The organism is Serratia rhizosphaerae (assembly GCF_009817885.1).
In the GTDB taxonomy this organism is placed as follows: Bacteria; Pseudomonadota; Gammaproteobacteria; order Enterobacterales; family Enterobacteriaceae; genus Serratia_B; species Serratia_B rhizosphaerae.
On record NZ_CP041764.1, the window covers coordinates 4,288,460 to 4,514,085 of the forward strand.

The 225,626-nt window shown below is 56.5% G+C and carries 218 protein-coding genes, 4 tRNA genes, 5 other RNA genes, 9 pseudogenes, 1 riboswitch and 1 other annotated feature (2 of these 238 running past the window's edge); of the genes and pseudogenes, 123 read left to right on the plus strand and 113 right to left on the minus strand.

Going from position 1 to position 225,626, the window contains the following annotated elements; genetic code table 11:
- Window positions 1-132, plus strand: partial view of a YebO family protein gene (locus FO014_RS19845; protein ID WP_160030768.1) — the end only. It extends 141 nt beyond the left edge of the window; 132 of the gene's 273 nt are visible here — the last part of the coding sequence; its start codon lies off the left edge, out of view; its stop codon occupies window positions 130-132.
- A 58-nt stretch (window positions 133-190) separates the two neighbouring features.
- Here FO014_RS19845 and fos read toward each other — a convergent pair whose 3' ends face one another.
- On the minus strand, window positions 191-616 hold the full coding sequence (gene fos / locus FO014_RS19850) for a fosfomycin resistance glutathione transferase (RefSeq protein WP_160030769.1): 426 nt from the start codon (window positions 614-616) through the stop codon (window positions 191-193).
- 162 nt (window positions 617-778) lie between these two features.
- Here fos and FO014_RS19855 point away from each other — a divergent pair, with 162 nt between their 5' ends.
- From FO014_RS19855 to FO014_RS19865, 3 genes are all read left to right on the plus strand, one after another.
- Window positions 779-1,093: a phage protein NinX family protein gene (locus tag FO014_RS19855; RefSeq protein ID WP_160030770.1), complete on the plus strand. Its 315-nt coding sequence runs from the start codon at window positions 779-781 to the stop codon at window positions 1,091-1,093.
- Between the two features lie 60 nt (window positions 1,094-1,153).
- Entirely contained in the window at window positions 1,154-1,390 is a 237-nt protein-coding gene (locus FO014_RS19860) for a DUF4060 family protein (RefSeq protein ID WP_126532153.1), read from the plus strand.
- A 174-nt stretch (window positions 1,391-1,564) separates the two neighbouring features.
- Window positions 1,565-2,953 carry an amino acid permease gene (locus FO014_RS19865; protein ID WP_160030771.1) on the plus strand — a complete coding sequence of 463 codons (1,389 nt, stop codon included), beginning with the start codon at window positions 1,565-1,567 and terminating at the stop codon, window positions 2,951-2,953.
- Between the two features lie 38 nt (window positions 2,954-2,991).
- On the opposite strand, the gene FO014_RS19870 is transcribed toward FO014_RS19865, so the two are convergent.
- Window positions 2,992-3,288, minus strand: a complete 297-nt coding sequence (locus FO014_RS19870; protein WP_160030772.1) for a hypothetical protein — start codon at window positions 3,286-3,288, stop codon at window positions 2,992-2,994.
- A gap of 188 nt (window positions 3,289-3,476) precedes the next feature.
- Between FO014_RS19870 and FO014_RS19875 the strand changes: the two genes are divergently transcribed.
- Both FO014_RS19875 and FO014_RS19880 read left to right on the plus strand, forming a co-directional pair.
- Window positions 3,477-4,487, plus strand: coding sequence for an MBL fold metallo-hydrolase (locus FO014_RS19875; protein WP_160030773.1), 1,011 nt, complete (start codon window positions 3,477-3,479; stop codon window positions 4,485-4,487).
- A gap of 259 nt (window positions 4,488-4,746) precedes the next feature.
- On the plus strand, window positions 4,747-5,229 hold the full coding sequence (locus FO014_RS19880; protein WP_160030774.1) for an Hcp family type VI secretion system effector: 483 nt from the start codon (window positions 4,747-4,749) through the stop codon (window positions 5,227-5,229).
- A 54-nt stretch (window positions 5,230-5,283) separates the two neighbouring features.
- On the opposite strand, the gene FO014_RS19885 is transcribed toward FO014_RS19880, so the two are convergent.
- Window positions 5,284-5,772 (minus strand): lysozyme inhibitor LprI family protein, encoded by a 489-nt coding sequence (locus FO014_RS19885; RefSeq protein ID WP_160030775.1) that lies wholly within the window; start codon window positions 5,770-5,772, stop codon window positions 5,284-5,286.
- Window positions 5,769-6,353 carry a pesticin C-terminus-like muramidase gene (locus FO014_RS19890; protein ID WP_160030776.1) on the minus strand — a complete coding sequence of 195 codons (585 nt, stop codon included), beginning with the start codon at window positions 6,351-6,353 and terminating at the stop codon, window positions 5,769-5,771. Before FO014_RS19890 ends, FO014_RS19885 begins: the two co-directional genes overlap by 4 nt.
- Window positions 6,354-7,137: 784 nt before the next feature.
- Here FO014_RS19890 and FO014_RS19895 point away from each other — a divergent pair.
- Both FO014_RS19895 and cspE (FO014_RS19900) read left to right on the plus strand, forming a co-directional pair.
- Window positions 7,138-7,257, plus strand: a complete 120-nt coding sequence (locus FO014_RS19895) for a DUF2627 domain-containing protein (RefSeq protein WP_071823832.1) — start codon at window positions 7,138-7,140, stop codon at window positions 7,255-7,257.
- Window positions 7,258-7,298: 41 nt separating this feature from the next.
- Window positions 7,299-7,508, plus strand: coding sequence for a transcription antiterminator/RNA stability regulator CspE (gene cspE, locus FO014_RS19900; protein WP_002221949.1), 210 nt, complete (start codon window positions 7,299-7,301; stop codon window positions 7,506-7,508).
- 55 nt (window positions 7,509-7,563) lie between these two features.
- On the opposite strand, the gene pgeF is transcribed toward cspE (FO014_RS19900), so the two are convergent.
- Window positions 7,564-8,277, minus strand: a complete 714-nt coding sequence (pgeF, locus tag FO014_RS19905; protein ID WP_160030777.1) for a peptidoglycan editing factor PgeF — start codon at window positions 8,275-8,277, stop codon at window positions 7,564-7,566.
- 159 nt (window positions 8,278-8,436) lie between these two features.
- Here pgeF and rlmA point away from each other — a divergent pair, with 159 nt between their 5' ends.
- Window positions 8,437-9,255, plus strand: coding sequence for a 23S rRNA (guanine(745)-N(1))-methyltransferase (gene rlmA / locus FO014_RS19910; RefSeq protein WP_160030778.1), 819 nt, complete (start codon window positions 8,437-8,439; stop codon window positions 9,253-9,255).
- 60 nt (window positions 9,256-9,315) lie between these two features.
- On the opposite strand, the gene mntP is transcribed toward rlmA, so the two are convergent.
- The 5 genes from mntP to manX form a co-directional block, all read right to left on the minus strand.
- Complete coding sequence (gene mntP / locus FO014_RS19915) at window positions 9,316-9,885, minus strand: manganese efflux pump MntP (RefSeq protein ID WP_160030779.1); 570 nt, start codon at window positions 9,883-9,885, stop codon at window positions 9,316-9,318.
- A gap of 12 nt (window positions 9,886-9,897) precedes the next feature.
- A riboswitch (yybP-ykoY riboswitch) is annotated at window positions 9,898-10,080 on the minus strand.
- Between the two features lie 205 nt (window positions 10,081-10,285).
- Window positions 10,286-10,756, minus strand: a complete 471-nt coding sequence (locus tag FO014_RS19920) for a DUF986 family protein (RefSeq protein ID WP_160030780.1) — start codon at window positions 10,754-10,756, stop codon at window positions 10,286-10,288.
- A gap of 54 nt (window positions 10,757-10,810) precedes the next feature.
- On the minus strand, window positions 10,811-11,656 hold the full coding sequence (locus FO014_RS19925) for a PTS mannose transporter subunit IID (RefSeq protein WP_160030781.1): 846 nt from the start codon (window positions 11,654-11,656) through the stop codon (window positions 10,811-10,813).
- Between the two features lie 15 nt (window positions 11,657-11,671).
- Window positions 11,672-12,472, minus strand: coding sequence for a PTS mannose/fructose/sorbose transporter subunit IIC (locus tag FO014_RS19930; RefSeq protein ID WP_160030782.1), 801 nt, complete (start codon window positions 12,470-12,472; stop codon window positions 11,672-11,674).
- Between the two features lie 54 nt (window positions 12,473-12,526).
- On the minus strand, window positions 12,527-13,492 hold the full coding sequence (manX, locus tag FO014_RS19935; protein ID WP_160030783.1) for a PTS mannose transporter subunit IIAB: 966 nt from the start codon (window positions 13,490-13,492) through the stop codon (window positions 12,527-12,529).
- A 547-nt stretch (window positions 13,493-14,039) separates the two neighbouring features.
- Here manX and FO014_RS19940 point away from each other — a divergent pair.
- Window positions 14,040-15,587, plus strand: a complete 1,548-nt coding sequence (locus tag FO014_RS19940) for a TerC family protein (protein WP_160030784.1) — start codon at window positions 14,040-14,042, stop codon at window positions 15,585-15,587.
- 31 nt (window positions 15,588-15,618) lie between these two features.
- Here the strand turns inward: FO014_RS19940 and FO014_RS19945 are convergent, their stop codons facing one another.
- From FO014_RS19945 to pabB, 4 genes and pseudogenes are all read right to left on the minus strand, one after another.
- Complete coding sequence (locus tag FO014_RS19945) at window positions 15,619-17,214, minus strand: EAL domain-containing protein (protein WP_160030785.1); 1,596 nt, start codon at window positions 17,212-17,214, stop codon at window positions 15,619-15,621.
- 274 nt (window positions 17,215-17,488) lie between these two features.
- Complete coding sequence (gene sdaA, locus FO014_RS19950; RefSeq protein ID WP_160030786.1) at window positions 17,489-18,853, minus strand: L-serine ammonia-lyase; 1,365 nt, start codon at window positions 18,851-18,853, stop codon at window positions 17,489-17,491.
- Window positions 18,854-19,300: 447 nt separating this feature from the next.
- Window positions 19,301-19,879 (minus strand): CoA pyrophosphatase, encoded by a 579-nt coding sequence (locus FO014_RS19955; RefSeq protein WP_160030787.1) that lies wholly within the window; start codon window positions 19,877-19,879, stop codon window positions 19,301-19,303.
- Window positions 19,876-21,248 (minus strand): annotated as a pseudogene (gene pabB / locus FO014_RS19960) (aminodeoxychorismate synthase component 1). The gene FO014_RS19955 and the pseudogene pabB overlap by 4 nt, the downstream one beginning before the upstream one ends.
- A gap of 303 nt (window positions 21,249-21,551) precedes the next feature.
- On the opposite strand from pabB, the gene FO014_RS19965 reads away from it, so the two are divergent.
- Window positions 21,552-22,556 (plus strand): glycosyltransferase, encoded by a 1,005-nt coding sequence (locus FO014_RS19965; RefSeq protein WP_160030788.1) that lies wholly within the window; start codon window positions 21,552-21,554, stop codon window positions 22,554-22,556.
- A 74-nt stretch (window positions 22,557-22,630) separates the two neighbouring features.
- The gene (locus FO014_RS19970; RefSeq protein ID WP_160031450.1) at window positions 22,631-22,873 is read left to right on the plus strand and encodes a YoaH family protein; all 243 of its coding nucleotides are present in this window, start codon (window positions 22,631-22,633) and stop codon (window positions 22,871-22,873) included.
- 43 nt (window positions 22,874-22,916) lie between these two features.
- On the opposite strand, the gene purT is transcribed toward FO014_RS19970, so the two are convergent.
- Window positions 22,917-24,095 carry a formate-dependent phosphoribosylglycinamide formyltransferase gene (purT, locus tag FO014_RS19975; protein WP_160030789.1) on the minus strand — a complete coding sequence of 393 codons (1,179 nt, stop codon included), beginning with the start codon at window positions 24,093-24,095 and terminating at the stop codon, window positions 22,917-22,919.
- A 244-nt stretch (window positions 24,096-24,339) separates the two neighbouring features.
- Between purT and cspE (FO014_RS19980) the strand changes: the two genes are divergently transcribed.
- From cspE (FO014_RS19980) to FO014_RS20010, 7 genes are all read left to right on the plus strand, one after another.
- Window positions 24,340-24,549: a transcription antiterminator/RNA stability regulator CspE gene (gene cspE, locus FO014_RS19980; protein ID WP_015672709.1), complete on the plus strand. Its 210-nt coding sequence runs from the start codon at window positions 24,340-24,342 to the stop codon at window positions 24,547-24,549.
- 173 nt (window positions 24,550-24,722) lie between these two features.
- Window positions 24,723-26,105 carry an ATP-dependent RNA helicase DbpA gene (gene dbpA, locus FO014_RS19985; RefSeq protein WP_160030790.1) on the plus strand — a complete coding sequence of 461 codons (1,383 nt, stop codon included), beginning with the start codon at window positions 24,723-24,725 and terminating at the stop codon, window positions 26,103-26,105.
- Between the two features lie 86 nt (window positions 26,106-26,191).
- Window positions 26,192-26,512 carry a YebG family protein gene (locus tag FO014_RS19990; protein WP_160030791.1) on the plus strand — a complete coding sequence of 107 codons (321 nt, stop codon included), beginning with the start codon at window positions 26,192-26,194 and terminating at the stop codon, window positions 26,510-26,512.
- A 38-nt stretch (window positions 26,513-26,550) separates the two neighbouring features.
- Complete coding sequence (gene yqfB, locus FO014_RS19995) at window positions 26,551-26,859, plus strand: N(4)-acetylcytidine aminohydrolase (protein WP_160030792.1); 309 nt, start codon at window positions 26,551-26,553, stop codon at window positions 26,857-26,859.
- Window positions 26,860-26,922: 63 nt separating this feature from the next.
- On the plus strand, window positions 26,923-27,288 hold the full coding sequence (gene yebF / locus FO014_RS20000; RefSeq protein ID WP_160030793.1) for a protein YebF: 366 nt from the start codon (window positions 26,923-26,925) through the stop codon (window positions 27,286-27,288).
- 181 nt (window positions 27,289-27,469) lie between these two features.
- Window positions 27,470-28,123 (plus strand): tellurite resistance TerB family protein, encoded by a 654-nt coding sequence (locus FO014_RS20005; protein WP_160030794.1) that lies wholly within the window; start codon window positions 27,470-27,472, stop codon window positions 28,121-28,123.
- Window positions 28,124-28,231: 108 nt separating this feature from the next.
- Window positions 28,232-30,265: a S9 family peptidase gene (locus FO014_RS20010; RefSeq protein ID WP_160030795.1), complete on the plus strand. Its 2,034-nt coding sequence runs from the start codon at window positions 28,232-28,234 to the stop codon at window positions 30,263-30,265.
- Window positions 30,266-30,297: 32 nt separating this feature from the next.
- On the opposite strand, the gene exoX is transcribed toward FO014_RS20010, so the two are convergent.
- Window positions 30,298-30,966 carry an exodeoxyribonuclease X gene (exoX, locus tag FO014_RS20015; protein WP_160030796.1) on the minus strand — a complete coding sequence of 223 codons (669 nt, stop codon included), beginning with the start codon at window positions 30,964-30,966 and terminating at the stop codon, window positions 30,298-30,300.
- A gap of 263 nt (window positions 30,967-31,229) precedes the next feature.
- On the opposite strand from exoX, the pseudogene pip reads away from it, so the two are divergent.
- Window positions 31,230-32,188, plus strand: a pseudogene (gene pip / locus FO014_RS20020) (prolyl aminopeptidase).
- Between the two features lie 39 nt (window positions 32,189-32,227).
- Here pip and FO014_RS20025 read toward each other — a convergent pair.
- Complete coding sequence (locus FO014_RS20025; RefSeq protein ID WP_160030797.1) at window positions 32,228-32,458, minus strand: DNA polymerase III subunit theta; 231 nt, start codon at window positions 32,456-32,458, stop codon at window positions 32,228-32,230.
- 388 nt (window positions 32,459-32,846) lie between these two features.
- Here FO014_RS20025 and ftnA point away from each other — a divergent pair, with 388 nt between their 5' ends.
- From ftnA to FO014_RS20050, 5 genes are all read left to right on the plus strand, one after another.
- The gene (gene ftnA, locus FO014_RS20030) at window positions 32,847-33,365 is read left to right on the plus strand and encodes a non-heme ferritin (RefSeq protein ID WP_160030798.1); all 519 of its coding nucleotides are present in this window, start codon (window positions 32,847-32,849) and stop codon (window positions 33,363-33,365) included.
- Between the two features lie 34 nt (window positions 33,366-33,399).
- The gene (locus tag FO014_RS20035; protein WP_160030799.1) at window positions 33,400-33,627 is read left to right on the plus strand and encodes a hypothetical protein; all 228 of its coding nucleotides are present in this window, start codon (window positions 33,400-33,402) and stop codon (window positions 33,625-33,627) included.
- Window positions 33,628-33,790: 163 nt separating this feature from the next.
- Entirely contained in the window at window positions 33,791-34,174 is a 384-nt protein-coding gene (gene yobA, locus FO014_RS20040) for a CopC domain-containing protein YobA (RefSeq protein ID WP_160030800.1), read from the plus strand.
- A 3-nt stretch (window positions 34,175-34,177) separates the two neighbouring features.
- Window positions 34,178-35,059: a copper homeostasis membrane protein CopD gene (gene copD / locus FO014_RS20045; RefSeq protein WP_160030801.1), complete on the plus strand. Its 882-nt coding sequence runs from the start codon at window positions 34,178-34,180 to the stop codon at window positions 35,057-35,059.
- Between the two features lie 68 nt (window positions 35,060-35,127).
- The gene (locus FO014_RS20050) at window positions 35,128-35,469 is read left to right on the plus strand and encodes a YebY family protein (RefSeq protein ID WP_160030802.1); all 342 of its coding nucleotides are present in this window, start codon (window positions 35,128-35,130) and stop codon (window positions 35,467-35,469) included.
- Between the two features lie 316 nt (window positions 35,470-35,785).
- Here FO014_RS20050 and FO014_RS20055 read toward each other — a convergent pair.
- Window positions 35,786-36,076, minus strand: a pseudogene (locus FO014_RS20055) (tyrosine-type recombinase/integrase); the annotation flags it as partial.
- Between the two features lie 285 nt (window positions 36,077-36,361).
- On the opposite strand from FO014_RS20055, the gene FO014_RS20060 reads away from it, so the two are divergent.
- The gene (locus FO014_RS20060; protein WP_160030804.1) at window positions 36,362-36,541 is read left to right on the plus strand and encodes a hypothetical protein; all 180 of its coding nucleotides are present in this window, start codon (window positions 36,362-36,364) and stop codon (window positions 36,539-36,541) included.
- 133 nt (window positions 36,542-36,674) lie between these two features.
- On the opposite strand, the gene FO014_RS20065 is transcribed toward FO014_RS20060, so the two are convergent.
- The 7 genes and pseudogenes from FO014_RS20065 to FO014_RS20095 all read right to left on the minus strand — a co-directional run bounded on the left by FO014_RS20065 (window position 36,675) and on the right by FO014_RS20095 (window position 45,535).
- Window positions 36,675-37,766, minus strand: a complete 1,092-nt coding sequence (locus FO014_RS20065) for a Rieske 2Fe-2S domain-containing protein (protein WP_160030805.1) — start codon at window positions 37,764-37,766, stop codon at window positions 36,675-36,677.
- Window positions 37,767-37,790: 24 nt separating this feature from the next.
- Window positions 37,791-39,494 (minus strand): NAD(P)/FAD-dependent oxidoreductase, encoded by a 1,704-nt coding sequence (locus FO014_RS20070; RefSeq protein WP_160030806.1) that lies wholly within the window; start codon window positions 39,492-39,494, stop codon window positions 37,791-37,793.
- Window positions 39,495-39,537: 43 nt separating this feature from the next.
- Window positions 39,538-40,623: a monodechloroaminopyrrolnitrin synthase PrnB family protein gene (locus FO014_RS20075; RefSeq protein ID WP_160030807.1), complete on the minus strand. Its 1,086-nt coding sequence runs from the start codon at window positions 40,621-40,623 to the stop codon at window positions 39,538-39,540.
- Window positions 40,623-42,209 carry a tryptophan halogenase family protein gene (locus FO014_RS20080; protein ID WP_160030808.1) on the minus strand — a complete coding sequence of 529 codons (1,587 nt, stop codon included), beginning with the start codon at window positions 42,207-42,209 and terminating at the stop codon, window positions 40,623-40,625. Before FO014_RS20080 ends, FO014_RS20075 begins: the two co-directional genes overlap by 1 nt.
- Window positions 42,210-42,529: 320 nt before the next feature.
- Complete coding sequence (locus FO014_RS24055) at window positions 42,530-43,480, minus strand: SGNH hydrolase domain-containing protein (RefSeq protein ID WP_246168147.1); 951 nt, start codon at window positions 43,478-43,480, stop codon at window positions 42,530-42,532.
- Window positions 43,478-44,350, minus strand: a pseudogene (locus FO014_RS24060) (acyltransferase family protein); the annotation flags it as partial. The pseudogene FO014_RS24060 and the gene FO014_RS24055, both read right to left, overlap by 3 nt.
- 810 nt (window positions 44,351-45,160) lie before the next feature.
- Window positions 45,161-45,535: a VOC family protein gene (locus FO014_RS20095; protein WP_160030810.1), complete on the minus strand. Its 375-nt coding sequence runs from the start codon at window positions 45,533-45,535 to the stop codon at window positions 45,161-45,163.
- A gap of 175 nt (window positions 45,536-45,710) precedes the next feature.
- Between FO014_RS20095 and FO014_RS20100 the strand changes: the two genes are divergently transcribed.
- Window positions 45,711-46,232 carry a hypothetical protein gene (locus tag FO014_RS20100; RefSeq protein ID WP_105231463.1) on the plus strand — a complete coding sequence of 174 codons (522 nt, stop codon included), beginning with the start codon at window positions 45,711-45,713 and terminating at the stop codon, window positions 46,230-46,232.
- Between the two features lie 75 nt (window positions 46,233-46,307).
- Here the strand turns inward: FO014_RS20100 and FO014_RS20105 are convergent, their stop codons facing one another.
- The 4 genes from FO014_RS20105 to FO014_RS20120 form a co-directional block, all read right to left on the minus strand.
- Window positions 46,308-47,336: a fatty acid desaturase gene (locus FO014_RS20105; protein WP_160030811.1), complete on the minus strand. Its 1,029-nt coding sequence runs from the start codon at window positions 47,334-47,336 to the stop codon at window positions 46,308-46,310.
- A 330-nt stretch (window positions 47,337-47,666) separates the two neighbouring features.
- Window positions 47,667-48,800 (minus strand): class C beta-lactamase, encoded by a 1,134-nt coding sequence (gene ampC, locus FO014_RS20110; protein ID WP_160030812.1) that lies wholly within the window; start codon window positions 48,798-48,800, stop codon window positions 47,667-47,669.
- Window positions 48,801-48,961: 161 nt separating this feature from the next.
- Entirely contained in the window at window positions 48,962-49,282 is a 321-nt protein-coding gene (locus tag FO014_RS20115; protein ID WP_160030813.1) for an AzlD domain-containing protein, read from the minus strand.
- Window positions 49,282-49,950 carry an AzlC family ABC transporter permease gene (locus FO014_RS20120; protein WP_160030814.1) on the minus strand — a complete coding sequence of 223 codons (669 nt, stop codon included), beginning with the start codon at window positions 49,948-49,950 and terminating at the stop codon, window positions 49,282-49,284. Before FO014_RS20120 ends, FO014_RS20115 begins: the two co-directional genes overlap by 1 nt.
- A 103-nt stretch (window positions 49,951-50,053) precedes the next feature.
- Here FO014_RS20120 and FO014_RS20125 point away from each other — a divergent pair, with 103 nt between their 5' ends.
- Together FO014_RS20125 and FO014_RS20130 are read left to right on the plus strand one after the other, a co-directional pair.
- Window positions 50,054-50,602 carry a helix-turn-helix domain-containing protein gene (locus tag FO014_RS20125; RefSeq protein WP_160030815.1) on the plus strand — a complete coding sequence of 183 codons (549 nt, stop codon included), beginning with the start codon at window positions 50,054-50,056 and terminating at the stop codon, window positions 50,600-50,602.
- Between the two features lie 248 nt (window positions 50,603-50,850).
- Window positions 50,851-51,273: a hypothetical protein gene (locus FO014_RS20130; RefSeq protein WP_160030816.1), complete on the plus strand. Its 423-nt coding sequence runs from the start codon at window positions 50,851-50,853 to the stop codon at window positions 51,271-51,273.
- A gap of 69 nt (window positions 51,274-51,342) precedes the next feature.
- Here the strand turns inward: FO014_RS20130 and FO014_RS20135 are convergent, their stop codons facing one another.
- The 5 genes from FO014_RS20135 to FO014_RS20155 form a co-directional block, all read right to left on the minus strand.
- Window positions 51,343-52,182, minus strand: a complete 840-nt coding sequence (locus tag FO014_RS20135) for an alpha/beta fold hydrolase (RefSeq protein ID WP_105231457.1) — start codon at window positions 52,180-52,182, stop codon at window positions 51,343-51,345.
- 150 nt (window positions 52,183-52,332) lie between these two features.
- Window positions 52,333-52,911 (minus strand): hypothetical protein, encoded by a 579-nt coding sequence (locus tag FO014_RS20140; RefSeq protein ID WP_160030817.1) that lies wholly within the window; start codon window positions 52,909-52,911, stop codon window positions 52,333-52,335.
- A 453-nt stretch (window positions 52,912-53,364) separates the two neighbouring features.
- Window positions 53,365-54,081: a two-component system response regulator DcuR gene (gene dcuR, locus FO014_RS20145; RefSeq protein WP_160030818.1), complete on the minus strand. Its 717-nt coding sequence runs from the start codon at window positions 54,079-54,081 to the stop codon at window positions 53,365-53,367.
- 4 nt (window positions 54,082-54,085) lie between these two features.
- Entirely contained in the window at window positions 54,086-55,687 is a 1,602-nt protein-coding gene (locus FO014_RS20150) for a sensor histidine kinase (RefSeq protein ID WP_160030819.1), read from the minus strand.
- A gap of 202 nt (window positions 55,688-55,889) precedes the next feature.
- A complete protein-coding gene (locus FO014_RS20155; RefSeq protein WP_160030820.1) occupies window positions 55,890-56,213 on the minus strand; it encodes a cupin domain-containing protein in 324 nt (107 codons plus the stop codon).
- 226 nt (window positions 56,214-56,439) lie between these two features.
- On the opposite strand from FO014_RS20155, the gene FO014_RS20160 reads away from it, so the two are divergent.
- The gene (locus tag FO014_RS20160; RefSeq protein WP_160030821.1) at window positions 56,440-56,985 is read left to right on the plus strand and encodes a hypothetical protein; all 546 of its coding nucleotides are present in this window, start codon (window positions 56,440-56,442) and stop codon (window positions 56,983-56,985) included.
- 14 nt (window positions 56,986-56,999) lie between these two features.
- Here FO014_RS20160 and FO014_RS20165 read toward each other — a convergent pair whose 3' ends face one another.
- On the minus strand, window positions 57,000-57,809 hold the full coding sequence (locus tag FO014_RS20165; protein ID WP_160030822.1) for a DeoR family transcriptional regulator: 810 nt from the start codon (window positions 57,807-57,809) through the stop codon (window positions 57,000-57,002).
- Between the two features lie 250 nt (window positions 57,810-58,059).
- On the opposite strand from FO014_RS20165, the gene kbaZ reads away from it, so the two are divergent.
- The 8 genes and pseudogenes from kbaZ to FO014_RS20205 all read left to right on the plus strand — a co-directional run bounded on the left by kbaZ (window position 58,060) and on the right by FO014_RS20205 (window position 66,038).
- Window positions 58,060-59,355, plus strand: coding sequence for a tagatose-bisphosphate aldolase subunit KbaZ (kbaZ, locus tag FO014_RS20170; RefSeq protein ID WP_160030823.1), 1,296 nt, complete (start codon window positions 58,060-58,062; stop codon window positions 59,353-59,355).
- 19 nt (window positions 59,356-59,374) lie between these two features.
- Window positions 59,375-59,848: a PTS N-acetylgalactosamine transporter subunit IIB gene (gene agaV, locus FO014_RS20175; RefSeq protein WP_160030824.1), complete on the plus strand. Its 474-nt coding sequence runs from the start codon at window positions 59,375-59,377 to the stop codon at window positions 59,846-59,848.
- A 10-nt stretch (window positions 59,849-59,858) separates the two neighbouring features.
- Window positions 59,859-60,638, plus strand: a complete 780-nt coding sequence (agaW, locus tag FO014_RS20180) for a PTS N-acetylgalactosamine transporter subunit IIC (RefSeq protein ID WP_160030825.1) — start codon at window positions 59,859-59,861, stop codon at window positions 60,636-60,638.
- On the plus strand, window positions 60,628-61,509 hold the full coding sequence (gene agaE, locus FO014_RS20185) for a PTS N-acetylgalactosamine transporter subunit IID (protein WP_160030826.1): 882 nt from the start codon (window positions 60,628-60,630) through the stop codon (window positions 61,507-61,509). The genes agaW and agaE overlap by 11 nt, the downstream gene beginning before the upstream one ends.
- A gap of 16 nt (window positions 61,510-61,525) precedes the next feature.
- A pseudogene (agaF, locus tag FO014_RS20190) lies at window positions 61,526-61,959 on the plus strand (PTS galactosamine/N-acetylgalactosamine transporter subunit IIA).
- Window positions 61,960-62,057: 98 nt separating this feature from the next.
- Window positions 62,058-63,212 (plus strand): SIS domain-containing protein, encoded by a 1,155-nt coding sequence (locus FO014_RS20195; RefSeq protein ID WP_160030827.1) that lies wholly within the window; start codon window positions 62,058-62,060, stop codon window positions 63,210-63,212.
- A gap of 8 nt (window positions 63,213-63,220) precedes the next feature.
- Window positions 63,221-64,099 carry a tagatose-bisphosphate aldolase subunit KbaY gene (gene kbaY / locus FO014_RS20200; protein WP_160030828.1) on the plus strand — a complete coding sequence of 293 codons (879 nt, stop codon included), beginning with the start codon at window positions 63,221-63,223 and terminating at the stop codon, window positions 64,097-64,099.
- Window positions 64,100-64,148: 49 nt separating this feature from the next.
- Entirely contained in the window at window positions 64,149-66,038 is a 1,890-nt protein-coding gene (locus FO014_RS20205; RefSeq protein WP_160030829.1) for an alpha-amylase family protein, read from the plus strand.
- 59 nt (window positions 66,039-66,097) lie between these two features.
- Here FO014_RS20205 and FO014_RS20210 read toward each other — a convergent pair whose 3' ends face one another.
- Entirely contained in the window at window positions 66,098-66,979 is an 882-nt protein-coding gene (locus FO014_RS20210; protein WP_160030830.1) for an alpha/beta fold hydrolase, read from the minus strand.
- A 281-nt stretch (window positions 66,980-67,260) separates the two neighbouring features.
- Between FO014_RS20210 and FO014_RS20215 the strand changes: the two genes are divergently transcribed.
- The 4 genes from FO014_RS20215 (at window position 67,261) to FO014_RS20230 (ending at window position 72,321) form a co-directional block, all read left to right on the plus strand.
- The gene (locus FO014_RS20215) at window positions 67,261-67,842 is read left to right on the plus strand and encodes a CGNR zinc finger domain-containing protein (RefSeq protein WP_160030831.1); all 582 of its coding nucleotides are present in this window, start codon (window positions 67,261-67,263) and stop codon (window positions 67,840-67,842) included.
- A gap of 407 nt (window positions 67,843-68,249) precedes the next feature.
- Window positions 68,250-68,708, plus strand: coding sequence for a (2Fe-2S)-binding protein (locus FO014_RS20220; protein ID WP_105231440.1), 459 nt, complete (start codon window positions 68,250-68,252; stop codon window positions 68,706-68,708).
- Window positions 68,705-70,942 (plus strand): xanthine dehydrogenase family protein molybdopterin-binding subunit, encoded by a 2,238-nt coding sequence (locus FO014_RS20225; RefSeq protein WP_160030832.1) that lies wholly within the window; start codon window positions 68,705-68,707, stop codon window positions 70,940-70,942. Before FO014_RS20220 ends, FO014_RS20225 begins: the two co-directional genes overlap by 4 nt.
- Before the next feature lie 26 nt (window positions 70,943-70,968).
- A complete protein-coding gene (locus FO014_RS20230) occupies window positions 70,969-72,321 on the plus strand; it encodes a c-type cytochrome (RefSeq protein ID WP_160030833.1) in 1,353 nt (450 codons plus the stop codon).
- A 19-nt stretch (window positions 72,322-72,340) separates the two neighbouring features.
- Here FO014_RS20230 and FO014_RS20235 read toward each other — a convergent pair.
- Together FO014_RS20235 and ychF are read right to left on the minus strand one after the other, a co-directional pair.
- Window positions 72,341-73,586: pseudogene (locus FO014_RS20235) on the minus strand (IS3 family transposase).
- Between the two features lie 109 nt (window positions 73,587-73,695).
- Entirely contained in the window at window positions 73,696-74,787 is a 1,092-nt protein-coding gene (gene ychF / locus FO014_RS20240) for a redox-regulated ATPase YchF (protein ID WP_160030834.1), read from the minus strand.
- Between the two features lie 354 nt (window positions 74,788-75,141).
- Between ychF and FO014_RS20245 the strand changes: the two genes are divergently transcribed.
- Entirely contained in the window at window positions 75,142-76,617 is a 1,476-nt protein-coding gene (locus tag FO014_RS20245; RefSeq protein ID WP_160030835.1) for a SulP family inorganic anion transporter, read from the plus strand.
- Between the two features lie 491 nt (window positions 76,618-77,108).
- Here FO014_RS20245 and pth read toward each other — a convergent pair whose 3' ends face one another.
- Entirely contained in the window at window positions 77,109-77,699 is a 591-nt protein-coding gene (gene pth / locus FO014_RS20250) for an aminoacyl-tRNA hydrolase (protein ID WP_160030836.1), read from the minus strand.
- Between the two features lie 310 nt (window positions 77,700-78,009).
- Here pth and ychH point away from each other — a divergent pair, with 310 nt between their 5' ends.
- Window positions 78,010-78,288, plus strand: coding sequence for a stress-induced protein YchH (gene ychH, locus FO014_RS20255; RefSeq protein ID WP_105231435.1), 279 nt, complete (start codon window positions 78,010-78,012; stop codon window positions 78,286-78,288).
- Window positions 78,289-78,459: 171 nt separating this feature from the next.
- On the opposite strand, the gene prs is transcribed toward ychH, so the two are convergent.
- From prs to FO014_RS20275, 4 genes are all read right to left on the minus strand, one after another.
- Window positions 78,460-79,407, minus strand: coding sequence for a ribose-phosphate diphosphokinase (gene prs, locus FO014_RS20260; RefSeq protein ID WP_015672655.1), 948 nt, complete (start codon window positions 79,405-79,407; stop codon window positions 78,460-78,462).
- A gap of 180 nt (window positions 79,408-79,587) precedes the next feature.
- The gene (gene ispE, locus FO014_RS20265) at window positions 79,588-80,448 is read right to left on the minus strand and encodes a 4-(cytidine 5'-diphospho)-2-C-methyl-D-erythritol kinase (RefSeq protein WP_160030837.1); all 861 of its coding nucleotides are present in this window, start codon (window positions 80,446-80,448) and stop codon (window positions 79,588-79,590) included.
- Window positions 80,445-81,068, minus strand: coding sequence for a lipoprotein insertase outer membrane protein LolB (lolB, locus tag FO014_RS20270; RefSeq protein ID WP_111736955.1), 624 nt, complete (start codon window positions 81,066-81,068; stop codon window positions 80,445-80,447). Before lolB ends, ispE begins: the two co-directional genes overlap by 4 nt.
- Before the next feature lie 237 nt (window positions 81,069-81,305).
- Window positions 81,306-82,457, minus strand: a complete 1,152-nt coding sequence (locus tag FO014_RS20275; protein ID WP_160030838.1) for a porin — start codon at window positions 82,455-82,457, stop codon at window positions 81,306-81,308.
- 553 nt (window positions 82,458-83,010) lie between these two features.
- On the opposite strand from FO014_RS20275, the gene hemA reads away from it, so the two are divergent.
- Genes hemA through kdsA form a run of 6 tightly spaced genes read left to right on the plus strand, consistent with a single transcriptional unit; the run spans window position 83,011 to window position 88,351 of the window.
- The gene (hemA, locus tag FO014_RS20280) at window positions 83,011-84,273 is read left to right on the plus strand and encodes a glutamyl-tRNA reductase (RefSeq protein WP_160030839.1); all 1,263 of its coding nucleotides are present in this window, start codon (window positions 83,011-83,013) and stop codon (window positions 84,271-84,273) included.
- Between the two features lie 32 nt (window positions 84,274-84,305).
- Window positions 84,306-85,391, plus strand: a complete 1,086-nt coding sequence (prfA, locus tag FO014_RS20285) for a peptide chain release factor 1 (RefSeq protein ID WP_160030840.1) — start codon at window positions 84,306-84,308, stop codon at window positions 85,389-85,391.
- Window positions 85,391-86,233: a peptide chain release factor N(5)-glutamine methyltransferase gene (prmC, locus tag FO014_RS20290; protein ID WP_160030841.1), complete on the plus strand. Its 843-nt coding sequence runs from the start codon at window positions 85,391-85,393 to the stop codon at window positions 86,231-86,233. The genes prfA and prmC overlap by 1 nt, the downstream gene beginning before the upstream one ends.
- 22 nt (window positions 86,234-86,255) lie before the next feature.
- The gene (locus FO014_RS20295) at window positions 86,256-86,657 is read left to right on the plus strand and encodes a SirB2 family protein (protein ID WP_201282954.1); all 402 of its coding nucleotides are present in this window, start codon (window positions 86,256-86,258) and stop codon (window positions 86,655-86,657) included.
- Entirely contained in the window at window positions 86,654-87,463 is an 810-nt protein-coding gene (sirB1, locus tag FO014_RS20300) for an invasion regulator SirB1 (protein WP_160030843.1), read from the plus strand. Before FO014_RS20295 ends, sirB1 begins: the two co-directional genes overlap by 4 nt.
- A 33-nt stretch (window positions 87,464-87,496) precedes the next feature.
- Window positions 87,497-88,351 (plus strand): 3-deoxy-8-phosphooctulonate synthase, encoded by an 855-nt coding sequence (gene kdsA / locus FO014_RS20305; RefSeq protein WP_015672646.1) that lies wholly within the window; start codon window positions 87,497-87,499, stop codon window positions 88,349-88,351.
- 620 nt (window positions 88,352-88,971) lie between these two features.
- Here the strand turns inward: kdsA and FO014_RS20310 are convergent.
- From FO014_RS20310 to FO014_RS20330, 5 genes are all read right to left on the minus strand, one after another.
- A non-coding RNA gene (locus tag FO014_RS20310) (RtT sRNA) lies at window positions 88,972-89,092 on the minus strand.
- Window positions 89,093-89,137: 45 nt separating this feature from the next.
- Window positions 89,138-89,227 (minus strand) — tRNA-Ser (locus tag FO014_RS20315).
- A 257-nt stretch (window positions 89,228-89,484) separates the two neighbouring features.
- Window positions 89,485-89,594: non-coding RNA, RtT sRNA (locus tag FO014_RS20320), on the minus strand.
- Between the two features lie 45 nt (window positions 89,595-89,639).
- Window positions 89,640-89,749, minus strand: a non-coding RNA gene (locus tag FO014_RS20325) — RtT sRNA.
- Window positions 89,750-89,794: 45 nt separating this feature from the next.
- Window positions 89,795-89,884: transfer RNA gene (locus tag FO014_RS20330), tRNA-Ser, on the minus strand.
- 489 nt (window positions 89,885-90,373) lie between these two features.
- On the opposite strand from FO014_RS20330, the gene FO014_RS20335 reads away from it, so the two are divergent.
- The 4 genes from FO014_RS20335 (at window position 90,374) to FO014_RS20350 (ending at window position 94,369) form a co-directional block, all read left to right on the plus strand.
- Window positions 90,374-91,843 carry a peptide MFS transporter gene (locus FO014_RS20335; RefSeq protein WP_160030844.1) on the plus strand — a complete coding sequence of 490 codons (1,470 nt, stop codon included), beginning with the start codon at window positions 90,374-90,376 and terminating at the stop codon, window positions 91,841-91,843.
- Window positions 91,844-91,984: 141 nt separating this feature from the next.
- On the plus strand, window positions 91,985-92,926 hold the full coding sequence (gene ghrA / locus FO014_RS20340; protein WP_160030845.1) for a glyoxylate/hydroxypyruvate reductase GhrA: 942 nt from the start codon (window positions 91,985-91,987) through the stop codon (window positions 92,924-92,926).
- Between the two features lie 81 nt (window positions 92,927-93,007).
- Window positions 93,008-93,745 (plus strand): phosphatase, encoded by a 738-nt coding sequence (locus FO014_RS20345; RefSeq protein ID WP_105231424.1) that lies wholly within the window; start codon window positions 93,008-93,010, stop codon window positions 93,743-93,745.
- A 42-nt stretch (window positions 93,746-93,787) separates the two neighbouring features.
- Complete coding sequence (locus FO014_RS20350; RefSeq protein ID WP_160030846.1) at window positions 93,788-94,369, plus strand: TorD/DmsD family molecular chaperone; 582 nt, start codon at window positions 93,788-93,790, stop codon at window positions 94,367-94,369.
- A 43-nt stretch (window positions 94,370-94,412) separates the two neighbouring features.
- On the opposite strand, the gene FO014_RS20355 is transcribed toward FO014_RS20350, so the two are convergent.
- The 4 genes from FO014_RS20355 to FO014_RS20370 all read right to left on the minus strand — a co-directional run bounded on the left by FO014_RS20355 (window position 94,413) and on the right by FO014_RS20370 (window position 97,845).
- Window positions 94,413-94,976 carry a lipoprotein gene (locus FO014_RS20355; protein ID WP_160030847.1) on the minus strand — a complete coding sequence of 188 codons (564 nt, stop codon included), beginning with the start codon at window positions 94,974-94,976 and terminating at the stop codon, window positions 94,413-94,415.
- A 158-nt stretch (window positions 94,977-95,134) separates the two neighbouring features.
- Window positions 95,135-96,778, minus strand: a complete 1,644-nt coding sequence (locus FO014_RS20360; RefSeq protein WP_160030848.1) for an ABC1 kinase family protein — start codon at window positions 96,776-96,778, stop codon at window positions 95,135-95,137.
- A 34-nt stretch (window positions 96,779-96,812) separates the two neighbouring features.
- A complete protein-coding gene (grxB, locus tag FO014_RS20365) occupies window positions 96,813-97,460 on the minus strand; it encodes a glutaredoxin 2 (protein WP_160030849.1) in 648 nt (215 codons plus the stop codon).
- A 133-nt stretch (window positions 97,461-97,593) separates the two neighbouring features.
- Complete coding sequence (locus FO014_RS20370; RefSeq protein WP_160030850.1) at window positions 97,594-97,845, minus strand: hypothetical protein; 252 nt, start codon at window positions 97,843-97,845, stop codon at window positions 97,594-97,596.
- Between the two features lie 329 nt (window positions 97,846-98,174).
- Here FO014_RS20370 and rimJ point away from each other — a divergent pair, with 329 nt between their 5' ends.
- The 4 genes from rimJ (at window position 98,175) to murJ (ending at window position 101,992) form a co-directional block, all read left to right on the plus strand.
- The gene (gene rimJ / locus FO014_RS20375) at window positions 98,175-98,759 is read left to right on the plus strand and encodes a ribosomal protein S5-alanine N-acetyltransferase (RefSeq protein WP_160031452.1); all 585 of its coding nucleotides are present in this window, start codon (window positions 98,175-98,177) and stop codon (window positions 98,757-98,759) included.
- A gap of 10 nt (window positions 98,760-98,769) precedes the next feature.
- The gene (locus FO014_RS20380) at window positions 98,770-99,417 is read left to right on the plus strand and encodes a DUF480 domain-containing protein (RefSeq protein ID WP_160030851.1); all 648 of its coding nucleotides are present in this window, start codon (window positions 98,770-98,772) and stop codon (window positions 99,415-99,417) included.
- Window positions 99,410-100,345 (plus strand): Gfo/Idh/MocA family protein, encoded by a 936-nt coding sequence (locus FO014_RS20385; protein WP_160030852.1) that lies wholly within the window; start codon window positions 99,410-99,412, stop codon window positions 100,343-100,345. The genes FO014_RS20380 and FO014_RS20385 overlap by 8 nt, the downstream gene beginning before the upstream one ends.
- 111 nt (window positions 100,346-100,456) lie before the next feature.
- Window positions 100,457-101,992 (plus strand): murein biosynthesis integral membrane protein MurJ, encoded by a 1,536-nt coding sequence (gene murJ / locus FO014_RS20390; RefSeq protein WP_160030853.1) that lies wholly within the window; start codon window positions 100,457-100,459, stop codon window positions 101,990-101,992.
- A 100-nt stretch (window positions 101,993-102,092) separates the two neighbouring features.
- Here murJ and argS read toward each other — a convergent pair whose 3' ends face one another.
- Window positions 102,093-103,823: an arginine--tRNA ligase gene (argS, locus tag FO014_RS20395; protein ID WP_160030854.1), complete on the minus strand. Its 1,731-nt coding sequence runs from the start codon at window positions 103,821-103,823 to the stop codon at window positions 102,093-102,095.
- Between the two features lie 889 nt (window positions 103,824-104,712).
- On the opposite strand from argS, the gene FO014_RS20400 reads away from it, so the two are divergent.
- Entirely contained in the window at window positions 104,713-105,276 is a 564-nt protein-coding gene (locus FO014_RS20400; protein ID WP_160030855.1) for a VOC family protein, read from the plus strand.
- Here FO014_RS20400 and FO014_RS20405 read toward each other — a convergent pair.
- Entirely contained in the window at window positions 105,273-106,421 is a 1,149-nt protein-coding gene (locus tag FO014_RS20405; protein WP_160030856.1) for a MalY/PatB family protein, read from the minus strand. The two genes, FO014_RS20400 and FO014_RS20405, sit on opposite strands and share 4 nt — an antisense overlap.
- Window positions 106,422-106,522: 101 nt before the next feature.
- On the opposite strand from FO014_RS20405, the gene cutC reads away from it, so the two are divergent.
- Together cutC and FO014_RS20415 are read left to right on the plus strand one after the other, a co-directional pair.
- Window positions 106,523-107,281 (plus strand): copper homeostasis protein CutC, encoded by a 759-nt coding sequence (gene cutC, locus FO014_RS20410; RefSeq protein WP_160030857.1) that lies wholly within the window; start codon window positions 106,523-106,525, stop codon window positions 107,279-107,281.
- Between the two features lie 134 nt (window positions 107,282-107,415).
- Window positions 107,416-108,123 carry an HPP family protein gene (locus FO014_RS20415; RefSeq protein WP_111736964.1) on the plus strand — a complete coding sequence of 236 codons (708 nt, stop codon included), beginning with the start codon at window positions 107,416-107,418 and terminating at the stop codon, window positions 108,121-108,123.
- A gap of 45 nt (window positions 108,124-108,168) precedes the next feature.
- Here FO014_RS20415 and cmoB read toward each other — a convergent pair whose 3' ends face one another.
- The 5 genes from cmoB to FO014_RS20440 form a co-directional block, all read right to left on the minus strand.
- Window positions 108,169-109,140 (minus strand): tRNA 5-methoxyuridine(34)/uridine 5-oxyacetic acid(34) synthase CmoB, encoded by a 972-nt coding sequence (gene cmoB / locus FO014_RS20420; protein ID WP_160030858.1) that lies wholly within the window; start codon window positions 109,138-109,140, stop codon window positions 108,169-108,171.
- Complete coding sequence (gene cmoA, locus FO014_RS20425) at window positions 109,137-109,880, minus strand: carboxy-S-adenosyl-L-methionine synthase CmoA (protein ID WP_105231409.1); 744 nt, start codon at window positions 109,878-109,880, stop codon at window positions 109,137-109,139. The genes cmoB and cmoA overlap by 4 nt, the downstream gene beginning before the upstream one ends.
- A 114-nt stretch (window positions 109,881-109,994) precedes the next feature.
- On the minus strand, window positions 109,995-110,390 hold the full coding sequence (locus tag FO014_RS20430) for an MAPEG family protein (RefSeq protein WP_105231408.1): 396 nt from the start codon (window positions 110,388-110,390) through the stop codon (window positions 109,995-109,997).
- Between the two features lie 102 nt (window positions 110,391-110,492).
- Window positions 110,493-111,305 (minus strand): DUF72 domain-containing protein, encoded by an 813-nt coding sequence (locus tag FO014_RS20435; RefSeq protein ID WP_160030859.1) that lies wholly within the window; start codon window positions 111,303-111,305, stop codon window positions 110,493-110,495.
- Between the two features lie 69 nt (window positions 111,306-111,374).
- Window positions 111,375-111,947 carry a hydrolase gene (locus FO014_RS20440; RefSeq protein ID WP_160030860.1) on the minus strand — a complete coding sequence of 191 codons (573 nt, stop codon included), beginning with the start codon at window positions 111,945-111,947 and terminating at the stop codon, window positions 111,375-111,377.
- Window positions 111,948-112,150: 203 nt separating this feature from the next.
- Between FO014_RS20440 and FO014_RS20445 the strand changes: the two genes are divergently transcribed.
- From FO014_RS20445 to ruvB, 7 genes are all read left to right on the plus strand, one after another.
- Window positions 112,151-112,438, plus strand: a complete 288-nt coding sequence (locus FO014_RS20445; RefSeq protein ID WP_232251557.1) for an FmdB family zinc ribbon protein — start codon at window positions 112,151-112,153, stop codon at window positions 112,436-112,438.
- An 11-nt stretch (window positions 112,439-112,449) separates the two neighbouring features.
- Window positions 112,450-114,243, plus strand: coding sequence for an aspartate--tRNA ligase (aspS, locus tag FO014_RS20450; protein ID WP_105231405.1), 1,794 nt, complete (start codon window positions 112,450-112,452; stop codon window positions 114,241-114,243).
- Window positions 114,243-114,689 (plus strand): dihydroneopterin triphosphate diphosphatase, encoded by a 447-nt coding sequence (gene nudB, locus FO014_RS20455; RefSeq protein ID WP_160030861.1) that lies wholly within the window; start codon window positions 114,243-114,245, stop codon window positions 114,687-114,689. The genes aspS and nudB overlap by 1 nt, the downstream gene beginning before the upstream one ends.
- 19 nt (window positions 114,690-114,708) lie before the next feature.
- Window positions 114,709-115,452, plus strand: coding sequence for a YebC/PmpR family DNA-binding transcriptional regulator (locus FO014_RS20460; protein WP_160030862.1), 744 nt, complete (start codon window positions 114,709-114,711; stop codon window positions 115,450-115,452).
- Window positions 115,453-115,525: 73 nt separating this feature from the next.
- On the plus strand, window positions 115,526-116,047 hold the full coding sequence (ruvC, locus tag FO014_RS20465; protein ID WP_015672619.1) for a crossover junction endodeoxyribonuclease RuvC: 522 nt from the start codon (window positions 115,526-115,528) through the stop codon (window positions 116,045-116,047).
- Between the two features lie 133 nt (window positions 116,048-116,180).
- Entirely contained in the window at window positions 116,181-116,795 is a 615-nt protein-coding gene (gene ruvA, locus FO014_RS20470) for a Holliday junction branch migration protein RuvA (protein ID WP_160030863.1), read from the plus strand.
- Between the two features lie 21 nt (window positions 116,796-116,816).
- Entirely contained in the window at window positions 116,817-117,821 is a 1,005-nt protein-coding gene (gene ruvB / locus FO014_RS20475) for a Holliday junction branch migration DNA helicase RuvB (RefSeq protein WP_160030864.1), read from the plus strand.
- Window positions 117,822-117,885: 64 nt separating this feature from the next.
- Here the strand turns inward: ruvB and znuB are convergent, their stop codons facing one another.
- Both znuB and znuC read right to left on the minus strand, forming a co-directional pair.
- Window positions 117,886-118,671, minus strand: coding sequence for a zinc ABC transporter permease subunit ZnuB (znuB, locus tag FO014_RS20480; protein ID WP_160030865.1), 786 nt, complete (start codon window positions 118,669-118,671; stop codon window positions 117,886-117,888).
- On the minus strand, window positions 118,668-119,426 hold the full coding sequence (gene znuC, locus FO014_RS20485; RefSeq protein ID WP_105231400.1) for a zinc ABC transporter ATP-binding protein ZnuC: 759 nt from the start codon (window positions 119,424-119,426) through the stop codon (window positions 118,668-118,670). Before znuC ends, znuB begins: the two co-directional genes overlap by 4 nt.
- Window positions 119,427-119,503: 77 nt before the next feature.
- Between znuC and znuA the strand changes: the two genes are divergently transcribed.
- The 3 genes from znuA to lpxM all read left to right on the plus strand — a co-directional run bounded on the left by znuA (window position 119,504) and on the right by lpxM (window position 122,940).
- Window positions 119,504-120,430: a zinc ABC transporter substrate-binding protein ZnuA gene (gene znuA / locus FO014_RS20490; RefSeq protein WP_160030866.1), complete on the plus strand. Its 927-nt coding sequence runs from the start codon at window positions 119,504-119,506 to the stop codon at window positions 120,428-120,430.
- Between the two features lie 21 nt (window positions 120,431-120,451).
- Window positions 120,452-121,774 carry a murein DD-endopeptidase MepM gene (gene mepM, locus FO014_RS20495; protein ID WP_160030867.1) on the plus strand — a complete coding sequence of 441 codons (1,323 nt, stop codon included), beginning with the start codon at window positions 120,452-120,454 and terminating at the stop codon, window positions 121,772-121,774.
- A 197-nt stretch (window positions 121,775-121,971) separates the two neighbouring features.
- Entirely contained in the window at window positions 121,972-122,940 is a 969-nt protein-coding gene (gene lpxM / locus FO014_RS20500) for a lauroyl-Kdo(2)-lipid IV(A) myristoyltransferase (protein WP_160030868.1), read from the plus strand.
- Window positions 122,941-122,990: 50 nt separating this feature from the next.
- On the opposite strand, the gene FO014_RS20505 is transcribed toward lpxM, so the two are convergent.
- The 3 genes from FO014_RS20505 to FO014_RS20515 form a co-directional block, all read right to left on the minus strand.
- A complete protein-coding gene (locus FO014_RS20505) occupies window positions 122,991-123,881 on the minus strand; it encodes a leucine-rich repeat domain-containing protein (protein ID WP_246168017.1) in 891 nt (296 codons plus the stop codon).
- 98 nt (window positions 123,882-123,979) lie between these two features.
- On the minus strand, window positions 123,980-125,422 hold the full coding sequence (pyk, locus tag FO014_RS20510; RefSeq protein WP_160030869.1) for a pyruvate kinase: 1,443 nt from the start codon (window positions 125,420-125,422) through the stop codon (window positions 123,980-123,982).
- Window positions 125,423-125,637: 215 nt separating this feature from the next.
- Window positions 125,638-126,510, minus strand: a complete 873-nt coding sequence (locus tag FO014_RS20515; RefSeq protein ID WP_160031454.1) for a MurR/RpiR family transcriptional regulator — start codon at window positions 126,508-126,510, stop codon at window positions 125,638-125,640.
- 457 nt (window positions 126,511-126,967) lie between these two features.
- On the opposite strand from FO014_RS20515, the gene zwf reads away from it, so the two are divergent.
- From zwf to mdtI, 4 genes are all read left to right on the plus strand, one after another.
- A complete protein-coding gene (gene zwf, locus FO014_RS20520) occupies window positions 126,968-128,443 on the plus strand; it encodes a glucose-6-phosphate dehydrogenase (protein ID WP_160030870.1) in 1,476 nt (491 codons plus the stop codon).
- Between the two features lie 142 nt (window positions 128,444-128,585).
- Complete coding sequence (locus FO014_RS20525) at window positions 128,586-129,227, plus strand: bifunctional 4-hydroxy-2-oxoglutarate aldolase/2-dehydro-3-deoxy-phosphogluconate aldolase (RefSeq protein WP_160030871.1); 642 nt, start codon at window positions 128,586-128,588, stop codon at window positions 129,225-129,227.
- A gap of 566 nt (window positions 129,228-129,793) precedes the next feature.
- Window positions 129,794-130,162, plus strand: a complete 369-nt coding sequence (gene mdtJ, locus FO014_RS20530) for a multidrug/spermidine efflux SMR transporter subunit MdtJ (RefSeq protein ID WP_160030872.1) — start codon at window positions 129,794-129,796, stop codon at window positions 130,160-130,162.
- Window positions 130,149-130,478: a multidrug/spermidine efflux SMR transporter subunit MdtI gene (gene mdtI, locus FO014_RS20535; RefSeq protein ID WP_160030873.1), complete on the plus strand. Its 330-nt coding sequence runs from the start codon at window positions 130,149-130,151 to the stop codon at window positions 130,476-130,478. The genes mdtJ and mdtI overlap by 14 nt, the downstream gene beginning before the upstream one ends.
- A 60-nt stretch (window positions 130,479-130,538) precedes the next feature.
- On the opposite strand, the gene FO014_RS20540 is transcribed toward mdtI, so the two are convergent.
- Window positions 130,539-130,883, minus strand: coding sequence for a RidA family protein (locus FO014_RS20540; protein ID WP_105231392.1), 345 nt, complete (start codon window positions 130,881-130,883; stop codon window positions 130,539-130,541).
- 123 nt (window positions 130,884-131,006) lie between these two features.
- Here FO014_RS20540 and yoaA point away from each other — a divergent pair, with 123 nt between their 5' ends.
- From yoaA to rnd, 5 genes are all read left to right on the plus strand, one after another.
- On the plus strand, window positions 131,007-132,908 hold the full coding sequence (yoaA, locus tag FO014_RS20545; RefSeq protein ID WP_160030874.1) for a DNA repair helicase YoaA: 1,902 nt from the start codon (window positions 131,007-131,009) through the stop codon (window positions 132,906-132,908).
- 102 nt (window positions 132,909-133,010) lie between these two features.
- A complete protein-coding gene (gene tsaB, locus FO014_RS20550; RefSeq protein WP_160030875.1) occupies window positions 133,011-133,712 on the plus strand; it encodes a tRNA (adenosine(37)-N6)-threonylcarbamoyltransferase complex dimerization subunit type 1 TsaB in 702 nt (233 codons plus the stop codon).
- Between the two features lie 104 nt (window positions 133,713-133,816).
- Window positions 133,817-134,407 (plus strand): Slp family lipoprotein, encoded by a 591-nt coding sequence (locus tag FO014_RS20555; protein ID WP_160030876.1) that lies wholly within the window; start codon window positions 133,817-133,819, stop codon window positions 134,405-134,407.
- Between the two features lie 207 nt (window positions 134,408-134,614).
- Window positions 134,615-136,303, plus strand: coding sequence for a long-chain-fatty-acid--CoA ligase FadD (fadD, locus tag FO014_RS20560; protein WP_160030877.1), 1,689 nt, complete (start codon window positions 134,615-134,617; stop codon window positions 136,301-136,303).
- A gap of 85 nt (window positions 136,304-136,388) precedes the next feature.
- Complete coding sequence (gene rnd / locus FO014_RS20565) at window positions 136,389-137,510, plus strand: ribonuclease D (RefSeq protein WP_160030878.1); 1,122 nt, start codon at window positions 136,389-136,391, stop codon at window positions 137,508-137,510.
- Between the two features lie 236 nt (window positions 137,511-137,746).
- Here the strand turns inward: rnd and minE are convergent, their stop codons facing one another.
- The 3 genes from minE to minC are packed head-to-tail and all read right to left on the minus strand — an operon-like array spanning window position 137,747 to window position 139,558.
- Window positions 137,747-138,016 carry a cell division topological specificity factor MinE gene (minE, locus tag FO014_RS20570; protein ID WP_105231386.1) on the minus strand — a complete coding sequence of 90 codons (270 nt, stop codon included), beginning with the start codon at window positions 138,014-138,016 and terminating at the stop codon, window positions 137,747-137,749.
- A 3-nt stretch (window positions 138,017-138,019) separates the two neighbouring features.
- Window positions 138,020-138,832, minus strand: a complete 813-nt coding sequence (minD, locus tag FO014_RS20575; RefSeq protein WP_015672598.1) for a septum site-determining protein MinD — start codon at window positions 138,830-138,832, stop codon at window positions 138,020-138,022.
- Window positions 138,833-138,856: 24 nt separating this feature from the next.
- Window positions 138,857-139,558: a septum site-determining protein MinC gene (gene minC / locus FO014_RS20580; RefSeq protein ID WP_160030879.1), complete on the minus strand. Its 702-nt coding sequence runs from the start codon at window positions 139,556-139,558 to the stop codon at window positions 138,857-138,859.
- Between the two features lie 136 nt (window positions 139,559-139,694).
- Between minC and FO014_RS20585 the strand changes: the two genes are divergently transcribed.
- From FO014_RS20585 to FO014_RS20600, 4 genes are all read left to right on the plus strand, one after another.
- Window positions 139,695-139,964: a YcgL domain-containing protein gene (locus FO014_RS20585; protein WP_160030880.1), complete on the plus strand. Its 270-nt coding sequence runs from the start codon at window positions 139,695-139,697 to the stop codon at window positions 139,962-139,964.
- Window positions 139,965-140,023: 59 nt separating this feature from the next.
- Window positions 140,024-141,061 (plus strand): lytic murein transglycosylase, encoded by a 1,038-nt coding sequence (locus FO014_RS20590; protein ID WP_160030881.1) that lies wholly within the window; start codon window positions 140,024-140,026, stop codon window positions 141,059-141,061.
- Between the two features lie 97 nt (window positions 141,062-141,158).
- A complete protein-coding gene (locus tag FO014_RS20595; RefSeq protein ID WP_160030882.1) occupies window positions 141,159-141,815 on the plus strand; it encodes a fumarylacetoacetate hydrolase family protein in 657 nt (218 codons plus the stop codon).
- A gap of 188 nt (window positions 141,816-142,003) precedes the next feature.
- Window positions 142,004-142,450 (plus strand): YcgN family cysteine cluster protein, encoded by a 447-nt coding sequence (locus FO014_RS20600; RefSeq protein WP_160030883.1) that lies wholly within the window; start codon window positions 142,004-142,006, stop codon window positions 142,448-142,450.
- 26 nt (window positions 142,451-142,476) lie between these two features.
- Here the strand turns inward: FO014_RS20600 and FO014_RS24065 are convergent.
- Both FO014_RS24065 and FO014_RS20610 read right to left on the minus strand, forming a co-directional pair.
- A pseudogene (locus FO014_RS24065) lies at window positions 142,477-142,782 on the minus strand (tyrosine-type recombinase/integrase); the annotation flags it as partial.
- A gap of 103 nt (window positions 142,783-142,885) precedes the next feature.
- The gene (locus tag FO014_RS20610) at window positions 142,886-144,016 is read right to left on the minus strand and encodes an acyltransferase family protein (RefSeq protein ID WP_160030884.1); all 1,131 of its coding nucleotides are present in this window, start codon (window positions 144,014-144,016) and stop codon (window positions 142,886-142,888) included.
- Window positions 144,017-144,108: 92 nt separating this feature from the next.
- On the opposite strand from FO014_RS20610, the gene FO014_RS20615 reads away from it, so the two are divergent.
- Window positions 144,109-144,312 (plus strand): hypothetical protein, encoded by a 204-nt coding sequence (locus FO014_RS20615; RefSeq protein ID WP_160030885.1) that lies wholly within the window; start codon window positions 144,109-144,111, stop codon window positions 144,310-144,312.
- A gap of 528 nt (window positions 144,313-144,840) precedes the next feature.
- Here FO014_RS20615 and FO014_RS20620 read toward each other — a convergent pair.
- A complete protein-coding gene (locus FO014_RS20620; protein WP_160030886.1) occupies window positions 144,841-144,996 on the minus strand; it encodes a hypothetical protein in 156 nt (51 codons plus the stop codon).
- A gap of 307 nt (window positions 144,997-145,303) precedes the next feature.
- On the opposite strand from FO014_RS20620, the gene FO014_RS23815 reads away from it, so the two are divergent.
- Window positions 145,304-145,441 (plus strand): hypothetical protein, encoded by a 138-nt coding sequence (locus FO014_RS23815; protein ID WP_201282885.1) that lies wholly within the window; start codon window positions 145,304-145,306, stop codon window positions 145,439-145,441.
- 119 nt (window positions 145,442-145,560) lie between these two features.
- Here the strand turns inward: FO014_RS23815 and FO014_RS20625 are convergent, their stop codons facing one another.
- The 4 genes from FO014_RS20625 to nhaB all read right to left on the minus strand — a co-directional run bounded on the left by FO014_RS20625 (window position 145,561) and on the right by nhaB (window position 150,433).
- Complete coding sequence (locus FO014_RS20625) at window positions 145,561-146,166, minus strand: radical SAM/SPASM domain-containing protein (protein WP_246168018.1); 606 nt, start codon at window positions 146,164-146,166, stop codon at window positions 145,561-145,563.
- A gap of 420 nt (window positions 146,167-146,586) precedes the next feature.
- Window positions 146,587-147,771 (minus strand): O-antigen ligase family protein, encoded by a 1,185-nt coding sequence (locus FO014_RS20630; RefSeq protein WP_160030887.1) that lies wholly within the window; start codon window positions 147,769-147,771, stop codon window positions 146,587-146,589.
- A gap of 444 nt (window positions 147,772-148,215) precedes the next feature.
- A complete protein-coding gene (gene dsbB / locus FO014_RS20635) occupies window positions 148,216-148,734 on the minus strand; it encodes a disulfide bond formation protein DsbB (protein ID WP_160030888.1) in 519 nt (172 codons plus the stop codon).
- A 127-nt stretch (window positions 148,735-148,861) separates the two neighbouring features.
- The gene (gene nhaB, locus FO014_RS20640) at window positions 148,862-150,433 is read right to left on the minus strand and encodes a sodium/proton antiporter NhaB (RefSeq protein ID WP_160030889.1); all 1,572 of its coding nucleotides are present in this window, start codon (window positions 150,431-150,433) and stop codon (window positions 148,862-148,864) included.
- Window positions 150,434-150,671: 238 nt separating this feature from the next.
- Here nhaB and fadR point away from each other — a divergent pair, with 238 nt between their 5' ends.
- The gene (fadR, locus tag FO014_RS20645) at window positions 150,672-151,391 is read left to right on the plus strand and encodes a fatty acid metabolism transcriptional regulator FadR (protein ID WP_160030890.1); all 720 of its coding nucleotides are present in this window, start codon (window positions 150,672-150,674) and stop codon (window positions 151,389-151,391) included.
- Window positions 151,392-151,449: 58 nt separating this feature from the next.
- Here fadR and FO014_RS20650 read toward each other — a convergent pair whose 3' ends face one another.
- Complete coding sequence (locus tag FO014_RS20650) at window positions 151,450-152,985, minus strand: SpoVR family protein (RefSeq protein WP_105231376.1); 1,536 nt, start codon at window positions 152,983-152,985, stop codon at window positions 151,450-151,452.
- A gap of 526 nt (window positions 152,986-153,511) precedes the next feature.
- Here FO014_RS20650 and FO014_RS20655 point away from each other — a divergent pair.
- Together FO014_RS20655 and dadX are read left to right on the plus strand one after the other, a co-directional pair.
- A complete protein-coding gene (locus tag FO014_RS20655) occupies window positions 153,512-154,816 on the plus strand; it encodes a D-amino acid dehydrogenase (protein WP_160030891.1) in 1,305 nt (434 codons plus the stop codon).
- A gap of 61 nt (window positions 154,817-154,877) precedes the next feature.
- A complete protein-coding gene (dadX, locus tag FO014_RS20660) occupies window positions 154,878-155,951 on the plus strand; it encodes a catabolic alanine racemase DadX (RefSeq protein WP_160030892.1) in 1,074 nt (357 codons plus the stop codon).
- Window positions 155,952-155,953: 2 nt separating this feature from the next.
- On the opposite strand, the gene FO014_RS20665 is transcribed toward dadX, so the two are convergent.
- Window positions 155,954-157,147: a multidrug effflux MFS transporter gene (locus FO014_RS20665; protein ID WP_160030893.1), complete on the minus strand. Its 1,194-nt coding sequence runs from the start codon at window positions 157,145-157,147 to the stop codon at window positions 155,954-155,956.
- Window positions 157,148-157,285: 138 nt separating this feature from the next.
- A complete protein-coding gene (locus tag FO014_RS20670; RefSeq protein WP_160030894.1) occupies window positions 157,286-157,852 on the minus strand; it encodes a 3'-5' exonuclease in 567 nt (188 codons plus the stop codon).
- A 137-nt stretch (window positions 157,853-157,989) separates the two neighbouring features.
- Between FO014_RS20670 and FO014_RS23820 the strand changes: the two genes are divergently transcribed.
- Together FO014_RS23820 and FO014_RS20675 are read left to right on the plus strand one after the other, a co-directional pair.
- Window positions 157,990-158,166, plus strand: a complete 177-nt coding sequence (locus tag FO014_RS23820) for a hypothetical protein (protein WP_201282886.1) — start codon at window positions 157,990-157,992, stop codon at window positions 158,164-158,166.
- A gap of 245 nt (window positions 158,167-158,411) precedes the next feature.
- Window positions 158,412-160,529, plus strand: coding sequence for a TonB-dependent siderophore receptor (locus FO014_RS20675; protein ID WP_160030895.1), 2,118 nt, complete (start codon window positions 158,412-158,414; stop codon window positions 160,527-160,529).
- Between the two features lie 53 nt (window positions 160,530-160,582).
- On the opposite strand, the gene FO014_RS20680 is transcribed toward FO014_RS20675, so the two are convergent.
- Entirely contained in the window at window positions 160,583-160,759 is a 177-nt protein-coding gene (locus tag FO014_RS20680; protein WP_105231371.1) for a GhoT/OrtT family toxin, read from the minus strand.
- Window positions 160,760-160,998: 239 nt separating this feature from the next.
- On the opposite strand from FO014_RS20680, the gene FO014_RS20685 reads away from it, so the two are divergent.
- Window positions 160,999-161,160: a YqaE/Pmp3 family membrane protein gene (locus FO014_RS20685; protein ID WP_072186051.1), complete on the plus strand. Its 162-nt coding sequence runs from the start codon at window positions 160,999-161,001 to the stop codon at window positions 161,158-161,160.
- Window positions 161,161-161,204: 44 nt separating this feature from the next.
- Here the strand turns inward: FO014_RS20685 and FO014_RS20690 are convergent, their stop codons facing one another.
- Both FO014_RS20690 and yeaG read right to left on the minus strand, forming a co-directional pair.
- On the minus strand, window positions 161,205-162,473 hold the full coding sequence (locus FO014_RS20690) for a YeaH/YhbH family protein (protein ID WP_160030896.1): 1,269 nt from the start codon (window positions 162,471-162,473) through the stop codon (window positions 161,205-161,207).
- A 101-nt stretch (window positions 162,474-162,574) separates the two neighbouring features.
- Entirely contained in the window at window positions 162,575-164,509 is a 1,935-nt protein-coding gene (yeaG, locus tag FO014_RS20695) for a protein kinase YeaG (RefSeq protein WP_015672576.1), read from the minus strand.
- A 605-nt stretch (window positions 164,510-165,114) separates the two neighbouring features.
- On the opposite strand from yeaG, the gene FO014_RS20700 reads away from it, so the two are divergent.
- Window positions 165,115-165,861, plus strand: a complete 747-nt coding sequence (locus FO014_RS20700) for a MipA/OmpV family protein (protein WP_281354958.1) — start codon at window positions 165,115-165,117, stop codon at window positions 165,859-165,861.
- Between the two features lie 290 nt (window positions 165,862-166,151).
- On the opposite strand, the gene FO014_RS20705 is transcribed toward FO014_RS20700, so the two are convergent.
- Together FO014_RS20705 and gapA are read right to left on the minus strand one after the other, a co-directional pair.
- Window positions 166,152-167,027: a D-hexose-6-phosphate mutarotase gene (locus tag FO014_RS20705; protein ID WP_160030897.1), complete on the minus strand. Its 876-nt coding sequence runs from the start codon at window positions 167,025-167,027 to the stop codon at window positions 166,152-166,154.
- A gap of 107 nt (window positions 167,028-167,134) precedes the next feature.
- Window positions 167,135-168,130 (minus strand): glyceraldehyde-3-phosphate dehydrogenase, encoded by a 996-nt coding sequence (gapA, locus tag FO014_RS20710; RefSeq protein WP_015672573.1) that lies wholly within the window; start codon window positions 168,128-168,130, stop codon window positions 167,135-167,137.
- Window positions 168,131-168,479: 349 nt separating this feature from the next.
- On the opposite strand from gapA, the gene msrB reads away from it, so the two are divergent.
- Window positions 168,480-168,893, plus strand: a complete 414-nt coding sequence (gene msrB, locus FO014_RS20715) for a peptide-methionine (R)-S-oxide reductase MsrB (protein ID WP_105231368.1) — start codon at window positions 168,480-168,482, stop codon at window positions 168,891-168,893.
- Window positions 168,894-168,961: 68 nt separating this feature from the next.
- Window positions 168,962-169,234: a YeaC family protein gene (locus FO014_RS20720; RefSeq protein ID WP_015672571.1), complete on the plus strand. Its 273-nt coding sequence runs from the start codon at window positions 168,962-168,964 to the stop codon at window positions 169,232-169,234.
- Between the two features lie 55 nt (window positions 169,235-169,289).
- Here FO014_RS20720 and pncA read toward each other — a convergent pair whose 3' ends face one another.
- From pncA to sppA, 3 genes are all read right to left on the minus strand, one after another.
- Window positions 169,290-169,922, minus strand: coding sequence for a bifunctional nicotinamidase/pyrazinamidase (gene pncA / locus FO014_RS20725; protein WP_160030898.1), 633 nt, complete (start codon window positions 169,920-169,922; stop codon window positions 169,290-169,292).
- Between the two features lie 16 nt (window positions 169,923-169,938).
- Entirely contained in the window at window positions 169,939-170,955 is a 1,017-nt protein-coding gene (gene ansA, locus FO014_RS20730) for an asparaginase (protein WP_105231366.1), read from the minus strand.
- Window positions 170,956-171,049: 94 nt separating this feature from the next.
- Window positions 171,050-172,903, minus strand: a complete 1,854-nt coding sequence (sppA, locus tag FO014_RS20735; protein ID WP_160030899.1) for a signal peptide peptidase SppA — start codon at window positions 172,901-172,903, stop codon at window positions 171,050-171,052.
- A 161-nt stretch (window positions 172,904-173,064) separates the two neighbouring features.
- On the opposite strand from sppA, the gene FO014_RS20740 reads away from it, so the two are divergent.
- The 5 genes from FO014_RS20740 to FO014_RS20760 all read left to right on the plus strand — a co-directional run bounded on the left by FO014_RS20740 (window position 173,065) and on the right by FO014_RS20760 (window position 178,228).
- Window positions 173,065-173,616, plus strand: a complete 552-nt coding sequence (locus FO014_RS20740; protein WP_160030900.1) for an NAD(P)H nitroreductase — start codon at window positions 173,065-173,067, stop codon at window positions 173,614-173,616.
- Window positions 173,617-173,857: 241 nt separating this feature from the next.
- Entirely contained in the window at window positions 173,858-174,901 is a 1,044-nt protein-coding gene (gene selD / locus FO014_RS20745; protein ID WP_160030901.1) for a selenide, water dikinase SelD, read from the plus strand.
- A gap of 2 nt (window positions 174,902-174,903) precedes the next feature.
- Window positions 174,904-176,019, plus strand: a complete 1,116-nt coding sequence (gene mnmH, locus FO014_RS20750; RefSeq protein ID WP_160030902.1) for a tRNA 2-selenouridine(34) synthase MnmH — start codon at window positions 174,904-174,906, stop codon at window positions 176,017-176,019.
- Window positions 176,019-177,944 carry a DNA topoisomerase III gene (locus FO014_RS20755; protein WP_172606276.1) on the plus strand — a complete coding sequence of 642 codons (1,926 nt, stop codon included), beginning with the start codon at window positions 176,019-176,021 and terminating at the stop codon, window positions 177,942-177,944. Before mnmH ends, FO014_RS20755 begins: the two co-directional genes overlap by 1 nt.
- Window positions 177,941-178,228, plus strand: a complete 288-nt coding sequence (locus tag FO014_RS20760; RefSeq protein WP_160030903.1) for a DUF1496 domain-containing protein — start codon at window positions 177,941-177,943, stop codon at window positions 178,226-178,228. The genes FO014_RS20755 and FO014_RS20760 overlap by 4 nt, the downstream gene beginning before the upstream one ends.
- Window positions 178,229-178,233: 5 nt before the next feature.
- On the opposite strand, the gene FO014_RS20765 is transcribed toward FO014_RS20760, so the two are convergent.
- From FO014_RS20765 to FO014_RS20805, 9 genes are all read right to left on the minus strand, one after another.
- On the minus strand, window positions 178,234-178,638 hold the full coding sequence (locus tag FO014_RS20765) for a pyrimidine (deoxy)nucleoside triphosphate diphosphatase (RefSeq protein ID WP_160030904.1): 405 nt from the start codon (window positions 178,636-178,638) through the stop codon (window positions 178,234-178,236).
- A gap of 46 nt (window positions 178,639-178,684) precedes the next feature.
- On the minus strand, window positions 178,685-179,491 hold the full coding sequence (xthA, locus tag FO014_RS20770; RefSeq protein WP_160030905.1) for an exodeoxyribonuclease III: 807 nt from the start codon (window positions 179,489-179,491) through the stop codon (window positions 178,685-178,687).
- Window positions 179,492-179,591: 100 nt separating this feature from the next.
- On the minus strand, window positions 179,592-180,164 hold the full coding sequence (locus FO014_RS20775; protein WP_160030906.1) for an LOG family protein: 573 nt from the start codon (window positions 180,162-180,164) through the stop codon (window positions 179,592-179,594).
- 224 nt (window positions 180,165-180,388) lie between these two features.
- Window positions 180,389-180,515, minus strand: a non-coding RNA gene (locus tag FO014_RS20780) — RtT sRNA.
- 45 nt (window positions 180,516-180,560) lie between these two features.
- Window positions 180,561-180,687, minus strand: a non-coding RNA gene (locus FO014_RS20785) — RtT sRNA.
- A gap of 45 nt (window positions 180,688-180,732) precedes the next feature.
- Window positions 180,733-180,817 (minus strand) — tRNA-Tyr (locus tag FO014_RS20790).
- Between the two features lie 97 nt (window positions 180,818-180,914).
- Window positions 180,915-180,999: transfer RNA gene (locus FO014_RS20795), tRNA-Tyr, on the minus strand.
- 255 nt (window positions 181,000-181,254) lie between these two features.
- The gene (purU, locus tag FO014_RS20800; RefSeq protein ID WP_160030907.1) at window positions 181,255-182,103 is read right to left on the minus strand and encodes a formyltetrahydrofolate deformylase; all 849 of its coding nucleotides are present in this window, start codon (window positions 182,101-182,103) and stop codon (window positions 181,255-181,257) included.
- Between the two features lie 68 nt (window positions 182,104-182,171).
- The gene (locus FO014_RS20805) at window positions 182,172-182,636 is read right to left on the minus strand and encodes a YchJ family protein (protein WP_160030908.1); all 465 of its coding nucleotides are present in this window, start codon (window positions 182,634-182,636) and stop codon (window positions 182,172-182,174) included.
- Between the two features lie 147 nt (window positions 182,637-182,783).
- Between FO014_RS20805 and rssA the strand changes: the two genes are divergently transcribed.
- The 5 genes from rssA to FO014_RS20830 all read left to right on the plus strand — a co-directional run bounded on the left by rssA (window position 182,784) and on the right by FO014_RS20830 (window position 188,326).
- Window positions 182,784-183,683, plus strand: a complete 900-nt coding sequence (gene rssA / locus FO014_RS20810) for a patatin-like phospholipase RssA (RefSeq protein WP_160030909.1) — start codon at window positions 182,784-182,786, stop codon at window positions 183,681-183,683.
- Between the two features lie 104 nt (window positions 183,684-183,787).
- Window positions 183,788-184,801, plus strand: coding sequence for a two-component system response regulator RssB (rssB, locus tag FO014_RS20815; protein ID WP_160030910.1), 1,014 nt, complete (start codon window positions 183,788-183,790; stop codon window positions 184,799-184,801).
- Between the two features lie 205 nt (window positions 184,802-185,006).
- The gene (gene galU, locus FO014_RS20820) at window positions 185,007-185,924 is read left to right on the plus strand and encodes a UTP--glucose-1-phosphate uridylyltransferase GalU (RefSeq protein WP_160030911.1); all 918 of its coding nucleotides are present in this window, start codon (window positions 185,007-185,009) and stop codon (window positions 185,922-185,924) included.
- Between the two features lie 38 nt (window positions 185,925-185,962).
- The gene (locus FO014_RS20825; RefSeq protein WP_160030912.1) at window positions 185,963-187,306 is read left to right on the plus strand and encodes a UDP-glucose dehydrogenase family protein; all 1,344 of its coding nucleotides are present in this window, start codon (window positions 185,963-185,965) and stop codon (window positions 187,304-187,306) included.
- Between the two features lie 9 nt (window positions 187,307-187,315).
- Entirely contained in the window at window positions 187,316-188,326 is a 1,011-nt protein-coding gene (locus tag FO014_RS20830; RefSeq protein WP_160030913.1) for an NAD-dependent epimerase, read from the plus strand.
- A gap of 171 nt (window positions 188,327-188,497) precedes the next feature.
- Here FO014_RS20830 and hns read toward each other — a convergent pair whose 3' ends face one another.
- Window positions 188,498-188,902 carry a histone-like nucleoid-structuring protein H-NS gene (hns, locus tag FO014_RS20835; RefSeq protein ID WP_105231349.1) on the minus strand — a complete coding sequence of 135 codons (405 nt, stop codon included), beginning with the start codon at window positions 188,900-188,902 and terminating at the stop codon, window positions 188,498-188,500.
- Window positions 188,903-189,564: 662 nt separating this feature from the next.
- Between hns and FO014_RS20840 the strand changes: the two genes are divergently transcribed.
- Complete coding sequence (locus FO014_RS20840; RefSeq protein ID WP_160030914.1) at window positions 189,565-190,149, plus strand: thymidine kinase; 585 nt, start codon at window positions 189,565-189,567, stop codon at window positions 190,147-190,149.
- Window positions 190,150-190,214: 65 nt separating this feature from the next.
- Here the strand turns inward: FO014_RS20840 and adhE are convergent, their stop codons facing one another.
- Complete coding sequence (gene adhE, locus FO014_RS20845; RefSeq protein WP_160030915.1) at window positions 190,215-192,881, minus strand: bifunctional acetaldehyde-CoA/alcohol dehydrogenase; 2,667 nt, start codon at window positions 192,879-192,881, stop codon at window positions 190,215-190,217.
- 497 nt (window positions 192,882-193,378) lie between these two features.
- On the opposite strand from adhE, the gene FO014_RS20850 reads away from it, so the two are divergent.
- Window positions 193,379-194,023: a YchE family NAAT transporter gene (locus FO014_RS20850; protein ID WP_015672549.1), complete on the plus strand. Its 645-nt coding sequence runs from the start codon at window positions 193,379-193,381 to the stop codon at window positions 194,021-194,023.
- A gap of 339 nt (window positions 194,024-194,362) precedes the next feature.
- Here the strand turns inward: FO014_RS20850 and FO014_RS20855 are convergent, their stop codons facing one another.
- A complete protein-coding gene (locus tag FO014_RS20855; RefSeq protein WP_160030916.1) occupies window positions 194,363-194,557 on the minus strand; it encodes a hypothetical protein in 195 nt (64 codons plus the stop codon).
- A 149-nt stretch (window positions 194,558-194,706) separates the two neighbouring features.
- Between FO014_RS20855 and FO014_RS20860 the strand changes: the two genes are divergently transcribed.
- The 6 genes from FO014_RS20860 (at window position 194,707) to oppF (ending at window position 202,074) form a co-directional block, all read left to right on the plus strand.
- Window positions 194,707-196,341, plus strand: a complete 1,635-nt coding sequence (locus tag FO014_RS20860) for an ABC transporter substrate-binding protein (RefSeq protein ID WP_160030917.1) — start codon at window positions 194,707-194,709, stop codon at window positions 196,339-196,341.
- 151 nt (window positions 196,342-196,492) lie between these two features.
- Complete coding sequence (gene oppA, locus FO014_RS20865; RefSeq protein WP_160030918.1) at window positions 196,493-198,124, plus strand: oligopeptide ABC transporter substrate-binding protein OppA; 1,632 nt, start codon at window positions 196,493-196,495, stop codon at window positions 198,122-198,124.
- A gap of 80 nt (window positions 198,125-198,204) precedes the next feature.
- Entirely contained in the window at window positions 198,205-199,125 is a 921-nt protein-coding gene (gene oppB, locus FO014_RS20870; protein ID WP_061323594.1) for an oligopeptide ABC transporter permease OppB, read from the plus strand.
- Between the two features lie 14 nt (window positions 199,126-199,139).
- Window positions 199,140-200,048 carry an oligopeptide ABC transporter permease OppC gene (gene oppC, locus FO014_RS20875; RefSeq protein WP_105231343.1) on the plus strand — a complete coding sequence of 303 codons (909 nt, stop codon included), beginning with the start codon at window positions 199,140-199,142 and terminating at the stop codon, window positions 200,046-200,048.
- 11 nt (window positions 200,049-200,059) lie between these two features.
- Window positions 200,060-201,076: an ABC transporter ATP-binding protein gene (gene oppD / locus FO014_RS20880; protein ID WP_105231342.1), complete on the plus strand. Its 1,017-nt coding sequence runs from the start codon at window positions 200,060-200,062 to the stop codon at window positions 201,074-201,076.
- A complete protein-coding gene (gene oppF, locus FO014_RS20885) occupies window positions 201,073-202,074 on the plus strand; it encodes a murein tripeptide/oligopeptide ABC transporter ATP binding protein OppF (protein WP_111736986.1) in 1,002 nt (333 codons plus the stop codon). Before oppD ends, oppF begins: the two co-directional genes overlap by 4 nt.
- 61 nt (window positions 202,075-202,135) lie before the next feature.
- On the opposite strand, the gene FO014_RS20890 is transcribed toward oppF, so the two are convergent.
- Window positions 202,136-202,459, minus strand: coding sequence for an HI1450 family dsDNA-mimic protein (locus FO014_RS20890; protein ID WP_105231340.1), 324 nt, complete (start codon window positions 202,457-202,459; stop codon window positions 202,136-202,138).
- A gap of 54 nt (window positions 202,460-202,513) precedes the next feature.
- Window positions 202,514-203,974, minus strand: coding sequence for a cardiolipin synthase (gene cls / locus FO014_RS20895; protein WP_160030919.1), 1,461 nt, complete (start codon window positions 203,972-203,974; stop codon window positions 202,514-202,516).
- A gap of 262 nt (window positions 203,975-204,236) precedes the next feature.
- On the opposite strand from cls, the gene FO014_RS20900 reads away from it, so the two are divergent.
- Window positions 204,237-204,413, plus strand: coding sequence for a YciY family protein (locus FO014_RS20900; RefSeq protein WP_015672540.1), 177 nt, complete (start codon window positions 204,237-204,239; stop codon window positions 204,411-204,413).
- Between the two features lie 55 nt (window positions 204,414-204,468).
- On the opposite strand, the pseudogene FO014_RS20905 reads toward FO014_RS20900, so the two are convergent.
- A pseudogene (locus FO014_RS20905) lies at window positions 204,469-205,928 on the minus strand (MFS transporter).
- Between the two features lie 117 nt (window positions 205,929-206,045).
- On the opposite strand from FO014_RS20905, the gene FO014_RS20910 reads away from it, so the two are divergent.
- Window positions 206,046-206,600, plus strand: coding sequence for a TetR/AcrR family transcriptional regulator (locus tag FO014_RS20910; protein WP_160030920.1), 555 nt, complete (start codon window positions 206,046-206,048; stop codon window positions 206,598-206,600).
- Window positions 206,601-206,724: 124 nt separating this feature from the next.
- Here the strand turns inward: FO014_RS20910 and FO014_RS20915 are convergent, their stop codons facing one another.
- Window positions 206,725-207,021: a YciI family protein gene (locus FO014_RS20915; RefSeq protein ID WP_105231336.1), complete on the minus strand. Its 297-nt coding sequence runs from the start codon at window positions 207,019-207,021 to the stop codon at window positions 206,725-206,727.
- 166 nt (window positions 207,022-207,187) lie between these two features.
- Between FO014_RS20915 and FO014_RS20920 the strand changes: the two genes are divergently transcribed.
- The gene (locus FO014_RS20920) at window positions 207,188-207,844 is read left to right on the plus strand and encodes an epoxyqueuosine reductase QueH (protein WP_105231335.1); all 657 of its coding nucleotides are present in this window, start codon (window positions 207,188-207,190) and stop codon (window positions 207,842-207,844) included.
- Between the two features lie 39 nt (window positions 207,845-207,883).
- On the opposite strand, the gene FO014_RS20925 is transcribed toward FO014_RS20920, so the two are convergent.
- Window positions 207,884-208,690, minus strand: coding sequence for an AraC family transcriptional regulator (locus FO014_RS20925; RefSeq protein ID WP_160030921.1), 807 nt, complete (start codon window positions 208,688-208,690; stop codon window positions 207,884-207,886).
- Between the two features lie 277 nt (window positions 208,691-208,967).
- On the opposite strand from FO014_RS20925, the gene FO014_RS20930 reads away from it, so the two are divergent.
- Together FO014_RS20930 and tonB are read left to right on the plus strand one after the other, a co-directional pair.
- Window positions 208,968-210,644 (plus strand): 2-isopropylmalate synthase, encoded by a 1,677-nt coding sequence (locus FO014_RS20930; RefSeq protein ID WP_160030922.1) that lies wholly within the window; start codon window positions 208,968-208,970, stop codon window positions 210,642-210,644.
- 366 nt (window positions 210,645-211,010) lie between these two features.
- Entirely contained in the window at window positions 211,011-211,763 is a 753-nt protein-coding gene (tonB, locus tag FO014_RS20935; protein WP_160030923.1) for a TonB system transport protein TonB, read from the plus strand.
- A gap of 69 nt (window positions 211,764-211,832) precedes the next feature.
- Here tonB and yciA read toward each other — a convergent pair whose 3' ends face one another.
- From yciA to FO014_RS20955, 4 genes are all read right to left on the minus strand, one after another.
- On the minus strand, window positions 211,833-212,261 hold the full coding sequence (yciA, locus tag FO014_RS20940) for an acyl-CoA thioester hydrolase YciA (RefSeq protein WP_105231331.1): 429 nt from the start codon (window positions 212,259-212,261) through the stop codon (window positions 211,833-211,835).
- A 76-nt stretch (window positions 212,262-212,337) separates the two neighbouring features.
- Window positions 212,338-212,877: a septation protein A gene (locus tag FO014_RS20945; protein WP_111736991.1), complete on the minus strand. Its 540-nt coding sequence runs from the start codon at window positions 212,875-212,877 to the stop codon at window positions 212,338-212,340.
- A 331-nt stretch (window positions 212,878-213,208) separates the two neighbouring features.
- Window positions 213,209-213,961 (minus strand): YciC family protein, encoded by a 753-nt coding sequence (locus tag FO014_RS20950; RefSeq protein WP_160030924.1) that lies wholly within the window; start codon window positions 213,959-213,961, stop codon window positions 213,209-213,211.
- A gap of 31 nt (window positions 213,962-213,992) precedes the next feature.
- Window positions 213,993-214,433, minus strand: coding sequence for a YkgJ family cysteine cluster protein (locus tag FO014_RS20955; protein WP_160030925.1), 441 nt, complete (start codon window positions 214,431-214,433; stop codon window positions 213,993-213,995).
- Window positions 214,434-214,720: 287 nt separating this feature from the next.
- On the opposite strand from FO014_RS20955, the gene ompW reads away from it, so the two are divergent.
- Window positions 214,721-215,374 (plus strand): outer membrane protein OmpW, encoded by a 654-nt coding sequence (ompW, locus tag FO014_RS20960; protein ID WP_145961170.1) that lies wholly within the window; start codon window positions 214,721-214,723, stop codon window positions 215,372-215,374.
- 50 nt (window positions 215,375-215,424) lie between these two features.
- On the opposite strand, the gene FO014_RS20965 is transcribed toward ompW, so the two are convergent.
- The 6 genes and pseudogenes from FO014_RS20965 to FO014_RS20995 form a co-directional block, all read right to left on the minus strand.
- Window positions 215,425-215,739 (minus strand): BON domain-containing protein, encoded by a 315-nt coding sequence (locus FO014_RS20965; protein ID WP_105231327.1) that lies wholly within the window; start codon window positions 215,737-215,739, stop codon window positions 215,425-215,427.
- A gap of 172 nt (window positions 215,740-215,911) precedes the next feature.
- The gene (gene trpA, locus FO014_RS20970) at window positions 215,912-216,718 is read right to left on the minus strand and encodes a tryptophan synthase subunit alpha (RefSeq protein WP_160030926.1); all 807 of its coding nucleotides are present in this window, start codon (window positions 216,716-216,718) and stop codon (window positions 215,912-215,914) included.
- Window positions 216,718-217,908, minus strand: a complete 1,191-nt coding sequence (trpB, locus tag FO014_RS20975; RefSeq protein WP_105231325.1) for a tryptophan synthase subunit beta — start codon at window positions 217,906-217,908, stop codon at window positions 216,718-216,720. Before trpB ends, trpA begins: the two co-directional genes overlap by 1 nt.
- 45 nt (window positions 217,909-217,953) lie before the next feature.
- Window positions 217,954-219,315, minus strand: coding sequence for a bifunctional indole-3-glycerol-phosphate synthase TrpC/phosphoribosylanthranilate isomerase TrpF (gene trpCF, locus FO014_RS20980; RefSeq protein ID WP_172606339.1), 1,362 nt, complete (start codon window positions 219,313-219,315; stop codon window positions 217,954-217,956).
- A gap of 3 nt (window positions 219,316-219,318) precedes the next feature.
- Window positions 219,319-220,916, minus strand: a pseudogene (trpD, locus tag FO014_RS24070) (bifunctional anthranilate synthase glutamate amidotransferase component TrpG/anthranilate phosphoribosyltransferase TrpD).
- Entirely contained in the window at window positions 220,916-222,472 is a 1,557-nt protein-coding gene (locus FO014_RS20995) for an anthranilate synthase component 1 (RefSeq protein ID WP_160030929.1), read from the minus strand. The pseudogene trpD and the gene FO014_RS20995 overlap by 1 nt, the downstream one beginning before the upstream one ends.
- Before the next feature lie 28 nt (window positions 222,473-222,500).
- Window positions 222,501-222,603, minus strand: a sequence feature (Trp leader region).
- Between the two features lie 243 nt (window positions 222,604-222,846).
- Between FO014_RS20995 and rnm the strand changes: the two genes are divergently transcribed.
- The 4 genes from rnm to rluB all read left to right on the plus strand — a co-directional run.
- Window positions 222,847-223,722, plus strand: a complete 876-nt coding sequence (gene rnm / locus FO014_RS21000) for an RNase RNM (RefSeq protein WP_160030930.1) — start codon at window positions 222,847-222,849, stop codon at window positions 223,720-223,722.
- A 71-nt stretch (window positions 223,723-223,793) separates the two neighbouring features.
- Window positions 223,794-224,414 carry an L-threonylcarbamoyladenylate synthase gene (locus FO014_RS21005; protein WP_160030931.1) on the plus strand — a complete coding sequence of 207 codons (621 nt, stop codon included), beginning with the start codon at window positions 223,794-223,796 and terminating at the stop codon, window positions 224,412-224,414.
- Window positions 224,415-224,517: 103 nt separating this feature from the next.
- On the plus strand, window positions 224,518-224,877 hold the full coding sequence (locus FO014_RS21010; protein ID WP_160030932.1) for a Rap1a/Tai family immunity protein: 360 nt from the start codon (window positions 224,518-224,520) through the stop codon (window positions 224,875-224,877).
- Window positions 224,878-225,346: 469 nt separating this feature from the next.
- Window positions 225,347-225,626, plus strand: the 5' end (the start) of a protein-coding gene (rluB, locus tag FO014_RS21015; protein ID WP_160030933.1) for a 23S rRNA pseudouridine(2605) synthase RluB. 635 nt of this gene lie beyond the right edge of the window; 280 of the gene's 915 nt are visible here — the first part of the coding sequence; the start codon lies at window positions 225,347-225,349; the stop codon falls past the right edge of the window.

Below are 225,626 nucleotides of genomic sequence, written 5' to 3' on the forward strand. Positions count from 1 at the left end.
GCCGAGCAGCAACAGCAGCAAACGGCGCTGCTGAAGCAGATAGCGCGCCAGTCGCGCGGTGAGTCGGTATCTGCTGACGATGATGATTTCGGGTCGGCGGTGGAGTTCAACGATGTTATTCCCGAGCGCTAAGGCGCGTCATCTCTGGTGAGAAGGCGGCAGGACACGGTTGGTTATCTCAGTTTCAGTTTTAACCATCAGCCTTCTCACCACCCTCAAAAAAAACCATCTCCTGATAGGGATGCTGGCGGCAGGTCGCCAGACGGCTGGTCAGATCGCCGGCATGCAGCTCCAGCCGATGGCCGTCAGGATCGAGGAAATAGAGCGATTCGCCTTCGCTGCGGTTACTTTTCCATTCGCAAATGCCGGCCTGACGCAAACGTGCGACGTTGGCGGCAAAATCCGCCTGCGGGACGTTGAAAGCATAGTGCGTGTAATCGGACGAGGGGGCGGTTGCGTCGTCCAGCGACAGGCACAGCCAAAGATCGCCGGCGGTCAGGTAGGCGCCCTGACGCCAGCGCGCCTTGGGCGTAAGCCCCAGTGTGTGTACATAGAAGTGAAAACTGCGTTCGATGTCGCGAACTGCCAGCGTCAGGTGATTCAGTCCAGTCAGCATACTATTCTCCAGAGATGCGCTAATCAGTACGGCGTAAATCGCCGTTGACGGTTCGGCGTCGGGAAAATTCATTAATACAGGTAATGTAAATCCTGTCTGTCATAAAACTGTCGTATTACCATCGTAATGTAGCGCCAACCCTACGCAAGATGGATAAAGCCGATGATTAAATGGTACGAAGAAAGTGACGCCGAGGTAAACCGCAGTATTGCATTGATTACCGGAGAAAATCCGGACAAATGGTATCCTTACGGCGGCGTAAAAGGTAAAGACTACTGTAAAAACCCCGCCGATGCCTGGCCGATTATCTGCGCCAATAAAATCAGTCTGAATCCTGCCGAACACAGCGACCCGTCACAGTGGCAGGCGCGTATCTCTACCGCGCACGGTGAATGGCAGGCGGACAGCAGCAGCCCGCTGCGTGCGGCAATGATCTGTTTTCTGCTGAGCCAACAGCCGGGTGACGCCTCTTACTAACGCGCAATGTTAATGTTTTCCATAATCTGACAACGGATCTGTCTGTGGCGGAGGCTGTTTATGAAACGCATTATTAAAGGTGATACCAATCTGTCCCATCTGGTGATTGCCCACGCGGCGATTGACCGTCATGCCGAAAGTTTCGGCCAGCGCCGTCAGGGCTGGCCTTCTACCTACCTTATCAAATATCAGAACGATCGCGTGGCGGTTGAAGTCGTCACGCGTCGCCAATCCTATGTCGCGACGCTGATGATCGGCGCGCGCACGCTGACGAAACTGTGCAGCCTGGTAGGCTGAACAGACTGTTTGTCATCTCTGTCCGGGTGAAAAGCAGCGTCGGGAGCAACACGCTTCCGGCGCTAATCCTTGATGCACTCGGGGTTAAGTGTTAAAAAGCCGCCCGCAGATACAATAATTGATGGGCTAAACGTTGCGCAATTGCGGCAGGGTTATCAGCCATATGAGGATAAGATGGGCGGTCAGCATCAGGATACCCCGCTAAAACGCGGCTTAAAAAACAGACACATACAACTTATTGCCCTTGGTGGCGCCATTGGCACCGGCCTGTTTCTCGGCATTGCGCAAACCATTAAAATGGCCGGGCCGTCGGTGCTGCTCGGGTACGGCATCGGCGGTTTTATCGCTTTTCTGATCATGCGTCAGCTGGGCGAAATGGTGGTGGAAGAGCCGGTTGCCGGCTCGTTCAGCCATTTTGCCTATAAATACTGGGGCGAGTTTGCCGGCTTCCTTTCCGGTTGGAACTACTGGGCGATGTTTATCCTGGTGGGAATGGCGGAACTGACCGCCGTCGGCATCTATATTCAATACTGGTGGCCGGAGATCCCTACCTGGGTATCTGCCGCGGTGTTCTTCGTGCTGATCAATCTTATCAATCTGGTGAACGTGCGTATTTATGGCGAAACGGAATTCTGGTTTGCCATTATTAAAGTCGTCGCCATTATGGGGATGATTTTCTTCGGCGCTTACCTGCTGGCCAGCGGCACCGGCGGCCCGGAGGCCGGCATTGACAACCTGTGGCTGCAGGGCGGTTTCTTCCCGCACGGCGTGGAAGGGTTGGTGATGGCGATGGCGGTGATCATGTTCTCCTTCGGCGGTCTGGAGATGGTGGGAATCACTGCGGCAGAAGCCGCCGACCCGCGTCGCAGCATTCCCAAGGCCACCAATCAGGTGGTATACCGTATTCTGATCTTTTATATCGGCTCACTGACCGTGCTGCTGTCGCTGTATCCGTGGGCGAAAGTGGTGGAGGGCGGTAGCCCGTTCGTGATGATTTTCCACGCGCTGGACAGCAACCTGGTGGCGACGCTGCTGAATGTCGTGGTGCTGACGGCGGCGCTGTCGGTGTATAACAGCGGAGTATACGCCAATAGCCGCATGCTGTTCGGGCTGGCGACGCAGGGCAATGCGCCAAAGGCGCTGACGCGCGTTAATAAGCGCGGCGTGCCGATTCTGTCGATTGGCCTGTCGGCGCTGGTGACCTCGATCGGCGTGCTGATTAACTACGTTATGCCGGGCAAGGCCTTTGAATTACTGATGGCGCTGGTGGTGTCCACGCTGGTGATTAACTGGGTGATGATCTGTCTGGCGCACCTGAAATTCCGTGCGGCAAAAAATCGTCAGGGAGTGATCCCGCACTTCAAGGCTTTGTGGTATCCGTTCGGTAACTATCTGTGCCTGGCGTTTCTGGCGATGATTTTGCTGATCATGTACTGCACCGACGGTATCCGCATTTCCGTACTGCTGATGCCGGTCTGGATAGGGGTGCTGTGGCTGGGCTTTACGCTGACGCGTCGTCGCGCAGCGACCGTCAAGAAAAACGGCGTGCGCCGCATGCCATAAAGCTTTAAGGGAGGCGCAGCAGGCGCCTCCCGAACGATTTAGCGGCTGCCGGCGGGCATAGTGCGTTTGCCCTGCGGATGACGGCCTGCACCGAACACTTTTCTGCATAGCAGGAACAGCGTGGTGATGATATCGATCGCCACGACGCTGGCCATCATCAGCCCCAGAACAAAAAAGCTCATCATGGCGCCGGTCAGCAGCACCAGTGGCGTCGGAACGCGCAGACGACGCAGTTTCATGACGGCGTACATTTTCCAATACTGTGCCTGCGCCCGCATCGCGCTGCGAATACGCCCCAGGCGGCTGCGTGATTGGCGTGATGTTGAACGACCCATAACTTCTCCTTTTCTGATTGTCCTGAACAGTAAAACATAAAGTTCTTAAGAGATACTTAACAGGCTCTTGGCGGCCCTGCAAAACCTACCCAGGTTCAGACAACAGGATTGGCGAAAAGGTCAGCCTCACCGTATGCTATTTCGCCGGGGCGTGTTAACGCTGCGGATATTAACTGCAGGAGTCAGCCGTGAAGCGAGCAGTAAACAGAGCAAGGGCGGTCAACCGCTACTATGACGCCGGCAAGGCGCATCATACGCCGCAGGGGTTCCGCAATCCGGAGCCATCGCAGCGGCGTGAAGGGGATCTGCGCCGCTGGCAAGACGAGCGTAAGCGGCTCGGTTTGCCGTCGCCGCCGCAGGCCGGCTACCGGCGTTTTGTTGAGCAGTGGTGGCAACCGGCGGATCTCGGCGGCGCACATGACGGCGTCTGGTGGCTGGGACATGCGGCGTTGCTGCTGCGTCTGTCAGGGCGTTATATCCTGATCGATCCGGCGTTGTCGCAGCGGGCGTCGCCGCTGAGTTTCTACGGCCCGAAACGCAAAACGCCGCCGCCGCTGTCGGTGGAGCAACTGCCGGCGCTGGATATGCTGCTGATCTCTCACAACCATTATGACCACCTTGACCGGCGCACCGTCCGGCAACTGGCGCAGCGTTTTCCGCAGGCGACCGTGGTGGTGCCACTGGGGCTGAAGCGCTGGTTTCGCCGTTATCGCTTTGCCCGGGTCGAAGAACTTGATTGGTGGGACAGCCTGACGCTGGGGGATATGACGCTGCACGCCGTGCCGGCGCGGCACTGGAGCATGCGATCTCTCTGGGACCGCAACCGGTCATTGTGGTGCGGCTGGGTGATTCACCACCCGGCGCTGCGCTTTTATTTTTCCGGCGACAGCGGTTATTCCGAACGCCTGGCGGAGATTGGCCAGCGACTGGGGCCGTTTAATCTGGCGGCGCTGCCGATTGGCGCCTATGCGCCGCGCTGGTTTATGCAAGAGCAGCATATGGATCCCCAGCAATCGGTGACGCTGTATCAGCAATTGGGCGCGCCGCGCGCCATTCCGATGCATTGGGGCGTTTTTGAACTGGCGGATGAGTCACTGGATGAACCGCCTGAGCAGCTTAGGCAAGCGCTGCAGGCTGCCGGCGTTGAACCGGACGGCTTCCGGCCGATTAAAATCGGCGCGCAGATCGCGTTGCCCTGACGGTATGGCGACTGTCATTGTGCTTGTTACCTTCACCGCAGGCGAACTGTTGCCGGAATGATTAATGCGTTGTTTGTGCTCTCGGTGGGAAGCCGTTATTGCCGGCGGCATGCTGTGAATAACCCGTTATTCGGACGCGTAAGCGAGGCGAGAATATATTTAACATAGGCCGGAATTCCATTCAGAAACCTCTCTTTTGATAGGGGGATGCCTCATCTATGATTGGCCCTCAATCAAACCAAAAGGATGGGTGAGAGCAATGGCATCAAATGCGTTTTTAAAGGTGGATGGAGTTTCCGGTGAGTCTCAAGACTCAGGGCATAAGGGATGGATTGATGTTTCCGGCTTTGACCTGGGCGCCACGCAACCCGGTAATATGCACGTCGGCAACGGCGGCGGGGCGGGTAAGGTTCATTATGACGATCTGGTTATTTATACCAATGTCGACAGGGCGACGCCGACGCTGTTTCAGTATGCCGCCAGCGGTAAACATATCAGCAAAGTTGAACTCGCTATCCATAAAGCCGGCGGCGAGAACATTGAGTATTTACGTTTGACGCTGGAAGACGTTTTAGTCACGGAGGCCCGCTATGAAGGCGATCTGAGGCAATCGATCGTTCCTGTTATCTATAAATTCCAGGCGGCTAAGGTTTTGCATAAATACTGGGAGCAAACAGATAAAGGCGGAAAAGGCGCGGAAGTCTCCGCTGGCTGGAACATCAAAGAGAATCAGAGCTGTTAAAACGTCAGTATGCGCCTGCGCAGGATACCTGACGCAGGCGCGATATGCCGATGGCTAACTTGAGCCAAAGCGGCGCAGTGAGGTTTCCAGCAGGTAGTTTTCCTCTGCCTGGCAGGTATGCGTTTCTATATATTTGCCAGGATCCCTGAATTCAAAATACAGAAAACCGCATTTGGCGCTGACATACTCACGCCACGTTGCCAAATATTTATTGAACGCTGCCAGGTACTCCTTCCCGTTGTCTTCATAGCCTTTCGTTTCCCGATCGTAAACAGCCAAATAATTGTTGACTTTGGCCACTCGGTGCTCCAACCGCAATTGTGAGTCTGCCAGCAACAGGTCGGCGCACTCGGCCATTGCACGTGAACTAGATCCGCGGGAGTCTTCCGTGATGCATAATCTGTCTTGCTGTTGCTGAACCAGTTGTCCGATTACATCAGGTATAATCACGCGCTTCCCTTTGTCAGCCAAAGCAGGGTATGAGCCGGAGAACAACAGTAGCAGAACCGCTGCGGAGCATTGGTATGATTTTGTATTTTTCATTTACTACTCCTTAGATAGTTGATTCTATCATTATGCCTTTTTTTATCTCCGCGAAGGTTCTCCTTAATATGAGAAATTAACTCATCTTTGTTATCTCTTGCTGCCGCTTTATATGTTTCGATATAAGCTGCACCCTGATACACCATATCTGTAATAATCTCTCTGGTTTCAGATGATAAGTCCTCCCAAAGGATATAACCATTTTCTGATGCTGCGTGACGTTGATATACACGTTTTGCCACTCGTTCATATTCAGCATAAACTCGGTTAAATAACAGAATCTGCTGACTTGTGGTGATCTCTCCGATTTGATCGCGATGAGTACGTACAAAATTTCGCGCTGCGTCGCGCGTCAGTTTGACGCCACCGGCAATCAGTTCGGCTTTCTCCTGGCTGATGCCTGCGCAGGTAAGATCGCGAATGACCTGTTCCCTTTGGCGGTGTTTTAAGTCGTAGCCGCGGCCGATAGTGACGCCAGAGTATTTTTCTGGCCAATGTAAATGTCGTGAATTCCATTTTCCTGAATCATTACCCTCGTTATCATAAGTAAACTTTCCTCTCGCCACCGTTGGCTCTGACATAACTCAATCTCCATCCGTAGAAAATGACCTGGTCGATGTATAGAAAATAAACGCACCACCGATTTTGAATAATCGTTCTGCAAAGAGAAAGGGGAATTGTCCGCATTGAGTGTGATACGGCGCTCAAATACTCGTTGTAATAATCAGTTTTTTCGGGGGAGGGAAATAACGGACGGGTTTCTACGGAAACAAATTAGAAAAAAGAGAGAAAACACGGGCGAATTCCTACCAGTTTGTGATGACGTCATAAGACAGCGAGATGGATATTCAAAGCAACCTGTAACGTGACACATTTACCGCTTACGGTGGCAGAGGCCAATTCGCTGTTGTTGCTGTGGCCATATCGAATGAGCCGGGTGGGCATCCGCATGCACGCCTTAACACTAACACCGCTGTTCCTCATCGCCGTAAGTGGCGTTAACCTGCATGTTGTTAGCAGGAGCACTCAGGAGCAAACATGGAGAATATTGATCTGTGAAGGGAATTCATAAATATTCAAAAAACTTTAATCTTAAAGTCAGAAAACGGGGCCTGTGGCGTTGGCTCAGCGATGCATACGCAGCGAAAGTTTTGTTGCATCCCCGACGGGGCGGGGAGTACAGGGCATGCGTGCTGCAGAGCAGAAAAGAGGGAAAGCTTCAACATATTTTAGCGTGTTCAGCCCGTTGCCGCGGCTGACCGTTTCAATTATGTGCGACGCGTCCATCAGTGATTAAAAATGGCTTGCCATTGCATACAGAGTATGTGATAACGCAATTGGGTAAAACGAGGTACAGTTCTGTATATGTGTGGCATTTCTATCAGTAAAGAAGTTCTGAGTAAAGACGTTAACGTTGAATACCGCTTCTCTGCCGATCCTTATCTTAGTGCCTCAAGCAGTAACGACTCTAGTTTGTCTATGTAACGCCTACGGGCGGTTTAAACAATCCAAAGGAAATACTCAAGATGGCAAAGATCAAAGGTCAAGTTAAGTGGTTCAACGAGTCTAAAGGTTTCGGTTTCATCACCCCGGCTGACGGCAGCAAAGACGTGTTCGTACACTTCTCTGCAATCCAGGGTAACGGCTTCAAAACCCTGGCTGAAGGCCAGAACGTTGAGTTCGAAATCCAGGATGGCCAGAAAGGTCCATCAGCAGTAAACGTTACTGCTATCTAATCAGCGTCAGCTGTAAAAAAGCCCGCCAGCGTGCGGGCTTTTTCGTGCCTGTCAGTCAGGGATTGATAATGATGGCGGCGTACTGATTACGTCCTTTGATATCAGGATGCTGCGGATCCTGCGCCCGACGTTGGCTGTTGCGGCGAAAGCTGGTGTATTTAAAACGCTGCGGCTGCTGTGGATCGGCGTTCAGCGTACAGATGGTGCAGCTGCCGGCGTGGTCGACGGCGGCAAACCCCAGCGCCGTCAGCTTATCGTGGGCGATAGCGGCCAAATCCAAATGGCGAAAGCGCGGGCTGATCAGCGCGGGCGGCTGCGGCAGACGCTGCTGAAACTGCGCTACCAGCTCTTCATTGACTTCATAGCAGCAGGGGCCGGCAGCCGGTCCGATGGCGGCCACCCAGTTGGCGGGATCGTCATCGTGCGCGATGCGCTGCGCCATCTGTTCCAGAATACCGTCCAGCAGGCCGCGCCAGCCGGCGTGTACAGCGCCGATCGCCGCACCGTCGCGGCGGCTGAATATCACCGGCAGGCAGTCTGCGGTCAGCACGCTGAGCAAAATGCCCGGCTGCGTGGTGTAAAATCCGTCCGCCTCGCCGCAGAGCTGCCCTGGCTGCAGCACATCGACGATGCGTGTGCCGTGCACCTGCTTTTTCTCGGGCAGCGTATCGCGGTAGTGCAGCAGCGAGGCAGGCAGCAGCGCGCTTTTGTTGCCAAAGCCGTGCTGAATGGCCGGGATGGCGCTGAGCAGTGCGGAATAATCGGTCATGGTCTGATAACAATCCGTATTTGAAAGACAGGCACCCAGTGTAGCGAGCTTTTTCCCGCTTTGGCTAGCGTCGGCTGTATACCGCGCGCTGGCGCGCCTTGCATCAATACCCGGGCTTATTTAGACTAGCCGCGCCGTATCTCTCTGGAAGCCAAGCCCATGTCTTATCTTTGCCCGTTGTGCCAGTTGCCGCTGCTGCTCACCCAGCAACAGTGGCGTTGTGAAAATAACCATCAGTTCGATCGTGCAAAGGAAGGCTACGTCAATCTGTTGCCGGTACAGCACAAGCGCTCGAAGCAGCCTGGCGACAGTGCGGAGATGATGCAGGCGCGGCGCGCCTTTCTGGAGGGCGCATTTTACCAGCCGCTACGTCAGCGAGTGGCTGAGCTGCTGGATAATGCGCTGGGCGCCGATGCGCAGACGCTGCTGGATATCGGCTGCGGCGAGGGCTATTACACCGCCGCGGTGGCTGAACGGCTGCGAGAGCAGCGCCAGATGGCCGTTTATGGGCTGGATGTGGCCAAGGTGGCCATTCGCTATGCCGCCAAGCGTTACCCTCAGGTGGCGTTCTGCGTCGCCTCCAGCCATCGCCTGCCGTTTGCCGATGCGTCATTGGACGCGGTATTGCGCATCTATGCGCCCTGTAAGGCGGCCGAGCTGGCGCGCGTGGTGCGTCCAGGTGGGGTGGTTGTGACGGTGTCACCGGCGCCGCGCCATTTATATCAGCTGAAAGAGCAGGTTTATCAACAGGTTCAGCTACATGACGAGCATGATGAGACGCTGAGCGGTTTTCAACGTGAACACAGCGAACGGCTGGCGTATACGATGGCGCTGCCGGGCGAGCAGGCGGCGAATTTGCTGCAGATGACGCCATTTGCCTGGCGCGCCTCGCCGGAGGTGCAGCAGCGGCTGGCGGCCAGCGACGTCTTTGACTGTGAGACGGACTTTGCCATCAGCCTGTACCGCCGCGAGGCGTAGCATAGGTCAGGCGAAAAAAGGCTGAACAGCGTTCAGCCCTTAACGAGGGGGATGTGTCTGTCAGGACAGATAGCCCAGATGGTCCAGCAGAATATTCACCCCGATGCCGATCAGCACCAGCCCGCCGAGGATTTCGGCGCGTTTGCCCAGCAGCGGGCCGATAAAGCGGCCGATCATCATACCCAGCGTGGCCATTATCATGGTGGCGCAGCCGATGGCCATGGCGGTATGCACGATATTCACCTGTAAGAAGGCCAGACCGACGCCGATTGCCATGGCGTCGAGGCTGGTGGCGATTGCGGTGGCGACCAGCAGCCAGAATCCGTGGCGTTTGACCTTTTCAACCTCGTCCGGGCGGTTGCGTATCCCCCCGACGATCATGCGCACGCCGAGAATAAGCAGCAGGCCGAAGGCGACCCAGTGATCCCATTCCATAATGTATTGGCTGGCAAGCAGGCCCAGCGACCAGCCGATCAGCGGGGTAATTGCTTCAATGGCACCGAAGATAAGGCCGGTACGGAGTGCTTCGCGAAAACGGGGTTGATGCAGACTGGCGCCTTTGCCGATAGACGCAGCAAACGCATCCATAGACATGCCGAAAGCGAGGATCAGGGTAGCGGATAGATTCATGTGAAATAGTCTCGGCCGGGCGGCTCCATATACACGCAACCCACCCCCAACCAAACGACGGAGTTACGTGCCTATGGTCTCGCCAACCTGACTCTGGCTGCCCGCACCACGTTTCAAACGACAAAACGAGTATGTTGATACGGGCGTTTCTGATTGTGCAGAATCAGAAACCGGCTACTCCCCAATGACGGACGCAACCTTATCATATTATTTTTGCCAAAGACAACGTTTAATTCTTGGGGGTATTTAATGAAATTGATAATTGTTTTCATTAAATGATTGCAGGGGGAAAATAAAGCAGATAGTGATGATGTCATTGTGGAAATAATAAGCAAGGGGTTCGGCGGCGTCGTGGATAAATTAACCGTTTTTGACGCCGGATTCGATAGGAAGTGAACGGCTACGTTTTAATATTTTGATTTTCAATGAAAAAATCATAAATCTTTTGCAGGTCGTCTAACTGGGTGACCTGAATCAATAAGCGTCGTTGCTCTAATGCAATCACCAGAACGCCATCTTCGGTTAAATTCATTGCTTTGATGCGAGAGTAGTCAATAAAGACATTGCTATAAAAGAAACCCTGCGTTTTAAATAACAATGTCGGCCAACGAATATAAGCAAGATATATGGCGACCAGCGCCAAAGAGATTAATAACCAACTGGTCAGCGGCGATCCCTGACTGACCAGATTGCGATACAGCAAAATAGCCAGCAGCGCGACAAAAATCAGGCTGTCGATGCGATTGCGGCGTTTGAGTCTTACCTTGAGCAGCGTAGGGCCTTTGAGCCGCTCCTGGATGAATTGGTCATAAATGGCATACAGCAACAGCAAGACGATAAATAGCGCGATGGCGATATCCGTCAGCGACATCTTAAACTCCCTAACATAAAAAAAGCCGGGGGTATCCCCCGGCGTGACGGTGGTTTACTCGCCCAGCAGGCCAATCCAGTAGCCGAAAATGCCGATGACAAAGAACCCCAGAATGATCCACAGCGCATTGACCTTTTTACGCAGCAGCCACATACAGCCGAAGGTCAGCAGCAGCGGGATCAGGCCCGGCATCAGCTGGTCGAGAATGGTCTGCACCGTGGTGACGGTGGTATGCCCGGTCTGGTCGGTGATTTTCGACACCACCAGCGGGATGTTGACATGGGTCCACTTATTGACCAACGCCCCCATGACAAACAGGCCGAGAATCGACGCCCCTTCCGTCAGTTTCTGCAGGAAGCCGCCGCCCATATCGTTAACGATATCGGCGCCTTTACGGTAGCCATAGGCCACGCCGTAGTAGCGCACCAGCATCCGCACCAGGTTAAACAGCACGAAGAACAGGATCGGCCCGAGCAGGCTGCCGGTCAGGGCGATACCGGCGCCCAGCGCGGCGAACACCGGCCGCATGGTGCCCCAGAAGATCGGGTCGCCGACGCCGGCCAGCGGCCCCATCAGCCCGACCTTGATGCCGTTGATGGCGGCGTCATCGATGGGCGCACCGTTGGCGCGCTGTTCTTCCATCGCCAGCGTTACCCCGAGGATCGGCGCAGCGACGTAAGGGTGGGTGTTGAAAAACTCCAGATGGCGCTTGATCGCCTGTTTGCGCTGGTCGTTGTTTTCCGGGTACAGGCGGCGGATTGCCGGCACCATGGAAAAGCAGAAGCCCAGCGCCTGCATACGTTCGAAGTTCCACGATCCCTGAAACAGGTTAGAGCGGATAAATACGCCGCGAACGTCGGCCGGCGTCAGTTTCTTTTGAGCTGCAGTGGTATCAACCATTTCTCTCACCTATTCCTAGTCCAGTTCATTATCAAGGTCGTTCGATTGGGCAGGACCGCCCTGAACCACCTGCGGCTTGTTATATTTAGGGCTGAGCTGGATATACAGCACGGCCATCACTACGCCGATGACCCCCAGCGCCACCAGATTGAAATTGGTAAAGGCGGCGGTGACAAAACCGGCGTAGAAGAACGGCATCAGATAGCCGGCACGCATCATATTGATCACCATGGCGTAACCGACCACGACGATCATGCCGCCGGCGATATTCAGGCCGGTGGTCACCACTTCCGGGATGGAGTTCAGCAGCGCGTGCACCCCGGCGGTACCGACGGAAACCGCAACGATCACGGCCGGAATGGCGATACGCATCGCCTGCAGCAGCAGGGCGGAGACGTGCAGCCAACTGATGGCGCGCAGGCTGCCGCGCTCGGCCGCGCTGTCCGCCGCGTGCTGGAAGGCGACGGTCAGCGTACGCACGATGATGGTTAAGACCTGGCCCGCCGCGGCCAGCGGAATGGCCAGCGCGATACCGGCGCCGACGCTTTGTCCGCCGGCGATAACCAGGATGGTGGAAATAATGGAGGCCAGTGCGGCATCGGGCGCAACTGCGGCGCCGATGTTCATCCAGCCGAGGGCGATCATTTCCAGCGTACCGCCGATAATGATGCCGGTTTTCATATCGCCGAGGATAACGCCGATCAGCGTACAGGCGACCAGGGGGCGGTGAAACTGGAATTCATCCAGCACGGAACCCATGCCGGCAATACAGGCAACGATAAATATCAGTACAACCTGAAGCGTGGTTATCTCCATTGCACTTCTCCTATTGACCAAGAGCGCTGAGTAGAATAATGACGGCTGTCGCCATTAATTAAGTTTGTTGATCAGGTCCATCATTTTTAAACGCGTATCGGACGAGACCTTACGGACTTCCAGTTCAATGCCGCGTTCATTGAGTTTTTTAAACGCCTCAATATCTTTCTCATCCACCGACACGGCGTTGTTCACCTGGGTTTTTCCCTGACGGAACGCCATACCGCCGATATTGACCGACTTTATGTCAACGCCGTCTTCTACCAGACGCCAGACGTCGGTCGGGTTGGTAAACAGCAGCATCACGCGGTCATTGGCGTATTTCGGGTTGTTCCACACGCGGATCATTTTTGCCACATCGACCACGTGGGCGGTGACGCCCGGCGGCGCAACCTGGGTGAGCAGGGTTTTGCGCACGTGGTCGGCGGCGACTTCATCGCTGACCACGATAATGCGCGACACATTGGTTTCCTTGGTCCAGCGGGTGGCGACCTGGCCGTGGATCAGGCGATCGTCAATGCGCGCCAGGCCGATTTTCATATGGTCGTTAGGGCCGAGGGCAACGGCGGGCGCGGCCTTGGCCGGAGCGGGCGAAGGGGCGGCGGGCGCGGGGCTTTCCTCCGGCGGTTTTTTTAGCGCTTTCACGCCTTCGCGGCCGGTTTCCACCGCGATGGCCACCAGCTCATCAAAGCCCGGATCGTCATCGCGCGCCATAAAGGTTTCTACCAGCATGGGAATGTTAACGCCGGTGACCACCTCATAATTCTGCTGGTCGACGGCGACCCGGCTGGCAGCGTTGAACGGACTGCCGCCCCAGGTATCCACCAGAAACAGCACGCCGCCGCTGGTATCAAGGCCGCTGATTTTTCCCTGGTATTTTTCAATTAAAGTTTCGGCATTCTCTCCGGGAACGAAATCGATAAAGGCGACGTTGTCTTGTTCGCCCAATAGCATTTCCGCCGTTTTCAGCAACTGCTCTGCGGCGCTCCCGTGTGTGCCGATGATAATAGCTATTGCCACTCGCTACCTCCTCGTTAAACCTCAGGTACAGATCGTTGTTTTTGCCGTCTTCCTGACGGTCAGTTTCACGGTTCAGATCCATTATGGGTGAAATTCGGCAAGGCAGAGTCGGCCCTGGTCGTACAGCGTTAGCCGGCCGGCCGGATAGACCGCTGCTTTCGTCATTTATTTTAGTGGGCGAAAAAATAAATAGTGTGACGCTGCTCCGCTATTAACTAAGAGAAATCGCATGTTTTTTCAGCTTGTTGACAGATCAACACGGCGATTTAAAATTGGCTTGGACAGTAAAATTTTTCCTGATAGAGTATCCGCTTCTTTCATTATTAGGAGTGAAGGGCCTCAGCCCACCCTATGGACTGTCACCGAAGTCGCTGTTTTCCAAGGTTATACCCGCCACCTGCTGGCATCACACAAGCAATCACGGCCGCCCGGCCATATCCCGGTACTACCACCCCGAACTTTTGCTATTTCCGCCGCACTGCGTCCGACATGCGATTCATCGCCCCTGCGCGTCGCTTAGCTAATCTGTCTTTTTCCGGAGTCTGACATGGAATTTTTAATGGACCCCTCAATTTGGGCAGGGTTACTGACCTTAGTGGTATTGGAGATCGTACTGGGTATCGACAACCTGGTGTTTATCGCCATTTTGGCGGACAAACTGCCGCCGAAGCTGCGGGATAAGGCACGAATTCTGGGCCTGTCGCTGGCGCTGATTATGCGCCTGGGGCTGTTGTCGGTGATTTCGTGGATGGTCACGCTGACCACGCCGCTGTTCAGCGTGGCGGAGTTCAGCTTCTCCGGCCGCGATTTGATTCTGCTGTTCGGCGGTGTGTTCTTGCTGTTTAAGGCCACGATGGAACTGCACGAGCGGCTGGAAGGGCGCTCGCATCAGGATGAGGGCAACCGCGGTTACGCCAAATTCTGGGCGGTGGTGGTGCAGATTGTGATCCTCGACGCGGTGTTTTCACTGGATGCGGTGATTACCGCCGTCGGCATGGTAAACGATTTGCCGGTGATGATGACCGCGGTGGTGATCGCTATGGCGGTGATGCTGCTGGCGTCCAAGCCGCTGACCAATTTCGTCAATGCGCATCCGACCATTGTGGTGCTGTGCCTGAGTTTCCTGCTGATGATCGGCCTGAGCCTGATCGCGGAAGGTTTCGGCCTGCATATTCCGAAAGGCTACCTGTATGCGGCGATCGGCTTCTCGATTCTGATCGAGTTGTTTAACCAGATTGCGCGTCGCAACTTTATCAAGCATCAGGAACGTCGGCCAATGCGTGAGCGCACCGCAGAAGCCATCATGCGTTTGATGGGGCAGCAGCGCGCACAGCAGCAGGCGACGGAAGACGTACTGATGCCGGTGGATGAAACCTTCGCGGAAGAAGAGCGCTACATGATCAGCGGCGTGCTGACGCTGGCCTCGCGATCGCTGCGCAGCGTGATGACGCCGCGTACCGAAATTTCGTGGGTTGACTGCGATCGCTCACGCGATGAGGTGCGGGCACAGCTGCTGGATACGCCGCACAGCCTGTTCCCGGTGTGCCGGGATGAGCTGGATGAAGTTATCGGCGTGGTGCGCGCCAAGGATCTGCTGGTGGCGCTGGAGCAGGGCGAGGATATCGCCGAGTTTGCCGCACGCACGCCGCCGATCGTGGTGCCGGAGACTATGGACGTGATTAACCTGCTGGCGGTGCTACGGCGCGCCAAAGGCCGTCTGGTGGTGGTCACCAACGAGTTCGGCGTGGTGCAGGGGCTGGTAACGCCGCTGGATGTGCTGGAGGCCATTGCCGGCGAGTTCCCGGACGAGGATGAAACACCGGATATTGTGGTCGACGGCGACAGCTGGCTGGTTCAGGGCGGCGCGGATCTGCACTCGCTGGAGCAGGCGCTGAACTGTCAGGATTTGGTGAGCCCGACGGAGGACTACGCCTCGCTGGCCGGCTTCCTGCTGTCGCACTACGGCCAGATGCCGGCGGTGGGCGAGGTGCTGGAGCAAAACGGGTTGCGTTTTGAGATCCTGGCGGCGTCCGAATACCGCATAGAACTGGTGCGTATCAGTCAGGTGATGTCGGCACAGGCAGACCCCGAATAATCCTATCAACCGGAGGCTCAGGCCTCCGGTTTCATTTCTCCTCCGGGCGGGACTCTTCCGACGCGGCGCGCTGATGTGCTTCATAGTGCTGCAGCCACTGCGGGAACGCCTGAATCGGCATCGGCTTGGCAAAATAATAGCCCTGCAGCGCATAGACCTGACGCAGACACAGGTAATCGGCCTGTTCGGCGGTTTCCACCCCTTCGGCCACCAGTTTTAACTTCAGGCGGTGGGCGAGCGTGATAATGGTATCGGTGACGGTGGCGTTGATGGCATCGGTGCCGATGGCGGCGGTGAAGGCGCGGTCGATTTTCAATACGTCCGGACTCAGTTTTTTCAGGTAGCTGAGTGAACTGTGGCCGGTGCCGAAATCATCAATTGCCAGCATAACGCCCAGCTCTTTCAGCGCGCGAATGTGCTCGTATTGAATCTCCGACAGCGCGGTGCGTTCGGTCAGCTCCAGCATCAGTGACGGCATAGGGTTGGCCGGCAGCCAGATGCGGCGGATATCGGCGAGGATCGTCTGCGCGTTGAAGTGCTCGGCGGCGACGTTGATGCTGATATAAAACGAAGGGCGCGGCGGGAACAGCGCCAGATTTTCCACCACCGTGGTCATCAGAAAGCGTGTCAGAGGGTTAATCAGCCCGTGCTGCTCGGCCAGCGGAATAAACACGTCCGGCGAGATCCAGCCCTGTCGCTTGCTGTTCCAGCGCAGCAGAATTTCGATGCCGAGACAGCGGCCGCTGGCGCCGTTGATGATCGGCTGGCAGTACACCTGGAACTCGCGGCGGCTGATGGCATGACTGATATGGTAAGACAGGCTCATGCGGTTGGCGGTAATCAGATAGACCACATAGGCGGCCAGCAGGCTGATCAGCAGCGCCAGCGGCACGTGGGCAGGCAGCGCGCCGAGCGCCATACGTTGGGTTGAGGGACCAAACAGCGAGAGGGTAAAAGGGTACAGGCTGGAGGCGGAGGTGTAGCGCAGATCGCCGCGTAGTGTGCTGCTGTCGATGATTTCACGTTTGGCGTACTCCAGGCTCTGTGCGCCGACGTTAAGCACGATACGCTGACCATAGGGCTGCTGCGGCTCCAATAGAAAATCCGACAGCAGATCGATATTGAACACGTGCAGAACGCCGCTGTGGACGTCCTGGGCCTGCGGCGTCCACATGACAAGCGTCGGCAGGCCTTTGGTCACCGACAACGACGGACGCAGCACCAACTGCGTCTCGGCGGTCGGGCGCAGTTGTGGCAAGAGGGCGTCGAGCTGATACTGACGTTGGCCAAATAGGCTGGAGCAGTAAATGTCGTTATCTTTGACCAACAGCACGGAGCGCAACGCCTGATTCTGCGCCGCGCGATAACGCAGCGTCGCGGTCAGTGTACTGCAGGGGCGGCCAACCAACGCCATGGTCTGCCGGGCCTGCTCGCTGGCCGGCTGCAGCAAGCGTTCTATTTTGGCAACGGTGTGTGCCGCTAGCTGCTGCTGGCTGCGATCGATGGTTTTAACTTCCTGATAATAGCGAATGTATAATGAGATAAAGAGGATAGCCAACCCAACCGCGCCGGAGAGCAACCAGCGATAATAGCGGTACTTGTTGACAGCAAATTGGGTCATTAACATCGACGTTGAATCCTTGTTGCGCTAAGCCATCCAATGTACAGCATCGGACTTTCTCCTACCTTCTGATTCTCGGCTAATTTTAGCCATGATGGTAGAGGACGGAATGGTAGCGTAATAATTTATTTCAGTTGGCGTGAACAAAGGGATAAAACGCAGGTTAAACCGGGGATAGAGGCTCAGTATGCTGGGAAAGATGACGTGATGGTGTCACAAATAATTTCCAGTTGATTGAAAATAAAACAAAAACCCCGCCATCTGGCGGGGTTTTCAAAGCTTAGTCACACTGGACTTTTATCGCCAGACCGCCGCGTGAGGTTTCACGGTATTTGGCGTTCATATCTTTACCGGTTTCGTACATGGTCTCGATCACCTTGTCCAGCGATACGCGCGGCTCACTGGTACGGCGCAGCGCCATGCGCGCCGAGTTGATCGCTTTTACCGAGGCGATGGCGTTGCGTTCGATGCAGGGTACCTGCACCTGTCCGGCCACCGGATCGCAGGTCAGCCCCAGATTGTGTTCCATGCCGATTTCCGCCGCGACGCACACCTGTTCAGGGCTGCCGCCCAGCAGTTCGGCCAGGCCGGCGGCGGCCATGGAGCAGGCAACGCCGACTTCACCCTGACAGCCGACTTCCGCACCGGAAATGGAGGCGTTCATCTTATACAATGCGCCGATAGCGCCGGCAGCCATAAAGTAGCGGATATAGATATCCGGGCTGACCGATTCAATAAAATGGTCGTAATAGGCCAGCACCGCCGGCACGATGCCGCAGGCGCCATTGGTCGGCGCGGTAACCACGCGGCCGCCGGCGGCGTTCTCCTCATTGACCGCCAGGGCAAACATATTGACCCAGTCGATCACGTTCATCGGGTCGTTGGAGAGTTTGTCGGAGGCGACCAGCATGCGGCGCAGCGCCGAGGCGCGGCGCGGTACGCGCAGCGGGCCGGGCAGTACGCCTTCGGTATTCAGACCGCGGTCGATACAGGCGCGCATGGTCTGCCAGACGTTGCCGAAGTAGGCTTCGATATCCTGCTTACTGTGCAGCGCCAGTTCGTTTTGCATCACCATGCCGGACAGTGACAGACCGGTGTTATGGCAGTGTTCGAGCATTTCACGCGCTGAATGGAAAGGATAGGGCACCGTGACTTCGCTGACGTCGGCTTTGCCAAAATGCGCCTCGTCGACGATAAAACCGCCGCCGATGGAATAATAGGTGTTGTTGTAGACTTCTTTATCACCGGCGAAGGCGTGGATGCACATACCGTTTTCATGCAGCGGCAGGTTGTCGCTGCGGAACACCATGCCGCCGTCGCGCGGGAAGTCGACTTCGTGCAGGCCGCCTGCCAGCATCAGGCGTTGGCGCTGTTCGACATCGCGAATAAAGCCCGGAATGCCGTCAATATCCACGCTGTCCGGCAGGTTGCCGGCCAGGCCGAGAATGATGGCGATATCGGTGTGGTGACCTTTACCGGTCAACGAAAGTGAGCCGTAAACATCAACGGCAACACGCGTGATAGAAGGCATCAGGCCTTTATTTACCAGATCGTCGACAAACTGTTTGCCGGCTTTCATCGGTCCAACCGTGTGAGAGCTGGACGGGCCGATGCCGATCTTAAACATGTCGAAAACGCTAATCACGCTAGTACTCCTTAAAGAGGCATATTGTTATGGCTGCGGCGGTTAAAAACCGCGCAGGGAACAGCGATATTGTAAAGAGGCCTTACGGGTTTGGCGCTCTTTTTCGCATGAAATAAAATAATCCGTGGCGTCACAAAATGGGTGATGGCGACGGGCATGGCGCCAGCCGTGAAACAGCGCCGCACTGAGTTTCTCTCGGGCCATCGCGTCGGCGCTCCTTTAACCGCACGCGGCGGCATAACCCTATTTGCGTAGATGTTTATGCCGACTGACCGTATTTTACAGGCATATCGTAATGTTTAAGAGAGGGTTTACAGTTTTTTTAAAACCTCAATGACCTGCAAGATAGTTGAATTGGCAGGCCGATGAAGTGATGGCGATCGCTTTCGTGCCGAAACCCGGAATAGTCCGTGAGCGGGATGTGATGGCGATCACTTAAAGGCGGGACTACAGGCTGACCTGCTGCGCCAGACGACGGATGATGGCGGCGGTCAGTCCCCAGACGAAGCGGCGCTGATACCAGGACAGATACACCCGGTGGCGATAGCCGTTGCGGTGAATATCCAGCGGGTAATAGCGTGACAGCGTCAGGGCTTCGTGCAGCGGCATTTCGAACACGTCCGCCACTTCGCCCTCATTGGCGTGAAAGCGGACATCGGCCGGCACCAGGCCGACGATCGGCGTCACGCGAAAACCGCTGCTGCTGTCGAGCGGCGCCATCTGGCCGAGCACCTGCACCGCGGCGGGCGGAATGGCGACTTCCTCCTCGGCTTCGCGCAGCGCGGTGGCAATCAGCGAAGCGTCTTGCGGATCGGCCTTACCGCCGGGAAAGGCCACCTGCCCGGCGTGTTTGCGCAGCGTATCGGCGCGGCGGGTCAGCAGCAGCGTCGGTTCCTCCCGGCAGACGATCGGCACCAGCACTGCGGCGGCGCGTATGCCGTGTGATGTTTGCACCGACTGCGGCTGCTGCAGCTGAAAACGGCTGACAAAATCGGCCAGCGAAGCGGGATAGGTCGGTGGGTTCACGAAGGATTAAACTCCCCCAGTTGCGGTAAGATTCGGCCTACTTTATCAAAAGTTTCCTGATATTCCGCCTGTTCCTGACTGTCGGCCACGATGCCGCCGCCGGCGGCGCAGTGAATACGGCCGTTTTCGGTCATCAGCGTGCGGATGGCGATATTGGTGTCCATGGTGCCGCAGGCGCTGATATAGCCGATGCTGCCGCAATAGGCGTTGCGCCGCTGCGGCTCCAGCTCCTCGATAATCTCCATCGCCCGCACCTTGGGCGCACCGGTAATGGAACCGCCGGGAAAACAGGCGCGCAGCAGTTCGCTGGCCGGCGTGGCAGCCGGCAGCCGGGCGGTAATGGTGCTGACCAGATGATGCACCGCGGGGAAAGGTTCGACGACGAACAGTTCGGGAACGCGCACGCTGCCGGGCTGCGCGACGCGGCCGATATCATTGCGCAGCAGATCGACGATCATCAAATTTTCGGCGCGATCTTTCGGCGATGCGGCCAGCCGCTGTGCCTGGGCCGCGTCCTGTTGCGGGTCGGCCAGTCGCGGCAGCGTGCCTTTAATCGGCCGAGTTTGAACCTGCTGGCGCTTCAGCCATAAAAAACGCTCCGGCGAAATGCTGATCACCGCATTGTGCGGCAGACGTAAAAAGGCGGAAAACGGCGCGCGGTTGCTGTCGTTCAGCCGCAGAAAGGCCTGCCATTCGTCGCCCTGATAAGGCGCGGAGAAGCGCTGGGCCAGATTGATTTGATAGCAGTCGCCGCTGCGCAGGTAATGTTGAATACGTTGGAATTTCTCGCCGTATTGCGCCCGCGTCATGTTTGCCTGCCAGGGGCCGCTGAGCTGGAACGCCGCCGTCGGCGCGGGCTGTTGATGACTCAGCCATTGCCAGCGCTGTTCGATATCGCCGTAGCTCAGCAGGGTAAGCCGCTGCCGGTGATGATCGGCAATCAGCGCCCAGTCATAAATGCCGACGGCCATATCCGGCAGGGTCAGTTCCGCCTGGGCCCGCGTCGGCAGCGTTTCCACCCGCCGCCCCAGATCGTAACCAAACAGCCCCAGCGCCCCCCCTGAAACGGCAGTTCATCGTCGGCCGACGGCGTGAAAGGCAGTGCGGACAGCTGCTGTTGCAGCAGAGTAAAAGGGTCGTCCGTCGAACTCAGGCTGTCGCCGTCACGGCGGATTTCCGTTACCGCACCACGGGTGGTCAGCGTGACTCTGGGGTCGGCCACCAAAATATCAAATCGGTTATGCGAGTGCTCGGCAAAGCCGGAATGCAGCAGCATGGCCCAGGGCTGCGCGGACAACGGAGAAAACAGTTGCAGCAGCGTATCGCGGGTATAGGGCAAGGATTTAAGGTGCGGAGCGGTGGCTGTCATGAATTGTAATAAACCTGGCTAACGGAACGTCGGGGGGGTGGGGCGTTAGTTTGCCACATCAGCGCGCTTTGCGCATGTTTGCTGCTCAGGAAAGCGGGTAGTCTGCTAAGCATTTTTTGCTCCTTAAACGAAATGTAAATATGCAAAAATTTATAAATATTTACACGGCAATTACATTGTCCTGCGTGACGACAGCGTCTCTGGGGCATTGCTGCGCTATGACGAGCTAACTGGCGACGCCCGTGACATGTAATAGCAAACAGGTCTGTTTTCCGCCTGATAATAAGCATATAGAGCAAAATTATGTCGTTAATGCTGAGCGTTATCGTCCCGATGCATAATGTGGGCGAATTACTGGAGCCATTTCTTGCGTCTTTATTGGCGCAACAGGAACAACGTCTGGAAGTTATCATTGTTAATGACGGTGCCACCGATGGTTCTGCGGAAATAGCGCACAGCTATGCCGCACGTTATGCACATATTCAGGTGATCGATCAGGTTAATGCCGGCGTTTCCGTCGCGCGCAATCGCGGCCTGGCGGCGGCGCGTGGTAAGTATGTCGCGTTCCCTGATGCCGATGATTTATTGTCGCCGGCGATGTACGCCACATTAATTGAGCAGGCGGAAAAACATCAGCTGGATGTGATGCAGTGCAACGGTGAACGTTATTTCGAGCACAATGGTGAGTTGCTACCGATTATTCCGCCGCAGCGTTTGGCGTCCACCGACGTTATTAGCGGGCCGCGATGGTTTGAGCGCGCATTAAATTCGCGAAAATTTATCCACGTGGTGTGGCTGGCGATTTATCGGCTTGATTTTATTAAGCAACACCGGCTCTATTTTGAACCGGGCTTACACCACCAGGATATTCCGTGGACCACGGAGGTGATGTTTAACGCCAAACGGGTGAAATATCTCAGCACGCCGCTGTATCGCCAGCGCGTACACGGCCAGTCGATCAGTAACCGTCGGCGCACCGGCGCGGCGAATGTCGACTACCAGCGTCATTATATGAAGATCATTGAGATGCTGGTGGCGCTAAATCAACGCTACGCCGATCGTATCGCCATCCGTCCGGCGTTTCACTGGCAGATTACCCGCGAGGCGCTGGGAATTTGCCACAGCGTTCGCCGTGAGCCAGAGTTGGCGGCGCAGCAGCAAATTGTGCGTGAGTTCTATCAGCGAGGCATGGACGTTATTATGACGGCCAATGCACGCGGAATGAAACAGGGCTGGCATGTGCTGCTGTGGCGCCATCGCCTGAAACAGTGGCGGCGCGAGGATGCCGGCTATTCCCAGGCGGCGTGACCCCAGGCTTGCGACGGCGGCGGCGCGCGGTATAATCCCCCTCCAAATTTGCCGGAGATAAAGACATGCTTGGAATGCCGTCGCTGAACCACCAGGAACAGCAGGAAGCCGCAGAGCGTATCCATCAACTGATGGAGCAGGGCATGAGCAGCGGCGAAGCCATCGCCCGCGTTGCGCAGGAGATTCGCGAAAAGCATCAGGGAGAGCGGGTTGCCGTGCTGTTTGATGAGGAGGACGCCGACGACGGTGCGTCCGAGTCCGAGGTGCAGGACCGCGAGGATGTCGAGCCGCAAGGCGAAGACGACGACGATTACTGATGTGCTATCCGGGCGCCGCGACCTGCAGCGCCCGCTATCTGGGTTAACCTTGCACCACAACCGCCGCCGCTGCCTGTTTGGCCCGTTCCACCGCCTGTTCGGTGGTGTCACCGCAGGCCAGCGCGACGCCTAAACGCCGCCGGCCGGTAATCTCCGGCTTGCCGAACAGACGCAGCTGATTGGTGCCGTCCAGCGCCAGTTCCAGACCGCTAAAACGCAGATCGCCACTATCGAGCGTCGGTAAAATCACGGCGGATGCCGCCGGGCCAAACTGGCGGATGGCGCCGATCGGCAGGCCGAGAAAAGCGCGCACGTGCAGCGCAAATTCCGAGACATCCTGTGAAATCAGCGTGACCATGCCGGTGTCGTGCGGACGTGGCGATACCTCGCTGAAAATGACGTCGTCACCGCAGACAAACAGCTCGACGCCGAACAGGCCGTAACCGCCAAGCGCAGTGACAACCTGGGTGGCAATCTGCTGCGCTCGCGTCAGCGCCAGGGCGGACATCTGCTGCGGCTGCCAGGATTCGCGATAGTCGCCGTCTTCCTGACGGTGGCCGATGGGCGCGCAAAAATGCACGCCGTCAACGGCGCTGATGGTCAGCAGGGTAATTTCAAAATCGAATTTAACCAGCCCTTCCACAATGACCCGTCCGCCGCCGGCGCGGCCGCCACGCTGGGCATAATCCCAGGCGGCGCTCAGTTGGGAGGGGGCGCGCAGCAGGCTCTGGCCCTTACCGGAAGAGCTCATTACCGGTTTGATGATGCAGGGGTAACCGATGTGCGCGATCGCCTGCCGGCAACTCTCCTCATCGTCGGCAAAGCGGTAGGTGGAGGTAGGCAGCCCGAGCGTCTCTGCCGCCAGACGGCGGATGCCTTCGCGGTTCATGGTAAGGCGGGTGGCTTCGGCGCAGGGGACGACCCGGTGGCCCTGTTGCTCCAGCTGCACCAGCATCGCGGTAGCGATGGCTTCAACCTCCGGCACGATATAGTCGGGGCGTTCCTGTTCAATAACGGCTTTCAGCGCTTCGCCATCCAACATATTGATCACGTGGCTGCGGTGTGCCACGTGCATCGCCGGCGCGTCGGAGTAACGGTCAACGGCTATCGTCTCCAGCCCCAGACGCTGGCATTCGATAGCCACTTCTTTCCCCAACTCGCCGGATCCGAGCAGCATGACACGGGTGGCGGCGGGGCGCAGAGCGGTTCCAATCGTTAGCATAATTTCGTACCTGATGTGAAAGTGAAGCCAAATACAAATCAGCGCGCAGTATATACGAAAACGATTGCGTTGCCAGCCGGCGCGCCCGCCGGCCGACAGCCCGTATAGGCGGCAGAAACGAAAAAATTTGCCCTGTAGGCATGATTATGCGTTAATAATCAGCGGTGAAAGAAGACCTACATAACGCAGGGGCTTCGCGCCGTAAGTGCCGTAAAGGCAGGTTTATCAAGTAAAGGAAAGTCAAATGGCTAAGATCACTGGTCACGTAAAATGGTTTAACGAAAGCAAAGGCTTCGGCTTTATCACTCCAGCCGACGGTTCTAAGGACGTTTTCGTTCATTTTTCCGCAATCGTTAGCGATGGCTTCAAGACTCTGGCAGAAGGCCAGCAGGTTGAGTTCTCCATCCAGGACAGCCAACGTGGCCCGGCTGCAGCCGATGTTGTTGCTATCTAATTAGCGACCCGCTGCTGAAAAACCCGCTTCAGGCGGGTTTTTTTATGCGTATTCGCCGGGAACGGCCGCCAGGTATTATGACGCCGCCGGGCCTTCTCTGTTATCATCTGCCCCCAGAATAAGCTGCCGACCGGCAGCGTCGCCTTTTCATCCGCCTATAAGAGTTTATCGCCGTGAGCACAGTTTCCTTTTCTTCCCTGCCGCTGCCAGCCGCACAGTTGGCCAACCTCAACGAACTGGGGTATGCCGCCATGACGCCGGTGCAGGCCGCGGCACTGCCCGCTATTTTGCAAGGGCAGGACGTACGCGCCAGAGCAAAAACCGGCAGCGGTAAAACGGCGGCGTTCGGCATCGGCCTGTTGGATAAAATCAATGTCGGGCAGGTGGCGACGCAGGCGCTGGTGCTGTGCCCGACGCGTGAACTGGCCGATCAGGTCAGCAAAGAGCTGCGCCGTCTGGCGCGCTTTACCCAGAATATTAAAATCCTGACGCTGTGCGGCGGCCAGCCGATGGGGCCGCAGCTGGATTCGCTGGTGCATGCGCCGCATATCGTGGTGGGTACGCCGGGGCGGGTGCAGGAACACCTGCGGAAAAAAACGCTGCAGCTGGACGCGCTGAAGGTGCTGGTGCTGGATGAGGCCGATCGTATGCTGGATATGGGGTTCGCCGACGATATCGACGACGTGATCGCCTACACGCCGCCACAGCGCCAGACGCTGTTGTTTTCCGCCACTTATCCTGACGGCATCGAGCGCATCAGCGCCCGCGTGCAGCGGACGCCGCTCAGCGTGGAAGTGGCCGACGATGACGCGCCGCTCACCATCGAACAGCGCTTCTATGAAACGACGCGCGACCAGCGTCCGGCGCTGCTGCTGGCCGCTATCCGTCACTATCAACCGGCTTCCTGCGTGGTGTTCTGCAACACCAAGCGCGACTGTCAGAGCGTGTGCGATGCGCTGGAAGCACGTGATATCAGCGCCCTGGCGCTGCACGGCGACCTGGAACAGCGCGACCGCGATCAGGTTCTGGTGCGTTTTGCCAACCGCAGCTGCCGCGTATTGGTGGCGACCGATGTCGCCGCGCGCGGGCTGGATATCAAAGATCTTGAGCTGGTGGTGAACTACGAAATGGCCTTCGATCCGGAAGTGCACGTGCACCGCGTCGGCCGTACCGGTCGCGCCGGCATGAGCGGCCTGGCGATCACTCTATGCACGCCGCAGGAAATGGCGCGGGCGCATGCGTTGGAAGAGTATCTGCAGGCGGATCTGTCGTGGGCGCCGGTGAGTGAACTGAGCGGGGCGAGCAACGCGCCGTTGGAAGCAGAGATGGCCACGCTGTGCATCGACGGCGGCCGCAAGGCGAAAATCCGTCCCGGTGATATTCTGGGAGCGCTGACCGGCGAAGCGGGGCTGACCGCGGCGGAAGTGGGGAAAATTGATATGTTCCCGATGCATGCCTACGTGGCCATCCGTAAAAACAGCGCTCGTAAAGCGCTGCAGCGCCTGCGCGAAGGCAAAATCAAAGGGAAAAACTGCAAGGCGCGCCTGCTGAAATAATTAACCGCGGAGGCCCGCTTGTGCCTCCGCGCGGCATTACTTATACTGTATGTGTATACAGTATTTAAATCTTTTGGGGAATACGCATGGCGGTTGAAGTTAAATACGTAGTAGTCAGAAACGGTGAGGAAAAAATGACATTCGCCAGCAAAAAGGAAGCCGACGCTTACGACAAAATGCTCGATCTGGCTGATAATCTCGGTGAGTGGCTGCAGCAGGCGCCGCTGACGCTGGATGAGGAACAGCGCGATACGTTGAGTTTCTTCCTGGCGGAGCACAAAGAGATGCTGACGCACATTCTGCGCGGCGGGGCGCCGCAGCAGGCGGACGCCAAGGCGGTAAAGCCGAAGAGTGACAAGAAGGCGGCAACAAAAGCGGGAAGCGCGTCGGAAAAACAGGCTGCTTAATCACTATGTTGCAGCATTGTGATAAAAAAGGATCTAAAATGGGCGGTGACATCACTTTCTTCGGCCGTTTCGAGCAGGATATTTTAGCTGGACGTAAAACTATCACTCTGCGTGATGCTAGCGAATCGCATTTCCAACCTGGCGACGTATTACGCGTCAGTCGCCATGAAGACGGGGTGTTCTTCTGTTTTATCGAGGTGCTGTCGGTGACGCCGGTTCGTCTGAACGCGCTGAACGAGCAGCATGCCAGGCAGGAAAACATGTCGCTCGATGCGCTGAGGCAGGTTATCAAGGAGATCTATCCGGGGGTGGATGAACTGTTTGCGATCGTATTTCGCAAACGTTGAACGCCTGCCAGGCCTGATGCCAGTCAGCGCCCTCCGGGTAGTGTAACGACAACTGGAGGGTATATGAGAGCAACAGGATTGGGGCTGGCCGTCGCGCTGGTGGTGAGTTTGGGATTTGTCGGCAGCGCTCAGGCGCAGCAGCATGAGCAGCGTACGGCGAAGGTTGGCCTGTGCAGCGGGCTGCAGGCGGCGGACGTCGCCGCACAGGTCAAGCGAGACTTCCTGCAAAACCGTATTACGCGCTGGGCATCGGATAAAAAACTGCTCGGCACCGCCACGCCGGTTGCCTGGGTCAGCCCGGACGCGGTCAGCGGTGAAGATGACCTCTGGCAGGTGCCGCTGACGGTGCGCGGCAGTAAGGCGGATAAAACCTATCGCGTCACGCTTAACTGCAAAACCGGCGATATCGCTTACAGCGAACCGCAGTAACCCCTGCGCCAGGGCGCGACGAAGGCGCCCTGATTGGCGAATTTTTCCAGTCAACTTGTCTAATGCCTCACACAAATTTTCCCCGCCATACGTTAATTGACAAAAAATCCCCTAATCTGGAGTTTTAGCGGCGTTCCGGCACAGGTGCCCGTTCGCTTTACTATCCATGCGAGGGGATGCAATGAAAAACAGTTGGATGCAGCAGATTCAATCGCTGTTGGGGCAAAAAAGCGGCTCAAACAGCAGTACCGAGGGCATCGGCAAATTGTTGGCGCCCGGTGCGCTGGGCGGGCTGGTCGGCGTATTGTTGGCGAATAAATCCTCGCGCAAGCTGGTCGGTAAATTCGGTAAAAACGCGCTGATTATCGGCGGCAGCGCCGCGGCAGGCGCGGTGCTGTGGAACAAATACAAATCACGGGTGAAAGATACCCATCAGGATGAGCCGCAGTTCGGCATGCAGTCGACGCCGGTCGATCTACGCGCCAAGCGGCTGGTGCAGGCGCTGGTGTTTGCGGCGAAAAGCGACGGCCATATTGACGACAACGAGCGTCGCGCCATTGACGACAGCCTGACGCAACTGCAGATTGGCGACGAAGCGCAGGCCTGGGTGCAGCAGGCGATAGAGCAGCCGCTCAATCCCGATGCGCTGGCGCTCGGCGTAAAGAACGAAGAGGAAGCGTTGGAAGTGTATTACCTCAGCTGTATGGTAATCGATGTCGATCACTTTATGGAGCGCGGCTATCTTGACGCGCTGGCGCGCTCGCTGAAAATTCCCGACGATGTGAAACAGGGCATTGAGGGCGATGTGAATCAGAAAAAACGCGAGCTGGCGTAGCGTCGTCTCGGCGTTGCGGCGGATAAAAGCTGCGGTGCCTACTTGTTAAGGCGGGGGCAATCATGACACCCTTACGTCCATCAATAGACGTAAGTGGATGATTTGGTAATGATGACCCCTCCGAAGGCGGAAAAACGCCCGTATCCGATGACGCTGCACGGCGATACCCGCGTTGATGACTACTACTGGCTGCGCGACGACGAGCGCAGCGATCCGCAGGTGCTGGCGTATCTGCAGGCGGAAAATGCCTACACTGACGCCATGCTGCAACCGCAGCAACCGCTGCGTGAAGCGCTGTATCAGGAGATGGTGGCGCGTATTCCGCAGCAGGAACATTCGGCGCCTTATGTGCGCAATGGCTACCGTTATCAGACGCGCTACGAACCCGGCAACGAATATGCGCTCTATGTGCGCCAGCCGGCGGCGAAAAGCGATGCCTGGCAGGCGCTGCTGGACGGCAACCAGCGGGCGCAGGGGCGCGAGTTTTACACCCTGGGCGGCCTGGACATCAGCCCGGACAACCGCATGATGGCGGTGGCGGAAGATTTCCTGTCGCGCCGCCAATATGATATCCGCTTTAAACATCTGCCGGATGACGCCTGGGCGGAAGAGGTGCTGGAAAATACCTCCGGCAACTTTGAATGGAGCAATGACTCCGCCAGCGTGTATTACGTGCGCAAACATCCGCAGACGCTGCTGCCGTATCAGGTCTATCACCACGTTGTAGGGACAGACCCGGCTGACGATCGGCTGGTGTATGAAGAAACCGACGACACCTTCTACGTCGGCCTGGAAAAAACCACCTCAGAACGCTATATCCTGATCCACCTCAGCAGCACCACCACCTCGGAAATCCTGCTGCTGGACGCCGAACGGCCCGATGCGACACCGCAGATGTTCGTGCCGCGCCGCAAAGATCATGAATATGCCATCGATCACTATCGGCAGACGTTCTATATCCGTTCGAACAGAGACGGCAAAAACTTCGGCCTGTACCAGAGCGACGTTGCGGACGAAGCGCGGTGGCAAACGCTGATTGCCGCGCGTGATGACGTGATGCTGGAAGGCTTTGAGCTGTTCCGTGACTGGCTGGTGGTGGAAGAGCGCAGCGCCGGCCTGACGCAACTGCGGCAAATCCACTGGCGCAGCGGTGAAGAACGGCGTATCGCCTTCGACGATCCGACCTATGTCACCTGGCTGGACTACAACCCGGAGCCGGAAACCGCGCTGCTGCGCTATGGCTATTCTTCCATGACCACCCCGGCCAGCCTGTATGAGCTGAACCTCGACAGCGGTGAGCGCAAACTGCTCAAACAGCAAGAGGTGAATAACTTTACACCGGAAAATTACCGCAGCGAGCGGGTGTGGGTGAAGGCGCGCGACGGCGTAGAGGTGCCGGTTTCGCTGGTGTACCGGGCGGACCGTTTTAACCAGGGTGGCAATCCGCTGTTGGTGTACGGTTATGGCTCATACGGCAGCAGTATGGATCCGGCCTTCAGCGGCAGCCGCCTGAGCCTGCTGGACCGCGGTTTTGTATTTGCGCTGGCGCATATTCGCGGCGGCGGCGAGCTGGGGCAGCTGTGGTATGAAGACGGCAAGTTGTTCAACAAGCAAAACACCTTTAACGACTTTATCGATGTAACCAAAGCGCTGGTTGAGCAGGGCTACGGCGCCGCGGGGCAGGTATACGCCATGGGCGGCAGCGCCGGCGGTTTACTGATGGGAGCGGTGATCAACCAGCAGCCGGCGCTGTTCCACGGCGTGGTGGCGCAGGTGCCGTTCGTCGATGTGGTGACCACCATGCTGGACGAGTCTATTCCGCTGACCACCGGCGAATACGATGAGTGGGGCAATCCGAACGAGAAGCCGTATTACGATTACATCAAACAGTACAGCCCTTACGATCGGGTACAGGCGCAGGCTTATCCGCACCTGTTGGTGACCACCGGCCTGCATGATTCGCAGGTGCAGTATTGGGAACCGGCCAAGTGGGTGGCGAAGCTGCGTGAGTTGAAAACCGATGACCGTCAGCTGCTGTTGTATACCGATATGGACTCCGGCCACGGCGGTAAATCCGGCCGTTTTAAAGCCTATGAGGATATTGCGCTGGAATACGCCTTTATTCTGTCGCTGAGCGAGTAAAGCGGAACGGGCGGCCGGCGCCGCCCGTTCTGTCAGCCAACCAGGTAGTACTTCAGCGTATGCTTCATATCCGGGTTGAGATCGGCGAGATTTTTCAGCATCCACTGTAAATAGCCTGGATCTTCCTGGGCGATTTGCTCAATCAGCCGGCCGCGATATTTACCGAACTTAAAGGTTTTTATCAGCGCCGGCCGTTCGGTGATATCGGCCATCTCTTCGGCGCTCCAGGATGAATCCTTGATAATCCGCTGCAGCAGGGCGGCGGTGACGTAGCAGTCATACAGCGCCCGGTGCGGATACAGCGTATTGTCCTGCGGCAGTTGCACGTCGAGATTCAGCGCATAGCGCAGATACTGGTTGCCGTACTTGATATCCGGATACAGCATGCGTGCCAGCTTGAGGGTGCAGATCCAGCGGCCCCGCATCTCCGGCAGCACGCCGCGATCGAAGGCGGCATTATGCGCCACATAGTAATCACTGCCGAGATAGCGACCAATGGCGACGGCAATACGGGGTTTATCCTCGACCATCGCCTCCGTAATATGATGGATGGCCATCGCATCAATGCTGATGGGGCGGTCCGGGCACACCAAATCGCTCATCGGATTGGCCAGTCGGCTGTCGATCAGATCGATGGAGGCGACTTCAACAATGCCGCCGTCCAGGCCGCAGGTTTCGGTATCAATAATGCGTAACGTCATGTCATGCTTTCCTCTTTTGCCTCCCAGCATAACGGTTGTCGAGTTTGTCGCCAAATGTTCGTTGCCTTAGAGGCGCTGGCCGCTGGTGAGAAAAACGCCGAAAGGTGACGTAATGATAAGCAACGCAATGGCTGGTCGTATTCATTTTAAGCAAACGAACGTGAACAGCCCGTTATCCGTCGGAGTTTTCAGGTTTTACCGTTGACCTGATGGCATGCATGGGCTTTGATGAAAGCATCATTCACAGAGAGACGGAAAGCGCAATGGAACAATTACGCGGGTTATATCCGCCGTTAGCAGCGTATGACAGTGGCTGGTTGGATACCGGGGACGGTCATCGGATCTACTGGGAATTAAGCGGTAACCCGGAAGGGAAACCGGCGGTGTTTATCCACGGCGGGCCGGGAGGCGGCATTGCCCCTTATCATCGGCAGCTGTTTGATCCGGAACGCTATAAAGTCTTGCTGTTCGACCAGCGCGGCTGTGGGCGCTCCCGGCCGCACGCCAGTTTGGACAACAATACCACCTGGCATTTGGTCGACGATATCGAACGGCTGCGTGAAATGGCCGGCGTGGAGCAGTGGCTGGTTTTCGGCGGCTCCTGGGGTTCGACGCTGGCGCTGGCCTATGCGCAAACGCACCCGCAGCACGTCAGCGAGCTGGTGCTGCGCGGTATCTTTACGCTGCGTAAACAGGAGCTGTCCTGGTATTACCAGGATGGCGCCTCACGTTTCTTCCCGGAAAAATGGCAGCGCGTGCTGTCGATTCTTTCCACCGAGGAGCGTCAGGATGTGATTGCCGCCTATCGCCGGCGGCTGACCAGCGAAGATCTTGAGGTGCAGCTGGAAGCGGCGAAACTGTGGAGCATCTGGGAGGGAGAAACCGTCACGTTGCTGCCGAGTACCGAGTCGGCGGCGTTTGGCGAAGATGACTTTGCGCTGGCGTTTGCCCGCATTGAAAATCACTATTTCACCCATCAGGGCTTCTTGCAGAGCGACGATCAGCTACTGCGCAACGTGCCGCTGATTCGTCATATCCCTGCAGTAATTGTACATGGCCGCTATGATATGGCCTGCCAGGTGCAAAACGCCTGGGATCTGTCGCAGGCATGGCCGGAAGCCGAACTGCATATTGTTGAGGGGCGGGGCACTCGTTTGATGAACCGGGGATCCTGCACCAGCTGATGCTGGCCACCGATCGCTTTGCCGGTAAAACGGTGTAAGCGCGCGGCGGATGCGGAGAGCCGCATCCGCCGTTGTTGTTATTTGCTTTTCGGTTCGTAAGGCAGGCGTGAGAACTTGTGCGACGCCATCCGGTAGTGGATGACGCGTTCGCGGAAGTAGTCGCGCAGATGTTCCGGCTGTTCACGCTCCACCACTTCAGGAATTACCGGCATATTATAGCGCTCTTTGAACGCCACGCCGGAAGCGGCTAAATCCACGTTAACCTTGTCCATCTCTTCTTTCGAGAGTTCTGCCAGATTGTATCCCACGCTATGCTCCTTACTGATACCGCATTTTATCTGCGCAGAAGGTAATGCACCGCGCGGCGCTTGGCAAGCCTGCTGTGACGCTGCGAACGCCGCATTGGGTAATGATAATTATTTTTATATAGCAGAGCGGCTAATGTCATCATTGTTTTCATTTGCTATGTCTATTTGTGTTATTTCAAATAAGAATGATTCGCCTTTAGATCTCCAGCAAGATGAAAATAATTATCATAAATATTAACATTGGCGTGATTTAATTTTAACTAAATGATAAATAAAGGTATTTAAATTAATCATCGCTTGATGTAAATCAACTGTTTTTATTTTGTTTTTGGCAGGGCATAATACGGCACATATAAAACATTGGCCTGCAGAATTAAAAGGAATAACTATGCTGACGCAAGAAATGACAAAGCAGTTGAATGAACAACTCAACCTTGAGTTTTATTCGGCAAACCTGTATTTGCAGATGAGCGCATGGTGTGCGGATAAAGGCTTTGAAGGCGCCGCAGCCTTCCTGAAAGAGCATTCCCAGGAAGAAATGCAGCATATGCAGCGTCTGTTTGATTACCTGAGTGATACCGGCGCGCTGCCAGTGCTGGGCAGTATTGCCGCGCCGCCGGTAGAGTTCGAGTCGCTGGCCGATGTGTTCCAACAGACCTATGAGCACGAGCAACTGATCACCCGTCAGATCAACGAACTGGCGCATGTGGCAATGACCACCCATGATTACTCCACCTTCAACTTCCTGCAGTGGTACGTTGCCGAGCAGCATGAAGAAGAGAAACTGTTCAAATCCGTACTGGATAAGCTGGCCTTGGTCGGCACCAGCGGCAAAGCGCTGTTCTTCATCGATAAGGATCTGAAGAAAATGGGCGCGGCCGGCGAAGGCAGCAACGGCCAGCTGTAATTTTTAGCCCGGAAAAAACCGCGCCAGGCAGACGATGCCGGTGCGGTTTTTTTATGCCTGCCGTTATTGCGGTTATACAGCGAAACGTGCTGCCATTTTGAAAAATAGCAGTGATGTGCTCGACTTGATGATCACTCATCGTTATGATCTAACAGAATACGCTGCCCGGGAGGGGATCGCTGCGTGCGTCATGCACGGTCTGTTCCTGTTCCTGCTGCGTTGCCATCATGCCGGGTTGGGGCTGCTGATTTCCCCTCAATGAATTGAGTTGCCGCGTGCAACGCGGGTCTTCGGGGATAGCGGACTCTGGCGTGGTTTTGACCCGCGAGTGCCCGTAATTATTCGGCAGGCAGGAGCGCCAGGCTGCCTGCACCCCGAAGGCTGACGGGTATTCCATCCTCATCTTCGTATTAAGGGATACCACTGTGATCGGTAAAATTCGCTCCTCATCTCGTCTGCTTGCCACGCTGTTCGCGCTGTTTGTCGGTTTGTCTTCGCAGCAGGTTTTAGCGCATGCCCACCTTAAATTGCAAACGCCCGCGGCGGATGCCACCGTCAGCCCGGCGCCACAGGCGTTGACCCTCAGCTTCTCGGAAGGTATTGAGCCTGGCTTCAGCAAAGTCAAACTGATCGGCCCGGATAATAAAGCGGTCAACACCGGCAAACTGCAGCTGGACGCCAAGGATAATGCCAAAGCCACCATTCCGCTTCCGGAAGCGCTGCCGGCGGGGAAATATCAGGTCGACTGGCACGTGGTTTCCGTTGACGGACATAAAACCAAAGGCCAATACAGCTTTACCGTAAAATAACCGATGACCCTGGCGACTCTGTTTGTCCTGTGTCGCTTCGTGCACTTTACGGCGGTGATGCTGATGTTCGGCATTGGTTTGTTCACCGCCTTACTGTCGCCGCAGCGGCTCTCTGCGTTACTTTCCCGCGATTTGCGTCCCTGGCTGGCGGCGTCGACGCTGGTGGCTGCCGTTTCTGCCGTGGCGCTGCTGGCCGTGCAGGCCGGTCAGATGGGCGACGGCTGGCAGGATACCTATCAGTGGGATGTCTGGCTGGCGGTGCTGGGCACCACCTTTGGTGAAGTGTGGCGCTGGCATCTGGCGTTGTCGGCATTATCGCTGGCGGCGCTGTGGTTGCCGCTGCGCCTGCGCGCCGGGGCGAGCGCCCTGTTGGGCGGGCTGCTGCTGATCAGTATGGCTTTTATCGGCCATGCGGCGATGCACACCGGCCTGCTCGGCACGCTGCATCGTGTTAGCCATGCGCTGCATCTGCTTGCCGCCGGCTACTGGTTTGGCAGCCTGCTGCCGCTGCTGGTCTGCCTGCGTTATCTGCACCCGGCAGCGTGGCGTGCGGAAGCGGTGAGCACACTGATCCGTTTTTCCCGCTGGGGACATCTGGCGGTGGCGGTGGTGCTGATAACCGGCGTCCTCAACAGCCTGATGATCGTCGGCGGGTGGCCGCTGGACGTGTCATCGCCGTATCAGCGTTTGCTGCTGATAAAAAGCGCGCTGGTGCTGCTGATGGTGGGCGTGGCGCTGACCAACCGCTATGCGGTCGTCCCGGCGATGCGCAGCGTGCCCAACCTTGCCCAGCGCGGCGTGGTTTGGGCCTGCTGGAGCGAGCTGGCGCTGGGCGGGGCGGTGCTGCTGCTGGTCAGCCTGTTTGCCACCTATGCGCCAAATTGATATTGCGACTTGCGGTACTCCCCTGAATTACGGGAAAATTGAATCAAATAGCTACTTAAGGTCATCACATGAAACGTGCATTATTAGCCCTCGCACTGCTGGCGGGCGCAGGCGGCGCACTGGCCGCGGAAAGTCTGGAAAATGTCACCAAGCTGGAATTCGGCAAGCAGTGGGCGTTTACCAAAGAGGAAGTCACCCTGCAGTGCCGCAAAGACGGCGCGCTGTTTGTGCTGAACAACAGCACGCTGATGCAGTATCCGCTGAACGATATTGCGCAGGCACAGGTGACATCCGGCCAGCAGCGCGCACAGCCGCTGGCAACCATCCTGCTGGATGACGCCAATAACCCCGGGGAAAAGATGAGCGTCGAGCCGTTCCGCGAGCGTGCACAAACGCTGTGCGCCAAGTGAGGCAAAGCGCCGCGTAGGCTTATCAATAAGTTAACGACTGGCTGAATTCTGTACGCATTTGATGCCGCGTGGAAACTATCACCCGCCGTGCGTCTGGCTGGCAAAAGCCGCCGTGTAGGCTACGCTTAAAGTGCATGGCTGAACAAGCCCTGCAATAAATGCCAACTTTTAGCGCACGGCTCTCTCCCAAGAGCCATTTCCCTAGACCGAATATAGGAATCGTATTCGGTCTTTTTTTAAGTTGTTGATTTTAAATGGTTTATTTTCGATTGTCCGAAAATGTCCGAATTTCGTCCGAATTTCTGTATTCGGTCTTTTATATCATCACGTATTCTTTCCCCCGTGAATCCAGGTATTTTCCCGTCATTGCTTCGGATTTATGCCCTAATAGCTTTTGCGCAAATTCCTTTCCTTTTTCCCGTTCATACAGTCGGCCGGCCAGGCTCCGGCTCTCATGGAACGTCGGCGGGCTTTCTGCAAACTCAATCCCGGCCACCCGCCGTGCCGCGACAAACTTTTTCGTTAATCCATCAGGGTGCAGCGCACCGTCAGGGCTATTTTTTCGAATGCCGGCGCTAATTATGAAATCGGTGGTTCTGGTCAGCCGGGTTACGGCGCTTAAAAATGACATCGTAACGCTCGAGCCACGAATTGAGCGTGTATTCGTGGGTGCCTTTGAGTTTCTCTAGCAGCAGTACCGGCGAGTAATGTTGTTCGATGCAGTACGACAGTGGTATCTATGCCGTTCGCTAAAGCGTTTGTGCGGGAAAATCAGCCAGAGTTATGCGCAGCTGGCGTAGATCAGAGAGGCAATGTGCCAGCTTTAGATAAAGGATTTGCGGAAAACAATGAGATAATTCTTATTAATTGAAGCAATAAACGGAATGCTCACATGAAGTTATTTTTAATTTGGTTATTAATTTGCAGCCCCATGCTGTTACTAGGCAGCATTCTCGGCCTAGAGGCGGTGGCACTGTGGCTTGCTAACACAGCAATCATGACGTTGATTAACTGGTACGTACTGGCGCGAAAACGTGGGAAATATGATGGATGGGATGGCTATGGCGACTAAACCAGCGATTGGAACCATCCTTAACCTTGTAGCGCACGAAAGCCCCTAAAGGGGCTTTTTTTTATCAGCGCCCGGTACTCAAGGATCAGGTCGGCAACATCTGTTTGAGACGTCGGTTCTCGTCCTCAATTTGTCACCGCTCGCTGGCAACGCGGTCAGCCCAGCCGCGGTAGAACGCCCGGTACTTGAGCACCAGCTTGTCGTACTTGCTGTACGCGCCGCCGCCGTCCGGCTTCATCCCATTCCAGATTTTGACGTCGTACTGAGCCGCCTGCCTGGTCTGCAGCCCGAACAGCATGTAGTCGGTCGCGCGGCGCAGGGCGCCGCCCACCTTTTTGATTGAGATAAGCATGTGCATGATGTTCTTGCCGTCGCTCACCGGCGTCACGCACTGGAGCAGCTTGTATTTGAAGTCTCCGTCCAGAGAGACGGTCATGACACACCCACCGGGGTAGCCATCGAAGTGCAGGTTCATCTGCGACATATTCAGGCCGAGCGCGCGCGCCAGCATGCCGAAGGCTCCGAAGTAGCGGTCCACGGTGAAGTCGATCCCGGCGCCGAACCACGCGCCTGACTGGGCCAGCGGCTCGACCTCCGGCCATTGGCGCCAATCGTCGAACAGCCGGAGTTCGAAGGCCGAGATCGGGAGTTCGTGCACCGGGGCCGCGTGCTGCGCGTCGTAGAAGTTCTCGACGATCCGCAAGACCGCCGTCGTGGTCTCGAACGCGAAATGCAGGTGCATAAAATCATCGTTGTCGACGTCGGCGGCGGCGATGTCGGGCAGTGGGTGCTGCGGCTTGGGGGAGCCGTACCAGACCCACACGTAGCCGTATCGTTCGGCGGTGACCAGCGTCGACTGGCGCACCGATCGCGGCACGGGCTCCAGGCTGCGCACCGTCTGACTGTGGCCGGGGATGTGAACGCACTGGCCTTGCTCGTCGTACTGCCAATGATGAAACGGGCACTGGATGCAGCCGTCCTTAACCTGCCCGTCGGCCAGGTTCGCGCCGAGGTGCGAACAGTGGCGGTCCATCACCACGGCCTGTCCTGACGCGCCGCGCCACGCCACGCACGGACGGCCGAAGAGCGTCAATGCCCTCGGCTTGTCCTTGAGATCGTCTGAACGCATCGCGACGTACCAGCTTGCGGCCACGGATGTTGTTGCGTCGTATGCCTTCGGGGGATGCGCCTTGACGCTTGCCTGATTCAATTGAATATCGTTCATCGCTTTTGGCTCCTCGACGGCCGGCTACTTTTTCTGCATCAAGCCGATGCGGGTGGTGATGTACGCCTTGAGCAGCGCAAACATCGGGTTGTAGTCGAAGTACTTTTTCACCTCTGCCGGCGCGCTGGTCTGTGTCCAGTACATCAGCTTCATCGCCGGCAGCAGGCTGTGCTTCGAGTTGTTGAGCTGCGGCTTTTCCCCGGTGATGCAGTAGCCGAAGCCGAACATATGCTTGGCGAAGTCCCGTTCGTCGATGAGGGCGTGGATCCGCGTCGCGGCCTCCTTGGGCGGCCTATGCCCGGCGTTTACGGCCTCGATCTCGGCTTTGGCGTCGTTGAACAGCTGATAGTAGCCCTCCATGTCCGCGCACAGGTACCCGAGGTACGGGGGATCGTTGTCAAGGTGATCGAGATCGCCTTCGTTGCGCGACGCGCGGAACCTTGCGTGCGCCTGCACGAGCCGGAACTGCCCGAGGATCGTGCCGACCGCCCATAGCCGGTGGAACGCGTCCCACAGGCGGAAGTCCGAGAACGCCGTGTAGCAGCAGCTGACGAAGTCGTCGTTGTGGTCCAAAAGTTTTTGCTGCAGGCGTTCGATGTATTCGAAGCGTTCCGGGGAGAAATCGTCGTCGTGCAGCGCCTTGATGAGGCGCGCCGCGAGCGCATGGATGGTTACCGCGGTGTTCTCGAGCCCGCGGGAGAAAAGCGGGTCGATAAAGCCGTTCGCGTGCAGCATCAGACAGTAGCGGTCGCCGACGCAGCTGCTTGATGAGAACTGCAGGCGGTCGGTCCTGATCCAGTCGCGCACCGGCACGGCGTCGCGGAACTGCGCCCCGATGCTCGGGAAGCGTGCGAGGAACTCGTCGAATTCTTGCTGCGCGGAGATGTCCGTTTTCGGGTAGACACGCGGGTCGAGCTGCAGGCCGACGCTCACCAGGTTGTTGGTCGAGCGCGGGTGGTTGTTGAACGGAATCACCCAGAGCCAGCCGCCCTTGAACATGTGGTGTAAGGTCCCCTCGTGCCAGCGCCAGCGCTGTCCCTTGACCTTAAAGATGTCGTCGAACGGTTTGACTCCGAGCATGTGCGTGTAGAGGCTGCGTGAGTGCGTCTTGAAGCGACAGGGCTCTTCGCGGAGATTGAACTTGACCGCGAGCGGCGCGCGAGGCCCCCCGCAGTCGATCATGTAGCGGCCGGTGAAGCGTTCGTCCTGCGCGGTGGTTACCGCGACGCCGTCTTTATCGGCGTGGAATTCGGTCACTTTCGTATTCTGGAGGACCGTGCAGCCGTATTTAATGGCGACTTGCAACAAATAGGCGTCGACGTCCTGCCGGTAATAGTGGCTCTCCGGCCCCCAGGGCAGCTCGGGAATGACGCACTGCGTGAACTCTTTCGGGTTGTGTTCTTGACCCGGCCTGTGGAATACGAAGCCGAAGTTGCGTTTGATGCCGGTGCTCGACGCCACGTAACGCTGCGTTGAGTAGAACGACGTGATGTGATCGAGTTCCGGAATGCCGTAGCGGTCGGCAATGATGCGGTTCATCAACGACGTCTCGGGAATCGACGATTCGCCGATCGTGAAGCGCGGGTGCGACGACGCCTCGATGATCAGTACGCGAAACTGCTGTTTGGCCAGAATCGCCCCCATCTGGGTGCCGGACATACCCGAGCCGATGATGATCACGTCGAAGTGGTTGTTATCGCGCCCGTTCACGGGGCTCTTCTGAGTCATGAGGGCAAATCTCCTAATGAGAGGAAACAGATGGCCGCGCGCGTCAGGACGGGTTGAGGGCGGCGCGGATGCGGGTACGTGCGGCAAGCGTGAGCGTGAGCAGATCGCCGAGCATGCTGGGCGCGTATCCGCCACTGCCGACAGCGGGGCCGCTGCGCCCGGCTTCGTACACCCGCTCCGCCAATTGATGATGCGGCGCCCGGAAGCGCAGCAGAATCACGAAGACCCGGTTGAGAGCCGCCAGCCCGGCCCGGACGTGCTCGTCCTGCGTAGCGGCCGCTTGCGCTTCGCCGATCGCGCGGTCGACGAGCGCCGGCTTCCCGGCAAACCGGGCGTAGACAGCCCGGTACGCGGGAAGTACATAGGGCAGGTAGGTCTCTTTGAATTCCAGATAGGCGGGATGATCCGATTGCGATCCCCACAGGACATGCTCCAGCACGAAGAGGGGCATTTCTACGGCGCCGGGGCCAAGGTAGCTCTGGCCCCCGACGTGAATCGGTTCGTAGAAGGGGCGGAGCTCATCGTAGAAGACCTGCGGCGAGATAAAGCGGTACGCGTAGACGATCGATTCAACCATTTTTTGCAGATAGGCTGCCAACTCGTCGCATTCTTGTGCGAACGCGGGCGATCGCAGAGGCACGTCGGACAGCTCGACGGTCACCGCGATGGCGGCCTCGAGGGCCGCCATCGAGATACGCACGCTCTCAAGCAGGTGCGCTTCGTCGCTGAGCCCGGTATAGCTCCGCTGCGCGTCGGCTTCCGCAGGGTTCCAGACCGTCACATGCAGGAGCGTCTCCCGCGGCGGCAGGTCGGTTATGCGCGCCAGGTCGAGCAGCAGCGGCTCGAGCCCGGGCACTACGTCCGCAGGTTCGTGTCCGTGCCGCTTGAGCGACCCCAGAAAGAACCCGATGTCCCGCATCGCGGCGGCAGCTTCGGTGAAGCCCCAGCCGGGGGGCACGCCGCGCACCGGCAGGAATTCGCGCAGCAGGCCGACGATGCCGGGCACGTCCTGATTATGGTTCAGATCCGGCAATTGCAGAACGCGCGCGCGAGCCTGCAGCGGATCGCAGGCCGCCACGGCCGCGTGCGTGGCCGCGAATGCACATGCCCGCTCCAGAGTGCGCTCCACTACAGGCTCTCCGTCGATGCGGGCCTGTTGCCTTGGTGCAGCGACCGCAGGTAGTCATAGTTTGTCGGCAGGCTTGCCCGCAGGCGCTCGGCCTCGCGCTGAATGCGGGCGAACATTGCCTCGGCTTTTTCGACAGACTCCGGCCGCAGTTGCAAGAGCGGCAGCGATCGGTCGGGCAGCATGTCCAGGCCGGCAAAGATGCAGTAGTAGTTGCCATTCAGCCAGAAGTTCTTGAATTCGTAGTCGAAGGTATCATAGTACGTGGCATCGTCGAACGACGTGGTGGTCAACGGCAGCCCCGCCTTGTAGCGTTCAATCTTCTCCTGGATGGCGTCGGAGAGCCGCAGATCGTGCCGGTTCGCGAGCCAGAACGATGTGTCTTCGCGCGACGTGGTGAAGTAGTGCGCTTGGACAAAGTCTCGGCAGTCGTCGAACATGTAGACGATTTCGGCGTTGAACGCGTCGGACAACCGCGGGTCGAACGCGGTGTCGGGGAAATGCTTCACGAGTTGGTACAGCGCCGCATAGATGAAGTAGATACCCGTCGATTCCAGAGGCTCCAAAAAGCACGACGCCAGCCCGATAGCGACGCAGTTGTTGACCCACGATCGCTTGTTGCGCCCGACCCGGAACGAGATCTGGTTGAGCGGCTGATTGTCCGAAAGGCCCCAGAGCTTGAGGAAGTCGGCGGTGGCCCGATCGCGAGAGGTGAACTTGCTGGAGAAGACGTAGCCGCTGCCAAACCGGCCCAGCATCGGAATCTTCCAGGTCCAGCCCGCGTTCATGGCGATCGAGGAGGTGTAGGGTTCGACCCCCGCTTGAGCGTCGTCGTTGGGTACGGCGGTGGCGACCGCGCTGTCGCACAGCAGGTAGTCGGACATGTCAATAAAGGGCTCTTTCAGGGCCTGGTTGATCAAGAGCCCGCGCATGCCGGAGCAGTCGATAAACAGATCCGCCTCCAGCTTCCGGCCCTCCTTGGTGCACAAACTGGAGATAAAGCCGTGGTCGTTCAGGTTAACCTCCACGACCTCGTCGACCACGCGGTTCACCCCGCGGTCGACGGCCCAGCGTTTCAGGAAGTCGGCCACCAAATGCGCGTCGAAGTGCCACGCGTGGGACATCTGGCGGCTGCCGTCATGCAGGCACGGTGCCAGATTGCCATCGAGCGCTCCGGGCTGCGGATAGCAGGCGTACGCCATCGACTGTTGAAAACCCTGCTCGCGTTTGCGCAGCCAGTAGTGGGTAAGCGGCACGCCGTCGCAGTTCGGCACATTGCCGAACAAATGGTAGAAATAATCGTTGTGCGAGCGATCAGGAGACTCTCTCCAGTTCACGAACTTGATGCCAGCCTTGAACGCGCCGTTCACCTGGGGCATCCACTCCCGCTCCGGTATCCCGAGAAAGTCGAAGAACACCTTCTGCAAACTCGGGATGGTCGCTTCGCCTACGCCGATCCGAGGGATCGCTGCAGACTCGATGAGCGTAATGTTCGCCTGCTGCTGGAGCGCCCGGACGAGGTACGAAGCGGACATCCAGCCCGCAGTGCCGCCGCCCACGATGACGATATTCTTGATCGGTTTGCTCATGACACTCTCCCATGGGAGTTTATGGGTATTTTAGACTGGAGTCTAATTTAGGTCGGATTCTAACCAGATTAGACTCTGGTCTAAAAAGTGCAAATGCCGCTGCCGAATTAGCTGAATCGCTCCGGGTTTCCGGGAGATTAAACGTGCAGTGAAAGATGCCTCTGTATGACGTAGAAATCCGCTAATCGCGATTACGGCGCGGTAACGATGTGATGATGACGTAAAAGAGAACCCGCATTGGGCGAAGAGAGGGGCAGAGGATACAGCGTAAATAATGGTAAAGAAAAAGGGTTGTTGCCAACCCTTTCAGCAAGTGTATTTTATATACCCACACGGGTTCTGATATGTTTGACATAGGAATCAGCCCATGTCTTGGTCAGGTGATTTTTATCGAACATCATCGGCACGTTGTCTTGATCAATATAATTACAGCGGCCTTGATTGCAGTTCAGATCAAAGACATCAATGTAGTTAATACCGCTCTGTGCCAACTGTTCTGACATCCAGCTATTACTCAACCTTGACTCTTTGGTTACCAGTTTTTCTATTTTACTTTCCGGCGTTTTTTGCGCAATCTTGTAAAAGTCGATACTGAAAGTTTTTGTCTGCCCGATAATAAACACCTTATCCTTACCAATTTTATTAATCACCTCGGTAAGTTTTTTTCCCAGATCATGATCCTTGTTAACCATCCAGTTGGCGGATAGCAGAATATAATCAACCTTGTTGTTTACCAGGAAATCGTTATAGATATAGTTGAATAAATCGGTACAGCGTTTTTCGCCATTCTTGCTGTTTACAGGCATACAACCGGATGCTGCAGCCTCCATCACATTGTAGTCAGGGAATATGTCATTGACGGACTGATAGAGTTCAGCGGCATGGCTGTCGCCGAGCACCAGGATATTCTTCTTATTTTCAGCGCTTTTTAAACAAACCTCTTTATCAAAGAATGAAATATCATTGGTCTTGGTTGACAGGAAGCAGGTACGGTTCTGGTTACCAAACTGTCTTATCCCTTCAGGACTTGCCGCATAACTTTTGAATTTTTCCAGCGCGATACTGCTGGTTGATACCCAGTGTTTATTGACTTCCGTTGCCGTTGCGCCGAAGGATACCGCAGCGAATGCGGCAGCAGCTGAAACCAGGTAGGCGTAACTCTTGTTGAATAAGCGCTCAAAGTATTTGTAAGAGATATAGCCCAGCACGAAAGACAGAATGATGCCGATGGTTGCATTGAGCGTTGTAAACTCAATGGAGTTGTTGGCCATAAATGAGACGACCGGCCAGTGGAAAAGATAGATTGAATACGATGCGGAACCAATGCTCTGTATAATACTATTTTTAAACAACGTTTCGCTATTGCTGAGATTAGCATGGATAATTGCGCCGGTTGCCAATACAGGGATCAGCGTCATCCCGCCTGGCCAGGGGGCGCTTTCCTTTACAAAAAGGAAGAAGGCCACCAAAACAAGTACGGCAACGATCTCGGTTTGTTTGCCATAGGGGTTTTTAAACCTTGAGGCAGAAACATAAGCGCCGATCATTAGCTCCCACATACGGGTAGGCAACAGGTAGAAATTGGCGCTAAGGTGCGATTTTCCAAATAGAACGCAGAGAAGTACCGAGCATAGGATAATTAGAAGATAAAAATGACTCTTGTAATGTTTAAATAAATTACCAATGGTCAGAATTAACGGGAATATTAAATAAAACTGCCATTCAACGGACAGCGACCAGGTGTGTAATAACCAGTTAAAATCAGAGGTTGCGGAAAAGTATCCGCCGCTGTGCAGCAGGTAGTAAATGTTGGATGTAAAGGTCAGGGCGCTAAGCGTTTGCTTGAATTCTTCTTTGGCACCGTTAGGCGTTTCAGAATACAGGGCGAGTAAAAAGGTGAAGATAACCATCATCAGTAGTGCAGGGTAAATCCTCTTGAATCTTTTTCTATAAAAATCAATAACCCATTACTTTTTTCCTGTCTGTTTTTGACATATATCATTCATTAAAAATCCAGAAATAACGAAAAATATATCAACCCCAGCAAAACCACCATATGCAAATTCGAATTTAAAATGGAATAAGACTACCATCGTAACAGCAAGAAACCTTAATCCATTAATATCCAGTCTAAAGTTCATTTTTCACTAACACCCATAAAAACAAGGAAGATCCTAGAAAATATCATCTTGTCAGAGAGAGCAGCAACGCGGTTAATTCTTATTTTTTACGGATTGACGAGTGGGTTAAGTTTTTTAATCTTTAGGAAAAAGGCCAATTATTTATTATTCTTGTAGAGTGGAAGGTGGGAAGATTTTATTAAAACAAATAAAAAATCATAAATTACATAGTGTTAATGGTTTGTAAAGGATGCGTGACTGCCAGTGTCAAGATATGTAAGTAACAAATTTTTAATGTAAAGGAGGTACGGGTGAAAGATCCCGGAGCGGGTGATGCGGTGATTTATAGGAAAAATCCCTGTTGCATAGAAATGGAATGTTACACGCCATTGCAGATGCTGCTTAACGTATCATCGTTGGTGCTGGCGTGTTGAATGTTGCATGGTCCCAGGCTGCTTACTGCCCCCAAGGCTGCTCGCTCACATACTGCAGGAAGCTCATCATACCCAGGCAAACCAGTACGCCAACCATTACTATTATCACTAATCTCATGCTGTTACCTTCCCGTCGTTTGGTTATCTGTTGCTTTACTCACATGCGGGCAGGCGAGTGAGTAAAGCAACCTATTTGCCTTACGAATCATTGGCGATTCAGTATAACCAGAACTGGCAAAGGTTGGGAGTCAGATGGCCAAACGGTGAGGCTGAGAGCGTAAAACGGGATAGATATTTATCATCAGCACGCTGGTATCTGTTGTGTCAGGTTGTTGGGAGGTCGCTTTACGAGCCGTGGTGACGCAGCGCGTTTTTTACGCTGTTGCTAACCTATTTTTTATTCATCAGGCCGATGGCAGACCATTTCAATATTATGGCCGTCCGGCGCAATCACAAAGGCGGCGTAGTAATTGGCGTGATAATTGGGGCGCAGGCCCGGTGCGCCGTTATCTGTACCGCCGGCCGCCAGCGCCGCGCGGTAGAAATCATCCACCTGCCGACGGCTGTCGGCGACAAACGCCAGGTGCAGGTGCGCCGGCCGTTCTGCGGTTTGGTACAGACACAGTGATGCGTTGCTGGGAGAACTTAACTCTACGCCGTAGTCCGGCGTTCCTTCAGCAACCACGCTTACACCCAATGGCGCCAATGCGTTGAGAAAGAAGGTCTTGCTGGCGGCATAGTCGCTAACGCCGAATTTAACGTGGTCAAACATAAGCTCCCCTTAAAAGTGGGCAGTGCGTGCCACTCCAGTATAGCCACACCGGCGGTGTGCGTGCCGCCATGCTGTGACTTTTCTTATTCATCCGGCGTGTTTTTGACGGGGTGAGGCTTTACAACTATAAAAATAAGACCTGAGTATCACAATTGATGGTTTATCTGGGGGTACTATGTTCGACAAGTTCGAAAATGAAGATGATTTCCTGAGTTCGTTACCGAAATATTTGCGCGATCCCATTGTTAAATTTCATACCGCTATTAAAGAAACAATCGATAGTTTATCGCCTGAATCCTCTGAGCTTTTCCAATCCACGCTGAAGCAAATGAAATCATTATCCCATGAGGTAGGGGAGTTTATTCACATTCGTGCCAGTCATCTTTCAGATTTATTTAGCAAGCCGCTCACGTTTTTCAAGGATACCCTGGAAGGCGCTAAGAACCTTGCTGATAAAGTGGGGAATTCTTTCCATGAGATTAAGGAGAAGTATGATCAGCTGACGGATAAACCCAGCCATATTTTCGAGGGGATTAAACATTGGTTCGATGGCCTACTGGGGGATAAGCAGGAAAAAACCAGCGCTGCGGAATTTAATTTGTACCTTGATGGGCACGATCATGCGGCGCCGGCGCACAGCGCTATCGACGTTAACGGCATTGCAACGTCTCATGCGGATATGCATTCAGTGATGTAAGCAGGCGCGAGAATCGCCCGGCCCGGCCCTGACTCAGGTGGTGCAGGGGCGCGCAGTTCTCGCGTTTTTTACCGTTTACTCCGCGGCTCCCCAACGGTTGGCCCGGCCGAATGAGCCATAGTCGTTAAACCTGACGCCCATCTCTCTCATTACGCGGTGCGCCTTTGCCGCAGTCAACTGGCGGATATAGAACGGCTCATTAACCACGAAGTGGTGAATGCTGTGCGTGCTGCCGAAATTAAAACAAAACAGCTGCAGCGGCCATAGCCACCAGGGGTTCATCACCTGCGTCTGCTGCAGGATATTGTTGTGCTCTATATCGCCATGATAATGCATATTTGAACTGACGAAGTGCAGACAAAAACTCCAGAGAATATTGGGGCCAATCAGTACCACCACCAGTATATCGAGATAGCCGATCTGCGCCTGTGTTGCGCCGGACCAGGTAATCGGCATGCCGCTCAGCGTAGCAGCAAAATCTATGCCGTGTACGATCAGGAACAGATACCACAGCCCCCAGGTAAGAAAAGCGACGGGGAAGAACGCCTTGAGGCCGGTCAGTAATACCCCTCGCAGGTCGCCTTTGCCTTTGTCCTGCCAGGCGACGACGGCCAGTGCCACCATCAGATCCGCCGTCATCAGCAGCCGGAGCACTCCCCAACGAGTGCCGTTGCTGAGCGCACGTTCTTCAAGATCCTGCTCTGAGCCGGAATACTGGTGGTGTTTAAGATGCAGCGTTTTACGCGCCCACGGGTTAGCGCTGCTTGGCCTGACGATCCACACTAAGGTCATCATCAGGTGATACATAAAGCGATTTTTTTTAAAATAGAGGTTATGAATTAAATCGTGTTCTATTTCATGGGCTAAAGAGAGACACAGTGCATTCAGCAGTAGGCATAACCACCAGGAAATCTGCTGATGAATATAGAGCGCCGAGACGGCAACCAGTGAAAATATCGAGAAGAGCAAGATGCCTAAGCCGATGGCGTTCTGATATTTCAACACGGGGAAGCGCAGCTTAACGTCATTACCTGCCGCGATAATCTGTTGGCGGATGTATTTTACCCTGGCGGGCAGGCTGAGCGGTGGGGCCTCGTCGACCATTTTCATCTCCTCACTATCCAAGTAAATCGGCGGATACTACTCACCACATTCCCTGAGTGGTTATCTTCGGCCACGGTAGCTGAGATGATTTCCTTGTAATAAGTAAAGGTAGAAACAATGAGGTGATTAACAAGTAGCGCTTAAGTTTGGCGTGTGCGATAGATTTGCCAGGGAATGATTAATGTACCAATTATTCAACGGATAATGATTAATTCCGCCTGTTTTTTTAGACGCTTGTTTCAGACTTTTACGCAAAAAAACTGTCGCATTATGACTCAGCATTACCAGAGGAAAACCGGGGGACGCATGCCCCCCGAAAGGCGATGATGCTCAGCGCGTCAGGCTCTGTACAATCTGGTATACCGCTTTTACACGCTCATCATTAGGGAAGTTTTTATTTGCCAGCATCACAACGGCGGTCTTCTGCGCGGGGATAAATACCGCGTAGGTGGCGAAGCCGTTGGTTGAACCGGTTTTGTTGTACCAGGCCTGCTGCTGAGGAGCCTGCGGCGGGGTTATTGCCTGTGCCGGCACGCCATTCATGATCACTTTCGCATCGTTGCCCGCCAGCAGCGTATCCAGCGTGACCGGGTAAGGGTAGCTTTCCCACATCAGGTCCTGCGTGAACTCGCTGGCGCGGTAGTAGCCGCGATGAACGTCATCCAGCGCCTGCCGCCAGTCGGAGGCAACCTTGACCAGCCCCATATTGGCGTTCAGATAACGGATCAGATCGCCGCTGCTGGATTTCAGGCCGTAAGATTCAGCATCCAGCGGGCCGGGGGTAACGCGCACCGGTTGGTCTTCTTTATTGTAACCCTGCGCATAATCTTTCTGGGCGGCCGGCGGCACATTGACATAGCTGTGCGTCATGCCCAGTGCGGGCAGCAAACGTTGCTCCATCGCGGTGGTAAACGGCTGCGCCAGGCTGTTGGCGGTGATCATGCCCAGCAGACCAATTCCCAGATTGGAATATACCCGGTAGCTGCCTATTGGGTGCGACGGCTGCCACTGGCGGTAATAGTCCATCAGCTGTTGTTCATTGGTGACCGCATCCGGGACAAACAGCGGCAGACCGGAGGTATGGGTCGCCAGGTTCAGCAGGCTGACGCGGTCAAAGGCGCTGCCTTGCAGTTGCGGCAGGTAATGGCTGGCCGGTTGCGCCCAGTCAAGCTTGCCGGCGTGTTGCGCATAGGCGGCCAGCGTGGCGGTAAAAGTTTTGCTCAGCGAGCCGATCTCAAACAGTGTATTCTGCGTAACCGGCAGCTTGCTCTGTTTGGATGCCACGCCGTAATTGTAGAATTGCGGTTTGCCGTCAACGGAAACGGCGATGGTCATACCCGGCACCGCGTATTTTTCCATTAATGGTTGTACGACTTTATCGATCTCTGCCTTATCGACGGCGTGAGCGAACGCCGGCAGTAAAGCCAGGCACAGGGGAAGCAGAGGAAGCGTTTTTTTCAGCATAATTAAGTTAACCGGAGCGATGCATCACATGTCTTGGAAGTGCCGAACTGTCAGCTCGGCACCGATGGTTAATGCGCAATTTATCCCGTTGCGCTGAAATTACATCATAGAACAGTTACGCTTGGTTATTATCATTATTTTGGTTATGCGAATCATTCTGCTCAGGGCAGGCCAAGCCAGCGCAGCAGCGCGGTCACCGCGGCGGCGGCGATCAGCACGATAATTAATGGTACTTTACGCCAGGTGAGCAGTAGGCCGGTCAGGACACCGACCACCCGCGCCGCGCCGGCGAAATGCTGATCCTCGAACAGCGTGGCGATAACCGCGACCGCCAGCAGCAGCGTGGTGGCGGCATCCGCCAGCAGATCGCGGGTGGTGGTGGAAAAGGCCATTTTTTGGCCGAGCAGGGCGCCGCTCAGGCGCAGCAGGTAGGTGCCGGCGGCCAGGATAATCATGCCGGTAACAATGGAGTGCAGTGACATTAACGCGTCCTCTTTCTGATCAGCAGCCCTAACAGGGCAAACAGCACCGGCATGCCAATGGGCGCCCAGGGTACGGCCGCCAGCGCGAACGCCGTGCCGGAAACGGCGGAGAGCAGGGTGCGGCGGTTTTTCAACGCTGAGACGATCAGCGCCAGCAAAATCGTCGGGAAGACGGCATCCAGACCAATGCTGTGCACGTCCGGGATCAAATTGCCGATCGAACCGCCGACAATCACCCCCAGCGGCCAGCACAGCGCGATACCGAGACCGCACAGCCAGTAAGCCGCCTTGCGTGCCGCCAGCGTCGGCTGTGAGACGCCGAACACTACGCTTTCATCGTTCATAATGTGGCAGCCGAGAAAGCGCGCCGGGCCGTGGCCGATCAAATCCTTCACCGCCATGCCGAAGGGCATATGGCGCGCGTTGACCAGCAGCCCGGCGGTAGCGGCAGCAAATGGGCTGCCGCCGCCGGCAACGATGCCGATAAACAGAAATTCGGATGCGCCGGCCAGCACCAATACTGACAGCGCCAGCGGCACCCACAGCGGGAAGCCGTAGCCGGTAGCCAGCGAACCGTAAGAGACGCCCACGATACCATCGGCGAGGCAGACCAGCACGATGCCTTTGACCACCTCACTGTTTAGCACGCTCAAGCGGTTGAACTTCATCTCCATGACCTTATAACGAACGAAAGTTTTGTTATAATGAACAACGCCGAAGTGTTTTACAAGTCGAACGATCGTTCGTTATAGGATTAAGGTGCCGTAATTTATGACGCAACCGATAACCATTATCGCCGATGCGCTGGTGCGTGAACGCCAGCGTGCGGGCCTCTCTCTGGCGGAAGTCGCCCGGCGTGCGGGCATCGCCAAGTCGACGCTGTCGCAGCTGGAGGCCGCTAACGGCAACCCCAGCCTGGAAACACTGTGGTCGCTGTGCGTCGCCCTGGACATTCCGTTTGCCAGGCTGATGGAGCCACAGCAAAACAGCACGCAGGTGATCCGCCGCGGCGAAGGGCCGACGGTGGTGGCGGAAATGGCCAACTATACCGCCGCGCTGTTGGCGACCTGTCCGCCGGGGGCGCGGCGCGATATTTACCTGTTGACGGCCCAGCCCGGCGCTGACCGTATTTCACAGCCGCACTCGCCCGGTTCGGTGGAACATATCATCATCACTCAAGGCCGGGCGTTGGTCGGGCTGATTGATACGCCGGTTGAGCTGTATGCCGGCGACTATATCTGTTATCCCGGCGATAGGGCGCATATCTTCAAGGCGCTGGAGCCTGATACGCTGGCGGTGCTGGTGTCGGAGCAGAATTGAGTCGATGACGTCGGTTATTCGCCGGGTTAATTAACTATTGTAATTACCGTAATTACTTTCATTCTCATTTGGCCGTCATTTATAATCCTGCAGCCTGCCGTTTTTATCGCCATTAATAAGAATGCTAATTAATTTTGTTCCAACCTTCCGGCGCTCAGCGCCGCAGCGGCTGGGATCAGGGGAAGATCCTTACGGCAGGCGTCCCCCGGAATGGCATTCGCATAAACAGGGATTTCAGGAGAATGTTGATGAAACGGAGCTTACCGCTATTGATGGCGGTGCTGATGGCCGCGGCGTCTGCGGCCGCGGGCGCGACCTTCGATTTACAATACCACCCGCCGGAAGCGGCCGACCGGAAAGCGGGTAATGCGGCGCAGCCCCTCAAGCCTGTGCCGCGCCACCAAATATGGAATGCGGAAAAACTGGCGCAGGACAATCAGCGGGCGGAGGGTGAGGAACAGGCTCAGGCACTGGCGGATTACCAGCGCCAGCGGCAACGCGCGCATATTCTGGGGGAGCAGCGGGAGCGGATCCGACGGCACCCGAACAGTACGCGGCCGGCGGCCAGAGACTATCTGGTGAACTGTATGCCGCCGGGGGATCGCGGCAGCCTGAAGTGGGATGATGAAGGCCGCGACCCGAGCCTGTGCGGGCGCATCAACTGGGACTGAACATTCGCAAGAAAAACAAAAGGCCGGTCGCGGTTGACGTCCGGCCTTTCAGCATGCGGCGACACGTTTTCAGGATGCCATCGCTTCTTCAACCAACAGAAAACCATTCATCACGTCGTTGAAATAATCTGCCGCAAAGCGGCTTTCCATATAAATAAAGTGGCCAGCCTGCGGTACGGTAATAAATTCGCAGTTATTGATATAATTACTGAGTTCCTTAATATCTTGCGCTGTAGTGTATTCGTCCTGCTCGCCGTTAATGAACAGTATCGGCGTATCAATCTGCCGGAAGGTATCGATATAATCCGCCTGATTAAACTCGGTAATCTGCGCAACGTGGTAACGAACCTGCTTTTGCGCCGACTCATCAAACTGTCGCAAATGTTCGTAGTTCACCTGCTTTAACAGATTCGGCAGATATTTGCCGACCTCGGTGTTCAGCAGCATAGCCGCTTCATCGCCTTTGCCTTCATCCAGTAATTTTTTACCCTGGCTGACATAATAATTCATCGCGTCGTTAACCTTGGTGGAGAACGAAGCGACAACGGCTTTGCGGATGGAGCGCGGGCGGGAGGAGAGCGCCATCAGTGCTGCCAGTCCGCCCCAGGAGATCGAGAGCAGATAAGACGGTTCATAATGGTTAATCAAACTCTGCAGAATGAAAACCTCATCGCTTTTCGCCAGCGGCTTGGTTAAATCATTGTGCTGACGGGACTGACCAAGGAACGGTAAATCGAAGAGAATGACGTTAACCCGGTTCTTGAAGTTTCGTACGCAGCTGCGAAAAGCCAGCGTGGTTGAAAAAGATCCATTAACGCAGATGACGGAGTCCGTGACGCCGGGGTACATATATCGCTCTACATAGACCTGCCAGTCACCGACGCGAACAATTTCTGTTTCTGGTTTCATTTCCCACCCCCATGAATAACAATAAAATGATGCCGGCCCCTCAGAATGGCGCAGCAAACCCTGGTAAATATGTGAAAATTATTGCGTTCCGGTTATTTTGTTTCTGCGGCCAGAACGACCGCAGAGCGATATTATGAATCCGGGTATGGCTTACGCTGCGTGGTGTACGGCAGCGTCTGCGGCGTCAGTCACGCCGTTAACTTCTACAGCAGCAGCAGGTGTAGCAGCAGCGGCAACGTCGCCACCGGTCTGCTCCAGTGCAGAGATCAGCGCGTCGGTTGCGTCAGTCGCACCGGATACGCCGTCGGTGACGTGGTCAACCACACCAGATACGCCGTCGGTGACGTGGTCAACAACTTTGCCGACATCGCCGCCCAGGTCGCTGATTTTATCCAGTACGCCGCCAACAAAATCAGTCACATTGCCGGCCAGGTCGCCAACGGTGCCAGCCACATCACCCACCAGACCCAGCAGAGAGCCTGCTACGCCGGAAAGCAGGCCGCCAACGCTGCCGGCTACGCCGCTAATCACACCCCACAGGCCGCCGCTGCCTGAAGTCACAGCGTCAACGACACCGCCGATAGCGCCGGTGGCGTTGTCAACGGTAGAGTCGACCAGATCGCCCACGGTGCCAGACACGCCGCCAACCAGATCGCCTGCGGTACCGGTAACGGAACCAACCAGATCGCTTGCGGTGTCAGCGACGTCTTTCACGATATTATCAGCCATAAATCCTCCTAAAAACCTTGCAGGGTTTTGCATTAACAGGGTAAGCATCCAAGCGAGAGTTATTCATCCATTCGCCTATAAAGTTAGAACCAGATCACGCCGATGATCAAAGTTTAATTAAGTATTAAACCCATGTTAAAAAGTTATAAATCGTGTGATTTTTTATAAAATAATTAAATATCAATGAATTGATATTCTGGTGCGCTCATCGGATAAGTGAAATTTTTAGGAATAATTCTATTCACACAGTTTTATTACTGTTGTTTTATTAATTAATTGTGACGCAAACATTACCGTAGCGATATGTTCTGAATTTGTTAAGAAAATTTACGTTTAGCGCTAAACTTTGTTGGTTTTATACGCCGCCTGCGCAACAAGCTTCTGAGGCCGGCGCCGGGCGGAAAGCGGGGAAGCGCGCACGGCGTAGGCCGGTGCGCAGAACGGGGAGGAGGGTTAGCGGCAGTACGATTGCAACAGGCTCAGCGCGTCGGCATTGAGCTGATAGAGATACACCGGCCGGCCGGTGGCGCCGTACATGATACGTGTACTGAGGATATCGCTGTCGGCCAGGTAAATTAAATACTTACGGCATGATACCCGCGAGATGCCGATGGCATTAGCCAGATTATCGGTGGAAAATTCCTCGTCGTGCTGCTGCTCAATCCATTCACAAACCGTACGCAGCGTCATGCTGGTCAGCCCTTTCGGCAGCTTCTTGTTTTCATTGCCGCCCGACTGTCGGCGCAGCAGATTATCCACGTCGGACTGCGCGCAAAACGTGCGCTGCGCCAACAGCTGCGACTGCTGCTGATAGTGGCTTAACGCCTGTTTGAAACGGGTGAACTGAAACGGTTTGATCAGGTAGTCCACCACGCCGTAGTGCAGCGCTTTTTGCACCGTATCGACATCGCTGGCGGAAGAGATGACGATGACGTCGGTTTTTTCTCCCAGTTCGCGCAGCGCCGGCAGCAGGTCTAATCCGTTCTCCTGCTTCATATAAATATCCAGCAGCACCAGATCGATTCTGGCGCCGGCGTCGGTGAGCAGGGCATGTGCCTGCGCCAGCGTTGCCACCGTGGCCTGGCAGTGAAAGCCCTTGACCTGGCTCAGGTAATATTTATTGAGTTCCGCCACCATGGGATCGTCATCGACAATCAATACGTTAATCATGTTTTCAGCTCTTGGCCTGATAGGGAATATGCACATAGAACTGGGTCAGTTCACCCGGTTCAGAGTCAAAATCAATACTGCCGCCCAGCTTTTGCAGGTGGCTGAGAATTAATGCCAGGCCGATGCCGCGTCCCGACCCTTTGGTTGAAAATCCCTGTTCAAAAATGCGCGAGCCGATGATCGGATCGATGCCCGGACCGTCGTCACTGACGATACAGTGTAAATGATTATCATTGTGATGGAAGCTCAGGGTGATTTCATGCCCCTCTTCGCCGTCGATCGCCTCAATGGCGTTTTCGATTAAATTACCCAGCACGCTGATCAGCACGTGGGTGGTTTCCGCCTCTGCCGCTTCCGGCAGCAGGCTGTCTTCGTCAATCACCAGATCGATGCCGGCCTCCTGCGCGCGGTTGATTTTGGCGATAAAGAATCCCGCGACTTCAGGAGACTTTATCCGGCGCAGCAGGGTGCCGATCTCTTCCTGATAGGTGCTGGCGGTATTGATCACATAGTTTTCCAACTGCTGATATGCCTTCATATGCAGCATGCCGAGGATCACGTGCAGCTTGTTCATAAACTCATGCGACTGCACCCGCAGCGCATCGGCATATTGCGTCATGCCGCTGAGGCGCTGCAGCAGCTGGCTGACTTCGGTTTTATCACGGAAGGTTGCAATCGCGCCGACCACCTGTCCCTGAACGATGATCGGCACGGTATTGACCAGCAGTTCACTGCCGTTAAAGGCGATTTGCCGATCGCGCCGCGGTTTACCGCTGGCCAGCACTTCCGCCAGATGCAATTGCGCCGGCCAGTGTTTGCTGGCGGCGCTGAGCAGCAGGTTTTCAACCGGCCCGCTCTGCCGCAGCAGCCGCTTAGCCTCATCATTGACGATACTGATGCGTGATTGATTATCGACGGCAATCACGCCTTCTTTAATCGATTGCAGCATCGCATTGCGCTGTTCAAACAGATTGGAAATTTCGTAAGGCTCAAAACCGAGCATAATGCGTTTCAACGCTTTTACCAGGCAGAACGTGCCCAGCGAGCCGACCAGTGCGGCGAAGGCCAGCGTCCAGTAGATGATCCAGCGGCTCTCGTCGATAACCCGCTCGACGGTATCCAGCGCAATGCCCAGCGCTACCACGCCGATCTGCTGGTGCCGGGCGTTATAAACCGGCACAAACACGCGCAGCGCCGGAGCCAGTGCGCCGCGGTTGATGGCGCTGTTTAACTGGCCGCGTAGCGCCGGCGCCAGATCGTTGCCGATAAAGTGATGGCCGATCAGCGCCGGTTTGGGGTGCGAATAGCGGATGCCGTCCATATCCAGCACCACCACGAACAGCAGTTCATTATGCTGACGCACCTGTTCGGCGAAGCGCTGAATAGCGCCGTCCTGCCGTCGGTTCTGCAGTCCGTCGACGATGGTGTCGGACAGCGCCAGCGTTTCGGCGATGGCCATGGCCTTGCGCTGCAGCTGGCTTTGTCCTTCATGGTCCATCTGGACAAAAAACAGCGCGTAAACCACCATCAGCACCGAGGCGATAATGGCGGATACCATCAGCGTGACCGAGGTGCTGAGCTTCAGCGGAAACCTGGGCTGTGACATAAGTATTCTCCGGAGCAAATTACGACGCGCTATTCTAACGGGGAAAGGGGACGGGCGCAGTTACCGGCTGCAGATTACCACGGCCGGCTGCGGGGAACGGGGTTATTTTAGTTACATAACGATGCGCTATGCCTGATGGTAACTCTTCAGCGCCTGCTCGCAATTTTTAGCCGGGGAGAGCAGGGAGAACGCGGGCTCAGGCTTAGGTCAGGAAATCCTCCCGCTGCGGGGTAAAGGTATCCAGCAGGACGCCGGCTTCCAGACAGACGCAGCCGTGCACCACGTGAGGCTGTTTATACAGCGTGTCGCCGGCGCTGACCTGATGCGTCTCGTCGCCGATGGTGAACTCAAAACGGCCGGACAACACGTAGGTCAACTGTTCATGGGGATGGCTGTGCAACGGCCCCGCCGCGCCGGCAAGAAAGTGCACCTCCACGGCCATCATGCCGCCGCCGTGAGCCAGAATGCGGCGCGATACGCCGTCCCCCAGCGTTTCCAGCCGGGTATCTTGCTTAAATACGAACATTTTGCGCTCCTACTAACGAATAAGGCCGATGGGGTTTAAATTAAAACGTTGTTTTAATTTTAGCAAGAGACAGTGTGCGACGCGGTAGGAGAAGGGAATATTGAACCAACCGGCAACCGGGAGCACGTTGGCAGTTGCGCGCGCGGACCCGGCGACAGTATGCTAAACCCTGCCTGATAGCACAGGGCGCTCGATTATCTCTCGCCAGGAAATAAGGGAATCCGCTATGCAAGTTACACGTCGGTTATTGCCACTGATGCTGCTTATACCGCTGTCGGCGCCGTTACTGGCGATGGCGCAGCCGGAGCCAAGCCATTCCGCGTCTTTGCCGCAGAGCAGGGCGCCGATCCCCAGCCAGCTGCTCGGCCAGTGGCGGGTGACGAAAACCTGGCCGACACAGGCCAACGCCTGCTGGGAGCGGCAGCAGATCGACAGCGTGCTGAATACGCAAATCAGCTATCAGCCGGACGGTTTCAGTTGGAACAACCAGCAGCGGCGCAGTTTGGGCGTGGTAAGCAGTACGGTTGAAGAACAGGAGTTTGTCGAAGACAACTCGGATGCCGACTCCGAGACGCCGGCCGTTGATTTCGCCATGCTGGGTATCATTGCGCCGGCGGTGGAGCGGATCGCCATCATGCATACCGCAAAAGACTCATCCTCCAATACGCCGGATGCCGATGAGTTCCCCGGGGCGACGGTGTTAATCAAGAACCCGGATACGCTGATTTTCTCAATGTGCAACGTGTACTTTGAGGCCCAGCGACAGCGCTAAAGGCGGACGCCGCGCTACACCTTTACCCGCACCACGTCGATCCCGTTTTTTTGCAGCCCGTTGAGGCTGTCTGCAGGAATCCCCTCATCGGTGATGATGGTATCAATACGCGAGGTATCGATAATTTTGTGCAGGCTGGAGCGGTTGAACTTACTGGAATCGGTCACCACGATAATCCGTTCCGCCACTTCGCACATCCGGCGGTTCAGACGCGCTTCATCCTCATTGTGGGTGCTGACGCCACGCTCCGGGTCAATGGCGTCAACGCCGAGAAACAGCATATCGAAGTGGTAATTCAGCAGCGCCTGTTCCGCCTGGTCGCCGTAAAAAGAGAGTGACTGACGGCGCAGGTGGCCGCCGGTCATCAGCAGCTCCACCCCTTCCGCCTCCAGCAACGCATTGCCGACGTTCATACCATTGGTCATGGCGATCACCTCGTGGTGGTGACGCATTAGCCGAGCTATCTCGTAGGTGGTGGTGCCGGAGTCGAGGATCACCCGGCTGCCGGGCAGGATCATCTCGGCTGCCACCCGGGCGATGCCGTGTTTTAACGTCATATTCAGCGAGCTTTTCGCTTCCACGCTGGGCTCAACGGCGGGAGCCGCGCCGTCACAGATCAGCGCGCCGCCGTAGGCGCGTACGGCGATCCCCTGTTTTTCCAGGAACGCCAGATCGTTGCGGATGGTCACCGTGGAGACGCCAAACCAGGCGGAAAGATCGTTAACCTGCACGCTTCCTTGCTGTCGCAACCGCTGGATGATCTGTTCACGCCGTTCGCTGGTGCCGGTGACGCGCTTGTCGGCGGAAAAGTCGCTGCTGCTCATAAGAGCTCCTTTCATTAAATCTTTCGTTTCATTTCGATTTGCCTATTAACCCTTTTCCTTTGACAGAATGCAAGCGTAAAAACGCCGCCTTCAGTGCGCTTGCTCACGCCTGTGGTCTTTCATAGGCTTTCTTTTGTGAAACGGATCGGAAAATTAATATCTTTCGTTTTGTTTTTTTAAATCTCTGGAGCAGGATTAAAGAAACGAAACGAAAACACTTTGTCGCGTATCAGCCAGACTGGGGAGGAAAATGAAACAGCTTACAGAGATGGTCATCAGGCATAAGCAAGGGCAGATGAACGGCATCTACGCCGTGTGCTCCGCACACCCGCTGGTACTGGAAGCGGCGCTGCTCTACGCCCGGCAGCGGCAGACGCCGCTGTTGGTAGAGGCGACCTCCAACCAGGTCGATCAGTTCGGCGGCTATACCGGCATGACGCCGGCGGACTTTCGCGGCTTTGTCTGCCGGCTGGCGCAGAAACTGGATTTCCCCGCGTCGCAGATTATCTTTGGCGGCGACCACCTCGGCCCCAACCGCTGGCAGAGCCAGCCTGCCGAGCAGGCGATGGCGCAGGCGGAAACGCTGCTCGAAAGCTACGTCGCCGCTGGTTTTAAAAAGATTCACCTGGATTGCAGCATGCCCTGCGCAGATGATCCTCAGCCGCTGAGCGATGCGATCGTTGCCGAACGCGCCGCGCGGCTGGCGCAGGTGGCCGAGCGTACCTGCCGCGCGCAGTTTGGCGTCGCCGATCTGGCGTATGTGATCGGCACCGAGGTGCCGGTTCCCGGCGGCGCGCATGAAACCCTGACGACGCTGGCGGTTACCGCCCCGGACGCCGCGCGGGCGACGCTGGCCGCGCATCGCCAGGCGTTTGAGCGCCAGGGGTTGGGCGACGTCTGGCCGCGGATTATCGCGCTGGTGGTGCAGCCCGGCGTCGAGTTCGATCATACGCAGGTTATTGATTACCAACCGCAGGAAGCCATGGCGCTCAGCGCCATGGTGGCGTCCAGCGACACGCTGGTATTTGAAGCCCATTCCACCGACTACCAGACGCCGCAGGCGCTGCGCCAGCTGGTGAAAGACCACTTCGCGATACTGAAAGTCGGCCCGGCGCTGACCTTCGCCCTGCGCGAGACGCTGTTTGCGCTGGCGGCGATCGAGCAGGAGTTGCTGCCGGCGAGCGCCTGCTCCGGCCTGCGTCAGGTGCTGGAACAGGTGATGCTCGAGCGGCCGGAATACTGGCGCAGTCACTATCACGGTGATGAGTTCGCCCGTCGGCTGGCGCGCGGCTACAGCTACTCCGACCGCATACGTTACTACTGGCCGGACGGTCGGATTGAGCAGGCATTTACGCAGCTGCTGCGCAACCTGACGGAGACGCCGATCCCGCTGCCGCTGCTCAGCCAGTATTTGCCGCAGCAGTATCCCAAAGTGCGGGCGGGGACGCTGGCTGCCGCGCCGCGCGCGCTGATTATCGACCATATCCAGAACGTTCTGGGCCAGTATCACGCCGCCTGTCAGGGCGAGGCCCCGCGTTCCGCATAACAACAACGAGGAAAACGCTATGCCGAACATTGTACTAAGCCGCATCGACGAACGTTTGATTCACGGTCAGGTGGGCGTTCAGTGGGTCGGGTTCGCCGGCGCGAATCTGGTGCTGGTGGCCAACGACGAGGTGGCCGCGGATCCGGTGCAGCAAAACCTGATGGAGATGGTGCTGGCGGAGGGCATCGCGGTGCGCTTTTGGCCGCTGCAGAAGGTGGTTGACAACATTCACCGCGCCGTCGACCGGCAAAAAATCCTGCTGGTTTGCAAGACGCCGGCGGATTTCCTCACGCTGGTGCAGGGTGGGGTGCCCGTGACGCGCATCAACGTGGGCAATATGCATTACGTCGAAGGTAAACGGCAAATCGCCAAAACGGTCTCCGTCGACGCCGGCGATATCGCCGCGTTTCACGGCCTGCAAGCCGCCGGGGTTGAGTGTTTTGTGCAGGGCGTGCCGACGGAACCCGCGTTGGATCTGTTCAAACAACTGTGAGGGATAGGCAATGGAAATCAGTCTGTTGCAGGCCTGCGCGCTGGGCGTACTCGCCTTTATCGCCGGCCTGGATATGTTTGACGGGTTAACCCATATGCACCGTCCGGTGGTGCTCGGCCCGCTGGTGGGGTTGATCCTCGGCGATCTGCATACCGGCATTCTGACCGGCGGTACGCTGGAGCTGGTGTGGATGGGGCTGGCGCCGCTGGCGGGCGCACAGCCGCCCAATGTGATTATCGGCACCATCGTCGGCACAACCTTCGCCATCACCACCGGGGTAAAACCGGATGTCGCCGTCGGCGTCGCGGTGCCGTTCGCCGTGGCGGTGCAGATGGGGATCACCTTCCTGTTCTCGGTGATGTCCGGTGTGATGTCGCGCTGCGACAGGATGGCGGCCAACGCCGATACCCAAGGCATTGAGCGGGTGAACTACCTGGCGATGCTGGCGTTGGGATGCTTCTACTTTCTGTGCGCGTTCCTGCCGATTTACTTCGGCGCGGAACACGCCAAAACCGCGATCGACGTATTGCCGGCGCGGCTGATTGACGGCCTTGGCGTGGCGGGCGGCATTATGCCGGCCATCGGCTTCGCCGTGCTGCTGAAGATCATGATGAAAAATGTCTATATCCCCTATTTTATCATCGGCTTTGTGGCGGCGGCCTGGCTGAAGCTGCCGGTGCTGGCGATTGCCGCGGCGGCGCTGGCGATGGCGCTGATTGATTTGTACCGCAAAGGCCCTGAACCCAATGCGCCGGCCCCACAGCAGGAGGAATTCGAAGATGGCATCTAACCCGAGCACGCTGCCGAACAACGTTTCAGACGGAGAGGAGACGCTGCTGACCGGCGCTAATGAGAACCGGTATGAAGACCAGCGCGTCGGCGCGGAGCTGAGCCGCAAGGACATCAACCGCGTCGCCTGGCGCTCCATGCTGTTGCAGGCCTCGTTCAACTACGAACGTATGCAGGCCGCCGGCTGGCTGTACGGTCTGCTGCCGGCGCTGAAAAAAATCCATACCAACCCGCGCGATCTGGCGCGGGCGATGAAAGGACATATGGGGTTCTTTAACACCCATCCGTTTCTGGTGACCTTTGTCATCGGCATTATTCTGGCGATGGAGCGCTCCAAGCAGGACGTGAACAGCATCCAAAGCACCAAAATCGCCGTCGGCGCGCCGCTCGGCGGCATCGGCGACGCCATGTTCTGGCTGACGCTGCTGCCGATTTGCGGCGGTATCGGCGCCAGCCTGGCACTGCAGGGTTCGATCCTCGGCGCGGCGATCTTCCTGCTGCTGTTTAACGTGGTGCACCTGGGGCTGCGCTTTGGGCTGGCTCACTATGCCTATCGCATGGGCGTGGCGGCGATCCCGCTGCTGAAAGCCAATACCCGGCGGGTTGGCCATGCGGCGTCGATCGTCGGCATGACGGTAATTGGCGCGCTGGTGGCCACTTACGTACGTTTGTCGACGACGCTGGAGATCACCGCCGGTGACGCGGTGGTCAAGCTGCAGAGCGACGTGATCGACAAGCTGATGCCGGCCTTCCTGCCGCTGATGTATACCTTGCTGATGTACTACCTGGTGCGGCGCGGCTGGAGCCCGCTGAGGCTGATCGCGATCACCGTCGTGCTGGCGGTAGCCGGCAGATTTGCCCACTTTCTGTAAGCCGGAGGCGTTCACGATGATAGGCATTATTCTTTGCGGCCACGGCGGCTTCGCCAGCGGGCTGGCGCGGGCGATGACGCAGATACTGGGCGAACAGCCGCAGTTTGTGGCGATCGATTTTACCGAAAGTTCAAGCACTGCGCTGCTGACCGCGCAGCTGGAGCAGGCGGTTGCTGCGCTCGATGTGGGGAGGAACTGGTGTTTCTGACCGATCTGTTAGGGGGCACGCCGTTCCGCGTCGCGTCGACGCTCGCGATGCAGCAGCCGGGGCGGGAAGTGATTACCGGCACCAATCTGCAGCTGCTGCTGGAGATGGTGCTGGAGCGGGAGGGGCTGAGCAGCGAAGCGTTTCGCCGGCAGGCGCTGGCGTGCGGACGCCGCGGACTAACCAGCCTGGCGGATGAACTGGGCCGCTGCCGTGAGGAAAAAACGTTGCAGGAAGGGATATGACGCCGCCGCGTGCGGAGGCCAGGAAACGAAACAAAACGAAAGAACGTCGTACGATTGCCAATGGCTAACGTTGATGTCACACGACTAAGGATGAAGTTATGCCACAAACCGAGACTCGCCCGGCCGCTGCCACGGGCACCTGGACAGAAGCCGAGATCCGCCAGCAGCCGGCCAGTTGGCTGCGGGCGTTAAATGCTATCGATAACCTGCGCCAGCCGCTTGAGCAGTTTCTTGCGCCGCTGCTATTGAATGAGGATTTACGCATTGTGCTGACCGGCGCCGGCACCTCGGCGTTTATCGGCGAGATTATCGCCCCCTGGCTGACGCGCTACACGGGCAAGCATTTCAGCGCGCTGCCCACCACCGATCTGGTCACCAACCCGATGGACTACCTGAACGCCGCCCATCCGCTGCTGCTGGTCTCCTTTGGCCGCTCCGGTAACAGTCCGGAAAGCCTGGCGGCCATTAAGCTGGCAAATCAGTTTGTGCCGGAATGCCATCACCTGGTGATTACCTGTAATGAGGGCGGCAGCCTGTATCAAAACGCGCGTGACGACGGCAACGCCTTCGCACTGCTGATGCCGGCAGAAACGCACGATCGCGGTTTTGCCATGACCAGCAGCATCACCACCATGATGCTCAGTTGTCTGGCGGCGTTTGCGCCGGCGGCGTTCAGCGTCAGCGCGTTCCGCGACGTGGCCGAGCGCTGCCGCAGTATTCTGGCGTCGCTGGACGATGTCCGCGAGGGCGTGTTCGGCAGCCTGCCGTGGAAGCGCGTCGCCTACCTCGGCAGCGGCGGCCTGCAGGGCGCTGCGCGCGAAGCTGCGCTGAAAGTGCTGGAGCTGACCGCCGGCCGGCTGGCGGCGTTTTACGATTCGCCGGCCGGCTTCCGCCACGGCCCGAAATCGCTGGTGGATGACGAGACGCTGGTGGTGGTGTTTATTTCCAGTCATCCCTATACGCGGCGTTACGACCTGGATCTGCTGGCCGAGCTGCGGCGTGATAACCAGGCGATGCGCGTGCTGGCGATCGCGGCGGAGCCGGACGCGATGATAGAGCAGGGGCCGCATATCCTGCTGCCGCCTTCACGCGGGTTCAACGATGTTGAGCTGGCGTTCTGTTTCCTGATGTATGCACAGATGTTCGCACTGAGCGAATCGCTGAAAGCGGGCATCACGCCGGATACGCCTTCCGCCAGCGGCGCGGTAAACCGGGTGGTGCAAGGCGTGGTTATTCATGCATGGCAAGCGTAGGAGGCACCATGAGCATTATTTCCACCAAGTATCTGTTACTGGACGCGCAGGCCAACGGCTACGCCGTGCCTGCGTTCAATATTCATAATGCCGAGACTATTCAGGCGATTTTGGAAGTGTGCGCTGAACTGCGCTCGCCGGTGATTCTGGCGGGGACGCCCGGCACTTTCAGGCATATCGCCTTTGACGAGATCTATGCGCTGTGCCGCGCCTATTCCGACAGCTACCGGATGCCGCTGGCGCTGCATCTCGACCACCATGAATCGCTGGACGATATCCGCCGCAAGGTGCAGGCCGGGGTACGCAGCGCGATGATCGACGGCAGCCATTTGCCGTTTGACGATAACGTCCGGCTGGTGGCGTCGGTGGTGGCGTATTGTCACCGTCATGACTGCAGCGTGGAGGCCGAGCTGGGCCGCCTGGGCGGCGTGGAGGATGATAGGGCCACCGACGCAGAGCAGGCGTTTATGACCGATCCGCAGGAGGCGCGGCGCTTTGTGGCGCAGACCGGCGTCGACAGCCTGGCCGTCGCCATCGGCACCGCGCACGGCTTATACACCAAGCGGCCGAAGATTGATTTTCAGCGGCTGGCGGCCATTCGCGATGTGGTCAGCGTGCCGCTGGTGCTGCACGGCGCCAGCGATGTGCCGGACGACTTCGTGCGCCGGGCGATTGAACTCGGTGTCTGCAAAGTCAACATTGCCACCGAGCTGAAGATCGCTTTCGCCGGGGCGGTGAAGCAGTGGTTTGCCGATAACCCGCAGGGCAACGATCCCCGTTATTATCTGCGTGTGGGCATGGATGCAATGAAAGAGGTGGTCAGCAATAAAATCAGCCTGTGCGGCTCGGCGGGCCGCATCGGCGCTGAGACGGCGCTGACGGCGTAATGCGTGGTTATTACCGTTACCTTCGATAACAACAATAAGGACCTCTGGAATGAAGAAAGTCACCCGCGTGGCGCTGTTGGCGCTGCTGGTTGCCAACGGCGCGGCCGCCGCGCAATATGCGCTCGATAATGAGAAGATTGCCGTAACCTTTGACGAGGGCAAATCGGCGCTGGCGATTAAAGATAAAACCGGTGAAAGCCGGCTGGCACCGCAGGAGCTGTTTTTTCTGACGTTGCCGGATGAAACGGTGATTCATGCTGCGGAGTTCACGCTGAAGAGCGTCAGCCAGCAGGGCGATGCGATCGTGCTGGCGTATACGCGCCCGGACTTCAACGTCAGCGTGACGCTCAACATGCTGCACGGAAAGTATGCCCGCATCGATTATAAGATTGCGGCGCTGAAGCAGGCGCGCAGCGTGGCGAAGATCACGTTCTTCCCGACGAAGAAGCAGTCCCAGGCCCCGTATGTTGACGGTGCGATTAACAGTTCGCCGATTATCGCCGACTCATTCTTTATCATGCCGGAAAAACCGATCGTCAATACCTACGCCTATGAGGCCACCACCAACCTGAATGTGGAACTGGCGACGCCGATACAGCCGGAAACGCCGGTCAGCTATCGTATCTATTTCGGCACCTTTCCGCAGGTCGGCCAGCTGCGCCGCAGCGTCAACCAGTTCATTAATACGGTGCGCGCGCGGCCGTATCAACCTTATCTGCACTACAACAGCTGGATGGATATCGGCTTTTTCACCACCTATACCGAACAGGATGTGCTGAAACGGATGGACGAGTGGGACAAGGCCTTTATCAGCGGGCGCGGCGTGAAGCTGGACGCGTTCTTGCTGGACGACGGCTGGGATGACCGCACCGGCCGCTGGCTGTTCGGCCCGGCCTTCCGCCACGGCTTTGGCACGGTGAAAAAGAAAGCGGAAAGTCTGCACAGTTCGGTCGGCCTGTGGCTGTCGCCGTGGGGCGGCTATAACACACCGCGCGATATACGCGTCTCCCACGCCAAAGAGTACGGTTTTGAAACCGTTGACGGCAAGCTGGCGCTGTCCGGCCCGAACTACTTTAAGAATTTTAATCAGCAGATCGTCAAGCTGATCAAAAACGAGCATATCACCTCGTTCAAGCTGGACGGCATGGGCAACGCCAACGCGCATCTTGCCGGCAGCCCGTTCGCCTCGGATTTTGATGCTTCGATCGCGCTGCTGGACTCTATGCGCGCCGCCAATCCGAATCAGTTTATCAACCTGACCACCGGCACCAACGCCAGCCCGTCCTGGCTGTTTTATGCCGATTCCATCTGGCGGCAGGGGGATGATATCAATCTGTACGGCAAAGGTTCGCCGGTGCAGCGGTGGATGACCTACCGCGATGCGGAAACCTATCGCTCGATCGTCAGAAAAGGGCCGCTGTTCCCGCTGAATTCACTGATGTATCACGGCATTATCAGCGCGGAAAATGCCTACTACGGCCTGGAGAAAGTGCAGAGCGACGACGACTTTGACGACCAGGTGTGGAGCTTCTTCGCCACCGGTACGCAGCTGCAGGAGCTGTATATCACCCCGTCGATGCTGAACGACCATAAGTGGGATACGTTGGCGCAGGCGGCGACGTGGTCGCGGGATAATGCCGATGTGCTGGTCGATACCCACTGGATCGGCGGTGACCCGACGCGGCTGGAGGTATACGGTTGGGCGTCGTGGCAGCCGGAGAAGGCGATTTTCGGCCTGCGTAACCCGCTGGATAAGCCGCAGACCTATTACCTGAACCTGAGTAAAGACTTCGAAATCCCGCAGGGCGCCGACACCCGCTTTAGCCTGAAGCCGGTTTACGGCAGTAACGACACCTTCCCGCAGGCGTATCAGCAGGCGCTGGTGGTTACCCTGCAGCCGCTGGAAACACTGGTGTTTGAGGCGACGCCGGTCAAATAGGCGCGGCTTAATTCCGACTAATAAAAATCCACGCCGCGGCGTGGATTTTTGCTATCGGCTCAGGCCCGTTCGCCGCCAATCACCTCGCGGATGCGTTTGGCGATGTGCGCCACGTGGGTTTCCAGCGCAAAGTGGCCGGTATCGAGCAGCTCGACGACGGCATCGGGGGTGTCGCGCTTAAAGGCTTCCGCGCCTGGCGGAATGAAAAAGGGATCGTTTTTTCCCCAGATAATCAACATCGGCAGTTGGGCTTTACGGAAGAACGCCTGAAAGTCGGGGTAGCGCTTCAGGTTGTTGGCGTAGTCGAGAAATAGATCCAGCTGGATGTCTTTGTTACCGGGGCGCTCAAGCAGCAGGGCATCCAGGTGCCAGGTCTCGGGAGCGACGCGTTCAGGTTCCGACACGCCATGCAGATATTGCCAGCGAATACCGGCCAGATTCAGCACCGCGTCGTTAACCGCCTGACGGTTGTCGGCGGAGGCGTCCTGCCAGTAGGCGCGGATTGGCGCCCAGGCGTCGCCAAGCCCCTCCAGATAGGCGTTGCCGTTTTGTGAGATAAACCCGGTTACCCGCTCAGGATGGTTGAGCGCCAGCCGCAAACCGGCCGGCGCACCGTAGTCGAAGACGTACAGCGCGTAGCTTTCCAGCCCCAGCGCCTCGACAAAATGCGTGAGGGTCTGGCCCAGTGCGTCGAAGCTGTAGCTATACCGGCGCTGCGCGGGGATTTCGCTAAAGCCGAAGCCGGGCAGATCCGGCGCCACCAGATGGAACTTATCCGCCAGCAGCGGGATCAGCTCGCGGAACTGGTGAGATGAACTGGCAAAACCGTGCAGCAGCAGCAGGGTCGGGCTTTGCGGATCGCCGGCTTCACGGTAGAAAACGCGTACGCCGTCGGCATCGACAAACTGATAGCGTACGGGGAAATAGCGGTTCATGGTCATAATGCGGCTCCAAAGTGTAACTGTTAAAATTAATTTTAAGGGTTACTGGCGGTTTTAGTATGGCGGCATGATGTAACCTGTCAAATGTATTTTTAATGGTTACGGTGACTGAGCAGGATGGAAACAGACGGTTAATGAAAGAGATATCTTTTCGATTTCATCGGGTTAACGGCAGGCTGGTGCCGTTGATGTTGTGCTCAACGCCAGCAGAATAATGTTGTAACTGTTAATCTGTAATTTTATGGGTTACTTTATGGGCGTTGATTTGCGTGGAGATGTCGATGTCTGCTCATTCCCTGAGCGTTGAAGGTCCGCTGTTTATTGCCGACCACGGCGCGCTCGATTTCTTAAATACGGTAGCGCAGTTGGACGGGCAGCCTTATGACTTTTGGCTGTCCGATGATGACGTCCGCCACTGGTTGGCGCTGGCCGGGCTGGCTGCTGCGCCGGACACGCCGATGTTTAGCGACGACGCTCTGCTGCATGAGGCGCGCCGGCTGCGGGACACCATTAGGCAACTGGTCAGACAGAGAAAAGCCGGAGACACGCCGGATCCGGCGGCGCTGAACCGTTACCTGAGCGCCGCCGTCAGCCATCAGCAACTGGTGGCGGATCGGCAAGGCGGGCTGAGTATTAAACGCATCTATGACGGTAAAACGCCGGTGCAACTGCTGGCGCCGGTGGCGGAGCTGGCGGCGTCTCTGTTGGCCGAGACGCATTTTGAGCTGGTGCGTGAATGTGAACACCCCGACTGCACGCTGTGGTTTTATGACCGTACCAAGTCGCACCGTCGCCGCTGGTGCAGCATGGCGCTATGTGGCAACCGGGCGAAGGTCGCCAGATTTCGCCAGCAGAGGAAGTAAGCTGCGGCTTGGTGGGCGGCTTTTGTCCGTTGGGTGATAACCCCGTATAACCGATTAAAATATTGCCGGTAACGCGTGTTCAGCGGTACAGGCCAATTCTCCCGTCCCTTATCCCCGACCTCCATTTCATGATGTCCGCGCCTTAAACAGCGCGGGCAGCGCCCGTCCACAGGAAACGACCTGGCGCTGGCGCATCCGACGTAGCGATTTGTGAATTTTTTTCATAACCACATTGAGCAGGAAACTGTTAATTATTTGTCTAATATTTGTAAATATAAAAAGTCTTCTTCATCTCCGTCATTTTTCTGACGTACCCACCCTTATCAGCATTGCGGGGTAGCCATTGCCTGAGCCTGCAAGCTGAACAGCCGTCATTGTGAGCACTATTTTATCTGGAGCGGTTAGCGATGGAACTCGATATCAACAACAAGATTTATCAGACTGATGCGGACGCGGATACGCCGCTGTTATGGGTTATCCGCGACGATCTGGCCATGACCGGTACGAAATATGGCTGCGGCCTGGCGCAGTGCGGTGCCTGCGCGGTTATGGTGGACGGCCAGGCCGTGCGTTCCTGCGTGACGCCGCTGGAGACCGTCGCCGGGAAAAAAATTACCACTATTGAGGCGATCGAAAGTGATGACGTCGGCAAGCGCGTGGTGGCGGCGTGGGTTCGGCATCAGGTGCCGCAATGCGGTTATTGCCAGTCTGGCCAGGTGATGGCGGCAACCGCCTTGTTAAAGCATAACGCTCATCCTTCGGACGAGGAGATTGCCGCGGCGATGGTGAATTTATGCCGCTGCGGCACCTACAACGCTATCAGCGCCGCCATTCATGAGGTTGCGGGGGAGGGAGACAACGCATGAACCGACGCGATCACGATCTGACGGCTCTGGATGAGCAACCGGTTAACCTTTCACGGCGTCGTTTTCTGCTGGTCGGCGGCAGCCTTGCCGGCGCTTTGGTGCTGGGCGTCGGTTTGCCGATTGGGCAGAGCCGCGCTCAGGCGGCAGACGCCGTTTTAGCACCGGGGACGCGGGTGCCGGCATTCCTGGAAATCCGTCCCGACAGCTCGGTGAAATTCCTTTCGCCGTTTATCGAAGGCGGACAGGGGATATTTACCGCGATGGCGCAGATAGTCGGTGAGGAGCTGGATGCCGATCCGGCGACCTTTATCGTCGAGAATGCGCCTGCCGGTTCACAATATCAGGTGATGGAGGGCGGGATGCGCATCACCGGCGGCAGCCAGTCGGTGCGGGCCAGCTACACCACCATGCGTCGTCTCGGCGCGCTGGCGCGGCAGATGCTGCTGCAGGCAGCGGCGGCGGAGCTTTCCGTTCCGATTGACCAGCTGCAGACCGAGCCGGGACGGGTTATTCATGCGGCTTCCGGTCGTTCGCTGAGCTATGGCGAACTTGCCGCCCGCGCCCGCGATTTATCCGTTCCGTCGCCAGATTCGGTGACGCTTAAAGATCCCGCCCGCTTCCGCTGGATCGGCAAACCGGTTCAACGCCTCGATATGCATGAAAAGTCGACGGGCAAGGCCGTCTATACCATCGACTGTCGCGTTGACGACATGTTGCATGCCGCCGTCCAGCATGCGCCACGGCTTGGCTTGCATGCCGGCAAGTTGCGTAATGAAGAAAAGGTCAAGGCGATGAAAGGCGTGCATTCGGTACATGTACTGCCGGGGGCGGTGGCCGTGGTGGCGGCGCGCTGGTGGCAGGCCAAACGCGCCGCCGAAGCGCTGCAGGTTGAGTGGCTGGAGCCAGATGCGCCGGACGGTAATTATATGCCTGCCGATTTCTCCTCGGAAGCGTTTGCCGCCGTGCTGGCGCAGGAGCCGGGCCAGGGCGAAGATGCGGAAGTGAAGGGGGATATCACGCAGGGGATGTCAGCGGCGGAAACCACGCTGAGCGCGACCTATCACAGCCAGTATCTCAATCATGCCCAGCTTGAGCCGCCTTCCGCGCTGGCGCGCTTTAATAACGACGGCACCCTGGAGCTGTGGATACCGAATCAGGCGCCGGAAATGTTTCAGGCCGACGTGGCTAAACGCACCGGACTCGCCCCTGAAAAAATCATTATCCATTCACCGCTGCTCGGCGGTTTCTTTGGCCGCCACTTTGTCTACGACACCGCGATGGTGTATCCGCAGGCCATTGCGCTGGCCAAAGAGGTTGGCCGGCCTATCAAGCTGATTTGGAGCCGGGAGGAGGAGTTTCTGCGCGACACCCACCGGCCGATGGCCGCGGTGCGTTTCCGTGCCGGGCTGGATGCGCAGGGCTACCCCGTGGCGCTGGAGGCGATCAGCACCTGCGAAGGGCCGACGGAAGGACTGGCAGGCAAACACGGCGAGCAGTTGGATCCCACGGCATTGGAAGGCTTGACGGGTAAAGCGTATGCCATTCCCAACGTGCGTATCGCGCAGATCTATAAAAAGGGGCCGGTCAGGCTGGGTTACTGGCGCTCGGTGGGCAACTCAATGAATGATTTTCTCTACGAGTGTTTCCTCGATGAGATCGCCGATAAGAGCAAGCTGGATCCTTTCGCCTTGCGGCTGCACTTGTTGAAGGGGAATCAACGGCTGACGACGCTGCTTAATACGGTGGCGGAGATGTCCGGCGGCTGGCAGGCCGGTCCTTATACCGCGCCTGACGGCAGCCGCCGGGCGCGCGGGGTGGCGATGGCCTCGCCGTTTGGCTCTGAGGCGGCGGCCATTGCCGAGGTTTCCATCGAGAATGGTCAGGTTAGGGTGCATCAGGTCTGGGAGGCGATCGATCCCGGCAGCATCGTGAACCCGGCTATCATCGAGGCGCAGGTCAATAGTGCGGTTGCCCTTGGGCTATCTCAGGTGCTGCTTGAAGAGAGCGTGTATGAAAAAGGCCAGCCGGTCGCGCGCAACTACGATATGTACCCGATTCTGCCGCCCTCGCGCATGGCGCCGGTGCAGGTACGCATTGTGGAGAGCGGCGCCAAAATGGGCGGCATTGGTGAGCCGCCGCTGCCCGCCATACCGCCGGCCGTGGCGAACGCCGTCTCCCGCTTGACCGGCGAGCGGATCCGCTCCATGCCGCTGTCACGTTTTAACTTCAGCTGAGCCGCAGGCGCTTAAGGGAAAGAACCATGAAACTGAAAAGGCTCGGCCTGATAGTGGCCGGTTTGGTGGGCGTCGCCGCGGTGACGACCGTGTGGCTGCTGCGTACGCCTGCTTCAACGTTTGATCATGAGCCGACGGACACCTCGGCAATCTCCGCCGATCTGATTCGCCAGGGGGAGTATGTCGCCCGGCTCGGCGACTGTGTGGCATGCCACAGCACGCCGGACGGCGCGCCTTTCAGCGGCGGCCTGGCGATGGCGACGCCGGTAGGTAAAATCTACACCACCAACATTACGCCTGATGACGAGACCGGCATCGGGCGCTACACGCTGGCCGATTTCGATCGCGCGGTGCGCCACGGCGTCGCACGTGACGGCCATCGCCTGTACCCGGCCATGCCGTTTCCTTCTTACCAGAAGCTGAGCGATGAGGACGTGGCGGCGCTGTATGCCTTTATGATGCAGGGCGTTAAACCGGTATCCCGCCAGAATAGCCCGACAGAAATTCCGTGGCCGCTGAATATGCGCTGGCCGCTGGCGCTGTGGAGCGCGGCGTTTTCCCGCGGTGGGCCTTATCAGGCACAGGAGAGCCAGGACGAACAGTGGAACCGTGGCGCGTATCTGGTGGAGGGGCCGGGGCACTGCGGCAGTTGCCATACGCCGCGCGGGCTGGCCTTTAATGAGAAGGCGCTGGACGCCGGCAGCCAGGCGTATCTGGCCGGTGCGCTGTTGGACGGCTGGTATGCGCCAAGTCTGCGTAACGATGCCAATACCGGCATCAGCCGCTGGAGCGAAGAGGACGTTGTGACATTCCTTAAGCAGGGGCGCAACCAGCACGCCGTGGTGTTCGGCTCAATGACTGATGCGTTCAACAACTCAACCCAGTTTATGAGCGATGACGATCTGCGCGCGATCGCCCACTATCTGAAAGCCTTGCCGGCCGGAAGTAATAACAGCGGTAACGCCTGGCGATATCCGCAAGGAGAAGCCTCAGCTGCTGCGCCGGACGGCAGTGGGAGTCATCCCGGCAGGCAGACCTATATGGCGCGCTGCAGCAGCTGCCACGGTGCGGATGGTCGCGGTCAGGCGCCGTGGATCCCGCCGCTGGCCGGCGCGACGTCAATGCAGGTTGATGCGTCGTCTTCCATCAACGTAGTGCTGAACGGCTCCGCGCGTATTGTGGCCGATGGCATGCCGGATGCCTACCGTATGCCGCCGTACCGTAAACAGCTTACCGACCAGCAGACTGCCGACGTACTGAACTTTATTCGTACCTCATGGGGGAATCAGGGCGCGAAGACGGATGCCAAGGCGGTTGGGGAGCTACGCGAGAAAACCGATCCCGCCAGCAGCAACGTTATTATCCTACAGATGCGTTAATGGCGAGCGGTGATGATGACTAGTCCTGATATAGGTTGACACTTTTCAGCCTTATAACGCCCGATGAACCTCATCGGGCGTTTTGTATTGTAGCGACAGATGCGGTCGCCGTGCGTTGTAGATTTCCACAGACTGCCTGACCATCTTTCTTGCCTGCACGATGTCTTTCGGTTTGCCAAGCAGGTATTCCGTTTTCAGTATCCCGTTTATCCTCTCCGCCAGCGCATTCTGGTAACAGTCATACCCGTCTGTCATCGAACAGGTGACGCCATGTCGCTTGTGTAACGTCTGATATTCCTGCGAGCAGTACTGGATCCCCCGGTCCGAGTGATGTACCAACGGAGCTGCGGTGCGCCTGCTGGCCAGCGCCATTTTGAACGCACAGGCGACATGCCGGGTATGCAGGCTGTCATGCACATGATACCCCACGATTTTTCTCGACCACGCATCCGTTATCAGACTGATATACGCCGTTCCTGTTTTCAGCGGCAGATAGGTGATATCCGCTACCCACACCTGTTCCGGGCGGCTGGCTATAACCTGATGTTCTCCCGCTTTCAGCAAGTTGGGATGACGGTAAAAACGATGATGGCTGTGCGTTGTCTTATGATACGCCCGTTTAGGCATCACCAGTAAACGGGCGCAGCGCAGTATCCGGAACAGGCGGTCTCGCCCCACATGCACGGGGGCTTCCGGCTGCTGTCGCAGTAAGTGGTGCAGCTTGCGTGTACCCAGTCGGGGCTGGTGTAAGCGGATAGCGGTCACCTGCTCCACTATATGGTGGGCTTGCTCTTCTCTTCCACGTTCACGTTGCAAGGACTGATACCATGCCTGCCGGCTGATACCCATCCACCGGCAGGCGCGTGCTACCGTGAGTCGTGGCGCTTGTGTTTGCGCGATAAGGCAGCCAACTGCTTTTTTGTCAGGGTAGCTCCGAACTCGGTATTCATCACTTTTACGACGGCTTCAAAGAACTGCGCTTTGACTTCAGATTCAGCCAGTTGCTGTTCGAGTTCTTTGATGCGCTGTTCAGGAGTCAGGGGTAACTTGGGCATATCATCTCCGCACAGTCTGGTTGAAGAGGACGAACGCCAGTCGAGTTGGCCATATTTACGCAGCCAGTTCATGACGGTATGACTGCCCTGGATACCGTAGCGGTCTTGTGCCTGACGGTAAGTCATCTCGCCTTTTTCGACCTGTTGGACGACGGCCAATTTAAAGGATAGAGGGTAATCGCGTTGCGTGCGTTTAACATACTGGTTCATCACACTTTCCTCTGTTCGTGAGTAAAATGTGTCAACGCTATTTAGGACGGGTCATGATGAATAAAAAAACCACGCGTTAGCGTGGTTTTTTATGGGGAGAGGTTATCTATCAGACGTTAAACAGGAAGTTCATCACGTCGCCGTCTTTGACGATGTACTCTTTACCTTCAGAGCGCATCTTGCCGGCTTCTTTCGCGCCTTGCTCGCCCTTGTAGGTAATGAAGTCGTCAAAGGCGATGGTCTGCGCGCGGATAAAGCCCTTCTCGAAGTCGGTGTGGATCTTGCCGGCTGCCTGCGGGGCGGTAGCGCCGACCGGGATGGTCCAGGCGCGCACTTCTTTGACGCCGGCGGTGAAGTAGGTCTGCAGGTTCAGCAGCTGGTAACCGGCACGGATCACGCGGTTCAGGCCCGGCTCTTCCAGACCTAGTTCGGCCATAAACTCGTCGCGCTCTTCGTCATCCAGTTCGGCAATGTCGGACTCAACGGCGGCACAGACGGCGACCACCACGGAGCCTTCGCCGGCGGCGATTTCACGCACTTTGTCGAGGTACGGGTTGTTTTCAAAGCCGTCTTCGTTCACGTTGGCGATGTACATGGTCGGCTTCAGCGTCAGGAAGCTCAGGTAGCGGATGGCCGCTTTCTCTTCCTCGCTCAGATCCAGCGCGCGCAGCATGCCGGCGTTTTCCAGGTGCGGCAGGCATTTTTCCAATGCGGCCAGCTCGGCCTTGGCGTCTTTATCGCCGCCTTTGGCTTTCTTCTGGATGCGGTGCATGGCGCGTTCACAGGTGTCCAGGTCGGACAGCGCCAGCTCGGTGTTGATCACATCAATATCCGATGCCGGATCAACCTGGCCGGAAACGTGAATGATGTTGTCGTTTTCAAAGCAGCGCACCACGTGGCCGATCGCTTCGGTTTCACGGATGTTGGTCAGGAACTGGTTGCCCAGGCCTTCGCCTTTGGAGGCGCCTTTCACCAGACCGGCGATATCGACGAATTCCATGGTGGTCGGCAGGATGCGCTGGGGTTTGACGATCTCGGCCAACTGGTCCAGACGCGGATCGGGCATCGGAACCACACCGGTGTTCGGTTCAATGGTGCAGAACGGGAAGTTGGCTGCTTCGATACCCGCTTTGGTCAACGCGTTGAACAGGGTGGATTTGCCTACGTTTGGCAGGCCGACGATACCGCATTTGAATCCCATGTTGTTATCACCTTAAATATCTTAACTAACAACCAGTTAGCATTAACTGGCCGCATAAAGGGCAGAATAATTGCGTCATTATACACGTAATGCGCATCTATCACGATCCCGGCGTGAGGGCGGAGAGCTTTGCTTACGAAGTTTGTGTTGAGATCTTGCTCACGTTTCAACATACTGTTTACTATCTTTAACCAACAGGAAACGCGCGGATGTACTTCTTGCTTACTCCACCCTGAGTTTTCCCGCCCGCATACTCTCTCTGTAACAGCATTGGCCTTGCGCCGGCGCTGATGTTTTTTGCTGCCTGCATCAGGCATGCACTGTTTTTGCAATCTCAGACTATCTGGAAAATTTATGCTTAACCTGAGCAACTTCAGGCTGGCGGACGTCAAGAATGAAGTCCTGGCCGGCTTTGTTGTCGCGGTATCCATGATCCCGGAAGCCGTCGGCTTCTCCCTGGTCGCCGGGCTGTCGCCCATCGTCGGCCTGCATACCGCATTTATTATCGGCCTGACCACGGCGCTGTTCGGCGGTAAACCCGGCATGGTGTCCGGCGCGGCCGGCTCCATCGTGGTGGTGTTAATGAGCCTGGCGGCCCAACACGGAATGGATTACGTGCTGTGGGCGACTATTTTTGCCGGCGTGATTCAAATCCTGATCGGTATTTTCCGTCTGGGGAAATTTATTCGTCTAGTGCCGCTGCCGGCGATTCATGGCTTCGTCAACGGGCTGGCGATCGTGATTATGCTGGCGCAGCTGCATATGGTCGCCGGGCAGGGGCCGCTGATGTATGGCCTGGTGCTGCTGGCGATTTTGGTGGTGGTATTCTTCCCGCGCCTGACAAAGGCGATCCCGGCATCGCTGGCGGCGCTGATCGTGGTGTCGGCGCTGGCGATCGGCCTGGGGCTGAATACGCTGCGGGTGGGGGATTTGGCGGATATCTCCGGTAGTTTGCCGCACTTTAGCCTGCCGATGGCGCCGTTTACGCTCGACATGCTGAAGGTGGTGTTGCCATACGCCGTGATTATCGCGCTGGTTGGTTTGATAGAATCGTTGTTGACCATGACGGTGCTGGATGAAATGGGCAACAGTAAAGGCAACGGCAACCGGGAAAGCATCGCTCAGGGAGCAGGCAATACCCTTTGCGGGCTATTTGGCTGCTTTGCCGGCTGTGCGATGATCGGCCAGTCGATCATTAACTTCACCTCCGGCGGCCGCAGGCGCATCTCTGCGGCGATTGGCGCTATTTTGCTGATTCTGTTTGTGGTCAGCCTGTCATCCTATATCGGTTATATCCCCGTTGCCGCGTTGGCCGGCATTATGCTGGTGGTGTGCTATAACACATTTGAATGGAGTTCATTACGCCGGTTAAAAAGAATGCCGAAAGAAGACGCATTTATTCTGCTGACCGTGACCGTGATTACGGTATTTGCGGATTTGGCCGTGGCGGTTATCAGCGGCGTCATTATTTCGGCGCTGGTCTTTGCTTGGAAACAGGCAAAAATATCTATCCGTGATAAAAAAGAAGAAAACAACACCGTTGTTTATTCTTTAGCGGGGCCGCTCTTTTTCGGCTCAACGACGGACTTTGCCGAGCTCTTTGATCCTGCACACGATCCGGCGTTGGTTATTTTAGACTTTGCACACACCAGGGTGATGGACTCCAGCGGCGTAGAGGCGATTGATAAGCTCACGGCGCGCTATTTGGCCGCCGGTAAGACGGTGCGCCTGCGTCATCTAAGCGCCGACTGCGTCAGTTTACTGAAGCAGGCCGGTCCGTTCTGCCTTCATGAGCTTGACGACCCCACCTATCGCGTAGCTGCGGACTGATATGCCAAACCCCAATAATAAATATTATTGGGGTTTTTTCTAAGTCGAATCCAATAAATAAATAATCATACTCCATTTATTGCTTTGCCCTGATTAAACTTTTTTGTAAAGCTTTGGATGTGATTTATGGTTGTGTCCATTAGGGACTTGGCTATTTCGGATTTTCATTCTTTCAGCGACTGGGGGATATCAAGGAGGATAGGTTAAGTGAATGGGATATTTATTTATATAGCGCCAAGTTTATCAATTATATCATTACTTTCTTTTTCGCTGCATAGCCGTAATATGCTGAAGAAAAAGCCCGTGCAGCGTCATGGGTTCAGGAAAAGACGCCGTTCCATGCGCAGACGCCTGCCTGGCATTGCATTCCCGGCCGTCTCTGGCGGCAAATTGTCGTGAAGCGTCATGCCAGTGCCACCGCCACCGCCACCGCTGTGTGGTGGAAAGTAAAGTCAGGCTGCACGGCAAGCATGCAGCCTGACGGCTAAGGATCAACTGCCGGCTTTAAACGCGTGCAGGCGGTTCATGGCCTTAGTCATACCGTCTTTTAACAGCACTTCGGTGCAGCGCAGCGATTCATCGATGGCGTCATCGATCAGGCTCTGTTCACTGGCCGGCGGTTTGCCCAGTACGAATCCCACCACCTTGTTGCGATCTCCCGGATGGCCGATGCCAATCCTGAGACGATAAAAGTTCGGGTTGTTCGCCATCTTGCTCTGAATATCTTTTAAGCCGTTATGGCCGCCGTTGCTGCCGCCCAGTTTTAACTTGGCGACACCCGGCGGTAAATCAAGCTCATCATGAGCGACCAGGATTTCATCTGGCTGAATGCGATAGAACGACGCCATGGCCGCCACGGCCTTGCCGCTCAAATTCATAAACGTGGTTGGCACCAGCAGCCGGACGTCGTTTCCGGCCAGGTTCAGGCGTGCGGTATAGCCGAAGAATTTGCCTTCTTCTTTCAACGCCTGGTTATGGCGTTGCGCCAGTTGATCTACGTACCAGGCGCCTGCATTGTGGCGCGTTTGCGCATATTCGGCGCCGGGGTTGGCCAGGCCGACAATCAATTTGATACTGCTCACGGAGAGATTCACTATGCTCAAAATAATGGAAAGGGCATTAGTCTACCTTTCGTTGCGTCGAATGACAAAATACGTCGTGTTCGGTAATAAACGACAGTCCTTTACTTTGAAAAGTGAATAATGCACATGGGTTATAGTTCAAGTTTATAGCTAGTTGCTGCTTCTAAAGTAAAGATTTGTCAGTGTTAATTGCACATCTGTGATCGCTAACGCAATACCCTTGCCCCGGGAGTGTCTATAATTAATTCATCAAAGGGAGTTAACAATGACTTATTCATCCCGCTGGCATTTAGCGCTATGGAGGTGACATATGAAACGTAAAAACGCGGATGTGATGGGTAACGCTCTGATGGGGCTTGGGCTGTTGGTGATGATTGGCGGCGTTGGCTATTCCATTGTCGCCGAGGTCTCTCAGTTCAATTTACCGCAGTTTTTCTCCCACGGAGCGATATTCAGTATCTTTATCGGCGCCTTGCTGTGGCTGGCTGGCGCGCGTATCGGCGGACGTGAACAGGTTGCGGATCGTTATTGGTGGGTAAAACATTTTGATAAGCGTTGCCGCAATAGTCATCATCGTTCATCGCATTAGTCATTACGTCAGGGAGACAGAGGGGCACAGGTATTGTGACGCGTAACCAGGTTTAACGCTATGACCGCTTTAAAATAGAAAACCCGTTGTTGCCGAGGCGCCAACGGGTTTTTCTTTTACTGCGTCTGACCATGTTCAACGGCGGCGCGGAATGCCCGCGCCGACGGAGAATTAATGTTCGAACATCGCAGAGATTGACTCTTCATTGCTGATACGGCGGATAGCTTCAGCCATCATGCCGGACAGGGTCAGAGTACGTACGTTTTTCAGCGCCTTGATTTCTGGTGACAGCGGGATGGTGTCGCAGACGATCACTTCATCAATCACGGAGTTCTTGATGTTGTCTACGGCGTTGCCGGAGAAGATCGGGTGCGTCGCGTAGGCGAATACGCGCTTGGCGCCACGCTCTTTCAACGCTTCAGCCGCTTTACACAAGGTGCCGCCGGTATCGATCATGTCATCGACCAGGATGCAGTCGCGGCCGGCAACGTCACCGATGATATGCATCACCTGAGAAACGTTGGCGCGTGGGCGACGTTTATCAATAATGGCCATATCGGTATCGTTGAGCAGCTTGGCGATCGCACGGGCGCGAACAACGCCGCCGATATCCGGAGACACGACGATCGGGTTTTCCAGGTTCTGTTGCAGCATATCTTCAAGCAGAATCGGGCTGCCGAACACGTTATCAACCGGCACGTCGAAGAAGCCTTGGATCTGTTCAGCATGCAAATCCACGGTCAGCACGCGGTCAACCCCGACGCTGGACAGGAAGTCAGCAACCACTTTAGCGGTGATTGGCACGCGCGCGGAGCGAACGCGACGATCCTGACGGGCATAGCCGAAGTAGGGGATAACGGCGGTGATGCGGCCTGCAGAAGCGCGCCGCAGGGCATCGACCATGACAACCAGTTCCATCAGGTTGTCATTGGTGGGAGCGCAGGTGGACTGGATGATGAAAATATCACCACCGCGTACATTTTCGTTGATTTGCACGCTCACTTCGCCGTCGCTAAAACGACCTACAGCGGCGTCACCAAGGCTGGTGTACAAACGGTTGGCAATACGTTGTGCTAGTTCCGGGGTGGCGTTACCAGCAAAAAGCTTCATATCAGGCACGAGAAGAACCTCAGGCTTGCGTCCAGAGAAGATGCTATTGACAGTCGGCCAGCATCAAGGGGCTGTTGAACATGGCTGACGCAATAGACATACGGGTATGTAAAACTTATGAGGCGTAGTAGCGCAGGGATACAGGGCCGAATAAAACGGGCCCTGCGCAACGAAACGTCGAGCTACGACTCAAATTTGCCCGGAACGGGTACGATGTAGTGGTGAAATGTTAACGCCACGCGCTACAAAACCACGCAACCACGCCGGGGCTTGATTTAACACCTGGCGGGCTTCGGACTCGGTGTTGAACTCTGCAAACACACAAGCACCTGTGCCGGTCAGGCGTGACGGCGCGTATTGTAACAGCCAAGAAAGAAGCTGTTCAACCTCGCGAAAACGTTTTCTTGCGATCGGTTCGCAATCATTGGCGTACGGTAATTGCAACAGTTCATTTAACGGGCGCACCGGCGTATCCCTTTTCAGTTCGGCATCGCCGAAAATCAGCGGCGTGGGAATACTGACGCCGGGGTGGGCGACCAGGTACCATTTCTCCTGCGGATCGGCGGGCTGCAGCCGTTCGCCGATGCCCTCGGCGAACGCGGCGTGGCCGCGTACGAACACCGGCACGTCAGCGCCGAGGCTCAGCCCCAGCTCGGCCAGCCGTTCGTCGCTGAGGCCACACTGCCACAGGCTGTTCAGCGCCACCAACACCGTCGCCGCGTTTGATGAACCGCCGCCCAGGCCGCCGCCCATCGGCAGCACTTTCTCTATCCGGATGTCGGCGCCGCGCGGCGGGGTGACGATCTGCCGTTCATCACAGTAACGCTGCAGCAGGCGCGCGGCGCGTACAATCAGGTTATGCTCATCCTCGACGCCGTCAACCGGTGTCAGCAGGCGTATTTTTTCATCCTGACGCGGAGTGATGGCCAGCGTGTCGCCGTAATCAAGGAATTGAAACAGCGTCTGCAGCTGATGGTAGCCGTCTGTGCGACGGCCGGTGATATATAAAAACAGGTTTAACTTTGCCGGCGAGGGCCACTGCTGAATCATTTGAGCGTCCAGTTATCCATTTTCAGCTTGATGCGTTGGTCGCCCTGCTGCAGCTCCAGACGGCTCGGCAGCTGAGGCTGAATATCGCTGTTATAGTCCTGATAGCTGACTTTCCAGTTCAGGCCTTCCTGCTGGTAATTCAGTTTGCTCAGCCGGTAGCGGTCATCCAGGGTAAAGTCGGTGGCTTCCCCGGGCAGGCCGAGCATCCACTGGCGCAGATTGTTCATCGGAATCGCCATGCCGGTCATCTTACGGATCATCTCCTCGGCGTTATCGCTGACGTAGCGCTTGCCCTGGTTATCGGTCAGCTGCACCACGTTTTTCTGCACGTTCAGTTCCAGCTCGGTGCTGCCGAGCGGGTTGGTCAGCAGCAGGCGGTAGCGATCCGGTGAATATTGCTGCCAGAAGAAGCGGGCGTAGACCTTTTTGCTGTCGGAGAGGTAGGCGAAAGCGCCGCGGGTCTGATACTGGTTCAGTTGCTGCACCGCCTGTTCATGGGCGCGCCATTCGGGAGACGTCGGGCTGGTGGCCGGGCCGGTCGGTCGGGTGGTGGTACAGGCTGCCAGCACCAGGCTGGCCAGCGGGATAAGGCGTAGCAAACTGACTTTGCGGATAGGCATAACGATTTTTTGTCCTTTTGTCCTGACGGGCTGACGTCACGTCACCCCCTTTTTTGCCACCACGCTAACGGCACGGGCGCGCAGCGTCAATATTATGCTGCAGCGCGCCCGGCGTCAGGGCGGACGAATGTTCATAGTGTACGCGGAGATAGGCGGAAGGATGTAGCAAGAAGATGAAAAATGCGGTTTTTTCTCAGAAAACGGGGCGCCGCGCCGGCAAGGCGGGCGCCCGTACGATCAGAAGTCGTAACGCAGACGTACGACGGTCATATCGCCAAGCTTGTCGGTGCTGGAGGTGAACACGTGCTCCACATCGGTACGGAAGCCGTAGTCGAACTGGAAGGTGATGCCCAGACCGTTATCGATGCGCTGATAGTTGCGGCCGCTGACGTACTCCAGACGATCCCCCATCACGTAAGGGGTGACGGATTTCAGTGCATACTGACCGACCGGCGCGGTGTAGCCGGCGTAGTATTCAATACCCCAGGCGTCGCCGGCGAAGTAATTGTGCACGTCGGTCTGCTTGGTGGTCAGGAAGTTATTGTACCAGCCGCCGCCGAAGCTGAAGGTCCAGTTGTCAGGTGTCCAGCTCAGTGCGGTGCCCAGAATGTTCTGGTCATAGGTTTTGCTGTCACCACCGGTCGGATCGCGCATTTCCGCACGGGTGTAGTTCCACGCGGTGCCCCAGGTCAGATCGCGGGTCAGATGGTAATCGACGCCCAGGGAGCCGCCGCCTTTACGCTTATAACGCAGGCCGTTGCCCGGCAGGTAGTCGCTGTCGCTGAACAGGTAAGAGGCGTAAACGTCGGCATCGCCAAAGGTCTGCTTGTATTTCAGCATCTTGCGGGAACGATAAGAACCGTCGTAGTCGCCGTTGATGCCGTTGCCCGGCGCCTGGGCCAGCATGTCGTAGTCCCAGATATCGGTTTTTGCGCCGACCACATCATAGTAAACGCTGTTTTGCTGGCCGAAGGTCAGCTGGCCCCAGGTTTTGCTCTTCAGTCCGGTGTACAGCATGCGGCGGCTGGTGTTATTGGCGCCGTCGGCGTAATGGTTGTCCCAGTCGAACAGCGCCGGGATGTTGACGCCCAGTTCGTAGTAGCTGATCCAGCTGATGTCATCGAACAGGTAGTAATCAGCGGCAAAGCGGAAGCGGGTGCCGCCATCGAAACCGTTGCGTTTGTAAGAGCCTTTATCGCCGTCGCCGGTCATCATATTGAACTGCGGGCGGATGCTGCCGCCGACGGTGAAGTTGAGGCGGCTCAGCGGATCGCCGGCCTGCGGATCCTGTTTCAGTAAGGTGATTTCCGCCTGTGCGGCAAAGGTGGTGCAGCCGGCGATCAGGCCAACGGCCACGCCGCGGGCTAAGCGGCTAATTTTATGTGCCATATCCATACCTGCTTTTTATATTTATACAATTTTTAATTCCGACGAATGGCTGCACCGATGCGCACACCACCCGCGGCGTCCTTTGTAATGCGTTATCACTTCGGGCGCCGATGTTATCGGGGCTGAACGGATAAACCGATATTATTCGCTATGTACGAATTTATACGGCGCGGAATTATGCGAACAGGCGGACAGAAATTCAATAATAACAGTTGGGAAGGTTGCCGATGGTTATAATCATAACCAACTATTGATTAATCTCCGTGCAGGTTCGGCGCAGGGGCGCCATGGCGCGGCAAGTTTTATCTGGCCGGTAAAAAGCGCTAAACTACACATAACTCGCGATCGTTACCTGATTTAATCGGCCTGCGGCGTCGGTTCTTTAGTTTTGATCGTCATTATAAATTAATGGTTTGTTTTTAAGCGGTTGTTTGATGTGTGCCGACGATGGCAGCGATTGGGCGTAAGATGCGCTTGTTGCTTTTATTGATGCCGCGCATCAAGTAGAATGCCGTCAACGAAACCCGTACCAACAGAAGTATTACTTGAAGCAATGACCCTGCTTGCCTTAGGCATTAACCACAAAACCGCACCGGTTGCTTTGCGGGAAAAAGTCACCTTTTCTCCAGAGAGCATTGACCAGGCGCTCAATAGTCTGCTCCAGCAGCCGCTGGTGCAGGGCGGAGTCGTGTTGTCCACCTGTAACCGCACCGAGCTGTATCTCAGCGTGGAGCAGCAGGAGCACATTCACGAGCAGCTGGTGGCCTGGCTGTGCGAGTATCATCAGCTGAGCCCGGAAGAGGTGAAAAAGAGCCTGTACTGGCATCATGATAATGATGCGGTCAGCCACCTGATGCGCGTCGCCAGCGGTCTGGATTCATTGGTACTGGGCGAACCGCAGATCCTGGGACAGGTGAAAAAAGCCTTTGCAGAATCCCAGCGCGAGCAGTCGCTGTCCGGCGAGCTGGAACGCCTGTTCCAAAAATCCTTCTCCGTCGCCAAACGCGTGCGTACCGAAACCGAGATCGGCGCCAGCGCCGTGTCCGTGGCGTTTGCCGCCTGTACGCTGGCGCGGCAGATTTTCGAATCGCTGGCGGATCTGAACGTGTTGTTGGTGGGCGCAGGGGAAACCATTGAACTGGTTGCGCGCCATCTGCGGGAACATCAGGTCAAGCACATGATCATCGCCAACCGCACCCGCGAGCGGGCGCAACTGCTGGCGGATGAAGTCGGGGCCGAGGTGATTACGCTGCCGGAAATTGACGCGCGCCTGGCCGACGCCGACATTATTATCAGTTCGACGGCCAGTCCTCTGCCGATCATCGGCAAAGGCATGGTCGAGCGGGCGCTGAAAGCGCGCCGCAATCAGCCGATGCTGCTGGTGGATATCGCCGTTCCGCGCGATATTGAACCGGAGGTCGGCAAGCTGGCGAACGCCTATCTGTACAGCGTCGACGACCTGCACGCGATTATCCAGAACAACCTGGCGCAGCGTAAGGCGGCGGCGGTGCAGGCGGAGTCCATTGTTCAGCAGGAAAGCATCAATTTTATGGCCTGGCTGCGCTCGCAGGGTGCGGTGGAAACCATCCGCGACTACCGCTCGCAGGCCGATCAGATCCGCAGCGAAATGGAAGCCAAAGCGTTGGCCGCCATTGCGCAGGGGGCCAACGTGGAGCAGGTCATCCATAAATTGGCCCACAATCTGACCAACCGTCTTATTCATGCCCCTACCAAATCCCTTCAGCAGGCTGCCGGCGACGGCGATGTGGAGCGGTTACAAATATTACGCGACAGCCTCGGGCTGGATCAGCACTAGTTTCTCTCTATTTACAGGGTTTAAAACCACGCATGAAGCCTTCTATTGTTGCCAAACTGGAAGCGTTACAAGAGCGCCATGAAGAAGTGCAGGCGCTGCTCGGTGATGCCGGCGTTATTGCCGATCAGGATCGGTTCCGGGCGCTGTCGCGCGAATACGCGCAGCTGACCGATGTCAGCAACTGTTTCCTGCAGTGGCGCCAGGTGCAGGACGATCTTGCGACCGCTGAGATGATGCTGGAAGACCCGGAAATGCGCGAAATGGCGCAGGAAGAGATTCAACAGGCCAGAACGGTGACTGAGGATCTGGAGCAGCAGCTGCAGCTGTTGCTGCTGCCGAAAGACCCTGATGATGAACGCAGCTGTTTCCTCGAGGTACGCGCCGGCACCGGCGGCGACGAGGCGGCGCTGTTTGCCGGCGACCTGTTCCGTATGTACAGCCGTTATGCCGAAACGCGCCGCTGGCGGGTAGAGGTGATGAGCGCCAACGAAGGCGAGCACGGCGGCTATAAAGAAGTGATCGCCAAAGTCTCGGGCGAGGGCGTATACGGCCAACTGAAGTTTGAATCTGGCGGCCACCGCGTGCAGCGCGTGCCGGAAACCGAATCCCAGGGGCGCATTCACACCTCGGCCTGCACCGTCGCGGTGATGCCGGAGGTGCCGGAGGCTGAACTGCCGGATATCAACCCCGGCGACCTGAAGATTGACACCTTCCGCTCCTCCGGGGCCGGCGGTCAGCACGTTAACACCACCGATTCGGCGATCCGTATTACCCACCTGCCGACCGGCATTGTGGTGGAATGCCAGGACGAACGTTCGCAGCATAAAAACAAGGCGAAAGCGATGTCGGTGCTGGGCGCGCGCATCCGCGCCGCCGAGGTGGCCAAGCGTCAGCAGGAGGAAGCGTCAACGCGTCGCAACCTGTTGGGCAGCGGCGACCGTTCCGACCGTAACCGCACCTATAATTTTCCGCAGGGCCGCGTGACCGATCACCGCATTAACCTGACGCTCTACCGCCTGGACGAGGTGATGGAAGGGAAGCTGGATATGCTGATCCAGCCTATCGTGCAGGAATATCAGGCGGACCAGCTGGCTGCGTTGTCCGCCGAGCAAGAGTAATGGATTATCAAGGCTGGTTGAAGGCGGCGGCGGCCCGGCTGACGGAAAGCGACAGCGCCCGGCGGGACGCGGAAATTCTGCTGGGTTTTGTCACCGGGCGCGCCAGAACCTACTTACTGGCGTTTGGCGAGCGCAGCCTAACCCCGCAGGAAAGCGCGCAGCTGGAGGCGTTGCTGACGCGCCGGGCGCGCGGCGAGCCGATTGCCTATCTGGTGGGCGAGCGTGAATTCTGGTCGCTGCCGCTGTCTGTTTCCCCCGCAACCCTGATCCCACGGCCGGACACCGAGTGTCTGGTTGAGCAGGCGTTAGCGCGTCTGCCTGCCGGCGGCTGCGCCATTCTCGATCTGGGCACCGGCACCGGCGCCATTGCGTTGGCGCTGGCCAGCGAGCGGCCCGATTGCACGGTAACCGGCGTTGATTTCCAGCCTGAAGCAGTGGCGCTGGCGCACCATAACGCGCAAAAACTGGCGATTGCCAATGCGCAGTTCATTCAGGGAAGTTGGTTTGCGCCGCTGCGCGGACAGCGCTTTCAGCTGATAGCCAGTAACCCGCCCTATATTGACGCCGCCGATCCACACCTGTCGCAAGGGGATGTCCGCTTTGAGCCGGACAGCGCGCTGGTGGCGGAGGACCACGGTCTGGCAGATTTGCGCGCCATCATACGGCAGGCGCCGCAGCACCTTGAGCCGCAAGGCTGGCTGCTGCTGGAGCACGGCTGGCAACAGGCGGCCAGGGTGCGGGAACTGCTGGCCGACGCAGGCTTTAGCGCCGTGGAGAGTTGCCGCGACTATGGCGGCAATGAACGCGTAACGCTGGGGCAGTACCTGCCGGCTCAAGAATAATCACTGGAAAACAAAGGGAACGATTATGGCAGCCTACGTCGCGTTAAAAAATTTGCATCTGCTGACGGTAACCATCAGTATTGTTTTGTTTGTATTGCGTTTTTTCTGGAAGTGGCGTGATTCGGCGATGATGAACCGGCGCTGGGTGAAAATCGCGCCGCATATTAACGACACCGTGCTGTTTCTGAGCGGCATTGCGCTGGTGGTAACGCTCCAGTTTTATCCGCTGCTGGGTATGGACTCCTGGCTGACCGAAAAGCTGTTTGGCGTTATTATCTACATCCTGCTTGGCTACGTTGCACTGAGCAAGCAAGTCCGCAGCGCGGGGTTACGCACGTCGGCATTTATTCTGGCTTTAGGCTGCCTCTACCTGATTATTAAACTTGCCACGACGAAGATACCGTTTCTGATGGGATACCTATGAGTAGCATTGCTGATTTCGAATTTAATTCCTCACCGCTGAGCGCAGGGATCATCCTGGTGTCTCAGCGCGTGCGGCGAGATTTTCCCGCAGCCGACGTAGCGCGCCAACTGCAGCGATTGTCTGAAGAAGCGCGAGCGGCAGTGCCGGACGACCTCAGCCAGGAGCAGCAATTAGAGGCACTCATTGAGCTGTTTTACCGCACCTGGGGGTTTGGCGGGGCGAGCGGCGTCTACCGCCTTTCCGACGCCATCTGGCTGGATAAGGTGCTGGAAGGACGTCAGGGGACGCCGGTATCGCTGGGCACCATCTTTTTGCACATCGCTCACCAGCTTGGCTTACCGCTGATGCCGGTTATTTTCCCGACCCAGTTGATCCTGCGTGCCGACTGGATGGATGATGAGATGTGGCTGATCAATCCGCTTAACGGCGAAACGCTGAATGAGCATACTCTGGAGGCCTGGATAAAAGGCAATCTGGGGCTGTCCGCCGAACTGGAAGATGACGATCTGGACGAAGCGGAAAATAATATGGTGGTGCGTAAGATGCTCGATACGCTGAAAGCCGCCCTGATGGAAGAAAAGCAGATGGAAATGGCGCTGCGCGCCAGCGAAACCGTGCTGTGCTTTGACCCGGACGATCCTTATGAAATTCGCGACCGTGGCTTAATTTATGCGCAGCTGGAGTGCAACCATGTGGCGATTTCCGACCTCAACTATTTTATCGAGCAGTGTCCGGAGGATCCGGTCAGCGAAGTGATCAAGGTTCAGATCCACGCGATCGAACCTAAACAGGTGACGCTGCACTAATTTTGACGACTTACCCTCAATAAAGGCGAAAGCATGAAACAGAAAGTGATTAGCATTGGCGACATCAACGTAGCGAACGACCTGCCGTTTGTGCTGTTCGGTGGTATGAACGTGCTTGAATCGCGCGATTTGGCGATGCGCATCTGCGAACACTACGTTACGGTGACGCAAAAACTGGGTATTCCTTACGTCTTCAAGGCTTCGTTTGATAAGGCCAACCGCTCTTCCATTCACTCGTACCGCGGGCCGGGCCTGGAAGAGGGGATGCGTATTTTTGAAGAGCTGAAGCAGACCTTCGGCGTAAAAACCATCACCGACGTGCATGAGGCTGCTCAGGCTCAGCCGGTGGCGGAAGTGGTGGATGTGATTCAGCTGCCTGCGTTTCTGGCGCGTCAGACCGACCTGGTGGAAGCGATGGCGAAAACCGGTGCGGTGATCAACGTGAAAAAACCACAGTTCGTCAGCCCGGGCCAGATGGGCAACATCGTGGAGAAATTCAAAGAAGGCGGCAACGATCAGGTTATTCTGTGCGATCGCGGCAGCAACTTTGGTTATGACAACCTGGTGGTCGACATGCTGGGTATCAACGTGATGAAGAACGCCACCGGCGGCCATCCGGTGATTTTCGACGTGACCCATGCGCTGCAAACCCGCGACCCGTTTGGTGCCGCTTCCGGCGGCCGTCGCGCCCAGGTGACCGAACTGGCGCGCGCCGGTATGGCGGTGGGCCTGGCCGGCCTGTTTATTGAGGCGCACCCGGATCCGAACAACGCCAAGTGCGACGGTCCGTCAGCGCTGCCGCTGGATAAGTTGGAGCCGTTCCTGGTACAGATGAAGGCGATCGACGATTTGGTGAAAAGTTTCCCGGAACTCGATACCAGCAACTGATTCCCAGCTGTTGAATGGAAAAAAGCCCGACATGACGTCGGGCTTTTTTATTGCGGTATTGAGCCGGCTTCAGGCCGCCGCCAAACGGGCATGATGAGTGATACCTGCCAATCCTGTCGCGGGTTCTGGGGAATATAGCCTGAACGTGAGTTCAGGCTTTCTCCTGGAATAGGACGGTGAGGGAGGGATGTGACTGTGTCACTAACGACTGTGCATCAGGGGAATCGTTTTTAGGTCGTTGACGTTAAAACTCGCAGCTGATTTTCCCGGTAAATACAGATTCGGGTGTTGACCTTCGGCGCGCATCACGGGCTGCCGAACAAGGAACCAGAGCCAGGGGCAACCGGACAGGGATGTCCGGTTGAGGCGGCACAGGTAGGGATGCCTGTAGAGCCGACCCGCCCGGCGATGGTGACGCAGAGAGGGCACCTGCGAAGCAGGCAGAACGTGCCTAAGCGCGGGCGCGGGTGAAGGGGCCGCGCCTACGGCCCCTTCAATTGCCGTTTTCTGTTATCGCAGAGAAGTACCGCACGTGTACGGCAATTCTAATTACTCAGTGCTAACAGAAATTATACATAACAAAAAAGCCTGAACGTGAGTTCAGGCTTTCTCTTGGAATATGGCGGTGAGGGAGGGATGTCTTCGCTGCGCTCACCCTGCGGGCAGCCTGCGGCTGTGCAAAACGCGTTGCGTTTTGTCGAACCCTGTCGAGGGTTCTCACCCTCCCGGCGCGGGGAATATAAAGCAAAAAAGCCTGAACGTGAGTTCAGGCTTTTTCTTGGAATATGGCGGTGAGGGAGGGATTCGAACCCTCGATACACTTTCGCGTATACACACTTTCCAGGCGTGCTCCTTCAGCCACTCGGACACCTCACCATATTGTCGTTGCGCTGAATGCATCAGGGCAACGGGGCGCTACTATAGGGAGTGAGAGCGGGTGGGTCAAGCATATTTTTTTGGTTTCGCAACGGGTGGTTAACTTGTGTTCTCTTTGGCTGAAAGTCCGACAAAGTTATTGGGTGTTACCGTCCAAAGCTTCGTTTTATCAAACCTTGTCGAGGGTTCTCACCCTCCCGGGCGGGGGATATATAGCAAAAAAGCCTGAACGTGAGTTCAGGCTTTCTCTTGGAATATGGCGGTGAGGGAGGGATGTCTTCGCTGCGCTCACCCTGCGGCTGTGCAAAACGCGTTGCGTTTTGTCGAACCCTGTCGAGGGTTCTCACCCTCCCGGCGCGGGGAATATAAAGCAAAAAAGCCTGAACGTGAGTTCAGGCTTTCTCTTGGAATATGGCGGTGAGGGAGGGATGTCTTCGCTGCGCTCACCCTGCGGCTGTGCAAAACGCGTTGCGTTTTGTCGAACCCTGTCGAGGGTTCTCACCCTCCCGGCGCGGGGAATATAAAGCAAAAAAGCCTGAACGTGAGTTCAGGCTTTTTCTTGGAATATGGCGGTGAGGGAGGGATTCGAACCCTCGATACACTTTCGCGTATACACACTTTCCAGGCGTGCTCCTTCAGCCACTCGGACACCTCACCATATTGTCATCGTCAGCGCCTTGCGTTGTCGACGGGCGCTAATGTAGGAGAAACTGATCCCAGCGTCAATACTCTTTTTACGCTTTCCGTCCGTTTAGCCAAACTTGCAGCAATTTGCTGATTTCACGTGCAATAATCAGCTATTTATTCTTCACCTGCCGCCGAGAATGGCCGATAAGAGACTTGGAACTGTCGTCTGGTTTGTTATTTGAGCAAATTATCCATTTGTAGATTAATATTCCATCAGTTCGTTATTTCGTATTGCCAATGTATTCATTAATACTGGATTATTAGTCAGATATGCCGCTAAATAGAGTGGCGAGCGTGCGGGGATTTTTGCAAGGAAACATCAACGTCCGCGCCGCTTGCCGCGCTATTGATGCCACTCCTGCCGGTTGCACCGGCTCTCCGCCGAGTGTGGCGAAGGCGTAGGGCAGATAGCGCAGACAGGGATAAAACCATCAAATAATAATGCAGTAGAGGTTTACTTTGACTGACTCGGATTCCACACTGGCGGCGCCGTCGCGCCATGCCACCCCCTCCGGCACGGGAGCGCTGTTCTTTATCCAGATCTTCGCTACGCTAGGCTTTGCCGTGCTCTACTCCACGCTGGTGCTGTATGCCACCAAGCGTCTGGGGTTCAGCGAAAGCAGCGCCAACGCCATGATGGGCGTATTCGGCGCGTTCAACTATGGCCTGCACCTGTTCGGCGGCTACCTGGGCGGACGCTATCTCAGTAACCGCAACCTGTTTGTCCTGGGGATGGTGCTGCAGGTGGCGGGATGCGCGCTGATAGCGCTGGCCGGCGTCTGGGGACTGTATTGGGGGCTGGCGATGTTCCTCACCGGCAGCGGGCTGAACGTCACCTGCATTAATATGATGCTGACGCAGCGGTTCAAGCCCGAGGATGACCGGCGCGAGTCGGCATTCTTGTGGAACTACGCCGCGATGAACCTGGGTTTTTTTGTCGGTTTCAGCGCCGCCGGTTATTTCCAACTGACGGAAAATTACCGCGCGCTGTTCCTGTTCGCCACGCTGGGCAACGCCGGGGCGATTATCGTTGCGGCGTTGCGCTGGCGCATGCTGGCCGATATCAATACCCCATTGCTTGATACGACACCGTCGCAGTATCGCCGTCGGTTGTTGGCCGGTCTGGCGGTATTAGTGATTCTGGTGCCGGTGATTCGTCTGATGCTGACCCATGCTGAATTCAGCGGTTACTTTGTGATTGGCTTGGGATGCGCCATTTTCCTGCTGCTGTGTCTCGTTACGCTACGCCATCATCCGCGCGATGAGCGTCGGCGGATGAGCGCCTACCTGATTCTGGCCTTGGGATCGCTGGTCTTCTGGATGCTGTATCAGCTGGCGCCGATGGGGCTGATGCTGTTTTCGGAGCACAATATTAATCTGAACCCGTATGGCATCCATGTTGCCCCGCAGTGGATCCAGAATATCAACACGCTGGTGATCGTCATCGGCGGTCCGCTGCTGGCCTGGTGGTTTAACCGCCTGCGCGCCCGCGGCTGCAAGATTGATATTCCCCTGCAGTTTTCCGGCTCCTTGTTCTGTATGGGGCTGGGGATGCTGGTGCTGCCGCTGGGCATCAGCCTGGCGGGCGGCGACGGACTGGTGGCGTTTAAATGGATCGTTATCAGTTACGTGTTGCAGAGCATTGGCGAATTGCTGATTTCGCCCATCGGTTACGCCATGATCGGCAAGTTGGCGCCGGCGCGTTACCAGGGCGTCATGATGGGCTGCTGGATGATGGTGACCGGCGTCGGCTCGGTGCTGGCGGGCTATGTATCCGGCCTGATGCCGGAAAACAGCGGCAGTACACCGCTGTTAACCAACCCCGGCTACAGCCACGTCTTCAGCATGCTGGGGTGGGGAGCGGCCGGCGTGAGCGTGGTGCTGTTGATTCTGATACCGCTGCTGCGCCGCCTGATCCAGCGCGCATAAAGGCGCTGCGGCACTACACTGAACAAAACAGCCCCACTGGTCGGGGCTGTTTTTATTTGTCGGTTTTACTCTTGCATCTTATGACGATTCGCGGAAACCTGAGGGGACAATAACAGCGAACAAGCAGGAGCCTCTCTTTCCATGAACATTATGTTTTACCACCCTACGTTTAATGCGCAACAGTGGCAGGCAGGCATACAGCAGCGTTTGCCCGGTTCGACGCTGCGCATCTGGCAGCCGGGTGACGATCGCCCGGCTGACTACGCGCTGGTCTGGCTGCCGCCGTATGAAATGCTGGCCGGGCGCCATCAGCTGAAAGGCGTGTTTGCTCTGGGAGCCGGCGTTGACGCCATTTTACAGCAGGAGCGGCAGCATCCCGGCACGTTACCGTCCGGCGTGCCGCTGCTGCGGTTGGAAGATACCGGTATGGCGCAGCAGATGCAGGAGTATGCGCTGAGCTACGTACTGCGCTATTTCCGCCGTTTCGATGAGTACCAACGGCAGCAGCAACAGGGAGTGTGGCAACCGCTGGAGCCGCATCAGCTACAGGATTTCACTATCGGTATTCTCGGCGCCGGCGTGCTGGGCAAAGCGGTGGCGCAGAAACTGGTGGACTTCGGCTTTAACGTCCGCTGCTGGAGCCGTAGCGCCAAGCAGATTGACGGCGTGAGCAGTTTCGCCGGTGAAGCGCAGCGGCCGGCATTCTTGGACGGCGTCAAACTGTTGATTAACCTGCTGCCTAATACGCCGGAAACCCAGGGGATCCTCAATGGCGAGATGTTTGCCCATTTAGCGCCACAGGCTTACCTGATCAATCTGGCGCGCGGCGCGCATCTGGTTGAGAACGACCTGTTGACGGCGCTGGAGTTAGGGCAGATTAAAGCGGCAACGCTGGATGTCTTTGTACAGGAGCCGCTGCCGCCGGCGCACGCCTTCTGGCGTCATCCCGCCGTTACCATCACGCCGCATATTGCCGCGATTACCTTGCCTGAGCAGGCGATGGATCGGGTTGCCCAGAATATTTTAGCGATCGAAGCCGGAGATACGCCGACGGGAATTGTGGATATTCGCAGAGGTTATTAATGAGCCGGTTAACTGCTATGCTAAAGCGAGACTGCGCCAGCCGCTTGAGCAGGGCGGCTGGCCCACGAATAAGGAGAAGCAATGTACCCCGTTGATTTACACATGCACACCGTTGCCAGCACCCATGCCTACAGCACGCTGCATGATTATGTCGCCGAAGCCAAGCAGAAGGGCATCCAGCTGTTTGCCATTACCGACCACGGCCCGGATATGGCCGATGCGCCGCACTACTGGCACTTTATGAATATGCGCGTCTGGCCGCGGTTAGTGGACGGCGTCGCCATTTTGCGCGGCATTGAGGCCAATATTAAGAATCTGGACGGCGATATTGACTGCACCGGCCCGATGCTGGATGCCATTGATGTGATTATCGCCGGTTTCCACGAGCCGGTGTTTGCTCCGCAGGATCGCGCTGCTCATACGCAGGCGATGATTGCCGCGATGGCGCAGGGCGATGTCCACATCATCAGCCATCCGGGCAACCCACGTTATCCGATTGATATCCCGGAGGTGGCCGCCGCCGCCGCGCGTTATAATGTGGCGCTTGAGCTGAACAACTCATCGTTTACGCATTCACGTAAGGGCAGTGAAGCCAACTGCCGGGCGATCGCCGCCGCGGTGCGTGATGCCGGAGGCTGGTTGGCGCTGGGCTCAGACTCGCATATCGCCTTTTCGCTGGGAGGTTTTGAGCACTGTGAACGGATCCTGGCCGAGGTTGAATTCCCGCAGGATCGCATCCTCAACGTCAGTCCGCGTCGTTTGCTGAATTTTCTTGAGCAGCGCGGTAAACCAGCGATTGCGGAATTGGCCGATCTGTGACATCGTCACGGCAAAAATTTCGCCTTTGCATAGGATGTCATCATGAATGAGTTTTCCATCGTCTGCCGCGTTCTGGGGACGCTGTTTTATCGTCAGCCGCAGGACCCGCTGCTGGTACCGCTGTTCAGCCTGATTCAAGAGGGTAAACTGCAGCAGCACTGGCCGCTGGAGCAGGATGAACTGCTGCAGCGTTTGCAGCAAGGCTGCGAGCCGCACCTGCTGGCCGCCGACTTCAACGCGTTGTTCGTTGGCGCTGAATGCAGCGTATCGCCGCTGCGCTCGGCCTATGTTGAGGGGGCGACGGAAAGCGAAGTGCGCAGTTTCCTGCAGCAGCGCGGTATGCCGCTCGGCGAGGCGCCGGCGGATCACTTCGGCTCGCTGCTGCTGGCGGCATCCTGGCTGGAAGATCAGTCGCAGGAAGATGAGGCGCAGGCGCAAATTACGCTGTTTGATGAATATCTGCTGCCGTGGTGCGGACGTTTCCTCGGCAAGGTTGAAGCCCATGCAACCAGCGGTTTTTATCGCACATTGGCGATGATTACCCGTGATGCATTGCAGGCGATGCGCGATGAACTGGCGGAGTATGAAGAGCAGGAAGGCTCTGAAGACGACGAGCAGGCGTAAAACCTGTCAGGCGCAGCGGTTGCTGCGCCTTCATGCGCTGAATTTAATCAGTAAACGGAATCACCAGTTCGCCCGGCTTCACTTCCAGCCCTTTGGCCAGTTTGCGCGCCATGGCTTCGGTTTTGCTCTTGTTCGGATCCAGCACATAGGCCGGTTTCTGGTTGAAATAGCTTTTCAACGACTGGTCCAGATAAGGCGAAATCGCCTTCATCACGGTATTCATTTTTTCCGGCTGTACTTTATAGTCGGTCAGCTCCATATCCTTCAGGAAAATGGCCCCTTTCTCGCGGTCATAGGTCGGCTGCGCCTTCAGCGTCAGCTGCATATCCGCCTGCTGCGGCCCCAGAATAGAGGTGATATCCACTTTGGCATTGCCGGAAAGGGTAACCTTGCCCGGCTCGCTGCGGCCAATCTGGCTCTGTAACTGCGTCAGCACGATATGCGCATCCACCAGCCCCGGCACGCCGATTTGTTTCTGGTAATCATTGTGTTTCTGCAGGTAGTCATTAACTTCCTGTTCGCTGAGCGTGTACTGGGTCAGCTTGTTGCAGCCGGCTAACGCGCCGACAAACATCAGGGCGGCTGCGCCCATAACCATCTTTTTCATACGTGCCTCATAACTACTGCTAATAAAAATGCCGATAATGAATTGATTATCATTATAAACATGCGCCTATCCGCAACCCAAGCGATAAACCCTGCGCGCGTTGATAGTGCGCGGGAATCGCCGGAGCGCCTATCGGATAACGCCGAATCTCCCGTTTCTCAGCGCCGCAGCCGCAAAACCAGAAGGACGATGCCGGCGATGCAGACCAAACCGCCGAGCAGCGGGAACAGCGGCACGCTCCACAGCTGCGGAGAGGCCTGCATCAGGTAGGGCGCCAGGCCCAGCGCAAAGGCGGCGGTGACAATGGCGATAGCCAGCGTGACCGCGGCCCGCTCCAGCGCTTTGCTCAGTTGGGAGAGGTTGTTGACGTTGATGTCGGCATTTAGCTGGCCGCGCGTCAGGCGCCGCAGCAGCAGGCGCAGGCTTTGCGGCAGCTCATCGCCGGCATCCAGCGCGTCGGCGCCCAGCGCAAGCATGCGCTGACGCAGCGCCTTCGGCGCGTAACGCTGCAGCATAAGCTGTTGCAGCATCGGTTTTAAAGTACGGATGATATCGAAGTCCGGATCGAGCCGGTGCAGCACGCCGTCGGCGGTGATCAACGCTTTAAACAGCAGCGCCAGATCGGGCGGTAATGCCAGTTGGTGCTCGCGGGACATCGCCAGCAGGTCGGTCAGCGCTTTACCGAGCGTTAAGGTGCCGAATCCCTGTTTATCCAGGAAGTTTTGCGCCGCCAGTTCCAGATCCTGCATGTCGGGGTTATGGCTGTCTGACCAGGCGAGCAGCGTACTGACGATGCCTTCGCTCTGCCGTTCGGCAATCGCCTGCAGCACGCGCAACAGCTGATTGCGCCGCGTTGCCGACAGTTGCCCGACCATGCCGAAATCAATAAAGCCAACCCGGTTGCCGTCGAGCGCCATCACGTTGCCGGGGTGCGGATCGGCGTGATACAGGCGGTGTTCCAGCACCATGCGCATAAACGCCCGCGCGCCGCGCTGCGCCAGCAGCGGGCCGTCAAAACCGGCGTTCGCCAGCTGCTGCGGGTTTTCCGGCTCGATGCCGGGTAAAAACTCCTGCACCAGCAGCCGTTTGCTCGACCATTGCCAGTAAATTTTGGGGATCTTCACCTCCGGCTGCTCGCTAAAGCGTCGCGCGACCTGCTCGCAGTTGTTCCCTTCGTGGGTCAGATCCAGCTCGTGATTCAGCGCGGTGGCCAGCGCCTGCACCATCTGCACCGGGCGATAGTGCGCCAGCGCCGGGCTTTGCTGTTCCACCGTTTCGGCCAGATAGCGCAGCAGACGGACATCAGCCTGAATGGTTTTTGCCAGGCCCGGGCGCAACACTTTGACGATTATCGCTTCGCCGCTGTGCAGCCTGGCGCGATAAATTTGCGCCATGGATGCCGCTGCCAGCGGCTGGGTGTCGAATTGCGCAAAGATCTGCTGTGGATCGCCGCCCAGATCGGCATGCACCTGGTCGGCCAGCGTTTGCCAGGGCAGCGTGGACGCCTGACTGTGCAGCTTGTCCAGCTCGCTGGTCCAGTCGGTGTCGAGCAGGTCGGATCGGGTCGCCAGTATCTGGCCGAATTTGACAAAGGTCGGCCCCAGCGCCTCCAGCGCCGCGCGCAGGCGTTCAGGCAGCGAAAGCGGGCTGTCATCCGCCTGCTGGGCGCCTTTGCCGGCGGCCAGCAGCGGGCTTAACCCCAGCAGACGCACCACATCCTGTAGACCGTAGCGGATCAGCACCGCAGAAATTTCGGCCAGCCGCGCCCGATCGCGCGCGGTGACGAACACCATTTTCAGCATCTGTGCGCTCCTCCTTTGACCGCAGCGGCGGCGATTACTGTTCCATATCCAGCAGCAGCGGGATATCGCTGCGTTCGGCCATGCGGTTGCGGTAGGCTTCAACCGGCTCCGGCAGCGTGATGCCGGCGACGATGGACAGTGAGCGTAGCAGCGGGAACAGGTGAATATCATCTTCCGACAGCGTGCCGTTGACCGCCTCCGGCGAGACGATCAGCGCCGCCAGCGCCGGCAGATCCTGCTCCAGACGGGCGATAAGGTCGGCGCTGTTCGCCAGGTGTTGGGAAAAGTCGCCGATCGCCGCCTGTTTTTTATTAATAAAGTACTGACGGGCGCTGTCGGTGGCGAACTCTTCAAAGTCGGCCTGGGCAAAGCGCGGCAACAGCAGCTGCGGCGTGTATTCCGCCGTCTGCGCCAGCCATGCGCCGATAGCCGGGTTGCTGGGGCCGGTCAGCAGCGGCTTATCGGCTAGCCGATCGATATAGTGCACGATGTCCATGCTTTCCGGCAGATAGCTGCCGTCATCCTTTTGCAGAATAGGCGCCATCTTTTTACCAATCATGGTGGTCGGCGTTATTTCATCGTCGTTAAGCAGGGTGACCAGACGCACCGGTTTACCCTGCAGACCGAAAATCATGCGCGCTTTAACGCAGAATGGGCAGTGATCGTAGATAAACAGTTTCATACTCGCTCCCGTTGTCAGGTGATTACCGCAATAGTTAACACAGCTTACCGATGCTGTTGCACGCTATCTTGCTGGAAGATGCCTAATCAGGCACCGTCCACCGTACCACGGCAGGTTGTGCCCAGGGGAGTGGTTATTCTTTGGCGGGAATGGCATTGAACACGTCAATCAGATGCTGACGGGCCTGTTCCAAATCGGCCTTATCGCGTTCGGTGGCGGCGTTAACCTGCTGCAACTGTTCAATCACATCATTCTTCAGCGCGCTGTCATCCGCCAAAATGCGCGCCACGGCTTTTTCCATCAGCGTGGAGCGCGCATAGATCATGCGCAGGTTCAAAACCATATGTTCCAACAGCTGGGGCAGGTGATTATTTTCTTCGGACATGCTGACGACTCCTGATGTGAATTTACTACCAGAATAGCAGCTGATGTAAATATTGCTGATTTTCTGGTGACTTAGCGCATATTTTCCACGAGTTTGCCGGCGCGTTGACCGACTGTCGCCAAAAGAGGCCGCCGAAATAACGGGAGCATGCCGACAAAAGCGCGGGAAAAAAAGCTGACCGCTTATTTACTGAGCGGCTGGGGTTTTACCTGTAAGGCAGGCTACGGTTATATTCAATAACGGGGAAATACGGTTTATACCGTTTGATGCACGGGGCGCAGTCCCGGCACTCTCTTTTTATCGAACCGTTCCGAATTGCGGGGGAAATGATGTTCGGCTATCGCTCTGCATCACCAAAAGTACGTCTTACTACCGATCGTCTGGTCGTCCGTTTAGTGCATGAACGCGATGCCTACCGCCTGGCTGATTATTACGCGGAAAATCGCGCGTTTCTCAAACCTTGGGAGCCGGTGCGTGACGAGAGTTACTGTTATCCTTCCGGCTGGCAGGCGCGGCTCGGCATGATCATGGAAATGCAGAAACAGGGCAATGCCTACTACTTCATTCTGCTTGATCCGGATGAAAATGAGGTGCGCGGCGTCGCGAACTTCAGCAATGTGCTGCGCGGCTCTTTCCATGCCTGCTTCCTTGGCTATTCCCTCGGTGAGAAATGGCAGGGGCAGGGATTGATGTATGAAGCGCTGCGGTCGGCGAACCGTTATATGATGCGTCAGCAGCGCATGCACCGCATTATGGCGAACTATATGCCGCATAATCAGCGCAGCGGCGCGCTGTTGGCGCGCCTGGGCTTTGAGCGCGAAGGGTATGCCAAGGACTATCTGCTGATCGACGGCAAATGGCAGGACCACGTGCTGACCGCGTTAACCAATAAAGAATGGCTTCCGCCACGGTGAGAAAACGATAATGAAATATCAATTAAGCGTGCAAGAGGCGCGGGTGATCGGCTGTCTGCTGGAAAAACAGGTGACGACGCCGGAGCAGTATCCGCTGTCATTGAACGCTATCACATTGGCCTGTAATCAGAAAACCAACCGTGAGCCGGTGATGGCGTTGAGTGAAGGCGAGGTTCAGGAAGTGCTGGACGAACTGGTGAAAAAACACTTTCTGCGCACGCAAAGCGGTTTTGGCAACCGGGTGGTGAAATATGAGCAGCGTTTCTGTAATTCCGAATTCGGTCAGTTGAAACTGAGCGACGCGGAACTGGCGCTGGTCGCCACCTTGCTGCTGCGCGGTGCTCAGACGCCGGGCGAGCTGCGTACGCGCGCCGCGCGGCTATATGATTTCAACGATGTCGCCGAGGTAGAACAACTGCTGCAGCAGTTGGCCGAGCGGGATGACGGGCCGTTTGTACGGCGCCTGGCGCGTGAGCCGGGCAAGCGTGAAAGCCGTTTTGCGCATTTGTTCGGCGCCGAACAGGCGGTAGCGACCGCCGCCGTCGAAGATGAGCAGGAAAATATGTCATTAAGCCAGCGCGTCGCCGTGCTGGAACAGCAGGTCGCGGCGCTGACGCAGCAACTGCAGCAACTGACGGCGGAGGGGCGGCATGACTAAGCTACGTATTGGTGTGGTCGGCCTGGGCGGCATCGCGCAAAAAGCGTATCTGCCGATCCTCAGCCACGCCGCCGACTGGCAATTGGTGGGCGGTTTTTCGCCGAACCGCCAGAAGGCGCAGCCGCTGTGCGACAGCTACCGGATGGCCTGTTTCTCCCGCCTGGACGAACTGGCGCAGCAGTGCGATGCGGTTTTCGTACACAGCAGCACCGCCAGCCATTTCAGCGTGGTGAAAAGCCTGCTGGAGCAGGGCGTGCATGTCTACGTTGATAAACCGCTGGCGGAGACGCTGGAACAGGGCGAACAACTGCTGGAACTGGCGCAGGCGCGCGGTAAGGCGCTGATGGTGGGCTTCAACCGCCGTTTTGCGCCGTTGTACGGCCAACTGCAGCAGCAGATGCGTCAGCCGGCGTCGATCCGTATGGATAAGCACCGCGCTGACAGCGTGGGGCCAAATTTGCTGCGCTTCACCCTGCTGGATGACTATCTGCACGTGGTGGATACCGCGCTGTGGCTGGCCGGCGGCGACGGCAAACTGCTGGGCGGCCGGCTGAGCGCCAATGACGCCGGTGAAATGCTGTATGCCGAGCATCATTTCCGCTGCGGCGAGACAATGGTAACCACCAGTATGCACCGCCAGGCGGGCAGCCAGCGGGAAAGCGTGCAGGCGGTGACCCGCGGCGCGGTGTATCAACTGGACGATATGCGCCAGTGGCGGCGTGAAGACCGCGACGGCGTGCTGGAGCAACCGGCGCCCGGCTGGCAGACCACGCTGGCCCAGCGCGGTTTTGAGGGGGCGGCGCGCCACTTTATTCAGTCGGTGGCGAATCAGACGCCGCCGCAGACCGGTGGCGAACAGGCACTTTACGCCCAGCGGATGATTGAACAGATACTGCGCGAGGCGGATTTGCCGGGTAACCCCATGTAACATATGGCGTTGGCTATTCTGCCGCGGATGCGTAAACTGAAGCCGTTTCTTGACTGACGCCTGCTGTTGCAGGCGTTGATATTTACACGTAGTACTCACCAGAAAAACCACATGAACCTACTAAAATCACTGGCGGCCGTCAGCTCGATGACGATGTTCTCCCGGGTGCTGGGCTTTGCGCGTGACGCCATTGTCGCACGCGTTTTTGGCGCCGGGATGGCGACGGATGCCTTCTTCGTGGCGTTCAAATTGCCGAACCTGCTGCGCCGTATCTTCGCCGAAGGCGCGTTCTCTCAGGCGTTTGTACCGATCCTCGCCGAATATAAAAGCCAGCAGGGGGAAGAGGCGACGCGTACTTTTATCGCCTATGTCTCCGGCCTGCTGACGCTGGTGCTGGCGCTGGTGACGGTGGCCGGGATGCTGGCGGCGCCCTGGGTGATCTATATCACTGCGCCGGGCTTTACGGATACGCCGGACAAATTCGCCTTAACCTCGTCGCTGCTGCGCATTACGTTCCCCTATATATTGCTGATTTCACTGGCGTCGCTGGTGGGGGCGATTCTCAATACCTGGAACCGCTTTTCGATACCGGCGTTTGCGCCGACGCTGCTTAACGTCAGCATGATCGGTTTCGCCCTGTTCGCCGCGCCTTATTTCAATCCGCCGGTGCTGGCTTTGGCCTGGGCGGTGGTGGTCGGCGGCGTACTGCAACTGGGTTACCAGTTGCCGCACCTGCGCAAGATCGGCATGCTGGTGCTGCCGCGCATCAAGTGGCGCGACGCCGGCGTATGGCGGGTGATGCGGCAGATGGGGCCGGCGATCCTCGGGGTGTCGGTCAGCCAGATTTCACTGATCATCAACACCATTTTCGCCTCGTTCCTGGTATCCGGTTCGGTATCCTGGATGTACTACGCCGACCGCCTGATGGAGTTTCCTTCCGGGGTGCTGGGCGTGGCGCTGGGCACCATTTTGTTGCCGTCGCTGGCAAAAAGTTTCTCCAGCGGCAACCATGATGAGTATTCCCGCCTGATGGACTGGGGGCTGCGTCTGTGCTTCCTGCTGGCGCTGCCGAGCGCGATTGCGCTGGGTATTCTGGCTAAGCCGCTGACCGTGTCGCTGTTCCAATACGGCAAATTCAGCGCCTTTGATGCGGCGATGACGCAGCGCGCGCTGGTGGCTTACTCCGTCGGCCTGATGGGACTGATTGTGGTTAAGGTGCTGGCGCCGGGCTTTTACTCGCGTCAGGATATCAAAACGCCGGTGAAAATCGCCATTGTCACGCTGATTATGACGCAGGTGATGAACCTGGCGTTTATTGGCCCGCTGAAGCATGCCGGACTGTCGCTGTCGATCGGCCTGGCGGCCTGTCTGAACGCCTCACTGCTGTACTGGCAGCTGCGCAAGCAGGATATTTTCCGTCCGCAGCCGGGCTGGGCGCTGTTCCTCACCAAGCTGGTGGTGGCGGTGCTGGTGATGTCGGCGGTGCTGGTCGGCATGCTGTGGCTGATGCCGGCCTGGGACAACGGCAATATGCTGGAACGCCTGCTGCGCCTGGCGGCGGTGGTGGTGGCCGGCGTGGTGGCCTATTTCGGCGTGCTGGGCGTGCTGGGCTTCCGGCCGCGAGACTTTGCCCGCCGCGCCGCCTGATATCGGCTGATAGGCGGAGTACGCTTCGCCTTTCCCCGTGCGTCAGGACAATAAAAAAGGGTCGCCTCTGGCGACCCTTTTGCTGTGCGATAGCCGGCGATTACATCCGCTCGACGGTTTCGATCCCCAGCGTATCCAGACCGGTCTTCAGCGTCTTGGCGGTCAGCAGCGCCAGTTTCAGGCGGCTCTGACGCGCTTCTTCGCTGTCGGCGTTAAGGATCTGGCAGTGTTCATAGAAACCGGAGAACAGGCCGGCCAGATCGTACAGGTAGCTGCACATCACGTGCGGGGTGCCTTCGCGCGCCACCACTGTGATGGTCTCTTCAAACTGCAGCAGGCGGGTCGCCAGCGCAATTTCACGCTCTTCGGTCATCGCCAGCGGCAGCGTCAGATCGCTTTCGTCGACGCCGGCGCGTTTGAACACCGAGGCCACGCGCGTATAGGCGTATTGCATATAAGGCGCGGTGTTGCCTTCGAAGGACAGCATGTTGTCCCAATCGAAGATATAGTCGGTGGTGCGGCTTTTTGACAGGTCGGCGTATTTGATTGCGCCGATACCGACGGCGTTGACCACCTTTTGCAGTTCATCGGCCGGCATATCCGGGTTTTTCTCGGCGATCAGCTTGCCGGCGCGCTCAATGGCTTCATCCAGCAGATCAGACAGCTTGATGGTGCCGCCGGAACGGGTTTTGAACGGCTTGCCGTCTTTGCCCAGCATCATGCCGAACATATGGTGTTCGAGAGATACCGAGTCCGGCACGTAACCGGCTTTACGCACGATGGTCCAGGCCTGCATCAGATGCTGGTGCTGGCGGGAGTCGATGTAGTACAGCACGCGATCGGCGCCCAGGGTTTCGTAACGGTATTTGGCGCAGGCGATATCAGTGGTGGTATACAGGTAGCCGCCATCCTTTTTCTGGATGATGACGCCCATCGGATCGCCGTCTTTATTTTTGTATTCGTCCAGGAACACCACGGTGGCGCCTTCACTTTCCACCGCCAGACCTTTCGCCTTCAGGTCGGCCACGATGCCTGGCAACATGGCGTTGTACAGGCTTTCACCCATTACGTCGTCTTCGGTCAGCGTGACGTTGAGGCGCTTATAGGTTTTCTGGTTCTGCGCCATGGTGATATCCACCAGCTTGCGCCACATTTTCAGGCAGTAGTCATCGCCGCCTTGCAGCTTGACCACATACGCGCGCGCGCGCTCCGCAAACTCGGCGTCTTCGTCGTAGTGGCGTTTGGCTTCACGGTAGAATTGCTCCAGATCCGACAGTTCCATCTCGTCGGCGTTTTCATTCTGCACTTTTTCCAGATAGGCGATCAGCATGCCAAACTGCGTGCCCCAGTCGCCGACGTGGTTGGCGCGAATCACTTTATGGCCGAGGAAGCTCTGAGTGCGGGCGGCGGCGTCGCCGATAATGGTGGAGCGCACGTGGCCGACGTGCATCTCTTTGGCCACGTTAGGGGCAGAGTAGTCGATGACGATAGTCTGCGGCGCGACCGGCGCAATGCCCAGTTTCGGCGCGCGCAGTACGGCGTCGGCCTGCTGGGCGACCCACGCGGCGTCAAGGAAGATGTTGATGAAACCCGGGCCGGCGATTTCGACCTTGCTGGCGATGCCGTCCAACTGCAGCAGTGCGACGACTTTTTCTGCCAGTTGTCGTGGCGGCATGCCAAGCTTTTTGGCAACGGACATGACGCCGTTGGCCTGATAATCACCAAATTGCGCTTTAGCAGATTGACGGACCTGTGCCTCGCAATCGGCAGGCGCGCCTGCGGCAATCAGCGCCTGGCTGACTTTATCTGAGAGAAGTGCCTGAATATTCACCGGGATACCTTAAATGACAAATGCAAAGACGCCTGTTGCGCCCCTGCGGATTCAACGGTGGCTCTATAGGGGGACTCACGTCCGCAGCCAACCACAAAACAGCCCATAATTGTAACCGATTGATGACGTCACGTCAGCAGTTGCGGCGGCGGCGAGATATAAAGTCTGCAAGAGAGAAAGGGGGCGGAAAACGAAGGACGTCACCCACAGCTTCCGCAAGTGGGTGGACGGATTCACAGGTGTTGTTATCTGGACGATAAAAAGAGTGCGGGAAAGATTCCGTTACTTCTTGCGACGACGACCATCGAACGCACTGCCACGGCGCGTTTTGAAATGGCGTAAAATTGCATAAACGGCAATAACGATGAGTACTACAGATATCGTTAAAAGAAACATAATCATTTTCTCAGCTATAACATGGCCCCAAGCTAACTTAATTACTATGCTGAATCAATTAACGATGATTGATTTAAGATAAGTCTCAGGATGTGCGCTCAGTAAATAACTGTTTAAACAGTCAGATAGATTGGTTTTAGTATAAATAATAAGCGCTCATGGCGCAGGGGTTGCCTCAGTGAAATACTATTGTATAACCTGGTTTAAACAGCAATAAAGATATTTTTATTACTTTAATTTGCATGCAAAGTGTGAATATTGTATTTCGCCGTTATTATACTATTTTTCTTATGGGAAAAATCCTAAAAAATATATTTAGCACGAATGGTTAGTGCGGGGGAAATAATGCTGATGGCCGTGCTTGCCCTTTCCAACCACCGTCGTATTGTCTATTGGCGGCGAGGTGATGATTTCCATGCCGGCAGATGTGGCTCTTGTGGCTAAGGCACGGTAAATTACGCCCCTAAAAACAGCTTTAGCGGACAACAATGTTATGAATCCTTTATCGACCATCGCTGAATTGCAGGATCTGGCGCTGGATTTACCCCGTTTCGAACAAACGCTGGCGCAGTTCGCCCAGACGCTGCAGCTTGATTTGGCGCAGTTTGATGCCGACCATATTTCGGTGCGCTGTCACCAAAATGCTACGGCGGAACGCTGGCTCAGCGGTTTTAAGCAGTGCGCTGAGGTGATGTCTGACGCCGTTATCAACGGGCGGCCGATTTACCTGTTTGACCTGCATCAGCCGCTACAGGTGGGGCCGTGGCGGATCGACTGCATCGAACTGCCGTTTCCCGGCGACAAGCGTTACCCGCATGAAGGTTGGGAGCATGTTGAGCTGGTGATCGCCGGTGACCCGCAGACGCTGTATGCGCGCGCGCTGGCGCTGTTGCCGGACGAAGCCCTGCTGACGCCGGGCATCAAACTGAAGCAGAGCGCGCCGCAGGGGGAAGGTGAACGTTTGCCGAATCCGACGCTGGCGATTACCGACGGCAGCGTCACCATCAAATTCCATCCGTACGCCATTCGCGATATCGTCGCCAGCGAACGCGGCTAACCGGGCAGGGCGCGCACCGCGCGCTCGATCCGTTCCAGCGCTCGTATCAGCAGCGCGCGCTGGCAGCCGAAGTTCAGACGTACGAAACGGCGGTCGCCAAAGTCCAGACCGGGACTCAGACCAACGCCGGCCTGCTCAAAAAAGGCATGCGGATTGTCGACCGGCAGTCCGCTGCAGTCAATCCATGCCAGATAGGTGGCTTCAATCGGTGCCAGATGCAAACCCGGCAGGGTATTGATGCGTGTCATCACCAGGTCGCGGTTGGCGCGCAGGTAATCCAACTGTTGATCGAGCCACGGCTGTCCGTGTTGATAGGCGGCCTGCGCGGCGACCAGCGCCAACACGTCGACCTCCGGCACCAGGCCGCGACGCGTACGGCACAGCATGCGGCGCAGCTGCTCATTGGGAACAATCGCCATTGATGCGCCAAGCCCGGCGATATTGAAGGTTTTCGACGGGGACATCAGCGTCACGCTGCGCTGGGCGGCGTCTTCGTTCAGTGCGGCAAACGGCATATGCTGCAGGCCGGGCTCCAGCAATAAGTCGCAGTGGATCTCGTCGGAACAGACAATCAAATTATGCTGTTGGGCAAACTGCTGCAGCGCCAGCAGCTCATCGCGGCGGTACACCGTGCCGCCCGGATTGTGCGGATTACACAACAGCAGCAGTTTTTCCCGGCCGTCAAGCTGCGCGGCGATCGCCGGCAGGTCTGGCAGCCAACGCTGGTTCTGCAAGCGCATCGGCACCGACAGTTGGTTGCGTTCGGCGAACTGTGCGGCTTTGCGGAAGGGCGGATAAATGGGGGAAGGCGCAATGGTGCCTTCGTCTTCGGCGGTAAACGCGCGTACACACAGATTCAGGCCGCAGACCAGCCCGGGAAGAAATATCAGCCATTCGGGGCGGATATGCCATTGGTAGCGCTCCGCCATGCGCTGAACGAAAAGCGCTATCAGTGTCGGTGAAGGACGTCCGTAACCGAATACGCCGTGATCGACGCGCTGGTGCAGCGCCTCGATCACCGCCGGCGGCGATTGAAAATCGGTATCGGCCACCCACAGCGGAATAATATCGCGATCGTGATATTTATCCCATTTCACGCTGTCACTGTGACTGCGGTCTATCCATTGATCAAAATTGAATGCCATAGTTACTCCCTAAACTGTTTTTCGCTGATACTTGCAGCCTACGCGACAAGTGTGCGGATAAACAAGACGGGTAGTGAGCTGGCCGTCATCTGGAGGTGCTAATGATTAAACTGGAAGTTTGTTGCTATAGCGTCGAGTGTGCGCTGACGGCTGAACGCGCAGGAGCGGATCGCATTGAATTATGCTCCAGCCAAAGCGAAGGGGGCCTGACGCCCAGCTATGGATCATTGACGCTGGCGCGGGAGAGGCTGGCAATTCCGGTGCATCCCATCGTCCGGCCGCGCGCCGGCGATTTTTGCTATAGCGCCGTTGATTTCAGCGTGATGAAAAACGACGTGGCGCAAATGCGCGACCTGGGGTTCCCCGGTGTGGTGATTGGCATGCTGGACGTTGAGGGACATATTGACCTGCCGCGCTTGCGGGAAGTGATGGCGCTGTGCGGTGATATGGCCGTGACCTTCCATCGGGCGTTTGATATGTGCCAGAACCCGATGCAGGCGCTGCAACAGCTGACCGACTTGGGCGTGGCGCGTATTTTAACTTCCGGTCAGCAGCAGAATGCCGAGCTGGGGTTGCCGCTGCTGCGTGATTTACTGCAGGCCAGCCAGGGGCCGGTGATTATGGCCGGTGCCGGCGTGCGCTTAAGCAACCTGCACAAGTTTGTCGATATCGGCATTCGGGAACTGCACAGTTCTTCCGGCCATACCGTGCCGTCCACCATGCGCTACCGCAAGGCCGGTGTCACCATGTGCGCTGATAATGAATTCGACGAGTTCAGCCATTATTGCGTTGACGGTGAAATGGTGGAAGCGATGAAAGGCGCGCTGGAGCTGGTCGACCCGCTGGCGCAGAGCGCCTAGTTACCGAGACTGAATCTACACAAATCCTCTCTCGCCCGGCATTCGCCGGGTTTTTACCCTCTATAAAAGCTTAACTAAGATTTTTCCTGTGATATATTCCCGCCGCAACGTTAATTTTTACATTATTAGGCAACATGATTAACCCGATAGTAACGAAGTTGAAAGTAGGGTGCGCGCGTTTGTGGCCGCATCCGTTAGCCGCAGGGAATAAAGAGATTGCGCTCGCCAGCCTTGGCGCCGGTCTGGGGCTGATGGTCGCCGGCTGGGTCAGCCACTGGATGTTGGGCAGCGTCAATTTATGGTTCGTCGCGCCGATGGGCGCCTCGGCGGTGCTGCTGTTTGCCGTACCGGCCAGCCCGCTGGCACAGCCCTGGTCGATTGTCGGCGGTAATCTGGTGGCGGCGCTGATTGGCGTCAGCTGCGGCAAACTGATCGGCGATCCGGGCATTGCCTGCGGCGTGGCCGCGTGCCTGGCGATTGGGATAATGTTTAAGCTGCGCTGCCTGCATCCCCCGAGCGGGGCGGTGGCGCTGACGGCGATCCTCGGCGGCGATGTCGTTAAACAGCTGGGCTATGCGTTTGTCTGGTCGCCGGTGTTACTCAACTCCGTGCTGATGGCGCTGCTGGCAATAGTGTTTAATAACCTGATGGGCAGACGCTACCCGCATGCGCTATCGCCCGCCGAAGCGAAGCCGGAACCGGTGCCGCTTGATGTGCCGATTACCCGCGCCGATCTGCATCAGGCGCTGATGGACGGCGAGTTTCTGGATATTGATGAAGACGATCTGCAGGCGGTGCTGCAGCGCGCGGAACAGCTGGCGCAGCAGCGGACGGCGTCTTAACGCTGATTGATGCGGCGCATCGTTGGATACGCCGCGGAGAAAGTATCAGGGCTTGCTCGCCACCAGCACGGCGCGGCGCGGCGCCGGGTAGCCTTCCCGGGTTTTCGTCGGATCGTCGGGGTCGAGGAAGTCGGCCAGCGATTCGCTGGTCATCCAGCCGGTGCGGCGCTGCTCTTCAAGGCTGGTGACACAGACGTCGGCCACCTTCACATCGACGAAGCCGCATTTTTCCAGCCAGCCCTTCAGCGCTTCAGTGGACGGGATAAAGTAAACGTTGCGCATCTGCGCATAGCGGTCGCCCGGCACCAATACCTGATGGCGATCGCCTTCCACCACCAGCGTTTCCAGCACCAGTTCTCCCTCATGCACCAGCTGATTTTTCAGCTGATACAGGTGATCTAGCGGCGAGCGGCGGTGATACAGCACCCCCATGGAGAAGACGGTGTCGAACGCCGCCAGCTCCGGCAGCTGTTCGATTCCGAGCGGCAGCAGATGCGCGCGCTGGTCGCCGCCCAGCAGCTTGCGCACCGCCTCAAACTGGCACAGGAACAGCTGCATCGGGTCGATGCCCACGACAAACTGCGCGCCAGCGCCGAGCATCCGCCACATGTGGTAGCCGCTGCCGCAGCCGACGTCGAGCACGGTGCGTCCCGCCAGCGGCGAGATATGCGGCAGCACGCGATCCCACTTCCAGTCGGAGTGCCATTCGGTTTCGATATCGATGCCGTACAGGGAGAACGGCCCTTTACGCCATGGCATCAGCGTGCGCAGCATGGTTTCAATGCCCTCAAGCCGGCCGGCGGACAGCGGCTGGTTCATATCGGCGTGCACGCCGTTCAATAGGTCAAGCCGCTCCGGCGTCAGCTGCGGCAGGTGTTCCACCGCGTTGAACCATTGTTTGAATTTGCCATGCAGCGATTCGCGCTGCCAGGCGCTGAGCTGTGCGGGCAGGGTGTCCAGCCAGTGGCTGAGCGGGCTTTTGGCTATTTGCTGGTAAAAATCGCCGAACTCGATCATGCGCTTTCTCCCGCTTTCAGGGCGATCAGCGAACCGAAGTTAAAGCACTGGAACCACACTTCCGCGTGTTCAAAGCCGGCCTGCTGCAGGCGCGCTTTATGGGCTTCGACCGAGTCGGTCAGCATGACGTTTTCCAACATGCTGCGTTTCTGGCTGATTTCCAGCTCGCTGTAGCCGTTGGCGCGCTTGAAGTCGTGGTGCATATTGAACAGCAACTCGCCGACCGGCGCGTCCTCGAAGCTGAATTTTTCCGACAGCACCAGCGCGCCGCCCGGGCGCAGCCCACGGTAAACCTGTTGCAACAGGCGCAGGCGGTCGGCAGGTTCGAGAAATTGCAGGGTGAAGTTCAGCACCACCATCGAGGCGTTCTCGATCTTGATGTCGAGAATATCGGCTTCAATCACCTCGACCGGCGTCTCGGCGCGAAAGGCGTCGATATGGCGACGACAGCGCTCGACCATGGCCGGCGAGTTGTCCACCGCAATGATTTTACAGTCCGCCACGCTGATATTCCGCCGCATCGACAGCGTGGCCGCACCCAGTGAACACCCCAGATCATAGACCTGGCTGTGCGGCTGCACGAAGCGTTCCGCCAGCATGCCGATCATGGAAATAATATTGGAGTAGCCGGGCACGGAGCGCTGGATCATATCGGGGAACACTTCAGCAACGCGTTCGTCAAAGGTCCAGTCGCCCAGCTTGTCGATAGGGGCGGAAAACAGAGTATCGCGGTTTGGCATAGCGGCAAAAAAATCAGGTCAGAATTCGAAGGGGCGTATTCTAACAGATATCGGCGTGAGAGATCACATTATCGATGCGGAAACAGGCGGCATCGCCGCCTGGAAAGCGAGGGTTCAGTGCAGCGAAAAGATCAGTTCCCATGGCAGATAGTAGGTATTCGCCAGCACCATCAGCACCAGGGAGATATAGGTGGCGGCCATACCTGAACGGCGCCAGCGGACTTCGCGGTTGCGCAGGCCATAGAAATGCACCAGACGTCCGGCGATCAGCATCAGGCCGCTGAGGTGAATCAGCCATATTTCTGCGCCGTTCATCTCCATCAGCACCAGCAGTACGGCGGCGATCGGAATATATTCCACGGCGTTGCCGTGTACGCGGATGGCGGTCTGCAACTCGTAAAAGCCCCCGTCGCCGTAAGCGACGCGGTACTGCATCCTGAGTTTGACTACGTCATAAGAGAGTTTGATTAACAACAATGCGCCGAGCACCACATAGAGCGCGCTTACCATTTTTAACTCCATTCCCTAACCAAAAACTGGCCCCTGCATAATAGCCGCCATTTGTTTGGCTGTCGCGGAGAAAAATCTGATGTAATACGCCAGATTAATTGGTTAAAACAGTGAATCCTGTTCGGGCCAGTCGGGTGCAACAGGCAGCGAAGGTATCTTTTCCCGCAGCAACTGCCAGATTTTTTGCGCCTGCTGCGGTGAATCACCGTTATCCGGCGTATGGATAAACAGATAAGGCGTATGCTGTTGCCAATCCGCCAGCTTATGTTGCCAGGCATCGAACCAGCGCAGGTTGTCGTCCAGTAAGTCGCCGCCGATAAAACGCACCAGCGGATTGTCGGCGGTAACCAGAGCGTGTACCGGCAGCTTCGGCTTCTTTTGCTGGGCGTCGCGCACCGCCGCACTGTTCGGCGCGGCGTGGTGCACCGGCCGGCTGTCGAGGATCACCCGATTAATGCCGCGTTGGTGCAGCCCCTGGTTCAGCAGACGCTCTTCTTCGCCTTTGGCGAAGAAGGCGGGGTGGCGCACTTCGACGCCGTAGGTGAATGCGCCGGGCAGGGTGTCGAAAAACGCCCACAGCGCCGGCAGTTCCGCCGGGCCGAAGGCCGCCGGCAGCTGCAGCCACAGCTGGCCGATACGCGCCTCCAGCGGCGCCAGGCACCGGTAAAACGCCTGTACGTCGGCGTCGCAGTGGCGCAACGCCGCTTTATGGCTGATTTCAGCGGGGAATTTGAAACAGAAGCGAAAATCGTCGTGGGTCATCGCGCGCCAGCGCTGCACGATCTCCGCTTTCGGCAGGGCATAGAAGGTGGTGTTGCCCTCGACGCAGTTAAAATAGCGGCTGTAGTCCGCCAGATCCCGCAGTCCGATGCGGTTCCAGGCGGGATGGTGCCATTGCGGTAATCCGATATACATCCGTTCCTTCGCCAGTTACCGGCTGCCGGGGGCAGCGCAAAATAGAGAGTGCTTACGTTAACCCGTTGATCACAGCGCGGCAAGAATTTCGCTGCTGCTGCGTACGCGCGCCAGGCGCGGGAAGATATGCTGGAAGGCGAACTGGTGCATGTCCGCGTTCTGCGCGCTGCACATATCTTCGGCGATAACCAGTTCGAAGCCGCGTTCCCACGCGTCGCGCGCGGTGGATTCTACGCCGATATTGGTGGCGATGCCGCCGAGCACGATGCTTTTAATGCCGCGGCGGCGCAGCTGCAGCTCCAGATCGGTGCCGTAGAAGGCGCCCCACTGGCGTTTGGTGACCAGAATATCGTCGTCGCTGACCGCCAGCGTTTCCGGGAAGGTCCACCAGTTATCGGGCAGGCCGCCGACCGGCGGTGGAGAAGGCTGATCAACCGGCTGTTGCAGCGCTTCGGCAAAGCTTGCGGACCAGCCGACGCGCACCAGAATCACCGGTGCGCCAAGTGCGCGGAAGCGTCCCGCCAGATGGGCGGCGTGAGTGACGACCTGTTCCGCACTGTGCGGGCCGCCGGCAAAGGGTAAAATGCCCTGTTGCAGGTCAATCAGTACCAGGGCGGTGGTTGAGGTATCAAGTTTCAGCATGGCGTTGTCTCATTGCGAAAAGGGGGGTTGGGCGGTTTGCCGCCGGGTTTGTAGCAATCAAGCGTAAACCTAGGCTACGTGAACATTTGCGCCGCTGTTAACGGGAAATTTGTTAATCAATGTGTGGTTCGGACAAAAAGGCAGCATTTAGTCGCAGAACAATACGCGCTTCGCACTTATCGGGCGGATGAATTTCCTTTATAATGACCGCCTTTTTTCAACTCTCTTTAATCCAACGACCTATGCCGATTTATGAATATGCATGTGGTGCTTGCACTCATCGATTAGAGAAATTGCAGAAATTTTCCGATGCGCCGCTGACGGATTGTCCGGCGTGTGGGCAGCCTGCGTTGACAAAATTGATCTCCGCAGCCGGATTCCAGCTGAAAGGCACCGGCTGGTACGCGACTGATTTTAAACCGGGCAACAAGAGTTCATCAGATAACAGCGGCGCCCAGGGCAACACGTCCGGCGCGGCATCGGCTGAGTAAAAGGATAGCGTATGCGTACTGAATATTGCGGGCAGTTGAATCTGTCCCACGTGGGCCAGGAAGTGACTTTGTGCGGCTGGGTAAATCGCCGTCGCGATTTGGGTGGCCTGATCTTTATTGATATGCGCGATCGCGAAGGCATCGTGCAGGTGTTCTTCGACCCGGATAAAAAAGCGGCGTTCGACAAAGCGTTCGAACTGCGCAACGAATTCTGCATCCAGATCGTCGGCACCGTACGCGCGCGTCCGGACAGCCAAATCAATAAAGATATGGCCACCGGCGAAGTGGAAGTGTTCGCCCATGCGCTCGAGATTATCAACCGTTCCGAGCCGCTGCCGCTGGACGCCAACCAGACCAACAGCGAAGAAGCGCGTCTGAAATACCGCTACCTGGACCTGCGTCGCCCGGAAATGGCCGACCGCCTGAAGACCCGCGCCAAGATCACCAGTTTTGTCCGTCGTTTTATGGACGACCACGGCTTCCTGGATATTGAAACGCCGATGCTGACCAAGGCGACGCCGGAAGGCGCGCGCGACTATCTGGTGCCGAGCCGCGTACATAAAGGCAAGTTCTACGCGCTGCCACAGTCGCCGCAGCTGTTCAAACAGCTGCTGATGATGTCCGGTTTTGACCGCTACTATCAGATCGTCAAATGTTTCCGCGACGAAGACCTGCGTGCCGATCGCCAGCCTGAATTCACCCAGATCGATGTCGAAACGTCCTTTATGAGCGCCGAGCAAGTGCGCACCGTAATGGAACAGCTGGTGCGTGAACTGTGGCAGGATGTGAAGGGCGTGGATCTGGGCGACTTCCCGATCATGACCTTTGCCGAAGCGATGCGCCGCTACGGTTCCGACAAGCCGGATCTGCGTAACCCGCTGGAGCTGGTGGACGTGGCCGATCTGGTGAAAGACGTCGAATTTAAAGTGTTCTCCGGCCCGGCCAACGATGCCAAAGGGCGCGTGGCGGTAATCCGCGTACCGGGCGGCGCGCAGCTGACCCGTAAGCAGATCGACGAGTACGGCGCATTCGTTAACATCTACGGCGCCAAAGGGCTGGCGTGGCTGAAAGTGAATGACCGCGCCGCCGGGATGGAAGGGGTACAAAGCCCGATCGCCAAATTCCTCAGCGCGGACGTGCTGGAAGCGATGCTGGCGCGCACCGACGCACAAAGCGGCGATATTCTGTTCTTCGGCGCTGACAGCAGCAAAATCGTCACCGATGCGATGGGCGCGCTGCGTCTGAAGCTGGGCCGCGATCTGCAGCTGACCAAGCTGGACGCCTGGGCGCCGCTGTGGGTGGTTGATTTCCCGATGTTCGAAGAAGACGACGAAGGCGGTCTGGCGGCGATGCACCATCCGTTTACCGCTCCGCGTGACTCCTCGCCGGAAGCGCTGGCGCAGGCGCCGACCGAAGCCATCGCCAACGCCTACGACATGGTGTTGAATGGCTACGAAGTGGGCGGTGGCTCGGTGCGTATTCACCGCAGCGAAATGCAGCAGACGGTGTTCAGCATTCTGGGCATCGACGAACACGAACAGCGTGAGAAGTTCGGCTTCCTGCTGGACGCGCTGAAGTACGGCACGCCGCCGCACGCCGGCTTGGCCTTTGGCCTGGATCGCCTGGTGATGCTGCTGACCGGCACGGAAAATATCCGCGACGTGATCGCCTTCCCGAAAACCACCGCGGCCGCCTGTCTGATGACCGACGCACCGAGCTTCGCCAACCCGGCGTCGCTGCAGGAGCTGTCCATCAGCGTGGTGAAAAAGGGCGCGGCGGACGACGCTAACTCAGAGAACGCGTGATGAACTATAAACGCCCCGAGTCGGTTCTGGTGGTGATTTATGCGCGTTCCAGCGGCCGGGTGCTCATGTTACAGCGGCGGGACGATACCGAATTCTGGCAGTCGGTGACCGGCAGCCTGGAGGCGGATGAATCGCCGCTGCATGCTGCGCAGCGTGAAATCAAAGAAGAAGTCGGCATCGATGTGGTGGCGGAGAATCTGCCGCTGTTCGATTGCCAGCGCTGCGTGGAGTTTGAACTCTTCGTCCACTTGCGACATCGCTATGCGCCGGGAACCACGCGTAATAAAGAGCACTGGTTCTGTCTGGCATTGCCCGCAGAGCGCGATCCGGTGATTACCGAGCATCACGCCTATCAGTGGCTTGAGGCGGCGGAAGCCGTCAAACTGACCAAGTCATGGAGCAACCAGCAGGCGATTGAAGAGTTTGTGATTAATTCAGTCCAGTAGTTTTTTTTGGAGATTTTTTATGGCAGGTCATAGTAAGTGGGCCAACACAAAACACCGTAAAGCGGCGCAAGACGCCAAACGCGGTAAGATTTTCACCAAAATTATTCGTGAACTGGTCACCGCGGCCAAACTGGGCGGCGGCGATCCCGACGCCAACCCGCGTCTGCGCGCGGCGATGGATAAGGCGCTGTCCAACAACATGACGCGCGACACCATGAACCGCGCCATTGCCCGCGGCGTCGGCGGTGAAGACGACAGCAACATGGAAACCATCATCTATGAAGGTTATGGTCCGGGCGGCACCGCCATCATGATCGAATGCCTGAGTGACAACCGCAACCGCACCGTGGCGGAAGTGCGTCACGCCTTCACCAAGTGTGGCGGCAACCTCGGCACCGACGGCTCCGTGGCGTACCTGTTCACCAAAAAAGGCGTGATCACCTTTGCGCCGGGCCTGGATGAAGACAGCGTGATGGAAGCGGCGCTGGAAGCCGGCGCGGAAGATATCGTGACTTATGATGACGGCGCGATCGACGTTTACACCGCGTGGGAAAACCTGGGCGAAGTGAAAGACGCGCTGGCGAGCGCCGGCTTTACCGCTGAAGCGGCGGAAGTGTCGATGATCCCGTCGACCAAGGCCGATATGGATGCGGAAACCGCGCCGAAGCTGTTGCGTCTGATCGATATGCTGGAAGACTGCGACGACGTGCAGGAGGTTTACCACAACGGTGAGATCTCCGACGAGGTGGCGGCTACGCTGTAATGCGTGGTGAATATGGCGCTGCACTGCTGCAGCGCCTGACGCCGTTGGCGGGCAAGACGGAGCGGACGACATAATGGCGATTATCCTCGGTATCGACCCGGGTTCGCGCATCACCGGCTATGGCCTGATTCGTCAGCAGGGGCGTCAGCTGTCGTATATCGCCAGCGGCTGCATCCGCACCGTCGTGGACGATATGCCGACGCGGCTGAAGCTGATTTATGCCGGCGTCAGCGAGATTATTACGCAGTTCCAGCCGGATTTCTTCGCCATCGAACAGGTATTTATGGCCAAGAACCCGGACTCGGCGCTCAAATTGGGACAGGCGCGCGGCGTGGCGATCGTTGCTGCGGTCAACCAGAATCTTGAGGTGTTTGAGTACGCCGCACGTCAGGTCAAACAGACGGTGGTCGGCACCGGCGCGGCCGAGAAGGCGCAGGTGCAGCATATGGTGCGTTCGTTGCTTAAACTGTCCGCCAGTCCGCAGGCGGACGCCGCCGATGCGCTGGCTATCGCCATCACCCACTGCCACCTCAGCCAGAATGTGCTGCGGATGAGCGAAGGGCGGTTAAGCATGGCGCGCGGGCGTTTAAAATAAGCGTTATCAGGCTGCGGAAAGATTGCGGGCGGGTAACGGGCAGGCTGGATATTCATCCAGCCTTTTTTATGTTATAAGCTTAGCAGCATGGCATGGCCGCGGGCCGTGAACAAGAATTGAAGCTGGAGGGTAAATGATAGGTCGTCTCAGAGGTAATATCCTGGAAAAACAGCCGCCGCTGGTGTTGTTGGAAGCGAACGGTGTCGGTTATGAAGTGCATATGCCGATGACCTGCTTCTACGAGCTGCCGGAGCTGGGGCAGGAAGCGATCGTATTTACCCATTTCGTGGTGCGTGAAGATGCGCAGCTGCTGTATGGTTTTAACGATAAACAGGAACGCGCGCTGTTTCGCGAGCTGATTAAGGTTAACGGCGTAGGGCCGAAGCTGGCGTTGGCGATCCTGTCCGGCATGTCGGCGCAACAGTTTGTCACCACGGTAGAGCGTGAGGAAATCACCGCGCTGGTGAAGCTGCCGGGCGTGGGCAAAAAGACCGCCGAGCGTCTGGTGGTGGAAATGAAAGACCGCTTTAAGGGGCTTAACGGCGACCTGTTTGCCAACAGCAGTGAGATCAACCTGCCGGCCAACGCCGGCAAGGCGCCGGAAGCGGATATCGAAGCCGAGGCCGCTGCGGCGCTGGTGGCGCTGGGGTACAAACCGCAGGAGGCCAGCCGTATGGTCGGTAAAGTGGCCAAGCCGGGCGCCGATTGTGAAACCCTGATCCGCGACGCGCTGCGCGCGGCCCTGTAACCGCCGGGATAAGGATAAGAAATGATTGAAGCCGACCGCCTGATCTCAGCCGAACCGATCACGGAAGAAGAAGTGATCGATCGCGCCATCCGCCCCAAAATGCTGGCGGAGTACGTGGGCCAACCGCACGTTCGCGAGCAGATGGAAATCTTTATTCAGGCGGCCAGGCTGCGGGGCGATGCGCTCGATCACCTGCTGATTTTCGGTCCGCCGGGGTTGGGGAAAACCACACTGGCCAATATCGTCGCCAATGAAATGGGCGTCAACCTGCGCACTACGTCAGGTCCGGTGCTGGAAAAGGCCGGCGATCTGGCGGCGATGCTCACCAATCTTGAACCGCACGACGTGCTGTTTATCGATGAGATTCACCGGCTGTCGCCGGCGGTGGAAGAGGTGCTGTACCCGGCGATGGAAGACTATCAGCTGGATATTATGATCGGCGAAGGGCCGGCGGCGCGTTCGATCAAAATCGATCTGCCGCCTTTCACCCTGGTCGGCGCCACCACCCGCGCCGGCTCGCTGACCTCGCCGCTGCGCGATCGCTTCGGCATTGTCCAGCGGCTGGAGTTCTATCAGGTGGCCGATCTGGAGCACATCGTCTCGCGCAGCGCCAGCTGCCTGGGGCTGACGCTGTCGCCGGACGGCGCACACGAAGTGGCGCGCCGGGCGCGCGGCACGCCGCGTATCGCCAACCGTTTATTGCGCCGGGTGCGGGATTTCGCCGAGGTGCGGGCCGACGGCCGGATGACCGGCGAGGTGGCGGCGCAGGCGCTGAATATGCTGAATGTGGATGCGGAAGGGTTCGACTATATGGACCGTAAGCTGCTGCTGGCGATTATCGATAAGTTTACCGGCGGGCCGGTAGGGCTGGATAACCTGGCGGCGGCGATTGGCGAAGAGCGTGAAACGATTGAAGACGTGATTGAGCCGTTCCTGATCCAGCAGGGGTTTATTCAGCGCACGCCGCGCGGACGCATGGCGACCAACCATGCCTATAAGCATTTCGGTATTGAGCGCGAAGAGTGACAGGAAGAATTGACGAAAAACAAAAGGGTCGCGTTAAGCGACCCTTTTTACTGCACGGCGATTATTACGCCTGCTGCTTTTTCAACAGGCTGAAAACGAACAGAATGGCTGCGCACAGCACCACCGACGGGCCGGCCGGCGTATCGTAAAACGCCGAGAAGGTCAGGCCGCCGGTAACCGCCAGCATGCCGACCAATACGGCGATGCTCGCCATCTGCTCCGGCGTACGGGCAAACCGGCGCGCGGTGGCTGCCGGGATAATCAGCAGCGAGGTAATAATCAGCGCGCCGACAAACTTCATTGCCAGGCCGATGGTCAGCGCGGTCACCATCATCAGCACGATGCGCGTGCGCGCCAGATTGACGCCGTCAACGTGCGCCATTTCCGGGCTGATGGTCATCGACAGCAGATTGCGCCACTGCCAGTAGAGCACCAACAGGACGATCGCCACGCCGACGGCAATCATCGCAATGTCATCCGTGGTCACCGACAGCAGATCGCCAAACAGGTAGGCCATCAGATCGACACGCACATCGGACATCAGCGCCACCACCACCAGGCCGAGCGACAGCGCACTGTGCGCCATAATGCCCAGCAGGGTATCCAGAGAGAGCTGAGGACGCCGTTCCAGCCATACCAGCAGCAGCGCCAGCAGCAAGGTAACGGCGATTACCGCGTAAAACGGATTGATGTCCAATAGCAGGCCGAAGGCGACGCCCAGCAGCGACGCGTGCGCCAGCGTATCGCCGAAATAGGACATCCGGCGCCAGACGACAAACGAACCCAGCGGACCGGCGGCGGTGGCCAGCAGGATCCCGGCCAGCCAGCCGGGGAATAACAGTTCGATCATGCGTCACGACTCCCGGTTTTCTTTAATACGATACGTCCCTTTAAATCGTGACGGTGATTATGGTGATGGCGGTAAATAGCCAGCTGCTCTGCGCCGCGGTTGCCGAACATGGCAATAAATTCGGGATGCGTTGACACCGCCTCCGGCGTGCCGGAACAGCAGATATGCTGATTCAGGCACAGTACTTCGTCGGTTTTTGCCATCACCAGATGCAGATCGTGGGAGACCATCAGCACGGCGCAGTCCAGCTCATGGCGCAGTTGGTCGATCAGATCGTACAGCGCCAACTGGCCGTTGACGTCGACGCCCTGCGTCGGTTCATCAAGCACCAGCAACTGCGGGCGGTTGAGCAGCGCCCGGGCCAGCAGCACGCGCTGCGTTTCGCCGCCGGACAACTTTTGCATTGGCTGTTCCAGCAGGTGCGCCGCCTGTACCCGTTTGAGCGCCGGCAGAATATCTGCCTTTTTGACCCCGGGCTTGAGCCGCATAAAACGGCTGACCGTCAGGGGCAGGGTGGCATCCAGGTGCAGCTTTTGCGGCACATAGCCGATACGCAGGCCCGGCTGGCGCTCAATGTCGCCTTTGGTCGGCGCAATAAGGCCGAGCACCACGCGCACCAGCGTCGATTTACCCGCGCCGTTGGGCCCCAGCAGCGTCAGTATGCGGCCAGGTTGCAGGCTGAGAGAAATATTCGATAGCACATTGCGGCTGCCGAACGAAACGGAGATATTTTTTAACGTTGTCAGTGTAGACATTTCTGATTACATCTTGCAGAACTTACCGAATGTTATAATATCACGCTTCGCTGACAAACACGACGGGATAACACACGATGATACAGAAAAAAAAATGGCTGCAGCGCGCGCTGCTGGCAAGCGCGCTGATGATGGCCGGCAGTGCGACGGCGGCGGTGGTGACATCGGTTCGTCCGCTAGGGTTTATTGCCTCCGCCATCGCCGATGGCGTGACGGAAACCGAAGTTCTGCTGCCGAACGGCGCGTCGCCCCATGATTTCGCGCTGCGTCCCTCCGATCTGCGCCGCCTGCGCTCGGCTGACTTGGTGGTGTGGGTCGGCCCGGAGTTAGAGGCGTTCCTCAGCAAGCCGCTGCAGCCGATTGATGCGCAAAAGCAGCTGTCTGTGGCCGCGCTGCCGGCGATAAAACCGCTGCTGCTGAAGGATGCCGAAGGGGATGAACATCATCATGAAGGACATGACGATGAGCACGAACACGGTCACCATCATGGTGAATACAATATGCACCTCTGGCTGTCTCCGGAGATGGCAAAAGTGACTGCGATCGCGATTCATGACAGATTGTTGGAACTTATGCCGCAAAATAAAGACAAACTAGACGCGAACCTGCGTCAGTTCGAGAATCTGCTGACGCAAACTGACAAAAATGTTGGTAAGATGCTTACGCCTGTGCAAGGCAAGGGATATTTTGTTTTTCATGACGCTTACGGCTATTTCGAAAAACATTACGGTTTGAGTCCACTGGGCCATTTTACCGTTAACCCTGAGATCCAGCCTGGAGCACAGCGCTTACACCAAATTCGAACACAGTTGGTTGAGCAGAAAGCAGTATGTGTTTTTGCTGAGCCACAATTCAGGCCGGCCGTAATCACTGCCGTTGCCAAGGGTACCAAGGTGCGTTCCGGAACGCTGGACCCGTTGGGCAGCGGCATCGCATTGGGGAAGGACAGCTACGGGAACTTCCTGACAGCGCTGTCGAACCAATACGTGAGCTGCCTGAAGTAAAGCTTATGAGGATATCCAAGAGTGCAGCAGATAGTCCGAACTATCGCTCTGGCGTATAACAACCTGCCTCGGCCCCATCGCGTCATGCTGGGGTCGCTGACAGTCGTCACATTGGCCGTTGCTGTTTGGCGGCCTTTTGTTTATCACCCAGACCATAACCCCATCGTTAAGAACGTCGAACTAGAGTCCAGCCAGCTGCATTCGCTGTTGCCTGAGGCCAGTGAACCCATCGATATCGATCAACCCACCCCGGATGATGAAATCCCGCAGGATGAGCTGGACCAAAAGGTCGCCGGCGAGGAGGGTGTGCATGAATACGTGGTCTCTACCGGTGATACCCTGAGCAGCATTCTGACCCAGTACGGCATCGACATGTCGGACGTCACGCTGTTGGCTTCGCAAAACCGCGACCTGCGTAACTTGAAAATCGGCCAGCAGCTCTCCTGGACGGTGAACGAAACCGGCGATCTGCAAACGCTGACCTGGGAAGTTTCCCGCCGCGAAACCCGTACTTATGAGCGCGTTGGCAACAATTTCAAATCCAGCGAAGAAACTCAGGAAGGCGAGTGGAGCAACAAGGTCATCAGCGGCCGTCTGAACGGTAGCTTTGTCGCCAGCGCTTCCGCTGCCGGACTGAGCCGTTCTGAAATCAGCGCGGTGACCAAGGCGCTGCAGTGGCAGCTGGATTTCCGCAAGCTGCGCAAAGGCGACCAGTTTGCGGTGCTGATGTCGCGCGAGCATTTTGAAGGCAAGCGTGAACAGAGCCAACTGCTGGGCGTACGTATGCGCACCGGCGGTAAAAACTACTACGCCATTCGCGCCGAGGACGGCAAGTTCTACGATCGTCAGGGCTCAGGCCTGGCGCGCGGCTTTATGCGTTTCCCGACCATAAAGCAGTTCCGTATCTCCTCCAACTTTAACCCGCGCCGCGTTAACCCGGTCACCGGACGCATTGCGCCGCATAAAGGCGTCGATTTTGCCATGCCGGTCGGTACGCCGGTGCTGGCCGTAGGCGATGGTGAGGTGGTTATCGCCAAGCGCAGCGGCGCGGCGGGCAACTATGTGGCTATCCGCCATGGCCGCCAATACACCACGCGCTATATGCACCTGAAGAAGCTGCTGGTGAAGCCGGGTCAGAAAGTAAAACGCGGCGATCGCATCGCGCTTTCCGGCAATACCGGGCGTTCTACCGGCCCGCACCTGCACTATGAGTTCTGGGTCGGCAAGCAGGCGGTGAACCCGCTGACGGCCAAGCTGCCGCGTTCTGAAGGTCTGAGCGGTAAAGATCGCCGTGAATACCTGGCGCAGGTGAAAGAAGTGGTGCCGCAGTTGCAGCTGGACTGAGTCCGCCGTTAACATTATTTATTGGCCCGATCCGCGATCGGGCTTTTCCTTATTTGGCGTTTCGCCGTGGCGAATTGCAAATTCATCATCTGCAATTATTATACCCAATAGCCTTTGAATAGCGCGCGCGTGGAAAATCGCCGTACAGCGCGTAATGTCTGGGATAATAGCCGAATCGCTAAGTTAAGAGTTGGTGCATGCAAAACGAAAAAAAGTCGAACGTAGAATTTATCCCGCAGTTTCAAAAAGCCTTCTTCCATCCGCGCTACTGGGGCGTTTGGCTGGGAACGGGGCTGATGGCCGGCGTCTCGCTGATACCTGCGCGGATGCGCGACCCGCTGCTGGGCGGTTTGGGCCGCTTGGCCGGTCGGGTGGCGAAAGGCGCCCGCCGTCGCGCCCGTGTTAATCTGTTGTATTGCCTGCCGGAAGTGCCGGAAAGCGATCGCGAACATATCATTGACGAGATGTTCGCCACCGCGCCGCAGTCGATGGTGCTGATGGCGGAGCTGGCCTGCACCAATCCGCAGCGGGTACTGAAGCGCGTGCGTTGGCACGGTGAAGAGGTGCTGGATAAGATCCGTGCAGAAGGGCGCAACGTTATTTTCCTGGTGCCGCATGGCTGGGCGGTGGATGTGCCGGCGATGCTGATGGCGGCGCGTGGTCAACCGATGGCGGCGATGTTCCATAACCAGCGTAACCAACTGGTGGATTACCTGTGGAATGCGGTAAGGCGCAAATTTGGCGGCCGGATGCATGCGCGCAACGATGGTATTAAACCCTTTATCAGTTCGGTTCGCCAAGGGTACTGGGGCTATTATCTGCCGGATCAGGATCATGGTGCGGAGCACAGCGAGTTTGTCGACTTCTTCGCCACCTATAAGGCGACGCTGCCGGCGGTCGGACGCCTGATGAAAGTGTGCCGCGCGGCGATCGTGCCGTTATTCCCGGTGTATGACGGTAAAACCAGCATGCTGGATATCTATATCCGCGAGCCAATGGACGATCTGGCGCAGGCTGACGACAACCGCATTGCCCGGCGGATGAACGAAGAGGTGGAGAACCTGGTGGGACCAAACCCTGAGCAGTACACCTGGATCCTCAAATTGCTGAAGACGCGTAAGGAAGGGGAGATTGAACCCTATTCGCGCGATGATTTATACCGCTGATGCATAGGTGAAATAATGTAAAAAGGCGCCAAAATGGCGCCTTTTGTTATTTACGCGTGCACCATACACCCGCGTTCGATCAGCAGGTCGAGAACCGCAGGATAGCGGGTGAAGTCATTCCAGCGTAAATCAAGCCGGCGCAAACTTTTCATCTCGGCCAGACTGGCCGGCAACGTCGTGAGCCGATTAGCGCGCAGATCCAGAGTTTGCAACTTGCTCAGCTGTCCTATGTTTTCGGGCAGCTGAGTGAGCTGATTAAAGCGCAAATTAAGCTCACACAGTTGGGAAAGCTGACAGAACGTATCCGGCAGGTGGGTAATGACGTTGTTGGAGACATCCAATATGTTAAGCGTGCCTAACTCACCAAAGCTGGTCGGCAATGACGTTAACTGATTGTGCATCAGATGTAATTCCCGCAGCAGTGACAGCCGATGGATGGATTCAGGCAGATGAGCGATCTGATTATGGTAAAGCCTGAGCTCTTGCAACGACGTGAGCCGACAAAGGGCGTCCGGCAGGGTGGTCAGGCGATTGTCAGTTGCGTTCAGATAGCGTAGCGCTGTTAATTCGGATAAGGATGCCGGCAAGGCACTGAGCTGGTTGTCGCTGAGGTAAAGGTATTTCAACGCGTTGAGCTGGCCGATTTCGCCAGGGATCACGCTGAGTTGGTTGTGTCCCAGATCGAGCATTTCCAATTGCCGCAGCTGAACAATTCCATCCGGCACAGCAGTTAACTGATTCACGGAAATATTCAGCACTTGCAGTTGGCTGTGGTTGACGATCTCCGGCGGAAATACTTTCAGTTGGTTATTATAGAGACTTATCTTGCGTAGCCCCGTTCCTGCCAGCATGGCGGTATCAAGCTTGTCGAGCTGTTGGCCGTCCAGTTCTAAGCTTACGGAACGATTGGTGTAGGGATGTGAGGTATGTTGATGCAGCACGCCGTACTTTCCTTATGGTTAGGACAACGTTGAAGGGGTGCAGAACCCGTAGAAGAATGCCGGCCTGCGCAGGGCAGACCGGCCAATTGAGCATCAAATCACTCAATACGCAGGATACGGCTGGTATTGGTAGTGCCGACGGTGCCCATCACGTCGCCTTGCGTGACCAGCACCAGGTCGCCGGACAGCAGGTAGCCTTTGTCGCGCAGACGGTTGATGGCGTCATTGGCGGCGGCTACGCCGTCGGTGTGGCTGTCGAAATAGACCGGCGTGACGCCACGGTATAGAGCGGCCAGGTTTAACGTGTGCTCATGGCGCGACATGGCGAAAATCGGCAGGCCGGAGCTGATGCGGGACATCATCAGCGCGGTGCGACCGGATTCAGTCATGGCGATAATTGCCGTTACCCCTTTCAGATGGTTGGCGGCGTACATCGAAGACATGGCGATCGCCTCTTCGATGTTGTCGAACTGTACGTCCAGACGGTGTTTGGAAACATTGATGCTGGGGATTTTTTCCGCACCGAGACACACGCGCGCCATAGCGGCGACGGTTTCCGCCGGGTATTGACCGGCAGCGGTTTCCGCTGACAGCATGACCGCATCGGTGCCGTCCAGTACGGCGTTCGCTACGTCCATCACTTCCGCACGGGTTGGCATCGGGTTGGTAATCATCGATTCCATCATCTGGGTGGCGGTGATGACCGCGCGGTTCAGCGTACGGGCGCGGCGGATCAGCGTTTTCTGAATGCCTACCAGTTCCGGATCGCCGATTTCCACTCCCAGGTCACCGCGTGCCACCATCACCACGTCGGATGCCAGGATAATATCGTCCATCGCTTCTTCATCGCAGACGGCTTCCGCACGTTCAACCTTGGCGACGATTTTGGCGTTGCAGCCAGCATCACGCGCCAGACGGCGTGCATAGTGCAAGTCTTCGCCGGTACGCGGGAAGGAAACGGCCAGATAGTCCACGTCAATTTTAGCGGCGGTGACGATGTCGGCCTTGTCTTTCTCTGTCAGCGCCGCGGCAGACAGACCGCCGCCCAGCTTGTTGATGCCTTTGTTGTTGGACAGCGGGCCGCCGACGGTGACTTCGGTGAACACTTTCATGCCCTGAACTTCCAGCACCTTCAGCTGCACGCGTCCGTCGTCGAGCAGCAGCACATCGCCCGGCACCACATCGGCAGGCAGGCCTTTATAGTCGATGCCGACTTTTTCTTTATCGCCTTCGCCTTTCGCCATTTCGGCATCGAGCAGGAATTTATCACCAACATTCAGGAAGACCTTGCCTTCCTTGAAGGTGGATACACGGATTTTTGGCCCCTGAAGATCGCCGAGAATAGCAACGTGCCGACCCAGCTTGGCGGCGATTTCGCGAACTTTATCTGCGCGTGCCAGGTGGTCTTCCGCATTGCCATGGGAAAAATTAAGCCGGACTACGTTGGCGCCGGCAGCAATGATCTTTTCCAGATTATTGTCGCGGTCGGTAGCCGGACCCAGTGTAGTAACGATTTTGGTTCTTCTGAGCCGTCTGGACATGTAGTACTCCGTTGACTGGTGAAGCAAATAAAAAAAAGTGCTGCGATAAGCATCGGATAACGCGAACCGGCGTGAAATGTCACCCTAGCCACGTTTCATGACGCTGGCGTCACACCCGGGTTATCCGCAGGAACGTGTTACACGGTACAACCTATAGTGCCGCCGATCAAATCGCCTCGCAGAGGCTGCCCGGCGGTGAATGAGGGCCGTTTCGATTATGACTCGAAATTGTTGGGAATCTCTACGTCTTTATCAAAGCGCGATTCTTTCAACGCTTCCTTGACCCGCTTCAAGTTATCTCTGAATTTATCCCCGCGGCGCAGGGTAAAACCGGTCGCCAGCACGTCAATCAGCGTAAGCTGAGCGATGCGCGACACCATCGGCATGTAGACGTCGGTATCTTCCGGCACGTCGAGCAGCAGCGCCAGCGTCGCTTCGCGCGCCAATGGCGAGTCATGGGAGGTGACGGCGATCACCGCGGCATCGTTGTCGCGCGCCAGACGCGCCATTTCCACCAGGTTCTTGGTGCGGCCGGTGTGTGAAATCAACACTACCACATCGCCTTCGCCGGAGTTCATGCAGCTCATGCGCTGCATCACGATATCGTCGAAGTAGGCGACCGGAATATTGAAGCGGAAGAACTTGTTCATGGCATCGTGAGCAACCGCCGCAGAGGCGCCGAGGCCAAAGAAGGAGATTTTTTTCGCCTGGGTCAGCAGGTCAACCGCACGATTTATGGCGGCGATATCTAAATTTGCCTTTACTGTATCCAGGCTGGCCATCACCGATTCAAAAATTTTACTGGTGTAGGCCTCGACGCTGTCGTCTTCTTCGACGTTGCGATTGACGTAGGGCGTGCCATTCGCCAGGCTCTGTGCCAGATGCAGTTTAAAATCGGGAAAACCTTTGGTATCAAGACGGCGGCAAAAGCGGTTTACCGTTGGCTCGCTAACGTCGGCCATACGCGCCAGCGTGGCGATGCTGGAATGGATCGCCGTCTGTGGCGATGCGAGGATCACCTCGGCGACTTTTCTTTCGGATTTGCTCAGCTGCTCTAAATGGCTGTGAATTTTTTCCAGCGTATTCATATAACGGGTGTCACTCATGGGTTTTTACCCTGCATATTTCCGGTTGCCGGTACGCAAAAAACGCGCCTGATGTGTGCGGGGCGGCGTGAAGGGCCGGCCTGCGCCAGGATGCAACGAGAAATCAATTGGGTATATCGATTTCAATCAAAGGAGAAATCAATGCCGGTTTAGTGAAAATATACTACGTGCTGGTAACCGTTGGCAGTCTCGACAGAGCGTTTGCTGGGATTTTTCACCAGAATATGAGCTGTGTCTAACTTTCATAATGGTAAAAGAGCGACAAAAAAGACAGAAAATTACAATTTTGGCTAACGTTGCCGGTTCGGCAGAGTTTCAACGTATAGCCGCAAAGTTTCTGGCGTTTTTCTGCTTTTAATCCGGGTTTACTGGCCGTAGGTAAAGAGAGTACATTAGTAATGTAAGAAAATTACAAATATCCTGCAACGAGGAGATGAACATGGCGGTAACCTCTACAGCCCAGGCGTGCGACCTGGTTATTTTCGGCGCGAAGGGGGATTTGGCGCGCCGTAAGCTGCTGCCTTCCCTGTACCAATTAGAAAAAGCCGGTCATATCCACCCGGACACCCGTATTATCGGGGTGGGCCGTGCAGAGTGGGATAAAGACGCTTATACCAAGGTCGTCAAAGAAGCGCTTGAAACCTTTATGAAGGAAAAGCTGGATGACGAACTGTGGGCTACGCTCAGCGCGCGATTAGATTTCTGTAATCTTGATGTCAACGACAGCAAAAATTTTGCCAAACTGGGCAAAATGTTGGATCAGGAAAACCGTACCACCATCAACTACTTTGCAATGCCGCCAAGCACCTTCGGCGCGATCTGCAAAGGGTTAGGCCAGGCCAAACTGAACAAAGAGCCGGCGCGCGTAGTGATGGAGAAACCGCTGGGCACCGATCTGGCCTCTTCACGCCTGATCAACGATCAGGTGGCTGAGTTCTTCAACGAAAGTCAGGTGTACCGTATTGACCACTATCTGGGCAAAGAGACGGTACTGAACCTGCTGGCGCTGCGTTTCGCCAACTCGCTGTTCGCCTCTAACTGGGATAACCGCACCATCGACTCGGTGCAAATCACCGTCGCGGAAGAGGTGGGCATTGAAGGGCGCTGGGGTTACTTCGACCAGGCCGGCCAGATGCGCGATATGATCCAGAACCACCTGCTGCAGGTGCTGACCATGATCGCCATGTCGCCGCCGGCGGATCTGACCACCGACCGCATTCGTGACGAGAAGGTGAAAGTGCTGCGTTCGCTGCGCCGTATCGACCAGCGCAACGTACGTGAAACGACGGTGCGCGGCCAGTACACCTCCGGCTTTGTGCAGGGGCGCAAGGTGCCTGGCTATCTGGAGGAAGAGGGCGCCAACAAGAGCAGTAACACGGAGACCTTTGTCTCTATCCGTGTGGATATCGACAACTGGCAGTGGGCCGGCGTGCCGTTCTATCTGCGCACCGGCAAACGCCTGCCGGCTAAATGCTCCGAAGTGGTGGTGTACTTTAAGAACCCGCCGCTTAACCTGTTCAGCGACTCGTATCAGCAACTGCCGCAGAACAAGCTGACCATCCGTCTGCAGCCGGATGAAGGGATTGAGATCCAGGTGCTGAATAAAGTGCCGGGCCTTGACCATAAGCATCATCTGCAAACCACTAAGCTGGATCTGAGCTTCTCGGAAACCTTCAACCAGGAACACGTTGCTGACGCCTATGAGCGTCTGCTGCTGGAAAGCATGCGCGGTATTCAGGCGCTGTTTGTCCGCCGTGATGAGGTGGAAGAGGCCTGGAAGTGGGTCGACTCCATCATGGACGCCTGGAAAGCCGACAATGACGCGCCTAAGCCTTATCAGGCGGGCACCTGGGGGCCGGTGGCGTCGGTGGCGATGATCACCCGCGACGGCCGTTCCTGGAACGAGTTCGAATAAATTGTTACGCCGGCAGCGGGTCTGCCGGCTTTTTTTTGCCTGTCGATCAGGCTGAGGGTACGGCCGGACTTTTCAGACTATGGTCTGAAGGCCCTGTGGCAGGGGCGTGCCATACACCAACCTCAATGTGGAGAAAATGACGATGAATCACTGGAAAACCAGCGCGCAGCAGATTCTGACCGCGGGTCCGGTTGTGCCGGTTATTGTGATTAACAAGCTGGAACACGCGGTGCCGCTGGCGAAAGCGTTGGTCGCCGGCGGGGTGCGCGTGCTGGAGGTGACGTTGCGCACCGAGTGCGGGCTGGATGCTATCCGCGCCATTGCCAAGGACGTGCCTGAGGCGATTATCGGCGCCGGTACGGTGATCAACCCGCAGCAGCTGCAGGCGGTGACCGAAGCGGGCGCACAGTTTGCCATCAGCCCGGGGCTGACGGCCGATCTGCTGCAGGCGGCGACCGCCGGCAGCATTCCGTTGATTCCGGGTATCAGCACCGTGTCTGAACTGATGCTGGGGATGGATTACGGACTGCGCGAGTTCAAGTTCTTCCCGGCGGAAGCCAACGGCGGCGTGAAGGCGTTGCAGGCGATCGCCGGTCCGTTCCCGCAGGTGCGTTTTTGTCCTACCGGTGGGATCACGCCGGGCAACTATCGTGATTATCTGGCGCTGAAAAGCGTGCTGTGCATCGGCGGTTCCTGGCTGGTGCCTGGCGATGCGCTGGAGCAGGGCGACTATGCGCGCATTACCGAACTGGCGCGCGAGGCGGTGGATGGCGCGCGCGGCTAAGCCTTGCCGCGCCTGAGTTTGCTGCATCCTTGTACAGGGCATGTTACTCGGAGGCTCAATCATTGGTTGAGCCTTTTTTTGTTTTTTATTTGTATAACTTTCTTATTTTTAACTTATTTTTTGCAACTTGCTTATCAAAATGGCCGTTTGCTTTATTTTTGAGCCTGTGGTACAACTATATCCGTTAAAAATTTTCCATAATGAGGATATTGAGCAAATCGTACGGGTTTTGTGATATGTACGGCTGAAGATAGCGAGATAACTATGATGACTACAAATAAAAACCCCCTTAGAACCTCAACCTGTCAGCTTTTCCTGTCTGCCATCCTTGCCAGTGAACACCACTGGTGCAGTGAGCTATAGCACCTTTCTCCCTTAACCGGTTGCGATAAGGCTGCGTTTTTCAGGCTTTATCTCCGCATAACCGGACACTCTGTTTTTACAACATTTGGGTCAGTTTATCCCCAGGGATCTCTGCATCCTGATGCGGCGAAATGCCGCTCGGACGAGATAAATCGGGATAAATATACCTTTGCGGGCGTTATTCGCCGTTTGGGAGAGAAATCATGATTTATTGGCTGTTTTTAGGTTTGGCGATCGCCACAGAAATTATCGGCACCCTGTCGATGAAATACGCCAGCGTCAGCGGAGGTATGCTGGGGCATATGGTGATGTATGTGATGATTACCACGTCATATATTTTGTTGTCTGTGGCGGTCAAGCGTGTCGCCCTGGGCGTGGCCTATGCGCTGTGGGAAGGCATTGGCATTTTGTTTATTACTCTGTTCAGCGTGCTGTGGTTCGATGAGCCGATTTCCCTGCTGAAGGTACTGGGTCTGGTGACGTTGATCGCGGGCATTATGCTGGTGAAGTCCGGCACCCGTAAGACGCCGAAATCTGATGATGAGCGAGGTGCGCAGCATGCAACAGCTTGAGTGGATTCATATCGGCTTTCTGGTGCTGGCCACGGCGTTGGAGATTGTCGCCAACATTTTTCTGAAAATGTCAGACGGTTTCCGCAGGGTGTGGTTGGGGTTGCTGTCGTTGCTGTCGGTATTGGCCGCCTTTAGTGCGCTGGCGCAGGCGGTTAAGGGAATTGACCTGTCGGTCGCGTATGCGCTGTGGGGCGGTTTTGGCATTGTCGCCACCGTGGCCGCCGGCTGGATCCTGTTCGGTCAGCGTCTCAATAGCAAAGGCTGGCTGGGCGTTGCACTGTTGTTGGCGGGGATGGTGCTGATTAAGCTGGCATAAAGGCGCCGCAGCGGCGCCAGGATCATCGTGCCGCGGTGTAGAAGGTCCGCGGCATGACAATTATTGGGCGGCGATGATTTTGATTTCAACCTTGTATTTCGGATTCATCAGCTTCGCCTGCACGGTGCAGCGCACCGGTGCGCTACCGGGCACCACCCAGGCGTCCCAGGCGGCGTTCATGGCGGCAAAATCCGCCGCGTCGGCGAGAAACACGGTGGCGTCCATGACGCGGCTTTTGTCTGAGCCTACGCGCGCCAACAGGACGTCAATCGCCGCCAGGGCGTTTGCGGTCTGCGCCGTCGCGTCCTCATCCAGATTTTCCGGCACGCTGGTGTAATAGATGGTTTCGTTATGCACCACGGCTTCTGACCAGCGCTGTTCAGGATCAATGCGTTCGATATTCATTCAGTTATCTCCATATTTTTGGCCCGCTTAGGGTAGCACAGCATGACGTCCGTTGCTGCCATCTGCACGGCGCTGCGGAATGTGTATATAATCACAGCTGAATTTTTTCGGCGGTGAGGCAGCGTGGCAGACGATTTCGCAACAGACGGCGCATTGGCGCAGGCAATTACAGGGTTTAAACCGCGCGAAGCGCAGCGGCTGATGGCCGAAGCGGTCGCCGAAGCCATCAATTTTAAACAGGAACTGGTGGTGGAAGCGGGAACCGGAACCGGTAAAACGTTTGCCTATCTGGCGCCGGCGCTGCGTTCGAATAAAAAAGTGATTATCTCCACCGGCTCCAAGGCGTTGCAGGATCAGCTGTACGCGCGCGATCTGCCGACTATCGCCAAGGCGTTGCAATTCAAGGGTAAACTGGCGTTGCTGAAAGGGCGCTCCAACTATCTATGTCTGGAACGTCTGGAGCAACAGTCTCTGGCCGGCGGCGAGCTGGCGGGGCAGACGCTGATCGATCTGGTGCAGCTGCGCGGCTGGTCGTCGCAGACCGTGGAAGGCGACATCAGCAGCTGTAGCGACGTGGCTGAAGACAGCTTCGTCTGGCCGCTGGTGACCAGCACCAATGACAACTGCCTGGGCAGCGATTGCCCGCAATATCAGGACTGCTTCGTGGTCAAAGCCCGCCGTAAGGCGATGGACGCCGACGTGGTGGTGGTGAACCATCATCTGTTTTTGGCGGATATGGTGGTGAAGGAAAGCGGTTTTGCCGAGCTGATCCCCGAGGCGGATGTGATGATTTTCGATGAGGCGCATCAGATCCCGGATATCGCCAGCCAGTATTTTGGCAAACAGCTGACCAGCCGTCAGCTGATGGATCTGGCGAAAGATATCACCATCGCCTACCGCACCGAGGTGCGCGACGCGGCTCAGCTGCAAAAGAGCGCCGATCGCTTAAGCATGAGTACGCAGGATTTTCGGCTGGCGCTGGGGGAGCCGGGCTTTCGCGGCAACCTGCGCGACGTGCTGAACCAGCCCAATGTGCAGCGCGCCTTGCTGTTGCTCGACGATGCGCTGGAGCTGTGTTACGACGTGATGAAACTGTCGCTCGGGCGCTCGGCGCTGCTGGATGCCGCGTTTGAGCGCGCAGGCCAATATCGCACCCGTCTTAAACGCCTGAAATCGGTCAATGAACCCGGCTTTAGCTATTGGTATGAGTGTAATGCGCGCAATTTCGTGCTGGCGCTGACGCCGCTGACGGTGGCGGAACGTTTCCGTGAGCTGCTGGATGATAAACCGGGCAGTTGGATTTTCACCTCGGCGACGTTGTCGGTGAATGAACAGATGGGGCACTTTACCGAACGGCTAGGGCTGAACAAGGCGAAGACGCTGCTGTTACCCAGCCCGTTTGACTATGCCAACCAGGCGCTGTTGTGCGTACCGCGTTTTCTGCCGTCGCCGAATCAGCCGGGCGGAGCGCGCCAGCTGGCGCGGATGCTGCGTCCGATGATTGAGGCCAACCAGGGGCGCTGTTTCTTCCTGTGCACCTCGCACCAGATGATGCGCGAGTTGGCCGAAGAGTTTCGCGCGTCGATGACGTTGCCGGTACTGGTGCAGGGTGAAACCAGTAAGGGACAGCTGCTGGCGCAGTTTGTCGAGGCGGGCAACGCACTGCTGGTGGCGACCAGCAGTTTCTGGGAGGGGGTGGACGTGCGCGGCGATGCGCTGTCGTGCGTGATTATCGATAAACTGCCGTTTACCTCGCCGGACGATCCGTTGCTCAAGGCGCGCATTGAAGATTGCCGCCTGCGCGGCGGCGATCCGTTTAATGAGGTGCAGCTGCCGGATGCGGTGATTACCCTCAAGCAGGGCGTCGGCCGCCTAATCCGCGATACGGACGACCGTGGCGTGCTGGTCATTTGCGACAACCGGCTGGTGATGCGTCCCTATGGCGAAGTCTTCCTTAACAGCCTGCCGCCTACGCCGCGCACGCGCGATCTGAGCAAGGCGATCGCCTTTTTGCAGCAGGAATAACCGCTGCGCCGTATCCGTGCGGCTGCGGCTATGCCGGTAATCCGGGCTGTGCTACAATGCGCGCCCTGTAAAAAATACTGATATTTCCCGCCTGAGGTTGGCATGTCCACGCGAATTTTAGCGATCGATACCGCAACGGAAGCCTGTTCCGTTGCCCTCTGGAATCAAGGCGAAACCCACGCCCTGTTTGAACTGTGCCCGCGTGAACACACGCAGCGTATCCTGCCGCTGGTGCAGCAGGTCCTGGCCGAATCCGGCGTGACGCTTGCCGAGCTTGATGCGCTGGCCTTTGGGCGTGGCCCCGGCAGTTTCACCGGCGTGCGTATCGGCATTGGTATCGCGCAGGGGCTGGCGTTAGGCGCCGATTTGCCGATGCTGGGCGTTTCTACCTTACAGACCATGGCGCAGGGTGCCTGGCGTATGACCGGCGCGCAGCGCGTGCTGGCGGCGATCGACGCCCGTATGGGCGAGGTTTACTGGGGTCAGTTTGAGCGTCAGTCCGATGGCCAGTGGTTGGAAAGCGAGGGTGAGGCGGTATTGTCGCCCGAGCAGGCGCTGGCGCGCGCGCAGGGGCTGCAAGGCGACTGGGCGCAGGTCGGTACCGGCTGGCAAACCTATCCGGAACTGGTTGCCGGAGCGCCGATTACTCTGCATGATGGTCAGATATTGCTGCCGCGGGCGGAAGATATGTTGCCGCTGGCGCTGCATGCCTGGCAGCAGGGGCTGGCTTGCCCGGTTGAACAGGCAGAACCGACGTATCTGCGTAATGAGGTCACCTGGAAGAAGTTGCCGGGGCGCGAATAGTCGTTTACACGTTATGTGCGCTTTATACGTGACAGGGATGAAACGTTCTGCAACTTGCGGCGAAAACAACAGTCGAAGTGACAGATATTTCAGGAGATTGCACCATGCGAATCCGTACCGTAGTTCAACGATTCACGCTGCCGGCATTGGCCGGCGGCGTTTTGATGCTGTCCGGCTGCGTCACCGTCCCCGATGCGATTAAAGGTTCCTCACCAACGCCGGTCACCGAGCTGGCGTCGGTGCAAAACGCGCCAAGCCTGTTTAACGGCGCGGAGGCCCGCTTTGGCGGTAAAGTGGTGAATGTGGCGAATGAGCAGGGTAAGACGGTGCTGGAAATCGCCGCAGTGCCGCTGGACGATGGCGCGCGGCCGATTCTCGGTGAACCATCGCGCGGGCGGGTACTGGCGACGGTAAACGGTTTCCTTGAGCCAACGGACTTCAAGGGGCACCTTGTCACCGTGGTCGGGCCGATAACCGGCGTGCAGCCTGGCAAAATCGGTGCGACGCCGTATAAATTCGTCACGATGAGCGTCAGCGGTTTTAAACGCTGGCGGGTGACGCAGCAGGTAATGATGCCTCCGGCGCCAATGGGGCCCTGGGGCTGGCGTGGCGGCCCGTGGGGGCCTGACTGGGGGCCGGGCTACGGCTGGTACAGCCCCGGCCCGGCGCAGGTGCAAACGATCGTTACCGAGTAAGTTACGCGAAAATTCAATAGATTGTTAAGGCGGCTTATGAGCCGCCTTTTCTTTTGGTGCAGGGAAGCGCCGGTAATTAGTGACACGCATCGCAACCTGTAAATTGTTTAAAACCTAAACTGGTCTGCTGAGTTAAAATATTGTTATAACCTGGCTGTGCATTTAGGGGCTGCGATGATAATGAGAAATGATTTCGGGAGTAATACCTTGGAAAAGGTCTGGTTAAAACGTTATCCGGCAGATGTGCCAGCAGAGATTGACGCCGATCGCTATCCGTCTTTGGTTGAAATGTTTGAAAATGCCGTACAGCGTTATGCGGATCAGCCAGCATTTATCAATATGGGCGAGGTGATGACCTACCGCAAGTTGGAAGAGCGCAGCCGGGCATTCGCCGCCTACTTGCAAAATGAGCTGGGGCTGAATAAAGGCGACCGTGTCGCTTTGATGATGCCGAATCTGCTGCAGTATCCTATCGCGCTGTTCGGCATTCTGCGCGCCGGCATGGTGGTGGTTAACGTGAACCCGCTGTATACGCCGCGCGAGCTGGAGCATCAGCTCAACGACAGCGGCGCCAGCGCTATTGTTATTGTCTCCAACTTTGCCCATACGCTGGAAAAGGTGGTCTTCAAAACCCAGGTTAAGCATGTGATCCTGACGCGGATGGGGGATCAGCTTTCGGCGGCCAAAGGCACGCTGGTCAATTTTGTGGTGAAGTATGTCAAACGCCTGGTGCCGAAGTACGATCTGCCGGACGCCATCTCTTTCCGTACGGCGCTGCAGCGCGGCCGACGTCTGCAATATGTAAAACCGGACATCATTAACAGCGATCTGGCTTTTTTGCAGTATACCGGCGGCACCACCGGGGTGGCGAAAGGCGCGATGCTGACCCACCGCAATATGCAGGCCAATCTCGAACAGGCCAAGGCGGCCTATGCGCCGCTGTTCCGTGCCGGACAAGAGCTGGTGGTGACCGCGCTGCCGCTGTATCACATTTTTGCGTTGACGGTGAACTGCCTGCTGTTTATCGATCTTGGCGGCCGCAACCTGCTGATCACTAACCCGCGCGATATTCCCGGCCTGGTTAAAGAGCTGGCCAAATACCCGTTTACCGCCCTGAGCGGCGTCAATACCCTGTTCAACGCATTGCTGAATAACGAGGAGTTCCTCAAACTGGACTTCTCGACGCTGCGCTTTTCGGTGGGGGGCGGTATGGCGGTGCAAAAGGCAGTGGCGGATAAGTGGGAGCAGACCACCGGCAAGCACCTGCTGGAAGGCTACGGCCTGACCGAGTGCGCGCCGCTGGTGGCCGGCAACCCGTATGATTTGCAACATTACAGCGGCAGTATCGGGTTACCGGTGCCGTCGACCGATGTGCGCCTGGTGGATGAGCAGGGGGAAGACGTTGCCATGGGCGAACCGGGTGAACTGTGGGTCAAAGGGCCGCAAGTTATGTTAGGCTATTGGCAACGTCCCGATGCTACGGATGAAGTGCTGAAAGACGGCTGGCTGGCGACCGGCGATATCGTCACGGTGGATGAGCAGGGCTTTATTCGCATCGTCGATCGTAAAAAAGATATGATTTTGGTATCGGGTTTTAACGTTTATCCGAATGAAATTGAGGATGTCGTCAGCCAGCATGCTAAGGTGCTGGAGTGCGCGGCAATTGGCGTGCCGAGCGAAGTCTCCGGAGAGAGCGTGAAAATTTGCGTGGTGAAGAAGGATCCTTCGCTGACCAAGGACGAGTTGCTGACCCATTGCCGTCGGCACCTGACCGGGTATAAAGTGCCTAAAATTGTTGAGTTCCGCGACGAGTTGCCGAAGTCGAACGTTGGCAAAATTCTGCGGCGCGAACTGCGTGACGAACAGACAAACGCCAAGGCGGCCGATGCCGCCTGATGCTGTTCGGTCACACTTACTTATCAACAACGCCGGTGAATGCCGGCGTTGTTGTGTTTGGCTCATGAAATAAGAGAATGAAGTTTTGAATTATACGTTGATCACTACCGATGCCGGATTGCAGCAGGTCTGCGAACAGGCCAGAACACATGCTCAAATCGCGCTTGATACCGAATTCGTCAGAACGCGCACCTATTATCCGCAGCTTGGCCTTATCCAGTTATACGATGGTGAACAACTCTCCCTGATTGATCCCTTGTCGATTACACAGTGGCAGCCGTTTATTGACCTGCTGAGCGACAAGGCGGTGGTGAAATACCTGCATGCCGGCAGCGAAGATCTCGAAGTGTTCCTGAATGCGTTCCAGACCTTGCCGACGCCGCTGGTGGATACCCAGATCCTGGCGGCGTTTACCGGCCGGCCGCTGTCGTGCGGATTCGCCACGCTGGTTGCTGCTTATATGCAGGTCGAATTGGACAAAAGCGAATCGCGTACCGACTGGCTGGCCCGGCCGCTGACCGAGCGTCAGTGTCAGTATGCGGCGGCCGATGTGTTCTATCTGCTGCCGATGGCTGGCCAGCTGGTGCAGGAAGTCGAGCAGGCCGGCTGGACCGAGGCGGCGAGTAACGAGTGTCTGCTGCTGTGCCAGCGCCGCAGTGAAACGCTGGCGCCGGAGCTGGCCTACCGCGAAATGAATAATGCCTGGCAGCTGCGTCCGCGTCAGCTCGGCTGTTTGCAAAAGCTGGCCGAATGGCGGCTGCAGCAGGCGCGGCAGCGCGATTTGGCGGTTAATTTTGTCGTGCGGGAAGAGAACCTGTGGGCGGTGGCGCGCCATATGCCAACCTCAATGGGGGAACTGGATGCACTGGGCCTGAGCGGCCCGGAAATCCGTTTCCACGGAAAAACGCTGCTGGCGCTGGTTGCTGAGGCTACTGCACTGGATGAAGACGCGTTGCCGGCACCTGTCGCCAACCTGGTGGAGCACCCGGGTTACAAAAAGGTCTTTAAGGAAATCAAAGCGGCGATTGTCGCCGCCAGCGAACAAAGTGGTTTAAGCAGTGAGTTGCTGGCGTCGCGTCGCCAAATTAATCAGCTGCTGAACTGGCATTGGAAACTGAAAAACAGCGACTGCCAGCCGGAATTAATCAACGGATGGCGTGCGGAGTTATTAGCCGAACCATTATTGGCAATTCTACAGGGTTATTAATCAAAGGTAAGCGAAGGCGGGGCAGGGGGAAATCAAGCTGCTCCGTTTATTGCGAGGTGAATTTTATTTCAGATAATACTGGCGCCAGTATTAAGTTTAAAGAACATCACCACCAGATTAATTGGGATTAATCTCAAACGGTGAAAATGGCTATTTTGCTGCTTTCCCGTTCAATGTCTGGACGCATATACAGTGTCCCCCTGCAAAAATACAGGGGGACATTTATTGTGTCGCGATCATTTAGCGGCTTCTTCTGACTCCGGTAACGTGACGTTGAGTTCCAGTACCGAAATATCGTCTCCTTTCTGCTCAAACTGAAGGTGCAGCATATCAGGGTCAATCTGAATGTACTTACAGATGACCGCCAGGATGTCACGCTTCATATCGGGCAGATACGGGGGTTCACTGTCCCCCCGGCGACGCTCCGCGACGATAATTTGCAGCCGCTCCTTGGCTACAGTGGCTGTACTTTTTTTGCGGGACAGAAAGAAGTCTAACAAAGCCATGGTTTATCCCCCAAAAAGGCGTTTCAGGAAGCCCTTCTTCTCTTCTTCAATGAAGCGGAAGGGGCGTTCTTCTCCTAACAAGCGGTTAACGGTATCGTCGTATGCCTTGCCGGCATCGGACTCGAGATCCAGAATCACAGGCTCACCCTGGTTGGATGCGCGCAGTACGGACTGGTCTTCCGGAATAACCCCGACCAGAGGAATGCGCAGAATTTCCAGTACGTCTTCCATGCTCAGCATGTCGCCGCGGCTGACGCGGCCCGGGTTGTAACGGGTCAGCAGCAGGTGCTCCTTGATCGGATCCTTGCCTTGTTCGGCGCGGCGCGATTTGGAGGACAGGATGCCGAGAATGCGGTCGGAGTCGCGTACTGAAGACACTTCCGGGTTGGTGGTAATGATGGCTTCATCCGCGAAGTACAGCGCCATCAGCGCGCCGGTTTCAATACCGGCCGGTGAGTCGCACACCACGAAGTCAAAGTCCATCTCGCCAAGTTCGTTGAGCACTTTCTCAACGCCTTCGCGGGTCAGCGCGTCTTTGTCGCGCGTTTGAGATGCGGGCAGAATGTAGAGGTTTTCGGTGCGTTTGTCTTTGATTAACGCCTGATTCAGCGTGGCGTCACCCTGAATTACGTTAACGAAGTCATAAACCACGCGACGCTCACAGCCCATAATCAAGTCAAGGTTACGCAGACCGATATCGAAGTCGATAACGACGGTTTTCTTGCCTTGTTTGGCCAGACCGGTCGCGATGGCTGCGCTTGAGGTGGTCTTACCAACCCCCCCTTTACCCGATGTAACAACAATAATGCGTGCCATGAAGTGGTTCCTTGTCAAAAGGGCTCAATTTAAAGGTTGTATGGTTAAAGCGTTATCCAACAGGCTGAGTCGTACTGCCTGCCCGAACGAATCGGACGGGATCTGGTCGCTCAACCAGTACTGCCCTGCGATAGAGACTAGCTCAGCGGCCAGGTGCGTGCAAAAAATCTGACATGAGGCATCGCCGGATGCGCCAGCCAGCGCACGACCGCGCATCATGCCGTAGATGTGAATATTGCCGTCGGCAATCACTTCTGCACCGGCGCTGACGCTGCTGGTTACGATTAAATCGCAGTTACGGGCATAAATCTGTTGGCCGGAACGGACAGGCGTGCTGATGACGCGTGTTTTGGCGGGCGCGTTGTCGGCGGCCGGCTCGGGGGCCGGAGTCGGCGCTTCGGCAGCGGCCACTTTGTGGCCTTTTCCTTCGCTAAGCAACGGCAGACCGGCACGGGCAACCGCCCGTTTTTGCCGCTCATCTTTGCAACCGCTGATGCCAACCACCCGCAGACCTGCCGCTGCGACCGCCTGTTGGAGTTCTTTCCAGTTTGCGTCGCCGTTAAGCGCTGCAATGTTGATAACAACAGGGGCGTTTTTCAAAAAAGCGGGAGCTTGATCCACTTTTTCTTGCAACGCTTCACGAATTACCTCGGGTTCCGAATTATGCAAATGAACAACCGATAGGGTAAAACTGCTGCCTTTTAGCTCAATTGGCGATTGTGACATCTATCCTGACTCAGTTTCAGCAACTTTAAATCCCCGGAATTCCACTCGGGGTGCGATATTCCGATGTACTAGAAGCATGTTATAGTCAGAGTTATATCCAGGCAAGACACTGCCCCAATTAAATAGAGTTAAAAATATGCTTTGTGTGATCTATAGAAGTTCAAAACGCGATCAAACTTATCTTTATGTCGAAAAAAAAGACGACTTCTCGTGCGTGCCGGAGGAGTTGCTGAAAAGTTTTGGCGTGCCGCAGTTCGCCATGACGCTTAATCTTGACGGCCGGGAAAGATTAGCCAATGCGAATATTGATAAGGTAAGAGAAGCCCTGAAAGAAGAGGGGTTTTATCTGCAGGTGCCGCCGCCGGTAGAAAGTTTATTGAGCCAGCATTTGAGCGGCGGAAAATAATTGTCGTTCGCCCCGCATGTTGAGCGGGGCGGAATTGAATGGCAGAAAAGGACACCGCGATGAGATTGTCGACCACGGCTTTGACGCTGACGGCTTTGATACTGGCCGACTGTGCCAGTCACAAGAATTTGGCGATAGCGGCGCCTCCCGCCGCACCGCCGGCCGCCAATACGCTGGCCGCTACCGGTCGCGACCCAACCCAGTTTCCCGCTTACGTTGAACAGCTTAAAGGTCAGGCACTCGCGCAGGGGCTTAGCCAGCAAACGGTCGACAGCGCCTTTGCCAATATCCATTTTGTCGACCGGGTGATCCAATCCGATCGCAATCAGTTGGAAAAGAAGATTACCCTGGACGTTTATCTGCAGCGCGTATTGTCAGCCAGTAAAACGCGGCAGGGACGCGCGATGATGCGTAAATATCAGCCGCAGCTGGCGCGTGCGACGGCGCGTTACGGTGTGCCGGAGCGCTATATCGTGGCGCTGTGGGCGATGGAAAGCCATTTCGGCAAGATTCAGGGTAAGGAAGACGTGGTTTCCGCGCTGGCGACGCTGGCGTTTGAAGGGCGGCGAGAGGCGTTCTTCCGCAAGCAGCTGGTGGCGGCGTTGCAGATTATTGAGCAGGGACACGTGACGGCCGGACAGTTGAAAGGTTCGTGGGCGGGTGCGATGGGGCAAAGCCAGTTTATGCCCAGCTCATTCTTGACCTATGGCGCTGACGGCGATGGCGATGGACGCATTGATATCTGGAACAATGTCGATGATGTTTTTGCCTCGACGGCCAATTACCTGTCGACCGAAGGCTGGCAGGCGGGCAGCAGCTGGGGACGCGAAGTGAAGCTGCCGGCAGGCTTCAGCGCCGCCGATCTGGGGCTGAAAACCCGCGGGCGCACGGTTAATCAGTGGGCGGCAATGGGCGTCACGCAGCCTGACGGCGCCGCACTGCCGGATGCTACGCTGCGCAGCTGGGTCATTACGCCGGACGATGCGCAGGGGAGAGCGTTCCTGGTGTATGATAATTTCCGTACCATCATGCACTGGAACCGTTCATATTATTTTGCCATCAGCGTGGGTATGATGGCGGATGCCGTTGGCCAATAAGCCGTACCGGCGGGCCGTCAGCGATACGGCGCTACTGAAACGACAACGGGCCTGGCCTGCGGGCTGAGCCCCTACATGATTTGTAGGGAGAAACGGAATGTATCAACATCGAGACTGGCTGGGGGCATTGCTGGATTTTCCGGTAAGCAAAGTGGTGTGTGTCGGCAGTAATTACGCCGATCATATCAAGGAGATGGGCAGCGCCAAATCCGCTGAGCCGGTGCTGTTTATCAAACCTGAAACCGCATTGTGCGATATCCGCCAGCCGGTGGCGATCCCGAAGGATCTTGGCGCGGTACACCACGAGGTTGAGCTGGCGGTGCTGATTGGCACGCCGTTGAAGCAGGCCAATGAAGATCGCGTGGCGCGGGCGATCGCCGGCTACGGCGTGGCGCTGGATCTGACGCTGCGTGATTTGCAGGCGGGGTTCAAGCAGGCCGGTCAGCCGTGGGAAAAGGCCAAAGGTTTCGATGGTTCTTGCCCTCTCTCCGGCTTTATTCCGGTCTCCGAGTTTGGCGACGCGCAAAATGCTGAACTGACGCTGAACGTTAACGGCGAGATCCGCCAGCAGGGCAATACGCGCGATATGATCACGCCGATCCTGCCGTTGATCGCCTATATGAGCCGTTTCTTCACGCTGCGCGCCGGCGATATCATTCTCACCGGTACGCCGCAGGGCGTCGGGCCGATGGCCTCCGGCGATATGCTGACAATCTCCCTGAACGACAAGACGCTGACCACGCGCGTGATCTGATCCTGTCGGCCGCCGTGTAAAAACGGCGGCAATGCTTGCATCTGCAGGCTAAAATGTCTATATAGTGCCCCTCGCAGTCTGTATGCAGGCTAACATTCATTGATTCATCCTTAATCGCCGATCGCGCTGCCCGGGGCAAGCATGTCGGGCTGGCCGAGAGTCATTAAGGGGTTATACCGGATTTCAATATGTCACAACGTCCTTTTTGGCAGAGCAAAACGCTGGCAGAAATGTCAGAAGAAGAGTGGGAATCGCTGTGCGACGGTTGTGGACAGTGCTGTCTGAATAAACTGATCGACGAAGATACCGACGAAATCTACTTTACCAACGTTGCCTGCAACCAGCTGAATATTAAATCCTGCCAGTGCCGTAATTATGAGCGGCGTTTCGAACTGGAAGAAGACTGTATCAAACTGACGCGGGAAAACCTGGTGACTTTCGACTGGCTGCCGCCTACCTGCGCCTATCGTCTGATCGGCGAAGGCAAGCCGTTGTACCCCTGGCATCCGCTGCTCAGCGGCTCAAAGGCGGCAATGCACGGTGAACGTATTACCGTACGCCATATTGCCGTGCGCGAGAGTGAGGTGGTGGATTGGCAGGACCATATCCTCAATAAACCGGACTGGGCGCGCTGATTAGTTGAATTGAAAGGTTTTTTGTCTTACTGGTTTTGTGCTTGGGGCATAGATGGGGCATTTCCTCCAAAATTAGCGTTCAAAATGGCAAGTTGATTAGCGTTGTTGTCAGACATCCACTTGCCATATACCCGATAGACCATCTGCGCAGATGTGTGACCCATTTGCGCGGCTATGAATGAGGGATTAACTCCTGCACTCAGCGCTCAACATGCGAAAGTGTGGCGTGATTCATACGCTCTGCGATGTCTAATGCCTGCACGCTTCAGTATGTCGTTCCATGTTGCACTGAAAGTGTAGTGATGTGATGTTACTCCCGGATCAATGTAGTCAGTAAAGTATGGCACTGACTAGCTTAGGCGGGGGCGTCCATCACATCACTTGCATAGAGAAGTCGTTCATAAAATAAAGATGCCGCCAATAGGCGGCATCTTATTACTTTTTCTTCATGTATCTGTATTCTATAAATCTAAAACTTAGGCTACTGACAAGTACCACAACAGGAGCGATCATCACCATGATCAGCCAATATTCATTTTGGCTAAGATTTGATATGTCGACAAATGTACCGATAGCCTTTATTGATAAGTAAAGGACTGGCAAGTGGAGAAGGTACACGCTATAACTAATCTCGCCAAGATATCTCATTGGCTTGAAGTGCATATAGAAAGGGTTTGCTAGAACGATACAGGCAAAGAACACCGAAGAGAGAATGAAGCGTGACCAGTGATATCCATTATCAACCATTATCCCTGATGTAACAACGAAACAAGCGAGAGCCAATGCTGCCATCAAATACTTTACTGTTTTGCTTAAGTTATACTTTCTATTTGCTAGTATGGCAACAACGATCCCTGTTAGAAAGTATGGCCAGCAAACCACAGCAGAGTTTTTGAAGTCAACGACAGCAATCGCCACCGCCACAACCAGCAAAGGCATTCCATATTTTTTATTGCAGTAAGTATAGGCGATCAATGGCAGAACAAAATAAAAACGCCATTCGTGGATCAGTGTCCATATAACGGAGTTTAGTGGGTATAATTTAAATCCACCAATAGTCATGCTGCTATCAATAAAGCCAAATGTTATCAGGCCTGAAATTGTCAACATGTCATGCTTGTCAATATGCAATGACATATTGGATACAAAAACTATCACTAAGTATATTATGCAGACAAAATAGAATAGCGGGGCTATGCGCCTAATCCTAGACTCGTAGAATCGATTCCAGTCAAGCTTTCCATCGCATTTAATTATCCGATCAAAAAACAAGAACCCTGTTATGCAGAAAAATATTTGAACGCCGAAAGAGCCAAGATTTGCGTATATCCAACCCCACTGGGACACGCCAGGTACGGTATACCCCATGTTGGTTAACATGGATGGAGCATGGTTAACGTAGACGAAAAATGCAGCAAGTCCGCGCGCACCACTGATAGACCTGTACTCATTGACTGGGTACTTAATGTCGGGTATGAGCTTCATTGACTGCAAGCAAGCTGCCGTAAGCAGCGCGGAAATTATGATTGATATCGTTATTGCTAGTGTGAGTTGTGTAAATTCCATTTATTTTCCAACATATCGTTAAGAAAGCGAAAGAGTATGTCACGAACAGAAACCATGAAAAACCATAACAATGCGATAAAAGTGGTTTTGTGATGACGATCAGCGTGTTTTTTGCTCACTCGCACCGCGTGGGGCACCCATGGGGCAAAAAAATTAGCGCAAAACAACTCAAAACCTACGTAGGTCGTGATTCGTCTTGCGCTAATGCTTTGTGTTTTACCAGCTTTCAACTTACTTCAGCGCAGAACGAAATTTTACTGCCGCCTATTCTCAATAAACCGGACTGGGCGCGCTGATTGACTGTATTGAACGGCGTGAACTGACGAGGTTGGTGCCCAAAATATGGATATTACCGACGCGGAAATGTTGTCTGACCCACTCAGCCGGTCATTTTTAACCTTGGTAAGTTCGCTGCACACATGTGCGTAATGAGGCTTGCCGCGCTCATCATTTCTTGCGATATCCGGGTATATTCCTTCCCATTTGTATCGTGTGTTTCCAGCATACGGTTACGCCTTGAATAAAGCCCGCATGTATTTGAGCCGTCGTTATCTTTCAAACGAAACAAAAAATAGGCGCAAGAAAATGTGCTAAACGATAGTCCAGCAGAGATCGGTTTCTTACCCATTCCGCAATTGGTTAATATCCAACACAGCGCGTAGTCTATTATTTATTCGCATGAGAAGTGCCGGTTGCTCGTTCGTTAGTTTATTCATCTGCATGCAACAGGAGCAGTAACGTGGAGGGGACTCACGCAAAATCCGTGACTCTAAGGGGGTAAGGTATCAAACGTGATGGATGACGTCGGGTTTGACGTCGTGGGGCTATTGGCCGAGTGCTGTGCGAGAACTGTATACCGGCTCTTCGGCAACCACCTCATAACGGCTTCTGCTGCGCCGCATCACGTCCCCCGATTTGGAAAACAGCAGGGTGGTGAGAATGATACAGACCACCACCAAAGCAATTTCAATTCTGTTCATAGTATCTGTTGCTGGATAACCAAGAGTTATGCGCTTGCCCGGCTGCGCAGGCGCCTATCTACATCGTCAGATAAGGTGCGGTTTGTCACTCAGGAGGAAATGATGGCGCAACATACCCGGCTAATCAACAAGAGTAAACACTTTGTCGCAGTAACGGGAGGTGTGGCGATGTGTTAAAAAACACACAAATCATTAATAGGTCTTATTAATAATGTTTCATTTTGTGTGTGGCTATTGATGTGGATGCCATCATTGCCTAAGTTTTAAGGGCGTGGTTAACAAGGGATGTCATAGGGGGATCTGAAATATGTCTGATGAAAAGCGGCTTAATCTGCTGGAAAAAATAGCTATTGTGATGTTTGCAGTATTGATAGCCTATTTTGCGCTAACGTTTGGTCTGTCGCTCTCGGGTCTGGAACATTCGTGGCCCTATCCGATGAGATAAATGCAAACGTTTTTACCAGGGAAACATATAATAAATAAAGTCATACCTCATTGCTTGCGCAGCAGGCGGCCGTATTCACCGCATTACAGGAGAACCTGCAATACGGTGAGAGCATAAGACTAGGCCTCATTCAGCGCGCATTTTCTACACATTGGCAGTGTGAATTTTCCTTGGCGCACTTCTTTGCGCAGCCGGCGAAAATCATCACTGTGCCAGATGTCCAACAGGCTCTGCTCTTTCACATTACCAAAGCTGTGGGTGATGTGGTAATCGTTGGTGCAAACCACTTCGCCGGTATAGGTAATGGAAATTTCATCCGAGACGTAATGGCAATGCTTCATTTTCCGCTCTTTTTTCGGTTTAACCGTGCCGCCTCGGTTAAATAACGTCAACCCGTCGAGCGATCGGATCTTGATTTCCCCGTGTTTGACATAGTGGCTATCTACCATGCTGGTTAGTTTCTTAGGCAGATTCTTTGTGTGTTTGGTCACCAGGAAACCGCTGACGCCGGCCTGCATGCATTTGTCGTACAGTTCTTTATCCAACAATAATCCGTTGGTGTGGATAATAATTTCGGCGTTAGGCAGCTTTTTTCTGGCATAGGCCATCAGCTCAGGCAGTCGTTGGTCCAGCAATGGTTCGCCAAAGAAGTGAGGGGAAATCCGGCCCTTATAATTTATTGCTGACAGGTCATCAATGGCCTTTTTGAAGACTTCCTCAGGCATATAGTTGACCCCGCGCCCACCGTTAAATTAGGTAGGGCAGTAGCTGCATTTGAGGTTGCACTGCGAATTTATTTCAAAATCGAGAGCAGTAAAGATGTCTCTATTTTTATAGCCGTAAGTAAGTACTTTATTAAATGCGTTATACCATCCTCGCAGCGTAGGTTTAACCGGTTCCGGCATATTTTGCGCCATCAGTCGGTAGAATGAATTAAGTACTAGAGGTAACCTCATAACATTTTCCCGCCATTGCTCAAAATTTTAGGTATAGCAGATGGGGTGAGGAAATCCAGGCGGCAAATACGCAAAGAGACAGAATACTGGACGAGGGGGGGGATTTCTTGTTGGATTGCTTGACGTTACTTTATTGTTGGGATTTTTCCTAAATGAAACATGGGCGCAGTGCGCCCATGTTTCAATGTGTTATGAATCGCCGCGTTTATAAAGCGTATGGAATTTAGCCGTCATAAACAAAATAGATCCCCCCGATGCGCCGAAGAGCAGCGGGTTAACCGAACCGGAAAACAGCCACATTGCGAGGAAGATAAGCGGCATAATAAATGCGAAGGCGCCGCTGCTCTCTTTGGATACGGCCTTCAGACAGGTGAAGGCGATCAGCAGCAGCAGGCCGGCGCAGCCAATGATGCCGAGGGCCATCAACATTGATAGCGTCTGGCTTTCATACAGGTACTTCGTGGTTTCTGAACGCAGGGCGTTCGGGATGTAGTAACCGATGCCATGGCCGAAAATAGGCATTTCCATAAATGAGTTATAGAGCGATCTATTTTGCCATTCCCGGTAGGAGTCTGATACCGAGTTGTTGGTGTTATTACCGAAGCGTGTTTCGATAACCTTGAACAGCATATCACCGACTGGCGTGAATATAATAATAAATGACAGGATAATGGCTGTGATTATGCTGATTTTAAATATTTTAGAGGCCTTGGCCTCAATGAGAATGGCAGCAAATACCATGAACAATGTCTCAGCCCAAAAGGCACGCGACAGTGTCAGGATCATGGATATCATTAAGAGCACAAAGGTGATCGACGTTTTTAACTTATTGTCTTCGTTATGAATCAGTTCGCGGGTGACAAAGTATAAAAAGAATGGCACTGCGGAATCCAGCGGGATTTGCAGACGGGCAAGGACCGTATCCTCAACGCCCAGCGACATCATCTGGATATTCCATGTGTCACGCAACCAAGAGATAATATCGTTAACGCTGATCCCGGCTACGACGGAAAGAACGATAATAAATATCTTAGCAATGGCGACATAAACAAAACAGTACTTTAAAGTGCGGTATATCAGCGCTCTGTTGTTCTCGCTGATGTCACTGCTGGCGAGGAGAAACACGGCAACCACAATGGCCAGGAAAATATCCCTGGTCTGGCCGATGATGTTGCCAAATTCATTACCCATGATAATCGAGTAGATATCTGCAGCCAACAGAAAGAGGATAAATGGGACCAGCTTTAAAATTGAGCGCTGCAGCATCTCCTTGCGCGTGAGCATATATAACGCCATGCTGACAATGATCAACGGGCTTCTCAATGCCATCAGATAGATTGACATTTTGATATAAATTGACTTGCTTATCTTCATATTTCCTTGCCAACCTGAATTTTGATTAACATATTCTGTTTTTGCCGTGAATTTTTAAGATTATCGCTATTCACAGTGGATACCTGCATGGTGAAGCGATATCTCGCTAGAGCCGAACGTCATGCGGGCTGACACGGCTGACGGCACATTTTCGGAAGCAACCATAGCATTATGACTGAGCGTAACATAACAGGGAAAGTTGTTTTTATTCAATTGGTTAACCTATTGACGGTGTGAGCATCGTCGGAGCTCAGGTTGATCATCATGGTATTTTGGCATTCAACAATGATTGTTTCACGCTTTTTGCTGCAATTTAGAGTTTTCCGACTGATGGGCAATGAATGGCGCATAATCAGAAAAATTACGCTAAAACGTCCTGTATTGATACGAAAAAAGGCGCCGTCAGGCGCCTTTCAGATTGATACCGATGTGTTTTACTCTGCGTCAACTTTGTTGACGTGAACGCCCCGCCTGGCTGAGTAGCACGATTACGGCGACCAGCAGGTAGGCGGCAAAGATACCGACCAGCCACTGCGGCATTTCCAGCGTCAGGAACTGCCATTGGCGTACCGAACAGTCTCCGGAGGCATGAAATACGGCCGGCATCCACTTGTCCAGCGGCAGCCAGGCAGGGAAACTGACGAAAAAGTCACAGGTATTGAACGGTGAAGGGTGCAGCATAATCATGGTGTGCTTCCACGCCAGCTGCAGCCCTTCCCAGGCGCTGTAGATCCACAGCAGGATGGCGGCGTAGCGCAGTGGCGTTTTCGGTGCCATTGCCCCTAACAGAGAGGCGCCCAGAATGCCAAACAGCGCGCAGCGCTCATAAATACACATCACGCAAGGTTGCAGCAGCATAACGTGCTGGAAATAGAGCGCAGCCAATTCCAGCGCCAGCGCGGTGATAGCCATCAACAGCCAGGCGCGGCGTCCTTGTGAGCAGCGCTTAAAGAATCGCAACATATTTTGAGTCTTCCATGCAGTAAGCAATTGAACCGGCAGTGTAAACCACAATTCAACCGTGTTGCCAGCCATCAGAGACCCTTTTCGCGGTAACAAAGTATGGCTGGCAACGTCGCGGGGCGCTGAATCAGTGCCCCGCAGCCTCCAGATGCGGCAGCGAGAGCCAGTGCCACTGCGTCAGCAGATCGGTTACGGGGGCCAGGGTAAACTCAACGCACAGCAGGCCGACCAGCGCCAGAACGATGGTATATGGCAGCGCCATCCAGACCATGCGTCCATAGGAAAGGCGCACCAGCGGCGCCAGCGCCGAGGTCAGCAGGAACAGAAACGCCGCCTGTCCGTTTGGCGTAGCGACCGAAGGCAGGTTGGTGCCGGTGTTGATCGCCACCGCCAGCATTTCAAACTGCTTCAGCGAAATGGCGCCGCTGGTGAGGGCGGCTTTGGCTTCGTTGATATAGACCGTGCCGACAAAGACGTTATCGGAAACCGCCGACAGCAGGCCGTTAAACACGTAGAACAGCATCAGCTGCGCCGACGGCTCGGCCTGCAGCACAAACGCGATAACCGGACTAAACAGATGCTGCTCGATGATTACGGCCACCACGGTGAAAAATACCGTCAGCAGGGCGGTGAACGGCAGGGCTTCCTGGAAGGCCTTGCCGATGGCATGTTCGTCGGTTACGCCGCACAGCGAGGTGGCGAGAATAATGACCGACAGGCCAATCAGACCGACCTCCGCCAGATGCAGAGCCAGCGCCGCCACCAGCCAGATGCCGATCAGCGCCTGCACCACCAGTTTGACTTTTTCCTGGCGGTTGCGCTTGGCGCTGGCCTGGCGGTCAAACTCGGTCAATACTTCGCGCACGCGCTCAGGCAGTTGCGCACCATAGCCGAAAACGCCAAAGCGCTCCACCAGCAGACACACCGCCAGGCCGCATACAAAGACCGGCAGGGTGACCGGCGCCATGCGCAGGAAGAAATCAATAAAGCCCCAGCCGGCGCTTTTGGCGATAATCAGGTTCTGCGGTTCGCCGACCATGGTCATCACGCCGCCGAGCGCGGTGCCGACGCCGGCGTGCATCAGCAGGCTGCGCAGAAAGGCGCGGAATTGTTCCAGCGTCTGTTTGCGGTCATCGCCGTCGATGCCGCTGTCGTCGTTCACGTTATGTGCGTCTTCCGGCTGGTTGGAGGCGACATTGTGGTAGATAGAATAAAAACCGCTGGCGACGCTAATCACCACGGCGACGACCGTCAGGGCGTCAAGAAACGCCGAGAGCACCGCCGCTGCCAGACAGAACGCCAGCGACAGCAGCATTTTGGAGCGGATATTCAGCAGCAGCTTGGTAAATACGAACAGCAGCAGCTGTTTCATAAAGTAGATGCCGGCCACCATAAAGATCAGCAGCAGCAGCACTTCAATATTGTTGGCGATCTCTTCACCGACGTGCGCCGGGCTGGTCATGCCGATAGCTACCGCCTCCAGCGCCAGCAGGCCGCCGGGCTGTAGCGGGTAGCACTTGAGCGCCATCGCCAGGGTGAAGATGAACTCCGCGACCAGCAGCCAGCCGGCAGCGAAGGGGCTTATCAGGAAAAAGACCAGCGGATTGATAACCAAAAATATCAGGATGGTTAATTTATACCAGTCAGGGGATTGGCCGAGAAAATTTTTCACAACGGCGCTGCGTGCTGTCATTTCCATATATGTCTTACTACCTTGAAGAAAAATTGTTGCTACCCTACCAACGCCGACGGTTGCGATGCAACTGCGGCAGAAATTTCAACCTAAAATTCATGGGTTTCGCCGTTTTCGACTGTTTTTTGCCAGGTTATGCACACTTTCGTTTATAGTTTCCCGCTCGCACTATGTCATACCAGCATGATCTGGTATGATCAGCGGACTACTATTACTGATATCGTTGCAACGGAACGTCAAACACATGGTCATTAAGGCACAGAGTCCAGCCGGTTTTGCGGAAGAGTACATTATTGAAAGTATTTGGAATAATCGCTTCCCTCCTGGCTCTATTTTGCCCGCGGAGCGTGAGCTATCTGAACTGATAGGCGTCACGCGCACCACGTTACGCGAGGTTTTACAGCGTTTGGCGCGCGATGGCTGGCTGACGATTCAGCACGGCAAACCGACCAAAGTGAATAACTTTTGGGAAACATCCGGCCTCAACATTCTGGAAACGCTGGCGCGCCTCGATCATAACAGCGTCCCGCAGTTGATCGATAATTTATTGTCGGTGCGCACCAATATTGCCTCTATCTTTATCCGCTCTGCGGTGCGCAACCACCCTGAGGAAGCGCAGGCCGTCCTGGCGAAGGCGTCGGAGGTTGAAGATCAGGCCGAGGCGTTCAATACGCTGGATTATGAAATTTTCCGCGGTCTGGCCTTTGTGTCCGGCAATCCGATTTACGGGCTGATTTTCAACGGCCTGAAAGGGCTGTATACCCGCGTTGGCCGCTACTACTTCTCCAACCCGGAAGCGCGCAAGCTGGCACGTACGTTCTACAGCAAACTGTCGATGCTGTGCCATGAGAAAATGTACGACCAGGTGATGGATACGGTGCGTAATTATGGCAAGGAGAGCGGCGCGATCTGGCAGAGTATGCAAGGTACCATGCCGAGCGATCTGACCGAAGTGCGTCGTTAACGACCCGTCGTATAGACAAACAACAAAAGGGCGCATCTTGCGCCCTTTTTGCTGCCTGTTATAGCGCGCTGGGGCGCGGAGGACAGCGTTCCAGCAGTTCGACGCTGCCGTCTTCGTTTTGCTGTTCCAGAATCACGTCGAACCCCCACAGCCGGTACACATGTTTCATCACCTCGCGGCGGCTTTTATCCAGCGGCGCGCGTTCCTGTGGCACATAGCGCAACGTCAATGAACGGTCGCCGCGCAGATCAACGTTCCAGACCTGGATGTTGGGTTCGTGATTGCTCAGGTTGTACTGTGCCGACAGCTCTTGGCGAATCGCCCGATATCCCGCCTCATTGTGGATGGCCGAAATCTCCAGATAGTTGTTACGGTCGTCATCCAGCACGGTGAACAGGCGGAAGTCGCGCATCAGTTTCGGCGACAGGAACTGGCTGATAAAGCTTTCGTCCTTAAAGTCGCGCATGGCGAAATGCAGCGTTTCCAGCCAGTCTTTGCCGGCAAAGTCCGGGAACCAGTAGCGATCTTCTTCCGTCGGCGACTGACAGATGCGCTTGATATCCTGGAACATGGCGAAGCCCAGCGCATACGGGTTAATGCCGTTGTAATAGGGGCTATTGTAAGGCGGCTGATACACCACGTTGGTGTGGCTGTGCAGGAACTCCAGCATAAAGCGTTCGCTGACGCGGCCTTCGTCATACAGATGGTTGAGTATGGTGTAATGCCAGAAGGTGGCCCAGCCTTCGTTCATCACCTGCGTCTGCTTTTGCGGGTAGAAATACTGGCTGACCTTGCGCACAATGCGCAGGATTTCCCGTTGCCACGGCTCCAGCAGCGGGGCGTTTTTTTCCATAAAGTAGAGAATATTTTCCTGCGGCTCGCTGGGGTAACGACGTTCTTGCTCCGGTGCGTCTTCGCGTTCGACGCGCGGCAGCGTTTTCCACAGTGAGTTCACCTGGCTTTGCAGATACTCTTCCCGGCTTTTTTGGCGGGCTTTTTCTTCCTGCAGCGAAATCTTTTGCGGACGTTTATAGCGGTCTACGCCGTAATTCATCAGCGCGTGGCAGGAGTCGAGCAGCTTCTCCACTTCTTCTACGCCGTAGCGTTCTTCACATTCGCTGATGTAATGGCGGGCGAACAGCAGGTAATCGACGATGGAGCTGGCGTCGGTCCAGCTGCGGAACAGGTAGTTGTTCTTGAAGAATGAGTTGTGCCCATAGCAGGCATGCGCCATCACCAGCGCCTGCATGGTGATGGTGTTTTCTTCCATCAGGTAAGCGATACACGGGTTGGAATTGATGACGATTTCATAGGCCAGTCCCTGTTGCCCATGTTTATAGAGCTGCTCGGTCTCGATAAATTTTTTACCGAATGACCAGTGTGTGTAGTTAATCGGCATCCCGACGCTGGAGTATGCATCCATCATCTGTTCAGAGGTGATGACCTCGATTTGGTGCGGATAGGTATCCAGTTTGTAGTGTTTGGCGACGCGGTCGATCTGCTCCAGATAGACCTGCAGCAGCTCAAACGTCCAGTCTGGTCCATCGCTCAGACGTTTTTCATCCATAATTTGATCATGTGTTGAAGTTGTCATCAGCGCACCCTCGTTTTGTACGGGCCAGGCTCATTACGGCGGCCCTTAATCAATCGTAGCTCAAAAAAGAACGGGGCGAGGGGGTTATAAAGTCTAAAAATTCAACGTCCTGTCTGAACTTAACGGGAGGAGCGGATAGCGGGTGAGTTTTTTCTGCTGTTTTACCGCCGATGCGCCATCGCATGATGTGTTGTGTTTTTCCTTGTTTTGTAGATTAATGCTCTGTTTTATGTCTTGGGGTTGATTTTATATTCTGTTAACGACCTGTTGCACATTAGAGCAATTTTTAGTGACTGCATTGCAGTCATTGATTTCATTAAGGGGCGGTATTCTCTCCGGGAACCGGCTTTCACCGCAGGTTATCGCTATTTAAATCCGCCTATTGCAAAAGGAAGCGGCTTGAACGATAAATTAATTGTGAAATCTGTCACGATTAAAAACTAATTTGTTGGATGGTTTTTTCTACTGAGTTAATTTGCCGTCAACAGAAGATTATGCTTTGTTAAATCTCGGGCTGGAGTCAGTGATGCGAGTGTTGATTTTAGGTAGTGGAGTGGTTGGCGTAGCCAGCGCCTGGTATCTGGCGAAAGCCGGGCATGAAGTGACGGTGGTCGATCGTCAACCGGGGCCGGCGCTGGAAACCAGCGCCGCCAACGCCGGTCAGATCTCGCCGGGTTATGCTGCGCCATGGGCCGCGCCCGGCGTACCGCTGAAGGCCATCAAATGGATGTTCCAGCGCCACGCGCCGCTGGCTATCCGCCTGGACGGTACCGGTTTTCAGATCAACTGGATGTGGCAGATGCTGAAAAACTGCAACACGTCCCATTATGCCACCAACAAAGGGCGGATGGTGCGTCTGGCGGAGTACAGCCGCGACTGCATCAAGGCGCTGCGTCAGGAAACCGGCATTGAATACGAAGGGCGCCAGCGCGGCACGTTGCAACTGTTTCGTTCACAGCAGCAGTTTGAGAATGCGGCGAAAGATATTGCGGTATTGGAAGACGCCGGCGTGCCTTACAAACTGCTGGAGTCCAGCCAGTTGGCCACGGCGGAGCCGGCTTTGGCGCAGGTGGCGCACAAGTTGACCGGCGGTCTGCAACTGCCGAATGATGAAACCGGCGATTGCCAGCTGTTTACCCAGCGTTTGGCCAAGATGGCGGAACAGGCGGGCGTGACCTTCCTGTATGACCAGCATGTTGACCGTTTGCTGGTGGACGGCGATAAAATCACCGGCGTACAGTGCGGTGCGCAGACCCTGACGGCGGACAGCTATGTGGTGGCTTTCGGCTCTTATTCGACCGCGCTGTTGCGCGGGCTGGTGGCGATTCCGGTTTATCCGCTGAAAGGCTACTCGCTGACTATCCCGATTACCGATGAGGCGGCGGCGCCGTACTCAACGGTGCTGGATGAAACCTATAAAGTCGCTATTACCCGCTTTGACCAGCGCATTCGCGTTGGTGGTATGGCGGAAATCGTCGGCTTTAATACCGAACTGGAGCAGAAGCGACGTGAGACGCTGGAGATGGTGGTGCGCGATCTGTATCCCAACGGCGGTCAGGTTGAACAGGCGACATTCTGGACCGGCCTGCGGCCGATGACGCCGGATGGTACGCCGATTGTCGGCCGCACCTCATTGAAGAACCTGTACCTCAATACCGGCCATGGTACGCTGGGGTGGACGATGGCCTGCGGTTCCGGCCAGCTGCTTGCCGACCTGATCTCCGGCATCACGCCGGCGATCCCATTTGACGATCTCTCCGTGGCGCGTTACAGCGGTGGTGTGACCCATTCGCGGCGTGCACCGCTGAACGACGTGCATCCGGCACGTTAATCCTAACGACCGGCCGCAGCGGCAGACTGCGGCCGGCGTCAAACCGGCTGAAGGAGAGCCCATGCCCCGCCCAATTACCGCAACGCTGCACCTGGCGGCGTTCGACAACAACTTGCAGGTTATTCGCCGCCACGCGCCCGGCGCGAAAGTCTGGTCGGTGGTGAAGGCTAATGCCTATGGCCACGGCATTAAACACGTCTGGCGCAGCCTGGCGAATACCGATGGCTTTGCGTTACTGGATCTGGCGGAAGCGGTGCTGCTGCGCGAGTCCGGCTGGCAGGGGCCGATTCTGCTGCTGGAGGGTTTTTTTCAGCCGGCGGATTTGGCGCTGATCGATCGCTATCAGCTGACCACCGCCGTACACTGCGACTGGCAGCTGGCGGCCATCGCCGATGCGCGTCTGACGGCGCCGCTGAATATTTATCTGAAGCTGAATAGCGGCATGAACCGGCTGGGTTTTGCGCCCGATCGGATACGCAGCGTCTGGCAACGGGCGCAGGGGATTGCCAATATCGGCGCCATGACGCTGATGAGCCACTTCGCGACTGCCGATGAGCCACGCGGCGTGGTGCAGCAAATGGCGACCATTGATCGCGCGGTGGCGGATCTGCCGCTGCCGCGTTGTCTGGCCAATTCGGCGGCGACGCTGTGGCATCCGGATACGCACGGCAGTTGGGTGCGGCCGGGCATTATCTTGTACGGCGCATCGCCGAGCGGCAATTCGGCCGATATAGCCGCCACGGGACTCCAGGCGACGATGTCATTGCGCAGTGAGATTATCGCGGTGCAGACGCTAAAATCCGGCGACAGCGTCGGCTATGGCTGGCGCTATACCGCCAGTGCCGTACAGCGGATCGGCATTGTCGCCTGCGGCTATGCCGACGGTTATCCGCGCCATGCGCAGAGCGGCACGCCTATCTGGGTTGACGGCGTATTGACGCGCACCGTAGGTACGGTATCGATGGATATGCTGGCGGTGGACCTGACGCCGTGCCCGCAGGCGGCTATCGGTGCCGAGGTGGAATTGTGGGGGCGGCATTTGCCGGTGGATGACGTGGCCGCCGCAGCCGGTACCCTGGGGTACGAGCTGCTGACGGCATTGACGCCGCGGGTGCCGGTGGAGACCGGCGCATAAGCTCAGCCGATCCGGTTTAACTGTCCCTTTAATTGTTTACTGCGCTGCCGGGCGTGCAGCGCCAGTAAACAGCCTGCCGCCATCACCAGCGCCAGCGCCATTTTCGGCTGCAGAGGCAGCGCCATCGCCAGTAGTCCCAGCGCCGCGCCGCCGGCCATCTGTACGAAACCGACCAGCGCAGAGGCTACTCCGGCCTCGTTGGAATACGGCTCCAGCGCATAGCTGGTGGCCGGGCCCATCACAAACGCCAGCCCGGCGCAGCCGATGGCAACCGGCAGCATATAGGCCAGCCAGTGGGTTTGCGCATCGGCCGTCAGGAAGGTGATATCAAACAGCAGGGCAAGGCACCCCAGCCCCATCAGCACGCCGCCGGTGGCCAGACAAAAAGGCCGGCCGACCTTGCGAATCACCCGGTTGGCGAAGAAGCTCACCAGCATAATCCAGAAACCGTTGGCGCCGAACGCCAGGGAAAATTGCAGCGGCGTCAGGCCGGCGGTGCCCATCAGCACATTAGGCGCCAGCGACACGTAGGTGAGCGCCATGCCCATGGCCCCGGCATTGACCACGGCGAAAGAGAGAAAGCGTGACTGACGCAGGATCTGTGCGTACTGGCGTACGGGGAGTCCTTTTACCGGCCGCGTATCCGCCGGGCGGGTTTCCGGCAGGCGCAGAGCGATCAGCACGAAGACCAGCAGCGCGTAGCCGACCAGGAACCAGAAAGGGGCGCGCCAGCCAAACGCTTCCGCCAGTAATCCGCCCAACAGCGGCGCCAGCGCCGGGATAATATTCAGCGTACCGTTGAGGAAACCAAAGGCGCGCGCGGCATCGTCGCCGTTCATACGGTCGCGCACGCCGCTAAACGCCACTACGGCGGTGCAGCATACCGCGATGCCCTGCAGCAGGCGTGAGGCGATAAACAGCGTCGGGCTGTTGGCCAGCGCGGCCATGGCGGCGCCGATCATATACAGGATAATGCCGGCCAGTGCGACCGGCTTGCGCCCGTAGTTGTCGACCAGCGGCCCGGCGACGATCTGCCCCAGCCCCAGCACCAGAATAAACAGTGAAATGGTGGATTGGATCACTGCTTCGCTGCTGTTCAGGCCCAGAGCGATAGCCGGTATTGCCGGCAGGTAGAGGTCGATACCCAACGGGCCCAGCAAGACCAGGCTCAGCAGGAGAAGGAGAAATTTTTGCATAATGAAAAATAGCACATCCAAGTGACAAAGTGGCTTAGGGTAGTGCCTTCGCAGTGAAATGGAAAGGGCGGTGCACCAGGTTGTTATACAGAGAGAGCGGCAGGCGCGATGCCGGCAGCGGAACAGCGCCTGTCCGGATCAGGGCAGCAGTGCGGCATCGTGGCGGAAATAGCAGTTGGCCACCACGTCGGCGACATATCTGGCCTGATGCTTGGCATCGTCCAGCGCCCGGTGCGGCGTGCCTTCGAACGGCCGTAGCTTTTTGGGATTAAAGCCGTGCAGCTCTGCCAGCGTCACCAGGGTGCGGACATCCTGCGTGTGCCAAAACTTCCACGGACAGGGCATCGCCAGCTGTTGGAAGGCGTGCTCCAGGATGGCGCAGTCAAACTCTTTGCCGTTGCCCCAGACTTTTACCGTGTCGCTGCTGTGCATATGAATAAAGCGGCTCAGGTTGGTCAGCACGCGCTTTAAGCTGTCGCTGCCGCCAAAGGCCAATTTACGCGCCTCATCGGATTGCCTGGCCCACCAGGCGACCGTGTCCAAACCGATCGTCCTGCCGTCCTGTTCTTTTTGCGGGCTGACGGCCGCTTCAAACTCCTCGCCCAGCCGACCGGTTTTCGGATCGAAAAATACGGCGGCAACCACCAGTATGACCGCGCTTGGCTTCACATCCAGCGTTTCTATATCCAACATCACATGGTGCATCAGGTTTCTCTGCTCGCCAAAAGAGAGTGACAGGATACTACAAAGCCGGCATTGCCGCGCAGCGTCAATTCCAGGCAGGCGAAAAAGGGCGAATCACGGTATGATACGCATAGGTTTTGTTGAAGGTGGCTGCCGGAGTGAGAACGCTGATCTTTATTTGTTGCATGTTGGGGTATGCGCTGGTGCTGGGGTATCTGGGCACCTTTTTGGCAGACAAAGTCTGCGAAGGTTACAGCAACTACAGCAAAATCTGCCGCATGGTGGATATCTCTGAACCACATATCTCCAAAACGCCGCCACATCCGGCGAGGTAATCGCCGGCCTTTTGTTCCTCACCTTGATTTTACTGCGATAGTCCTCGTAATTTTCTGATGGCAAACGCCAGGCGTACTTGAACTCCCCGCCCATAAAAGATAATAATTATCATTGTTATTATCTTTACCAATATTTTCATTTTCTTAACACCAGCGCACCGCATCATGTTCTGACCAGACTGTCATCGAAATCGTCTTGTCTTGTTGCGGTGTACATTTTACGGCTTCCAATAGGAATTACGGCTATGTCTGGGATTTTTCCTGTCAAACGCTCCCGTCTGTTATGCGCTATTGCCCTGTTTTTACCGCTGTCCTCCTGGGCGGAGGATACGCTGCTGGTGACCGCCAAGCCGGCGGACACGGCGGATTCGGCAACCCATGGCTATACCGCCGGCACCAGCCAGGGGGCGACAAAAACCGACCGACCGCTGATTTTAACCGGGCAGGCGGTATCGGTGGTGACGCGTCAGCAGATGACCGACCAAAATGCCTTAACGGTCAACGATGCGTTGAAGTATACGCCGGGTGTGTTCACCAATTTTGCCGGCGGAGCGACGCGTTATGACACCATTGCGCTGCGGGGCTTTCACGGCGGCGATGTGAATAACACGTTTCTGGACGGGCTGAGGCTGCTGAGCGACAGCGGCAGTTACAACGCATTGCAGGTCGATCCCTGGTTCCTGGAGCGGGTTGACGTGATTAAAGGGCCGTCTTCGGTAATGTACGGCCAAAGCATTCCCGGCGGTCTGGTCGCCTTGACCAGTAAGCGGCCGCAGTTCGCCACCGAAGGGCACCTCAACCTGACGGGCGGCAATCACCATACCCAGGGCGGCGCGTTTGACGTGACCGGCGCGCTGTCGGATCAATGGGCATACCGCCTGACGGGCATGACGCGCAGCAGCGATACCATGTATGACCACCAGCGCGAAGAGCGCTACGCGATTGCGCCGTCGCTGTTATGGCAACCGAGTGAAGATACCTCGCTGTTGCTGAAGGCCTACCTGCAAAAAGATCCGTCCGGCGGCTATCACAGCGCGGTGCCGGCGGACGGCAGCCTGTATGCCAGTCAGGGCGACAAGCTGGGGCGCGGGTTCTTTGACGGCGACAGCCGCCATAACGTATTCAAGCGTTGGGAGCAGATCTACAGCTATGCCTTCTCGCACCGGTTTAATGACGTCTGGACGTTCCGCCAAAACGCCAGCTACACCCATTCGAACGTCGAGCTGGAGCAGGTGTATCAGGCGGGCTGGAATGAGGAGCATACCTTGCTGAATCGCTATTACAGCGGATCCAGCACCTCGCTGGACGCCTACGCCGTGGATAACCAGCTGGAAGCCGAGTTTGCCACCGGGCCGTTGGACCATAAAGTGTTGCTGGGGCTGGACTACCAGCGCTTCCGCAATAATCTGTGGGATGAAAGCGGCGGCGCGTCACCGTTGAATCCCTATACCGGCGTAGCGGGGGAGCCGTTGCTGACCGACGTGGTGCGCACCGACTCGCGCCGTCACTATCAGCAGACCGGCGTCTACCTGCAGGATGAGATCGCTCTGAACAACTGGTATCTCAACCTGGCCGGCCGTTACGATCGTCTGGAGAGTAAGAATACCAACCTGACCGCCGACAGCACCGATTCGCGTAACGATCACCACTTCAGCGGCCGCGCCTCGCTGCTGTATCACTTCGACAGCGGCTTCTCGCCGTACGCCAGCTACAGCTCGGCGATCACCCCGGAGGCGCTGGCGGATAATGACGGCCATATGCTGAAACCCAGCACCAGCAAGCAGTATGAGGTCGGCCTGAAGTATCAGCCACCGGGCAGCACATCGTTGTACAGTGTGTCGCTGTATGACCTCACGCAAAAGGACGTGGCGAACCGGGTGGTGCAGCAAAGTTATTATGAACCTGCCGGTAAGGTGCATTCGCAGGGGATTGAGCTGGAAGCGCGTTCCCAGGTGACCGAACGCCTTAATGTGATTGCGGGTTACACCTATAACAAGGTGAAATTTAAAGACGCCATCGACGGCAATAACGGTAATACGCCGTATTTGGCACCGAACCAAATGGCAACGCTGTGGGGACAATATGATGCGGGTTACGGGCTGAATCTCGGCGCGGGCGTGCGTTATATCGGCAAGCAGTGGGCGGATAATGAAAATACCCAACGTATTCCGTCCGTGACCTTGCTGGACGCGTCAGTACGTATGAACCTGGCGCAGGTGGCGCCGAGCCTGAAAGGGGCGTACGTACAGCTGAACGTCAATAATCTGGCGGACAGAAAATATGTCGCGGCCTGTTACGGCACCAGCTATTGCTATTGGGGGCAGGAACGCAGCGTGGTCGCGACGGTCGGTTACGACTTCTGATCGGGCATCGCCGCGCCGGCATGGATGAACGGCGCGGCGATCTCGGCGGGTGCTCAGAACAGGGAAAACATGAGCACGACCGGTAAACTGAGCGGCCAGGTGAGGCCGATGGTGAGGGCGCTGAGACAGCGAATTTTAATCGTATCCCGGCTGACCAGATAAGTAAAAACCACAGAGAATAAAAAGCCAAACAAATAAAAATATTGTGTTGCAACCCACAGCGACGACATGAAACCCATTCCAGTAATATTTCTCAGCGCGCATTCTAGGAGTATCGCCACCTATAATCAACGACCAGCGCCGACTAATCATGGCGTGCGTTATTCCCCGGCGTCATATATCCCTATAAATAACAGGCCATCACCGGGCGTAAGACTACGCCGAAAAATAGACGCGGTGCTGATAACTTTTTGAAAATATTAAGCAGATATAATATGTTGACGGGGAACAAGCACACAGAGGAGGCATTATGGGCTTTTGGCGTATCGTATTTACCATCCTTATACCGCCACTGGGCGTGCTGCTGGGCAAAGGATTAGGCGGCGCATTTATTTTGAATATTATTCTGACGTTGCTGGGATATTTCCCGGGCCTGATTCATGCGTTTTGGGTGCAGACCAAAGATTCCTGATGGAAGAGGAGGGCCGGGGAATACCCGGCCCTGAGAAACGGCCTTCAGGCGGTTTGGGTGTGGAACAGCTCGCGGAATACCGGATAGATGTCGTCCGGTTCACGAATGTGCTGCATGGCAAAGTTGTCGAACCTGGCCTGTAGGTTTTCATATTCACGCCACAGGGTTTGATGCGCCCGGCGGGTAATTTCGATATAGCTGTAGTAGCGCACGATCGGCAGCAGTTTTTTCGCCAGCAACTCATGGCACAGCGGGGAGTCATCGGCCCAGTTGTCGCCGTCCGACGCCTGCGCCGCGTAGATGTTCCACTGCGCCGGGTTGTAACGCTCCTCCACCACCTCGCTCATCAGCTTCAGCGCGCTGGAAACGATGGTGCCGCCGGTTTCCTGCGAGTAGAAAAACTCTTGCTCGTCGACTTCTTTGGCCTGCGTATGGTGGCGGATATACACCACCTCGACGTTTTTGTAGGTACGGCTCAGGAACAGATAGAGCAGGATATAAAAACGTTTGGCCATATCTTTCGTCGCCTGATCCATTGAACCAGAAACGTCCATCAGGCAGAACATCACCGCCTGGCTGGAGGGCTCCGGACGGCGTTCGTAATTCTTGTAGCGTAAATCGAAGGTATCGATAAAGGGGACGCGTTCGATTTTCTGCCGCAGTTCGGCAATGTCTTTACGCAGCCGCTCCTCTTCCAACAGCTGTGCCGGCTCGGTGTTCTCCATGGTAGTCAACTGCTCTTCCAACTGGCGCAGCTCGCGGCGTTTGCCGGCAGTCATCGCCGTACGCCGCGCCAGTGAGTTTTGCAGGGAGCGTACGATGCTGATGTTGGCGGGCACGCCGTTGGCGGTAAAACCGGCGCGATGGGTTTTGAATTCGGTGAGCTGTTTGTACTCATTTTTCTTCAGGTTCGGCAGCGCCAAATCTTCAAACAGCAGGTCGAGATATTCGTCTTTGGAGATCTGGAAGACGAAATCATCCTGACCCTCACCGTCCTGGCTGGCGTTGCCCTGACCGCTGCCGCCGCCACCACCGCCCTGTGGCCGTTCGACGCGATCGTTCTGTACGAAATGATCGTTACCGGGATGGACGCGATGGCGCGTGCCGCCGCGCCCCTGATGAAACATCGGTTCGTTGATATCGGCGTTGGGAATCGATACGGATTCGCCACTGTCTATGTCGGTGACCGAACGCTTGTTGATGGCTTCGGCGATCGACTGTTTAATTTGCGACTTGTAGCGGCGCAGAAAGCGCTGGCGATTCACCATGCTTTTGTTTTTGCCGTTCAGCCGTCGATCAATGAAATAAGCCATAGTTCCCCCAACCATTGCCAACTTTCTATGCCCTGACGCCCGCGAACCGCAGCCCGCGGGCCATTAAGGCATCCCTCTACGACGTCACTCGCAGCGCGTTATCAGGAGGATTTTCTGACCCGCAGATACCATTCGCACAGTAAACGCACCTGCTTGCGGGTATAGCCTTTTTCCATCATGCGATCGACAAAGTCGTCGTGTTTCTTCTGTTCGTCCGTGGAGGTTTTCGCGTTAAAGGAGATGACCGGCAGCAGTTCTTCGGTATTCGAGAACATTTTCTTCTCGATAACCGTGCGCAGCTTCTCATAACTGGTCCAGTTAGGATTACGGCCATTGTTGTTTGCCCGGGCGCGCAGTACGAAGTTGACGATTTCATTACGGAAATCTTTCGGGTTGCTGATGCCGGCAGGTTTTTCAATTTTCTCCAGTTCGGCGTTGAGCGATTCACGATCAAACAGCTGGCCGGTATCCGGATCGCGGTACTCCTGATCCTGGATCCAGAAGTCCGCATAGGTCACGTAGCGGTCGAAAATATTCTGACCGTACTCGGAGTAGGACTCCAGATAGGCGGTCTGGATCTCTTTGCCGATAAACTCGGCGTATTTCGGGATCAGATAACCTTTCAGGTGCTCCAGATATTTTTCCGCCAGATCCTGCGGGAATTGTTCACGTTCGATCTGCTGTTCCAGCACGTAGAACAGGTGCACCGGGTTGGCCGCCACCTCGGTATGATCGAAGTTAAACACGCGTGACAAAATTTTGAAGGCGAAGCGGGTCGACAGGCCGTTCATCCCTTCATCTACGCCGGCATAGTCGCGGTATTCCTGATACGACTTGGCCTTCGGATCGGTATCTTTCAGACTTTCACCGTCGTAAACGCGCATTTTTGAGTAGAGGCTGGAATTTTCCGGCTCTTTCAGCCGCGACAGCACGGTAAAGCGCGCCAGCGTTTCCAGCGTGCCGGGCGCGCACGGCGCGTGGGTCAGTTCACTGTGATCGAGCAGTTTGTCGTAGATTTTTATCTCTTCCGACACTCGCAGGCAGTACGGCACCTTGACGATATAGACTCGGTCAAGGAAGGCTTCGTTGTTTTTGTTGTTGCGGAACGTCACCCATTCCGATTCGTTGGAGTGGGCCAGAATAATACCGTTGAACGGCAGGGCGGAAATGCCTTCGGTACCGTTATAGTTGCCTTCCTGCGTGGCGGTCAGCAGCGGGTGCAGCACCTTGATCGGCGCCTTAAACATTTCAACAAACTCCATCAGCCCCTGGTTGGCCCGGCAAAGGGCGCCGGAATAACCGTAGGCGTCAGGGTCGTTTTGTGCGTGGTTTTCCAATTTTCGGATATCCACTTTACCGACCAGGGCCGAAATATCCTGGTTGTTCTCATCGCCAGGCTCGGTCTTGGCGATGGCAATCTGTTCGAGAATCGACGGACGTACTTTCACCACTTTGAACTTGGTGATGTCACCGCCAAATTCATGGAGCCGCTTCGCCGCCCATGGCGACATAATGGTGCCGAGATAGCGGCGTGGGATGTTGTACTCTTTTTCCAGGATGCCGGCGTCTTCCTGCGGATTGAACAGGCATAAAGGATGGTCATTTACCGGGCTGCGTTCGCCGTTGGCGCTTAACGTATAGATAGGCACCAGCTGCATCAACGCTTTCAGCCGTTCGGCCAGCGAGGATTTACCGCCGCCGACCGGCCCCAGCAGATACAGAATCTGCTTTTTCTCTTCCAGGCCCTGTGCGGCGTGTTTCAGGTAAGAGACGATCTGCTCGATCGCCTCCTCCATGCCGTAGAACTCTTCAAAGGCCGGATAGCGTGCGATCACGCGGTTGGAGAACAGGCGCGACATGCGAGACTCAAGCGCGGTGTCGACCATGACCGGTTCACCGATAGCCATCAGCAGACGTTCCGCGGCATTGGCGTAGGCACTGCGATCTTCCCGGCAAATGGTAAGAAATTCCTGCAGTGTGAACTCTTCGTCCTTGGCAGCTTCATAGCGCTGGCGATAGTGGTCAAATATGTTCATGGCGATGCCCGTCCTTTCGTTATTAGCACAGGTTAAAGGGAGCAGGTGATAGACCCGTTGGGATTGAGGCTGCGGCCGTAGCGCCGCAACTCAATAACATTGGGTACCCATTCCGGCCCCCGAAAGAAGAAGTTAAAACCTGAGTACAGCAACCCGTATGCCAACCTGTTGCGCTTATTATCGCGAGTTGCGCTGTATTGCCACTGGGCTCAGGGTCATTTCAGCTTCTTATTTAAGCGTAGTTGGCATAGCGGAAAATTTCCTGTCAGCGAAAAAGCTTTTTTTAAGTCATATCAATGACTCAGTTATTTCAGGGACAAAGGCGGGCCTTATTGGCTGCGGTCTGAGGGGGGAAACGTCATGTTTCTGACATGCGTTATACATATTTCGGCATTAATGTTGCCGATCCGGCGTGATTTAACATGTAAAGATAAAGCGCATCACTTAAATTTCACCTAGAATATGACGCTATTTTAACGGCTCCGATCCGAGCATGGCATGACAACGCTGCTTCACGGATGGCCTAGGGGCGTCTGCATCGGGCGCGTGTTGCCGAGCTGGCGACGCAACGTGTTTATACAAGAACAACGAGGGGAATCGAACGGGTGAAAATTTTCAAATTCAAAACGTTGGCAATCGCCGGCGCACTGCTGTGCGCGCAGGGCGCTCAGGCGGGAACCTGGTCGCTGGGGGCGTCGGCGCTGCTGACGCCGGATCCTTATCGGGGCAACAACACCCGTCTGTATCCGGTGCCGGTGATCAACTATGACAGTGAGGATTTTTACTTCCATACGCTGACCGCCGGTTATTACCTGTGGAATGATGAGGTCAACAAACTCAGCGTGATGGCGTACTACTCACCGCTGCACTTTAAACCGGGCGACAGCGACGACGATCGCATGAAACGACTGGATAAGCGCCGCGGCACGCTGATGGCCGGGCTGGCCTATTCGCACAATGCCGAGTGGGGCACGCTGCGTGCGGCCTTCAGCGGCGATACGCTGGATAACAGCAACGGGCTGGTCGGCGACCTGGCCTATCTGTACAAGTTCCAGGCGGGCGACTGGAGCCTGGCGCCGGGCGTCGGCGTGACCTGGAGCAGTAAAAACCAGAATAAATACTACTATGGCGTGAGCGACAATGAGTCGCGCCGCAGCGGCCTGAACAGCTACAAACCGAGCGACAGCTGGGCGCCATACTTTGAACTGACGGCGAACTATCAGATCAACAAGAGCTGGAACGCCTTCTTTATGGGACGCTATGTGCGCTTGTCGGATGAAGTCAAGGACAGCCCGATGGTGGACAAATCTTACGACGGCATGCTGTGGAGCGGTGTCACGTACACCTTCTGATCGCGGATGTACGGTAAGAGAAAAGGGGCGCTATCGCCCCTTGGGGTTGATGACAAAATCGTCTGATGGCCCGAGATATACGGGCCTAGCGTAACGAGGGGCATTATGGGACGCATCCCTGCGTCCCACCCTACGGGCCAACCTGTCGGTTGTTCAAATTTGCTCCCGGCAAATTTGTCCGGCGGCTTACGCCGCTACGACCCCATCGCCACGCTCTCCCTAATAACTAACTTTGTCAGCACTCTGAAGGGGCGCTATCGCCCCTTTTGCTTATCTGTCGTACCTGCGGGTCAGGCGTCTTTGCGGCAGCGGAAGGTGACCGCCAGACGGGCCGGTTGTTCCCCCTGCGCCCGCAGCGGCTTGCTGAGCCGTCCGGTTTCAACGCACACCATGGTCTTGTAGCCGTCGTTGGCCATATCCGCCATGCTGCAGGAGAGTTCTGCCCCCGGATTCCAGGCGATCACATCGCTCATATGATGGTGTTGGACTTCAATCGTGCGCTGCAGCGCTGGATCTCTGATCAGGCTGCAGGCCGCCGGCTGGGTGTAAATCCGGTCGGTCTGGCCGCTGAAGGTCACCTCGCCGCTCTGGCGGGCTTCGGCACCGTTTGCCACTTTATCCAGATAGGTTTCCCCGAGCCCGGCAACGCTGACTCTGGCGATATCGCCGATTTGGAAGTAGCTGTGCAGCGCCGCGGTGGCCTGATAGTCACCGTGAGACTCTAGCTCGATCTCACAACTTTCCCCCAGCTTGAAGCGGGCGATTAGCGTAAAGGCGTGCGGCCACAGCTTGCGGGTCTGTTCGTTATCCTGCAGCGTAAAAGTGAGGATGACGCCATCCTGATCTTCGTCATGTGCGGTCAGGCGCCAGGGTTGATTACGCGCAAAGCCGTGCGAAGGCTTGCCGGCCGGGCCAAACCATGGCCAGCAGATCGGTACGCCGCCGCGGATGGCGCTGCCGGTTTTAAACGGGGTGTTCTCGCTGAGCCAGATGACCGGCCGTTCGCCGCTCGGCTGCCAGCTGATTAAATGCGCGCCTTGCAGCGTCACCGCCGCGCGGACTTTGGGGTGAGACACCACCACGACGCTTAACGCGTCCAGCTGTCGCTGACTGATATACGGAGAAATCTGTTTGCTGATGGGCAGGGTGAAAACTTTTTCGTTCATCGCGTCACCTTATCTATCGCCATATACTCTTGCTGAGCAGGGGAGAAAAACCAATAAAAAAGGGCGACATCAATGTCGCCCTCATTAATCAGCTGTACATCACGCCATTATTTGGAGATGTGAGCGATCAGATCCAGTACTTTGTTGGAGTAGCCGGTTTCGTTGTCGTACCAGGAAACCAGTTTCACAAAGTTGTCGTTCAGTGCGATACCTGCTTTGGCATCGAATACGGAAGTCAGCACTTCACCGTTGAAGTCGGTAGAAACCACGTCGTCTTCGGTGTAGCCCAGAACGCCTTTCAGCTCGCCTTCAGCGGCTTCTTTGATGGCTTTCTTGATGTCTTCGTAGGTGGCAGATTTTTCCAGACGCACGGTCAGGTCAACCACAGATACGTTTGGCGTCGGAACGCGGAACGCCATACCGGTCAGTTTGCCTTTCAGTTCAGGCAGAACAACGCCTACCGCTTTTGCTGCGCCGGTAGAAGAAGGGATGATGTTCTGGGATGCGCCGCGGCCGCCGCGCCAGTCTTTGTGAGACGGGCCATCAACGGTTTTCTGCGTTGCGGTGGTAGCGTGAACGGTGGTCATCAGGCCTTCAACGATGCCGAACTTGTCGTTGATGACTTTAGCCAGCGGAGCCAGGCAGTTAGTGGTGCAAGATGCGTTGGAAACGATATCCTGGCCAGCGTATTTTTCAAAGTTGGCGCCGCGTACGAACATTGGGGTCGCATCTTTGGAAGGGCCGGTCAGCACAACTTTCTTGGCGCCTGCGGTGATGTGTTTACGTGCGGTTTCGTCGGTCAGGAAGATACCGGTGGCTTCAGCAACAACGTCAACACCGACTTCGTTCCACTTCAGGTTAGCCGGGTCTTTCTCTGCGGTAACACGGATAGTTTTGCCGTTAACAACCAGGTGGCCGTCTTTAACTTCTACCGTACCGTTGAAACGGCCGTGGGTAGAGTCATACTTCAGCATGTAAGCCATGTACTCTGCGTCCAACAGATCGTTGATTGCAACGATTTCGATGTCGGAACGTTCCTGAGCAGCACGGAAAACAATGCGGCCGATACGGCCAAAACCGTTGATACCTACTTTGATAGTCATATATTCCACCAGCTATTTGTTAGTGAATAAAAGGTTGGTTGTAAAATTACAAAAACCTTACCCAGCGTCAAGCGGAATCGTGTCAATTCTTGCGGCAAGTCAAAGCGGAAAGCTGAGTTTGCACGCTTATTGTACATTCCGTTTGCGTTCGGCCTCATTAGGCAAATGGGGGCAAACCGCTGAGTTTTAAAGAGCGCTCGGGTCAGATATGTGATCACTGTCACATAACGCCCTGGCGTAGACTTTATGCGCTACAGTTTAGGCTAAAAAGGCCTGCAGCGCTGTTAATTTTTTGTTATCATTAATCATTGTTTTCGTTGACATTATCCATATTTCGGGAATCGCATCTATGAGCAAAGATCACGCCCCCCACACCCCGGTCACGGAACTGAATGAAATACAACGTTATGTGACCCAGGAACACGGTACGGAAGCGCCGTATTCCGGCAAATTGCTGCAGAACAAACGCGATGGTCTCTACCACTGCCTCTGCTGTAATGCGCCGCTGTTTTATTCCGAAAGCAAGTATGACTCCGGCTGCGGCTGGCCAAGTTTCTATGAGCCGGTGTCCGACGACGCCATCCGCTATCTTGATGATAATTCACATAATATGCAGCGAGTTGAGATTCGCTGCGGTAACTGTGATGCGCACCTGGGCCACGTGTTCCCCGACGGCCCGCAGCCGACCGGCGAGCGTTATTGCGTTAACTCCGCCTCGCTGAGTTTTACCGACGCGGCCAACGGCGAGAAGACGGCAGGCTGAGCGAATTTTTTAGAAAAATCGATTCAGCTATTATTCAACGGCAGTAGGAATAGTGAAGGACGGCCCTGATGGACGTGAAGGATTTGGTTGCGGCGATGACGCCGGAGATTTACCAGCGCCTGGCGCAGGCGGTTGAGCTGGGTAAATGGCCGGACGGCGTGGCGCTGACGCCGGAACAGAAAGAAAACAGCCTGCAGGCGGTGATGTTGTGGCAGGCAATGCATAACCACGATCCGCAACATATGAGCATCGGCACCGACGGTCAGATCGTGATGAAGAGCAAGCAAGAGTTGAAGCAGCAGTTCGCCGCAGAGCCGCTGATTAAGCTGAAACCGCAGTAAGCGGCGGGCAGGGCGCAGTGTGCAAACGGGCGATGTCAGATCGCCCGTTTGTCGTTTAGCGCTGCAGAAATTGTGACAAGGTCACTAATTGCGCGCCGGCCTGCTGCATTGCCTGCAGCGCCCGGTCGCTGTCATCGGGCTGCAGGTTGACGCCGCGGCAGCCGTCGCTAATGACCTGAACGGCGTAACCCAGCTGCAGGGCGTCCAGCACGCTGAACTTTACGCAGTAGTCGGTTGCCAGCCCCATGATCGTCAGCGTGCTGACGTTTCGTTGTTGCAGCCAATCATCCAGCGCGGTTTTTGCTCGGTGGCCGTTATCAAAAAACGCGCTGTAGCTGTCGATGGCCGGATCCTGCCCCTTGCGAAATACCGCATCGATTTGCCGCTGCTGCAGGCGCGGATGAAATTCAGCGCCGGCGCTTTCCTGGACGCAGTGCACCGGCCACCAGACCTGCGGCAATCCTTCCAGCTCACCCAACTCGCCGATTTTCCCTGATGAGTTAACGGCAAAACTGCGATGCTGCGCCGGGTGCCAGTCCTGGCTGGCAACCACCCAGTCGCCGCGGTCGTGGCTGGCGGCGATCGCCTGGTTGGCCACCGCGATGACGGCATCGCCATCTGTGACCGCCAATGCGCCGCCGGGGCAGAAGTCGTTTTGCAAATCAATCAATAACAGGGCGCTGTTCATCGTCTCTCCCGGTGTTTTAGCCCGCGGCGCTCAGTTCGCCGCGCAAATCTTGCTGCATCTGCTGGCGGATCTCGGCGGGCGTCAGCGGCAGGCTCAGCAGATAGTGCAGTTTTGTCAGCGCGGCTTCGACGGTCATATCAAAACCGCTGATGACGCCGGCATGCGCCAGCGCGTTGCCGGTGGCGTAGCCGCCCATATTCACCCGCCCGGACATGCACTGGGTGAGGTTGACCACCACGATGCCACGTTCGGACGCGGCGCGCAGTTCATCGACCAGTTCCGCTTTTTGCGGCGCGTTGCCAACGCCGTAGGAGCGTAAAATCAGCGCCTTGACCGGCTGCAGCAGGAAATTGCGCACCACCGCGCCGGAGATGCCAGGGTAAATGGTCACCACGCCGATCGGCTGCGGCGTAATATTGTGCACCTTCAGCTCACCATGACAGGCCGGCGACGCAATGCCGCTTTGACGGCGGATGTGGATACCGGCTTCCAGCAGCGGCGGCAGGTTGGGCGAGGCGAAGGCGTCAAAGCCGTCGGCATGCGCCTTGGTGGTGCGGTTGCCGCGGAACAGTTTGTTGTTGAAGAACAGGCTGACTTCATTCACCGGATGGTTGGCGGCCAGATACAGCGCGTTCAGCAGGTTGGTTTGCCCGTCGGAGCGCAGTTCCGCTAACGGGATTTGTGACCCTGTCACAATGACCGGCTTATCCAGATTCTCCAGCATAAAGGAGAGCGCGGAAGCGGTGAACGCCATGGTGTCGGTGCCATGCAGGATCACAAAGCCGTCGTAACGGTGATAGTTATCTTTAATATCGTCGGCGATATGCTGCCAGTCTTCCGGGGTCATATCGGAGGAGTCGATCAGGGGCGCATATTCATGAATGGTGAAGTCAGGCATTTCCGGGCGATGGAACTCTGGCATCAGCGCCAGCTGGCGCTGTAAGTGGCCAGAGGCGGGGATATAGCCCTGTTCGGAACGCTGCATACCGATGGTGCCGCCGGTATAGGCGACGTAAATGGATTTTTTTTGCATGGCAGGGAATCGGTAGAGAATAAGATGGGCTGAATTATAGGACGATAAATCCAGAAAAAAAGCCCGGCGTTGCGCCGGGCTGAAGATTAATGACTTATCGGACTTCGCCGCAGGTCAGACAAATGGCGTAGCGGTTCTGCGGATCGTTCATGTTATTGAACAAACCCGGCTGCTCTTTCATCGCCATTGCCACCGAGGCCAGCGGCGCCGGCAGCATGGATTGGAGGGCGGCAGGCAGCATGGCGTGGATGGAGACACCAAATTGGCTGAGCACCATATCCGCCATGCTCGGCGAGTCAACAAACCAGTTCAGCTGCCACTGTTTCAGCTTGGCCAGTTCGGCGGCTTTTTTCACCGCGTCATCGAAGTCGCCCAGTTGATCGACCAGACCGTTGGTTTTGGCGTCGCTGCCGGTCCAGACGTGACCCTGCGCGATTTTATCCACTTGTTCCGGCGTCATTTTACGCGAGTCCGCCACCAGGCCGATAAAGCGCTTGTAGCCGTTCTCGATATTGAGCTGCATCATCTGTGCAAACTCCGGCGGCAGCGCTTTGGTCACCGCCAGATCGGCCAGCGGCGAGGTCGCCACGCCATCGGTGTGCACGCCGATGCTGCCCAGCGTGTCCTGATAGGTATTGATCACGCCGAAGATGCCGATCGAGCCGGTCAGCGTGCTCGGGCTGGCGATAATGTAGTTCGCCGGCGTAGAGATCCAGTAACCGCCGGAGGCCGCCATGCCGCCCATTGAGACCACCACCGGTTTGCCGGCGGCGCGGGCGGCCGCCAGTTCGGAGCGGATCACCTCGGAAGCGCTGACGCTGCCGCCCGGGCTGTTAACCCGCAGTACGATGGCTTTCACTTTCGGGTCCAGACGCGCCTGGCGCAGTTCCGCAGCGGTGGTGTCGCCGCCGACCGTGCCCGGCGTCTGCTGGCCGTCCATGATGGCGCCGCTGGCGAATACCACGGCGATCTGGCCGCCCTGTTCCGGCGTTGGCGTCGGTTGATAGTCGTAAATGCTGATAGCGTTGAAATCGTTGGTCTGTTTGTTCCAGCCAAAGGCCTTGACCAGCTGATTTTCCATCACGGTGCGTGAAGCCAGCTCATCCACCAGTTTGTTGTCGAGCGCATATTTGGCGGTGTCACCCTGAGCGGCCTGTAAACCGCTGAGAACGCCGGCGGCGCCGGGGAACAGCTGCTGCGGCGTGATTTGGCGGTTGGCTGCCACGGTGTCCAGGTAGTTCTGCCACAGGTTGCCTATCCAGCGGCTGTCCGCCTCGCGTGCGGCCGGCGACATATCGTCGCGCAGCAGCGGTTCGACCGCCGATTTATAGGTGCCGACGCGGAAGATATTGGTGCTGACCTTCAGTTTGTCGAGCAGGGTTTTGTAATACAGGTTGTGGGTGGCAAACCCGTGCAGGTCGACGTTGCCCTGCGGCGACAGGTAGATCTTGTTGGCGTAGCTGGCCAGGTAGTACTGTGTCTGGTTATAGCTGTCGCCAATGGCGTAAATGGGTTTGCCGCTGTCGCGGAACTCCCGCAACGCCTTGCCGATATATTGCAGCGACGGCTGATCGGCGCCGGCGAAATCATTCAGCTGCAATACCAGTCCGGTAATGTTTTTATCGTCCTTGGCCTTGCGGATACTGTCGACCAGATCGAACAGAGAGTTTTCCTGCAGTTCGCTGGCGGAAGCGCCGAGGAATTCGCGGCTACGCTGCAGCAGGCGGTTTTTCATACTGGGCTGATCGACCACCATGCCGCTCAGGTTGACCAACAGTGCGCCGCGGGTGCTTTCAGCCGGCGGGGTGCTCTGGAAGGCAAAATAGATGCCGACGCCGATCAAAATCAGCACGATTAAAAACAGGTTGAGAATAAACTCTCTGACAAAATTCAGCAGACGCCATGTCCACCTGAACGTTCCGGCAATGATACGCCACAAAGTATGCATGTTTTCTCCAAACATGGGCTGAGGATGTCCCGTTATCCTAATGAGCGGCCAGCCAAATGTCAGCTTTAAATCACCGTCGACAGCCGTTATTGTCAATGCTGTAACTTGCTGTTTAGCTGTGCTACCGTGATGAAAATGAAAATTGTTATCAGGAGTTTGTGATGGATGCGCTGGATCTGTTGTTGAACCGCCGTTCGGCCGCTCGCCTGGCGGCCCCTGCGCCGAGTGGTGAAATACGGCAAAATATTATCAATGCCGGTTTACGCGCGCCCGACCACGGCGCGCTGCAGCCTTGGCGTTTCGTGCTGATTGAAGAGCAGGGGCTCGAGCGTTTCAGCCAGCTGTTGCAGACGGCCGCCCGGCAGGATGGGTTGGACGATGCGGCGATTGACAAGGCTAGACAGGCGCCGTTCCGTGCGCCGCTGATTATTACCGTGATCGCCCATTGCAGCGACAGCCCCAAGGTGCCGCACTGGGAGCAGGTGGTGTCCGCCGGTTGTGCGGTGCAGGCGATGCAGATGGCCGCGCTGGCGCAAGGGTTTAACGGTATCTGGCGCACCGGCGCCTGGACCGCGCATGCGCAGGTGCGTGAAGCGTTCGGCTGCCGTGAGCAGGACGAAATCGTCGGTTTCCTGTATCTGGGCACGCCGCAGCTGAAGGCGGCCAGTAAAGTCGTCGCGCCGGACAGCGCGCCGTTTGTCAGCTACTTCTGATTTTTCCGGGCGAGACGCAAAAAACGCGCAATATCCCGTAATTTTGTACTGTTTATGAGCAGGTCGACGCATTATCACCGGCTTGCTCTTATCAATCCCTCCGGCAAGCGCTACCCTATATTCCAATTGATTGAAGTTGTACCCAGGTGGCATATCAATGCGCCTTCAGCCGGGTGATGCACCGGGCTGGCATCGCGGCATATATGTTATCTTGAAGGCTGTTAACCGAAGGAAGTGGACTATGACATCGCCAACCATCCGCCTGACCCAGTACAGCCACGGTGCTGGCTGCGGCTGCAAGATTTCCCCGCAAGTACTCGAAACCATCCTGCACAGCGAACAGGCCAAATTCGTCGATCCGCGTTTGCTGGTGGGTAATGAAACCCGTGATGATGCGGCGGTTTACGATATCGGCAATGGCACCGGCGTGATCAGCACGACTGATTTCTTTATGCCGATCGTCGACGATCCGTTCGATTTTGGCCGTATCGCCGCGGCCAACGCCATCAGCGACGTGTATGCCATGGGCGGCAAACCGATCATGGCGATTGCCATTCTTGGCTGGCCGGTGGCCAAGTTGCCGCCGGAAGTCGCGCAGCAGGTGATCGACGGCGGTCGCTATGCCTGTCAGCAGGCGGGGATTGCGCTGGCCGGCGGCCACTCCATCGATGCGCCGGAGCCGATTTTCGGCCTGGCGGTCACCGGCATCGTCAGCACCGAGCGGGTGAAAAAGAACAGCGCCGCGCAGGCCGGCGCCAGACTGTTCCTGACCAAACCGCTGGGCATCGGCGTGCTGACCACCGCCGAGAAGAAAAGTCAGCTGCGGCCTGAGCATGCCGGGCTGGCGACCGAGGTGATGTGTCGATTGAACCTGCCGGGCGCCGAATTTGCCGAGGTGGCCGGGGTCAGTGCAATGACCGATGTGACCGGCTTTGGCCTGCTGGGCCACCTGAGCGAAATGTGTCAGGGTTCCGGGCTGCAGGCGACGCTCTGGTTTGACCGGGTGCCGAAGCTGCCGGAGGTTGAACGTTATATTGCCGAAGGCTGCGTGCCGGGCGGCACCGGCCGCAACTTTGACAGTTACGGCCATCTGATTGGCCCGATGAGCGACGTACAGCGTCAGCTGCTGTGCGATCCGCAGACCTCGGGCGGGTTGCTGTTGGCGGTGATGCCTGAGGGCGAAGCGCAGGTGCAGGCGATCGCCGCGCGCCACGGTCTGCAGCTGGAAGCCATCGGTGAATTGCACGGCGCAGTGGCCGGCAAGCCGATGATCGAGGTCCAGTAGCGGTGACGGTGCCAAGCAGGGCGGATTGCAACGACTACCGCCAGATTTTTCTGCAGGATGTGCCGCTGATCGACGTGCGCGCGCCGGTTGAATTCAGCGCCGGCGCGTTCCCGCAGGCGGTGAATTTACCGTTGATGAATGACCGGGAGCGACAGGCGGTGGGCACCTGCTATAAGCAGCATGGCCAGCAGCAGGCGATCGCGCTGGGTCATAGCCTGGTGCACGGCAAACTCCGCCAGGCGCGTACCGAAGCCTGGCTGGCCGCCTGCGCCGAACGGCCGGCGGGCTATATTTACTGCTTCCGCGGCGGGTTGCGCTCACAGCTGGTGCAGCAGTGGCTGCGCGAGGCGGGCGTTGACTACCCGCGGATTATCGGCGGTTATAAGGCATTGCGCCATTATCTGTTGAATATCCTCGAATACAGCGCCGAGTTGCCGATGGTGATCGTCGGCGGTAATACCGGCTGCGGCAAAACCCTGATGGTGAATGAGCTGTCGAACGGCATCGATCTGGAAGGGCTGGCGCGCCACCGTGGTTCGTCGTTTGGCCGTACGCTGGCCGGACAAAGTGCGCAGATCGATTTTGAGAATCGTCTGGCTGTGTTATTGCTGAAAAAACAGCATGGTGGCTGCCGTCAGTGGGTGCTGGAGGATGAAAGTCGCCTGATTGGCGCCAATAGCGTACCGCTGCCGGTGTTTAATCGCATGCAGCAGGCGCCGGTCGTGGTGATTGATGATCCGTTTGAGGTGCGTCTGGCGCGCCTGCAGGCGGAATATATTGATGATATGCACCAGGCGTTTATCCAGGCCTACGGCGCTCAGGACGGCTGGCAGCGCTACGGTGAATATCTCCATCACGGGCTGTTCGCCATCCGGCGTCGTTTAGGCATGGAGCGCTACCAGCTGTTGACGCAGCGGCTGGAGTGGGCGCTGCAGTTCCAGCACGCCAGCGGCAGCAGTAACGCCCACCAGGAGTGGCTGGTGCCGTTGCTGCAGTATTATTACGACCCGATGTACCGTTTCCAGTTGGAAAAGAAAGCCCAGCGGATTGTGTTCCGCGGCAACTATGCTGAAGTAAGAGAATTCCTGATGACGTATAGCCAGAAAAACGGTGAATAATGCGACTGTTTATAGCCGAGAAACCGAGTTTGGCGCGCGCCATTGCTGATGTGTTACCCAAACCTCACCGCCGCGGCGATGGTTTTATCGCCTGCGGCAAGAACGATGTAGTGACCTGGTGCGTCGGCCACCTGCTGGAGCAGGCCCAGCCGGACGCCTACGATAGCCGCTTTGCGCGCTGGTCGCTGGCAGATTTGCCGATCATTCCCGAAAAATGGCAACTGCAGCCGCGTCCGTCGGTCAGCAAACAGCTGAATGCGATTAAAAAGCTGCTGCTGGAGGCGGATGAAGTGGTGCACGCCGGCGACCCGGATCGCGAAGGGCAGTTGCTGGTGGACGAGGTGCTGGATTATCTGGCGCTGACGCCGGAAAAGCGTCAGGCGGTGCGCCGCTGCCTGATTAACGATCTTAACCCGCAGGCGGTTGAGCGGGCGGTTGAGCGTCTGCGCGATAACCGGGACTTTATCCCGCTGTGCGTGTCGGCGCTGGCGCGTTCACGCGCCGACTGGCTGTACGGCATCAATATGACCCGCGCCTATACGCTGCTGGGGCGTAATGCCGGCTACGACGGCGTGCTGTCGGTAGGCAGGGTGCAGACACCGGTACTGGGGCTGGTGGTACGCCGTGACGAAGATATTGAAAACTTTGTACCGAAAGACTTCTTTGACGTAAAAGCGCACATTGTCACGCCTCAGGAAGCGCGTTTTGTCGCCTTGTGGCAACCGAGCGAATCCTGTGAGCCATACCAGGATGAAGAGGGGCGCTTACTGCACCGTCCGCTGGCCGATCACGTGGTGAAGCGTATTGAAGGACAGCCGGCGCTGGTTACCGCTTATAACGATAAGCGTGAGTCCGATATCGCACCGCTGCCGTTTTCGCTTTCTACCCTGCAGATTGAAGCAGCGAAGCGTTTTGGCCTCAGCGCCCAGCAGGTGCTGGACGTTTGCCAACGCTTGTATGAAACCCACAAACTGATCACTTATCCCCGCTCCGACTGCCGCTACCTGCCGGAGGAGCATTTTGCCGGCCGCCATGCGGTGCTGAACGCCATCAGCGTTCACCAGCCGGATCTCTACCCTCAGGAGGTGATCGACAGCGAACGCCGCAACCGCTGCTGGGATGATAAAAAAGTCGATGCGCACCACGCGATTATTCCTACCGCGCGCGCCAGTAAGGCCAACCTCAGCACTGACGAGCTGAAAGTATACGGGCTGGTGGCACGACAGTATCTGCTGCAGTTCTGTCCGGATGCGGTATTCCGTAAATGCGTGATCGAACTGGACATTGCCGGCGGCAAGTTTGTTGCTAAGGCGCGTTTTCTGGCCGAGGCCGGCTGGCGTACCCTGTTAGGCAGTAAAGAGCGGGATGAGGAGAACGAGGGCGCGCCGCTGCCGGTGGTTGCCAAAGGTGATGAACTGCTGTGTGAGCGCGGCGAAGTGGTGGAGCGGCAGACCCAGCCGCCGCGGCCCTTTACCGACGCCAGCCTGTTATCGGCGATGACCGGCATTGCGCGTTTTGTACAGGATAAAGCGTTAAAGAAAATCCTGCGGGCGACCGATGGTTTAGGTACTGAAGCCACGCGTGCGGGTATTATCGAACTGCTGTTCAAGCGCTCGTTTCTGTATAAAAAGGGGCGTTATATCCATTCGACGGAAACCGGGCGGGCGTTGATTCACTCTTTACCGGAGCTGGCGGCGAGGCCGGATATGACCGCGCACTGGGAGGCAACCCTGACGCAGATTAGTGAGAAATCCTGTCGCTACCAGGATTTTATGCAGCCGCTGGAGGGAACCTTGCAGGAGCTGATTTATCAGGCTAAACAGAGCCGGGCCAGCCTGGCGTTTCGCGGATTGCCGCCGCCGGCCAGCGCCGGCGGTAAAAAACGCAAAAAAAGCGCCGCCAAGGCGCGGGGGAAAAGCGAATGAATTACCCGATGCCGTTGGCGATCGCCGTCGCTGGCATGCTGTTTTCCTCAATGGCCGGGGCACACCGCGGCGACGTAGACGTGGTGCTGCCGGTCGCGCCGGAGATCTGGGGCGCAGCGAAGAGTACGACGGCACCTGCGCCATGCCTGCGCTGCTGTATATATCAAGATCAGAACTATTCGGAAGGGGCGCTGCTGAAGGTTGAGGGTGAGTTATTGCAGTGTCAGCGTGATAAAAAACAGGTAGGCACCCATTCGTTGATTTGGGTGCGCCTGAACAAGTGACGGCGTCACGCATGGCGGGGCGTTATGCTGCGCAAATAGTCAGCCAGTAGCGGAATGTCCGCCGGCGCCAGCGGATAGGCGTCGGCCCGCTGCGGCTCAACCCAAACCAGCGCCGAATGACAGCGCTGCTGCAATTCGCCGCTGAACGCACCAACCCGCCAGGCATGCAGACGAATGAGACGTTCACCCGTTTGCCAGCTATTGCTGGCGACGTAGCTGCCGATAACCGCCTCAATGCCCAGTTCTTCCGCCAGCTCTCTGGCTAACGCCTGCGGCTGGCTCTCGCCGGCCTCCAGCTTTCCGCCGGGAAACTCCCACAAGCCGGCTTGGTCGCTCTGCGCGTCGCGTTGCGCCAACAGAATTTGGCCGTCGCGTTCAATAATGGCCGCAACTACATCAATGGTTTTCATACTTTTTTCTGGATAAAGCCCCGGCAAAGTCGCCGGGGCAGGATGATTACAGCGAGAATTCGGCCCAGACGGGCGCGTGGTCGGACGGCTTTTCCATACCGCGAATCTGGTAATCGATGCCGGTTGCCACACACTGTGCCGCCAGCGGCGTGCTGGCTAACAGCAGATCGATGCGCAGGCCGCGGTTGTCATTGAACCCTTTCGAGCGGTAATCGAACCAGGAAAACTCGTCGTTGCGCTCCGGGTTGGCATGGCGGTAGGTATCAACCAGACCCCAGTTCAACAGACGCGCCATCCACTCGCGCTCTTCCGGCAGGAAAGAGCACTTGCCGGTGCGCAGCCAGCGTTTGCGGTTTTCATCACCGATGCCGATGTCATAATCGGTTGGGCTGATATTCATATCGCCCATAACCAGTACCGGGTTTTCTACCGACAACTGCTGTTCAAGATAGTCCTGCAGATCCTGATAGAAGCGGGTTTTAGCCGGGAATTTTACCGGATGGTCGCGGCTTTCACCCTGAGGGAAATAGCCGTTAATCACCGTCAGCGTGCCCTGAGGCGTGGCCAGATCGGCCATGATAATGCGGCGCTGCGCATCTTCTTCATCAGTCGGAAAACCGCGACGTACGGCGATGGGCGCCTCTTTGGTCAGCAGCGCGACGCCGTAGTGGCCTTTCTGGCCGTGATAGAATACGTGGTAGCCGTGTTTGCTGACTTCTTCCAGCGGAAACATGTCGTCGTGAACTTTGGTTTCCTGCAGGCCGATCACGTCGGGCTGGTGCTGTTCGATAATGGCGGCCAACTGGTGGGGACGCGCGCGCAGTCCATTGATATTAAAAGAGACAAACTTCATGAGCGGTGCCGTTTTCACGAGAAAAATGTGTTGTGATAGTAGCAGAGTTTGGCGCTAAATGTAATGTAAGCCAGCGACGACGGCCGCTGGCCATCGGCCATTATTTGGCCCAGCGATCGTAATTTTTCGGTTGATAGTCGTCGAACTGCTGAAGCAGTGTAGACGCGGAGTTGCTGGTGTGCAGGGTGCCGAGATAGTCATGACGCATAAACCCCTGATCGGCAACGTGCTGCAGGAAGTGATTTAAAGGGCGATAGAAGCCGTTGACGTCCAGCAGCCCGACGGGTTTGTTGTGATAGCCTATTTGGCCCCAGGTCCAGATTTCAAACAGCTCTTCCAGCGTGCCGATACCGCCCGGCAGGGCGATAAACGCGTCCGCCTGCGCGGCCATGCGCGCTTTGCGGGTATGCATATCGGGCACCACTTCCAGTTTGGTGAGGCCGCGGTGCGCGGTTTCCGCTTCGACCAGGCGTTCAGGAATAATACCAATAACTTCGCCTCCCGCCTCCAGCACCGCATCCGCGACAATGCCCATCAAGCCTTTTTTGCCGCCGCCGTAGATTAAACGCCGCCCTTGGGTGGCTAAAGCGTGCCCGAGCTTGCGGGCGTGGTCGGCATAATCGGGGTTAACGCCTTCGCTGGCGCCGCAAAAAACGCAAATATTATGACGCATGCACTTTCCTTTCCTTACTGCGTAAAAGAAGCATGTGGTATAGCTAATTGCGCTGGGGAGTTCAAGTTTGAACGTGGGAAAGAGAGGGGGATATTGCCGTTTCGCGATGTTTGGCACCTAAAACAGCGTGAGACTCGAACCTTATCGAAGCTTCTCATCCTTCCCCAGTGCGGAGAATTATGTGGCTTTTGAGACGTTGGTATGTGTTGATAGCTTTGAAGAGATGGTGGTGGGGGAAGGATTATTCGTCGCTACGCTCCTCACCCTTCGGGCCGCGCTGAAGCGCGTTGTTTCGCTACGCTCAACTCGAACCTTATCGAAGCTTCTCATCCTTCCCCAGTGCGGAGAATTATGTGGCTTTTGAGACGTTGGTATGTGTTGATAGCTTTGAAGAGATGGTGGTGGGGGAAGGATTATTCGTCGCTACGCTCCTCACCCTTCGGGCCGCGCTGAAGCGCGTTGTTTCGCTACGCTCAACTCGAACCTTATCGAAGCTTCTCATCCTTCCCCAGTGCGGAGAATTATATGGCTCTTGAGACGTTGGTATGTGTTGGGAGTTTTGAAGAGATGGTGGTGGGGGAAGGATTCGAACCTTCGAAGTCTGTGACGGCAGATTTACAGTCTGCTCCCTTTGGCCGCTCGGGAACCCCACCATGATATTCATGGATTTACAAATTGTAGACGCAAACATAAAAGGTGTAACGCACTGCATCATAATGTTTGCTAAGTATCCTCTTGAAAAGAGGATGATGGTGGTGGGGGAAGGATTCGAACCTTCGAAGTCTGTGACGGCAGATTTACAGTCTGCTCCCTTTGGCCGCTCGGGAACCCCACCACGAAATTCGTGGATTTTACGAATTTTTAACTACCAGGAAGCTGACCGGCTTCCCTTGCTACCTCGACTGCGTAAGCGCTGTCTCGGTAAGCGGGGCGCATCATATCAAATGAAGCGCCGGTGTAAAGCATTGAAATGCAGAAAATGAATCGTTTGCCGTTTTTTTATTCTTGGCGCTGCATCTGTGAACAGGGTGCGATGTTTTTGTGCAACTTCCTGCCGTCGCCTGCACGGCAGGAGTTAACGGATAAACGGCTACAGAATAACGGTGCGGTTGCCGTAGACGAATACCCGCTGCGCCAACACATGATATAGCGCACGGCTGAGTACGTTTTTCTCGACGTCGCGACCGGCGCGCATCATATCCTCGGCGGAATAGGTGTGGTCAACATGGATCACGTCCTGCATGATGATCGGGCCTTCATCCAGATTGTCATTCACGTAATGCGCCGTGGCGCCGATGATTTTCACCCCGCGTTCATAGGCCTGGTGATAAGGGCGTGCGCCGATAAACGCCGGCAGGAACGAATGGTGGATATTAATGACCTGATTAGGGTAATGCTGGACGAACGCCGGCGTCAGTACGCGCATATATTTGGCCAGCACCACATAGTCGGGCTGATACTGATCGATCTGGGCGATCATCTGCTGGTCATGCTGCTCGCGCGTCAACCCTTCATGGCTTACCAGATGGAAAGGAATGTCGAAGCGCTCCACCAGGGTCTGCAGGGTGTCGTGGTTACCGATCACCGCAGCGATTTCAACATCCAGGCCGCCGTAGGCGCTTTTCATCAGCAAATCACCCAGGCAGTGGGCTTCTTTGGTGACCAAAACCACGATGCGGCGGCGTCCTGCGCTGTGTAATTCGCGCGCTGAGCCTTCCGGCAGCGCGTCATCCAGGTCGGCCAGCAGCGTGCTGTCGTTGAAGATGCCTTCCAGTTCGGTACGCATAAAGAAACGCCCGGTACGATGGTCGACAAACTCATTGTTTTGCACAATGTTGAGCTGATGCTTGTAGCAAATATTGGTGATCTTGGCGATCAGTCCTTTCGCGTCAGGGCAGATAGTGCGTAATACTTTACGTTGTATATTTTGGTGTGGCATGGATGAGGATCCTGTCTGATACTGAAGCGCCGGCCATTCCCGGCGTCAGCGTACTGTTCACCGTGAACTTAACGTCCGCAGCATTTTTTATATTTTTTCCCCGAACCGCAGGGGCAAGGGTCGTTTCGTCCCGGTTGCGGCCGGGTGCCGTCGATATAGTACCAGCGTTGCTCCAGACGAAGGAAGCGGGAGCGCTCATGCATGGTCTGGGGGCCGTCATGGTCATCATCGGTAAAGCGGGCGATAAACTCGACAAATCCTTCCTCGTCGTCGCGGCCGTTTTGTTCCGCCACTATCGTCAGGCCCTGCCAACGGGTGGTGCGAAAGCTTTCGGTGATGGAGTCACGCCACTGTGCGGCGTGGCAATCCGGATGCCAACTGGCAATCAGATAGTCGACCTGCTGTTTGACATAGGCCGTATAGCGTGAGCGCATCAGCGTGCCTGGCGTTGGTGCGGCTTCAGCGCCGCTGATGTAGGGCTCGCAGCAGACGTGATACCCGGTACCGCTGCCGCAGGGGCATAATTCAGACAAAATAACTCCTAAAGCCTGCGGCCATTGTCAATACTGGCCGATATTCAAACATATTGAGCGCATATGTTACCTAACAATATTGAGCGGTGACAATGTACCCTGATGGGTCAGTGTGCAAAACCATTTACCGGCAGAAGGCAGACGATCATGCGACAAATCAAAATTGGGCTGGCGTTAGGGGCAGGCTCGGCCAAGGGGTGGGCGCATATCGGCGTCATCAATGCGCTGAAGAAAATGGGGATCGAGCCTGATATCGTCGCCGGTTGTTCCGTCGGATCGCTGGTGGGTGCAGCTTATGCCTGCCACCGGCTGCCGGCGATGGAGAAATGGGTGCGCTCATTCAGCTACTGGGACGTGATTCGTCTGATGGATCTGTCCTGGCGTCGCGGCGGTCTGCTGCGCGGTGAGCGGGTGTTTAATGCGGTGGGGCAACTGTTGCGCGTTGACGATATTGAACAGTGTGCGCTGAGATTCGGCGCGGTGGCCACCAACCTCAGCACCGGTCGTGAATTATGGTTAACCCAGGGTGATATCCACCAGGCGGTGAGGGCATCGTGCAGTATGCCTGGGCTGCTGTCGCCGGTGTGGTTCGACGGCTACTGGCTGGTGGACGGCGCGGTGGTGAACCCGGTGCCAATCTCGCTGACCCGGGCATTGGGGGCGGATATCGTCATCGCGGTGGATTTACAGCATGATGCGCATTTAATGCAGCAGGATCTGTTTTCGGTACGAAGCGAAGCGGAAGAGCCGGCGGTGATGGCGGATAGCTGGCGCGGGCGACTGCGGGAGCGTATCGGAAAAATGCGCATCAAGAAAACCAATATTACGCCGACCGCCATGGAAATCATGAGCACATCGATTCAGGTGTTAGAGAATCGTCTGAAACGTAACCGTATGGCGGGCGATCCGCCGGATGTCCTGATACAACCTTACTGTCCGCAAATATCCACGCTGGATTTTCATCGGGCGGAGGAGGCTATCGCCGCAGGAAGCTTGGCGGTGGAAAAACAGCTTGAGCAGCTGTTGCCGTTGATAAAACAAAAATAGTTGCCGCGATTCACGGCAAAACGCAATGCCGGGCTGATTTCCGGCAGGCGCAAGTGGCCATTTTGAGCCACTATTACAACATGAAAAGGGAAGAGGCTCGGCTAATGGCACTACCACTGACAGGCAAGCGCATTCTGATTGTTGAAGACGAACAGGTCTTCCGTTCGGTGCTTGTCGGCTACCTGACATCGTTGGGCGCGCAATCGCATGAAGCCAGTAATGGCTTACAGGCGCTGAGCGCCGTGGAGGATGTTCAGCCCGATCTGATCCTGTGCGATCTGGCAATGCCGGAAATGGGCGGGATTGAGTTTGTTGAGCATTTGCGTCTGCAGGGAGACAAGATCCCGATTCTGGTGATTTCAGCCACCGATAAAATGGCGGATATTGCTAAAGTGCTGCGTCTGGGCGTGCAGGATGTACTGCTGAAGCCGTTAACCGATCTTAACCGTCTGCGCGAAGCGGCGCTGGCCTGCCTGTATCCCAATATGTTCACCTCGCCGGCGTTAGAGGAGGCCGACCTGCTGCAGGACTGGGATGCGCTGAGCAAGAATCCTTCCGAGGCCGCCAGCCTGCTGAAGCAACTGCAGCCGCCGGTGCAACAGACGATCGCCCACTGCCGTATCAATTATCGCCAGCTGACCACGGGAGAAAACCCCGGCCTGGTATTGGATATCGCAGCACTGTCAGAGAATGATTTGGCGTTTTATTGTCTGGATGTTACGCGCGCTGGCGATAATGGCGTGCTGGCTGCGTTATTATTGCGCGCTTTATTTAATGGCTTGTTACAAGATCATTTAGCTAATCAGCGCCACCGCCTGCCGCAAATGTCAACATTGTTAAAACAAGTTAATCAATTATTGCGTCAGGGGAAATTGGACGGACAATTTCCCCTGCTGCTTGGTTACTATCATGCCGAATATAAAAACCTGATTCTGGTTTCTGCCGGTCTGCACGCTAATATCAATACCGGCGATAACCAGATTCAGCTGAGCAACGGCGTACCGCTGGGCACGCTGGGGGCGGCTTACATGAACCAGATCAGCCAGCGCTGCGCGGCCTGGCAGTGTCAGGTTTGGGGGGCGGGCGGGCGCCTGCGCCTGATGCTCAGCGCGGAATAAATACGCGGCAATCTCCGTATATTTGATAGGATCTACCACGCTATTAAGGGTGAATAATCATCGTAAACCCGAGACTTGGGTAATTGTCCTAATTTCTCCCGATTTCAATTCGGGGTAATGCTCGCTGCTATTTAGCTGGTATACTCCGAGAGTTTTGTATAACGGATAAAAGCTCATAAATTGAGCGTAGTTTAAGAGAGGAATAATGTCTGCTTTAAATCGGAAAGTCAGAAAAGCAGTGATCCCGGTGGCCGGATTAGGCACACGGATGTTACCGGCAACAAAAGCGATACCGAAAGAGATGCTGCCGCTGGTGGATAAACCACTGATTCAATACGTTGTTAATGAATGTATTGCCGCAGGGATCAACGAAATCGTTCTGGTGACGCACTCCTCTAAAAATTCTATCGAAAACCATTTTGATACCAGCTTTGAACTGGAAGCCATGCTGGAAAAGCGCGTGAAGCGTCAGCTGCTGGATGAAGTTCAGTCCATTTGTCCGCCGGGCGTAACGGTGATGCAGGTGCGCCAGGGGGTGGCCAAAGGTTTGGGGCACGCGATAATGTGCGCCTATCCATTAGTCGGCGATGAGCCGGTCGCGGTGGTGTTACCGGATGTCATTCTGGATGAATACAGCGCGGATCTGAGCAAAGACAACCTGCATGACATGCTGACGCGTTTTGAACAGAGTGGCACCAGCCAGATTATGGTTGAACCGGTGCCGCAGGAAAGCGTCGGCAACTACGGCGTTGCCGATTGCAAAGGCTATGACCTGCAACCGGGCGAAAGCGCGCCGATGGTCAGCGTGGTGGAAAAACCGTTGCCGGCGCAGGCGCCGTCTAACCTGGCGATCGTTGGTCGTTATGTGCTGTCTGCCGATATCTGGGCGCTGCTGGCACAAACTCCGCCGGGAGCCGGTGATGAAATCCAGCTGACCGATGCTATCGATATGCTGATGCGTAAAGAGCCGGTTGAGGCTTACCACCTGAAGGGCAAAAGCCACGATTGTGGTAACAAACTGGGCTATATGCAGGCGTTTGTCGAATACGGATTGCGTCATGCCAGCCTGGGCAAAGAGTTTTCCCAGTGGCTGCAGCAGTTTGCCGCCGCTGAAAAGATCTGATCCATTTTCCGTCTTAATTTGAAAAACTAGGATTTCCCATGAAAGTAACCGTTTTTGGTATTGGCTACGTAGGCTTGGTACAGGCTGCGGTGCTGGCTGAGGTTGGTCATGACGTGATGTGTATTGACGTTGATGAGCGCAAGGTCGAAAACTTGAAGAAAGGGAACATCCCTATTTTTGAACCGGGCCTGACCCCGCTGGTGCAGCAGAACTATGAGGCGGGCCGCCTGCACTTTACTACCGACGCCAAGGCTGGTATCGAACACGGCATCATCCAGTTTATCGCCGTCGGTACGCCGCCGGATGAAGACGGCTCTGCCGACCTGAAATATGTGACTGCGGTAGCCCGTACCATTGCAGAAAACATGGCCGATCATAAAGTGGTGATCGACAAGTCTACCGTGCCGGTCGGCACCGCGGATAAAGTACGCCAGGTGATGACCGAAACGTTGGAAAAACGCGGTAGCACGCTGACCTTCGACGTGGTTTCCAACCCTGAATTCCTGAAGGAAGGGGCGGCGGTTGCCGACTGCATGCGTCCTGAGCGTATTGTCATCGGTACGGATAACAAAGATGTTATCGAGCCGATTCGCGAACTGTATGAGCCGTTCAACCGTAATCATGACCGTATGATTATGATGGATATCCGTAGCGCCGAGCTGACCAAATATGCGGCTAACTGCATGCTGGCGACCAAAATCAGCTTTATGAATGAAATCTCCAACCTGGCAGAACTGCTGGGGGCGGATATTGAGAAAGTACGTCAGGGCATCGGCTCCGACTCGCGCATTGGCTACCACTTTATCTATCCGGGCTGCGGCTACGGCGGCTCTTGTTTCCCGAAAGACGTGCAGGCGCTGATCCGTACGTCTGAAAACATTGGCTACCAGCCAAAACTGCTGCAGGCGGTGGAGCAGGTGAACTACCAGCAGAAGAGCAAGCTGGTGCAGTTTATCAAACACTACTTTGGTGAAGACCTGCGTGGCAAAACCTTTGCGCTGTGGGGCCTGGCATTCAAACCAAACACCGACGACATGCGTGAAGCCTCCAGCCGCGTGCTGATGGAAGCGCTGTGGGCCGCTGGCGCCTGCGTACAGGCTTACGACCCTGAAGCGATGAACGAAACGCAGCGCATCTATGGCGACCGTGACGATCTGAAACTGATGGGCACCAAAGAAGCTGCGCTGAAAGGTGCCGATGCGCTGGTGATTTGCACCGAATGGCAGAATTTCCGCGCGCCGGACTTTGACGCGATTAAAGGCGCGCTGAAGCAGCCGGTTATCTTCGACGGGCGTAACCTGTATGATCCGGAACGTTTGCAAAACCGCGGCTTCACGTATTATGCGATTGGCCGCGGCGCATCGGTGCAGCCGGTCATTTAAGAGGTGAGTATGAAATTTTTGGTTACAGGCGCCGCCGGGTTTATTGGCTATCACGTTGCCGAGCGTTTGTTGACCGCAGGGCACCAGGTTGTCGGTATCGACAACCTGAATGACTATTATGACGTTAGCCTGAAAGTCGCGCGCCTTGACCTTTTGGCCGGGAAACCGGCCTTTCAGTTTATTAAGCTGGATCTGGCGGACCGTGAAGGGATCGCAGCATTGTTTGCCGAACACCAATTCCAGCGGGTGATTCACCTTGGCGCCCAGGCCGGGGTGCGTTATTCGTTGGATAACCCAATGGCCTATGCCGACTCTAACCTGATCGGTCATTTAAACGTGTTGGAAGGGTGTCGGCATAATAAGGTTGAGCATCTGCTTTACGCGTCTTCCAGTTCGGTTTATGGCCTCAATCGTAAGCTGCCGTTCTCAACGGAGGATTCTGTCGATCATCCGGTTTCTTTGTACGCAGCGACGAAAAAAGCCAATGAGCTGATGTCACACAGCTATTCGCATCTATATGGTATACCCACTACCGGCCTGCGTTTCTTTACCGTCTATGGTCCGTGGGGGCGTCCTGATATGGCGCTGTTCAAGTTTACCAAGGCAATATTGGCCGGCGAGAGTATTGATGTATATAACCATGGTGAGATGCACCGTGATTTTACCTACATAGATGATATTGCCGAAGCCATTGTCCGTTTGCAGGATATCATTCCGCAACCGAATGCCGGGTGGAGCGTTGAGCAGGGGTCTCCGGCCACCAGTTCTGCACCATACCATGTATATAATATCGGCAACAGCTCACCGGTTAAGCTGATGGAATATATCAGCGCGCTGGAAAATGCGTTGGGCGTGACGGCGCATAAAAATATGCTGCCGATGCAGCCTGGTGACGTACTGGACACCAGTGCGGACACCAAGGACTTGTATAGCACGGTTGGCTTTAAGCCGGCGACCAGCGTGGATGACGGGGTGAAACGTTTTGTCGATTGGTACAAGGCGTTTTATCACGAGCAGTAAACGAACAGCTTACTGGAAAATTAAAGGGGCTACGGCCCCTTTTTCTATTTCAGTCTACCGCATCATCGGATATGCCTGTCTCATTTTATATCATGAAATGCGATATTGGAGAGCAGGTAGACAGCAAAAAGGCTCCCGCAGGAGCCTTTTTAGTGCGATTAAGCAGCGCGATTACAGCAGGAAATCTTCCAGAGATTTACCTTGCTCTTCGATAGCTTTCTTAATCACGGCTGGAGTACGGCCCTGGCCAGTCCAGGTTTTGGTTTCGCCGTTTTCGTCTTTATATTGGTATTTAGCTGGACGTGCGGCACGTTTTGCTTTACCAGCGGATTTAGCGGCCATGGTCTGCAGCAGTTCGTTAGGGTCAATACCGTCTGCAATCAGCATTTCGCGGTATTGCTGCAGTTTACGGGTACGCTCTTCGATTTCTGCTTGAGCCTGGCTGTCTTCTTCGCGACGTTCGTTCACAACAACTTCCAGTTTCTCAAGCATCTCTTCCAGAGTGTCCAGGCTGCATTCTCTGGCTTGCGCGCGCAGAGTACGGATGTTGTTCAAAATCTTTAAGGCTTCGCTCATTGTCCTAGTCTCAATTTATATTGGTGGGGGCGTCTGGATAATAATAGAGTGCTCTTTTCTTTTCTGCAATAGCCAAATTGCGAAGAGTGCCCAAATATGCCATTTAAAAAACCATTACGCGGAACACTCCGGGTTATTACACCGCTTTATGTTCGGTTTTAATGGTGGGGCTTTTAAGCCAATTTTTCAACAGCTATTGCTCATGTTTGTGAGGTGCGGGCTTTCATTACCGGGAAATAATTGCATTTTATATCGATATTAGCCTCTGTATTGGTGAGTCAATATGCTCTGAAGGTATGTAAACAATGGGGGTATATGCGTAAAGATTTTGTCAGGAAGTGATGTTTGAGGGTGACTAACTATAAATGGCAGTCCGTGGCCTGCGAGTAATTTATTTAGGTAACAATGACGGCCCGGGGCTATACGGCGTTACGTCCTAACGTAATGGGCATCCCATATCTTTTATCTCAGGGCAAACCATTAGCATTAATTAATAGTGCACGGGGCTATCTGTCGGCGGTAAATAGCCTAAAGGAGAACAGGGCCGCAGGGCGCTTTACGATACTCGGTTATCGGGACTGGGCGCGTCGCCAGCTTATGATACACTTGATTCTCAGAATCGATGTCTGAATATTTCTTATACCACCTGGAATTGCTGGCTCATGGCTCAACTTTATTTTTATTACTCGGCAATGAACGCGGGGAAATCCACCGCGCTGTTGCAATCTTCATATAATTATCAAGAACGTGGTATGCGTACGCTGGTGTTCACCGCAGAGATTGACCACCGCTTTGGCGTCGGTAAGGTCAGTTCGCGAATCGGCCTCTCATCGCAGGCGCAGCTGTATAATAATGACACCTCGCTGTTTGCCATGATTAATCAGGAGCATCTGCAGCAGACGGTGCACTGTGTGCTGGTGGATGAGAGCCAGTTCCTGAGCAAAGCGCAGGTCGAGCAATTGTGCGATGTGGTTGATCAGCTGGATATCCCGGTATTGTGTTATGGGCTGCGTACCGATTTTCTCGGTGAGTTGTTTATCGGCAGCCAGTACCTGCTGGCATGGGCGGATAAGCTGGTGGAGTTGAAAACCATCTGCCACTGCGGCCGTAAGGCGAATATGGTGTTGCGGCTTGATGAGCACGGTAGAGCGATGCAGGCGGGCGCTCAGGTGGTGATTGGCGGTAATGAGAGCTATGTGTCGGTATGCCGCAAACATTACAAAGAGGCGATGCACGCAGAGGCGTAATCTGCGGCGTGATATCGCATAAAAAACCCGCCTGACGGCGGGTTTTTGCGTTTAGCAACGGAAGATTACTGCTTGGCTTTCTTCTCCGCCTTGGCGGCGGCCGGCGCTTTAACGGCTTCTTCAGCTTCGCTGAATTCACGGCCGTAGAAGGTATCCAGCATGATTTGTTTCAGCTCGGCAATCAGCGGATAGCGCGGGTTGGCACCGGTGCACTGGTCGTCAAATGCGTCTTCAGACAGCTTATCGACTTTTGCCAGGAAATCGGCTTCCTGTACGCCCGCTTCGCGAATGGAGGCAGGGATGCCCAATTCGGTCTTCAGCGCGTCCAGCCATGCCAGCAGCTTCTCAATTTTCTGTGCGGTACGGTCGCCCGGTGCGCTCAGGCCCAGGTGATCGGCGATTTCAGCGTAACGACGGCGCGCCTGCGGACGGTCATACTGACTGAAGGCCGTCTGCTTGGTCGGGTTGTCATTGGCGTTATAGCGAATCACGTTACTGATCAGCATCGCGTTGGCCAAGCCGTGCGGGATATGGAACTCGGACCCCAATTTGTGGGCCATGGAGTGACACACGCCGAGGAAGGCGTTGGCGAAGGCGATGCCGGCGATGGTCGCCGCATTATGTACACGTTCACGCGCTACCGGGTTTTTCGCCCCTTCTTTATAGCTGACCGGCAGATACTCTTTCAGCAGTTTCAGCGCCTGCAGCGCCTGGCCGTCGGAGTATTCGTTCGCCAGTACTGACACATAGGCTTCCAGCGCGTGGGTTACCGCGTCCAGGCCGCCGAAGGCGCACAGCGATTTCGGCATGTTCATCACCAGGTTGGCGTCGACAATCGCCATATCCGGGGTCAGGGCATAGTCCGCCAGCGGGTATTTCTGGCCGGTTTCATCATCGGTCACCACGGCAAACGGTGTAACTTCAGAGCCGGTGCCGGAGGTGGTGGTAACGGCGATCATCTTCGCCTTCACGCCCATTTTCGGGAACTTGTAGATACGTTTACGGATGTCCATAAAGCGCAGCGCCAGATCCTCGAAGTGGGTTTCCGGATGTTCGTACAGCACCCACATGATTTTGGCCGCATCCATCGGCGAACCGCCGCCTAGGGCGATAATCACGTCCGGTTTGAAAGCGTTCATCTGCGCGGCGCCTTTACGCACGATGCTCAGCGTGGGGTCGGCCTCCACTTCAAAGAACACTTCGGTTTCGATACCGTGGGACTTCAGCACGCTGGTGATTTGGTCAGCATAGCCGTTATTGAACAGATAGCCGTCGGTGACAATAAACGCGCGTTTCGCGCCATCGGTCGCCACTTCTTCCAGTGCGATAGGCAAAGAGCCGCGACGGAAGTAGATAGATTTCGGAAGTTTATGCCACAACATGTTTTCTGCTCGCTTCGCTACGGTTTTCTTGTTGATCAAGTGTTTTGGACCGACGTTTTCCGAGATGGAGTTGCCCCCCCATGAGCCGCAGCCCAGCGTCAGCGAAGGCGCCAGTTTAAAGTTGTACAGGTCGCCGATGCCCCCTTGCGAGGCCGGGGTGTTGATCAGGATTCGGGCGGTTTTCATCTTGTCGCCAAAGAAGGCGATGCGCTCCGCCTGATTGTCCTGGTCAGTGTACAGGCAGGAGGTATGGCCGATACCGCCCATCGCCACCAGTTTTTCCGCCTTGTCGACGGCATCGGCAAAGTCTTTGGCGCGGTACATCGCCAGCGTCGGCGAGAGTTTTTCATGGGCGAAGGGTTCGGATTCGTCCACCAACTTGACTTCACCGATCAACACCTTGGTGTTGGCCGGCACGCTGATGCCCGCCATTTCGGCGATCTTCGGCGCGGATTGGCCGACGATGGCGGCGTTAAGGCCACCGTTTTTCAATATAATATCCTGTACCGCTTTCAGCTCTTTGCCCTGCAGCAGGTAGCCGCCGTGCGAAGCGAAACGTTCGCGTACCGCGTTATACACCTCATCAACAACGATCACGGATTGCTCTGAGGCGCAGATCACGCCGCTGTCGAAGGTTTTCGACATCAGAATAGAGGCGACGACGCGTTTGATATCGGCGCTCTCATCGACCACCACCGGCGTATTGCCGGCGCCGACGCCGATGGCCGGTTTACCGGAGCTGTAGGCCGCTTTGACCATGCCCGGGCCGCCGGTGGCGAGAATCAGGTTGATATCCGGGTGGTGCATCAGTTGGTTGGACAGCTCGACGGAAGGCTGATCGATCCAGCCGATGATATCTTTAGGCGCGCCGGCGGCGATTGCCGCCTGCAGCACGATATCCGCAGCTTTATTGGTGGCGTTTTTGGCCCTTGGGTGCGGGGAGAAGATAATGCCGTTACGGGTTTTCAGGCTGATCAGCGCCTTGAAAATGGCCGTAGAGGTCGGGTTGGTGGTGGGCACGATACCGCAGATAAGACCAATAGGTTCAGCGATGGTGATAGTTCCGAAGGTATCGTCTTCGGACAGCACGCCGCAGGTTTTTTCGTCTTTATAAGCGTTGTAGATATACTCGGAGGCAAAGTGGTTTTTAATCACCTTGTCTTCAACGATACCCATACCGGACTCTTCAACGGCCATTTTAGCCAGGGGAATACGTGCATCGGCAGCGGCGAGGGCAGCAGCACGGAAGATAGCGTCAACCTGTTCCTGGGTGAAGTTGGCATACTCGCGCTGGGCTTTTTTGACACGTGCAACAAGCTCGTTCAATTCAGCGATATTTGTTACAGCCATAATGCTCTCCTGATAATGTTAAACTCTTTCAGTAAATAAGCCGTGTAAGCAGCAAGTATAGTCAGGTATCGGAACACCATGGAAAACGTCGGTTTTCTTTACTGGTCAGCTACCTATGATGCTGATTTGCTTAAAGAGCTTTGCTCAGGAATTTGATGTCGGTCAGGCAACGGCGGGAGCGGCACGCTGTCTGACTACGACTAAAAGCTTAACTACTCTTGGGTAGTGTTTTTATGATTTAAATCACAAAAAGTGCAAGCTGACACCTTTCAGCTTAGCGTTGTTGAGAAATTTCTTATTTATAGTGCGCCGACGCTTTTTTGAAACATAAAACTCACCAAAAAACACATGATGCTAACATGTGATTAAGGAAATTCTTACAAATATCATTCGGACGAAAAATGCTGTCTCCGGCGGATGGATTAGCCGCACTATTTCCATTACATTAGCGCGCATGGGGCAGTGCGCTCTAATATAGCGATTAATGCGGAGTTCTTGTGGGGCAATCATTGTTGGATTTTTCCGGCTATATCAAATTCTTTGTTGGCCTGTTTGCGCTGGTGAACCCCGTAGGGATTTTGCCGGTTTTTATCAGTATGACCAGCTACCAGGCGGAAGCCGGACGTAACAAAACCAATCTGACCGCCAACCTTTCCGTGGCGATTATCCTGTGGACGTCATTGTTTATCGGCGAAGGGATTCTGCGCCTGTTCGGCATCTCTATTGATTCGTTTCGTATTGCCGGCGGGATCCTGGTGGTAACTATTGCCATGTCGATGATCAGCGGCAAGCTGGGGGAAGATAAACAAAACAAGCAGGAGAAATCGGAAAGCGCGATCCGCGAAAGCATTGGCGTGGTGCCGCTGGCGCTGCCGCTGATGGCCGGGCCAGGGGCGATCAGCTCGACCATTGTCTGGAGTTCCCGCTACCACAGCTGGCAGAACCTGCTGGGGTTCACGCTGGCGATTGCGCTGTTTGCCTTCTGCTGCTGGCTGCTTTTCCGCGCAGCGCCTTTATTAGTTCGTTTATTGGGGCAGACCGGCATCAACGTTATCACACGCATTATGGGCTTGTTGCTGATGGCGTTAGGCATTGAATTTATTGTTACCGGCGTGAAGGCTATTTTCCCCGGTTTACTCTGACGCTGTAATTTGAGCCGTTAACGCCGCTTTCGGCTCAAATTATTTTTAAAGTTTAAACTTATTTATTGAATGCATGAATGAGGTGCAGAATACGTCCGTTTTTTATACCAATGCACTATTTTGTGGCATGACTCTCACTTTATTTGGCGATAAAGCATTCACTCGTTAATTTTTTAACCTCTCCTCGCCGATTTTCTCCTGTTTTTGCTTATCTTGTGAACATTTGTTGTTAATTTGATCACATCATTCTGTGGGGCTTGTCTCGCTCTCATCCAGGTGATATTAGTGACTAGGCTCGCATTGCCAGATGTTTATTCTTTGAATGTTCAATTTGTTAATTTAATGTTTGTTTTCGGCGCGCAGTGATGCCGCGCAGGCGTGCCTGTCGGTCATTTGTTTAAATTTGTTGAGTAAAATCATTGTGATAATCTGATTTTTCTTCGCCAGGATCTGCAGGGAAATGTTGGAAACAGCGGCAACAAAAGAGAATTGCTTAACATTTTTATAAAATTTATTGGCGATGGATTTTGGCATCTGCTAATTTCCGAGCAACTTTCCTGCGCCGTTTAACCGCGCAGCAGACAAACAGGAATGATTTTTGCTGGTATCCGTTTATTGAAAATACGTATAAGCATTTCACAAAATCCCATAAGACATGCTTATTGATGACAGGGGCTTCGACTATGCAGAAAACCGTTACGCGCACGCCTTTAGCTATTTTTATTACCGGACTGTTTTTTTCTGCGCTGAATACTAGCCATGCCGCTCAGATGCCTGCCGGGGTTAAACTGGCGTCACAGCAAACTATTGTGGTGAATAACGGTTCGGAAGTGGCGTCGCTGGATCCGCATAAAGTTGAAGGCAATCCGGAAAGTAATATTATCCTCAATTTACTGGAAGGACTGGTGAGCACCGACGCCAACGGGCGCGTGGCGCCGGGGGTAGCGGAGCGCTGGGACAATAAGCAGTTCAAAGTCTGGACCTTCCATCTGCGCAATACGGCCATGTGGAGCGACGGTTCTCCGGTGACCGCCGGGGATTTCGTCTACAGCTGGCGCCGCCTGGCGGATCCTAACGTCGCATCGCCTTACGCCAGCTACCTGCAGTACGCCAAGATTGCCAATGCCGATGCGATTCTGAGCGGTAAAAAACCGCCGCAGGCACTGGGGGTTAAAGCTCTTGACGCCCATACCCTGCAGGTGACGCTGAGCGAACCGGTGCCTTATTTGCTCAGTATGCTGACGCATACCTCGATGAAACCGGTCAAGCAGTCGGTGGTAGAGAAGTTTGGCGATAAGTGGACGCTGCCGCAGCATTACGTCGGTAATGGCGCCTACCGGCTGAAGCAGTGGGTGGTTAACGAGCGCATCGTGCTGGAGCGCAGCAACACCTATTGGAACAATGCGGCGTCGGTGATTGAGCAAGCCACCTTCCTGCCGATCTCCTCAGAAGTCAGCGACGTTAACCGCTACCGCAGCGGCGAGATCGATATCAGCAACAGCGCCATTCCGCCAACGCTGTTCGGCAAGATGAAACGTGAAATCCCTGAGCAACTGCACGTCAATCCTTACCTGTGTACGTTCTATTACGAAATCAATAATAAGAAGGCGCCGTTTACCGATCCGCGGGTGCGTGAAGCGGTGAAGCTGACGCTGGACCGCGACATCATCGCCAACAAAATTATGGGGCAGGGACAGATCCCGGCTTATGGGTTTACGCCAACCTTTACCGAGGGTGGCAACTTTACCGCGCCCGAGTGGGCGACATGGACACAGGCCCAGCGCAATCAACGCGCCAGGCAACTGCTGAGCGAAGCCGGCTACGGCGCGGGCAACCCGCTGAAATTCTCGCTGCTGTACAACACCTCCGATCAAAACAAACAGCAGGCGATAGCCGCTGCGTCGATGTGGAAAAAGAACCTCGGCGCAGACGTTACCCTGAGAAACCAGGAATGGAAAACGTCGCTGGAAAGCCGTCGTCAGGGGGAGTTTGACGTTGCACGCGCCACCTGGTGCGGCGATTACAACGAACCGAGCGCCTTCCTTAATCTGGCGCTGTCCAACAGCAGCAACAATACCTTGTTCTATAAAAATGCGCGCTTTGATGCGCTGATGGCCTCCAGCCTGCAGGCGCCGGACGCCGCCGCGCGCACCGCGGTGTATCAGCAGGCGGAGACGCAGCTGGATAAAGATTCGGTGCTGGTGCCGGTTTATTACCGCGTCAGTGCGCGCCTGATCAAACCGACGGTGGGTGGGTTCACCGGTAAAGATCCGCTCGATTATATCGATGTGAAAAATCTGTACATGATCAAGCAGTAACGGGTATTACACCGTGCCGGCAACGGCGGGTAATACGAGGGAGAAGCCAGCCGCCGCAGTCGTTCCGCGACGGCTGGATACACGGCCCGCATAACGGGCCACGCCGTCTCGGCATCGAGCCGGTGATAATAAAAAACTGGAGTGGATAACCATGACCAACATCACAAAGAAAAGCCTGCTGGCCGCCGGTATTATGGCCGCGCTAGGCCTCGGCGCCAGCGCAATCGCCGCCGAGGTGCCGGCGGGGGTACAACTGGCTGACAAACAGGAGATCGTTAAAAATAACGGCTCTGAAGTGCAGTCGCTGGATCCGCATAAAATTGAAGGGGTGCCGGAAAATAACGTCACCCGCGATTTAATCGAAGGCCTGGCCAATAATACGCCGGACGGCGGTATTGAGCCGGGCGTGGCGGAAAGCTGGGATAATAAAGATTACAAGGTATGGACGTTCCACCTGCGTAAAGACGCCAAATGGTCGAACGGTAAGCCGGTTACGGCGCAGGACTTCGTTTATAGCTGGCAGCGCATCGTGGACCCGAACACCGCCTCGCCATATGCCAGCTATCTGCAGTATGCGCACGTGGAAAACGTCGATGACATCATCGCCGGCAAAAAAGATAAATCGACCCTGGGGGTGAAAGCGCTGGACGACCACACCTTCCAGGTGACGCTGAGCGAACCGGTGCCTTATCTGGTGGAGATGACGCCGCACTACGGCATGAAGCCGGTGTATAAAGAGGCGGTGGAGAAGTTTGGCGAAAAGTGGACTTTGCCACAGAACTATGTCAGCAACGGTGCCTATAAGCTGAAAGACTGGGTGGTTAACGAACGCATCGTGCTGGAGCGCAACCCGGAATACTGGAACAACGGCAAAACCATCATCAACAAAGTGACGTTCCTGCCAATTGCCTCTGAGGTGACCGACGTAAACCGTTACCGTACCGGCGAGATCGACATGACCTATAACTACTTGCCTATTGAGCTATATCAGAAACTGAAAAAAGAGATCCCGCAACAGGTACACGTCGACCCGTATCTGTGTACCTACTACTATGAAGTCAATAATCAGAAAGCACCGTTTACCGATGCGCGCGTGCGCGAAGCGCTGAAACTGGGCCTCGACCGCGATATTATCGTCAATAAAGTGAAGAATCAGGGCGACCTGCCGGCCTATGGCCTTACGCCGCCGTACACCGACGGAGCGAAGCTGACGCCGCCGGCGTGGTTCGGCTGGAGCCAGGAAAAACGCAACGAAGAAGCGAAAAAACTGCTGGCGGAAGCCGGTTACGGCCCGGGTAAGCCGCTGACTTTCAGCCTGCTGTATAACACCTCGGATCTGCATAAGAAACTGGCCATCGCCGCCGCCTCCATCTGGAAGAAAAACCTGGGCGTCAACGTCAAACTGGTCAACCAGGAGTGGAAAACCTTCCTTGATACCCGCCATCAGGGCAACTATGACGTGGCGCGCGCCGGCTGGTGTGCCGACTACAACGAACCGAGCTCCTTCCTGAATATGATGCTGTCCGACAGCAGCAGTAACACGACGCACTATAAGAGCGAAGCTTTCGATAAGCTGATGGCCAATGTGTTGACGGCGAAAAGCAAAGATGAGCGCGCCGCTCTCTATCAGAAGGCGGAAGTGCTGCTGGATAAAGACTCTGCCATCGTGCCGGTCTATTACTACGTGAACGCCCGTCTGGTGAAACCTTACGTGGGCGGTTATACCGGTAAAGACCCGCTTGATAACGTGTACGATAAAAATCTGTACATCATCAAACATTGATACGGTAAGGGCTGGTGACGTTGTCACCGGCCCGGTCAAAATAATAAGCCGTTATCAGGCTGTAGCACAGGGTTAGGGCAATGCTGAAATTTATACTTCGACGCCTGTTAGAGGCGATCCCGACACTATTTATTCTTATCACCATTTCATTCTTTATGATGCGGCTGGCGCCCGGCAGTCCGTTTACCGGCGAACGCGCGTTGCCGCCGGAAGTACTGGCGAATATCGAAGCCAAATATCATCTCAACGATCCCATCTGGAAACAGTACGGCAATTATCTGCTGCAGCTGTCGAAAGGGGATTTCGGCCCGTCGTTTAAATACAAAGACTATTCGGTGAATGATCTGGTGGCCGGTTCATTCCCGGTATCGGCCAAACTGGGGGCGGCGGCGTTTCTGCTGGCGGTGATCCTGGGCGTCAGCGCCGGGGTGATCGCGGCGCTGAAGCAAAATACCAAATGGGACTATACGGTGATGGGGTTCGCCATGACCGGGGTGGTGATACCCAGTTTCGTGGTGGCGCCGCTGCTGGTGCTGATCTTCGCCATCACGCTGAAGTGGCTGCCGGGCGGCGGCTGGAACGGCGGCGCCTTCAAATTTATGGTCCTGCCGATGGTGGCGCTGTCGCTGGCCTATATCGCCAGCATCGCGCGTATTACCCGCGGCTCGATGATTGAAGTGCTGCACTCCAACTTTATCCGTACCGCGCGCGCCAAAGGCCTGCCGATGCGGCGCATTATTTTCCGCCATGCGCTTAAACCGGCGCTGCTGCCGGTGCTGTCATACATGGGTCCGGCGTTTGTCGGCATCATTACCGGCTCGATGGTGATTGAAACCATCTACGGCCTGCCGGGCATCGGGCAGTTGTTCGTCAACGGCGCGCTGAACCGCGACTACTCGCTGGTACTGAGCCTGACGATCCTGGTCGGCGGCCTGACGATTCTGTTCAATGCGATTGTTGACGTGCTGTATGCCGTTATCGATCCGAAAATTCGCTATTAATCTGGAGCACGCCAATGATGTTGACCAAAAAGAACAGCGAAGCTCTGGAAAACTTCAGCGAAAAGCTGGAGGTCGAGGGGCGCAGCCTGTGGCAGGACGCCCGTCGGCGCTTTATGCATAACCGCGCGGCGCTGGGCAGCCTGATCGTGCTGGCGCTGATTACCCTGTTTGTGATTATCGCGCCGTGGCTGTCGCAGTTTGCGTATGACGACACCGACTGGGGGATGATGTCGGCGCCGCCGGATCTGGAGTCCGCCCACTATTTCGGCACCGACTCTTCCGGCCGCGATCTGTTGGTGCGCGTGGCCATCGGCGGACGTATCTCCCTGATGGTCGGCGTGGCGGCGGCGCTGGTGGCCGTCGTGGTCGGTACGCTGTACGGCTCGCTGTCCGGCTATCTGGGTGGCAAGGTTGACTCAGTGATGATGCGCCTGCTGGAGATCCTCAACTCCTTCCCGTTCATGTTCTTCGTGATCCTGCTGGTGACCTTCTTTGGGCAGAATATTTTTCTGATCTTCGTGGCGATCGGCATGGTGTCGTGGCTGGATATGGCGCGTATCGTACGCGGCCAGACGCTGAGCCTGAAGCGTAAAGAGTTTATCGAAGCGGCGCTGGTGTGCGGCGTCTCCACCCGCAACATCGTACTGCGCCATATTGTGCCGAACGTACTGGGGGTGGTGGTGGTGTATGCCTCGCTGCTGGTGCCCAGCATGATCCTGTTTGAGTCTTTCCTCAGCTTCCTGGGGTTAGGGACGCAGGAGCCGTTAAGCAGCTGGGGCGCCTTGCTCAGCGACGGCGCCAACTCGATGGAGGTTTCACCGTGGCTGCTGCTGTTCCCGGCCGGTTTCCTGGTGGTCACCCTGTTTTGTTTCAACTTTATCGGCGATGGCCTGCGTGACGCCCTCGACCCGAAAGATCGTTAAGGAGCGCCATCATGACTACCCTTGAATATCCGCAGGCTGCGGCCGCACAGGCGGCCGACGGCGCGCCGCTGCTGGACGTGCGCGATCTGCGCGTGACGTTTTCGACGCCGGACGGCGACGTGACGGCGGTTAACGATCTCAACTTCGACCTGCGCGCCGGCGAAACGCTGGGCATTGTCGGTGAATCCGGTTCCGGCAAGTCGCAAACCGCGTTCGCCCTGATGGGGCTGCTGGCGGCCAATGGCCGTATCGGCGGCTCGGCACGCTTTAACGGCCGGGAAATCCTCAACCTGCCGGAGAAGCAGCTCAACAAACTGCGCGCCGAAGAGATTTCGATGATCTTCCAGGATCCGATGACGTCGCTCAATCCCTATATGCGCGTGGGCGAACAGCTGATGGAAGTGCTGATGCTGCATAAGAACATGAGCAAAAGCCAGGCGTTTGAAGAGTCGGTGCGGATGCTGGATGCGGTTAAAATGCCGGAGGCGCGCAAGCGCATGCGCATGTATCCGCATGAGTTTTCCGGCGGGATGCGTCAGCGGGTGATGATCGCCATGGCGCTGCTGTGCCGGCCGAAACTGCTGATTGCCGATGAACCGACCACCGCGCTGGATGTGACGGTGCAGGCGCAGATTATGACCTTGCTGAACGAGCTGAAGCGCGAATTCAATACCGCCATCGTGATGATTACCCACGATCTGGGCGTGGTTGCCGGCATCTGCAACAAGGTGCTGGTGATGTACGCCGGGCGCACCATGGAGTACGGCAGCGCCCGCGACGTGTTCTACCGGCCGAGCCATCCGTACTCGATTGGCCTGCTCAATGCGGTGCCGCGTCTTGACGCCGAAGGTGAATCGCTGCTGACCATCCCCGGCAATCCGCCGAACCTGCTGCGGCTGCCGAAAGGCTGTCCGTTCCAGCCGCGCTGCCCGTATGCCATGGATCAGTGTGCGAGCGCTCCCGCGTTGGAGCCGTTTGGTGAAGGGCGCCTGCGCGCCTGTTTCAAGCCGGTGGAGGCCTTGGTATGACGACAGCAACCGAAAAGAACGTTCTGCTCGAAGTGGCCGATTTAAAGGTGCACTTTGATATTAATGATGACAAAAAGTGGTTCTGGCAACCGTCGAAAACGCTGAAAGCGGTAGACGGCGTGACGCTGCGCCTGTTTGAAGGGGAGACGCTGGGCGTGGTGGGGGAATCCGGCTGCGGCAAGTCGACCTTTGCCCGGGCGATTATCGGCCTGGTCAAGGCCACCAGCGGCAAGGTGGCCTGGCTGGGCAAAGATCTGCTCGGCATGAGCGATACGGACTGGCGCAAGGCGCGCAGCGATATCCAGATGATCTTCCAGGACCCGCTGGCGTCGCTGAATCCGCGTATGACCATCGGCGAGATCATCGCCGAGCCGCTGCGCACCTACTATCCGAAGATGCCGCGCCAGGAAGTGCGGGACAAGGTCAAGGCGATGATGATGAAGGTCGGCCTGCTGCCGAACCTGGTCAACCGCTACCCGCATGAGTTCTCCGGCGGCCAGTGTCAGCGTATCGGCATCGCCCGCGCGCTGATTCTGGAGCCGAAGCTGGTGATTTGCGATGAGCCGGTATCGGCGCTGGACGTCTCCATTCAGGCGCAGGTGGTCAATCTGCTGCAGCAGCTGCAGCGTGAGATGGGGCTGTCGCTGATCTTTATCGCCCACGACCTGGCGGTGGTGAAGCATATCTCCGACCGCGTGCTGGTGATGTATCTCGGCCATGCGGTGGAGTTGGGCACCTATGACGAGGTGTATCACAACCCGCAGCATCCTTATACCAAGGCGCTGATGTCGGCGGTGCCGGTGCCCGATCCGGATAAAGAGCAGGACAAGCAAATCCAGCTGTTGGAAGGGGAGCTGCCTTCGCCGATTAATCCGCCTTCCGGCTGCGTATTCCGCACGCGCTGCCCGATTGCCGGGCCGGAGTGCGCCAAAACGCGTCCGCTGCTGGAGGGCAGTTTCCGCCATGCGGTCTCCTGCCTGAAGGTGGACCCGCTGTAACCAACGGCGGAAAAACAAAAAAACCTGCCGTTTGGCAGGTTTTTTTATCAGTACCTTACGGTTACTCTTTCCACAAAATATGGCACAGCTTGTGGTCTTTCTCGCGGCAGATCAGCACGCGGGCAAACACGTCGTTGATCGGTTCGCCGTCGCTTTCCGCCAGGCCAATCACCACTTCGGCAAAGAAGTCCGGGTTTAAGTCGTAATCGACATGCTCATGCCAGTCTTCCGACGGATCGTACAGCTCGGCGCCGCCGCGCTCCTCAAACTGCAGATTGAACAGCAGAATATCCGCCGGATCCAGATTGTCGCCGGCCAGTTCGAGGAAGATATCGTATGCCTGCTCCAGCGTTTCGTCTTCGGTAAGGCGGTTATTCAAATCCATAAAAAATTCCAGTCATAAATGATGTGGCAAATAGTAAACCATGCCCGGCGCTAATTACAGCAGCGGGCTGAAAAAGTAAAATACGCGTTCAAGGATACGGTGCCAGAACGGCCGCTTCAGCCACTCTTTGGACTCCAGCAGTCTGGAGCGGGCGATATAATCGTCCTGGACGCAGGCCAGATCGCTGCCGAAGCCGTCATCATCGATCACCAGCGTGATTTCAAAATTCAGCCACAGGCTGCGCATATCCAGATTTACGGTGCCCACCAGGCTTAGTTGGCCGTCGACCAGCACGCTCTTGGTATGCAGCAGGCCGCCTTCGAACTGGTAAATTTTCACTCCGGCTTCCAGCAGCTCGGAGAAAAAGGCCCGGCTGGCCCAGCGCACCATCATCGAGTCGTTATCGCGCGGTACGATAATGCTGACCTCAACGCCACGCAGTGCGGCGGTGCAGATGGCGTGCAGCAGGTCATCGCTCGGCACGAAGTAGGGGGTGGTCATAATCAGCTGCTCGCGCGCGGAATAGACCGCCGTCAGCAGCGCCTGGTGGATCATCTCCTCCGGGAAGCCGGGGCCGGAAGCGATCACCTGAATGGTATGGCCGCTTTCCTGCTCAAACGGCATAATATTCATATCCGGCGGCGGCGGTAAGATGCGCTTGCCGGTTTCAATCTCCCAGTCGCAGGCGTATACGATCCCCATCGTCGTGGCGACCGGGCCTTCCATGCGCGCCATCAGGTCGATCCACTGGCCGACTCCGGCGTCCTGCTTGAAATAGCGTGGGTCTACCATGTTCATGCTGCCGGTATAGGCGATGTAATTGTCGATCAGCACCACCTTACGGTGCTGGCGCAGGTCCATACGACGCAGGAATACGCGCAGCAGATTTACTTTCAGCGCTTCGACCACTTCGATGCCGGCGTTACGCATCATGTTCGGATATGGGCTGCGGAAGAACTGCAGACTGCCGGCGGAGTCGAGCATCACGCGGCAGTGGACGCCGCGGCGCGCGGCGGCCATTAGCGACTCGGCAACCTGATCGGCCAGCCCGCCGGGCTGCCAGATATAGAACACCATCTCGATATTGTGTCGCGCCAGCTCAATATCGCGAATCATCGCCTTCAGCGTGGCGTCGGTGGTGGTCAGCAACTGCAGCTGGTTGCCCTTGACGCCGTCGATGCCCTGGCGCCGGTGGCAGAGCTGAAACAGCGGCAGCGCCACTTCACTGTATTGTGTGGCGAAAATCCGACGGCTTTCCTTCAACTCATTCAGCCAGCGCGCGGTGGAAGGCCACATGGCCTTGGCGCGTTCGGCGCGACGTTTCCCCAAATGCAGCTCGCCAAAGGATAAATAAGCGACGATGCCGACCAGCGGCAGAATGTAGATAATCAACAGCCAGGCCATAGCCGAAGGCACGGCGCGACGTTTCATCAAAATACGCAGGGTAACACCGGCGATAAGTAGCCAGTAGCCGAACACCAGCAGCCAACTGATTACGGTATAAAATGTTGTCATAAAGGCGAAAAATCCCGTTCGCAAACCACCAACGATGAGTGTACGCACAGATCATCAAAGGGGAAACCTTTTCCCGGATCTTAAGTGACATAAATGTGTCGAAGAGAAACGGGATGTACAGCGTGGAAATAACTTTTTATTTGCCATAGGGCGTCGTTTATTACTGTTTCGTTGCATCACAGGCGGCCGGACGGGGTGCAGCCGGTAGGGGGAAAGGTATATAATGCCCCGCGTTTGGCAATGACGTATAAGTGGTAAAATTATGAGACGCAGTAGAAATGAAGTGGCCCGTTGGCGGATGATGCGGCAGAATCAGCGGCGCAGGCATCGCTGGCTGGAGCGCCAGTCGCGAGGGTATCGGCATATTATGCAGGTGCGGCGCCTTCTGGATAATCAGCACCGGCGTTCCTTGCTGTTTACTGTGTCTTGCGAATGGTGAAGCGACGGCCAGACCGATAAAAAAACAGTCCCTGACGGGACTGTTTTCGTTTGGGCTATTTCTTCATTGCGCGGGACAGCACCGCGGCGCCGATGGCCATCAGCGTGGCGGCGGCGGCCAGCACGGCGATAAAGGCCTGGTCAAAAGAGGCGCGCGCCAGTTTAATCAGCGTTGCTCCCTGATCCGCACTCAGTTCACCGGCCTGGCGTAATGCCTCATCCAGGCTGTCATAGGCCAACTGCGTCACCGGCAGATCGGCGGGCAGCATCAGACTGTAACTGTAGACCACGGTCATCAGACCGCCCAACAGAGTGATGCCCAGCACGCTGCCCAGCTCATAGGCCACGTCCTCAATTGACGCCGCCATACCGGACTTTTCCTCCGGCGCATTAAGCATAATAGCGGTGGAGGCGGCGGTAATGGCGGCGCCGAGGCCAAAGCCGGCGGCAAATAGCAGCGCCAGTTGCCATAGCGGCGCATCGTGATAACACCCAATCAGTCCGGCGATGGCCAGGGTGGTCAGCAGTAGGCCGCCCAGTATCAGAGGCCGCTCTCCCCAGCGCGGCAGCAGCAGCCCCGCCAGCGGGCCGGAAAGGGCGGAAGCCAGCGGAATCGGCAGGATAAACAGCCCGGCCTGCAGCGGCGTCAAGCCGCTGACCAACTGCAGACGCTGGCTCAATACCAGCTCAATGCCCACCAGCGCGATCATCGAGATCACCGCCACGGTGACGCCGCTGGCGAACAGCCGGTTGCTGAACAGTGAGAAATCAATCATCGGCGCTGCCGCCGCGCGAACAGGGTTAAAAACAGCAGCCCTGACGTAGCGGAAAGTGCCAGAATCGGCAGTGACGGCTGGGTCTTGCTCAGTTCTTTTAACGCATAAATACTGCTGACCAGCCCCACCATAATCTGCAGCGAACCCGCCACGTCAAAGGGACGCTGGCTGTTACCGCCGCACTGGGGAATCAGCCGCCAGGCCAGCGGCAGCACGACCAATACCACCGGAACGTTGATCAGAAATACCGATCCCCACCAGAAGTATTCCAGCAAGATGCCGCCGACCACCGGCCCGACCGCCGCGCCGCCGGAGGCGACCGCCGACCAGATGCCGATCGCCAGCGCCCGTTCGCCTGGCTCGGTAAATACGTGGCGTACGATAGAGAGCGTCGCCGGCATCATCATGGCGGCGCCGATAGCCAAAAAGGCGCGGGCGGCAATCAGTATTGCGGCGCTGGGGGCGAAGGCGGCACACAGTGAGGCGACGGCAAACATCGGCAGACCGGCGATAAACATTTTTTTGTGGCCGATACGGTCGCTGAGCATGCCGGCGCCCGGGAGCAGACCGGCGACCACCAGCGGATAGGCGTTAACGATCCACAGTTTCTCCGATGCGCTGGCTTCCAACGCCGTCGTCAGCCGCGGCAGCGCGGTATACAGCACGGTCATATCAATGATAATTAAAAAAAGCGCGCTGGAGATCATTGCCAGGATCAACCAGCGGTTATTTGCGTGCATAATGACATCCTAAATAGAAACGGGGCGGCGAAACGCCGCCGTAACGTATCCCCAGGTTTTGGTGGGGTTAACGCGCATACTATAAATCCATACGTTCGTATTGAAAAGGGGAATGCAATGGGGCGACAGCGAAGTATCGATCGCGATCGAGTGTTGGATGCGGCGGAAGAAATCATTGCAACGCAAGGGGCATCCGGCCTGACGATTGATTCCGTGGCGAAGGCGATGGGGATTTCGAAGGGCGGCGTACAGTACTGTTTCGGCAGTAAGGACGCGCTGATCGACGCCATGTTTGATCGCTGGGGTAAGGCGTATGATAACGTTTTTAACCAGATTGCCGGCGACGACCCTGCGCCGTTGACCAGGGTGCGGGCGCATATGCTGGCGACCTGCAACTCCGATCACACCTCCAGCGCCAAGGCGGCAGGTCTGATGGCGACCCTGATACAAACCCCTGAGCATCTGCAGAGCAGCCGGGAGTGGTACCGCGAGCGGATTGACGGCCTTGACCTGGATAGTGAAGAGGATAAACGCGCCCGGCTGGCGTTCCTGGCTACCGAAGGGGCCTTTATGCTGCGTTATTTTGGCCTGATGGACATCTCCGAACAGGAATGGGCATCGATGTTTGCCGATATGCAGCGCTATATACTGGATGCGCAGTCGGCGTCATAACGCGGCGGCATCGCCTATCGCACCGATAGATGGCGATGCCCGGCGCGGCGGAGTATGTTTACACCACAACATATTCCCTCGAAGAACCCACTTGGCCAGCGACTCCGCGCTGGCTTTTTTTTGCCTAAAATACCTGTTTGAAGGGTTTGACCACCACGTCGCCGTACACGCCAGCGGCAACGTAGGGATCCTGCTGCGCCCACTGCTGCGCATCGCTCAGCGACTCAAACTCGGCGATCACCGTCGAACCGGTAAAGCCGGCGCTGCCGGGATCGTTACTGTCGATGGCGGGGTTCGGCCCGGCCACCACCAGACGGCCCTCATCGCGCAGCGCCTGCAGGCGGGCGAGATGCGCCGGGCGCACCGCCAGACGGTTTTCCAGCGTGCCGGGCAGGTCTTGCGCATAGATCAGATACAGCATGTTTCACCTTTAAAATCATCGTTATATCAGGGGTAAACCAAAGTAGCCTAAAAGCATCGGCAAAGAAATGATTTTTGCGGAGACTGGCGTTAATGCCTTGAAGGCGCTAGTTTTTATTCGTATAGTGCGGCCCGCATCGGGACGAGAGAAGAATTAAGGTGAAAGTATGACGGAATTTGTGCGGGAAAAACTCAATCTGCCGGCGGGGAAAAGCAAACTGCTGCTGCACTCGTGTTGCGCACCCTGTTCAGGCGAGGTGATGGAGGCGATTCAGGCGTCCGGTATTGATTATGCCATCTTCTTCTATAACCCCAATATTCATCCGCAAAAAGAGTACCTGCTGCGCAAAGAGGAGAATATTCGTTTTGCGGAGAAACATGGGGTGCCGATCATTGATGCTGACTACGATACCGACAATTGGTTCGCGCGCGCCAAAGGGATGGAGCACGAGCCGGAACGCGGTATCCGCTGCACCATGTGTTTCGATATGCGCTTCGAACGTACGGCGCTGTACGCCTATGAGCATGGCTATGACGTGATCTCCAGTTCACTGGGTATTTCGCGCTGGAAAAATATGCAGCAAATCACCGACTGCGGCATTCGCGCGGCACAGAAATATCCTGAACTGACGTATTGGGATTATAACTGGCGCAAGAAGGGCGGCGCGTCGCGCATGATCGACATCAGCAAACGCGAACGTTTTTATCAGCAGGAATATTGCGGCTGCGTCTATTCGCTGCGCGATACCAACCTGCACCGCAAAGCGCAGGGACGCCCGTTAATCAAGTTGGGCGTACTGTATTATGGTGATGACGAGGAATAATCCTGCTCTGTCAGGCTGAACGAGGCGGGGAATGGCGAATTATAGATTCGCAGCAAATACCGAAGGCGGCCGGCCGAATTGCTTACTGAATGCCGTGCTGTAGGCGCTGTGGCTATCGTAACCACTCGCCAGCGCCACCTGCGTGATCGGTATTCCCTGCATCAATAGCGTTAACGACGACATCAACCGCAGTTGCTGACGCCATTTGCCGAAGGTCATGCCGGTTGATTGAAGAAAACGCCGGTGGAACGTTTTGTCGCCCATTGCCAGCCTGTCTGCCCACTCGACGGCGGTGGCGCTATCGCCTGGGTTGTCCAGCAGTGCCTGGCATACATGCTGCACCGGGTTGCCGGCATCGCCCGTTGGCCACGGAAGATGAAGCGGCAGCGCCGGCTGGGTATGTAGTTCTTCAACCAAAAGCTCACCGAGCAAATGTATACGTTTAGACGGTATGGTCGTGTGGTCGGCCTGGGCCAGCGCCATGATCAACTCGCGCAGCAGGCCGGAGACATGAACGACGCAATCGCGCTCCGGCAGGCGGGGGCAGACATCTTCGCGCACGAACAGGCCGCATGCTTGCAGCGCCACGGGGGCAACCAGACGGTGCGCCACGCCAGAGCGCAACCAGACCGCCGCCGTAGGCGGCACCAGCCATTGTCCGCTTTCAGCTTCCACACGTAACAGACCGTGATTGGCATATATCAGATGACCGTACGCATGTTTATGCAAGGGTACGATATGGCCTGCAGGGTAGCGCACGGCTACGCCGAATACCGGCAGGCCGCAGGTATCTTTGGTGCTCAGGTCGAGCGCGTGACCGCCGTTTTCAGGAGAGGAAAAGCCCATACCGCTGCAGTTTGTCCAAATAAATAAAGAATATGTCTATTTTTATGTAGATGGCCGAGGTGCGCAAGCCTAATATCGAAGGCAGGCAATCAACCGGGACTATTTACTCATGCACGCACTTGGGCTTTTGCAACGGCTACTAACACTGGCTCCCGGTCGGGGTCTGCGCGCGCCCGTTCGCGCCATGACCCATCCTGATTCCCCCTGACCCCGACCATCGTCAGCTTGTTCCGAGCCAGGGGAATCGGGTGTCAACGATTCCCCTGGAGTGTTTTTTATGCTGACCGATCCTTCCCAAAAATACCGTCCCCTCTCACCGGTCGTTCTTGCCGAGCGTCAATGGCCATCACGTACCCTGACGCAGGCCCCGATCTGGCTGTCCACCGATTTGCGCGACGGCAATCAGGCGCTGTTCGAGCCGATGAATCGCGAGCGCAAATTGCGCTTGTTCCATAAATTGGTGCGCATCGGTTTCAAAGAAATTGAAGTCGGTTTTCCCGCCGCCTCGCGCACTGATTTTGACATTGTTCGCCATCTCATTGACGCAGGGCAGATCCCCGGCGACGTCACCCCGATGGTCATGACGCAGCTGCGTGATGACCTGATCGCCGAGACGGTGCGCAGCGTGGCAGGCGCGCGGCGCGTGATCGTGCATTTCTACAACGCCATCGCCCCCGCATGGCGCGAGATGGTGTTCGGCATGGGCGTGCCGCAGATTATCGAAATGGTAGAACGTCACATTACGCTGTTCAGGCGGCTGACGGACGCCCACCCGGAAACCGAATGGGTCTTGCAATACTCGCCTGAAACTTTCTGTATGGCCGAGCTGGATGTTTCACTGGCCGTCTGCAACGCCGCTATTCGTGCCTGGGATGCCGGGCCGCAGCGGGCGATGATCATCAACCTGCCGACCACGGTAGAAGTCTCTACGCCCAACGTCTTCGCCGACCAGATTGAATGGATGGATCGGCGGTTGGAGCGGCGCGAGCACATTGTGCTGTCTGTGCATCCGCATAATGACCGGGGGACAGGCGTGGCCTGCGCCGAACAAGCCATGCTGGCCGGTGCGCAACGGGTTGAAGGCTGCCTGTTTGGCAATGGCGAACGCAGTGGCAACCTCGATGTGGTGACGCTGGCGCTGAACCTGTATACGCAAGGCATCGCGCCTGGGTTAGATTTTTCCGACATTGCGGCGATTGCCCGCGTGGCTGAGGAGTGTACCGCGCTGCCCATTCACCCGCGACATCCGTATGTGGGCGACCTGGTATTCACGGCGTTCTCCGGCTCGCACCAGGATGCCATCGCCAAGGGTCTGAACGCGCAAAAGGGCGATGCGATTTGGCGTGTGCCTTATTTGCCCATTGACCCCAAAGACCTGGGCCGAACCTACGACAGCATCGTGCGCGTCAATAGCCAGTCGGGAAAGGGCGGGATCGCATTTTTGCTGCAACGCGATCACGGCATCACCATGCCGCGCCGCATGCAGGTGGAGTTCAGCGCCATCGTTCAGGCCCTGGCCGACGGCAGCGAAACGGAACTGACCAGCGAGCAAATATGGGCGGTGTTCGAACGCACTTACCTTGCCCCGGCATGGGAACAGACCCGCTTTATTTATCGCGGCCATCGCCTGTTCGAGCACGCGGACGGGCAGGGTATCGCGTTGGAAATGGCGGATGCGGAGGGCAATATCAAGACGGTCGAGGGGACTGGCAGCGGCCCGATTGCCGCGACGGTAGCGGCGTTGGGCCAATCGTTACGCATCGACAGCTATGAGGAGCGCAGCCTGGGCGCGGGTTCCGATGCGGCGGCGCTGGCCATTGTGGAGGCTGCCATGCCCGGCGTGCCCGGCTCACGTTTTGGCGTGGGTCAACATGCGAACATCGTCACTGCTTCGGTACTGGCGGTGTTGAGCGCGGCGGCCAGGTTCTCGCCGCCAGATGAAACGGTCGGCTGACCTGGCCCATCTGTTCGCGGATTCGTGATGCGTTGCGACTTGGCGCGCATCACGAATGACGTACACCAACGGTATCTGCAGTTCCCTCCACAACGTCACATTTCCTGCAGCTGTTAATTTATTGGTTTTACATCCTGCGTCATTTATACGCAGGCTTGATACGGTTTTTTTGTGCCCGGCGGGAGAAACACAGGTTAAAAAAACGTGTAGCAGCGGCGTATAAAGGCTAACGGTCAGTTAACCATTTTGCGTTTTTGGCGGCGGAAGTGACGAATCATGCCGATTACAGCGATAGTTTGCCGTTCGTTATTGAATATGATTGCTATTTGCATTTAAACTTGGCGAACCAGAGGAAACTGAACCATTATGCTGCTAAAAAAGATGTTCCCAATTCGCCGTTTGTCAGTGCCGATTGTCCTCTCCGTTGGCTTACACAGCGCCCTGGTGGCCGCTTTACTCTATGCCTCCGTCAAGGAGGTGATGATGCCGCCCAAGCCAGAGGATGCGCCGATCAGCGTCATGATGGTCAATACCGCCGCGCTGGCGGAACCGCCGCCGCCGGCGCCTGCCGAACCGGAACCAGAGCCGCAGGTAGAACCAGAGCCGGAACCTGAGCCGATCCCTGAGCCGCCGCCGGTGCCGAAAGCGATTCCCAAGCCGGAACCGGTGAAGCCGAAACCAAAGCCTAAGCCAAAACCGAAGCCGAAGGTGGAAAAAACGGTAAAACGCGAGCCGAAGAAAGCCGAGCCGCGTCAGCCTTCGCCGTTTGAAAATGATGCGCCGGCCAAACCGGTCGATAAAGCGCCGGTGAAGCAGGCGCCGGCAGCGCCGGTGCAGGGGCGTTCAACCGATACCGGGCCGAAGCCGCTGAACCGCGTGGCGCCGTCATACCCGCCGCGTGCACAGGCGCTGCAGATTGAGGGCAGAGTGCGGGTTCAGTTCGACGTCGACAGCGATGGCCGCATCAGCAACGTACGCATTTTGTCGGCCCAGCCGCGCAATATGTTCGAGCGTGAGGTGAAACAGGCGATGCGTAAATGGCGTTATGAACCGAAAGCAGCGAAAGACCGCATCGTCAATATTCAGTTCAAACTGGACGGCACCGCCTCGCTGAATTAATGCCGGCAAACAGCTAAAGAAAAAGGGTCGCTAGTTAGCGACCCTTGTTATTTTTGTGTTTGTTGCGGCTTACTCTTCAAAGCCGACGCGGAAGTTCATCTTGCCGTCCGGCAGCGCGCGCGGGTTGCCTTCGTCGTCCACCGCCACATAGGTAAACAGCGCTTCGGTCGCGCGATAGCGTTGGCCAATCGGCGAGGTGGACACCTTCTTCACCCACACTTCAACATTGATGGTAATCGAGCTGCGGCCGGTGCGGATACAGTGGGCATAGCAGCACACCACATCGCCGACGGCGACCGGTTTAAGGAACGTCATGCCGTCGACGCGCACGGTAACAACGCGGCCTTCGGCGATCTCTTTGGCCTGAATCGCACCGCCGATATCCATTTGCGACATCAGCCAGCCGCCAAAAATATCGCCGTTGGCGTTAGTATCCGCCGGCATAGCCAGCGTGCGGAGCACCAGCTCCCCGCTGGGTAAAGGTCGTTGTTGTGTCATAGTCGTTTATTTTTTTGAGAAGTGGATCACATTATATTGCCCGCAATTGCCGCCGCGGGCATTAACAATTTTGTAACTATTTTTTCTGTTCTTCCGGCATATGCTTATAAATATAAACGCCGCTCAGTAGGGTAAACACCAACGTCAGCGCGGTCAGGCCGAATACTTTAAAGTTGACCCACACGCTCTGCGGCAGCCAGAAGGCCACATAGATATTGGCCAGCCCGCAGGCGAGGAAGAACAGCGCCCAGGCCAGATTGAGGTTGCTCCAGATACGATCCGGCAGCGTCAGCTCTTTGCCCAGCATCCGCTGGATCAGCGGTTTTTTCAGCACCAGTTGGCTGACCAGCAGCGCGATGGCGAACAGCGTATAAATCACCGTGACTTTCCATTTGATAAACAGATCGCTGTGGAACACCAGCGTCAGCGTGCCGAACACCGCCACCATCAGGAAAGTGATCAGCGTCATTTTTTCTACCTTGCGGTATTTCACCCAGGTGAACACCAACGCCAGTGCGGTCGCCACGATAAGCGCGCCGGAAGCGACGTAAATATCGTAAAGCTTATAAAACGCAAAAAAGACAATTAACGGGAGAAAATCAAGAAACTGCTTCATAAATCAATCCATCATCTGTTCGTCGGCCGACTATACCGGATTCGGCCGGATCTGTGTACCGCCGGAGGTTGCTGATTATCGGCGTTTTGTTCGCGGATTTCCGCTTTCCGGGCAAGAATTTGCATAAAATTACCAAAGTGCGTTTCGGCCATATGACGTACCCAACGCAATAGCGTCCGTTGATAATTTACCATGGAAAGTGGTCAGCGTCAGAGTAGCCGGATAGGTAAGGGGATATTTTTGTGACGACGTCACTTTTGGCGCAGTGTGTCGGGCCGGGAAAATAAAAGGGCACGCCGAAGCGTGCCCTTAAAGCGTTCCACAGCCGTAATCAGTTGCGCAGCAGCATATAAAGACGGAACAGATACACCAGCAGCAGCGCGGTCACCAGATTGCTCAGCGCGGTCAGCACCACGCCGGCGACGCTCGGCGCCAGCGCCGAAAGGTGGCTGACCAGCAGCAACACCAGCAGCTTGGCCGCCAGCCACAGCATCATGGCCGGAACAATCAGCCGGGCGTTGGCAAAGGCCAGTTTGGCGCTCTGCCGCAACGACGCGAACACGCCTTGCTTATCAGTGGAACAAATCACCGGCGCCAGAGAAAATGCGACGGCGATAATCACCCCGGGCACGACAAACAGCGTCAGGCCGAGCTGAATCAGCAGGGTGCAGATAAACAGCAGCAGCAGCAGGCGCGGCAACTCCGGCGCGGAAGCGCCGATCGCACGCAGCGCGCTGACCGGCTGCCCCTGAGAAACCAGACGGATCAGCGTCAGCATACCGCCGACCAACAGTAAATTCCCCACCAGCGCGGCAAAGGTGGCCGCGGCTGATTTTTTCAGCATCACCATTTGCTGTTCCGGGGTCATCTGCGCCACAAACTCCTGCAGCCCCATCCCGGTGGATGTGGAGAGTTCATTAAACGCGGCGTCCAGTATCTTGAGCTGTTCGGCGTCAGGCTGGAATGCCTGATCGAGCAGTATCGAAATAAACGCGGTCAACAGCGCCAGCAGCAGAATAGTGGCCAGCTGGTTGCGGAAAAAGTTAAAACTGTCACGGTACACAGTGTTAGCCGTGATAGACATGCAGACTCCTTGGCGTTGGGAACAGAGATAATCAGTGGTGGATTGTACCTTGTTCCGGCTCGCTGTGGCACCCCGCAAGCGCTATGGCGCTGATTTCTTCAGCGATTATCGTCTCCGGCAGCGCCAGCGGCTGGGGAACGGGCAGCGGCGGCAGGCCGTAGCGTTCGCGTGCGCGATCGCAGGCTTCATTGCGCAGCCCGTTTTCGCCCGAGGCGTCAAATTCACGGCACGGCGTCGGCCGGTTAAGGTAAATAGAACAGGATACGGCCTGGCCGATTTCACCGTCGAGCGCGGTGCAGCGCGGGGATTTGCTGTTGGTCCCCTGCATACAGCGCAGGAACGGGGTTAACGGCTCGGTGAGCGTGCTTGGCACCACGCCGCCGCCGTCATCGCCTTCAGCCCAATAGAATGACACTCGAAAATAGGCGCAGCACGCGCCACAGCTAACACAGGGATTGAGAATTTCGCTCATCTTGATTGCCACCTTCTCCTACGGTCACCAACCAAAACCAACACGGAGCGAAAAAATTACTCAGTGTCACGCGTTTCTGCAACTGAAATTCCACTTGTTTACATTTTTTACAACAAATCTACTTTTTTGATCTAGATCAATTCTCGATTTATTAATCATTTAGGTAACCCTGATTTTTGTGCGAATTAATAATTTTACACATAAGATGTGATCTCTATGCGATCAAAAATACCTTGTAATAGGTATATTCGGCAGGGCTAGAAACCACACATATGGAATGGATGATGATGAAGAAGACTACTTTAGCGGTATTGGCGGCGATGGTCGCGCCAATGGTGCCAATGGCGGCAAATGCGCATCAGGCCGGGGATTTCCTGCTGCGCGCCGGCGCGGCGACGGTGCGTCCGACCACTGGTTCGGATGACGTGCTGGGTCAGGGCTCATTCGACGCCAGTAACAATACCCAGCTTGGGCTGACTTTCGGCTATATGGTAACGGACAATATCGGCGTTGAATTGCTGGCGGCGACCCCGTTCCGCCATAAAGTGTCGCTCAGCGGCCAGGCAGTCAGCGGCGATATCGCTACCGTGCACCACCTGCCGCCGACGCTGATGGCGCAATATTACTTTGGCGACCGTCAGGATAAGCTGCGTCCTTATCTGGGCGTGGGCGTCAACTACACCACCTTCTTTGATGAAAAATTCAATCAGAAAGGCAAGGACACCGGTCTGAGCAACCTGAGCCTGAAAGACTCCTGGGGCGTTGCCGCGCAGGCTGGCCTGGACTATAACCTGGATGAACACTGGATGCTGAACATGTCAGTGTGGTGGATGAACATCGAAACCAAAGCCCGCTTTGACGATGCGTCCGGCGGCCATCACAGCATTGATACGCGTCTGGATCCGTGGGTATTCATGTTTGGCGCCGGCTACCGTTTCTAAGCGGGAGCGTATGTTTCACGGGGAGGCGCCTTGCGGCGCCTCCTTGGGGTTTACTTCAATTGCATCACGTTTTCTACCGACTTCACGCCGGCGACGCCGCGGGTAACCTGCACCGCACGGTTGGCGTCTGCGCTGGTGCTGACAAAACCGCTTAGCTGCACGCGCCCTTTAAAGGTTTCGACGCTGATCTCCCGCGATTTGATGTTTTTATCCGCCAGCAGCGCCGATTTCACCTTGGTGGTGATTACCGTGTCGTCAATATAGCCGCCAGTTCCCTCTGATTTTGCCGTCGGCGCGCAGGCCGTTACCGCCAGCGCCATCACACCGGCCATACACAGTGCCGCAAGGGTTTTAAATAGCTTCATAGTTACTCTCCATGCCATGTTATTTTTTTAACGACAGACTACGTTGGCATACGGATTGCCGCAGCCATCATTAGTGTGAAACAAAGGACAGATTAGTCAATCGGATATTAGGAAATATGATGAGGTTATTCTTAAATGCCGGGTGCGTGGGGCGCACCCGGTAAAGCAAGGTTCAGCCGCGGGTGGCGTCCTTCATCTCACTGACGAATTTGCCCAGCCTGGCGAGCATCTCTGCCGGCTGTTGCTGATACTGTTCAATGATTTTCACGATGGCGGAGCCGGAAATCGCGCCGGCAGCGCCGGCCTGCAAGGCGTCACGCACCTGAGACGGCTCTGAAATACCAAACCCCTGTAGCGCAGGCGCGGCATGATATTCACGCAGCGTATTGATCAAGTGGTTCAGCGGCTGCTGCGCGCGGCTTTCGGTGCCGGTGACCCCGGCGCGGGACAGCAGGTAAGTATAACCGCGCCCGTGAGACGAAATTTCGCGCAGCAGATCGTCATTGGCATTCGGCGGACAAATGAAGATCGGCGCGATATCGTGACGCAGCGCGGCGGCGCGGAACGGCGCGGATTCTTCAAACGGCACGTCGGCGACCAGCACCGAATCCACACCGACGTCGGCACAGCGCTGATAAAAAGTATCGATGCCTTTATGGAACACCAGGTTGGCATACATCAGCAGGCCGATAGGAATATCGGCATGCTTCTGGCGGATGGCCGCCAGCATTTCAAAGCACTGGCTCGGCGTTACGCCGGAGGCGAAGGCCCGCAGCGTGGCGTTTTGAATGGTAGGACCGTCCGCCAGCGGATCGGAGAAGGGGATGCCCAGCTCCAGTGCGTCCGCGCCGTTCTCAATCAGGGTATCGATAATCTGCAGCGACAGCGTCGGGTTAGGGTCGCCCAGCGTGACGAACGGCACGAAGGCGCCTTCCTGCCGGCTCGCCAGGCGCTTGAACAGTTGCTGATAACGTTCCATCACATTTCTCCCCGTGCTTTCAGAATATCGTGAACGGTAAATATGTCTTTATCTCCGCGGCCGGACAGGTTCACCACCAGAATCTGCTCTTTCTGCGGCGTTTCACGGATCATTTTCAGGGCGTGCGCCAGCGCGTGGGAGGACTCCAGCGCCGGAATAATGCCTTCGTGACGTGAGAGCGCCTTGAAGGCCTCCAACGCTTCGTCATCGGTGACGGAGACATAATCCGCCCGGCCGATGCTGTTCAGATGGGCGTGCTGCGGTCCGACGGACGGGAAATCCAGGCCGGCGGAGATCGAGTAGGATTCTTCGATCTGGCCTTCCGCGGTCTGCATCATCGGCGACTTCATGCCAAAGTAGATACCGACGTGGCCGTGTTTCAGCGGCGCGCCGTGCTGGCCGGTTTCGATGCCCAGCCCGGCAGGCTCGACGCCGATAAGTTTAACGCTGGTCTCATCGATAAAATCGGCGAACATGCCGATGGCGTTGGAGCCGCCCCCCACACAGGCCAATACCGCATCCGGCAGACGGCCTTCGCGTTCTTGCATCTGGGCCTTGGTCTCTTCGCCGATCATGCGCTGGAATTCGCGGACGATGGTCGGATAGGGATGCGGGCCGGCGGCGGTGCCTAACATATAGTGCGCCTTGTCATAGCTGGCGGACCAGTCGCGCAGCGCTTCGTTACAGGCATCTTTCAGCGTGGCGGAGCCGCTGTGCACCGGGATCACCTCGGCGCCCATCAGCCGCATGCGGAATACGTTCGGCGACTGGCGCTCAACGTCTTTGGCTCCCATATAGACGCGGCACTTCAGCCCCAGCAGCGCGCTGGCCAGCGCCGACGCCACGCCGTGCTGGCCGGCGCCGGTCTCGGCGATAATTTCAGTTTTGCCCATGCGTTTCGCCAGCAGCGCCTGTCCCAGCACCTGGTTGGTTTTGTGGGCGCCGCCGTGCAGCAGGTCTTCACGTTTCAGATACAGTTTGGTGTTGGTGCCGGCGGTCAGGTTTTTACACAGCGTCAGCGCGGTAGGGCGCCCGGCGTAGTTTTTCAGCAGGTCGATAAACTCGGCCTGAAACTCTGGATCGCGCTGGGCGCTGACAAAGGCTTCTTCCAGTTGGATCAAAGCCGGCATCAGAATTTGCGGCACGTACATTCCGCCAAATTCACCAAAATAAGGGTTAAGCAGCGTCATCGGGGTTCCCGTCCTATGCGTTAATTCGTTAAAAATGTCTGCCGTTCAGTAAGCGCGCAGCGTCTGGAAGACGGCGCTCAGACGCTGAGCGTCTTTAATGCCGGGCTCGCTTTCCACCCCGGAATTGAAGTCCAGACCGGCGCAGCCGAGCTGTGCGGCCTCAATACAGTTATCGGCGCTCAGGCCGCCGGCCAGCAGCACGTTATCCAGCGGCTCGGCGTGCAGCACGCTCCAGTCGAAGCGCTGTCCGGTGCCGCCGGCGCCGTTATCCAACAGATAGCGGTCGACGTGCTGCAGATCGCGCGCCGGCACCTGCGTTTTAACGCTCAGGGCCTTCCAGATCTGGCAGTCGGCGGGCAGGCGGGCGCGCAGGGCGCTGATATAATCCTGGTCTTCGGCGCCGTGCAGCTGTACGGCGCGCAGGCCCAGACGCTCAACGGTTTGCGCCACGGTGTCGACCTGCGCGTCGCAGAACACGCCGACGTACTTCAGCGGCGCGCCGGCGATTACTTCGCGTGCGCGGCTGATATCCACATAGCGCGGTGAACGGCCGACAAAAATCAGCCCGCCATAGTTGGCGCCGGCCTGATACGCCGCCGCCGCGTCCTGCGGCCGGGTCAGGCCGCAGACTTTATTGTCGCCGAGGATCACGCGACGCACCGCCGCACGCAGATCCGGCTCCGACATCAGCGCGCTGCCGATCAGGAAACCGTTGGCGAAGCGGCTGAGCTCGCGGATCTGCGCGTAGTTATTGATGCCGGATTCGCTGATCACCGTGACGCCGTGCGGCACCTGCGGCGCCAGCGTGCGGGTGCGGTTCAGGTCGATGCTCAAATCGCGCAGGTCGCGGTTATTGATACCGACGACTTTGGCGCCGAGCGTAACCGCCCGCTGCAGCTCTTCTTCGCTGATGACTTCGGTCAGTACGCCCATCTTCAGGCTGTGCGCGACCGCCGCCAGCTGTCGGTACTGCTCGTCGCTGAGCACCGACAGCATCAGCAGAACGGCGTCGGCCTGATAGTGGCGCGCCAGGTAAATCTGGTAAGGGTCGATGATAAAGTCTTTACACAGCACCGGCTGGCTGACGGCGTTACTGACCAGCGGCAGGAAGTCAAAACTGCCCTGGAAATACTTTTCATCGGTCAGCACGGAAATCGCTGAGGCGTACTCTTTATAGACGCCGGCAATCTCCGCCGGATTGAAATCTTCCCGAATCAGCCCCTTGGAAGGCGAGGCTTTCTTACATTCGAGAATAAACGCCGTTCTGGCGCCCTGCAGGGCATGGTAAAAACTGCGTTCGCTGGGGACCAGTTCGTTCTGAAAGCTGGCCAGCGGCTGTTGTTGCTGTCGTGCTGCGACCCAGAGCGCTTTATCACGAACAATCTTGTTGAGCACGGTTTCCTGCATCATTTATCCTCTTGCTGCCAACGCGGTTACTCGCTCATAGGCTTGGCCGCTGTCAATCATCGCTAATGCCTGCTGCGCGTTTTGGCGCAGGTCTTCCTGTCCGAATAATTTCAGCAGTAACGCGACGTTAGCCGCCACTGCTGCGGCGTGAGCAGGCTCGCCTTTACCTTGTAACAACCGCGCAAGAATGTCACGGTTTTCTTCCGGCGTCCCACCCAGCAGCGCCTCCAGCGGGTAGCTCGGCAGGCCGAACGACGCCGGCGTCAGGGTGTAGGTGGTGATGTCGCCGTTGTTCAGCTCCGCCACCTGCGTGCTGGTGTGGATCGCCACCTCGTCCATGCCGCCGCCGTGTACCACGGCGGCGCGCTGATAGCCCAGCACCCGCAACGTTTCGGCGATCGGCAGCACCAGTTCGGGGCTGTAAACGCCAATCAGCGCCAGCGGCGGTCTCGCCGGGTTAATCAGCGGCCCCAGCACGTTGAACACCGTGCGGGTTTTCAACTGCTGACGCACCGGCATCGCATGGCGGAACCCTGTGTGGTACTGCGGGGCGAACAGAAAACAGACGCCCAAATCGTCCAGCGCCTGACGCGCCTGTTCGGCCGGCAGATCCAGACGGATGCCGAAGGCCGCCAGCAGGTCGGAAGATCCAGAACGGCTGGAGACGCTGCGGTTGCCGTGTTTGGCCACCCGGGCGCCGCAGGCCGCTGCGACAAAGGCGCTGGCGGTGGAAATATTGATGCTGTTGGTGCCGTCGCCGCCGGTGCCGACGATATCGGCGAACAGGTAGTCCGGACGAGGGAACGGCTGAGCATCCGCCAGCAGCGCCTTGGCCGCGCCGGCAATTTCCGCCGGCCGCTCGCCGCGTACTTTCATGCTGATTAACGCGGCGGCCAGCTGACTGGCTTCCAGTTCGCCGCGCACGATGGCGCTGAACAGCTGCTGGCTTTCCTGCTGGCTCAGCGACTCGGCGCGGTACAGTTTTTCAAGAATAGGCTGCATTATTCTGCCCCCTTTGGCGGCTGAGCCAATGCCCAGACCAGCGTTTGTTCCAGCAGGCGCGCGCCGTGCGTGGTTAAAATCGATTCCGGATGAAACTGGAAGCCGCAAACGCGATCGGCGTCGTGCCGCACCGCCATCACCATGTCGCCAAAGCGGGCGTTCACCGTCAGGGCGGCGGGGATGTTGCTGCCCACCAGCGAATGGTAGCGCGCGACCGGCAGCGGGTTCGCCATGCCGGCGAATATTGCGTCATCGTCGTGGCGAATGGCCGAGGCCTTACCGTGCAGGATTTCGCCGGCCTGGCCGACGTGGCCGCCGTAGGCTTCCACAATCGCCTGATGCCCCAGACAGATGCCGATAATCGGCAGCCGGCCGCGCAGACGCTGCAGCAGCTCCGGCATACAGCCGGCGTCGGCCGGTGCGCCAGGCCCCGGCGACAGCATCAGCACCGGCTGTTCCAGCTGGCTCAGCCGTTCAATAATCACTTCGGCGGCAATCTGGTTGCGGTAGATCACCACCTGATGACCGCTGGCGCGCAGCTGATCCACCAGGTTGTAGGTAAAAGAGTCGACGTTGTCGAGCAGTAAGATATCGGCCATCAGAACACCTCCTTGGCATGATGCGCGGTGGCGATGGCGCGCAGCACGGCGCGTGCTTTATTGCGGGTTTCGTCGGCTTCCGCCTGCGGGACAGAGTCGAGCACTACGCCGGCGCCGGCCTGCACGGTGGCGATGCCGTCTTCCACATAGGCGGAACGAATCACGATGCAGGTATCCAGATCGCCGGTGGCGGTGAAATAGCCCACGGCACCGCCGTAGCTGCCGCGGCGGCTGCCTTCGCTGGCGGCGATCAGCTGCATGGCGCGCACCTTCGGCGCGCCGCTCAGCGTGCCCATATTCATGCAGGCCTGATAGGCATGCAGCACGTCCAGATCCTGACGCAGCGTACCAACCACGCGTGACACCAGATGCATCACGAAGGAGTAGCGGTCCACTTTGGTCAGATCGGCCACGTAGCGGCTGCCGGCCTGACAGATGCGCGCCAGGTCGTTACGCGCCAGATCGACCAGCATCAGGTGCTCCGCCAGCTCTTTATGGTCGGTGCGCATCTCCAGCTCAATGCGGCTGTCGAGGTCCCGATCCAGGGAGCCGTCGGCTCGGCGGCCGCGCGGGCGGGTGCCGGCGATCGGATAGATTTCAATCTGCCGGTTGCCGGCGTCATATTTCAGTGCGCTTTCCGGCGATGCGCCGAACAGCGTGAAATCGTTGTCCTGCATAAAGAACATATACGGGCTGGGGTTATTGTCCTTCAGCGTCTGGTAGGCCGCCAGCGGCGTCGGGCAAGGCAGGGAGAAGCGGCGTGACGGCACCACCTGGAAGATTTCTCCGTGGCGGATCGCCTGCTGCAGTTCGCTGACCGCCGCGCCATATTGCTCATCGCTCTGGTTGCAGCTTAGCTGCATGTTTTCCAGCGTCTGGTGGGGAATCGGCTGCGGCGTTTGCTTCAGCTGCTGCTGTATTTGTTGCAGACGCTGTTGCAAACGCTGCTGCTCCGCATCGTCGCCGGTAAACACGCTGGCCTGCAGGCGGGCGACGCCGCGCTGGTGGTCCAGCACCAGCAGTGTTTCCGCCAGATAGAAGCAGAAATCCGGGCAGCGCTGGTCCTGACGCAGCTGCGGCAGCGCTTCAAAACCGGCCACCAGGTCGTAAGCGAACAGCCCGCCCAGCATCATTGCCTCACGCTCGTCGGCCGGGGAGTCGACCAGCTTCAGCAGCGTGCGCAGCGCATCGAATACCGACAGCGAACGCAGACGCGCATCTTCATCCTGCACTGCATCAATCTGCGGGAAGGTCAGCTCACGGCCATTGGGGCGTACGGCAATCTGCACCTCGGCCGGCAGCGCCTCATCCAGCAGCGGCAGCAGCGCGGCGCCGTTGGCGCTCAGCGCCTGCAGGCTGACCTGACGCCCCAGTGCGGTAATGCGCAGTGCGCTATCGATCACCAGCAGGCTTTGCAGGTTCTGTTTGCTTTCAATTTCCGCCGACTCCAGCAGCAGTGTGGCCGGCCGGGCGCCGCACAGCTGATGGAACAGGGTGGTGGGGTCGCCCCGGTAGTCGGCTTGCGCCTTGAGTAATGTCAGTTGTGGTTTGCTCATTGACTGTACTTCCCGTTAAATTTTGCCCATAAAAAAGCCCGCATTACTGCGGGCCTGGAGAATCTGCATTGTCGGATGACAGGTATGCGTGATTACACCGCCCGCGAAAGGGAGGTACGCCACCAACGAAGAAGAGAAGTTTGTTTGCTCATTATCGCGCTCTCGCTAATTATCATCCAACACGGGGATTGCCGTGAACTTGTGTACTAGTTAACTGGTTCATGGCTGCGATGTCAATACTTTTAATCAGCAATGTTTTTATCAGCGTCGTGAATTATTTTCATCCAACGCATCGTCGGGGCCGGAGAATAGATTTCCGTCCGGACGGTATTAGCGGTTATGATAAAAAGCTAAGCCATTGCAGGATATTTCTTTTGACTGACACCACTGCTCCATCCTCCGCCTTTACCCTGTACGATCTCCACAGCCACACTACCGCTTCAGACGGATCTTGCACGCCAGCACAACTGGTACAGCGTGCGGCGGAGATGCGCGTCGGCGTACTGGCGATTACCGATCACGACACCACCGACGGCCTGGCTGCGGCGGCGGCGGCCATTGAGCAGCAGGCGCTGCCGCTGCGGCTGGTCAACGGCGTGGAGATCTCCACCCGGTGGGAAAATCACGAGATCCATATCGTCGGTCTGGGCATCGATCCGGCACATCCGGCGATGGTGCAGCTGTTGGCGGAGCAGATTGAACGGCGGCAGCAGCGCGCGCAGGAAATTGGCGTCCGTTTGGCCAAAGCGCGTATCGAAGGCGCCTTTGAAGGCGCACAGCGGCTGGCCGACGGCGGGGCGGTAACGCGCGGACATTTTGCCCGTTACCTGGTGCAGGTCGGCGCCGCCGACAATATCGCCCAGGTGTTTAAAAAATATCTGGCCAAGGGGAAAACCGGCTACGTTCCGCCACGGTGGTGTACAATAGAACAAGCCATTGATGTGATTCATCAATCCGGCGGACAGGCGGTTGTCGCGCATCCCGGTCGTTATGATCTGACGGCGAAATGGCTAAAACGCCTGCTGGCGTATTTTGCCGAACACGGCGGCGATGCGATGGAAGTTGCCCAGTGTCAGCAGGCGCCGAATGAACGTACGCAGCTGGCGCAATATGCCCAGGATTTTCAGCTGCTGGCGTCGCAGGGCTCAGATTTTCACCAACCCTGCGCCTGGATTGAACTGGGACGCAAACTGTGGCTGCCCGGCGGCGTAGAGCCGGTGTGGCGTGACTGGCCGCCGGCGCGGCAATGATTGGTTAGCCTGACGCATCAGGCATGAGTGCGGGCGGCGGCGTCCGCGTGCAGCACTTTTAGGAGTAACAGATGAGCCAGCTTTTTTATATTCACCCGGACAACCCGCAACCGCGTTTAATCAATCAGGCGGTTGATGTGCTGCGTAAAGGCGGGGTGATCGTGTATCCGACCGACTCCGGCTATGCGCTGGGGTGCCGGCTGGAAGAGAAATCGGCCATGGAGCGTATCTGCCGCATTCGTCAACTGGACGGCCACCATAACTTTACGCTGATGTGCCGCGATTTGTCGGAGCTGTCGACCTATGCTTATGTGGATAACACGGCATTCCGCCTGATCAAGAATAATACGCCGGGGCATTACACTTTTATCCTCAAGGCGACCAAGGAAGTGCCGCGTCGCCTGATGAATGACAAGCGTAAAACCATCGGCCTGCGCGTACCGTCCAACCCGATTGCGCTGGCGCTGCTGGAAGCGCTCGATGAACCGATGATGTCGACCACGCTGATGCTGCCGGGCAATGATTTTGCCGAATCCGACCCGGAAGAGATTAGCGATCATCTGGGTAAGCAGGTCGATCTGGTGATCCACGGCGGCTTCCTGGGGCAACAGCCGACCACGGTGGTGGATCTGACGGAGGCCGCGCCGGAAGTGGTGCGCGAGGGCGCCGGCGACCCGTCGCCGTTCCGCTGATAACTCTATAGAAATTCTGAAAATCGGCTTTCGCGACCGCAAACGTGGCGAAAACCGCTATTCTACGATAACAAAATAATAAGTAATGGCAGGGCGCGTAACAATGATAAAACAGACTTTACTGGTCGCTTCCTTACTGGCTTCTTCGGCGGCGAACGCCGGTTTTTATTCTGGCAGCGCGCTGTTAGCGGAAAGTGACGGCTATGTGAAGAATAAAAACGGCGTGGCGACCGTCGCCGAGGCGTTGAACGGCGGTATGTTCATGGGCTATGTCGCCGGGGTATTCGATACCTATTCGATGCAGGGCAACCGCAACATCTGCCCGGATGCCGGAATGAGCGTCGGCACGGCGTCCGATGCGGTGATGCAATACCTCAACGACCATCCTGAACAACTGCACTATTCGGCGCCGTCGGTGATTATGCTGGCGCTGGCGGCCGCTTATCCTTGCGAGCGCCATTAAGCCGCCAGGGCCGGCGTTCGCCGGCCCTGTCTTATTCCCCACGTTGTAAGATTCTCAGCGTTTACCCTTGGCATCTGATCCCTGGTGATATCCGGCTAGCGTAAAGTAACGTCTGTGTTGTGGCCGAGGCGGTTACTGATGATTCTTGGCGGTACACCGTCATTCCACATGCTTTGCGCTGGCGTCTTGCGCATGGTGTGCGTAGAAACGTGCTTATGCGTTATTAGGCTTATTTCAGGCTGTCAGCGCTGAGTGAAAAACGAACATTCTTTTTAGAATCATTAATTCTAAAATTTGTGTAGAATGTGCGGCCACGTTGAATGATGCGTGGTAGCTGGTGTGGTGCCGCGTGTGCCATGCAGCGTGCCAAAAAGTATGCAAGATTATAGGGTTATGGCGCCGATTGCCGTAACTGATTGAACGTATAGTATACGCAGACGCCTGTGAAGGCGACGCAAGAGGTTGCTCCATGAGCGAAAAATTACAGAAAGTTTTAGCGCGTGCCGGTCACGGTTCGCGTCGTGAAATTGAAGGCATGATTGAAGCCGGACGCGTCAGCGTCGACGGTAAAGTGGCGACGCTGGGCGATCGCGTGGAAGTGAATCCGGCGATGAAAATCCGTATTGACGGCCATGTGGTGTCGGTAAAAGAGTCGGAAGAGGCGGTGTGCCGCGTACTGGCTTATTACAAGCCGGAAGGCGAGCTCTGCACCCGCAGCGATCCGGAAGGGCGCCCGACGGTGTTCGATC

Excerpts from the sequence above, each read along its gene's own strand:
- FO014_RS20930 (WP_160030922.1), top strand. The coding sequence starts at position 208,968 with ATGCTGACCGATCCTTCCCAAAAATACCGTCCCCTCTCACCGGTCGTT.
- purT (WP_160030789.1), bottom strand. The coding sequence starts at position 24,095 with ATGCTAACGATTGGAACCGCTCTGCGCCCCGCCGCCACCCGTGTCATG.
- FO014_RS20920 (WP_105231335.1), top strand. The coding sequence starts at position 207,188 with ATGACGGAATTTGTGCGGGAAAAACTCAATCTGCCGGCGGGGAAAAGC.
- FO014_RS19925 (WP_160030781.1), bottom strand. The coding sequence starts at position 11,656 with ATGGTTGATACCACTGCAGCTCAAAAGAAACTGACGCCGGCCGACGTT.
- FO014_RS20385 (WP_160030852.1), top strand. The coding sequence starts at position 99,410 with ATGACTAAGCTACGTATTGGTGTGGTCGGCCTGGGCGGCATCGCGCAA.
- FO014_RS20620 (WP_160030886.1), bottom strand. The coding sequence starts at position 144,996 with ATGAACAGAATTGAAATTGCTTTGGTGGTGGTCTGTATCATTCTCACC.
- FO014_RS20525 (WP_160030871.1), top strand. The coding sequence starts at position 128,586 with ATGAATCACTGGAAAACCAGCGCGCAGCAGATTCTGACCGCGGGTCCG.
- FO014_RS20630 (WP_160030887.1), bottom strand. The coding sequence starts at position 147,771 with ATGAAGATAAGCAAGTCAATTTATATCAAAATGTCAATCTATCTGATG.
- FO014_RS20860 (WP_160030917.1), top strand. The coding sequence starts at position 194,707 with ATGCAGAAAACCGTTACGCGCACGCCTTTAGCTATTTTTATTACCGGA.
- mntP (WP_160030779.1), bottom strand. The coding sequence starts at position 9,885 with ATGAATCTATCCGCTACCCTGATCCTCGCTTTCGGCATGTCTATGGAT.
- kbaZ (WP_160030823.1), top strand. The coding sequence starts at position 58,060 with ATGAAACAGCTTACAGAGATGGTCATCAGGCATAAGCAAGGGCAGATG.
- FO014_RS23815 (WP_201282885.1), top strand. The coding sequence starts at position 145,304 with ATGTCTGATGAAAAGCGGCTTAATCTGCTGGAAAAAATAGCTATTGTG.
- lpxM (WP_160030868.1), top strand. The coding sequence starts at position 121,972 with ATGCAAAACGAAAAAAAGTCGAACGTAGAATTTATCCCGCAGTTTCAA.
- fadR (WP_160030890.1), top strand. The coding sequence starts at position 150,672 with ATGGTCATTAAGGCACAGAGTCCAGCCGGTTTTGCGGAAGAGTACATT.
- murJ (WP_160030853.1), top strand. The coding sequence starts at position 100,457 with ATGAACCTACTAAAATCACTGGCGGCCGTCAGCTCGATGACGATGTTC.
- FO014_RS19920 (WP_160030780.1), bottom strand. The coding sequence starts at position 10,756 with ATGTCGCTGACGGATATCGCCATCGCGCTATTTATCGTCTTGCTGTTG.
- FO014_RS20900 (WP_015672540.1), top strand. The coding sequence starts at position 204,237 with ATGAGACGCAGTAGAAATGAAGTGGCCCGTTGGCGGATGATGCGGCAG.
- trpB (WP_105231325.1), bottom strand. The coding sequence starts at position 217,908 with ATGACGCTGCTTAACCCTTATTTTGGTGAATTTGGCGGAATGTACGTG.
- FO014_RS20215 (WP_160030831.1), top strand. The coding sequence starts at position 67,261 with ATGTCTGCTCATTCCCTGAGCGTTGAAGGTCCGCTGTTTATTGCCGAC.
- sirB1 (WP_160030843.1), top strand. The coding sequence starts at position 86,654 with ATGAGTAGCATTGCTGATTTCGAATTTAATTCCTCACCGCTGAGCGCA.
- yqfB (WP_160030792.1), top strand. The coding sequence starts at position 26,551 with ATGGGCGGTGACATCACTTTCTTCGGCCGTTTCGAGCAGGATATTTTA.
- FO014_RS19870 (WP_160030772.1), bottom strand. The coding sequence starts at position 3,288 with ATGGGTCGTTCAACATCACGCCAATCACGCAGCCGCCTGGGGCGTATT.
- cmoA (WP_105231409.1), bottom strand. The coding sequence starts at position 109,880 with ATGCCAAACCGCGATACTCTGTTTTCCGCCCCTATCGACAAGCTGGGC.
- oppB (WP_061323594.1), top strand. The coding sequence starts at position 198,205 with ATGCTGAAATTTATACTTCGACGCCTGTTAGAGGCGATCCCGACACTA.
- FO014_RS20615 (WP_160030885.1), top strand. The coding sequence starts at position 144,109 with ATGACGATCAGCGTGTTTTTTGCTCACTCGCACCGCGTGGGGCACCCA.
- FO014_RS20690 (WP_160030896.1), bottom strand. The coding sequence starts at position 162,473 with ATGGCTTATTTCATTGATCGACGGCTGAACGGCAAAAACAAAAGCATG.
- FO014_RS20150 (WP_160030819.1), bottom strand. The coding sequence starts at position 55,687 with ATGTCACAGCCCAGGTTTCCGCTGAAGCTCAGCACCTCGGTCACGCTG.
- FO014_RS19895 (WP_071823832.1), top strand. The coding sequence starts at position 7,138 with ATGTGTGGCATTTCTATCAGTAAAGAAGTTCTGAGTAAAGACGTTAAC.
- FO014_RS24055 (WP_246168147.1), bottom strand. The coding sequence starts at position 43,480 with ATGGCCAACAACTCCATTGAGTTTACAACGCTCAATGCAACCATCGGC.
- znuB (WP_160030865.1), bottom strand. The coding sequence starts at position 118,671 with ATGATCGAACTGTTATTCCCCGGCTGGCTGGCCGGGATCCTGCTGGCC.
- FO014_RS20120 (WP_160030814.1), bottom strand. The coding sequence starts at position 49,950 with ATGAAGTTCAACCGCTTGAGCGTGCTAAACAGTGAGGTGGTCAAAGGC.
- ruvA (WP_160030863.1), top strand. The coding sequence starts at position 116,181 with ATGATAGGTCGTCTCAGAGGTAATATCCTGGAAAAACAGCCGCCGCTG.
- FO014_RS20065 (WP_160030805.1), bottom strand. The coding sequence starts at position 37,766 with ATGAACGATATTCAATTGAATCAGGCAAGCGTCAAGGCGCATCCCCCG.
- ansA (WP_105231366.1), bottom strand. The coding sequence starts at position 170,955 with ATGCAAAAAAAATCCATTTACGTCGCCTATACCGGCGGCACCATCGGT.
- FO014_RS20890 (WP_105231340.1), bottom strand. The coding sequence starts at position 202,459 with ATGGATTTGAATAACCGCCTTACCGAAGACGAAACGCTGGAGCAGGCA.
- cspE (WP_015672709.1), top strand. The coding sequence starts at position 24,340 with ATGGCTAAGATCACTGGTCACGTAAAATGGTTTAACGAAAGCAAAGGC.
- FO014_RS19890 (WP_160030776.1), bottom strand. The coding sequence starts at position 6,353 with ATGTCAGAGCCAACGGTGGCGAGAGGAAAGTTTACTTATGATAACGAG.
- ghrA (WP_160030845.1), top strand. The coding sequence starts at position 91,985 with ATGAACATTATGTTTTACCACCCTACGTTTAATGCGCAACAGTGGCAG.
- FO014_RS20230 (WP_160030833.1), top strand. The coding sequence starts at position 70,969 with ATGAAACTGAAAAGGCTCGGCCTGATAGTGGCCGGTTTGGTGGGCGTC.
- rssA (WP_160030909.1), top strand. The coding sequence starts at position 182,784 with ATGCGACAAATCAAAATTGGGCTGGCGTTAGGGGCAGGCTCGGCCAAG.
- FO014_RS20460 (WP_160030862.1), top strand. The coding sequence starts at position 114,709 with ATGGCAGGTCATAGTAAGTGGGCCAACACAAAACACCGTAAAGCGGCG.
- ruvB (WP_160030864.1), top strand. The coding sequence starts at position 116,817 with ATGATTGAAGCCGACCGCCTGATCTCAGCCGAACCGATCACGGAAGAA.
- FO014_RS20430 (WP_105231408.1), bottom strand. The coding sequence starts at position 110,390 with ATGGTAAGCGCGCTCTATGTGGTGCTCGGCGCATTGTTGTTAATCAAA.
- FO014_RS19860 (WP_126532153.1), top strand. The coding sequence starts at position 1,154 with ATGAAACGCATTATTAAAGGTGATACCAATCTGTCCCATCTGGTGATT.
- cmoB (WP_160030858.1), bottom strand. The coding sequence starts at position 109,140 with ATGATCGAGTTCGGCGATTTTTACCAGCAAATAGCCAAAAGCCCGCTC.
- FO014_RS20140 (WP_160030817.1), bottom strand. The coding sequence starts at position 52,911 with ATGGCTGATAATATCGTGAAAGACGTCGCTGACACCGCAAGCGATCTG.
- FO014_RS20210 (WP_160030830.1), bottom strand. The coding sequence starts at position 66,979 with ATGACCATGAACCGCTATTTCCCCGTACGCTATCAGTTTGTCGATGCC.
- dcuR (WP_160030818.1), bottom strand. The coding sequence starts at position 54,081 with ATGATTAACGTATTGATTGTCGATGACGATCCCATGGTGGCGGAACTC.
- agaV (WP_160030824.1), top strand. The coding sequence starts at position 59,375 with ATGCCGAACATTGTACTAAGCCGCATCGACGAACGTTTGATTCACGGT.
- kbaY (WP_160030828.1), top strand. The coding sequence starts at position 63,221 with ATGAGCATTATTTCCACCAAGTATCTGTTACTGGACGCGCAGGCCAAC.
- FO014_RS19930 (WP_160030782.1), bottom strand. The coding sequence starts at position 12,472 with ATGGAGATAACCACGCTTCAGGTTGTACTGATATTTATCGTTGCCTGT.
- FO014_RS20125 (WP_160030815.1), top strand. The coding sequence starts at position 50,054 with ATGACGCAACCGATAACCATTATCGCCGATGCGCTGGTGCGTGAACGC.
- selD (WP_160030901.1), top strand. The coding sequence starts at position 173,858 with ATGACATCGCCAACCATCCGCCTGACCCAGTACAGCCACGGTGCTGGC.
- zwf (WP_160030870.1), top strand. The coding sequence starts at position 126,968 with ATGGCGGTAACCTCTACAGCCCAGGCGTGCGACCTGGTTATTTTCGGC.
- FO014_RS20445 (WP_232251557.1), top strand. The coding sequence starts at position 112,151 with ATGACCGCCTTTTTTCAACTCTCTTTAATCCAACGACCTATGCCGATT.
- cls (WP_160030919.1), bottom strand. The coding sequence starts at position 203,974 with ATGACAACATTTTATACCGTAATCAGTTGGCTGCTGGTGTTCGGCTAC.
- FO014_RS20585 (WP_160030880.1), top strand. The coding sequence starts at position 139,695 with ATGCTTTGTGTGATCTATAGAAGTTCAAAACGCGATCAAACTTATCTT.
- yciA (WP_105231331.1), bottom strand. The coding sequence starts at position 212,261 with ATGACACAACAACGACCTTTACCCAGCGGGGAGCTGGTGCTCCGCACG.
- FO014_RS20610 (WP_160030884.1), bottom strand. The coding sequence starts at position 144,016 with ATGGAATTTACACAACTCACACTAGCAATAACGATATCAATCATAATT.
- FO014_RS20205 (WP_160030829.1), top strand. The coding sequence starts at position 64,149 with ATGAAGAAAGTCACCCGCGTGGCGCTGTTGGCGCTGCTGGTTGCCAAC.
- mdtJ (WP_160030872.1), top strand. The coding sequence starts at position 129,794 with ATGATTTATTGGCTGTTTTTAGGTTTGGCGATCGCCACAGAAATTATC.
- agaW (WP_160030825.1), top strand. The coding sequence starts at position 59,859 with ATGGAAATCAGTCTGTTGCAGGCCTGCGCGCTGGGCGTACTCGCCTTT.
- pncA (WP_160030898.1), bottom strand. The coding sequence starts at position 169,922 with ATGAACAGCGCCCTGTTATTGATTGATTTGCAAAACGACTTCTGCCCC.
- FO014_RS20440 (WP_160030860.1), bottom strand. The coding sequence starts at position 111,947 with ATGCTGAAACTTGATACCTCAACCACCGCCCTGGTACTGATTGACCTG.
- FO014_RS20965 (WP_105231327.1), bottom strand. The coding sequence starts at position 215,739 with ATGAAGCTATTTAAAACCCTTGCGGCACTGTGTATGGCCGGTGTGATG.
- ychF (WP_160030834.1), bottom strand. The coding sequence starts at position 74,787 with ATGGGATTCAAATGCGGTATCGTCGGCCTGCCAAACGTAGGCAAATCC.
- FO014_RS20775 (WP_160030906.1), bottom strand. The coding sequence starts at position 180,164 with ATGCGTCATAATATTTGCGTTTTTTGCGGCGCCAGCGAAGGCGTTAAC.
- FO014_RS20840 (WP_160030914.1), top strand. The coding sequence starts at position 189,565 with ATGGCTCAACTTTATTTTTATTACTCGGCAATGAACGCGGGGAAATCC.
- FO014_RS19865 (WP_160030771.1), top strand. The coding sequence starts at position 1,565 with ATGGGCGGTCAGCATCAGGATACCCCGCTAAAACGCGGCTTAAAAAAC.
- FO014_RS20740 (WP_160030900.1), top strand. The coding sequence starts at position 173,065 with ATGGATGCGCTGGATCTGTTGTTGAACCGCCGTTCGGCCGCTCGCCTG.
- ychH (WP_105231435.1), top strand. The coding sequence starts at position 78,010 with ATGAAACGTAAAAACGCGGATGTGATGGGTAACGCTCTGATGGGGCTT.
- exoX (WP_160030796.1), bottom strand. The coding sequence starts at position 30,966 with ATGACGTTACGCATTATTGATACCGAAACCTGCGGCCTGGACGGCGGC.
- pyk (WP_160030869.1), bottom strand. The coding sequence starts at position 125,422 with ATGTCCAGACGGCTCAGAAGAACCAAAATCGTTACTACACTGGGTCCG.
- FO014_RS19940 (WP_160030784.1), top strand. The coding sequence starts at position 14,040 with ATGGAATTTTTAATGGACCCCTCAATTTGGGCAGGGTTACTGACCTTA.
- adhE (WP_160030915.1), bottom strand. The coding sequence starts at position 192,881 with ATGGCTGTAACAAATATCGCTGAATTGAACGAGCTTGTTGCACGTGTC.
- oppD (WP_105231342.1), top strand. The coding sequence starts at position 200,060 with ATGACTACCCTTGAATATCCGCAGGCTGCGGCCGCACAGGCGGCCGAC.
- FO014_RS20275 (WP_160030838.1), bottom strand. The coding sequence starts at position 82,457 with ATGGCACATAAAATTAGCCGCTTAGCCCGCGGCGTGGCCGTTGGCCTG.
- yebF (WP_160030793.1), top strand. The coding sequence starts at position 26,923 with ATGAGAGCAACAGGATTGGGGCTGGCCGTCGCGCTGGTGGTGAGTTTG.
- kdsA (WP_015672646.1), top strand. The coding sequence starts at position 87,497 with ATGAAACAGAAAGTGATTAGCATTGGCGACATCAACGTAGCGAACGAC.
- minD (WP_015672598.1), bottom strand. The coding sequence starts at position 138,832 with ATGGCACGCATTATTGTTGTTACATCGGGTAAAGGGGGGGTTGGTAAG.
- dadX (WP_160030892.1), top strand. The coding sequence starts at position 154,878 with ATGCCCCGCCCAATTACCGCAACGCTGCACCTGGCGGCGTTCGACAAC.
- FO014_RS20950 (WP_160030924.1), bottom strand. The coding sequence starts at position 213,961 with ATGTCTATCACGGCTAACACTGTGTACCGTGACAGTTTTAACTTTTTC.
- oppF (WP_111736986.1), top strand. The coding sequence starts at position 201,073 with ATGACGACAGCAACCGAAAAGAACGTTCTGCTCGAAGTGGCCGATTTA.
- agaE (WP_160030826.1), top strand. The coding sequence starts at position 60,628 with ATGGCATCTAACCCGAGCACGCTGCCGAACAACGTTTCAGACGGAGAG.
- FO014_RS20245 (WP_160030835.1), top strand. The coding sequence starts at position 75,142 with ATGCTTAACCTGAGCAACTTCAGGCTGGCGGACGTCAAGAATGAAGTC.
- rssB (WP_160030910.1), top strand. The coding sequence starts at position 183,788 with ATGGCACTACCACTGACAGGCAAGCGCATTCTGATTGTTGAAGACGAA.
- hns (WP_105231349.1), bottom strand. The coding sequence starts at position 188,902 with ATGAGCGAAGCCTTAAAGATTTTGAACAACATCCGTACTCTGCGCGCG.
- FO014_RS20655 (WP_160030891.1), top strand. The coding sequence starts at position 153,512 with ATGCGAGTGTTGATTTTAGGTAGTGGAGTGGTTGGCGTAGCCAGCGCC.
- FO014_RS20225 (WP_160030832.1), top strand. The coding sequence starts at position 68,705 with ATGAACCGACGCGATCACGATCTGACGGCTCTGGATGAGCAACCGGTT.
- ompW (WP_145961170.1), top strand. The coding sequence starts at position 214,721 with ATGAAGAAGACTACTTTAGCGGTATTGGCGGCGATGGTCGCGCCAATG.
- FO014_RS20005 (WP_160030794.1), top strand. The coding sequence starts at position 27,470 with ATGAAAAACAGTTGGATGCAGCAGATTCAATCGCTGTTGGGGCAAAAA.
- nudB (WP_160030861.1), top strand. The coding sequence starts at position 114,243 with ATGAACTATAAACGCCCCGAGTCGGTTCTGGTGGTGATTTATGCGCGT.
- rimJ (WP_160031452.1), top strand. The coding sequence starts at position 98,175 with ATGTTCGGCTATCGCTCTGCATCACCAAAAGTACGTCTTACTACCGAT.
- prmC (WP_160030841.1), top strand. The coding sequence starts at position 85,391 with ATGGATTATCAAGGCTGGTTGAAGGCGGCGGCGGCCCGGCTGACGGAA.
- FO014_RS20155 (WP_160030820.1), bottom strand. The coding sequence starts at position 56,213 with ATGTTCGTATTTAAGCAAGATACCCGGCTGGAAACGCTGGGGGACGGC.
- FO014_RS20680 (WP_105231371.1), bottom strand. The coding sequence starts at position 160,759 with ATGTCGTCGCTGTGGGTTGCAACACAATATTTTTATTTGTTTGGCTTT.
- FO014_RS20345 (WP_105231424.1), top strand. The coding sequence starts at position 93,008 with ATGTACCCCGTTGATTTACACATGCACACCGTTGCCAGCACCCATGCC.
- FO014_RS19855 (WP_160030770.1), top strand. The coding sequence starts at position 779 with ATGATTAAATGGTACGAAGAAAGTGACGCCGAGGTAAACCGCAGTATT.
- FO014_RS20220 (WP_105231440.1), top strand. The coding sequence starts at position 68,250 with ATGGAACTCGATATCAACAACAAGATTTATCAGACTGATGCGGACGCG.
- FO014_RS19990 (WP_160030791.1), top strand. The coding sequence starts at position 26,192 with ATGGCGGTTGAAGTTAAATACGTAGTAGTCAGAAACGGTGAGGAAAAA.
- FO014_RS20130 (WP_160030816.1), top strand. The coding sequence starts at position 50,851 with ATGAAACGGAGCTTACCGCTATTGATGGCGGTGCTGATGGCCGCGGCG.
- FO014_RS19885 (WP_160030775.1), bottom strand. The coding sequence starts at position 5,772 with ATGAAAAATACAAAATCATACCAATGCTCCGCAGCGGTTCTGCTACTG.
- FO014_RS20590 (WP_160030881.1), top strand. The coding sequence starts at position 140,024 with ATGAGATTGTCGACCACGGCTTTGACGCTGACGGCTTTGATACTGGCC.
- FO014_RS20010 (WP_160030795.1), top strand. The coding sequence starts at position 28,232 with ATGATGACCCCTCCGAAGGCGGAAAAACGCCCGTATCCGATGACGCTG.
- FO014_RS21010 (WP_160030932.1), top strand. The coding sequence starts at position 224,518 with ATGATAAAACAGACTTTACTGGTCGCTTCCTTACTGGCTTCTTCGGCG.
- msrB (WP_105231368.1), top strand. The coding sequence starts at position 168,480 with ATGAGCAAAGATCACGCCCCCCACACCCCGGTCACGGAACTGAATGAA.
- FO014_RS20160 (WP_160030821.1), top strand. The coding sequence starts at position 56,440 with ATGCAAGTTACACGTCGGTTATTGCCACTGATGCTGCTTATACCGCTG.
- FO014_RS20625 (WP_246168018.1), bottom strand. The coding sequence starts at position 146,166 with ATGCCTGAGGAAGTCTTCAAAAAGGCCATTGATGACCTGTCAGCAATA.
- FO014_RS20665 (WP_160030893.1), bottom strand. The coding sequence starts at position 157,147 with ATGCAAAAATTTCTCCTTCTCCTGCTGAGCCTGGTCTTGCTGGGCCCG.
- FO014_RS20910 (WP_160030920.1), top strand. The coding sequence starts at position 206,046 with ATGGGGCGACAGCGAAGTATCGATCGCGATCGAGTGTTGGATGCGGCG.
- FO014_RS20515 (WP_160031454.1), bottom strand. The coding sequence starts at position 126,510 with ATGAATACGCTGGAAAAAATTCACAGCCATTTAGAGCAGCTGAGCAAA.
- yeaG (WP_015672576.1), bottom strand. The coding sequence starts at position 164,509 with ATGAACATATTTGACCACTATCGCCAGCGCTATGAAGCTGCCAAGGAC.
- oppA (WP_160030918.1), top strand. The coding sequence starts at position 196,493 with ATGACCAACATCACAAAGAAAAGCCTGCTGGCCGCCGGTATTATGGCC.
- pgeF (WP_160030777.1), bottom strand. The coding sequence starts at position 8,277 with ATGACCGATTATTCCGCACTGCTCAGCGCCATCCCGGCCATTCAGCAC.
- FO014_RS20955 (WP_160030925.1), bottom strand. The coding sequence starts at position 214,433 with ATGAGCGAAATTCTCAATCCCTGTGTTAGCTGTGGCGCGTGCTGCGCC.
- trpA (WP_160030926.1), bottom strand. The coding sequence starts at position 216,718 with ATGGAACGTTATCAGCAACTGTTCAAGCGCCTGGCGAGCCGGCAGGAA.
- FO014_RS20855 (WP_160030916.1), bottom strand. The coding sequence starts at position 194,557 with ATGCCAAAATCCATCGCCAATAAATTTTATAAAAATGTTAAGCAATTC.
- FO014_RS20720 (WP_015672571.1), top strand. The coding sequence starts at position 168,962 with ATGGACGTGAAGGATTTGGTTGCGGCGATGACGCCGGAGATTTACCAG.
- FO014_RS20945 (WP_111736991.1), bottom strand. The coding sequence starts at position 212,877 with ATGAAGCAGTTTCTTGATTTTCTCCCGTTAATTGTCTTTTTTGCGTTT.
- FO014_RS19945 (WP_160030785.1), bottom strand. The coding sequence starts at position 17,214 with ATGTTAATGACCCAATTTGCTGTCAACAAGTACCGCTATTATCGCTGG.
- FO014_RS20095 (WP_160030810.1), bottom strand. The coding sequence starts at position 45,535 with ATGTTTGACCACGTTAAATTCGGCGTTAGCGACTATGCCGCCAGCAAG.
- mdtI (WP_160030873.1), top strand. The coding sequence starts at position 130,149 with ATGCAACAGCTTGAGTGGATTCATATCGGCTTTCTGGTGCTGGCCACG.
- znuA (WP_160030866.1), top strand. The coding sequence starts at position 119,504 with ATGATACAGAAAAAAAAATGGCTGCAGCGCGCGCTGCTGGCAAGCGCG.
- FO014_RS20400 (WP_160030855.1), top strand. The coding sequence starts at position 104,713 with ATGAATCCTTTATCGACCATCGCTGAATTGCAGGATCTGGCGCTGGAT.
- FO014_RS20650 (WP_105231376.1), bottom strand. The coding sequence starts at position 152,985 with ATGACAACTTCAACACATGATCAAATTATGGATGAAAAACGTCTGAGC.
- FO014_RS20135 (WP_105231457.1), bottom strand. The coding sequence starts at position 52,182 with ATGAAACCAGAAACAGAAATTGTTCGCGTCGGTGACTGGCAGGTCTAT.
- FO014_RS20760 (WP_160030903.1), top strand. The coding sequence starts at position 177,941 with ATGAATTACCCGATGCCGTTGGCGATCGCCGTCGCTGGCATGCTGTTT.
- minC (WP_160030879.1), bottom strand. The coding sequence starts at position 139,558 with ATGTCACAATCGCCAATTGAGCTAAAAGGCAGCAGTTTTACCCTATCG.
- prfA (WP_160030840.1), top strand. The coding sequence starts at position 84,306 with ATGAAGCCTTCTATTGTTGCCAAACTGGAAGCGTTACAAGAGCGCCAT.
- FO014_RS20435 (WP_160030859.1), bottom strand. The coding sequence starts at position 111,305 with ATGTATATCGGATTACCGCAATGGCACCATCCCGCCTGGAACCGCATC.
- FO014_RS20350 (WP_160030846.1), top strand. The coding sequence starts at position 93,788 with ATGAATGAGTTTTCCATCGTCTGCCGCGTTCTGGGGACGCTGTTTTAT.
- ruvC (WP_015672619.1), top strand. The coding sequence starts at position 115,526 with ATGGCGATTATCCTCGGTATCGACCCGGGTTCGCGCATCACCGGCTAT.
- tsaB (WP_160030875.1), top strand. The coding sequence starts at position 133,011 with ATGTCCACGCGAATTTTAGCGATCGATACCGCAACGGAAGCCTGTTCC.
- FO014_RS20080 (WP_160030808.1), bottom strand. The coding sequence starts at position 42,209 with ATGAGCAAACCGATCAAGAATATCGTCATCGTGGGCGGCGGCACTGCG.
- FO014_RS20035 (WP_160030799.1), top strand. The coding sequence starts at position 33,400 with ATGCCGGTGCGGTTTTTTTATGCCTGCCGTTATTGCGGTTATACAGCG.
- minE (WP_105231386.1), bottom strand. The coding sequence starts at position 138,016 with ATGGCTTTGTTAGACTTCTTTCTGTCCCGCAAAAAAAGTACAGCCACT.
- FO014_RS20540 (WP_105231392.1), bottom strand. The coding sequence starts at position 130,883 with ATGAATATCGAACGCATTGATCCTGAACAGCGCTGGTCAGAAGCCGTG.
- FO014_RS20050 (WP_160030802.1), top strand. The coding sequence starts at position 35,128 with ATGAAACGTGCATTATTAGCCCTCGCACTGCTGGCGGGCGCAGGCGGC.
- FO014_RS20925 (WP_160030921.1), bottom strand. The coding sequence starts at position 208,690 with ATGGGCTTTTCCTCTCCTGAAAACGGCGGTCACGCGCTCGACCTGAGC.
- lolB (WP_111736955.1), bottom strand. The coding sequence starts at position 81,068 with ATGCCTATCCGCAAAGTCAGTTTGCTACGCCTTATCCCGCTGGCCAGC.
- FO014_RS19965 (WP_160030788.1), top strand. The coding sequence starts at position 21,552 with ATGTCGTTAATGCTGAGCGTTATCGTCCCGATGCATAATGTGGGCGAA.
- FO014_RS20825 (WP_160030912.1), top strand. The coding sequence starts at position 185,963 with ATGAAAGTAACCGTTTTTGGTATTGGCTACGTAGGCTTGGTACAGGCT.
- FO014_RS19880 (WP_160030774.1), top strand. The coding sequence starts at position 4,747 with ATGGCATCAAATGCGTTTTTAAAGGTGGATGGAGTTTCCGGTGAGTCT.
- oppC (WP_105231343.1), top strand. The coding sequence starts at position 199,140 with ATGATGTTGACCAAAAAGAACAGCGAAGCTCTGGAAAACTTCAGCGAA.
- FO014_RS20100 (WP_105231463.1), top strand. The coding sequence starts at position 45,711 with ATGTTCGACAAGTTCGAAAATGAAGATGATTTCCTGAGTTCGTTACCG.
- FO014_RS21005 (WP_160030931.1), top strand. The coding sequence starts at position 223,794 with ATGAGCCAGCTTTTTTATATTCACCCGGACAACCCGCAACCGCGTTTA.
- FO014_RS20830 (WP_160030913.1), top strand. The coding sequence starts at position 187,316 with ATGAAATTTTTGGTTACAGGCGCCGCCGGGTTTATTGGCTATCACGTT.
- FO014_RS20380 (WP_160030851.1), top strand. The coding sequence starts at position 98,770 with ATGAAATATCAATTAAGCGTGCAAGAGGCGCGGGTGATCGGCTGTCTG.
- FO014_RS20555 (WP_160030876.1), top strand. The coding sequence starts at position 133,817 with ATGCGAATCCGTACCGTAGTTCAACGATTCACGCTGCCGGCATTGGCC.
- FO014_RS20105 (WP_160030811.1), bottom strand. The coding sequence starts at position 47,336 with ATGGTCGACGAGGCCCCACCGCTCAGCCTGCCCGCCAGGGTAAAATAC.
- FO014_RS20360 (WP_160030848.1), bottom strand. The coding sequence starts at position 96,778 with ATGCTGAAAATGGTGTTCGTCACCGCGCGCGATCGGGCGCGGCTGGCC.
- fos (WP_160030769.1), bottom strand. The coding sequence starts at position 616 with ATGCTGACTGGACTGAATCACCTGACGCTGGCAGTTCGCGACATCGAA.
- FO014_RS20705 (WP_160030897.1), bottom strand. The coding sequence starts at position 167,027 with ATGAACGAAAAAGTTTTCACCCTGCCCATCAGCAAACAGATTTCTCCG.
- xthA (WP_160030905.1), bottom strand. The coding sequence starts at position 179,491 with ATGAAGTTTGTCTCTTTTAATATCAATGGACTGCGCGCGCGTCCCCAC.
- purU (WP_160030907.1), bottom strand. The coding sequence starts at position 182,103 with ATGCCACACCAAAATATACAACGTAAAGTATTACGCACTATCTGCCCT.
- FO014_RS20595 (WP_160030882.1), top strand. The coding sequence starts at position 141,159 with ATGTATCAACATCGAGACTGGCTGGGGGCATTGCTGGATTTTCCGGTA.
- tonB (WP_160030923.1), top strand. The coding sequence starts at position 211,011 with ATGCTGCTAAAAAAGATGTTCCCAATTCGCCGTTTGTCAGTGCCGATT.
- FO014_RS20415 (WP_111736964.1), top strand. The coding sequence starts at position 107,416 with ATGATTAACCCGATAGTAACGAAGTTGAAAGTAGGGTGCGCGCGTTTG.
- FO014_RS20060 (WP_160030804.1), top strand. The coding sequence starts at position 36,362 with ATGAAGTTATTTTTAATTTGGTTATTAATTTGCAGCCCCATGCTGTTA.
- gapA (WP_015672573.1), bottom strand. The coding sequence starts at position 168,130 with ATGACTATCAAAGTAGGTATCAACGGTTTTGGCCGTATCGGCCGCATT.
- cspE (WP_002221949.1), top strand. The coding sequence starts at position 7,299 with ATGGCAAAGATCAAAGGTCAAGTTAAGTGGTTCAACGAGTCTAAAGGT.
- ispE (WP_160030837.1), bottom strand. The coding sequence starts at position 80,448 with ATGATTCAGCAGTGGCCCTCGCCGGCAAAGTTAAACCTGTTTTTATAT.
- FO014_RS20370 (WP_160030850.1), bottom strand. The coding sequence starts at position 97,845 with ATGTCCGAAGAAAATAATCACCTGCCCCAGCTGTTGGAACATATGGTT.
- FO014_RS20670 (WP_160030894.1), bottom strand. The coding sequence starts at position 157,852 with ATGCACCATGTGATGTTGGATATAGAAACGCTGGATGTGAAGCCAAGC.
- grxB (WP_160030849.1), bottom strand. The coding sequence starts at position 97,460 with ATGAAACTGTTTATCTACGATCACTGCCCATTCTGCGTTAAAGCGCGC.
- hemA (WP_160030839.1), top strand. The coding sequence starts at position 83,011 with ATGACCCTGCTTGCCTTAGGCATTAACCACAAAACCGCACCGGTTGCT.
- ftnA (WP_160030798.1), top strand. The coding sequence starts at position 32,847 with ATGCTGACGCAAGAAATGACAAAGCAGTTGAATGAACAACTCAACCTT.
- dsbB (WP_160030888.1), bottom strand. The coding sequence starts at position 148,734 with ATGTTGCGATTCTTTAAGCGCTGCTCACAAGGACGCCGCGCCTGGCTG.
- FO014_RS20675 (WP_160030895.1), top strand. The coding sequence starts at position 158,412 with ATGTCTGGGATTTTTCCTGTCAAACGCTCCCGTCTGTTATGCGCTATT.
- FO014_RS20765 (WP_160030904.1), bottom strand. The coding sequence starts at position 178,638 with ATGAAAACCATTGATGTAGTTGCGGCCATTATTGAACGCGACGGCCAA.
- FO014_RS20405 (WP_160030856.1), bottom strand. The coding sequence starts at position 106,421 with ATGGCATTCAATTTTGATCAATGGATAGACCGCAGTCACAGTGACAGC.
- FO014_RS20915 (WP_105231336.1), bottom strand. The coding sequence starts at position 207,021 with ATGCTGTATCTGATCTATGCGCAAGACCTGCCCGGCACGCTGGAAAAC.
- FO014_RS20755 (WP_172606276.1), top strand. The coding sequence starts at position 176,019 with ATGCGACTGTTTATAGCCGAGAAACCGAGTTTGGCGCGCGCCATTGCT.
- FO014_RS20600 (WP_160030883.1), top strand. The coding sequence starts at position 142,004 with ATGTCACAACGTCCTTTTTGGCAGAGCAAAACGCTGGCAGAAATGTCA.
- rlmA (WP_160030778.1), top strand. The coding sequence starts at position 8,437 with ATGTCTTATCTTTGCCCGTTGTGCCAGTTGCCGCTGCTGCTCACCCAG.
- copD (WP_160030801.1), top strand. The coding sequence starts at position 34,178 with ATGACCCTGGCGACTCTGTTTGTCCTGTGTCGCTTCGTGCACTTTACG.
- galU (WP_160030911.1), top strand. The coding sequence starts at position 185,007 with ATGTCTGCTTTAAATCGGAAAGTCAGAAAAGCAGTGATCCCGGTGGCC.
- FO014_RS19970 (WP_160031450.1), top strand. The coding sequence starts at position 22,631 with ATGCCGTCGCTGAACCACCAGGAACAGCAGGAAGCCGCAGAGCGTATC.
- FO014_RS20195 (WP_160030827.1), top strand. The coding sequence starts at position 62,058 with ATGCCACAAACCGAGACTCGCCCGGCCGCTGCCACGGGCACCTGGACA.
- FO014_RS20995 (WP_160030929.1), bottom strand. The coding sequence starts at position 222,472 with ATGAGCAAACCACAACTGACATTACTCAAGGCGCAAGCCGACTACCGG.
- sppA (WP_160030899.1), bottom strand. The coding sequence starts at position 172,903 with ATGCATACTTTGTGGCGTATCATTGCCGGAACGTTCAGGTGGACATGG.
- FO014_RS20685 (WP_072186051.1), top strand. The coding sequence starts at position 160,999 with ATGGGCTTTTGGCGTATCGTATTTACCATCCTTATACCGCCACTGGGC.
- FO014_RS20115 (WP_160030813.1), bottom strand. The coding sequence starts at position 49,282 with ATGTCACTGCACTCCATTGTTACCGGCATGATTATCCTGGCCGCCGGC.
- trpCF (WP_172606339.1), bottom strand. The coding sequence starts at position 219,315 with ATGCAGGAAACCGTGCTCAACAAGATTGTTCGTGATAAAGCGCTCTGG.
- znuC (WP_105231400.1), bottom strand. The coding sequence starts at position 119,426 with ATGTCTACACTGACAACGTTAAAAAATATCTCCGTTTCGTTCGGCAGC.
- aspS (WP_105231405.1), top strand. The coding sequence starts at position 112,450 with ATGCGTACTGAATATTGCGGGCAGTTGAATCTGTCCCACGTGGGCCAG.
- FO014_RS20165 (WP_160030822.1), bottom strand. The coding sequence starts at position 57,809 with ATGAGCAGCAGCGACTTTTCCGCCGACAAGCGCGTCACCGGCACCAGC.
- ampC (WP_160030812.1), bottom strand. The coding sequence starts at position 48,800 with ATGCTGAAAAAAACGCTTCCTCTGCTTCCCCTGTGCCTGGCTTTACTG.
- cutC (WP_160030857.1), top strand. The coding sequence starts at position 106,523 with ATGATTAAACTGGAAGTTTGTTGCTATAGCGTCGAGTGTGCGCTGACG.
- FO014_RS20070 (WP_160030806.1), bottom strand. The coding sequence starts at position 39,494 with ATGACTCAGAAGAGCCCCGTGAACGGGCGCGATAACAACCACTTCGAC.
- nhaB (WP_160030889.1), bottom strand. The coding sequence starts at position 150,433 with ATGGAAATGACAGCACGCAGCGCCGTTGTGAAAAATTTTCTCGGCCAA.
- FO014_RS20355 (WP_160030847.1), bottom strand. The coding sequence starts at position 94,976 with ATGAAAAAGATGGTTATGGGCGCAGCCGCCCTGATGTTTGTCGGCGCG.